This window comes from Nonomuraea sp. B12E4, from assembly GCF_039871825.1.
Lineage (GTDB): Bacteria > Actinomycetota > Actinomycetes > Streptosporangiales > Streptosporangiaceae > Nonomuraea.
Map to the genome: position 1 here is coordinate 57,672 of NZ_JBDPME010000014.1, position 175,795 is coordinate 233,466.

The following is a 175,795-nucleotide window of genomic DNA, read 5'->3' on the forward strand; positions in this document are numbered from 1 at the left end:
GCCCGGCGCGCCGGTAGACGTAGACCTCGCCGCCGTGGTCGTCGACGCGCGGCGGCCGGCCCATGGCCTCGGGAGTGTGCTCGGGACGGACGGTGTCGATGCGGTTGGCGCGCACGCCGTCGGTCATCAGGCCGACCAGGTCGGCCCAGATGGCCTCCCATTCGGTACGCGAGACGCTTTGGCCGGATTTTTCGGGACTCATCCCGTGCCGGAACAGCACCTCGGCCCGGTACACGTTCCCCACCCCCGCGATCACCTTCTGGTCCATGAGCAGGGCGGCGATCGGCTGTCGGCTGCGCCGTACCCGGTGGAAGGCGCGGTCGGGGTCGGCGTCGGCGCGCAGCGGGTCGGGGCCGAGCCGGGCCAGGATGGACGCGCGCTCCTCGATCAGCTCGCAGGCCGCCGGCCCGCGCAGGTCGGCGATCCGCGCGCGGTGGCTGATCCGCAGCCGGACCGTGTCGTCGTTGGGTGTCCTGGCGAAGTCGAGCCGGCCGAACAGCCCCAGGTGCACGTGCACGGTTCGCGTCCCCGCCCCGCGCCCGAAGTGCAGGAACAGATGCTTGCCGTACGCGTCGGCGTCGGTCAGCACCGACCGGTCGAGCAGCGCGGCGGCGTCGCTGAACTTGCCCTGCGGGCTGCCGACCCGCACTCCCCGCCCCGCGAACCGCGTGCGGAACTCGGCCGCCAGCCGGTGGATCGTGTGCCCCTCAGGCAAAGCCTCTCCCCCCGCTCATAGCCAACCGGCGTCCTCCGCGATCCGGATGGCGTCGATCTTGTTGCGGGCGCCGGTCTTCGTGATCGCCCCCGTCAGGTAGTTGCGTACGGTGCCCGAGGACAGGTGCAGCCGGCCGGCGATCTCCTCGGCCGAGGCGCCCCTGGCGGCCTCCCTGAGCACGGTGGACTCCCGGGCGGTCAGGGGACTCTCGCCGTATTCCATCGCCGCGGACACCAGCTCGGCGTCCAGGACGCGCAGCCCGGCCGCGGTACGCCTGATCGCGTCCGCCAGCCGGTCACCCGGGGCGTCCTTGACGAGGAAGGCCTCGATGCCCGCCGCCAGCGCCCGGCGTACGTGCCCCGGCTGGCCCATCGCGGTGAGCACCAGCACGCGGCAGGACGGGAGGCGCTCGCGGAGCGCGGCGGCGGCGGTGATGCCGTCGAGGATCGGCAGGTCGATGTCCACGACCGCCACGTCGGGCCGGGTCTCCACGGCCCTGGGGACGATCTCGTCACCGCGGATCACCTCCGCGACGACCTCGATGTCGGACTCCAGCCGCAGCAGGGCGGTGAGGGCCGCCCGGATCATGTGCATGTCCTCCGCCAGCAGAACCCTGATCATGCCGCGACCTCCATGGTCAGCAGGAAGCCGCTCCCGCCCGTCGGGGCCCCGGCGCACGAGCCGCCCGCCTGGGCCGCCCGCTCGGCCAGACCCGTGAGGCCGCCGCCCGCCGGTCCCGGCTCCGCGGGGGCTCCGTCATTGGCCACCTCCAGCCGGAGCGCCCCGCCGTTCAGCGACGTGGTGATCGTGCAGGTGGTGGCCCTGCTGTGGCGCAGGACGTTGGTGACCCCCTCGCGTACGGCCCAGGCCAGCGCCTCCTCGGCCGGCCCCGGCAGGTCCGCCTCGGCCAGGTGCGTCCGGACGTCCACCCCCGACGACTCCAGCAGCGCCACCGCCCTGTGCACCTCCCCGGTCAGCGACATCGCCCGATAGCCCCGGGCCACCTGCCGCACGTCCTGCGCCGCCTCCCTGGCCACCTGCACCAGCTCGGACACCTCGCTCCGCGCCGAGCCGGGGTCCTGCTCCATCAGACGGGTGGCCAGATCACCCTTGAGGGCGATCGCGGTGAGGCTGCGCCCGAGGCCGTCGTGCAGGTCGCGGGAGATCCGCAGCCGCTCCTTGAGCACCGCGGCCTCCGCCAGCTCGGCCCTGGCCTGCTCCAGATCCACCGCCATACGGACGAACCGGACCAGCGCGTACGTCATCGCCCCCGTGGTCGGCACGGTGACCACGTAGAGGAACGTGACGATGATCGGCATCACGGCGACCAACGACAGGGCGGCGGCCTCGTACAGCATCATCAACCCCACCAGCGCGGCGCCCCAGGGCAGCGGGAGGAGCACCAGCAGCGTGCCGGCCAGCAGCGGGGCGGTCACCCCCGACATGCCGTTGGGCAGCAGGTCGGGCAGGTAGGTGGCGACCGCCTGGAGCACGACCGTGAGGGGGAGGAAGGCGGGGCGTTCGCCGCGCAGGGCCGCTCGGATGTGCAGATGGTGCAGGGAGACCACGACGATCAGGGTGGCCAGCGCCACCGCGCCCAGCACGGGGCCCTGCAGGAAGTACAGCAGCGCGCCAACCGAGTACGCGAGCGAGACGGCCGTGATGAGGCCGCTCGCGAGCCGCCTGGCGGAGGAGGAGACCACGGCCACGATTATGACCGGCGCGGTTCCCAGCGGAACCACAGCCTGGTCGCGACGAGGCCGGCGACCGCCCAGACGGCCAGGTCGCCGGCGGGCAGGGCCAGGTCGCCGGTCCTGACGGCGGTCACGACGGCCGTGGTGGGCAGCAGCTCCAGGATGGAGTGGAGCCACGAGGGCAGCGGGATCGGCCCCATCGCGCCCGTGGAGACCAGCGACACCAGGAAGACCGGCATGGTGAAGGCGGCCGCCAGCTCCGCGCGCGGGATCAGGGCCGTGTAGGCGGCGCCGAGCAGGCTCAGCACCGCCGAACCGGCGACGACGGCGACGGCGGACACCGGGAGGTCCCCCGGCAGCGGGACGTCCGCCAGGAGCAGCGCCGCCAGCGTGCACAGCACGATCAGGACCACGGTCTGCGTGGCGGTGCCGGCGACCTGGCCGAGCAGGATCTGCCCGTCCGTCAACCGGCTCGCCCGCAGCCGCTTGAGCACGAGCTGGTCGCGCCGGTTGGTCAGGGCCACGGCGACGTTCATGAACGCGGTGATCGACAGGAACATCGCGATCATGCCCTGGAAGACCGTGCTGGCGGTGGCCGGGCCGGCGACGTGCCGCATCATCACCGGCAGCCCCACGCCCAGCCCGATCGGCGTGATCACCGAGGCGAACAGCAGGGCCCGGTCCCGCCAGAACAGGCGCGTGCCCAGACGGTAGGTGGCGGTCAGGCTCATCGGGCACTCTCCCGCAGGTCGAGAAAGAGATCTTCGAGGGTGGCGGTGCGGACCTCCAGGCCCGCCAGCCGCAGTCCGCGTTCGGCCGCCCAGCTCAACAGCGTCTGCGCGGCCAGGTCGGGGTCCTCCACGCGGCAGACGGCGTACTCGCCCTCGACCGTCACCGGCAGCGGCAGGCCGCCCGGGTCCACCCGTGGGGGCAGCCGGAAGGCCACCCGCCCGGCGCGCGCCGCGAGGATCTCGGCCATCCCGCCGGCGGCCACGATCTCCCCCCTGTCCATGATCGCCATGGCGGTGGCCAGGTGCTGCGCCTCCTCCAGGTAGTGCGTGGTCAGCAGGATCGTGGTGCCCTGGCGGGCCAGGTCGCGGACGACGGCCCAGGTGCTCCTGCGCGCCTCGGGGTCCATGCCGGTGGTCGGCTCGTCCAGGAACAGCACGTCGGGGCGGCCCAGCAGGGCCAGCGCCAGATCCAGCCGGCGCCTCTCGCCGCCGGAGAGCTGCCGCACCCTGGTGCCCGATCTGCCCGCCAGCCCGGCCAGGTCGAGCGCCTCGTCGCGGGGGCGGGGCGCGGCGGTGAAGTCGCGCCAGGTGTCCACGGTCTGGGCGACCGTCAGATCGGGGAAGAACCCGGCCTCCTGCAGCATGATGCCGACCCGCTGCCGGACGGCCGCGCGGTCGGCGACCGGGTCGAGGCCGAGCACCCGTACGGACCCGGCGTCCGCCCGCTGGAAGCCGGCCAGCACCTCTATCGTGGTCGTCTTGCCCGCGCCGTTCCTGCCGAGCAGCGCGAAGACCTCGCCCTCGGCCACCTCGAACGAGACGCCCTTCACCGCCTCGAAGCCCTGGTGCCTCTTCCTCAGCCCGTTGACTTGGATCGCTGTCATGACTCCACTGTTTTGCATGGGTCCACGGCACGACAGTGAGAAATTCACGACTTCCCCGAGTGCGTGAGCGGCGCCGGGACGGGCCTCCGCCGCGGAAAGGCGACCGGCACAGGTCGTGAATTGTTCACTGGCCGCCGCAGGCCGGCACGCCGCCGTGCCCACCCTGTACCTCGTCGTCTCGGCGGCGGGACGGCTGCCCGATCCGCTTTCGGGGCGATCGGGCTGCCGGCCTTCGGGGCGCTGGGGCCGGCCCTGGCCCGGCTCCGGCCCGCCGTGTCCTGAGCGTCCTTCAGCCGGCGTCCTGTGCCGACTCCGTCCGAGCGCGGCGGCGCCGGAGGACCGGCACGGCGGCGACGAGCGCGCAGAGCACGACGAGGCAGGCAAGCAGGGCCCACGGCGCGGTCCAGGCGTGGGTCGTGGTCTCGACGGCGGCGAGCGGGGAGACCGAGTTCGAGGAGTCGGTGAGCAGCGGGACGAGGGTGACCGTGCCCGTCAGCCGCAGCGCGGGAGCCACTCCGCGGACCGGCACGGCGACCTTCCAGTCCTCGCCCGGGAGGAGTCGCGGGGAGTCGTTCATCTGTCCCGCGCGAACCTCGAAGTGCCCGAACGGGCCGGTGAGGGAGACCGTCTGGCGGGCGTTGAGGATGGCGTTGCCGGTGTTGCGGATCGTGTACGTGACGGTGGCCTCGCCCTTGCCGAACGGATTGACCGTGCCGGAGTAGCTCACCCGCAGGTCCCGTACGGACAGGCCGGGCTTGAGCGCTCCCCCCACGCGCAGCCTGATCCGGATGCCGCGACGCACGCCCGCGCCTGTCCCGCTCGCCTCGCTCGGGGACGTGACGATGCCGCCCAGGTATTCGCCGGGCGCGGCGCCGTCGGGAAGCTCGACCGTGAACGGCACCTCGGCCGACTCGCCCGGCTGGACCGTCACGTCGGGTCGCGCCGGGTGGACCCATGCGCCGACGCGGGTCGACCCGGCGCCCCTGGCGACCAGGTCCAGCCGGCCGCCCTCGGTGGTGAACGCGTCGGCGGCGTAAACCGCCAGGTGAAGGGGGGTGGTTCCGTGGTTGGCGACCACCAGCCCGTCCTCGATCCGCCCGCCCGGGTCGAGGGTGTAGCTGTAGTTCTGCCGGTCGGAGCCGTAGTCGTTGGCGGCCGTGCTGACGGCCCAGGAGCCGTCGCCGTCCGCCGCGGCGGGTCCGGCCCTCATGCCGAGGAGGCCGAGCGTGGCGAGCAGCATCACGGCGGTGGCTCGGGCGGCTGTGGTCAAACGCGGGTGCATCTGTCGTTTCTCCAAGGAACCGGGGGGGCACCCGGGGGCGCCCACCCCGCCAGCTGGGCTCCGCGGGCCCGCCTCGGCGAGGCGGGCCCGCGGAGCCCGGCGGCGTCACCTTCGGCCGTCTACTGGAGCCAGTCGGAACCGGCCGCGACCGTCTCGGTCTGCACGGCGGCCTTGTCGTCACGGCCGTGACCGTGGTCACCGTGACCGTGGCCGTCGTTGTAGGGGCGGATCACCACCTTGTCGACGGTGGAGCCGACCGGCTGGGCGGGGCTGGCGCCGCTGTCCGGTCCGCACCACTTCTCCTGGCCCAGCTCGATCGCGGCGTTGGGGGCGTCGCAGGTGCCGCTGCGGAGGTTCTCCACGACGAGCTTGTCGTCACGCACCTGGACCTTGACGTAGGTACGGACGTGCTCCTGGTTCTCCACCGAGTTCGCCCAGTGGCTCTTGGGGTTCAGCGGGTCGGGCCCGTAGTTCGGGTCCTTGGTCGTGTCAGGAGCGGTCAGGTCGTAGTACTTCGAGCCCGAGGCGGAGTTCGCGGTCACGTAGATGACGCCGCCGGGGCCCTGCTCCACCTGGGCGGCGCCGGGCTGCTCGGCCGGGTTCGCCTTCTGGCCGTTCTTGATCACGTAGCTGCGGGTGTAGCTGTGGTCGTGACCCTGCAGGACCAGGTCGACGCCCAGGTTCGAGAAGGCGGTCGGCAGGTCACGGCGGCGGAGCTGGTTGTCGCCGTCGTTCGCGTGGCTGGCCGGCGAGTAGATCGAGTGGTGGTAGACCAGCACCGTGTACTTGGCGTCGTCGCCGTGCTTCTTGATGACGTCGGAGACGTACGCGATGTGCGCGGCGTCGGCGTTGTCGAGGTCGCTGGTGGTGTAGGCGTTGCTGTTGAGGTCGATGAACAGCACGTCGTTGTAGGTGTACCAGTAGTCACCGCCCGACCGGGTCGCCTGGTCGCCGTTGTAGAACGGCGCGGAGCGGTCCGTGTTGGGGGTCCAGAAGTGCTGCTCGTACGCCTTGCCGCCGACGTCGTGGTTGCCGATGGTGGCGGCCCACGGATACTGGCGCAGCTTGTCGGGCCCGAGGAACGCGTTCCAGTCGGTCTCGTTGTTGGCGCTCTCGACCTGGTCACCGCCCGAGACCAGCAGGGCGGCGCGCGGGTTGGCGGCGAGCGCGACGTCCAGGGTGTCCTGCCACCCGGCGCCGTCCCGCGCCACGTCTCCGGACGAGCCGATCTGCGGGTCGCCGAAGAACAGGAAGTCGAAGGCGCCCTTGAAGTCCTGGGTCTTGAAGGCGTAGGTCGTGGACCAGTTGCCCTCGGTGCCGACCCGGTAGGAGTAGGAGGTGTTCTTCTTCAGCCCCTCGATGGTGACGTGACCGTTGAAGCCGCCGCCGACGGTGTTCGCGGCCACGGTGGCGGGGATGGTGGTGACGTGCTTGGGGAAATTGCCCCGGTCGAGCTTCTTGGTCTCCACGACCTGGACCACCTGAGCGGCGGCGGTCGGGGCGTACCAGGAGACGACACGCTGCGACTCGTTGGCGCCCACGCCGAGGACGATCCCGGTGGGCGTCGAGGTGGTGTCGGCGTGGGCGGCGGCCGCCAGGCCACTGCCGAGAACCGCGGAGATGCTCATGACCGCGGCGGTGGCGCCCACAGCCGCCCGGCGCAGGAACTGCCCGGGCTTCTGGGAGCCGTTGTACTGCTTCATTGCTTTTTGTCCGTTCAGTACAGGGTGCTGAAAGAGCTTGGTCAAGATTTCGGACATTGGTGACATCAAGGTGAACTCCGGGCAGGCAGGGCGTTGCGCTTGCCGAAAGTCGCGTGATCAGCCGCCAAGAACTCGCTGGACGAACCACACGAGACCCATCACGGACACGCCCGCCGCGATCACTCCGGTCGTCCACAGCCCAGCCGCCGGTTGCCGGTGGCGCAGCAGCGCGAGCAGCGGGAAGACGACGATGATGATCGCCAGTTGGACGGCCTCGATGCCCACGTTGAAGACGAGCAGCGACCACAGCAGCGTCCAGGACAGCGGCTGGTCGATGCCGAGGGCCGAGGCGAAGCCGAGCCCGTGCACGAGGCCGAAGCAGAAGACCACCGCGAGCCGCGTCCAGCCCGCGCGGTCCAGGCTGAAGTGCCCGCCACCGGGCCGCTCGAGATCCGTCGCGTGCGATCGGCGCCGCCACAGCCGCCACAAGTGCCAGCCCGCGACGACCGCGATCGACAGGGCGATGAGGGGCTCGACGAAGGACGCGGGCACGTCCACCAGGCCGAGGGCGGCCAGGATGAAGGTCACCGAGTGGGCCAGCGTGAAGGACGTCGCCGCCAGCACGATCTCCCGCAGCCGGCGTGACCCCGCGATGAGCGCGAGCAGGAACAGGATGTGGTCGATTCCGGTGAGCAGGTGCTCGGCGCCGAGCCGGAAGAACTCCCAGAACCGCTCGGCGAAGGACTGCCGCGTGGAGAACGACGGCTGCTCGGCGTCGAGGGCGGCGCTGCCCGAGGTCAGGTCGAGGTCGTAGGTGACCACGGTCTTGGTGTCGCGCACGAAGGTCTCGGATTCCGGGAACAACCCGCTGCGCACCTCGTGCGCCTCGGCGGGCGGGCAGCGGTGGTCGAGCACCAGCACCGCGTACGGGACGCCGTCGTGCTGCTCGATCGTGAAGCGGCCGTCCTGGACGGGGGTGCACGCCTTGCCCCCGGCCGTGACGGCGAAGCGCTTGGTCACGTACGACATCACCGTGGCGGCGTGGGCGTCCATCGCCGCGGCCTGCCGCGCCGGGTCGTGGGACTCGAACGCCGCGGTGCCCGCCCGGAAGAACGGGTCGTCCTTCGCGGCGTCGGCGGCCGAGACGACGAGCAGGTCGTACTCCAGCCCGAGCCGGGCGCGAACGTGACCGGCCCCCGGCGAGGTGAGGTCGACGTACGCGGTCGAGGTGAAGCCGTGGGCGAGGGCGGGCGCGGCGCTGAGCAGTACGGCCACGAACACCGCGGCGACGACGGCACCGGCACGACGCCGAGCGGCGTGGAACATGTGACTCCTTCAAGTTGCGAAGGCAATCTGCTGGGCCCAGATGAACGAACGGCGGCGCCAGCGCGAACCGACGGCAAACCCAAACAGGCAGAAAAGGCCCATTTCACGTAGGCCGCCGACAATGCGGTAGGAAATAGGCGCACTTCCCGCCATCTCGAAGGACGATCCCTATGCGCTCCCGACGCCTGCCCGCCGGCATGCTGGCCGCCGCGGTCGCGACCGCCGTACTGGTGGCCGGCGGATGCGGCTCGGGCGACGACTGGTCACAGCCGCACGGGCGGCCCTCCGCCGTCGGCACTCTCGGCCCGGGCTTCACCGACCCGACCACACCGCCCTCCCCCGAGGCCACGATCACGCCCAGCCCCGGCTCGTGGGACGAGGTCCGTCCGTCGGCCGGCTACCGCGTGGTGCTGCTCACCGCGGGGCAGGACCCCCAGACCAAGGTCCTGGTGACCGCCGTGACGAAGTGGGCCGAGGAGAACCAGGTCAGTGTCAGGACCGTCACGGCCACGCGGCCGGACCAGTACGTCGCGAGCATCAGCAGGGCCATCGAGATGGCACCCGACCTCGTCATCAGCGCCGGCAACGACCTCGTGGACCCGCTCGCCCTGGTCACCGCGAACCACCTCGACCAGCACTTCCTCGTGCTGGGCGCCGAACTGGCCGAGCCCACGGAGAACGTCACCGCCGCCGGCTGGGCCGGCGCGTCGTTCCGGGGCGAGGGGCTCGGCATGTCCTCGGCGTACGATCCGGCCACCTTCACCCCCGAACGCGCCGGCCGGGCCGTCCGGGCCGGGGTCGCGGCCGTGCTCAACGGCCTGACCGGCCTCGTGATCTGGCTCGACTAGCTCCCGGCTCCCGGGCTGGGCGGGACCGGGATCGAGACGGCGGTGCCGGCCGACGCCGCGTCCGGCGCGCGCTACGCCGCCCAGGTCGGAGCCGGCGAAGGGCAAGAACAGCGCGGTGACAATGAGTACACGTGCGATTACACTGAGTGCGCATCGGGTCGCAGTCGCGGCCCACTTAGCACGAAGGATCCCCAATGTCACGGATCGTCTCGGCACTCGGCGCCGTCGTCGCGGCCGGAATGCTCATCACGGCCGCCCCCACCGCGGCGCATGCCGCCAACGGCGTGCTGCTCATCAACGGCGAGATCTTCATCGACCCCAGCGGCTGCTACCCCAGCGACCGCTGGCCGCTCGAAGTCAGAAACCACACCGACCAGGTCGCCCTGATCTTCGACACGCCGGACTGCACCGGCTCCTCACCCGAGCTCGTCTTCCCGGACCAGTCCACGATCTCGGAGTTCGGCTCCAGCGTCTACATCCATTGACCCTCGCGGCGGCCGGCCCGCCCGCAGCGGCCTGACACCGGCCGTGCGGGCGGGCCCCGTCCCCGGCCATTCGGTCTTGGTGTATCAAGGAGGGTTCCCGCGATCCTTTGACGACGTCTGTGAGACCCGTGACACTCAGTGAAGACCTGCTCGACCTGCTGCGCGCGCCGAGCTGATCTTCGTCATCGAGCCGGCGAGCATCAGCGGCACCGGCTGACCCCGCCGCCGGAGCCTGATCAGGGGCGCGGAAGCCTGTCAGTTAGCTGGGAGAATCGCGCGTCCCGCCCCTGCGCCCGCCGACCGTCCCAGCCGCGCCGTCCCAGCCATCCTCCCAGGTCAAGAGCCGAAACGGCCCGAAAGCCCGCCCGCCCGAACCGGTGGGTCCGTGGTCGTCGGCGCCGGCCGGGCGGCGCAGGAGGCCGTCCAGCGTCAACGCGCCACTAAAACTCCAAGAATTCTGCGTTAACGTGTCGGACTGTGGCAGCCGTTACCGCGGTGCTTGCGGCTGCCTTTTCGGACGTGAAAACCAGCGGAGCGAAGGGCACCAGGTCGCGGATGGGCGTCGTGAACAACGGCATCAGGCGGAGGGCTCGGCTTCTGGGACAGGCGTTACGCCCCCCGCAGCTGCTGTCGACGCCGGCACCGGAGAAATCCAGGATCATGGAGGCGGCGCAGGCGCCGCGGCCTCCCAAGCGCACGCAGACGGTCGACTACAACGTCCCGATCATGCCGCGCCAGGTGGAGTCCCCGGTCTTCGTGATCGCCTCCGTACGTTCCGGCTCCACGCTGCTGCGCATGCTGCTCAACAGCCATTCCCGCATCCGCGCCCCGCACGAGCTGCACCTGCGCACCGTCAACGTGAAGCTCACCCCCGGCTTCTCCCAGGAGTCCATGCTGGAGTCCGGGCTGGACGAGGTGGAGCTGGAACACGTGCTATGGGACCGTGTCCTCCATCTGGAGCTGCTTCGGAGCGGCAAGCAGATCATCGTCGACAAGACGCCGGGCAACGTCTTCGTCTGGGAGCGGCTGCACTACGCCTGGCCGAAGGCGAAGTTCCTGTTCCTGCTTCGCCATCCGGAGGGTGTGGTCTCCTCGCTGGAGAACCGCGAGACCAACACCGCCACCCGGGCCGCCCTGGAGGCGAACGCGCTGAAGTACTTCAAGCCCCTGGAGGAGGCCCGCCGTACGCTCGACGGCCTGACGTTGCGCTACGAGGAGCTGACCGCCGAGCCCGAGCGGGTCACCCGGGACGTCTGCGCGTACCTGGGCGTGGAGTGGGAGCCGGGGATGCTCGACTACGGCGAGCACGACCACGGCCGCTTCGTGCCGAACCTGGGCGACCGCAGCGACACCATCAAGTCGGGCCGCATCCAGGCCGCCCGCACCGCCGGGAACGCCGACGCCCTCTCCCCCAGACTGGCCGAATACGCCACCGCCTGGGGTTACGGCTGACGGGCGGGCCGGGGGGCTTGCGCCGGTGGCGGCCGTTCGTCCGAACTTGACGGGGACAGCCGCACGACAGGGGAAGGCCGATGGACGCGGGCCAGGTCGATATCGTCGAGGGCGACGCCAGGACGCTGCGGGTCACGTTCCCCGACGGGTCGCGGGCGGAGACCGAGTGCCCGCCGTCAGGTCAGCCTCTCGTGCCCCTCGAACTGGAGCGAGCCACCGAGCTGGGCACCCAGTTCGAGCTGGTCGTAGAAGATGCGGTGGCTGACGATGAGATCGTCCTCCACGTTCGAGACGCTGCACGCGCGTACGAGGAAGTGCCGGCCGGTCGCCTCGGCCACGCCCCCGCCGGGGATCAGGTAGCTGCCCTTGTGGGTGCCGCTCAGGGTGTACTCCGCCACCAGGGTGTCGCCCGAGATCGTCACCGACTGGGGAGTGCACAGCGAATCCGGGAACGCCTCGATGAACGCGCCGTAGTAGGAGGCGATCTCGTCCCGGTCCTGGCCCACACCGTCCGGCGCGACGAGGACCGCACCGCGGCTGAAGGTGCCCGCGAGGCCCTCCAGGTCGTGACGGTTGAAGGTCTTCCGGAGCCGCTCCAGGGGACGCCGGGGATCAGACATCGAGATGACCCTTCTCGAGAGACGACACCCAGCCGGGGGGACTGGGCAGAATGCACGGTTCGTCATGCTAATCGCATGTTTGGCAACGTTTCGGCCAAGCCCCGGTACAGAACCTCTCGATGTCCCCCGCCTCGCCGGCCCTCTCGTCGTGCGGCACGCCGGTGCTCCGGGCCCCGCACGACAGGGACGGCGGACGCCCGGAGAGTGTCGCCAGATGTCACGGCTTCCGGCCGACGCCGCAGTATCCGGCGACGTCGGCCGGCTCGCCGAAGGGAGTGGCCTCGACACGCCAGCGCGACATCGACACCAGCCCGGGCTCCACGAGTTCCAGCCCGTCGAAGAAGCGCATGATCTCCTCGCGGGTGCGTGACGTGATCGTGTCGGCGGCCCTCCTGTTCCACTCCGACTGGGCCTCCTCGTTGGCCTGAGCGGCCGCCGCGTCCACGAGGTCGGAGGTGGCGTGGGTCAGCGCCAGATGACTCCCCGACGGTACGGCGTCGAGCAGGCGCTTCACGATCCCGTGCACATAGTCGAGGTCCGGGACGAAGTGCAGGATGCCCAGCAGCATGATGGCGACCGGCCGGGTCAGGTCCAGCGTCTCGGCCGCCTTCTTCAGGATCACGTCCGGATCGCGCAGGTCCGCCTGGATGTAGTCGGTCTTCCCTTCGGGCGTGCCCACCAGGAGCGCGCGGGCGTGGACCAGCACCAGCGGGTCGTTGTCGACGTAGACGACGCGGCTGTCAGGGGCGACCCGCTGCGCCACCTCGTGGGTGTTGTCCATGGTCGGCAGCCCGGTCCCGATGTCCAGGAACTGGCGCATGCCCGCCTCGCCGGCCAGATGGCGGACGGCACGCCCGAGGAAGGCCCGGTCCGCACGGGCGATGTCGACGATCCCCGGGAACATCTGCTTGGCCTGCTCGCCCATCGCGCGGTCGACGTCGTAGTGGTCCTTGCCGCCGAGGAAGTAGTTCCACACCCGGGCCGAGTGCGGCTTCGTGGTGTCGATCGTCGGTGGGGTGTTCTGACCCGGGACGTCGGTCACGGGTGCCTCCCTGGATATCGCCCTTGGCCATTGTCGTCGCCCCATAACGTAGCCTTCGGCGTTGTTTCGCGAAAGCGATCAGTTTCCCCTCGCGCGATTGACAACAGGCGCGTCGAAACGATTTCCGAGCGGTAGGTGACGTGTCAATCGCGGTACGCATATGACTCGTTCGCCCGCACTTCCATGAACTGGTGCGCAGGCTTACTCCCGTGGCAGTATGGCTTTCAACCAGTTGTGGTGCGGCACCGAAATAGGAGCACGGATGTCCACGGCTCACGGTCGCGACAACATGGCCGACGTTCCCGGCGGGGATGCCCGGCAGGCCGGGCCGACGGCGTTACGCATGCTGGTGGGCGCGGAGTTGAGGCGACTGCGCGAGGCCCGGGAGATCAGCCGTGACCAGGCGGGATACCTGATCCGCGGGTCACAGTCCAAGATCAGCCGGCTGGAGACCGGCCGGACCAGCTTCAAACCGCGCGACGTGGACGACCTGCTCACCCTGTACGGCGTGACGGACACCGCCGAACGCGCTGCCCTGCTGGCCCTGGTCAAGCAGGCCAACCTGCCCGGCTGGTGGCAGGACTATCGGGATGTCATCCCAGAATGGTTCGAGGACTACCTCGGATTGGAGCAGGACGCCTCGCTGATCCGTACATATGAGGTTCAGTTCGTGCCCGGCCTGCTGCAGACGGAGGACTATGCTCGCGCGGTCATCTCCCGCGGATGTGGAAATGAGCCGGAGGCCCGGATCGAGCGCCGCGTCGCGGTGCGGACACACCGCCGGCAGGTCCTGACCGGGCCCTCGCCGTGCCGGGTGTGGGCCATGGTGGACGAGGCGGCGCTGCGCCGCCCGGTGGGCGGCGCGGCGGTCATGCGCGCTCAACTGGAGCACCTCACCCGGATGGCCGGGCTGCCCCACATCACCTTGCAGGTGATCCCCTTCAGCACCGACGCCGTCGTCGCCGGCGCCGGGCCCGTCACCCTGCTGCGCTTCCCGCAGGCCGGGCTGGCCGATGTGATCTACCTTGAGCAACTGACCAGCGCTCAGTACCTGTCCAAGGCCGACGACGTCGGCCCTTACCTGCACTTCCTGAACAGCCTCGGGATCCACGCGAGCTCGCCGCCCGCCACCACGGAGATGCTGCGGCGACTCATCGCCGAGCTGTAAGGCAGCGCCTCACTCGTCCTCGTCCTCGTCGTCGTCGTCCCAGTCGTCCTCCCACTCGCCGCCCGGCAGCGGGTGGTCGGCGTCGATGAGGGAGCTGTCCACCGAGCGCCGCCAGGCCGTCCTCAGCTCCGGGTCGGCCCACCCCTCCTCGGTGATACGCGGGATGGGAATGGTGGCCGGCCGGTGGTCGACCATCCAGGAGTTGCGGAAGAAGTCGAACTTGAGGTGGTAGCAGTCGGCGGACTCGGCGTAGATGATGGGCGGGACGAGGAACTTCGGCACGCCGACCTTGGCCGCGACGGTCACGTAGTCGTCGGCGATGGACTCGTCGTTCCAGCAGGCGGCGAAGTTCACCGGGATGAGGGCTCGGTCGCCCAGCACGTGGATGAGATTGTCCTGGATGACGAACCGGTCCGGGTCGAGGGCCACGTCCTCGCCGAGCATGAGGATCGGCGCGGGCAGGATGTGCGCCTCGGCGAAGGTCTGCGCGTCGGTGTAGAGCTCGATGATCTCGCCGTGGCGTGTCGGATCGTAGTGGCTGTGGGTGTGGAACGGGCAGCAGATCCAGTCGTTGGGCTTCTCCGGCTCGGGGAAGAACGCGGACTTGTCCGCCCGGGTCATGGCGGACCCGCCGGGCTTGGCCGCCAGGAACTCCGGGATCCAGCCGGCGTCGCCGGACTCGATCACCTCGGTCTCGCAGAGCGCCCGGAACGCGGTGTCGCCCAGCTTGCAGTTGAAGTAGTCGAGCAGGGTGATCGCCGCGCACTCCGCCAGTGACAACGCCTCGCTCTTGGCGAACCAGAAGTCGTAGCCGTTGGACACGAAGTGCGCCCCACGGAACTCCTTGTGCACGAAGGTCTCGCGGGCGGGCCGCTCCCCCATGCCGCTCCAGTGGGCGGCCGCCACCTGGTTGTAGTACGCGTCGGCGTGCCGGGCCAGCTCCGGCGCGAACACGCTCTCACCGGTCAGGTAGCACGCCTTGCTGAACAGCTCGCCGATCTCCGGCGCCTCGGCGACCTCGTCGGCGGCGAAGATGAGCTCGGTGCGCAGGAACACCTTGCGGCCGTCGCGGTAGGGGGCGCCCTCGTGCTCGTACCGCTGATCGAAGATCACGCACGTGAACTCGCCGATCTCGCCGAACGCGGCACCGCCGACCAGGTCCAGCGCCGGCGAACCGGTGCCGCCGGTCAGGTACAGCAGCACCGTGTACCGGGAGATGTGCTGCCGGGCCGCGTCGTAGTACGGCGTGTCCAGATGCCGGTGGAAGTTCGCGTCGCCGGGCTCGAACCGGTTGCACCGGAACACCGGGTTCACATGGGAGAACCCCTCCGCCATCGCGGGCGGCAACACCTCGGCCACCGCCGTGGCCAGCGCCTCGGCCAGCAGCGCCGAGTGGAAGATGAACCGCTCACCGCCGCGGGAGGCGGCGTTCAGCGGCGGCACGTACAGGTTCAGCTCGTCCAGCCCGACCAGCCGGTCCCTGGCCTGCGGCGGCAACCGCAGCGAGAACGAGAGCACCCCCTCCGCGGGCTCCGCCGGCCCGGCCGCCTCGGCCTCCAGCGGCACGTCCTCGAACAGGCGGTCCAGCGGGACGATGTTCTCGAACGTGCGGAACGACAGCTCGTGCGGGTCGACGAAGACCGCCGCCAGGTAAGGCGCGTCCGCGCTGGGCCGGGCGAACAGATCCCGCACCCGCTCGTCGATCAGCTCAGCGTCGATGAACCGCACCGCCTTGAAGCGCTCCGACGGATGCCAGGAGAGGTCCAGTCCGTGCAGCGTCGCGGCCGGCTCGGCGTCGGTCGCGTCCACCTCCGCCCGGTAGCGGGCGACCTCCTCGGCGGGCGCGTCCCCGGCCGACAGGGCGAAGAAACGGTCCCTAAGTTCGATGCTCACATGCACCTCCACAGACTGCGCAGCCCCGACGGAAGATTCTCGGCGTTCGCCAGTTTCCGCACGCCACCCTCGCCGACGTCGGAGTCGTACAGCCACAGCCGCGTGAGGGATCCGACGAACGGGGCGTCGAGCAGGGTCTCCGCGCCCGCCTCGCCGATGTTGTTGTATCGCAGATCGAGCTCGGTCAGCTCGGAAAACCGGTGCAAAGATCGCACGCCCTCGGCGGTCACCCTGTTGCGCTGCAGGTGCAGGCTGCGAACTCCGCTCAGATAGGGGGACGACGCGAGTGCCGCCAGACCGGCGTCGCCGAGGCGGCAGTATCGCAGTTCCAGCACCCGCAACCGGTCCGCGCGGAGCGAGCCGGCGAGCAGTTCGGCGCCGTCGGGGCCGACGTGCAGGTAGGAGAGGTCGAGCCCGACGAGCCGCCCGGTGTCCAGCCCGTCGAACAACCGCAGGTCCAGGCCCTCCGAGCTCGCCTCGTCCGGCGGGCCGCCTTCCCACTCGTCGTCGTCTTCGCCGTCCCACTCGTAGTCCGTGCTGGCCCTATTGTCCGCCCCGAACCTCAGCGTGGTGACGAACCGGCTGCTCAGCACCTGCTCCACGACCTCGCGGACGCCGGCCGACCACGGGACGGAAACGTCCGTGGCGAAACCGTACCGGCGGTCCAGCACGACCGCCGTCGCCGGCAACCCGTCGTCCCATCCGCCCTCGTGCTTCTCGACGAGGTCGGCGATCTCGCGCTCCACGGCCGGGCGATCGGCGGGGCGGGTGCGTGCCAGGCGCCGCTCCAGGCGGATCAGTGTGCCCCTGGTGTCGCCCTGCTCCAGCAACCAGTCGCTGTAGGCGTCCCACGAGGCGAGGTCGTCGGGATCAGCTCGTAACGCTTCTTCCACGGCGGTCACTTGCATTCGTACAAATGTACGGAGAACGGCCGACCTGTCAAGGCGAGGCCCGCCGCCCGCGCAAGATCGTCGGTCGGCCTTGATACGGTGCCGAGGACATGATCGACAGCGTGGACAGCCCCACGCTGACCGTGTGAATTGCGGCGTCCCCGGGCGGAGTCAGGGGCCGCCTCCGCTGGAGGTCTCCACCGTGAACCCACCGGGTCCAGCCCGTCCGACGACCGGCGACCGCGAGCCGGCGCCCGCGCACCGGGCCGAGGACGATGGCGAGCCGGCGCGCACGCACCGGGCTCAGGACGACCGCGGGCCGGCACACACGCACCAGGCCCAGGACGACCTGGACGGCACCGCCGCCGGGCGGCGGGCGTGGATGTCCGCTGCCCGTGCGTGCTACCGGGAGATCGGAGTCCCGTTCCCGGAGCGGGTCATATGGGTGTCCTCGCCGCTCGTCGGCGCGTTCGCCGCACCCATCGCGGCCTGCCTGAACACCGGCCACCGCAACAGGCGCGTCCTGGACTCCGTCTATCGCGCGGTGGACGAGACCGCCGGCGAGCGCGTCGGCCAGGCCGTGCGGGCCGCGGTCCAGGCCGCGACGGGCGGCACGGTGAGCGATCCGGTGCATGGCGCGGCGGCCACCGCCCTGCATGCCGACGTCGCCAGGGCGATGAAGTCCGCGCTGGCCTCGGCGGCGCGGCTCGCCCCCGCCCATGACGGGAGCGGCGGAGAACCCACCGGCTCCGGTGCGCCGGACACGGCCGCGCGGCCCCCGGTGGACGCGTCTGACGCCGCCGCGCGGGCGGCGGCCTATGCGTGGAACCTCGCCGTGCCGGCCGTGCAGTCCGCGCTCGCCGATGCGTCGGTCGCGGCCGTGAGCGCCGCGGTGGACGCGGCGGTGGGCGGCACGCGGCAGGACACGATCCGCGGCGAGGTGCGCCGGCTGTGGCAGGCCCACATAAGCGGCCAGCGGTCCGGCACCTGGCTGAAGCTGGTCGACCGCTTCGAGCAGGACGCGGTTCCTCCGCTCGACGAGAACCGGGCGGAAGCGCTCGACCAGGGCCCCGCTGGGGTGCTCGACCAGGGCCCCGCAGAAGCGCTCGACCAGGGCCTGTCAGGGGCGCGGGAGCAGGACCCGGCGGGGAGGCGGGACGAGGCCGGGCAGGTCGCGCTGCGGGGCATGCCCGCCGGCTGGTGGTGGTGGCCCTTCCGGGACTTCGCCATGCTCTGTCCGCGCCCGACCGATCTGCGCCTTGAGCAGGTCGGCGAGGGCGGCAGGGCCAGGCACCGGCCGCACCGCGCCGACGGCCCCGCGGTCGGCTGGGACGACGGGTTCGGGCTGTACTTCTGGGACGGCACCCACGTCACCCAGGCCGTCATCGAGGACACCCTCACCACCGACGAGATCCTCCGCGAGGCCAACGCCGAGATCCGCCGCTGCGCCATCGAGCGCCGCGGCTGGGACCGCTTCATCGCCGAGGCGGGTCTCGACCAGATCGGACCGGCCGTACCCGACCCCGGCAACCTCGGACAGACCCTCGCGCTTTACGACGTCCCCGCCGACGTCTACAGCACGCACGTACGGGTCCTGCTGTGCACCAACGGCACCGTCGAACGGGACGGCACCCGCCGCCGCTTCGGTCTCACCGTCCCCGCCGACTGCCACGACCCGGTCCAGGCCGCCGCCTGGACCTACGGCCTCTCCCCGGCGCAGTACGCCAAGGCCCAACGACGATCCTGACCTCCGCACACCAGGCAAAGGAGCCCTGAGAAGATGCCCACCCTCGAACAGGCCATCGCCACCTTCGGCGTCACCGTCGACGAGCACCTCGACCGCCAGGCCGAGATCCCCATCCTGTCCGGCCTGCAGTTCCAGGGCGACGTCGCCGTCGTACCGGTCAACAGGGAGCCGGCCCGTACCCCGATACCCGAGGCCGGCGTCCCCGTCGTCCGCGGTCAGGCCGAGGCCAACACCCACCTGCTGCTCGCCACCGGCAAGGCGTACTTCGCCGCGGAGCAGCGCTTCGACGGCCTGGTGCTCGGCGTGCTGACGGTCGCGGAGGGGGCGACCGCCTTCCTCGCGCACCCCGAGCACGCCTACACCGGCATCGCGCCGGGCACGTACGAGCTGCGGCGCCAGCGCGAGCAGGCCGACCAGACCCGCTTCGTCGCCGACTGAGAGGGCACCGGCTCAGCCGAGGGCCTTCTCGAGCTGAGCCTTGCTCATCTTCGAACGGCCCTTGATGTCGCGGCGCTTGGCCTCCGCGTACAGCTGGTCCCTCGTACGGCCGCCCGCGCCGGCATGCGAGCGGAGCCCGCCGCGGCGGCTCGACGACATGTCCTTGGTGGACGTGCGGCTCGCGGTCCGCGATTCGCCTGCCCTGGCCCGTTCCTTGTTCACCGTGCGGGCGGCGATCTCGGTCGCGCGTTTGGCGCCCTCGCCCCGCTTCCTGGCACTGTCCTTGATGTGCTCGTATTGCCGTTCCCGCTTGCGGCTCGATCCGCGAGGCATATTTCCCCCTCGTGAGAACTGTGGTACGAGGCGCCCCCTACCCCGACGGAGACCACGAAACAAACGGACGTGCGCTGGTCGAGCCGGGTGAATGCCTAGGGCCGGGATTCCGGGGCAGTGCGGGAGTCTTTGAATGGATTTGAGGAGACTCCATGAGCGAGGCTGGAATTGCGGCCCGCCGGGCGGTGAAGAGCCCGGCGATGGACCGGCTGGCACGGGTCGGGCTGGTCTGCCGGGGCGTCCTCTACGGGCTGATCGGCGTGCTGGCGATCCAGATCGCGTTCGGCGGCGGCGGGCAGGAGGCCGACAAGAGCGGCGCGATCGGTACGGTCGCGGCGCTGCCGTTCGGGTCCGTCCTCTTGTGGGTCATGACGGCGGGTTTTGCCGCCCTGATCGTGTGGCAGGCGTCCGAAGCGGTCTTCGGCCATCTCAAACCCATCGAAAGGCTGGAGGCGGCGGGCCGCGCCGTGGTCTACGGAGTCGTCTGCTTCGCCCTGCTGACCCTGCTGCTGTCCGGCAAGTCCGGGTCCGACGACGAGAAGTCCCGTGACCTGACGGCGGAGTTGCTGGCGCTGCCCGCCGGGCAGCTCATCGTGGGCGTGGCCGGACTCGGCATCGCCGTGCTCGGCGTCTACGGGATGTGGCAGGGGATCAAGAAGGAGTTCCGCAAGGAGCTGCGGCCGATGCCGCCGCGCGCCCGCGCGGTGATGGATCGGCTCGGGGTGGCGGGTTACCTCGCCCGCGGGCTGATCGTCATGCTGGCCGGGGTCTTCGTGATCCAGGCGGCCATCACGTTCGACCCCGGCAAGGCCGGGGGCATCGACGCGACGCTGAGGACCTTCGCCGACACCCCGGCCGGCCCCTGGCTGCTGGCGGTGGTGGCGCTCGGGCTGGTGCTGTTCGGCGGTTACTGCCTGGGAGAGGCCCGCTGGAGACGCACATGAGACAGTACGCCGCCGCCCGGACGGCCGCCCGCCCCGGCTACGCCGTTCCGGGGGCTTCTGACGCCCGGGACCGGCCGGGGGTTTCCGAGGGCCGGGACCTGCGCCGGTAGAGGATCGCCCGGGCGGCCATCACGACGCAGGCGGTGCCGAGCAGCAGCCCCCAGAGGACGTCGGTGAAGAAGTGCATGCCGCGATAGAGACGGGAGAAGCCCACCGCGAGCGGCGCGGCGCCGCCGAGCACCCAGATCACCGCCCGGAGCGCCCCGCTTCGCACGTGCGCGGTCAGGACGAGCGCCATCCCGCAGTAGAACGCGACGGCGGCGCTGACGTGCCCGGAAGGGAAGCTGGAGGTGGGCGGGGCCGGGTCGAGGTGGCCCACCGGCGGCCGGTGCCGTCCGACGGCTTCGGTGGTGGCCAGGAAGACGAGCGACTGGCTCCAGACGGCCGCGACGAGGAAGATCGATTCGCGCCAGTGCCGTAACACGAGCCGGAGGACGATCGCCGCCGCGGCGGTGAGCGCCACGATGTACGGGGTGTCCGACAGGCTGCTGCCGAAGTCTGTGAGCGTGTTCCACAGGGAGGTCCGGTCCGTGGCCAGGGCCCGGCTCATGGCCGCTTCACCGGTCGGCCAGGCGAGGATCAGCCGGCCCGCGCCGTACGTCACCCCGGCCATGAGGAGCATCGGCAATAAGATCGTGGACGCGTAGTACCTGAGGTGCTCTTTGCTGCTCGTCGCCGCCTTCACCGCGTCCTGGCTACCCCAGAAGGCGGTCTTGATTCCTGCGCCGGCTTCCCGGCGATCCGCGAGCGAGGTCGGCGGCCTTGCCGGCAGCGCGGTGGCGTTCCTCGCCGGATGCGGCTGAAGACCGCCGCCACGGGTAGCCCTGACGGCATGTCCCCCACCGTGGCGGTCGTCGCGCACCGCAAGAAGACGCTCGGCGCAGGCCTGGACAGGCTACGCGCCCTCATCACCGAACAGGACGTCGGCGATCTGCTCTGGTACGAGGTGTCCAAGAGCAGGAAGGCGCCCAAGAAACTCCGCAAGGCGCTCGACCAGGGCCCCGACCTGGTTTTCGTGTGGGGCGGTGACGGCACGGTGCAACGGTGCGCCGACGAGCTGGCCGGCTCCGGGGTGCCGATGGCCGTGCTCCCCGCGGGCACCGCGAACCTGTTCGCCGCCAACGTCGGCATCCCCGCCGACCTGGAGGAGGCCGTGCGGATCGGCTTCCACGGGCGGCGCGCCAAGCTGGATCTGGGGGTGCTCAACGGCGAGCACTTCGCGGTGATGGCCGGGGCCGGGTTCGAGGCCGAGATGATCGCCGATGTCGGCGGGCAGGCCAAGCGGCGGTTGGGCAAGCTGAGCTACGTCAGGGCGGCCGTACGTCAAGCCGGCGGGCCGCTGGTGCCGATGCGGGTCGACCTCGACGGGACACCCTGGTTCGACGGGGAGGCGAGCTGCCTGCTGCTGGGCAACGTCAGCACGATCGCCGGCGGTGTGGAGGCGTTCGACGACGCCCGGCCGGACGACGGCTGGCTGGACGTCGGGGTCTCCACCGCCCAGGGGCCGATCCAGTGGGCCCGGGTGATCGGCAGGATGGCCACCGGACGCTCCGACGAGTCGCCCTTCGTGCGGATCACGCGGGCGAGGCAGGTGTCCGCCCGGTTCGGCGCGCCGCTGACGTACGAGCTCGACGGCGGCGAACGCGAGGCCACCAGCCGCATCGAGGCCGCGGTCGTGCCGGGCGCGCTCACGATCTGCCTGCCGGACGAGGGGTCCTGAGCCCGGCCCGGGCGGAGCTGGTCTTCCTCTCCGGGGGCGGGGTCAGCGCGCTCGCGGCACCGGAGATTCTCGTCGAGGTCGAGGCGGTGGCCATGGTGCCCGGCGGCTCCGGAAAACTCGGCGCGCTCTTTTCCGGCGGGGTGTCGCGTTTGGCGACGATTTTCAGGGGCAGCGGGACGACATACGCGCATAACGCGCGAACGCGGTGACCGTGCGAGCATCCCTGGGCGAATTCCAGAAAGCAAGAAAGGCTGGCGGATTCGTTTCCCAGCGGTCCCGGTGAGCATTCCGACGAAACGATGAGATGATGTCAGATTTACTGCTCCACCACCGCCACCTGCCCGGAATCACGGTCGTCACGATCGCCGGAGAGCTCGACGGCACCAACAACGAGGCGCTTGAGAGTTATATCAAGGACGCGCGCCGAGCTTCCGGCGAACAACTGGTGCTGGATCTGACCGAGCCCAGTTTCATGGACAGTTCCGGCCTTCGCGTCCTGCTGGATACTTATCATCTCACCAGTCGCGAGGGCGCCCACGTGCAGCTCGGGAATCCGCGGGGCGAGCCCGCCAGGCTCCTTTCCGCGACGAAGGTGGACACCATTCTGCGCGCCCATTCCAGCGTCACCGAGGCGATTGACGAGGCGTCGAAGCCCGAACCGATCGCCGCGGAGTCCCGTCAGCTCCCGTCGTAGATCCCCGCACCCCCATCCCCCGGGCCTGCTCCCGAGGTCGGCGGCTGCCCGCCGCCACGCCTGCCAGGCCTTGGCCAGCGTGGTCTGCACCAGGTCCTCGGCCATGCCCCAGTCACCCGTGAGCAGGTAGGCGGTACGGCGCAGGCGCCCCGACCGGGCTGTCGCATACTCAGCGAATCCATTCATCACCGATGACTACTCGCCGGGGTCCCGGAACCGGATGACAGCCGTTCCTGAGTTTTCTTCGCCGCCGCCTCGCGGGAGGCCGGCGCCACACACCTCTCCGTCAACACCATGAACGCGGGCCTGGGCTCCGTGGACGATCACCTCGCCGCGCTGGAGAGCACGGCCGACGCGCTGGGGCTGCGGGAGGGCTGCCCGCGACCGCGAGGTTTCCGCCGCGAAAGCGTTGACCATCCGGAGGGATGAAAGTAACTTTCGGGTGGCAGTCCGCCTTGCACGAAAATTTACCGGCATGCGAGGACTGGGAGGACAAGATGCGTTATCCGCGATTATTGGTGCTGGTGGCGGCGACGGTTCTCGGGGCGACGCCGGCCGTGCAGGCAGACGACGGGGTCGATCGCTGGATCCGTAAAAAGATCGCGAGCATGAGCCTTGAGGAGAAGGTCGGACAGCTCTTCGCGGCGAACGTCTACGGGGAGAGCGGCGACACGACCAGCCCCGCGGACGTGGCCGCCAACCAGACCATGTACGGACCGGACATCAGGAACGGCGACGACCTCATCGCCAGGTACAAGCTCGGCGCGATCCTCTATTTCCGCTGGTCCAACAACCTCAACGACCCGGTCAGGACGGCGGGGCTGTCCAACGACCTGCAGCGGGCGGCGCTGGCGCAGCCGGCCGGGATCCCGCTCCTGATCGCCACCGACCAGGAGCACGGGGCCGTCTACCGGCTCGACGAGCCGTTCACCGCCTTCCCCGGGCAGATGGCGCTCGGGGCCACCCGCAGCGCGGCCCAGGCGCTGGCCGCGGGGAAGGCCACCGGCCAGGAGCTGGCCGCGATCGGCATCAACCAGAACTACGCTCCGGTCGCCGACGTCAACATCGACCCGGGCAACCCGGTGATCGGCGTGCGCTCGTTCGGGGAGGACCCCGGTCTCGTGTCGGACCTGACCCGCGCCTCCGTCCGCGGCCTGCAGCAGGGCGGCGTCTCGGCCTCCGTCAAGCACTTCCCCGGCCACGGCGACACGATCAACGACAGCCACGACAGCGTGCCGTGGATCTTCCACACGAAGGAGGAGTGGGAGCGGATCGACGCGCCCCCGTTCCGGGCCGGCATCGCCGCGGGCGCCGACATGATCATGACGGCGCACGTCATCATGCCGTACCTGCAGAGCGACTGCGACGTGGTCACCCAGGAGGGCTGCGACCCCGCCACGCTCGACCCGGAGATCATGACCGGGCTGCTCCGCGACGAGCTCGGCTACGACGGCGTGGTGGTCACAGACTCGCTGTCCATGCAGGGCGTACGCGACAAGTACGGTGACGACCGCATCCCGGTGCTCGCGCTCAAGGCCGGCGTCGACATGCTGATGATGGTCGACGACACGACGAGCACGCTCTCCCTCGAGGTCGCCTACAACGCCGTGCTCGACGCCGTCCGCTCGGGTGAGCTGACCGAGGAGCGCATCGACGAGTCCGTCCACCGGATCCTGCTCCTGAAGCGGAAGCGCGGCTTCTTCCACGGTGACCAGCAGGTGGACGAGCGCAAGGTGCCCGACCGCGTCGGCACCCGCGCGCACGAGGCGCTCGCCCGCACGGTCGCCGAGCACAGCGTGACGCTCGTCCGGAACGACAACGGCGTGCTGCCGCTGAGGAACACCCGGCAGCGGGTGCTGGTGACCGGCTACCGCAACGTCACGCCGCCGTCGGTCAAGATCCCGCCGGCCGAGCGGCTGGCCCGGGCCATCAGCGATCTCGGCGCCACCACCGAGCTGTTCGAGACGGGCACCGCCCCCGGCGCGGCCACCATCGACGCCGCCGTGGCCAGGGCCGACTCCAGCGACGCGGTCGTGGTCACCACGGTCAACGCCGCCGGCTCGGCCGCCCAGCGCAACCTCGTCAACGCGCTGCTCGCCACCGGCAAGCCCGTCGCCGTCGTCGCCGCCCGGAACCCGTACGACATCGCCGGTCTCCCCGGAGCGTCGACGTACCTCGCGACGTACTCGTGGGAGAAGCCGGCGATGGAGGCCACCGCGCGGGTGCTGTTCGGCCTGGCCAAACCGAAGGGCAAACTGCCGGTCACGATCCCGGCCGCCGACGGCTCGGTGCTCTACCCCTACGGACACAGCCTGAGATACTGACTCTCCCCCAGGATGGAGCAGCACCTGATGGGCCACTTCCTCTCCCGGCGGTCCATCCTGTCCACCGCGGCTGTCGCCGTGGCCGGGACAGGCATGGGCATCCCCTCCCTCGACGACCGTTCGCGGCATCGGACGCTGCAGACCGGCGTCCAGGTCCTGATGTCCGACGACTACGAGCTGGTACGGGGCCAGAAGGTCGGCATCGTGACCAACCCCACCGGCATCCTGCCGGACCTCCGCCACGAGGTCGACGTGATGGCCGCCAGCGACGCGATCGAGCTCACCGCGGTGTTCGGCCCCGAGCACGGGTTCCGCGGCGCGGCCCAGGCGGGCGGCTCCGAAGGGTTCTACGTGGACGAGCAGACCGGGCTGCCGGTCTACGACGCCTACCAGAAGAGCGGGCAGGCGCTGGCCGACATCTTCACCAGGTCGGGCGTGGACACGATCATGTTCGACATCCAGGACGCGGGCGCCCGCTTCTACACCTACATCTGGTCGATGTTCGACTCCATGCAGGCCGCGGTGCTGGCCGGCAAGCGGTTCGTGGTCCTCGACCGGCCGAATCCGATCAGCGGCCGCCGGGCCTACGGGCCCATCATGACGCCGCAGTTCTCCACATTCGTCGGCCGGGAGGCGATCTCCCAGGCGCACGGCATGACCGTGGGCGAGCTGGCGAGGCTGTTCGACGCCGAGTTCCTGGGCGGGCAGGTCGACCTGACGGTCGTGGAGATGCGCGGCTGGAAGCGGGACCAGGTCTACGAGGACTCCGGCCTGCCCTGGGTCCTGCCGTCGCCGAACATGCCGACCGTGGACACCGCGATCGTCTACCCGGGCACCGGCATGTTCGAGGGCACCAACCTGTCGGAGGGACGGGGCACGACCCGGCCCTTCGAGCTCATCGGCGCCCCGTACGTGGACCACCGGTGGGCCGACGCGCTCAACGAGCTGGAGCTGCCCGGCGCCGCGTTCCGGCCGGCCTACTTCACGCCGACGTTCTCCAAGCACGTGAACACGCTGTGCGCCGGGGTCCAGCTCTACGTCACGGACCGGGAGGCGTTCGATCCGGTCAAGACGGGCGTCGCGATGCTCGTCACGGCCAAGCGGGTCTACCCGGGCGACTTCGCCTGGCGTTACGACTCCTACGACCCGGCGCGGCCGTACTGGATCGACAAGCTGACCGGCTCGACCCAGGTCCGGACCGACATCGACGCCGGCAAGGGCCTGGACGAGGTCGAGCGCGGCTGGGCGGGCCCGCTCAAGGAGTTCGCCGACAAGCGCCGGCGGCACCTGATCTACCGCGGGGGGAACTAGTGGCGCGTCCGTTTCTCGTCGTCCTGATCGCGGCGGCGCTCGCCATGGCGGCCTCAGTGCCCGCTGCGGCGGCCGTGACCGGGCCGCCGACCGTCACCGCCGCCGACGTGCGCTTCGCCGACAAGGAGCTGCGCTACGGCCCGGCCCGCCTGGCGGGCCTGCTCCCGGAGTACGTGGACCGGATCGCGCCCGACGCCGCCGCGTTCATGCGGCCCTCGCCGACCCGGCCGCTCTACCCGGGAGCGGTCGTGATCGCCGGGCGGGACGGTGTGATCGCCACCCACGAGGCGATGGGCGAGGCGGTGCGCTACGCCGACTCCACGCCGGTCGAGCTGCCGCCGGAGCAGCAGATCCCGATGCGCCGGGACACGATCTTCGACCTGGCGTCGGTGTCCAAGCTGTTCACGTCGATCGTGGCCGTGCAGCAGATCGAGCGCGGCCGGATCGGGCTCGACGTCCCGGTGACCACCTACATCCCGGAGTTCGGGGCGAGCGGCAAGGGCGGGATCACGGTCCGGCACCTGCTCACCCACACCTCCGGGCTGCCGTCGTGGATCCCGCTGCACACCGCCCCGACCCTGGAGGCGCGCTACGCCGCCGTGTGGAACGTCGTGCCGGCGAGCCCGCCCGACACGGTCTACGTCTATTCCGATCTCAACCTGATCACGCTCGGCGTGATCGTGGAGCGGGTGACCGGCAAGCGGCTCGACGCGGTCGTCGCGGAGGGCCTGACCGGGCCGCTCGGGATGCGCGACACCGGGTACAACCCGGACCCGGCGCTCAGACCGCGCATCGCCGCCACCGAGTTCCAGACCACGACGGAGCCCGACCGCGGCATGGTCTGGGGCCAGGTACACGACGAGAACGCCTGGTCGCTCGGCGGCGTCGCCGGCCACGCCGGGGTCTTCTCCACGGCCCACGACCTGGCCGTGCTGGCCCAGACGCTGCTCAACGGCGGTCACTACGGCCGGGCGCGCGTCCTGTCGAAGGACTCGGTACGGCTGCTGCTGACGAACTTCAACACCGCCTTCCCCGGCAACTCACACGGCCTCGGCTTCGAGCTCGACCAGATGTGGTACATGGACGGGCTCTCCTCACCGGTGACCGGCGGCCACACCGGTTACACCGGGACGTCGTTCGTCATCGACCCGCTGTCCGGCTCGTTCGTGATCCTGCTGACCAACCGGGTGCACCCCAGCCGGGACTGGGGCTCCAACAACCCGGCCCGCCGGGCGGTCGCCCGCGACCTGGCGCTGGCCCTTCCGGTGCGGCCGGCCGAGGGACGGGACGCCTGGTTCTCCGGGGTCGGGGACGCCCGGACGGCGACGCTCACGCTGCCGGTCGGCACACCCCGGGGCGGGCGGCTCTCCTTCGCGCTCTGGTACGACACGGAGGCGAACTCCGATCTCGGATCCCTGGAGGCCAGCACCGACGGCGGCGCCACCTGGAGCCCGGTGCCGATGGAGCTGAGCGCCGGTCATCACCGCTGGTCGTCGGACGGCACGTTCTCGGGTTTCCAGGGTCGCCAGTGGCTGCGCGCGCGGGCACAGCTCACCGCCGGGACCACCGGGCTACGGTGGCGGTACGCGAGCGACGCCCTCTACCAGGGCCGCGGCGTCTACGTGGACGAGGTGCGGATCAGCGGCCCCGGCGTGCGCTTCGACGACCGGAGCCCGCGCGACGCCGCCCTGTTCGCCGCCGACGGCTGGACCCGATCCCCGCACTGACTCAGCGCCGGCCGCGGCGGGCGGTGCCGAAGATGGACCTGGTGATCTCCCGCCCGAGGGCGGAGGCGGCCGACCGCGCGAAGGAGCGGAGCTCTTTGGACTCCAGCACGCTCTCCAGCACGGTCTGCCTCCGGTCCGGCCCGGCCGAGGGCTCGCGGGTGGCCGGCTCCGGAGCCTCGGCCTGCTGCTCGGCGGCCAGCTTGGCCGTCAGGAGCTCGTACGCCGACTGGCGGTCGACCGCCGTGCCGTACTTCTGCCGGAGCGGCGAGGCGGCGATGATCCGCTGGATCACGTCCGGGCCTGAGGGCGCCATGAGCGACTGCGGGGCGCGCAGCCGCGTCCAGGCCACGGGGGTCGGCGCGCCCGTCTCCGACAGGACCGTGACGACCGCCTCGCCGATGCCGAGCTCGGTGAGCAGCCGCTCCAGGTCGTAGGAGGACTTGGGGAAGGTGGAGACGGTGGCCTTGAGCGCCTTGGCGTCCTGCGGGGTGAAGGCGCGCTGGGCGTGCTGCACCCGGGCGCCGAGCTGGGCCAGCACGCCGGCGGGCACGTCGTCCGGCGACTGGGTGACGAAGAAGACGCCCACGCCCTTCGACCGGATCAGCCGTACGGTCTGGACGATCGACTGCAGGAACGCCTTGGACGCGTCGTTGAACAGCAGGTGCGCCTCGTCGAAGAAGAACACCAGCTTCGGCTTGTCGGCATCGCCCACCTCTGGCAGCACCTGGAAGAGATCGGCGAGCAGCCACATGAGGAAGGTCGAGAAGAGCCGCGGCCGGTCCTGCACGGCGGGCAGCTCCAGAACGGAGATCGCCCCCTGCCCGTCCGCCGTCACGCGGAGCAGGTCGCGCACGTCGAACTCCGGCTCGCCGAAGAACGCCTCCGCCCCCTGGGCCTCGAAGTTGGTCAGCGCGCGGAGGATGACCCCGGCCGTCGCCGCCGACAGCCCGCCGATCCCGCTCAGCGCCTCCGGCGTGGCGGTCAGGTAGCGGATGACCGCGATCAGGTCCTTGAGGTCCAGCAGTGGCAGCCCGTGCTTGTCGGCGAAGTAGAAGATCAGCCCGAGCGACGACTCCTGCGTCTCGTTGAGCCCGAGCACCTTGGCGAGCAGGGTCGGGCCGAAGGCGGTCATGGTGGCGCGGATCGGGACGCCCTCCCCCTGACCGCCCAGGGAGAGGAACTCCGCCGGGCAGGCCGTCGGCTGCCACGCCTGCCCGATCTCGGTGGCCCGCCGGTTGACGCGTTCGGAGGGCGCGCCGGGCGAGGCGAGGCCCGACAGGTCGCCCTTGATGTCGGCGAGGAAGACCGGGACGCCCTGGGCGGAAAGCTGCTCCGCCATGAGCTGGAGGGTCTTCGTCTTGCCCGTGCCGGTGGCCCCCGCCACCAGGCCGTGCCGGTTGAGCATGCTCAGGGCGATCCGGATCTGCTCCTCGGGATCGGCGGTGCCGTCCTCCCGTACCAGGGCCCCGAGCCGCAGCGCCGGTCCCGTGACGTCGTACCCCTGCATCGTCTCTCCCCCGCCGCCCGACGTGCCGCCCACCCCCGAGGCGGGACCGCCGAGCGGCTGCTCTGCACAGGTAGTTACCCCGAGGGAGGAACCTGTCACAATTGCGCGTGTCCACCGAAGGGACGACCTTGTGACCGAGATCCGCATCAACCGCGAGCGCCTCTGGCGCGACCTCATGGAGCTCAAGGAGATCGGCGGCTACGACGACGAGGCCACCGGGCTGCGCGGCGTCAGGCGGCTCGCCCTCACCGACGAGGACGCCGAGGCCCGCCGGCTGGTGATGTCGTGGATGAGACAGGCCGGGCTGAGGGTTCGCGTCGACCGCATCGGCAACGTCTACGGCGAGCGGGCCGGCGAGGAGCCCGGGCTGCCGTGCGTGCTGATGGGCAGCCACATCGACACCGTGGCCACCGGCGGGGCGTTCGACGGCACGCTCGGCGTCCTCGGCGGCATCGAGGTGATGCGGACGCTGAACGAGGCGGGCATCCGCACCCGGCGGCCGATCGAGATCGGCTTCTTCACCGAGGAGGAGGGCGTCCGCTTCGGCACCGACATGCTGGGGTCGGCGGTGACGGCCGGGCGGCTGACGCTGGAATACGCCCACCACCTCACCGACGCCGGCGGGGCGACCGTCAAGGAGGAGCTGGTACGGATCGGCTTCGACGGCGACGCGCCCGAGATCCGGCCCGTTCCGCACGCCTACATCGAGTGCCACATCGAGCAGGGGCCCATCCTGGCCACCGCCGGGGTCGACATCGGCATCGTCACCGGGGTCCAGTCCATCTCCTGGCAGCGGCTCACCCTGCGCGGCGAGGCCGCGCACGCGGGCACCACCCCCATCGGGAGCCGCGCCGACGCGGGACTCGCCGCCGCCGAGGTGATCGTCGAGATCCGCCGCATGTGCGACTCAGGAGAGTACGGACAGCTCCGGGGCACCGTCGGCGACCTCCGGCTCATGCCCGGGCAGACCAACGTGATCCCCAGTGACGCGACGCTGACCGTGGACCTGCGCAACCCCGACGACACCCGGATGACGGCCGCCGAGAGGCACCTGGCCCAGCACGTCGAGGCCCTGGCGGCCCGGCACCGGGTCACCGCCACGTGGGAGCGCATGGCCAAGACCGCGGTGATCCCCTTCGACCGGGGCGTCCAGGACGTCATCGCGGAGACCGCCGACGCGCTGGGCCTGCCCTACGTACGGGCGATGTCCGGCGCCGGGCACGACGCCCAGGAGATCGCCGCCATCTGCCCGGCCGCCATGGTCTTCGTGGCCGGCGAGAACGGCGGCGTCAGCCACACGCCCCGCGAGTATTCCAGCCCGTCGGCCTGCGGCAACGGCATCGACGTGCTGGCCAACGCCATCCTGCGCCTGGCCGGGAAAGCGTGAGGCCGGGTCCCGCCGTGGCGGAGCCCGGCCTCGGGCGTTCTCAGAGCTTCAGGCCCACCAGCAGCGGGTCGTGGTCGGAGGAGCGGAAGGGGTCGGGGGCGTACAGGTAGGGCGGGTTGTACTCGGTGTTGTAGTCCATGAACCGGCCCTCGTCGGCGTTGACGTGCCAGATCGTGGCGCCGGTCACCAGCCTGCGCGCGCTCTTGTCGGCCAGCGCGTGGTCGAGCTCGCCGGACAGGCCGTCGAACACGTAGCTGTAGCGGTCGTCCTTCGCCACGTACTTCTTGCTCAGGCTGGTCAGCCCGGCCTCCTCGAAGGCGTGGATCGGGTCCTCCTCGCCGTAGGCGTTGATGTCGCCGAGGACGAGGACGTTCTTCAGTCGCAGGTCGTCGATCAGCGACAGCACGGCCTTGGCCTGCTTGACGCGCTTGGCGTTGTAGCAGCTCTGCCCGTCGCCCTGGTCGGCGTCGTCACCGGTGGCCGGGCCGTCGAAGTCGGTGCAGCCCTTGGACTTGAAGTGGTTCACCACCACCGTCAAGGTCTCGCCCCGCCCGTCGGCCTTGCCGAAGGTCTGCACCAGCGGCGGCCGGTTGAAGATCGGGTCGGACGACGACCGCGGGCCGCCGCTCGGGTGCACCTTGGCCGGCTGGTAGATCAGCGCGGTCTGGATGGCGTCGGTGCCCGGGTTCGGGTGCGTGATCGCCTTGTACGTACCGGCGCCGGCCTTGGCGTTGAGCGCGTCGACCAGGGCGTTGAGCGCCACGTCGTCGTTGCGCTCGACCTCCATCAGCCCGGCCACGGCCGGGTTGAGCGTCGTGATGTTGGCGACCAGCTTGGCGAGCTGGCGGTCCCGCTCGGCGGCGGTCGTGGCGCCCCGGGAGCCGAGCGTGGTGAACCAGTTGAGGGTGTTGAGGCTGGCCACCCGGAGGTTGCCACCGACCCCCGCCGGGCGGGCCGGGCGGCGGTTCGCGGCGGTGAGGACCACCGGCTCGGTCGGCTGGACGCGATAGACGTCGAAGCCGTAGGAGAGGACGCCGGTCAGGTCCCGCACCTCGTCGCCGACCCGGACGGTGTTCGAGCCCTTGGTGTGGTACGGCAGCGTGGGCGGGTTCTGCGCGTTCGAGCCGTCGTCGAGCAGGATCGTGCGCCGCGCGTCCTTCTCGGTGTCGACGCCCGTGCGGTCGGTCGGTTGCCACAGGCGGCTGCCACCGGAGAGGGTGATCTCGCCGTAACGGCCCAGGTTGTAGATCTCGGACACGGCGAGGTCGCCGTCGAAGGTGACGAGCATGCCCTCGTAGCGCTCGAAGGTGGTGTCCTTCTTGATCGGCAGCTTCAGCTCCGTCGGCTTGACCGTGCCGGTGCCGCAGACGTTCACCGCGGTGGCCGGGGAGATCTCGGTGAGGCCGTTGTACTCGATCGCCTTGCCGGAGACGAGCACCCGGTCACCGGTCTTGACCGGCGTGGCGGAGAACACGAACAGGCCCTCGGAGGTCGCCGGGTCCCTGTCCGGCCTGACGGCCTGGAGGTTGAAGCCGCCGAGCCCGCCGGTGCCCTGGAAGGAGCCGGTGACGACGCCCTCGACGCGGACGTTCTGGCCCTGGACCGGGCTCGTCTCCCCGTTGCCCTGCACCTGCGAGATCAGGTGCGTGGGCGCGGTGTCGCAGTCCTCGGGCGTCGTGGTCGGGGTGGGCGTCGGGGACGGGTCGCCGCCGCCCTCGCAGGGGGCCGCGGTGGTGGCGCTGTTGCGCGGCGCGGGGGCCGCGGTCTCGAAGTCGGCGCCGTTGTCGTCGGTGTCGGCGCAGCCTGCGCTCTTGCGGAACGCGCCGGTGGCGTTGGTGAGCGCGGGGGCGGGCGAACCCTCGGAGAAGTTCGCGCTGCCGTACCCGACCAGGTCGGCGAGCAGCGCGAGCTGGTCGCCGGAGCACGGGGTGGTGGAGCCGTTGCAGGCCAGGCCGTCCGCCGAGCGGACCAGCGCCACCTTGCCGGCGGTGCCGCTCATGTTGATGCCCCCGACGGTGTCGGGCTGGGGCAGCGCGCCGCTGGGGGTGGTGCCCGCGGCGAGCTGCACGAGGTGGTACTGGCCCGGGGCGAGGGTGCCGGTGAGGTCGGCCTTGTTGGAGCCGAAGTTCCCGGTGCCGGCGGCGCTGGTGTACTGCACGGACCAGCCGTCCAGCGACACGGGAGCGCCACTCCGGTTGAAGAGCTCAACGTAGTCGTTGGTCAGGGGGGCGCCGGAGTTGCCCCCTCCGCCGTAGACCTGGCTGATGACCACGGTTCCGGGCGCTGCGGCCACGGAGGGTGATGTGAGGGCGGCGATCGAGCCGGCGACGACGCCGGCTGCCACGAGGACCGCCAAGATCCGGGACTTAGCACGCATGCCGGGGAGCGTAAACCTACAAACGGCAAAAACCTTGTATATGGCATGGACGGATCATGAAATCTGAAATATTGACACCTTCTGTCCATGCGGAGGCCGCGAATCTGTCGTCATCGGCCGATGCGGAACCGCCGCCGAGCCCTGCCGCGCCACCTGGAGATCACCCGGGGCGCCCGATCGCGTACACGTTGTGGGCGATTCCCTCGATAGCGCCTCTGACCTGCAAAGATGCCGTGTCGCCAGGTATCGCGAAGGCGGGTGTTGTGGTAAATCCAGGACCGAAGGGTTGCGCCCGGTCGTTGAGGCTGATCCCGCGGAGTGAGGGGACCCGAAAATGGTTGAGGGCAGCCACCGTCCGTTGCGCCTCATACTGCTCGGAGGGTTCCGGCTGATGGCCGGGGACGAGCAACTCACCGTTTCCAGTGGCTCGGAACGCCTGCTGGCGCTCATCGCCATCGGCCGGCGAACGGTCCCCCGCGCCATGGTCGCCTCGACATTGTGGCCCGGGGCACCGGAGCGGCGCGCGCAGGCCAGTCTGCGTTCCGCGCTGGCCCGCCTGGACGAGGTCGGCCGGCGCATGTTGCTGGTGGACTCGAGCGAGATCGGACTCGACCCACGCACCAGCGTGGACTTCGAGGAGGGCCGGTCGCTGGCACGCCGCCTGCTCGACCCCGATCCGTCCGCCGGGAGTGACGACGTCCACGCCCAGGCCATCGAGACGCTGTCCGACGGGCTGCTGCCCGGCTGGTACGAGGAGTGGATGCTGGCCGCGTCGGACGAGTGGGACCAGCTACGGCTGCACGCGCTGGAGGCGTTGTCGGCGCATTTCATCAAGGCCGGGCGGTTCGCCGACGCCGTGGCCGCGGCAAGTGTGGCCACGCACACCGAGCCGCTGCGGGAAAGCGCTTGCGCCGCGCTGATTGCGGCATATCTGGCGGAGGGTAATCAAGTGGAAGCGTTGCGCCATTTCCGCGAATATGAGAGTAACCTCCGCGCAGAACTCGGCATCGGTCCGACCTCTCGTTTGTGCGACCTGGTCGTGGATCTGCACGTGGGTCGTGATCAGTGATTCCGCTCGCGGTGACGCACCCGTCACGCCGGCATCACGGCGCGGTGACAGGGCTCTCCTGAACCTGTTGGTACGAACACCGGCTCATCGCGGACAGGATGCGAACCTTCCGCATGGGTCGGTGAACAGGAGGGAGAGCAGCATGCGCTTCAACCCGGTTGTGGTGCTGGCTGGCCCAGCGCTGATCACCGCGTTCTTCGTCGGACCGGTCGCAGGTACGCCTGCTTCCGCTGCTCAGGACTTCACTCGCACGAGCATGACCGATGCGCAGGACAGCGCGCCGATCGTCGCCGCGCCACCCAAGAAGAAGAAGAAAGCCAAGGAGAAGCAGCAGGCCAGGGAGCAGCAGTACAACAGGGGCCACAACGCCGGGTTCAACGACGGCCGAGCCGACTGCAAGGCCAACCGCGCCCATGACCTGCAGTACACCGGTGGCGGTGACTTCAAGCGCGGCTTCACCGAAGGTTACAACGCCGGCTTCCACAGCTGCACGCGGCCCGCGGGCACCATGCCGAAACCGGGCGCCCAGGGCGCCCCGCAGTAGCGGACTGGGCCCATTCCGCTGCGGTCTGGGGCCCCGCTTGTACGCACGTGTCATCCGGCTGCCGAACGGCGGCCGGGTGTCGCGTGTGTAGTGCGTCCAAGCCGTAAAAGTCCTCCCGAGCACCGGCGGCGGGCCCCGCTCCAGCCCATTGACACGTGTCCGTTACGCGGTTTAATTCGGCTAACCGATATCCGTTGACCGTTAACGAAACGCGCTGCCATGTACGAGATAACGTCCTTGCCCCAGGCCGCGACCCTCGGTGAGGAAGTGGTGAGGCGGCTGCGTTACCTCGTCATCACGGGCCGGCTGGCGCCCGGCACCCACCTCGTCGAGGACCGGCTGTCTGATCGCCTCGTCGGCCTGTGCCGGCGACCGCGCTCCCACCGCCTCCGCCGAGGCCGAGAAATATCCGTCGAAAGACCTCCATCTCATCGTGCACGCCGCCGCCGGCGGGGCGGAGGTCAGCGTCGCCAACTCCGGTCCCGGCTCCATCTGGGAGGCCGCGACCACGCTGCTCGGCAAGCAGGCCGGGGTCGGCTTCAAGCCGGTGCCCTTCGACGGGGGCGCGCCCGCCGGACTGCCGCAACCGGTCACGCGGCGCCTGCGCGACGCCGTGGCCAAGGCCGCCCAGTCGCCGGGCTTCACGCGGAGGCTCACCAAGGCGGGGGCGGTGCCGACCTATCACGGCGCGGAGGAGTTCACGTCCTTCGCCGAGCGGGAGTTCACGCGCTTCGCCGATGTCCTCCGGCCCGCCGGCTCGTGAGCGGGCGCGGTTCGAGCGTGATGAGGATGACGGGATCGAAGCGAGGCGCGGCGCCCGTACGGGAGATTCTGATCGGGGCCGGGGCGCTCGTCCTCGCGGTGGCCGCCCTGGGATCGTCGTGGGGCATCGAGTCGGCGGTGCGCAGTCATGACATCGGGCCGGCCGCCTGGCCCATCGTCCTGACCGGTTGCATGGGCGTGCTCGCGCTGACCGTCTCCGCGGTCGGCTCGCTGGTGGGCGGGCTCGCCGGAATCATCCTGTTCATGGTCGCGGCCACTCCGCTGGCGAGCGTGGCGCTGCGGTTCGGCCCGGCCGAGATGTTCGCGCTGGCGGTCTTCGGCCTCACCATGATGGTCAGCGTCGCGGAGGGGGCAACTGGTCAAGGGCCTGTTCGCCGGGCTGGCCGGCCTGCTCCTCGGCGTCGTCGGGCTCGACCCGATCACCGGTGACCCGCGGCTGACGTTCGGGGTGGAGGCGCTCACCTCCGGCCTGCCCTTCATCGCCGTGATCATCGGCCTCTTCGGCATCGCCGAGGTCTTCGAGCAGATGCTGACCCACCGCCGGGGTGAGAGCACCGTCATCACCCAGATGGGCCGCTGGACGCCCACCCGGGAGGAGCGGCGCGGGATCCGCAAGCCGATCGCCATCGGCAGCGGCGTCGGCGTGGTCGTCGGGGTCATGCCCGCCGCCGGCGGCGACATCGCGGGCCTGGTGTCCTGGACGCAGGCCAGGCGCTCGTCCCGGCATCCCGAGGAGTTCGGCAAGGGATCGCTGGAGGGGCTCGCGGCGGCCGACACGGCGAACAACGCCCAGGTGGGCGGTGCGGCCGGGCGGCGCCAGGGAGCTGTTCCGGGCCGTCAACCGCACCGTGGACGGCCTGTTCATCGGCGGCACCACCGGGGAGTTCCCGGCGCTGGTCGTAGGCGACTGTTTCGCGCGGATCCGTGACGCGGCGGGAACCGCCGGGCTCTACGCCTACCTCTATCCCGATCGCACCAACACCGACGTCTCGCCGGAGCAACTGGCCGCGCTGCCGGGCCTGGCCGGTGTGAAGCTCTCCGGCGCCGCCTCCGGCGACGTGGCCTCGCACGTCGCCCTGGCGACGGCGCCCTTCGAGGTCTATTCGGGCAACGACGTACGGCTCGCGGCGGTGGCCGAACAGGGCGGCACCGGCGTGGTGTCCGGCCTGTCCGTCGCCTTCCCCGAGGTGTTCGGCGGGCTGGCCCGGACCGTCGCCGACGGCGGCACGGCGGCACGGGCCCTGCTCCAGAAGGTGGCCGACGAGGCCGGTGCTGCGCCGAGTGGTGCCGGGCCCCGGCGCGACGGCCGAGTCAGGAGCCTGGCACGCGCTGCTCGGCTCCTGTCGCGGAAAATCAAGGCCGAAAATGCTGATTTGCCCTACCGTCTAACGGTCACAGCAACATCAATTACTTCACAGGCCGGGGAGGGCGGGGGTCCGCCCTCCCGGGCCTGTGCGCAGGAGAGACCTTGTCCAAGATGTTCGCCCGGCTGGGGGCTCCCGGCTCGGCGTTGTGCATGGTGGCCGGGCTGCTCGTCACCGGGCTGTCCGGCGCGGCGCCCGCCACGGCGGCCGCGCAGGTGAGCGGGCCGGCGGCCGCGCAGGTGACCCCGGTGAGAAGCCCGGCGTCGCCCTCCACCCGGCGGCCCCGCGCGGCGGCGAGTCCCGCGCCCTCCCCGACCACGTGGTCCTCCATGACTCCCCGGCCGAGGATCACCAAGCCGCTGCCGACGAGGAGGCCCTTGCCGCGCAGGCCGACCGCGTCGCCGACGCCGCCGACCGGGTTCGTCTACCGGTCGGGCAGGGATCTGATGCTCGACGGCGACCCGTACCACTTCGTCGGTTTCAACGCCTTCGGCATGACGGGGTGCGCGACCAACGAGCCGTGGACGCGGGCGGAGCTGGACGCGTACTTCGAGGGGCTGCCGCCCGCGTCGATGACCCGTACCTGGGCGTTCGCGTCCTTCGGGGTGGACGAGCTGGACCTCATCGTCGAGCGGGCCCACGAGAACAAGCAGAAGCTGATCCTGTCGCTGGCCAATCAGGGGACCGACTGCGGCGAGATCGCCAAGGACGAAGCCTGGTACCAAGGGGGCTACCAGGGTGCGTACTGGGCGTGGGTGGACAAGGTGGTGAAGCGGTACAAGAACTCTGACGCCATCGGCATGTGGGAGATCATCAACGAGCCGGGGCACAAGACCACCGGCGTCACCACCGACATGATCAAGCAGTTCCTCGACGCCACCGCCAAGTACATCAAGGACCGCGACCCCTTCCACCTGGTGGAGAGCGGCACCATGGCGGAGTTCACCGAGGGCACGGGCAACGCGACCAACTTCGGCCTGCTGCACGACGGGCCGCACATCGACGTGGGCAGCCTGCACGAGTACGACCAGGACCACTCCGACCAGGTCATATCCCGGCACCTCGCGCCCACGCTGTCGCAGCTCCACAAGCTGGAGAAGCCGATCATCGTCGGCGAGACGGGCATCGTCGCCGGTCCCGGGTGCCCTATCACGACGGCGCAACGGTCGGCGATGTTCAAGAAGGAGTTCGACGGCTACTTCCAGTCGGGGGTGAGCGGCGTGATGATCTGGACGTACAGCCCGAACCCCAGAACGAAACCGGAGGACGCGTGCATGCACCAGGTGCGCGCGCCCGATCCGGACCCGGCCATCGCGATGGTGCGCGGCTACACACGGCCCGCCGCGGTGCCGGCGCCGACGGGTGAGCGGCAGTTGCAGCTCCTCGGCACCGGGAACTGCGTGCAGGCGCCGGGCACCGCGAACGGGACCGTGGCCGGCACGACCACCTGCTCCACGACGGCGACCGACCAGCGCTTCACGCTGCGGCCCACGACTGACGGATTCGTCCGGCTCGTCGCCAAGAACAGCGGCAAGTGCCTCGGCGTCGGCGACCTCGACGTCACGCTCAGGGCGCTGGTCGTCCAGTCGGACTGCGCCGCCGAGGCCGACGGCGCCGGCCGGCAGTTCCGCCTCGAACCGGCGGCGGACGGCTATTACCGGATCATCTTCCGGCACAGCAACCAGTGCCTGACCCTGAACCCGACCGCGAAACTGCAGCAGTTCGACTGCAAGACACCCACGCTCACCAGCCAGCAGTGGAAGATCAAGTAAGCCGGCCCGGGCCGTCGCGGCCTGCGGGTCGCCGGCGGCCCGGAGACGTGTGCTGTCAGCCGAGCGGGGTGCGGATCATGAACACGTCCACCTTGTCCTCGCACTCGGCCGTGAACCCGTGCCGTTCGTACAGCCGGCGGGCCGGGCTGCCTTGCAGCACGTTGAGCCGGGTGACGGCGTCCTCGCGGTCGCACCGTTCCAGCAGGCTGCCCAGCACGGCGGAGCCGATGCCCCGGCCCTGCGACTCCGGGGCCAGGTAGAAGTGCTCCAGCCAGTAGGCGTCAGCGGCCGGGCGCAGCGCCACGCAGCCGGCCATGGCACCGCCCACCTCGATCATCCAGGCGTGGGCAGGCACGAACGCGTCCCGGAAGCGCTGCCGCACCCGGTGCGGGTCGTAACGCCCGAGCCGTTCGAGATCCGCCTTCAGCACCACGGCCCGCAACTCGGCCACCGCCTCGACGTCCGACGCCAAAGCCTGACGAAGCTCCCAATCCGCCATGATAGCGATCGTATCGCCCATGGCTTTGGACGCATGCGGGCCTAGGTGCTGCTCGCGAACACCTCGTAGTGCTCCACCGTGGTCTCCCTGTCCACGAGGAACTCGTCGTCGGAGGGATAGAACACCGCCTGGGTGGGGTCGTCCCCCGCGAACGCCTTGATCGCCTCCCACGACTCCCAGTGCGTGATCAGGAAGAACTCGGTCCTGTCGCCCTCGGCCTCCCGCCGCGTGAAATAGGCGCCCAGGTTCCCCGGAGTGCCGATATATCCCTGGAATCCCGTCCGCAGGAGGTACTGCTCGTAGTCGGACGTCTGTGATGAGCGGGTCCAGCCCCGCCAGGTACGCACGATCACACACTCCATAGTCCCCCAAAAGGGATCAACAGCCCAGTCATTCGCAACCACGGTGAAAGGTTGTCGAGCGAACATCCAGGGAGCGGCATTCGAGGGCCGAGGACCGATGGGGGTGGTCCCGGCGCCGGGACGGGCCGAGACCCTCACCAGGAGAAGCGCCCCGGGGGCGGTGGGCGCGAGGGGGATACATGGAGATCGGAAGGCGCGAGCCTGCCCGGCCAGGGGCGAAACGGGGGGCGGCGCGCGTGCTCGCCACGGCCGTCCTGGCGCTGGCGGCCACCGGGGTCGGACAACTGACGGCCGAGGCCGGAACGATCCAATCCGCGGCACAGCCGGGGGCGAAACCCGGCGACACGGGGACGTACTCCTTCGGCAAACCGCTCAACCGGGTCCTCGACCACTATCTGGACGAGGTCCCCGGTCAGGTGGCGGTCGCGGTGCGGGACCTGGCGACCGGAACCTCCTACTCCTACAACCGCGGGCTCAGGACGGCCACGGCCAGCATCATCAAGGTGGACCTCGTGATGGCGCTGCTGCTCAGGGTCCAGCGCCAGGGGCGCGGCCTGACCACCGCGGAGCAGCGGACGGCGGCGCGGGCCATCCTCGTCAGCGACAACGCCGCCGCCACGGCGCTCTGGTCGGCGATCGGCGGCGCCTCCGGGCTGGCCGCCGCGAACAAAAAGTTCGGGCTGCGCGAGACGCGGCCCGACCCGGGCGGGGCATGGGGCGCGACCACCACCAGCGCCGCCGACCAGGTCCGATTACTGACCGCGCTCACCTCGCCCGGCAGCCCGCTCTCGGCGAAGAACCGCCGGTACGTGCTGGGGCTGATGGGCGGCGTGTCGCCGGATCAGGACTGGGGCGTCAGCGCGTCCGGGCACAAGGGCGCGGACGTCGCGCTGAAGAACGGCTGGCTGCCCCGCGAGCGACACGGGGGGCGGTGGACGGTCAACAGCATCGGACGGGTGCGGGACCGGGGGCACACGTACCTGATCGCCGTCATCTCGCACCGCCACGGCTCGATGAGCGCCGGCGTGCGGGCGGTGGAGCGGGTGAGCCGGCTCGTCACCGACGCCCTCGCCCGGCAGAGGTGACCGCGGCTGGAACTCCCCCGCCGCGCCGACCAGCGGGCGAAGCTGCCCGCGCTGCTCCTGTGACTGCGGAGCACGGTGTCGGGCGGGAGCGCGGCGCGGGGACGCCAGCCCCGCGCGACGGCCGCCGTCAGGGCCCGCTGATCCGCAGGTTCTCCGGGACGATCTCCTCGTACGCCGGGAAACGCTTGACCAGCCCGGTCGCCCGGTGGAACTCGATGGCCGCGTCATAGGAGGCCCGGGTGAAGCCGATCTCCTTCGGGATCTCCTCGCCCATGAGGGGAGGCAGCTTGGCGAGCGCCGCCGGGTCGGTGCCCTCCAGGTACTCGGCGAGCAGGGGCCTGACCTCCCCGGGCTGCTCATGGATCAGGCGTTGCGCCCGTCCCACGGCCCGCTGGAAGGCGGCGACCTCCTTGGCCTTCCGGTCCAGGGTCGCCTGGGTGGTGAACACGACCCCGTGGGCCACGCCGGAGAGCTGCGGGACGTCACCGCGTACCGGGGAGATGTAGTTCCTGCCGATTCCCGCCGCCTCGGCCTGCTGGGCGATCGGCTGGAAGAAGGACAGCGCGTCGACCCGGCCCGCCTTCAGCGCCCCGAGGGCCGCCGAGGCGGTCGCACCCAGGTTGACGAGCTCCGCGTCGGTCTGCGGCCGGAGGCCGGCCCTGGCGAACAGGAAGGTGACCAGCGCCTCGGTGCCGCTGCCGGGACCGGTGATGCCGATCTTCTTGCCGCGCAGCGCGCGAATCCGCTCCTCCAGCGGCGCGGAGTCCGCCGGCCAGCCGGGCTTCCCGCTCACCACGATGTCGACGTAGTACTTGTCGACCAGATTGGCCGTGAGACGGGTCCCGGTGTCGATGCCCGCCAGGTTGAGCGCATCGGTCATCACCCCGGCGCCCAGGTCAATGCTGCCCGCCTTCAGCGCGGCGGCGACCTTCGCTCCCGTGCCGAGGCGCGGGCGCTCGCCGAGCGTGACCCCCTCCTGCTTGAAGTAGCCGTTCTTCTCGGCGATGAACAGCGGGAAGAACGCGATCGAGTTACTGATCTGGCCGACGTTCAGGACGCTCGGCGCCGCCGCCGTCGGTGCCTGCCCGGCGCAGCCGGTCACCGCCACCACCAGGGCGGACAGCACCGCCACCGCACGCCACCACCGAACACGGCCCAGGTCACGCCATCTCATCTACGCCGCCTCCAAGGGCTTCCATTTGCTGACCCACCGGTCGAACACGCCGACCACCAGGTTCAGCAGTGCGGCGATCACGCTGAGCACCACGAGCGTGGCGAACACCCCGGCTGTGTCGAACTTCGCGGCCGCGTCATTGATCAGGTAACCCAGACCCCGGTTCGACGCCACCAGCTCTCCGATCACGGCGCCGATCAGCGCGTACGGCACGGCGACCTTGAGCCCGGTGAGCAGGCCGGTCATCGACGACGGCAGGACGACCTTCAGGAAGAGGTCGCGCCGGCCTCCGCCCATCAGGCGCACGGCGTCGATCAGCCCCCGATCGACCTCGCGCACGCCCGCCGCCGTGTTCAGGAACACCAGGAAGAACACGGTGGCCGCGGCCAGCAGCACCTTCATGTTCGTGCCGATGCCGAACCAGACGATGAACAGCGGCGCCAGCGCGACCTTCGGGATCGAGTACAACGCCATGATGAACGGGTCCAGCACCCGGTAGAGCCTGGGTGCGGAGGCGAGCGGGAAACCCGCGACGGCACCGGCGGCCCCGCCCAGCACGAAACCGAGGACGATCTCCTGCAGGGTCACCCAGGTGTTCGCCCACAGGACGCCGTCCTGGTGCCATTCGAGCAGCCTGGCCCAGATCGCGCTCGGCCGGCTGGTGAAGGTGAGGTCGAACCACCGGCCGGCGGACCACTCCCAGGTGGACAGCAGCGCCACCACCAGCAGCAGGCGGGCCAGGGCCACGGTGGTCGCGGTGCCCCGCCGATCCCACCAGCCGCGCCTCAGGGGCACGGTCTCCGGGGACCCGGCGGGCGCCGGCCGGCTCATCGGGTGGCCCCCTCGGCCAGCGCCGCCGTCATCTCCTTGTGCAGGGAGACGAAACCGGGATCGACGCGCATGTCATGGGCGGCGCGTGGCCGCGGGAGGCCGATCCGCCTGTCCAGCACCACGCGGCCGAGCCGCCCGAGCACCACGACGCGGTCCCCCAGCAGCAGGGCCTCTTCGATGTCGTGCGTCACGAACACCACCGTCTGCCCGCTGCCGTGCCACAACCGCAGCAGCTCGGCCTGCAGGTCGGTACGCAGTTGCGCGTCCAGCGCGCCGAAGGGCTCGTCGAGCAGCAGCGTCTCCGGGTCGCCGACCAGCATCCTGGCCAGGCTGACCCGGCGCCGCATCCCGCCGGACAGCTCCCTCGGATAGTGCCGCCCGAACCCCCGCAGCCCAACCCGGTCGATGAGCTCGGCCGCGCGCTCGCGGCGCAGCCGTACCGGCACACCCTTGATCTCCATGGGCAGCTCGATGTTGCGCCGCACGTCCCGCCACGGCATGAGTGTGTCGCTCTGGGTGAGGTAGCCGATCTCAGGGCGCGGGCCGGAGACCGGTTCATCCCGGTAGAGGACCGCGCCGGAGGTGGGCGGGATCAGTCCGGCGAGCAGGTTGAGCACCGTCGACTTGCCGCAGCCGCTGCGGCCCAGCACGGTGACGAAGCTGCCCTCCTCGACCTCCAGCGTGAAGTCGCGCAGCGCCACGATCCCCACGTCGTCCTTGACGAACTGCTTGGACAGCGCCTCTAATCGCAGAATCGCGCCCACGGGGCCTCCTCCGCCGAAGCCGTCCCGGGGCTCCCGTGTTCAGGTTCGCGCCGGCCTCTCATGTCCCGCCCCCTCGGCCATGCCCGGGCGATGATCGTCGGCGCCGGCCAGCCACCGCGAGTTGCGCACCGCCATGACCCGTACGTCCTCCTCGCTGAAGCCCTCGGCGAGGAGCCGGTCGGCGAGCAGCGCCAGGCCGTCCTCCACCGGGGGGTTGAACGGCTGGCCGAGGTCGCTGGAGAGCACCGAGTGCCGGGGGCCGGCCGCCTCGATGTTGGCCAGCCACGTCTCCCAGGTGATCTTTCCGGTGTAGGGGGTGGTGAAGCAGCGTTCGAGCAGCGCGCCCTTGGCGGCCAGCCGCCGCTGCGCCTCGGGCGCGACCCGCTGCGAGGTGAACTCCGGATGCGTGACCACGATCCGGCGTACGCCCTCCTCGACGGCCGCGTCCACCACCGTCTCGATCTCCGCCGCGCCGAGATGGCCGGTGGCCAGGGTCAGGTCGTGCTTGGCGATCACCTTCAGCACCTGCCGGGTACGTTCGAGCACGGCGCCGTCCGCGCCCACGACGTGGATCGGATCCGCCGCGATGCCCTCGGCCCGCAACTCCTCCTGCAGTCGCGCCCACATCGGAGGGCGGGCGCCCTCGGGGTCGCCGGCGGTGCATTCGCGCTGGTTGAGACTGTCCACCGTGGGCAGCCAGACGACTCGCGCGCCGCCCCGCGCGGCCACCTCGACCGCGATCGGGTTCATACCGCCGACCGACCCGTTCAGGGTGATCGCCCCCACCGCGCCGAACCCGGGAACGGCCGCGCGCACCACCGCCGCGCGCTCGGCCGTGGGGACGTAGTGGGACTTGAGCACGAATCCGGCGAGCCCGACTTCGGCGAACCGCGGCGCGAGGGTCAGGTCGTCGATGCGCCGCCGCATCACGTCGGGCGCGACGTGGACATGGATGTCGTACGCGCCCGCGACGAGCTCACGGCTCCGGCGGGACGGTGTCGGATGGCCGGGCATGACCGCCTCCAACTTGGTCGACGCATTGATTGTCTACAAATTCGGCCGACCACCGTCAAGAGGCTGATCGCCATCCGGCTCAGGACCGGCGGGTCCACTCGTCGGCCAGTTCGACGAGGCGGTCGAGGGCGGACTCGACCCGTTCCCGGTCGCCGGTGGTCAGGTAGTCGATCTGCAGGCCGGCGTAGGCGGCGTTGAGCAGGGTGGCGTTGGCGCGGGCGACGTCGTCGGGGACGCCGTGGGCGCGTAGCGCCTCGGCCACGAACTCGGCGCGGTCGCCGAGCATGGTGGGCACGTACGCCCCGCTGAGCCGTCCGGCGGCGGCCAGGCCCTCGATCTCGTGCAGCAGGCGGATCAGCGGCAGGTAGCCGTCGGTCAGGTGCCACTCCCAGGAGGCCCGGATGACCTCGCCGAGGCTGCGGCCCTCCTCCCAGCCGGGCAGGGCCCGCAACCTGTCGCGTTGCCGCTGGTCCAGGCGGGCCAGCACGGCCGCGATGAGGTCGTCCTTGGTGGCGAAGTGGTGGGTGAGCACCGAAGTGGTCTTTCCGAGGGCCTGGGCCAGGGGGCGCAGGGACAGCCCGGCGACCCCGTCGATGGCGAGGCGGTCGATGATCGCGTCGAGCAGCTCGGTCCGGCGCTGCGGATCGCGGGGCCTGGCCATGACTGGCTCCTCCGGGGTCGCTGGGTTCCGGCGACATCTTATTGGCGGTGGCCGGCCGTCCATCCTGGCCCACCTGGCGACCCTGCCGGCGACCGGCGGGCCGCTCATCGGCGGAACCCGACGGTGGTCCTCCCATCGGCATGCCGGAGGCTCGGGCTCGTCGGCGACGCCCGTCCGAGGGACGCGACGGTGTGAGGCCCGCAGGCCACCCCTAAGCAGGCAGATCCCACCACATCACATCAATCCAGACATCTCCGCATGGTTACCGTAAGTGAGGGAACACCACTCTCCGTACCACCAAGGGCTTGATATGCCTGTTTCGTAGGGGGACGGGGGCATCGAAGATGCGGAACGGCGGGATCACATTCGTCAGCACGCTCGCGGTGGCGGCGCTGCTCCTGACCGCGGGCTGCACCGCGGGCGGCTCGAACACGCCGCCCGCGAAGCCGCCGGAGGGGGGCCCGGCGGCCAAGCTGTCGATCGCACCCGCCGACGGCACCACGAAGGTCCCGCCCGACACCCCGATCAGGGTCAAGGTCAGCGACGGCAAGGTCACCAGGCTGAGCGTCGCGGACGCCAAGGGGCACGAGGTCACCGGGAGCCCGGGCCCGGACGGGGCATGGCGGCCCACCTGGCCGTTGCACCCGTCGGCGACGTACACGGTGACCGCGCAGGCGACCGGCGCGGACGGCAAGCAGGTCACGGCGCAGGCCGAGTTCACCACACTGAAGCCGAGGCTCGTGCTGGAGAGCGGCATGTCGCCCCTGCACGGCGAGAAGGTCGGCGTCGGGATGCCGGTCCAGCTCCTGCTGTCGAGGCCGGTGACCACCCAGGCCGACCGGGCCGCGGTCGAGCGGTCGCTGACGGTGCGGATGTCCAAGCCGGTCGAGGGCGCCTGGAGCTGGGTGAGCGACCAGGAGGTGCAGTTCAGGCCGCGCGAGTACTGGCCGCCCGGTGAGAAGGTCACGGTGGTCGCCCACCTGGCCGGCCTGCGGATCGGCCGGAACCTGTGGGGCACCAAGAACCGCATCCTGACCTTCACCGTCGGCCCCGAGCACATCACCAAGATCCGCAACGCGACCCACCGGGCGGTCGTCCATGAGGACGGCAAGGTCGTCAGGACCATCCCGGTCAGCCTGGGCAAGCGCGGCGAGGCCAGCTACTCCGGCGTCATGATCGCCCAGGAGAAGGCCGCCTCGACTCTCATGGACTCGGCCACCATCGGCAGGCCGGGCGAGTACCGCGCCCACACCAAGTGGAACGTCAGGATGACCTACAGCGGCATGTTCTTCCACGCCGCGCCCTGGTCGGTGAGAGCGCAGGGCCGCCGCAACGTCAGCCACGGCTGCGTGAACGCCAGCATGGCCGACGCCCGCTGGTTCTACAGGTTCACGCAGCGGGGGGACATCATCGAGGTCATGGGGACCCCGCGCAAGCTCCGGTTCGGCAACGGGCCCACCCCGTGGGCCAAGTCCTGGAAGGACTGGCTGGCGGGCAGCGCCCTCGGCACGTCCATCAACGCCTGAACGGGAGCGGGGCACGAGGCGAGGAGCGCGCTCGATCGAGGTGACCGGCCGGTCGCTCTCCGCGACTGGTGAGGACACCGGTGCATCTGCTAAGAAGCACTGTGATCAAGGACATGGACGCTGTGACGCGCGACACGTTCGGGCGGGTCGGGATCTGGAGCCTCGGGCTCAGCGGCACGACCGCGGACGCCACCCGGCAGTCGGAGATCGCCGAGGCGGTCGCCGAGCTGGAGGAACTCGGCTACGGGACGGTGTGGCTGGGCGGCAGCCCCTCGATCGCCGACGCGGCGGCCGTACTGGCCGCCACCCGGCGGATCACCGTCGCCACCGGGATCCTGAGCATCTGGGACCACACCGCGCAGGACGTGGCCGCGCAGGTGGCCGAGCTCGAAGAGGAGACGCCCGGCCGGTTCGTGCTGGGGCTCGGGGTCAGCCACTCGGTGGTGACCCCGCGGTACACCAGGCCGTACACGTCCATGGTCGAATACCTCGACGCGCTCGACGGCGCGCCCGTGCCGGTGCCGCCGGGGCGGCGGGTGCTCGCCGCGCTCGGGCCGAAGATGATCGCGCTGGCCGCGGAGCGGACGCTGGGGGCGCACCCCTACCTGGTGACGGCCGAGCACACGGCGCGGGCCCGTACGCTGATGGGCCCGGACGCCCTGCTGGCACCCGAGCTGAAGGTGGTCCTGGACGGCGACCTCGATCGGGCCAGGGCCGTGGCGCGCCAGACGCTGGCGTTCTACCTGCGGGTGCCCAACTATGTCGGCAACCTGCGGCGGCTGGGGTTCGAGGAGGACGAGCTGGCCGGCGGCGGCGCCGACCGGGTGGTGGACGCGCTGTTCGCGCTGGGTGACGCCGAACGGGCCGCCTCCCGGGTCAGGGAGCACCTGGAGGCGGGCGCGGACCACGTGTCCGTCCAGGTGGTGACCGAGGGCGCCCCGGGCGGCCCCCCGCCGCGCGCGGCGTGGCGGGAACTGGCGGCCGCGCTGCCCCTGCGCTGAGCGCGCCGGACCAGGGCCACCACCAGGCCGTGTCCTGGCTCGCGCGTACGCATTCCCGGACGGCGGCCTGGCCGCCGTGGTGGGCTATGTGCGGTGCGACGGCCCGCAGCACGGTCAGCAGGCCGGGCCGGATGAGGCCGTCGAGGAGTGCGCGGACCGGGCCCAGGCCGGTGGCGTCGTTCCAGGAGACGAGGGCAGGGTCCGCGGCCGGGGAGCCGCGGACGGCGCTGATCGCGCGGGATCTGATGTCGTCGGACGCGGACCGGGTCGCCTCGATCAACTCGCGGAGAAAGGCCGCGTCCCTGGCCCTGCGCGCCGCGGTCTCCGCACGCCGCAAGAACGACCGGACCAAGGACGACGACGACCGTTGACCGGCCCCGCATGGGTGGGGACGCGACGTATCGGGAATGGCACCTCCCGGCCGGTTCCATCGCCCTCGTCACGGGACAGGAGACCTCGATCGTGGACACCACCATGTCGTTGAGCGAAGCCGGGCGGACGTTCGCCACGCCCGCCGCGTACACCGACGAGACCCGCCTCCACGAGGCACTCGCGCTGCTGCGGCGTGAATCGCCCGTCCACCACGTGGACGTCCCCGGCTACACCCCGTTCTGGGCGGTCACCCGCCACGCCGACGTGCTGGAGATCGAACGCGACCACACCCTGTGGCTCAGCGCCCCGCGCCCGGTGCTGCGGATCGCGGACCTCGACGCCGCGCTCGAAGCGCGCCGGGCACGGGGGACCGGGCTCAAGAGCATCGTCCACATGGACGGCACGGAGCACCGGGTCATGCGCGCGATCGGGGCCGACTGGTTCCGCCCCAAGGCCATGCGCGACCTGGAGGTACGCGTACGCGAGCTCGCCCGGCGGCACGTCGGCCGGATGGCGGAGTACGGCGGCGCGTGCGACTTCGTCCGCCAGGTCGCCGTGCACTACCCGCTCTACGTCATCCTCAGCCTGCTGGGCCTGCCCGAGTCGGACTTCCCGCGCATGCTGCGGCTCACGCAGGAGCTGTTCGGCCAGGACGACAAGGAGACCGGGCGGGGCGGCACCGCGCAGGGCCACACCTCCGTGCTGGAGGACTTCTTCGCCTACTTCGACGAGCTGACGGCCGAGCGCAGGGCCAGGCCGACCGGCGACCTCGCCTCGGAGATCGCCAACGCCCGCGTGGACGGCCGGCCGCTGGAGGCCAACGCGGCGGCCTCGTACTACGTCCTCATCGCCACGGCCGGACACGACACCACCAGCTCCACCATCGCGGGCGGGCTGGAGGCGCTCATCCGGCATCCGGCCGAGCTGCGGCGGCTGCGGGACGACCCCGGCCTGCTGACGTCGGCCGCCGAGGAGATGATCCGGTGGGTGAGCCCCGTGAAGGAGTTCATGCGCACCGCCTCCGCCGACACCCAGGTCGGCGGCACGCCGATCAGGAAGGGCGAGGCGGTGCTGCTGTCATATCCGTCGGCCAACAGGGACGAGGAGGTCTTCGCCGACCCCTTCCGCTTCGACGTCGGCCGCAACCCCAACAGGCACCTGGCGTTCGGCTCCGGCGTGCACTTCTGCCTGGGCGCCGCGCTCGCCCGCATGGAGATCCGCGCGCTCTTCGCCGAACTCGTGCCCAGGCTGGCGAGTGTCGAGCTCGACGGCGAGCCCGAATGGACCGCCACCACCTTCGTCGGCGGCCTCAAACGCCTCCCCATCCGGTACGCCTTGACGGACGGCTGAAGCGCGGAGCGACTCGCCTCGATCCAGCCCGGCTCGTGACGGCGAAGCGCTTTGACCGGCTTATGCCCTGCCAATGGCCTGGTTCGCCCTCATCGGTCCGCTCCAGACTGGGACGCGTACGCAGCAGGACACTCCAGCAGGCGCCGGGCGAACACCTTCCCCCGGCCGCCCCTCCGACGGGCAACCACTGATGGGAGATCCCCTTGGACAGTCGTGCAATGTTGCAGCGCACCATGGCCGCGGCGGCCTTCGCCCTGGCCGTCGTGACCGCCACCCAGACGGCCGCCGCCGCGGAGCAGGCTGACCAGAGCGCGGTCCCCTGCCCGAGCGGCTATGTGTGCCTCCAACCGGCGGCCACGCCGGGCGTCAGGCCGATCCTGGTCAGGCAGGGCGAAACGCGCAGCTTCCCGGACGGGCTGCCCGTCAGCTCCGTGTCCAACCAGACGCTCCTGAACTACTGCGTCAGCGCCCAGCCGTTCAACTACTGGCTGGCGCCCGGCAGCGAAGCCGTCCGCGCTCACGTCGTGCGGGCCGTCGGCCCGTACGACGCCTGCGCCGCCTGAACCGCCGTCCGGTGTGGTGCCGGGCAGGCGCCACACCGGACGGGCCAGGTAGGGTGACTGGCCATGCGATCCGCGGCTCCCCATGACCCTCCCTTCGATCCGGCCTCGCTGATCATCGATCCGCACACCGCCTACGACCGGCTGCGGGACGCCGGACCCGTACACCGCGTCCCGGGCACCGACGGCTCGCCCGCCTGGCTGGTCACCCGCCACGACGACGTCCGACGGCTGCTCGCCGACCCGCGGCTGTCCCTGGACAAGCGCAACGCGGCCCCCGGGAACTACCGCGGGTTCGCTCTCCCCCCGGCGCTGGACGCGAACCTGCTCAACATGGATCCGCCCGACCACACCCGGCTGCGCCGCCTCGTCACGAAGGCGTTCACCGCCCGGCGGACGGAGAAGCTGCGGGGCCCGGTGCGGCGGCTCGCCGCCGAGCTCATCGACGCGATCGCGCCGCTGGGGCGGGCCGACCTGATCGCCTCCTACGCCGCTCCCCTGCCGATCAGCGTCATCTGCGAGTTACTCGGCATCCCGCCCGGTGACCGGGCCGACTTCCGCTCCTGGACAGACGCCCTGGTCACGCCGGACCCCGCGCGGCCGGAGGGGGCGAAGCAGGCGGTCGGCGAGATGTCGCGCTTCGTCGCCGGGCTGATCGCCCGCAAGCGCGCCCATCCTGCGGACGACCTGCTCTCCGACCTGATCGCCACGCATGACGACGGTGACCGGCTGAGCGAGGACGAGCTGACCTCCCTGGTGTTCCTCATCCTCTTCGCCGGATACGAGAACACCGTCCACCTCATCGGCAACGCCACGCTCTCCCTGCTGGACCACCCGGAGCAACTGCGGGCCCTGCGCGCGGACCCGGCCCGCCTGCCCGCCGCGGTCGAGGAGCTGACCCGCTTCGACGGGCCCGCCCCGCTGGCCATCCGCCGCTTCCCGGTCGAAGAGGTGGAGATCGGCGGGACCACGATCCCGGCGGGTGAGACGGTGCTGCTCTCCCTCGCCTCGGCCAACCGCGACCCGAGCCGCTTCCCCGACCCGCACAACCTCGACCTGAGCCGTACGGAGGTCGCCCACCTCGCGTTCGGCCACGGCATCCACCACTGCCTCGGCGCTCCCCTGGCCCGGCTCGAAGCCACGATCGCCCTGAGCACACTGCTGCACCGCCTCCCCGGCCTCGCCCTCGGCGTCCCCCGCGAGCAGCTCACCTGGCGCCCCACCATCCGCGCCCGCGGCCTGGTCAGCCTGCCCGTGACCTACTGACGCTCTCGCTCCGGCGCGCTCACCCGCCGAGCGGCCCAATCGGGCTGCCCCGCCGGCCGCCGGCGGGCCGGCCGGCGCTCCCGCGGCGGCGGGCTGGGGGCTGGCCGGGCTGTGGGTGGCGATGACCGCCGGGCGGGTGCTGATCTTCGGGGTGCAGGTCGCCGGGTTCGTGCGGCACAGCGCACGGGTGGGCTCGGGGCCCTCTGGGGGGTGAGGCCCGAGCCCGGAGTTCCTATCCGCGTACGCCGACGAACAGCCCTCGGGCGGACAGCTCGCCCTCCAGGTATTCGGCGGGGCAGCCCGCCTGCTCGAACGCCGTCAGATAGTCCTCCCTGGAGTGGAGTGTCAGCCGCTGGACCTCGGTGAAGTGCCGGATGCCCGTCTCGTCGGCGACGACGAAATGTGCCTCCTGCCGCACGGTGGTGCCGTCGCGGGACGTGTGCGAGACCCGGGCCACCGTACGCCCGTCGCCCCGGACGACGTCGCCGGCCACGTACCCGTCGATGAACCGGTCGGGGAACCACAGGGGATCGATGACCAGCACTCCCCCGGAGAGGAGGTGGCGGGCCATGCTCCGCAGCGCTTCCGCGAGCTCGACCACCGTCGGCATGTACGCGACCGAGCTGAACAGGCAGCACACCGCGTCGAACCGGCGCCCCAGGTCGAAGCCGCGCATGTCGCCTACGTGCACGGGCACGCCGGGCAGCTTCGCGCGGGCGGCGGCGCACATCTCGGGCGACAGCTCCAGCCCCTCGACATCCCCGATCAGCTCGCGCAGCCGGACCAGGTGCTCGCCCGTCCCGCAGGCGACGTCGAGCAGCGACGCGGCGCGCGGCAGGCGGGCCCGCACCACCCTGGCGACGGACTCCGCCTCTCCCGCGAAGTCCTTGCCGCGCTCCCGGTAGATGAAGTCGTAGATCTCGCTGAGCTCAGCCCCGTAGGCGGTGGAGGTGGTGGTCATGACGTCTCCCGGACGGGCGGTCGGCGTTCAGTGGACGAGCGTGACGTGGGGAAGCGTTAAGGGGGCAGCGTTCAGTGGGCACGGTGTTCCGCGGTCAGGCGCTCCAGTAGCGGGACGGTGGCGGTCGGGGACGGCATGCCGAGCCAGGCGTCGAAGACGGCCTGGGCGCCGTGGCGATAGGCGGGCTCGTTCACCACGTCCCTGATCATCGTCTGGATGTCCGCGGCCGACCGCGTCACGTGGTCGAGCCGGACCCCGGCGCCGCGACCGGTCACGTACGTCGAGGTCGGGGTGGCTTCGAGCTTCTTGGCCGGCAGCTCCCAGGTGGTGACGGTCTCGACCACCTCCCTGACGCCGAACTCGTAGCCGATGCGGTAGGTGCCGTCCTCCATGGTGCGGGGATCCACCTCGACCGGCCGCATGAGAAGGGTCTCGCCGGTGTCGCAGACGATCTGCGGCACCCCGAACGCCGACGCCGCGCCGAACGTGCCCATGCCGCCGTGGTGGATGATCGCCGAGCAGGTCGGCAGCAGGTGGGTCAGGGTCACCCATTCGATGACGCGTACGTTGTCCGGGAGGCGCTCGATGCCCTCCAGCTGCAGGTTGTTGAGCGTGGCGACGAGCTCGACGTCCAGGTCGGCGACCGCCTCGAAGATCTTGGGCGTCCGGCCCCAGTCCCCCTTGATGAACCTGCGCGTGGACTCGCCGAGCGACAGGGCCACCCTGGGCCGCCCGGGCCGCTCGTAGAGCCATTCGGGCAGCACCTCGGCGCCGTTGAAAGGCACGTAGCGCACCTGTACGTCGATGGCGCTGGTGGGCAGGGCCATGCCGATCGGCAGGGGGTTGAGCGACCAGTGTCCGTACAGCAGGTCGCGGTCCACCTCGACGCCGTACTTGTCGGCCAGCGGCCGCATCAGCTCCGCCTGCGGGTTCTCCGGCAGTCCCGCCGCCCTGACCTCGCTCGCGCGTGCCGCGAGCCGGTCCATGCTCCAGGCGAAGTAGTCCGGGCCCATCAGCATGCGGGCGTGCGCGGCACCGCACGCGCTCGCCGCCACCGGGCCGCACGCGAAGGTCGGGTCCCAGATCACGAGGTCGGGGCGCCACGCCCGGGCGAAGTCGACCAGATCGGCCGCGTAGGGAAGGTCGACCCTGACGTAGTCGGAGATCGGGTTGAGCAGCCACTGGTAGTAGGCGATCCAGTGCTCGCGCCCCTCGGCGTCCAGGCCCAGGACGTCGGCGAACCGCAACACGTCGTCGGGGTGCGCGGGAGGCCGCGCGTCCGGCCGCATCCGCGCCTCGACGGTGTCCGGGTCGCCGAGCGCGACCGCGGTGAGGCCCGTGGCGGCGACGGCGCCGGTGAAGGAGGCGTGCGTGGCGACCCGGACCTCGTGCCCCGCGCTCTGCAGGGCCCACGCGGTGGGCACGGCCGGCCACAGGTGGGCGTTGGAGGGATAGATCGTGAACAGGACTCGCATCAGGCTCCTTGGGAAGCTCAGGCCGGATCGCGTTTCCGCCGGACGGCCGCGAGCCGGTCGTACAGGGATGCCTTGCCACGGACGGGCCTGGAGGTCGCGATGGCGCACCCGTCCGCATCGTGCCTGAGGGAGGCCCCGGGCCTCCTTGCAAGCCACAATCAGGGTGTACGACGAAGGTTCGCATCTTCCATCATGCGGTCGGCCCTCGCCCGCACCTCAGAGGATGCGCTCTGACACGCCCCCCGAGGGATCATGGTTGACACGCGTCGCCGACGGGAGAGGAGCCCAGGACATGCCGGCGGAGGTCAGCGCGGAGCGGTTCACCCAGCGGCTGACGGCCATCACGCCGTCACGCGATCCCGCCGGGCTCGCGAGCGCCCTGCGCGCCCACGAGGACGACACCTTCCTCGGCGTGCGCATGCGGGAGGTCTTCGACCTGGCCAAGGAGTTCGTCGACATGCCGACGGCGGAGATCGAGAAGCTGCTGGCCAGCCCGGTCCACGAGCTGCGGGTGGGCGCGCTGAGCATCATGGACAAGGCGTCCAGGCGCAAGAAGACCCCGCCAGACCGCAGGGCGGAGCTGTACGAGCTCTATCTGCGCAGCCCGGACCGGATCAACAACTGGGACCTGGTGGACCTCGCGGCCCCGTACGCCGTCGGCGGCTACCTCTACGACTTCGGCCAGCCGCGCGACGTCCTCTACACGCTGGCCCGCTCGAAGGACACCTGGGAGCGCCGCACCGCCATCGTCAGCACGCTCCACTTCGTCCGGCAGGGCGACCTGGACGACACGTTCGCCATCGCCGAGATCCTGCTCCACGACGAGCACGACCTCATCCACAAGCCGGTCGGCTGGCTGCTGCGCGAGGCCGGCAAGAAGGACCGCGCCCGGCTGCTGGAGTTCCTCGACCGGCACGCCGCGACCGCGCCCCGGGTGCTCCTGCGGTACGCGATCGAGCACCTCGACCCCGACCAGCGGGCCCACTACCTGGGCAGGAAGAAGGCGGCGGCCGGCTGACGGCGACGCGCCGGGAGCTCACGGATGGATCTTCTGGTGCTCCCGCAGCATCGCGACGAACTTCTCGATCCGCGCCGCCCGGGTCGCGGGCTTCTTGGCGTCGCCCACGCGGTAGAGGATCGAGTAGCGGTTCCTGCTGTCGAGCGTGGCGAAGAATTCCGCCGCCGCCGGGTCGGCGTCCAGCGCCGCCTGCAGGTCGTCGGGCACCGTCGCGGTCTTCTGCGAGGCGTAGGCCGCCTCCCATCGGCCGTCGGCTTTCGCCTTCTCGATCTGGGCCAGGCCGGTCGGGCGCATCGAGCCGGCGGCGATGAGCTCCTCGGCCCGGCCGCGGTTCACCTTCGACCACCTGCTCCTGGGCGTGCGGGGGGTGAACCGCTGCAGCCAGTGCTCGGCGTCGAACTTGTCCTTCTGCCCGTCGATCCAGCCGAAGCACAACGCCACGTCGAGTGCCTCGGCATAGCTGACGGAGGGAATGCCGGACTCCTTCTTCGCGATCTTCAGCCAGAGCCCCGGCGACACCTCATGCTCGGTTTCGAGCCATTTCTCGAACGCGGCTCGGGAGGGGAAGGCGATGGTGGGCAGGTCCTGCTTCTCCGTCACGGCTCGAAGCACTCCTTCGATCTGGGGACTGGCCGCGAGGGTCAGCACCAGGTCACGCACGCCGCCCCGCACGAACATTCTGTCCCACAAGCCGCCAAATTCGCATTGAAGCTCCGCGGAGCGTACGGACGGCGGCCTCAGCGCTCCCCGAACACGCCCCCCGGAGGGCAGGACGGCTCCACAGGCGCCCCCAGGAGAGCACCCCGTGACATCACACGACGTGGTCATCGACGACCGTCCCGTCCCCCTGGCCGTCCGCGACCACGGCGGCCGCCAGGCTCCCGTGCTGCTGCTCCACGGCCTGGGCGGCACCCTCCTGCACTGGGACGCGGTCGCCCCGCTGCTGACCGGCGCCCATCGGGTCCTCGCCATGGACCTGCGTGGCCACGGGCTGTCCGGCGACGGGCCGTGGGAGTGGGAGGCGGTGCTGGACGACAACCGGGTGGTGGCCGGGTCGTGCACGTCCATCACCGCGCCGGCCCGCGCCGGTCGCCACTCGCCTCCGGCCGGCCGGCCGGTGGGGCGAGCGCGAGCGCTTCGGCGATCACGACTCCGTCCCGAGACCGTCGTCGACCTCGGCGGCCTCCGGCTTCAGCTCCAGGCCCGCGGCCGCGGCCATCTGGTCGAGCAGGACGGAGAAGTCCTCCTCGCTCCGGCCGCCTCCGATGGTGGCCTGGACCAGTTGCCGGGTCAGGGCCGCCACGGGCATGGACACGCCGAGCTCGGCGGCCGCCCGCAGGCCGAGGTCGAAGTCCTTGCGCAGCAGGACGGGGGTGAACGTGGGGGTGTAGTCGAGCTTCACCAGGGCCGGCGTCTTGTAGCGGGTGAACGTGGAGCCCATGACGCTGTCGTTGAGGAACTTGAGGAAGGCCGCCCGCGGGACGCCTCCCTTCTCGGCGAGCACCGTGATCTCGGCGAGCGACTGCGCCACGACGCCGAGCAGCAGGTTGTGGCAGATCTTGACCAGGCGGGCCGTCTCCCCCTCCCCCACATAGGAGGCCGCCCGGCCCATCACGCCGAGCAGCGGCTCGACCCGGTGGTAGACCTCCTCCGAACCGGAGACGACGAAGCTGAGCTTCCCCGCCGCCACGACCTTGCCGTTGCCGCTCACCGGGGAGGCCAGGAACTCCGACCCGCGCCGCTCAGCGGCCGCCCGCATCGCCGCCGACGTCTCCGCCGACACCGTGGAGCAGTCGACGATGATCGCGGGCACGGGACCGTCCGCGCCGAGGAGACCACCCTCGCCGACCAGCACCTGCTCCAGGTCCTGCGACGAGGCCACCATCGTGAAGACCACGTCGCGGTCGGCGAGGTCGCCGATCGACCCGGCCACCTCCGCCCCGTCGGCCACGAGCGCCTCGGCCTTCGAACGCGTCCTGTTCCACACCGCCACGTCGATGCCGGCCCGCGCGAGGCGGCGTGCCATCGCGGCGCCCATCCGGCCCGCTCCGATCCACCCGACCCGCGGCGGCGGGGAAGGTACAGCACTCATGCGGACTCCTTGCAATCGATTGTCGTAAGCGTGCTGAGGCACTGGTCCCAGGTCAAGGTTCACTTACCCGCTCCGAGGTGGGCCGCCACCCAGTCGGCCGTCTTCTGGCGGTGCTTCGCCGCGACGTTCATGCAGCCGTGGTTGCCGTCGTCCAGGAGCAGCAACCGGGCCGTCTCGCCCGCCTCCTCCGCCAGGCGGGAGGCGTGCTGCCACGGGATGAGCCGGTCGAGCCGTCCGGTGACCACGAGCAGCGGGCAGGTGATGGAGCCGGTGCGGCCTTCGAGGCTGAGCGTGTGCGCGATCTCGCGCGCGTGCTCGTCGCTCTCGGCCCTGGACCGGGCACGGAACGCCCGGCGCGTGAGGTCCGGCAACTGTCCCCAGCACTCGCCGAAGTCGTACGGGCCGGCGAGCGCGACGCAGGCGCCTACCCGGCTGTCGCCGCTGGCGATGCGCGGGGCGTAGTAGCCGCCGAGGCTGACGCCCCAGACCGCGAGCCGGTCGGGGTCGATGTCCGGCTCCGCCGAGACGGCGTCGAGGATCGCGCCGCCCGGCACCTCCCAGTCACCGCGGATCGGGAGGTCGTACTCGGCCTCGCCCTGCCCGGGACCGTCGACGCTGAAGGTGCCCACGCCCCGCTCCAGGAAGAGCTCCTCGGTGGAGCGGAACTCCTCCTTCGCCGAGTCCAGGCCGGGAACCATGACCACCACCGGGTGCGGCCCGGGGCCGTGCGGCAGGCGGAGCACCCCGACCAGGCGGGATCCCTCGAACGGGATCTCGATCCGCCGCCCCGGCGGGTCCAGGTACGGGAGCGCGGCGTCGAGACACCGCACCGCGGCCAGGTGCGCCTCCCGCATCTGGACCGGGTCCTGGACGAAGAGGAACTTGCCGAAGTGGTGACAGACGGCGGCCTGGACATAGTGCTGCCCGGCCGACCGGAGGCGTCCCTCCCGCACGGCCTCGGCACCGAGCGCCTCGTACTCCGCCCCCACCGCCGACCACGCCGGACACCAGCCGTCCCAGTCCTTCAGACCGCCGACCACGCGCTCGAAATCCGCGACCGCGACCCCGTTCGTGGTGAACCTCGGGGCCCAGTGTGAGACGGCCGAGGCGACGAGCTCATCCATGATCCACTCTCCATTGCAATCGGTTGCATACTGTTCGATCATAGAAGTCATGCCGACGCTCCCCCTGGAAACGCCCCCCGCCCCCTTCAGCACCGGAGAACTGCGATCCAGACGGGCGCTCATGCGGGCCACCGCCGCGGCGCAGGGAGCGGAGGTCGTGCTCGCCTACGGCGCGAACCGCACCGGCAGCGCGATCCCCTGGCTCACCGGCTGGCCGGTCACCCGGGAGGCGCTCCTCCTGCTCCCGCAGGAGGGGGCGGGGCGGCTGCTCGTGGGATTCCACAACCACGTGCCCGACGCGCGGCGCACCGTTCACGACGCCGGCCTCGGCGACGAGGTCGACCCGATCGGCGACGACCCGGCGCAGGCCACGCTGCGGGAGCTGAGGCGGCTCGGTCCCGCGTGCCGGGTCGGCCTGGTCGGCCCGGTCCCGGCCTGGGTGCGGGAGGCCGTCGGCGCGTGGGCGAGGGCCGTCGTGGTGCTGGACGAGCCCTACATCCGCCTCCGCATGGTCAAGTCCGACGAGGAGCTCCGGTGGCTGGAGCACGCGGCGGCGCTGACCGACCTGGCCGCCTCGGCTCTGCTGGAGGCCGCCGGGCGGGGCGCCGACGAGCGGGAGATGGTCGCCGCCGCGGAGCACGCGTACCGGCCGGCGGGCGGCACCCATCACATCTGCTACGTCACGACGACGTCGATGAGCGCGCCCGACCGCTGCGTTCCGGCCCAGTGGCCGGGCGAGCGCAGGGCCCGGCCCGGTTCGGTCGTGCTGTTCGAGCTCAGCGCCGGCTGGGGTCCGGACCACCCCGCCCAGTTGCTGCGTACCGCGGTGGTGGGCGCCGAGCCCACCGCGCTCTACCGCCGTCTGCACGGGGTCGCCGAGACGGTCAGGGACGAGGTCCTGGGCCGTCTGCGCGCCGGGGTCCTGCCCGCCGAGCTGCTGGCGAGCCTGGCGGGCGTCCGGGCCGAGGGACTGACCACCGTCGACGACCTCGTGCACGGGCTCGGCGGCGGATACCTGCCCCCCGTCCTGAGCGGGCGGGACCTCACACCGCGGGGCCTGCACGCCGAGCCACTGCGCGCAGGGACGACACTCGTGGTGCAGCCCAACATCTGTACTCCTGACTTCCGTGCCGGCGTGCAGACCGGCGAGATGGTCGTGGTCACCGACACCGGCCACCGCTCCCTGCATCGGTTCCCGCCCGGCCTGCTCACCCTTCCCTTCGACGGCTCGGGGCCGTACGGCCGCTCGTGACTACATCAATGCGGCGAGGTCGCCCTCGGGCTCCAGGACGAACAGCCCTCCCGCCACCCGGTCGGTCACCCAGACGAGGCCGTCGCGGTCGACGAACAGGTCGTTCGCCTGGGGGGCGGCCTGGCCGGGTGGCGGCTGCGGGACCCAGTGCGCGATCTCGCGGGGGTGGCCGGGATCCTCCAGGTCGTAGACCCGGACGCCGGCGCTGAAGTAGGTCGCGAAGATCAGGCGTTCGCTCCTGAACGACCCCGGGCGGTTCTCGTGCAGGCAGTGCGGCCCGTATCGCAGGGGCAGCCCGGCGAAGTCGCCCGCCGGCTCCGGGAGCGCCCGCAGGTGACGCGGGGTCGCCGGGTCGCGGACGTCGATCAGGTGGATGCGCCGGGCCGGGGCCCGCGGCCCGTCGTGCTGCTGCTCGTCGGTGACGACCAGCAGGTCACGGCCGGGCAGGGGCAGGCACGTGTGCGTGGCGCCGCCTTCCCACCGGCAGTACCCGATCGCCCGGGGGGAGGCGGGGACCGCGATGTCGAGGACCACGAGGTTCGCGTCGTCGTAGCCGAGGTAGGCGAGGTCGCCGTCGAGCAGCGCGTGGTGCGCCGCGTGCCGCTGTCCGGCCGGCCACGCCGGCCGCTCGCCCCCGGCCGCCCACTGGCCGGGCCACCACCACCGGCCGGCCTCCACCGGATGGTACGGGTCGGAGAGATCGAGCACCATCCAGATCCGGTCGGTGAAGCCGTCCGGCGTGACGGACACGTGGGCGAACCGCCCGCCCTCCCACACGATCCGGTGAACCCCCTTGCCGGAGGACTCCCAGAACGCGATCCGCCTCGGCGCCCGGGGTTCGGCGAGGTCGTACACCGCCAGGCCCGCGGAGTGCGGCCCCAGCGGCGTCACCGGCCGGTACGGGAAGCGCTCGTGGTTGACCAGCAGCAGCCCGTCGGCGACCTGCACCTTGTGCGTGTGCGTGTGGTCCGGCGCGGCCCACTGGTCCACCAGCTTGGGCTGCCGGGGATCCGAGACGTCGAGGATCGAGGTGCCCGCCCTCGACGTTCCCGTGTGGCCGACGTACACGACGTCCTCGTGGCGCATCACCTGCATCCCGTCGCCCCTGCCGGCGAGATCGTGATGCGCGAGCAGGCGCAGGCCCTTGGCCGCGGCCGTCCTCACGTCCATCGGTCACAGGTCCATGAGCGGAGGGTTGAGCGGCAGGCCCAGGGCCTTCTGCGCGCGCCATAGTGGGACGAGATAGGTGAACTGCCGCCAGTCGGTCCCCGCGGGCACCGTTTTGTACGCGACCTGGTCGGCGATGAACTTGTCCATGTCCGCCGGTTCGAACCCGCCGTCGCTCACGTGGTACGTGGGCGCGTTCTCCGCCTCGTACGCGTCGGCGTACTCGGTGGGGATGTCGAACTCCTTGGCACGCATGATGCCGAGCACGTCTTCCTTGTTGCCCAGGTCGGTGATGAACTGGCGGGCCTTCAGCGTCGCGGCCAGGAAAGCCGTCACGGTCTCCGGGCTCTCCTGCAGCAGCTTGGTCACCGACCAGCCGCTCTGCGGCACCTCGCGGGTCTCCTCGAACAGGACCTTGCCGCCCGCCTCCTCCAGCAGCGCGCGGTGGCGCAACTGGATGCTGGCGCCGTCGACGGTGCCGCTGATGATCGCCTGCAGCCGCTCGTTCGACTGCCCGCCGGTGCTGACGATCTTGACGTCCCGGTCGGGCTCGACGCCGTTGTCCCGGAGCAACTGGCGGATGATCGCGTCGTTCCGGCTGCCGAACTGGCCGCCGGTGATGGTCCTGCCCCTGAGGTCGGCCCCGGTGTTGATCCCCTTGCCCACACCCAGGATGTTCGCCTCGCCGCCGAGGTAGACCGACAGGAAGCGCAGGCTCGGGTCGCCCTTCTTGCCGGCGGCGATCGCGGTGTCGGTGTCGTACAGGGCCAGGTCGAGCGAGCCGCCGATGAGCGCGGGCAGCGGGTCCTCGATCGTCTTGATCTCGACCGAGTCGATGCCGAACTCCTTGAAGTAGCCCTTGGAGAGCGCGACCTCGATGTCGTGGTGGAAGAGGTAGTACGGGTTGTCCACCGCGACCACGAGGTTCTTCTTGACCTTGCCCTTGTCGATCGCCGCGTTGATCTCGGCTTCGCTCTTCGGCAAACCGGCCTTGCTCGCGTCCATGGGCCCCGCGCCCGCGGCCCCGGCGGTGCCGCTGGAATTACCGCACCCGGCCAGCGAACCCGCGAAGAGGAGCAGCACGGCGACCACTCCGATGCCTCTGGTGAACCTGTTCATCGAACCTCCTTGAACGTGGAGACCCCGGGTTGCGACTTTGAGGGAGAAACGCTGTGCGCGTCCGGTGACTCCGCACTGTCGTTGCGGTCGCCCGGCGGCGAGAACCAAGCCGCCGGACCTACCGCCGGGCCGGCGGTAGGTCCGACGCCTGTGGATGCGACATGGTCGGGGAGCATCCGGAGACGCGCTCACATGCGCTGGGTGTCCCGCCACGGCGCGGCGCGCTGCTCCAGCCAGCGCATGGACTGGATGAGGCCCACGGACATGACGGCGAGGAGGATCAGGACCGCGTACAGCATCGGCGCGTCGAACTGGTCACCGGCCCGGTCGAGGAGGAAGCCGAGGCCGCTGCCGCCGCCGCCGAGAAGCTCGCCGATCAGCATCCCGACGAGGCCGCGCGCGATGCCCTGGTTCACGCCCGAGATCACGAACGGCAGCGTGAACGGAAAAATGATCTTCGAGTACGTCTGCACGCGGCTGGTGCCGAACACCCGTCCCGCACGCAGCAGCGAGGGGTCCACGGTCTTCACGCCGGCCATGCAGTTGACCATGATCGGGAAGACGGCCGAGAGGACGATGATCGTCAGCTGCATCGAGTTGTCGAACCCCATGATGAGGATCAGCAACGGGATCAGGGCCACGCGCGGCAACGACGCCATCGCCCACACGTACGGGCTCAGGATGAGGTCCGCGACCCTGCTCGCGCCCATCAGCAGCCCGACCGGAATGCCGATGACGATGGAGATGGCCAGCCCGATCAGGAAGTTCGACAGGCTGTGCCAGATCTCGGGCAGGATCGTGCCGTCGGCGAAGCCGAGATACATGGCCGAGAACATCTCCGACGCCCTGGGGAAGAACAGCGCGTTGATCAGCTCGGCCCGCGCGATGAGCTCCCACAGCAGGAAGAACAGGGCGAGGTTGACGATGGTGAGGGCGACACCCTTGAAGGGCGCGTACTTGCCGACGGTGATCGTCTCGACCTGCGCGGTCCCCTGCGTGCTCTGCCGGGCAGGCGCGACGTGCGTCATGAGGTCCCACCTTCCTGCCGTGCGACGGACCCCCACTTGGCGCCGAGCGCCTCGTCCGAGAGAAGCTTCCAGAGGTGGCCGCGGATCTCGCCGAACCTGGCCGACCGCTTGATGTCGTTGCGCTCGTCGAACCGGGGGCGTGGCAGGTCGATGTCGATGATCTCCCGGATCGTCCCCGGGCGGTTGGACACCACGACGATGCGGTCCCCGAGCGTGATGGCCTCGTCGATCGAGTGGGTGATGAACACGACGGTCTGCCGGGTCTCGGCGATGATCTTCTCCAGCTCGGCCTGCATGGCCTCCCGCGTCATGGCGTCGACGGCGCCGAACGGCTCGTCCATCAGCAGGATCTCCGGCTCGCCGACCAGAGCTCTGGCGATGCCGACCCGCTGGCGCATGCCGCCGGAGAGTTCGTGCGGATAGGACTTCTCGAACCCCGTCAGCCCCACCAGCCGCAGGGCGCCGGCGATCCGGCGCCGCCGCTCGGGCTTGGGGACGTGTCCCCGCCGGTTCTCCATCGCGAACTCGACGTTGCGTTCGACGGTTCGCCACGGCAGCAGGGCGTAGTCCTGGAAGACCATGGCTCGATCGGCGCCCGGGCCGTCGACCTCCAGCCCGCGCACCTTGACCACGCCGGAGATGGGTTTGACGAACCCGGCGATCATGTTGATCAGGGTGGTCTTGCCGCACCCGGACGGGCCGACGATGGCCAGGAACTCGCCCTGCGTCACCCTGAGGGAGATGTCGCGCAGTGCGATCAGGCGGGTGCGCTCGCGCTGGTTGTCGTATCCCGCACTGACCTCGTCCAGCTCGATCAGCGTGGATCCGGCGGTATTCGCGTGCTTCTTGGCCGGACGATCGGTTTCATGAGACCCGACGTGCACCATTTCAGCTCCTTGCCCGGCCAGCGCGCGGCGCTTGACGTGCCGGCACGAGCGGACTGTGACACGATTCGCACTGCAATCGTTTGCGGAAACGTATCTAATGATGACGGCGCCGTCAATGACCCCGCTTCGGGTTTTCCGCCCGTCCGAGAATCCCGCGCCGCGCCCGGGACACGCGGTGACCAGCGGTCGAGCCCTCATGCCTCCGCCGGACATGTCTTTGGATAACAATCGATTGCGGTACCCTGGTCGCGGAGGAGGAGGGCGCATCCATGCATACGTTGCAGCTCGGCACGTCCAGCCCGCCCGGGGCGCTCGGTGCCGTCGCGCCGGCCGGCCGCGACGCGGGGGGCGACGGCCCGTGATGCCTCCCCCACCCCCCGACACCGAGCCCGGCCCGCGCACCGCGCCCGTGGCACGCCGGCCGACCCTCAAGGACGTGGCCGGCGAGGCGGGCGTCCATCCGGCGACCGCCTCCCGCGCGCTGAATCCCGAGACGCGTCACCTGGTCAGCGCCGAGACGGCCCAGCGCGTGCACCAGGTCGCCGACTCACTCGGCTACCAGCCCAACCCCATCGCCCGCAGCCTCAAGACAGCGCGGTCGGCGAGCATCGGCCTGGTCATCCCCGACCTCACCAACCCGCTGTTCCCGCCGATCGTCCGAGGCATCGAGGACGTGCTCGGCGGCATCGGCTACAACGCCTGGATCGTCAACACGGACAACGACCCCGCCCGCGAGACAGCCGCCGTCGAGTCCCTCCGGAGCCGGAGCGTGGAGGGATTCGTCTTCGCGACGGCGCGCCTCCACCACCCGTTCATCGAGCGGCTGGCGGCCGCCGGCACCCCCACCGTCCTGGTGAACCGCAGGCTCGCCGTGTCCGACGTGCCCTCGGTGACGGGTGACGACGCCGGCGGCGTCGCGATCGCGATGCGCCACCTCGTCGAGCTCGGGCACCGCCGGATCGTCCATCTCGCCGGCCCGCAGGACCTGTCCACCGGGGTCAACCGGCTGCGGGCCTTCCGGCAGGCGCTGGAGGACCACGGGCTGGAGGACTCCCCCGCGCGCCTGAAGCTCTGCTCCGCCTGGGCGGAGACAGCGGGCGCGCGGGCGGTCACCGAGCTCCTCGACGACGGGGTCGAGTTCACCGCGGTCCTCGCCGGCAACGACCTGCTCGCGCTGGGATGCTACGACGCCCTGGCCGGGCGCGGGCTGTCGTGCCCGGGCGACGTCTCCGTCGTCGGGTTCAACGACATGCCGTTCGTCGACAAGCTGAGCCCCGCGCTCACGACGGTGCGCATCCCGCACTACGAGCTGGGGGCCGAGGCCGCGCGCCTGCTCCTGGAGCGGCTGCGGGCCCCGGACCGGACGGCCCGGTCCATCCTGCTGCCGCTCACGCTGGTGGACCGGCAGTCCACCGCCCCGCCACGCCCGTCCTAGTCACCGGCCGCCGGCAGGTGGACGGGGAGTTCCTGGTGGCCGTTGCTGATGAGGGGCTTGATCCCGCTAGGGCACGTCTCCGAGCATCCGGTGCTGGTAGGACGTGAGCGGCGGGCGGGTCGCGTCACGGGCCACCTGTGCGGCGCGTCCCCGCTGTCCCAGCCGGAGCAGGGCCCGCGCGCAGAGGTAGGCCACCAGCCCTTGGTCACGTCCGGCCAGCAACGCCGCCTCCAGCTCGGCCGCGGCCTCCTCGGCCCGGCCGAGCTGGGCCATCGCCAGCGCCCGGGCCGCGATGGTGACCGGCTCCTCGGGCTCACGCACCCGCGCCAGGTCGCGCAACGCCTGCTCGGGCTCGCCCAGGTCGGCCAGGACCACGGCCCGGGCCTGCAGCGCGATCGGCGTGTCCCCATCGACCGACAGCACCTGGGCGAGCAGCGGGAGCGCGGCCTCCGGGCTGCCCGTGTGCCACATCGTCATGGCCAGCTCGACCTGCACGGCGAGGTCCCGCGGCACCCGGCCCACGGCGGAGTAGAGCTCGGCGATGGCCTCGTCGGTCCGCCCCTGGTGGAGGATCACCCGCCCGGCCGCGGCCAGGCACCGGCCGACCGCCGCGGTGTCACCCAGTCTCTCGTACACCTGGCTGGCCTGACGGTAACAGTCCTCGGCGGCCGCCCAGTCGCCCCGCTCGCAGGCGAGGTAGCCGAGAAAGGACTCGATCTCCGCCCTCGTGCGCTGGTCGCCCTCCCCGCACATGCGCTTGGCCTTCTGCGCGTGCGTCTCCGCCAGGGTCAGGTCGCCGTCCGCGAACACCTGCTCCGCCACCCGCAGGCACTCGACGGCGCTCGCGGGCGCATGGCCCGGGCCGTGCCTCGGGCGCCCGCCGGCGTGGGTGAGCAGCACCGGCTGGAGCAGCCGGTCGTGCTGCAGCTCGCACCAGCGCGAGCCCGACCGCACCTCCGCCTTGAGCACGTGCCGGTCGATCAGAGCCTTGACCACGCTGTTGCGCATGCCCGCGGTCTGCGTCTCGCCCTCGTAGGCGGTGTCGCGGGTGCCGAGCTCGGTGATGAACGTCTCCCGCAACCACGTGCTGAGCCGGTCGACGGAGATCTCGTGCTCCTGCGCGATCTCCGTGAGCGCGCCGGTGAGGAAGTCACCGAGCGAGCGGTCCACGTCCGCGTGCCGCTCGACGTATTCAGGGGTGATGACCTTCATGTCGGAAGGGCACGACCGCCAGAGCGCGGCGCAGACGATCTGGAGCTGCACCGGCTCCACCGTGTCGGACACGTAGGAGGTCGGCCCGCTCATCCCCTCCATCCGGACCGTGCGCAGCTCCCTGACCAGGTTCTCGGCGGCCTGCGGCGCGTAGGAGCGAGCCATCCGCGCCAGTGGCTCCTTGACCGCGGCCAGCGCCTCCTCCTCGCGCAACGGCGCCAGCGCCACCATCGCCGCGGGGCCGCCGCTCAACCGCTCCTCGTGCGCCATGAGCCGGGCGAGGTAGTCGTCCCGGATGGACAGGAGCAGCCGCAGATCCTTGTTGTCGTCGAGGGCCTCGGCGAGCTGGGCGACGAAGGGGTCGCGGAAGCCCAGCCGGTGCGGGAAGTCGAAGAACAGCTCCTCCGCCTGGTCGATGGCCACCAGGACCGGGACCGGATCGCCGTATTTGTCGGTGCGGGGACCGCGGCGCCGCAGGAACTGCTGGACCGTCAGCCCCGACAACCGCGTCAGCGACTCGCCGGGCGCCCACGACGAGAGCAGCGCCATGGTGAAGGGATTGCGCTCCGGGAGGGCGGCGATCGGGAAGGCGGAGCCGTGCGACAGCCGCCCGATCGGCAGCACGTCCACCCGCTGGCGCGTGAGCTCCCGCAGCACCCCCGCCTGGAGCACGGAGGTCTTGCCCACGCCGGAGGGACCGTGCAGCATCGTGAGCCGGTGTGCCTGCCAGTGCACGGCGATCTCGTAGGCCTTCTTGTCGCGGCCGAAGAAGCGCTCGTGGTCCTCCTTCGTGTAGGCACGCAGTCCGATGTACGGCTCGGTCTCGAAGCCGCCGGTCACGACCGGGTCTCCATCCGTCGCTCCAGCTCTTCGCAGAACTGACGAGGCGTGCCCCAGTAGACCGAAACCTCCCAGCCGTCGAAATACCGGTCGAGGTACTGCTTGGCCCGTAACTCCGCTCCCGGCTTCACGTCCTCGTGCAGGGGGGCGAGCTGAACGCTGACGTGCCGCCGGCGGCGAATGGCCGGGTAACGTCTGATGAGTCCGTGGAACAGCACACGAAATGTCCATTCCTGCAGGGTGTAGCCGAGAAAGAGCAGGGGTCTGTTCGCCAGGGCGTCGAGAATGATCGGTGGGATCACATGCCGGTTGTTCCGCGTCCGTGAGGTCGTCAGGTGCACCAGGAACTCGATGTAATCGTCCTCGGTCAGCACGATCGACGAGGGGACGCGCGTGCTGCCGTGGAGATGGTACACCACCGGCCGATTCGCGTCCGGGCGCGATCCGGCGCCCCGCTCGAAGAGGTCCCGATCGTACGGCACGCCCTCGTGCCACGGGCATATCGCCGCACTCGGCTCCTTACCCGAACCGCGGAGCGCCTGTAAGAGGAAATCATCGTAATTAGTGGTCAGGAAGACCGGGATGGGAAACCGGGCGATGAAGGCATGGAATTCTCCGCGGGCCGTGAAGTCGGGCGGAGCCATCTCGGACAACTGGCGGCCGAGCCGCTGCTTGAGAGCGACGGGGTCGCCGAGCACGGTGCAGGCGTACTGTGTCACCCGCGCCAGGTCGCCGTCGTCGGCGAAGGGATAGTCGTAGCGGGCCGCCCACTGACGGCTCAGCTCCGTGCTCGACAAGAAGGTGCCCTCGCCCGCTCCCGCACCGATGAACGGCGTGCAGTCACCGGTGCGGAGCTGGTCGATCAGCCTGGCCCAGTCGGAGTCCTTCATCGGGATCGCCTTCTCCTGCACGTCGATGCCGGCGCGGAGTGAGGTGCGACCCTATTGTCAGCTACTCGGTGCGAACCCGTCGATGCTCTGGCTGAAACCCGCGATCGGTCCCATCGCGTCCTCACCGGCCCGCAGCAATGAGCGCAGGGACTGATTCAGGGCCGAGTCGTCCAGCCCGTCGAGATCGGCGAGGGTCAGCTCACCCACATCGACCAGACCGGTTTCGGCCAGTTCGTCACTCATTCAGACCCCTTGCGATCCTTATCTCTATACACGGAGCGTTACAGAAGAACCCTACGGTAAACACCGGTCGGCCCCCGAAGCGGGACCCCGGTACGGAAGCGGAAACCCCGGATACCAACAACGTTCTATTTTGCAAGTCTTGGAGCATTTACGATATTGCTGCCGGATATTAGGTGGCGGAGGCGATGACGTGATGAGTTCGCAGTCAGAGCTGGTCAGGCCCGGGCGGATGCCCCAAGTCTGGGGCAAGGTTCCATCGCGCAATGTCAATTTCACCGGCCGATCGGTGCTGCTCGACCGGCTGCACGCGGGCCTGTCCAGCGACGTGACCGCAGTGGTGCCGCACACTTTGCACGGATTCGGCGGGGTGGGCAAGACCCAACTCGCGGTGGAGTACGCCCACAAGTACAGGTCGGAGTACGACGTCGTCTGGTGGATCCCCGCCGACCAGCCGGTCCTGGTCAAATCATCGCTCGCCGGCCTGGCACCGCTCCTCGGCCTGCAGGCCGCGACCCGTGGCGGAGCCGAGGACGCGGCCGACGCGGTGCTGGACGCGCTGCGCCGCGGCGAGCCGTTCGACCGCTGGCTGCTGGTCTTCGACAACGCCGACCAGCCGGAGGAGATCAGCGACCTCATCCCCCAGGGACCGGGTCAGGTGATCATCACCTCGCGGAACCACCGCTGGCAGGGCCTCGTCGACACCCTCGCGGTGGACGTCTTCACGCGCGAGGAGAGCGTGGCCTTCCTCTCCAAGCGCGCGTCGCTGACCCCCGCGGACGCCGACCGCCTCGCGGAGGAGCTCGGCGACCTTCCCCTCGCGCTGGAACAGGCGGGCGCGCTGCACGTCGAGACCGGCATCTCGGTGGAGGACTACCTGAGCCTGCTGCAGGAGCGGACGAGCGCGCTGCTGTCGGAGAGCAAGCCGTCCGAATATCCGATGTCCATGACCGCCGCCTGGGCACTGTCGGTGGCGCAGTTGCGCAGCAAGCTCCCCGAGGCCGTGGACGTGCTGCGGTGCTGCGCGTTCTTCGGCCCCGAGCCGATCCCGCGCGACATCTTCCGCCTGGCCGGCCACCAGACCTCCGACGCCAGGCTGAGCGGCATCTTCGGCGACACGATCCTGCTCACCCGGGCCATCAGGGAGCTGGGCAGGTTCGCGCTGGCGACCATCAACTTCGAGGCACGCACCATCCAGGTGCACCGGTTGGTCCAGGCGCTGTTGCGCGACGAACTGGACGAGGAGGAGCGGGCCCGCTACCGCCACGAGGTGCACCTGCTGCTCGCGGGCGCGGCGCCCAAGAACCCCGACGAGAAGGCCAACTGGCGGCGCTACGACGAGCTGATCGCCCACATCCTGCCCTCGCAACTGGCCGACTGCTCGTACGCGGGCGTCCGGGTCATGGTGCGCGACGTGCTCTACTACCTCTACCGGTCGGGCAGCTACCAGTCGGCGCGCACCTTCGCGGAGCGGTTCGTCCGCAAGTGGAGCGAGGTGTCGGGACCCGACCACCCCGACGTGCTGATCGCCAACCGCCATCTCGGCGGCATCGTCCGTGAGCTCGGCGAATACCGCACCGCCTACGACCTCGACAGCGCCACGCTGGAGAAGATGACCACGGTGCTCGGCCCGGAGGACCGCGAGACCCTCGTGCTCAGCAGCGGCTTCGCGGCCGACCTGCGGGCCATCGGGGACTGGTCGGCGGCCAGGGAGCTCGACGAGCGGCTGCGACTCCAGCACGCTCGCGTGTTCGGCGAGACGGGGGTGGCGACCCTGCAGATCATGAACAACCTCGCCATCGACTACAGCCTGAACAGCGAATACGCCAAGGCCAGGGACCTGTACGGCCGGGTGCACCAGATGCAGAGCCAGAGCGAGGAGACGGTGGGCGAGGTGGACGTGCTCAACGCCTGGAACGGGCTGGCCAGGGCGGTCAGGCTCGACGGCGACTCGCTGGAGGCGGTCGCACTCGGCGAGGAGGCCTACGCCTACGGGGTGAACGAGCTCGACGCCGAGCACCTGTGGACGCTGCGCACCGCCCGCGACCTGTCGATCGCCAAGCGCCGCGCGGGAGACTTCGAGTCCTCGGTCGAGCTCGCCAAGGACGTGCACGCGCGGCTGCAACGCATCATGGGCGACCACCATCCCGACACCGTCGCCGCCGCGAGCAACCTGTCCAACGCCCTGCGCGCGGTGGGAGAGATCGAGGCCGCCTACGAGATCGCCGCGCAGGCGGTGGCGCAGTATCAGCGGCTCTACGGGCAGGACCACCCCTACGTGTACGGCTGCGCGACCAACCTCGGCATCCTCCAGCGCATGACCGGTGACGCCGAGGCGGCCAAACGCACCGACATGGCGGCGCTCGCCGGGTTCGACCGCAGACTGGGCCGTGACCACCACTACTCCCTCGCCTGCGCCGTCAACCTGGCCAGCGACCTCTCGGAGCTCGGCGAGCTCGAACAGGCCCGGGACCTCGGCCACGACGCCCTCAACAGGCTGCGCAGGCTCTTCCGGGACAACTTCCCGCTGCTGCTGGCCTGCATGACCAACCACGCCTTCGACATCCTCGCGGGCGGTTTCACGGAGGAGGCCGAGGCGCTGCTGGAGGAGGCCCGGCGGGGCTACACGGTCGGCATGGGAATCGATCACCCGGACGCGCGCCTCGCCTTGGTCGAGCGGGCCAGAATGAACTGCGACTTCGACCCGCCGCCCATCTGACCCGGCTCGCCCCGCACCGCCACGGAGAAGTCGTGATACAGGCACGGGAGATCGGCCTGGCGCGCCTTGCCGAGGGTGGCGCGGAGCCCCAGGAAGAGCACCAGGAAACGCAGCGCCCCCAGCAGAAAAGGGCCGGCCGCGATAATGAGTGCCATTTGGTGCCACATCACGCCTCCTGTTGTGGTGTCCTGCGACCAGGAGACGGGAGGGGGGTGGTGTCCCGTAATGGCCTCGGCCAATGCCGGAAAGGTCTGGACGGCGCCGTACATCCGCTTGGAAGAATGCCCTGGAAAGCGGATAATTTCGGATGGATATGAACGACCTTGAACGCAATTCAACAGGGCGAAAGGCGGACCTCCGATGAGCGCTGAGCGGGAACCAGCGCTCCGCGCCTTCATCGACGCCATGAACGAGCTTCGCACCCAGGTCGGCACGCCCTCCCTGCGCGATCTGGAGCGGCAGAACCCGAGGTGGCTGCGGTCCAGCACGCTGCACGGCCACCTGAACCACGACCGCCGCCGGCCGCCCACATGGCCGCTGGTCGACGCGTTCGTCCGCGCCTGTCTGGTCCACGGACGGCAGCACGGGGTCCGGCTGACGGACGACGAGGAGGGATTGGTCGGCGCATGGCTGGACCGGCACCGGACCATGTCGGCGGCCTGGAGCCAGGCGCCCGAGCCCGCGCCCGACGACGGGGACGACTCCTGGCCGCTGATCCAGGGCGGCGGGACCCAGCCGGTCAGGGGTCATTTCTTCGGCCGCGAGGAGCTGATGGCAGACCTGGAGACCAAGATGGCCGCGCAGCGGGCCCGGCCGGTCTGCCTGCTCGGGCCCGGCGGGCACGGCAAGACCCAGCTCGCCTCCGAGTACATCCACAACCACCTGTCCAGGTACGCCGTCATCTGGTGGATCAGGGCCGAGCAGCCGAGCCTGGTGTGGACCGACCTGGCCTCACTGGGCCGGCGGCTGGACCATGGCATCGCGGACGCGGAGATCGTGGCGGAGACGCTGAAGCTGCTGCGGGAAGATCCCACCTGGCAGCCCTGGCTGCTCGTCTTCGACAACGCGGCGCATCCCGCCACGCTGGGAGCGTTCCTGCCGGGCAGCACCTCGGGACACGTGCTCATCACCACCCGTGACTTCGCCTGGGACGAGGTCGCCGACACCATCGAGGTCGGCGTCTTCAGCCGCGAGGACAGCGTCGAGCTGCTCACCCGGCGGGTGCCGGGGATCTCCGACCAGGAGGCCGCCGAGGTGGCCGAGGAGCTCGGCGACCTGCCGCTCGGCATCGTGCAGGCGGGCAGCTATCTCAAGGGGGCGGGCCTGACCCCCGGCGCCTACCTCGCCCGGCTGCGCGAGCAGCCCGGCCGCATGCTGGACAAGCATCCGCCGGTCGACTACGGGCGCGGCCTCGCCTCGACCTGGGAGCTGGGCTTCGAGACGCTGCGCCAGACCCATCCGGAGGCGCTCGACCTGCTGCGGCGATGCGCGTTCCTCAGGCCGGAGTCGATCTCCCGTGGCCTGCTGGTCCAGGGCGCCCTTCCGCTGTCGGGTGAGTCGGTCGGCGTGTTCCGGGACCCGCTGCTGGCCGACACCGCGATCAGGGCGCTCACCAGGTACGGCTTCATGCGCCTGGCAGGCCGGGACACCGTTCAGGTGCATCGCCTGCTCCAGACCACGGTCAAGCAGCAACTGTCCGACGAGGAGGGGGCGCGGATGCGGCACGACGTGCATCTCCTCCTGGCCGGATCCGACTGCGGTGACCCGGAGAGCCGCACGAACCTCTACGCCGAGCTGGCCGGTCATGCCGAGGCCTCGGCCCTGGCCGACTGCGCCGACCAGGACGTGCGCGCGTTCGCGGCCAAGCTCGTCCGGTACTTCCAGGTGATCGGCGACAGCGAGAGCGCCGAGCGGTACGCGGGCGTCGTGCCCGAGACCGCGGCCCACGCCGCGGGCGAGACCGTCCCCGGCAAGGTACGCAGGCCCGCTCCCGCCCCGGCCGTACGGCGGGGCCTGCAGCTCGTCAGGGAGATGGACGGCGACGACTGGGAGCGGCTGATCAACCAGGTGACCACCGGTGACTGCACCCCGATCGTCGGCGCGAACGTCTCCAGGCGGAAGACGGCCAGGGTGCGTGCGTTGAGCTGGGAGTGGGCCGACCGGCTCGGCTATCCGTTCCCGGACGCGTGGAACTTCGAGTCCGTGCTCAACTACGCGGTGACGCTCCCCGACCGGACGGCCCTGGCCGAGGAGCTGATGGCCGCCCTGCGGCGCGAATGGGAGGAACCCGAGGAGGAGGACGACGACCCCTACGAGTTCCTCGCGAAGATCCCCGCCACCTCGTATCTGACCACCTGCTACCACGACCAGCTCACCCGCGCCCTGCTCCAGGCGGGCAGGGAGCCCATCGTGAAGGTGCCGCCGTGGCGTCCCGAACTGGCCAACGCCGAGCCCGCCGTGGCGCCCACGCCCGAGCGTCCGCTGGTGTGCCATCTGGCCGGGTCGTACGAGGTGCCCGACTCCTTGGTGCTGTCGGAGGGCGACCGCGTCAAGTGCCTGCGCGTGGAGTACCGCAAGTGGTCGGCCGACATCCTCGGGGCGCTGGTCACCTACCCGTACCTGGTGCTCGGCTACAACCCGCGCTCGTCGTCGTACGGGATGCTGATGTACCTCCTGGCCGGTGTGTCGATCCCCAGGAGGAACACCATCGCGCTGCACGACCCCGATCCCGGCGGGATGGAGGAGGCCGCCAGGATGTACCACCTCGCCAGGATCTCCCGGCTGGACCTGCGCGCGGCCGTCTATTGGGGAGACGCCCGCGACTTCATCCGGGAGCTGTCACGCCGTCTGGAGGTCGCGGCCTGACGGGCCGCCCGTTGCGGCTCTCCCACTGCTCCCGGTGGGCCGCGGCGTCCCGGCGGGCCTTCTCGACGGCCGCCTCGGTCACCTTCTCCTCGCCCCAGGCGGCCAGGCTCTTGGCCATCCGGGCGACGAAACGCTCGCCGCGGGGCGTGAGGTGGCCGCTGCCGGCGATCACGCGGGTCGCCTCCTCGGCGGACTCGCGCCACCGGTAGAACTCGGCCTCCGCCGCCAGCGCCGCCTCGCCGCGCTCCCGCTGCCGCTGCCTGCGCCAGAACCCGCTGACCCCGACGTAGGCGTAGGCTCCCTGGAAGAGGCCGCCCAGCGGGCGGGGATCCTCGCGCCAGGGCGCGTAGTAGCGGTTTCCCCCCGAGGGACGCAGCAGCGGGACCACGTCGAGCAGAGCCGACAGCTTCCCGTGCTGGACCTCGTGGGCGAACGTGAGCGCCAACGTCGTGGCGTCGGGCGGCGTGGACAGCGCGACGCAGCCGAAGGCCTCGCGGGAGCTGCCGCTGATCTGGTCGCCGGAGACGTCGGCCAGCGGGGTCAGCACGCTGGTGACGGCGGACACCTCCGCGGCGATGGTCCAGTGACAGGCCAGCAGCAGCGCCCAGGCTCCCCGCAGGGCCTCGCGCCAGACGTCCAGCTCCTCCTCCGTCAGCCTGCCGGCGGCCAGGCGGGCTCCCGGCATCCGGTAGGGGTCGAGGTCGTCCACGCAGAGCACGATCGACCGGTCGCCCACACACGCGCGCAGGTGGCGCAGGGCCTCCCAGCCAGGCGTGTCGCGCCGGGTGTCGTCGGGGACGCGTACCGTCCCGGCGTCCGAGATCACCTCCGCCGGGCCGCCCGCTCGCCGGACGAGTGCGGTGCCGCCTCCCGCCGCGGCGCGGCCGAGCGAGGGCAGCATGACGCCACCGTCCTCGACCGGCACCTCGATGGCGAAGTCCAGGCCGGAGCTCAGGGCCGCGGCGGCGGCGACCGCGGCGAGCCGGGCGGGCGAATGCCCCTGGCCGGACGTGGCGAGCGAGTGGTAGGTCCGCCATGCCCACGCGCCCACGGCCGGATGGCGGAGCACGGCGTCCGCCGCCTCCCTGCGGTGGCGCTGGGCATCGCGCAGCAGCTCGAACGCCCGTGCCGCCGCCTCGGCCTCCGGGTGTCCCAGGGCCCGGGCGGTGGAGACGACCCCGTGCACCAGCAACACGTGCTTGCTGTGCTGCCCGCGCGCCAGCAGCCGGACCGCCTCGGCACCGCCTCCCCCCGAGCCCAGCGCGTCGAAGTGCCTGTCCGGGATGACATGGTGCTTGAGGTTCATCGGCGGTCCTTCAACAGGGCGGCGACGTCGCGCTCGGCTTCGCCGCGAATATGGGTGATCAGGCGGAACAGGTCGTGACAGTAGACCGAGGGATTGCCGAAGCCGCTGTCCGGGCTGTAGCGGTGGGCGAAGAGCCCGCCGCCGCAGACGGACACGATGGAGCAGTCACGGCATTCGGCGGCGAGGGCGGCGCGGCCGAGTTGCCGGGCCATGACGGCCGGATGCCGGAGCACGACGTCGAACGTGTCGCGGAGGACGTGGTATCCCGTGGCGGGGGCGCCCGGATAGGCCGATTTCAGGGTGTCGGACTGTTCGATGGTGCCGTCGGTCTCGATGACCGTCATCCGCGCCGGCCCGAGGCCGACCGCCTCGCTCGACGACGTGCCTCCCAGCAGCAGCCGCAGGATGTCGGCGAACAACCGGACCTCCGTCTCCTGCCGGGGCGCCCCGTACCAGCGGTCGAAGACGGGGATCAGCCAGTCGGCGTACGGTGTCGCGCCGCCATCGGCCGGAAGGCCGGGCGGCGGCTCGGCCCAGTTGCCGTGCGGCAGCAGGAAGTCGATCCTGGGCGGCTCCCACTCCAGCAGCGCCTCGTAGGTCGCGATGGGGTCGTTGCGGATGTCGACGGTGCACAGCAGGCCGCCGTAGAGGTGCCGGTAGCGGCCGGTGAGCAGCTTGAGAGCCGCGGAGACGGTCGCATGGCTGCCCCGCCCGTCGGGCCGCCGCCGATGGCGGTCGTGCGCCTCGGCGTCGCCGTCGAGGCTAACGCCCACGCGAACGCCCAGGTCGTCGAACAGATCCAGGTAGGCCTCGTCGAGGCGCATCCCGTTGGTCTGAACGCTGACGTCGACGCGTACGGCCGGGCCGAGGGCCTGCCGGACGGCGTGAACGGTGTGGGCGATGTGGTCGGCACCGGCGAGGAGCGGCTCCCCGCCGTGCAGGATCAGGTGGACGGCGGGCATCCGGTGCGCGTTGGCGTGCTCGGCGATCCGGGCGGCCGTGTGCGCGATGATGTCCTTGGAAACCCGACGCGGCTGCATTTTCCAGCTCTGATCAGCCATTTCATAGACATAGCAATAGTCGCACTTCAAATCACATCTACTGTGTATTTTGAGGATGAACTGGCACAAAGGCCACGGCTGCCATCCCTCTGGCGGAAGGGCAGTGACCTGGGGCTTTATGTCGCCCCCGTTCGAGCGGGACACACGAGCGAAACTATCGTTTGAGCGCATCTTCCGCCCGGCAATTCGGTACGGGCACAACGCGCCCCCAGGGCGCCGGGCATGGAACGGTGACGCGGTGGCCGGCGGTGGACGGAAGGGGACGGCGGGTGCGAAATACACTGCGGCCGACCGTCCACGAGCGCCCTCCGCCGATGCCTTGCCGCCGTTGTCCGCGGAACCGAGATCGGACGATAGGGCCTGCCGTATGCCGCCGTCTTCGTGACATCACGCAACATTTCAGCCCAGCGCTCTTCAACCTTTCGTCACAGTGCGCGAACGAGGGCTCCGGCTTCAGAAGCCGGAGCCCTCGTCCTCAGGACTGGTCGGGGGTCGCGTGGTCCTCGTCGAAGATGTCGGCGGCGGAGATCACGATGCGCGGATCGGGAACCCCGACCACCTCGTGGTCCTTGTCGGTGTAGTCGAAGAGGCTGAGCACGTGGCGCATGGCCTCCAACCGGGCGCGCTTCTTGTCGTTGCTCTTGATGACGGTCCAGGGCGCCGACTCGGTGTCGGTGTGCTGGAACATCTCCTCCTTGGCCCTGGTGTAGTCGTCCCACTTGCTCAACGAGGCCAGGTCCATCGGGGACAGCTTCCACTGCCGCACGGGATCGACCTGGCGGATGATGAACCGGGTGCGCTGCTCGGCACGCGAGACGGAGAACCAGAGCTTGACCAGGTGCAGCCCCGACTCCACCAGCAGGTTCTCGAAACGCGGCGCCTGCCCGACGAACTCCTGGTATTCCCGCTCGGTGCAGAAGCCCATGACCCGCTCCACCCCGGCCCGGTTGTACCAGGACCGGTCGAACAGCACGATCTCCCCGTTGGCCGGCAGGTGGGCGATGTAACGCTGGAAGTACCACTGGCCGCGTTCGCGCTCGCTCGGCTTCTCCAGCGCGACCACCGTCGCCCCGCGCGGGTTGAGATGCTCCATGAAACGCTTGATGGTGCCGCCCTTGCCCGCGGCGTCACGCCCCTCGAACAGCACCACCAGCCGGCGGCCGCTGTCCTTGATCCAGTACTGCAGCTTCAGCAGCTCGATCTGCAGCAGCCGCTTGTCCCCCTCATACTCCTCACGGGGCAACCGCGAGGCATACGGATAATGCTGGCGCCAGGTGTCGACCGGGTTGCCGTCGGCGCGCATCAGCACCGGGTCGTCGTCCTCACGGTCGTCCACCCACAGTCCGGGGGTGGCGTCGAGCAACTCGCTCTGCGTCGCGGCGGCCCGTGTGTCGAGTACGGCCGGCGGCCTAACCTGAGGGCTGGTCATTTGTCCAGCATGACGTAAAGGCCCAGGACGATCCCACCGGCCACCAGCAAGAAGCACAAGCCCGCGCCGCCCCGGCCCGCCGGGCGCCCGCTGGACAGGCCCACGAGGGCGAGGGAGAAGACCGCCACCAGGCCCGCGGCCGCGCCCCCGCACGCCGTCGACCGGTCCTTGCGGTTCCTTGAAGCTCATGAGTTGCCGATACCGAGGATCTGTGCGCGGCCCTCGGACCTGGCGTGGCGGGATCGTGGCCTGGACCGTTTGGGCGGGCCGAGCCGGGTAGTGGATGCGTTTCGCCTGCTGCCCCTCGTACAGGAGAAGCGTCATGGCACAGCACACCGAGATCGAGCGCAAATACGAGATCGACGACGGCGCGGCGATCGTGATCGAGAGCATCGCCGGGCCCGGCGGCCCGATCGTGGCGGACGAACCCCGCACCTGGCGGCTGGTGGCCGACTACGTCGACACCCCGGCGCTGTCACTCGCCGCGCGTGGCATCACGTTGCGACGCCGGGACGGTGGCGAGGACGCCGGATGGCATCTGAGACTGCCCGCCGCCAAGGACACCCGCCGCGAGGTGCACGAGCCGCTGGGCGTCGGCGTCCACCAGGTGCCCGCCCGGCTGTCCAGGCTGCTGGCCGCCCACGTCCGCGGCCAGGAACTGGTGCACGTCGCCACTGTGGAGACCACCCGGACGACCCGCCGGCTGCGCGACCGCGACGGCCAGGTGGTCGCCGAGATCGCCGACGACGTGGTGGTGGGTCACCGGCTGGACGAGGACGCGCAGCGGTCCACTTCCTGGCACGAGGTGGAGATCGAGCTCGTCAACGGCCCGCCTGAGCTGCTGGATCGGCTGGATCCGGCCCTGCGCCAGGCCGGCGCCGTGCGTGCCGCCGCGTCCTCCAAGCTGCGACGCGTCCTGGGCGACGACCTCGCCCAGCCGCCGCGCCGCGCCGCCGGGCGCACGGCGGGCGAGGTCCTGGTCGCCTACCTGCGGCGGCAGCGCGACCAGTTGCTCACCTACGACCCGCTGGTGCGGCTCGCCGACCACGACGACGACTCGGTGCACAAGATGCGGGTGGCCGTACGGCGTACGCGCAGCCTCCTGCGCACCCACGCCCGCCTCCTGGACCGTGACCGGGCCGGAGCGCTGGACGCCGAGCTGAAATGGCTGGCCGACACGCTCGGGGACGTGCGCGACCTGGAGGTTCTCACCGCCCGCTTCGACCGCCGGCTCGCCGACCGGCCGGCCGGCCTGGGCGCGGACCCGCGGTGGCTGGAGCAGTTGTCGGCCCGGGAACGCGAGGCCAGGCAGACGCTGAAGAGCGCGCTGTCCACGCCCCGCTATTTCGCCCTGCTGACCGACCTCGACGGCTTCGTCTCCGCCCCGCCGTTCACCCCCCGCGCCCGGCGGCGGGCCCGCCGCCTGTCCCCCCGCCTGGTGGTCAAGAGCTGGCGCAAGGTCCTGGACAAGTACGCCCGGGCCGAGCGGCTGCCCGAGGGGACGGAGCGTGAGAGCGCCCTCCACTCCACCCGCAAGGCCGCCAAGCGCGCCCGCTACACCGCCGAGGCCACCACCCCGGCGCTCGGCAAGCCCGCCGCCAAGCTCGCCAGGCGAGCCGAGGACCTGCAGGAAGCGCTCGGCCGCTACCAGGACGCGGTCGTCGCCCAGCGGCAGCTCACCGAGATCGCCGATCGGCCGGATCCGACCCCGGGCGACGCCTTCACCCTCGGCCTCCTGCTGGGGACCGAACGCGGCGAGGCCGCCGAGGCCCTGCGCGACCTGCCGTCCGCCCGCAAGCACGCCGCCAGGACCGCCAAGCACCTGCGGGCGCTGAAGAACTGAACCACGGGCGGGCTGCTGCGTCCGGAGTCGCTGTCGTTCGACGGCCCCGCGACCCTGTCCGCGATCTCCAACCTGCAGGTGGAGACGCTGTTCCTGGCCGCCAGCGGGATCGGCGAGCGGGGCGCGTTCTGCGGCAACGGGTTCGACGCCATCACCAAGCGGGCGCTGATCGAGGTGGCCGAGCACGTGGTGCTGCTCACCGACTCCTCGACGTTCTACGCCTCGGCGATGGTGAAGATCTGCGGCTGGGACGCGATCGACCGCGTCGTCATCGACGACGGCATCACCGACGAGCACCGCACCATGCTCCAGCAGCAGGACATCGACGTGGTGACGGTGACCGCCGCGCCGCGGGAGCTCACCAGCGGCGCCGCCCCCTGACCGCGGGCGCCGGCACGGCGGCCGGCCAGAAGCGAGGTCATTCCTGCGACACCGGCGGATACATCGCGACATAGCGCCAGATCTTGGAGCCGGTGAAGCCGGTCACCACCGAAGCGCCGAGCTTGCGGGCCAGGGAGTGGAAGCGGCGGTGGCCGGGGTAGTCGCCGTTCATCACGTACGCGATGCCGTGCGCGGCGAAGGCGCTGGCGGGCGGCGGCCCGGTGCCGGTCGATCCGAGGGAGCCGCCGGCCGCGATCCGCGTCATCGAGGACCTGCACGACCGTCTCGGCTAACCCCTGGGCTCCGCGATCGGCGGTGATAAGATCGCATTTGATCCTTTCGCGGCGGCCGACAGGAGGGGTCGATGGCAGTGCTCAGCCCCGAGGACATCGAGCAGTTCCTGGACCAGGGTTATGTGCGGCTCCGGGGGTGCTTCACCCGCGCCGCGGCCGAGGAGCACACCCGGCTCATCTGGGACCGGCTCGGCTACGTGGCCGACGACCCCTCGACGTGGGAGCTCCCGTCCGTGCACATGCCGCCCCACCAGCGGATCGATGTGCGCACGTTCGCTCCCAAGGCGTGGCTGGCCGCCTGCGAGCTGGTCGGCGGCGCCGAGCGCGTCTCCACCGAGAAGCCGTACACGTGGACCGACGGTTTCATCGTCAACCTGTGGCAGGACGCGGACCGGCCTTGGCGGCCGCCGTCGAACGAGTCGCCCGGCTGGCACGTGGACGGCAACTTCTTCCGGCACTTCCTCGACTCGCCCGAGCAGGGCCTGCTCACGATCGCGTTGTGGTCGGACGTCGACCACCAGGGCGGCGCGACGTATATCGCCACCGACTCGGCCGGCCCGGTCGCCCGGTTCCTGGCCGCGCACCCGGGCGGGCTCCTGCCCGGGCCCGACCCGGACGACGACACCCCGGTGATCCCCTACGCCGACCTCGGGCGGCAGTGCACCGACTTCGTCGAGGCCACCGGGGAGGTCGGCGACGTTTACCTGGTGCACCCGTTCGTCCTGCACGCCAAGTCACAAAACGTCCTGCGCAGGCCGCGCCTCATCACGAATCCGCCGCTGACCCTGGCCGAGCCGATGCGGTTCGACCGCCCCGACCCCGCGGACCACTCGCCGGTGGAGCGCGTGGTGCTGCGGGCGCTCGGCGTCGACTCCTACGCCTTCACCCCGACCAGGCCCCGCGCGCACATCGTGTCGGAGATGTCGAAGAACCACGAACGGATGCGCGCCGAGGAGCGCCGGCGCCTGGCCCGCACCTCACCTCCGGCGTGATCGGTCAGAGCGTCCTGGCGTACGGGTCCCAGGTCTCCGGGATGGAGTCGGTGACGAGGGCCCGGCTCTCCACCTCCACGGTCCGGCGGCTCTCGATGGACTCCGAGATGGCGGCCATCGTGTCGAGCACGTGGCAGGGAGCCGGCCGGACGCGCGGTGCGGGACGCCGGCGCGTACCGAGCGGGCGATGTCCAGCGTGCTTGCCCGCGTCGAGCGCCGCGGCCGACACCTCGGCGTGCGCCGCCGGGATGGTCAGGTTGACGATGATCTCCACGTCGGGGTGCCGGAGCGCCTTCTCGGGGGTGCCCGACTCCGCCACGCCGTACGCCTTGGCCTACTCGGCGGCCCGCTCCGGCAGCAGGTCGGCGACGATCCTGACGTCCAGGTCGGGGAAGGAGGTGAGGTTCGTCAGGTACTGCTCGCTGAGGCCCTCCTGCGCGCGAGGCGCGCGCCCTGCGCGGCTCCTTCTCCGGGAGTGCGAGCCGAGTCGCGAGCGAGGCACGCCCCCTGCCGTGACCTCATTGTTACCTTCGAGGGTGATTAACCAGGCGATCAGGGGCAAATGATCAGATGAGGTCCAGCAGAGGGCTTCGTCTCGCGAGACGTACGAGGCGCGCTCCTGCCTGGACTTTCGGTCTTGAATGGAGCGGCCTGCTGCACAGCCGGGAGCTACACATCATGACCGTTCAGGACATCGCAATCACCGACCTGACTGCCGAAGAACTTCTCGTGGCCATGGTCGACCCCGATACCTCCGAAGAGCAGCGGACGAGGCTGCGCGAGCGGCTGGTGGAGATGCACCAGTGGCTGGTGACCGAGGTCACCCGCCGCTACCGCCATCGCGGCGAGCCGATGGAGGACCTCCGGCAAGCCGCCTACCTCGGCCTGGTCAAGGCCATCAACGGCTTCGACGCCGGCCTGGGCCACGACTTCCGCGGCTACGCCGCCGTCACCATCACGGGCGAGGTCAAGCGGCACTTCCGCGACCGCACCTGGGCGATCCGGGTGCCACGCGTCTACCAGGAGCGCCGCTCCGAGCTCAACCGGATCACCGGCGAGCTCACCCAGTTGCTGGGCCGCTCCCCCACAGTGGCCGAACTGGCCGCCAAGATGAAACTGTCGGAGGAGGACGTGCTGCTGGCCCTGGACGCCTCGACGGCCTACAGCACGCTGTCCCTGGACGCGCCGGTCGGCACGGACGACGGCGACTCGGCCAGCCTGGGCGACTTCATCCCCGACTACGACCAGACGCTGGACACTCTGGTCGACGCGCAGGCGGTCAAGCCGCTCATCGACGCGCTGCCGCACCGCGAGAAGAACATCCTGCTGCTGCGGTTCTACGGCAACCTGACCCAGGCCGAGATCGCCGCCGAGTTCGGCATCTCCCAGATGCACGTCTCGCGCATCCTGCGCGCCACCCTGACCCAACTGCGCGAGGCCCTGACCGCGCCCGCGGAGCACTCGCCGGCCCGCGTCACCCGCGCAGCCGCCTGACCGGCCCGCGGACTCGCTCGGCGCCGGCAGAGGGGGATGCCGGCGCGGGGCTTCCCCGGGCGCGCTATCGGCGGACGTCGTAACGCAAGTGGGTGACCCGGTCGCCTGGGACGATCTCCGGGTCGCCGAGCAGCGCGGGCGGACCGCCGTACGCGCCGAAGAACCGCCTGCCCTTACCGAACACCACCGGGACCAGGTTGACCTGGAGCTCGTCCACCAGGCCGGCGGCCAGCGCCTGGCCCAGCAGGTCGCCGCCGGTCAACGACACGTCCTTGTCCCCGGCGGCGGCCCTGGCCCGGGCGATCGCGCTCGCCAGGCCGTCCGTGACGAACGTGAACGGCGCGTCGGGGAACGGCCAGTCCACCGGAGGTTTGTGGGTCACCACGAAGACGGCGTCACCCGCCGCGGGGCGGCCGTTCCAGCCGTTGGTGAGGTCGAACAGGCGGCGGCCGATCACCGCCGCGCCGATCCGCGACCAGGTCGCCTCCAGGTAGGCGGCGCTGGCGGCCGAAACGTGGAAGACCCGCTCCGGGTCGCCGCCGTTGAAGGGGACGTCCCCGTTGTCGAACCAGTCGAAGAGCGGGCCCACCCGGTCCGACTCGTCGGCGATGAAACCGTCCAGCGAGACCGTCGCGCTCGCGATCACCTTGCCCATGATCTGTGACTCCCGTCGAAGATCGGATCTGCCAGGGACGTCGGAGCCGGCGGCCCGGATCGGACAGCGGCCCGGCAGTCCGAATCTCCCATGCTTGCGAACGTGTCGGGAAACCCGTCGACCATGGAGGAGCGCCACTCGGCGCGGTGCACGAGCGTGACCTGCGTGGTGCCGGACAGCACGGCGAGTCGGTCTCTCGGACGTCACCGATACAGTCGGCGTCAAGAACGGCTGCACCTACCCGTACCTGCGCGACATGCAGTACGACAAGTTCGGGCAGCGCAGCCGCATCTCGCTGGGCAACGGCGCCACCACGGCGTTCACCTACGACGCCGCCGACCGCAGCCCGGCGCTGCTCAGCTCCACCCTGCCCACCGGGTACGAGTCCCAGCGCTACCGCTACAGCTACGACGACGTCGGGAACATCACCCGGCTGCAGAACGACACCAACATCCCCGACCCGGCCACGACGCCCAAGCGCGGCGGGCCGTCCACGCAGACCTTCGTCTACGACAACCTCTACCGGCTGACCCAGGCCAGCGGCCAGTACACGCCGGACATCCACAAGACCGACACGTACGCCTTCCGGCTGACGTACGACACCATCCACAACATCGTCGGCAAGCACCAGCGCCACGCCATCGTCAACAGCAACGGCAGCGAGCAGGTGCAGCAGGACACCACCTACACCCACGTCCACGAGTTCGACAGCTCCCGGCCGCACGCGCCCACCGAGGTCGGCCCGACCGACCTGCGCCACGACGACAACGGCAACGTCATCAACCAGGAGTCCGACCTGCCGGGCAAGCCCCGCCGCCAGATGATCTGGAACGAGGACAACCGGCTGGCCCTGCTCGCCCCGGCCGCCCCACGCGCCTCGCCGGCGGACCCGCGCGTGCCGACCTGCCCGGACCCGGCGCCTGACCTGCCGGGGACCGGCGCGGCGCGTCCCCTTAGTCCGATCGCGAGGCGTAAGGCGCTCGATCGATGGGATTAGGTCCTCCACTATCGGCGGAACTCGGGTTACATTCACGTTAATTTGCCCTCTCTTATCCCCCGAGCAGACAGAAGGAGAGGCATGCGATTGAGAACCGCTATCGCGGCGTTGACGGCCGCGGCGATCCTCATGCCGGCCGCCGCCGTTCCAGCCGCCGCAACCGCCGCCGCCCCGCCCCCCGACGACCAGTTCCAGAAGGTGACGCTCAACGACTCACCTGGCGAGCCCATCGACCTGGCGGTGTTACCGGACTCCAGGGTCCTGCACACCACCAGGCGCGGCGAGGTCTGGCTGCACGACCCGAAGACCGGCCTCAACACCCTGGCCGCACAACTCGACGTCTACCAGCATGACGAGGAGGGACTGCAGAGCGTCGCCCTCAGCCCCGGCTTCGGCAAGGGCTCCACGAAGGACGACTGGGTCTACCTCTACTACTCGCCACCGCTGAACACCCCCGTGGACGACCCCGCCACGCCGGACGTCAACGAGGGTGACGCCCCGTTCACCGGCACGCCGGCGGACTTCGCGCCCTTCAAGGGGCTGATCCGGCTCTCCCGGTTCCGGTTCACCGGCGCCACCATCGACCTGCGGACCGAGCAGCGCGTCCTCGACGTGCCGGTGGACCGCGGCATCTGCTGCCACGTGGGCGGGGACATCGTCTTCGACGCCGCCGGCAACCTCTACCTGTCCACCGGCGACGACACCAACCCGTTCTTCTCCGACGGCTACACGCCGATCGACGAGGGTGCCGACCGGAACCCCGCCTTCGACGCCCAGCGCAGCTCCGGCAACACCAACGATCTGCGGGGCAAGATCCTGCGCGTCAACGTGCGCGCGGACGGCTCGTACTCGATCCCCCGCGGCAACCTGTTCCCGCCGGGCACGCCGGGCACCCGGCCCGAGATCTACGCGATGGGCCTGCGCAACCCATTCCGTATCGAGCTCAACCGGTCCAACGGGGACCTCTACGTCGCCGACTACTCGCCCGACGCGGACGAGGCCAGCCCGCAGCGGGGGCCCGCGGGGCACGGCAAGTGGACGACCATCCGCAGAGCCGGCAACTACGGCTGGCCCTACTGCGCGACCGCGCGGCTCCCGTACGTCGACTACGACTTCGCCACGGGCGTTTCCGGCTCGCCGTTCAACTGCGCGGCACCGGTCAACGCCTCGCCGCACAACACCGGCCGGCGGGCGCTGCCGCCGGTGGTCCAGCCGGACGTGTGGTTCTCGTACGGGCCGTCGCAGGAGTTCCCCGAGCTGGGAACCGGCGGCATCGGCCCGATGGCCGGACCGGCGTACGACTTCGACTCCCGCAACACCGGCGGCCGCAACCCCGTGGCCTGGCCCAAGTATTTCGACGGCGTCCCGCTCTTCTACGAGTGGACCCGCGACTACGTCAAGGCCTTCCACCGCGACGGGCGGATCGAGGACGTGCTGCCCTCGATCACCTTCGACAACCCGATGGACATGGAGTTCGGTCCCGACGGGGCGCTCTACGTGCTGGAGTACGGCGACGGCTACTTCCAGGAGAACGAGGAGGCCCAGCTTTCGCGCATCGACTACATCGGCCACACCGGCAACCGCACGCCCGTCCCGGCCGCCGCCGCGTCGGTGACGGCGGGACACGCGCCGCTCGCCGTCCGCTTCACCAGCGCCGGCACCACGGACCCCGACGGCGACCGGCTCCGCTACGCCTGGGACTTCAACGCCGACGGCAGGGTCGACTCCCGCGACCCCCAGGCGTCCTACACCTACCGGGAGAACGGCCTCTACAACGCCACCCTGCGCGTCACCGACGATGAGGGGATGTCGGCCGCGACGTCGGTGCGGATCGTCGTCGGCAACGCCACCCCGGTCGTGGAGCTGGTCAGACCGGCCGACGGCGACACGTTCACCTTCGGCGACGTCGTCGAGTTCGAGGTGCGGGTCACCGACGACCAGCCGGTGGACTGCGCCAACGTGACGGTGGACTACATCCTCGGCCACGACGACCACGGGCACCCGCAGACCACGGCCCGCGGCTGCACCGGCTCCATCCAGACCACCGAGCCGAGCGGTCACGACCCCGGGACGGACGACCTCCACGGCGTCTTCGTCGCCGGGTACACCGACCCCGGCACCGGCGGCCTGCCCCCGCTGACCGGCACCGACCAGGTCGTGCTCGAGCCCACCTCGTAGGAAGACGGGAGATTCCCATGTGTTACGGCTATGGTCCCAGCAGGCGGTCCCTGCTGGCGGCGGGCCTCGGACTCGGGGCGGCGGCCGCCGTCGCCGGTGCGGCCCCCGCCGCCGCGGCGACGCCGCCGCACCACCACCGCAAGGACCGCGTCCCCCGGGACCAGATCAGCATCCAGCTCTGGACGGTACGCGACGACCTCGCCCAGAACTACGACGCCACCCTCGCCTACCTGGCCGAGACCGGCTACCCCAGGGTCGAGCTCGCGCTCGGCTACTTCGGCCGGACGGCACAGCAGTTACGCGCGTTCCTGGACGGGCTCGGCCTGCGGGCCACCTCCAGCCATGACGACATCAGCGCCGACGACGCCGCCCTGGAGACGAAGATCGCCAATGCGGTCACCCTCGGCCAGTCGTACATGGTCGTGCCGTACCTGAACTCCACCAGCCTGGACCAGTGGAAGAGCTGGGCCGAGCGCATGAACGTCGAGGCCGCGGCCGCCCGCGCGGCAGGGCTGCGCTACGGCTACCACAACCACGCCCACGAGTTCACCACCGACCTGGGAGGCGGCAGGACGCCCTGGGACGTGCTCACCTCCGAGCTCGACCCCCGCCTGGTGCATCTGGAGATCGACATCTACTGGGCGGTCACCGGCGGCGTCGGGCGCGGAGTCGCCGACCCGGTGCGCTTCACCCTCGACGTCATCCGCCGGGCGCCGCAGCGCGTGCTGCAGTTCCACGTCAAGGACCGGGACCTCGCCGGCGACATGGCCGACCTCGGCACCGGGACGATCGACTTCGGGCGGATCTTCGACAAGCACCGCGTGATGGAGTACATCGTCGAGAACGACACCCCGGACGTGACCCCGCGGCGCACCTCGGAGGTCGGCTACCGCTACCTGCGCAAGCTGAAGTACTAGCGAGCCGGCCGCCGGCGTCATTTGGCGAGGACGAGCAGGTCGTCCTCGCGGGAGACGACGGTGAGCTCGAACGGCGCATCCGGCGCCGGCGCGAAGCCGACCCGGATGCGCCCGCCCTCCTCGGCTCGCCAGCGGCCCGTCACCGGCCGTGGCCGGTCGTCCGGGCCCTCCCCGACGATGCGAAACGTCATCGGCCATTTGCGCGTGGGCAGCCAGGATGGCTGCATATCGCTCACCCACTGCCGGGATATTGCGTACCGCCGTGGATCATATCGATGATCTCTCCGGAAAAATCCCGGCTCGCGGTCAGATGCCGGTCAAGTTTCCCGCCCCACAGCTCGGCACGGAAGCTTTACAACCCCGCCCGATGGCTTGCCCAGCATTCGAGAATGTTACGGATCGTGACTCGGGACGAGGTGAGAGAACGAGCGGCGATCCCGCCTGCCCCGGCACGGGAGGTGCCGCGGCTTCTCCAGATGTACGGCCGCGCCCTGGACGATGCGGGTCGCGGGCGGGATCACCCCTCCAGCTCGCGGATCCGCGCGCAAGCCAGCTTGAGCTCCTGGCGCAGCTCGACGACCTCCTGCTCCAACTGCAGGATGCGGCGGATGGCGATGAGCGTCATGCCTTCCTCCGTCATGCGGGTGACGTGCTGGACGATCAGGATGTCGTGGCGGGAGTAGCGCCGCTGGCCGCCGCTCGAACGGCTCGGGCTGATGACGGCCTGCTGGTCGAGCCGCCGCAGGAAGGCGTGCTGGACCTGCAGCATCTCCGCCACCTGCCCCAGGGAGTAGAGCGGTGCGTGCTCGTCGTCGAAGGGCAGGTGGGACATCGGGGGCTCCTTGCTCGGGTCGAGAACGGTGGTGGGGCGGCGATGCCGCCCCATCGGCACCGTACGTCAGGCCTTGATGGCCTTGGTCTCGCCCCGCTGGATCTCCACCTTGCGCGGCTTGGCCCGCTCCAGCACCGGGATGCGGACGGCGAGCACGCCGTTGGCGTAGCTGGCGTCGATCTTGTCGGCGTCGAGGTGCTCGGACAGGTAGACCCGCCGGGTGAAGGTGCCCATGGAGCGCTCGCGGACGAACAGCCGCTCGCCCTCGGTGATCTCCTCCTCGCGGCGGGCGCTGACGCTGAGGACGCCGCGGTCGACCGTCACCTCGATGGAGGCGGGGTCGATGCCGGGGAGGTCGAAGCGCAGGAGCACGTCGTCGTCGCGGCGCAGCCCGTCCATCGGCATGACGGCGGAGCCGCTGTCGAGGGTCTGGCGGGCCAGGCGGTTGAACTGGCGCTCGAACTCCTGGAAGAACGGGTCGATCGAGGTCAACAACATTTCCGTGCTCCCTTGCTGGTCTCTCGTCCGTAGCTAACTTGCAAATACAGTTATAGGTTAACTGAAGGTCCGAGCGCAAGCAAATGAGGCCTGGGCGACGTCACACAGCGATCGCCGGGTGACCACGACGCACCCGCCCAGCGGGGCAAGAGCACGCGTGACCCGCATGAACGGGACTGGGCGACTACGTGCTGGACAACCCGACGAGCCCGCGTACGACGGCGTTCCTCAGCCACGTCCGTAGCCGGCCGGCCCTGGGTCAGACGCATTCGTACGCGCTGAGCGCCTTTCGCGCGGCCACCGCCTTGTCGTTGTACATCGGGTCGACGAGCTCGACGACCCGGCTGCGGGTGGACAACCTGCTCGACGACTTCCGGACCGCCTTCACCTGGTTGTGGAAGGCGTCGGCGATGTCCGGGGGCACGCTGCCCTCCATGGCCTCGCCATAGTCGGCGATGATCCCGGCGAGCCGGCGCGCCTCCTTGAAGTCCACGGGCTCGCCTTCGACCGCCTTGCCCACGGTGGAGGCGTAAATCACCAGCGCGACGTTGAAGGTGTCCAGGTCCAGGCAGAACGCCGATGACGACGCGGTGACCGACGGGGCCGGCTTGGCGGTGGCGGACGGGCTGGTCCGGGCGGTCGCGGGCGGCGACCCGGCGGCGGGTCGTTCGGGGGCGGCGCCGCAGGACAGCAGCGCGGGGATCAGCACGAGCAGCGCGGAGCGTGTCCAGCAGGCCCGCATGCCCCCCAATATCGTCGGCTGCCGCGACCCCAACGCACCGGCCGCGGGACCGGTCCCGCGGCGATCAGAGAGAGCGAGCGCCCCGCGAGGGAGCGCCCGCTCAGTTCTTCCCTGTTCCGGCCTCCGTCACAGGGGCCGGGAGTCAGCGGTAGTTGTAGCCGCCCCAGCCGTAGCTGCCGCCGTGGCCGTAGCCGCCGCGGATGCGGAAGTCGTCCACGTCCCTGCCGAAGACGATCCGGTTGCCGTAGAAGCTCTTGGAGTTGAACCGCTTGTAGTGGTACCAGCGGCCGTCACGCTTGTAGTAGACGTCGAAGAAGCTGTAGTCACGGTCGTGGCGGTCACGGTCCCACATCCGGAAGTCCAGCCGGTAACGGCCGCCGCTCCTGCCCCACCGGTACTCGAAGCGGCCGTCACCGCGGTCGAAACGCTTCCAGGCGTTCGAATAGGTCTGGGCGGCCGAGACCGTGGTCGCGGCGCTCGCCGTGGTGGCCGTCGCGGCCGAGGCCGAAGCGGCCGGGGCGGCGGCGATCCCCGTGGCCACGGCACCAGCGAGAACGGTGCCGACGAGCAGCTTGCCAATGGTACGCACAGTTTCCTCCGTCGAGTGGGTGCCCTCGGGGTGCGAGGGCACCGGATTGACCCCGTATTCCGGACGAGTTTTCTCGTGTTCCGGACAGCGAGAACGGTAGGCGCGGACCGGCACCCTGCTCTGCGCACAACGACACACAAGGCGTCGAGCGCGCACTAATGCACAGAAGGCGCACCAGTCACAGACGCCTCACACAACGGAAGACCCGAGGTCGGCTGGCGCGCCGCCGGTCTCGGGCCCGGCGCGGGAGAGGCCCGCAGCGCTGGGTGGATCGCGCACGCCCTCAGTACGAGCCCCCAACAGGGACCCGCCGTGACCTGAGGCCAGAACGTGCCAGCTGGCCTCCCTGACCTGGCAAAATACCCGGGAACGAGGAATGCGGTCAGCCCCGGCCACGGTTGTCCCGAAAATGAAAGCAATCGTGCTGGACCAATACGGAACGGCCGACGACCTTCGTCTCGTCGACCTTCCCGAGCCCAAGGTCGCTCCCAGCGAGGTCCTGATCCGGGTCAAGGCGGCGGGCGTGAACCCCGTCGACTGGAAGCTCGCCGCCGGATACCTCGATTCGATCATGAACTCCGGTTTCCCTCTCATCCCCGGCTGGGACGTGGCCGGAGTCGTCGAACGCGTCGGCCCCGACTCTCCCGAGTTCGCCGTCGGTGACGAGGTCTACGGCTACGTGCGCAAGGACTGGGCGCAGAACGGCACGTACGCGGAGCTCGTCTCGGCGAACGTACGCATGATCGCCAGGAAGCCGGCGTCCCTGAGCTGGGAGCAGGCGGCCGGGGTGCCGCTGGCCGGGCTCACCGCGTACCAGTCGATCAAGCGGGTCGGCGTCGCGGAGGGCGACACGGTGCTGATCCACGCCGCCGCCGGAGGTGTCGGGTCGTTCGGGGTGCAGATCGCGGTGGCACTCGGCGCCCGCGTGATCGGCACCGCGAGCGAGCGCAACCACGACTTCCTCCGCTCCCTGGGAGCCGAGCCCGTCACGTATGGCGAGGGGCTGGCCGACCGGGTGCGTGCGCTGGCGCCCGACGGCGTCGACGCGGCCCTCGACTTCGTCGGCGGTGACGCCGTGGAGGTCTCCCTCTCGGTGGTACGCCGGCCGCAGCGGGTGGTGTCCATCACCACGGACGCCGCCGAGAAGCACGGCGGCCACTACGTATGGGTCCGCCCGGACTCCGCCGACCTGGCCACGCTGACGCGCCTCGCCGACGAGGGCAAGCTGACGGTGCACGTTGACCGCGCCCTGCCCCTGGCCGAGGCCGCCGAGGCGTGGCGCCTGAACGCGTCAGGCCGAACCCGCGGAAAGATCGTCCTCACCGTCTGACCCGCGACAGGCCGGGGCCCCCGGTCTCGAACCGTTCGCGCGGCGATGGACGCGGGCCGGGACGCTCAGGTGTCCTGCCCCTTCACCTCAAGGGTGACGCCCGGCTTCTCGGCCCAGAAGGCCAGCCGCCCCGCGATCCCCTCGACCTGCGCGAACGGCTCCGGGTAGGACCAGACCACGTCTTCGGCCAGCCCGTCACCGGTGTCCACCGACCAGTAGACGGCGTCGCCCTTGAACGGGCAGTGCGACCTCGTCGTCGACGACCGAAGCAGGTCCATTTTCACATCGTCCGTCGGCAGGTAGTAGCGCGGTGGACAACCCGTCTCGGTGAGGACGAGCGCCCGCGAGGAGGCCGCGACAAGTGAGCCCTTGACCCGTACCACGACATGATCCGACGCGGGCTTGACCTCGATGTCATGTCCTCGTGCATTCACACGTCAATACCATCAGACATCTCCGGCAGTGGCCATCGCGACCCGCCCTGGACGCGGACGTGTGGGGCTGGGCAGCGGGGGCAGGGCATTCCTCATGCCGGAGCTGCCTGACGTGGAGGGCTTCCGCAGGGTGCTGTCCGAGCACACCGGCGAGCCGATCAGGGCCGTACGCGTGCGCGACCCCGGGATCCTCCGCGACATCAGCGCCCGCCGGCTGGCCGATGCGCTGCGCGGACACCGGTTCGAGCGGCCGAGGCGGCACGGCAAGTGGCTGATCGCGCCCGCCGGCGGGCCGGTGCTGATGCTGCACTTCGGCATGACCGGCTCACTGTCCTGGCACTCCCCCGGCGAGCCACGGCACCGGCACGATCGTGTCGTCTGGCAGTTCGACGACGGCGAGCTACGCTTCCGCGACATGCGCAAACTCCAGGGTGTCCGCCTCGCCGGCGACGAGCACCAGGCCGAACGGGTGATCGGCGATCTGGGCCCCGACGCGCGCGACGTGTCACGCGAGCGCTTCGACGGGCTGCTGTCGGGCCGCCGGGGACGGCTCAAGTCGGTGCTGACCGATCAGACGTTCGTCGCCGGCCTGGGCAACCTGCTCGCCGACGAGATCTGCTGGCAGGCCCGCGTCAACCCCCTGCGCGCCGCGGGCGACCTGGACAGAACCGAACGCACCGCCCTGTTCAAGGCGATGCGCCGTGTCCTGAGAGAGTCGATCAAGGCCGGATGCGTGCCCCCGCGCGACACCTGGCTCACCGGGGCCCGCGACGAGCCCGACGGCCCCTGCCCGCGCTGCGGCACGCCCCTGTCCCACCGCCGCATCGCCGGCCGGATGACCGTCTGGTGCCCCGGCTGCCAGCCTTCCTTACCGGGCCGCGCCGTCGTCACCGCCCACGGTTCTGAGCTGGTCGCGCGGATCAGCCCATCAGGGGCCACGCGGATCAGCCATCAGGGGCCGCGTGGATCTGCTCATCAGTGGCCGCGCGGATCAGCCCGTCAGGGAGCGCCAGAAGCCGAGGTGGCGTCCGCGTTCGAAGTCGGCGCGCCTGATGGCGTCAGGTCCGGTGGCGAGGCGCTCGCACCCCTCTGCGCGGGGTGAGCCGCCCCACGTACGGCAGGCGCCGCGACCACGCCTACGTCAGGAGCCAGGCCCGGCGATGGGCCGAGCGTCCGGGCCTGTGGCATCGCCGACACGGTCGCCGGCAGAGCGAAGAAGGCGGCCCCCCGGGGGAGAGCTGCTCCGGGCTCAAGACGCTGTCGACACGGGTGTTCGGCGGCCGGCACCCGCGTGGTCGGCCGGGCTGACCGGCGCTCGCCGTCGCGCGGGGCGATGCTCGCTTTTCCGGCTCGCCCCCGCATCGCTCCCCCGGCACGACCGGCCGCCTCCGCCGGGGTCGGGCTCTCGTGCGTTGTCATGGTGACAGCGTGAACCGGCTTGCCGGGTCGGATGCAGCCGCGTCCGAGCAGGTGCGTTACGTGCCCTGGGGGGTGGGAGGTGGCCTGAATGGATCGGTTCTGGTGTCCAGATTGCGGAATTCGGGCCCAAAAGGCATCAGGAAGCGCCGCCGCGGGATCACCTTACGTCGGCAGGTCCAGGGGCCGCCGCGACCGCGGTGCTCACTGCCTGCCGGCTGCCGCACGTGCCGGATACTCACCCGTTCCGGGTCCGGCTACTGATTGGAGACCAGACCATGACCGCTGACTTCGCGGCCGCCTTCGCCGCCCTGTTCGCCGCTCACAGCTTCGGCGACCACTGGGTGCAGACCCACGGCCAGGCCGCGCGCAAGGGCTTGCCCACGCTCTCGGGTCGCCTGGCCTGCCTCCGGCACGTCGGCGCGCTCACTCTGACCAAGGCCGTGGCGCTCGCCGCCGTGGGGCTGGTGGCGGGGCTGACCGTCCATCCGCTCGCGCTGATCATCGGGCTTTCGGTGGACGCGGCCTCCCACTATTGGGCCGACCGCCGAGCCACGCTGGGCCGCCTGGCCAAGGCCGTCGGCAAGGAGGGGTTCTTCCAGATGGGCGCGCCCCGGCCGGGCACCGACGACGCGCCGCATCTCGGCACCGGGGCCTATGCCCTTGACCAGTCCTGGCACGTGGCCTGGCTGTTCGTCGCAGCTCTCATCATCACCGCATAGCGGGGGAAGGGATCGTCGTGAGCAATGATCATGTGACTGCCGTCGTCCCGGCCCGGCCGCCCGGAAGATGGGCACGGCGAAGCACCTTCGGCCGCCTGATCGAGGGATAGCCTGCGGGCCGCCACCGTCATCCCGGCGACACGAGGCTGCCTCAGGTCGGCTTGCTGGTGCGGGGGCGGTTCCACCAGAGGGAGAGGGACAGGGCGGCGGTGACGAGGATGGCGCCGCCGGCGGCGAAGGCGGCGGCTGTGTCGACCTTCTGCTGGACGACGGTGAAGCTGCCGGGAAGGGCACGGAGGGCGCTCTGGAGCTGGTCGGCGTTCTCGGCGCGGTGGTAGGTGCCGCCGGTGGTCTGGGCTATCCGCTTGAGGGCGGGCTCGTCGATGACGCGGGGGTTGCGGCCGCGGTCGAAGCCGCCGCCCCAGCCGCCGAAGCCGCGGCCGTCGAACTGGGAGTTGTCGCAGACCATCGGGGACGGGTTCGTGGTGCCGAAGCCGATGGGGAAGACGCGGACGCGGCGCAGGGCCGCTTCCTGGGCGGCGGTCTGCGGGTCGACGCCCTGGGTGTTGGCGCCGTCGGTGAGCACGATGATCGCGGCACCGGCGTAGCCCTCCCTCCGGCCGCCGGGGTCGGCCCCGGTGGGGGCGACCGACGGGTCCACCTCCGCGATCGCGTCGATCGAGGTGAGCATCGCCTGCCCGATCGCCGTGCCGCGGGACACGGTGAGGTTGTCCAGCGCCTCGATCAGCGAGCCGGTGTCGTCGGTGGGAGGGACGAGCAGGCCCGCGGTGCCCGCGAAGGTGACCAGGCCGATGCGTGGCCCGCCCCGCTGCGACTCGATGAACTCCGCGGCGGCCTTCTTCGCCGCGGTGATGCGGTTGGGATCGACGTCCGTGGAGCACATGGAGCCGGAGGTGTCGAGCGCGAGCAGGATCGTCGCCGACCTCATCGGCACCGGCACCGACGCCTGCGGTCGCGCGGCCCCGACCGCGAGCAGCGTGAGTCCGGCCAGGAACAGCGCCGGGGGGATCCTCCGCGTCCAGCGCGTACGGCCGGGGAGCGCACTCCGTACGAGCGCGATCGAGGTGACACGCACGGCGGCCCGCCGGCGACGGCGCCGCGCCCACCAGCGGATGGCGAAGATCAGCGGGATGACCAGGACCGACAGCAGCGCCCACGGCCATGAGAACACCATTCAGATCACCCGTCCAGACCGGAGCACGGTGAGCGCCGCTCCCGCGGTGAGCAGCGCGAGGGCGAGCCCGATCAGCCCGCCGGCGAGAGGCAGCGGCTCGTCGGAGACGGTGAGCCGCAGGTCGATCGTGTCGGCGACGCCGTCGAGCCGCGCGGCGTCGGAGGCGGGGTGGTAGGCGCCGCCGGTGGTCTGCGCGATCAAGGTGAGACTGTCCTCGTCGAGCGAGGTCTGCAGGTGGTAGCCGTCCACCTTCACCGTCGTCCCGGCCGTGGTGCCGACCCCGACGGTGTGGACGTGGACACCCGCCCGCTGGGCGACCTCGGCGGCCTGAGTGACGGACTGGTCGGCGCCCGCGCCCTGGTTCTGGCCGTCGGAGAACAGCACGATCGTCGCCGACGGCCAGTAGCCGATGTCGGGCACGGTGCCGTCGCCGCCGACGTTCACCGGCCTGCCGGTGATCGCCGACAGCGAGACCATGATGGCCGTCCCCAGCGAGGTGCTGCCGGCGATCTTCAGCCGGTCGATGGCCGCGAGCGCGACGGAGTGGTCCGCGGCGGGCCGCGCGGTGGTGAGCGCGCCCCGCTCGAACGCGACGACTCCGATGTCCACGCTGTCCGGCTGCGCCGCCACGAACGCGCGGGCCGCCCGCTGCGCGGCCGCCAGCCGGGTGGGCGCGACGTCGTCGGCACCCATGCTGTTGGAGACGTCGATGGCGAGGATGACGGTGCCCGCGGTCCGCGGGACCGGCACCATGGCCGCCGGTCCGGCGGCGGCCATCGCGAGCACCCCGACACCGGCGACCGTCAGGCCGATGCCGAGATTCACCCGGCGGCCGCCCGGCACTGCGACGCCGGCCGCGGCGAGCGCGGCCGCCCGCCGGCGCGCCGAGACGGCGGCCACCCAGGCGAGCGCCGCCGTGACGAGCAGTCCGACGGCCAGCAGCAGCGGCGAGGACAGGGTCATGAGGTCATGAGACTCGGTCATGGCGACCGGTCCCGGGTGCGGGCGACGACCTCGACGAGCGCCTCGGCCAGATCGCGGTCGGTGTCGATGCGGTGGACGGGCACCCCGGCCCGGCGCATGCCCGCCGTGAGCCGGGCGTCGCGGGCGTCTACGGCGGCGCGGAAGCGGACCCGCAGCATCGGGTCGGCGGAGTCGACGAGGAGCTGCTCGCCGGTCTCGGCGTCCTCGACCACGATCAGCCCGGCTTCGGGCAGCACGTCGTCGGCCGTGTCCACGATCCGCAGGGCCACGACCTCGTGCCGCCGGACCAGGCGCTGGAGGGAGCGCTCCCAGTCCCCGTCGCCGATGAAGTCCGAGAGCACGACGATGAGTGCGCGGCGGCGCGCGAGCCGTCCGGCCGCGTCGAGCATCTCCGCCAGGTCGGTGGTGGCGCCGCCGCGCGCCGCGGAGGTGCGTTCCAGCTCGGCGCCGATCCGCAGCGCGTGCCGCCGGGAGGTGCCGGGCGGCACGACGCGCAGCATCCCGGTGTCGAACAGCAGGGCGCCGACGCGGTTGCCGCCCCGGCCGAACATCCGGGCGAGGACGAGCGCGAGCTCGGCGAGCACGTCGTGCTTGCCGCGTCCCGGCCGGCCGGCCGCCATCGAGGCCGACCGGTCGAGCACGAGCCACACCGTCAGCTCGCGATCCTCGGTGAACACCCGCAGGTGCGGCTCGTCCAGCCGTGCGGTCACGTTCCAGTCGATGTGCCGGGCGTCGTCGCCGTCACCGTAGGCGCGCAACCCGGTGAAGTCGATCCCGGAGCCGCGGTGCGCGGTGCGGTGGTCGCCCTGGAGCCGGCCGTCCAGCCGGCGGACGACCTTCCACTCCAGGCGGAGCAGGAGCCTTTCGGGGGCGGTGGCCATGGCTCAGCGGTTCTGCAGGACGACGTCGGGTGCCCGGACGGCCCCGAGCACTCTGGTGATGATCGTGTCGGCGTCGACGTCGTCCGCGAGGGCCTCGTAGGACAGTACGAGGCGGTGGCGCAGCACGTCGAGCGCGAGTTCGGTCAGGTCGTGCGGTAAAACGTAGCCGCGGCCGCGCAGGAACGCCAGCGCCCGGGCACCCGTGACGAGCGCGATGGACGCCCGCGGGCTCGCCCCGTGGGTGACATACCGTTCCAGCTCGCCGAGCCCGGCCGTCGCGGGGGACCGCGTCACGGCGACCAGCCGTACCGCGTAGTCGACGATGGCCGGATCGACGTACACCTCCTGAGCACGGGCGCGCATCGTGATCAGGTCCTCGGCCGTCACCTTCGGCTGCGGCGGCTCGGGCGGACGCAGTGCCCGTCCGACGATGGCCTGCTCCTCGGCCTGCGTCGGATAGTCGACGACCACCTTCATCATGAACCGGTCGACCTGCGCCTCCGGCAGCGGGTACGTGCCCTCCGACTCGATCGGGTTCTCCGTGGCCATGACCAGGAACGGCTCGGGCACCCGGAACGTCTCCCGGCCGATCGTCACCTGATGCTCCTGCATCACCTCCAGCAGGGCGCTCTGCACCTTGGCGGGGGCGCGGTTGATCTCGTCGGCGAGCAGCAGGTTGGCGAACACCGGGCCGAGCTCCGTACGGAACTCCCCGGAGTGCTGGTGGTAGACCCGCGTGCCCACCAGGTCGGCGGGCACCAGGTCGGGGGTGAACTGGACGCGCTGGAAACTCCCGGCGATCGCGGCGGCCAGCGACCTCACCGCGAGCGTCTTGGCCAGGCCCGGCACGCCCTCGACGAGCAGGTGCCCGTCGGCGATCAGTGCGACGGCCATGCGCTCCAGCAGGATGTCCTGCCCGACGATCGTGCGCTTGACCTCGAACAGCACGTGTTCGAGCGGATGGGCCGACTCGGAGGAGTTGATCGAGGTCATGGGCTTCCTTTTCGTGACGCTTCGGTCAGATCGACGGGCCCTCTTCGTTTCCCAGGGCCACGCCGATCGGCACCGCGAACGCGATGCCGGCGAACGCCTCGTCGCCTCCCGGGTCGGCGATCGAGATGACGATCCCGATGAGCAGGCCGCGGGCGTCCAGGAGGGGACCGCCGGAACTGCCCGGGTTGACGGAGGCGTCGAACTGGATGAGCCCGCTCAGGTCACCGTCCTCGGTCGTCCGGTCCAGGCCCGACACGACGCCGGTGGAGACGCTGTAGGTCAGGCCCAGCGGATTGCCGATCGCCACGACGGGCGCGCCCACGGCCGCGCCGCCGCCGAGCGTCGCCGGGACGACGATCTCCGGCAGCTTCGCGGGCTTGAGCACCGCGACGTCGCGCCGGGGATCCGACGACACGACGACGGCCTTCGACTTGGTGCCGTCGGCGAACGTCACGGTGACGTCCTCGGTGCCTTTGACGACATGGTTCGCCGTCAGGATCGACCCGTCCTCGGCCGCGATCACCCCGGTCCCGAGCGACCGCCCGGCCTGGATGACCGCCACCGACGGCCCGACCTTCTCGAAGACCTCCGTCGTCGCGAGGGTCGCACTGGGCGTCGGCGTCGCACTCGGCCGGGGCGCGGCTTCGCCGCCGCCGGCGGCGCTTCCCAGCCAGTACGCCAGCATCGCCACGACGACGAGTGCGCCGCCCCCGACGACCAACCACCGAGCCCGCCCGGCCACGGCTCCCCGAGCCTCGGCCGCACCGGCCTCCTGCGGCACGTGCTCCACCGACCCATATTCATAAAAATCAGCGGAAAGTGCTAGAAAGTCCGCCTAAGAAGTCGCTGAGAACCGCAACACGGACGTGGTCAGCGGCTGTGACGCGCGATCGCGATCCGGTCGATCACCGGGGGCGTACTGGGAGCGCAGCGGCACCCCCGGGAACGTCCCCGACGCGTACGTCTCACCGTCGAAGTTCGGCAGTTCCCCGCTGGAGAACCGGACCGTGTTGTCCCCCTCCTTCAGCTTCACCGGGACCGTGAGCTCCCAGAAGTTGTTCTCGTGGAACGTGTGCGGGAACAGCACGTGTTACGGCTGCGGCGCCGCTCACCGCGATGTCGGCATGCCACCGCCTGTCATGAGCGGCCAGGAATGCGGTGGCCGACTGGTGTGCACCGGCCTGAAGCAAGCCCCAAAGGCGGAAAACCGATGAAGCAGGCCGGCCGGCGCGACGACCGACGTACGCTCGACCTATTGGATCGTGTACGGGGACGCGCGAACATCAGTCCGGAGGCTTGATCACGCATGCCATACAGCCCTGTGTACCAAGTGATCGAGAAGGCCGTACGCCGTCCCCTGCTCCTGGCCAGGGAAGGCGGGGGGCCGATCCTGGTCTTCACCGGTGCCGCCCAACTGGCCGACCAGGCGGTCGAGACGGCGAGGCACTTCCACCGGCGGGCGCCGCACGCGGAGATCAACGCGGAAGCCGCCGGCACCACCGACGTCACGGCGATCGTGGAGCGGCTGACGGGTGCCGAAGGACTGCTGGCGCACTGGGAAAGGGGCACCCTGCTCCCGCCTCCCCGCTTCCCGCTGACCCGATTCGTCCTTTGGGCCTGGGGCGCGCGCAACCTCGACGTTCACCAGGCCAAGGGATTACCGAACCCTGTCGTCGTCCGCAACGCCTACCGGCAGTCCCTGACCGAATGGCGGAGGAAGGAGGTGGCGGACGGGGCGGCGCTGCGGCGCTGGGTCGACTACGTGGCCAGGACCATGACCACCTGGCTACCGGCCTCCGGGCTGGCCGCCTTCGGGCTGCAAACCCTCATGGACGGCATCAGCCTGGTGCTCTGGCTGGCCAGCCCGGCGGTGGCCGTCATCGGCGCCCTGCTGCACGCCACGCTGTTGATACGCGGCCTGATCTTCTACCGCTGGTTTCGCCGGGCACCCTTTCTGAGGCGTCAGGAGGGCGAAGACCTCATCGCTTATGCGATGCGCTTCGCCGCTCCTGAGCGGCCCGAGGCCGAGCGACGCGAGGAAGCCGAACGGCTGATGGTCACCGCGCTGCTGGAGGACCTCCGCCAGGCCTACCGGCGCCGCGTGATTCCCTGGCCGGGCTGGGGCCGCCACACCTATCCCGTGGTGGGGATCAAGAAAGCCGACCCCGGCACGCAGGAACGCCGGTTCGTGGAGCTGGTGGACGAGGTCAGGGTCAGCACGGGGCAGCGGGGCCCCCTGCTGCTGGTCGTCTCCACGTCGGAGCCGCCGGCCGGGCATCGCGCCGAATTCGGCACCAACGGCCCGGCGGCGGGTCCGGTCCAGCTCTACGCCAGATGGCGGGAAACCATGCGCCGGGTCAAACCGAGCCCGTACCTCGTGATCAGGCTGGAGACGGACGACCTGCCACCGGGGACCGACAGGCCCGCGAGCTTGTTCCCCGTACGCCCCCTGGCCTTCTGGGCGGTGGTGTTGCTGCTGATAGGCGCGCCGATAACGGCCACGTTGGCGGCCACGGTGGGTTGCGGTACCGATCTGCGGGAGGTGGCCGGACAGTGCGTGGGCCTGGGCCCGCTGGACAAGATGGCACCGCACCCGCTCGTCCTACCGGTGGCGAACCGGATAAAAGAGCAGAACGACGCGATTCCGTTCGGCTCGAAGGTGTTCACGGTCGCCTACCTGGGCCCGCTGACGACGCAGCCCGGCGCGAGATTCAAGGACGGGCAGATGACGGCGGTGGCGGGCGAGCTCACCGGGATCGGCGCCGTCCAGGACAGCTACAACAAGAGCAGATCCGACTGGAAGATGAAGGTCGTGTTCGCCAACACCGGCCAGGACTTCATCAGCGCCGGACTCGCGGCCACCGGCATCGCGGAGCGCGCGCGGGAGGACTCGTCGCTGGCGGCCGCCGTGGGGTTCGCCTGGAGCCGAGAGGAGGTCAGGCAGGCGGTGGGGGTGCTGACGAAGGCGAACGTCCCCATGGTCAGCACGGTCAGCACGGTCGACAAGATCGCGAATGTGGTGGGGGGCCGACGGTCGGCCTACCTGTTCCGGCTGGCCGTCGTGGACAGCCTGCAGATCAAGGCCACCGTCCACTGGCTCGACACACTCGGGCTCACCGCGGAAGTGGGCAGAAGGCCCAAGGTGGCCGTCGTCTGGCAGCAGCAGCCAGGTGAGCTCTACAGCCAGGACCTGAAGGATCTGTTCTGGAGGGAGTACGGAGGGGAGAAGACGGAGCACGGTTTCACCGATGACGCCTCACTCGAAGCGGCGGTGGGGGAGGCCTGCGTGTCGGGCGCGAAGGTGATCTACTACACGGGCAGGGCCGACTTCCTGAGCACCCTCAAGGGCGCATGGGGTGCCTCATGTGAAAAGCGGGGGGTCAGGCTGCTCGCATCGGACGACGTCACCGGGTCCGTCGCCAACGACGTGCGAGCCAGCGCGAACAAGCACAATGTGACCATGTCCTTCGTGTCGTTGACCGACGTCCGCGACAATTTTCTCAACCAGGGCCAGAAGACCTTGCAGCAATGGGCCGGCCCGAAGTCATCCTTTTCCTTCGCGCACGCCGCGTTCGGCTATGACGCGGCCCAGGCCGTCGCGATCGCGTTCAACGCCTACCGCACGCAGAGCGGCACCGTCGACATCCGCAGCGGCGTGCGTTACAACCTGCGCGGCGAGGTGTTCGACGGCGCGACCGGCAGGGTGTCCTTCTCCGCCCATGCCACCGACCACGACGCGCAGGGCCGCGAGGTGTGGCTCATGACCGTCGAGTCGGACCAGCCGATCCAGGCGATCCGGGTCTGCCGGCCCACCGCCGAAGCGGCCATCTGCGAAGCGGCGCCCGAGTGACGCGTCCCCGGCACCGGGCTCCTGCCGCCGCGTCATGGACGAGACGTCAGAAGTCCGGCACCGTCTCGGCCTGCAGGACCAAGCGCAGCCCTTAAACCCAGGCCCACGTGCGATCGCGACCTACGTCGAGGCGACCGGCTGCTACGGCCACAACGGCGCCGACGACTGCGCCGCGGACGCCGCCGTGTTGTCCCAGGCCGCCGGCAAGCCGGTGCGCGTGCAGTGGACCCGGCAGGACGAGCACGGCTGGGAGCCCCTCGGCGGAGCCCAGGCTCATGACATGCGCGGCGCCGTGGGCCCCGACGGCATCACCGCCTGGTCGCACCTCCTCATCATCAACCCCGACGGCCTGCGCAACCAGATCGAGGGCAACGTCGTGCAGGGCGTCAGCCGCACCCTCAAGGAGGAGGTCTCCTACACCGACGACCGCGTCACCTCGCTGGTCTGGCAGTCGAGCTCGTTCAACCCCGGGCCGCAGTACGAGGTCGTGCGGTTCAACGAGGTCCCGGTGATCGAGACCATCCTGATCGACCACCCGGACCAGCCCCCGCTGGGCGCCGGCGAGCCGACGATCGGCACCATGGCGGGGGCGATCGCGAACGCGATCTTCGCGGCCACCGGGAAGCGGCTCCGCACCCTGCCCTTCACCCCCGACCGTGTCAAGGCGGCGCTCTCGGAACAGCACACGCCTATGCCGTCGGCGTCTCCAGCCGCCGGCCGGGGGTGATCAGTGCCGGGTCCGTACGGAGCTCGATGACGGCCGGACCCGGGTGCGCCGGCGGCTGAACGGCCGTCGCCGGCTCGCTGCCGCTCATCGGGCAGCAGCCGTCGCCCGCGAAGGCGACCACCGGGACACCGGGGCGGACGGCGGCCACGGCGAGCGCCGCGGGGAACCCGTTGCCTGGTCCTGCTGGCGTCCCGCCCGCCGCTGGTGTTGCGGAAGCACCTCGCCGACAGCGTCGGCCGGCAGTGACGGGACCCGCCTCGCGTTCCTGGCGCTAACGTGATCTCGTGTCCCGCATGCCCGTTCTCATCGCAGCCGTCCTGACGGTCGCCGCCGGGTTGGGGGTGCGCGCGTTGTTCGACGGCCCCGTGCCGAAGTACGCGGGCGACGCCCTCTACACCGTGCTGATCTACACGCTCGTGGCGCTGGTCCTGCCCAGGGTGCGGCCCTGGGTGGCGGCGGTGCTGGCGGCCGGGGCGAGCTGGGCGATCGAGTTCGCCCAGCTCGGCGAGATCCCGGCCGTGCTGCGACCGCTGCTGGGCAGCACGTTCAACCCGCCCGACCTCTTCTGGTACGCGGTGGGCGCCGCGACGGCCTGGGCCGCGCACACGCTCTGGCTGCGAAGGGCCGGATGACACCGTAGCGGATCCTCAGCCGCTGCCGCCCTCATGCCGCACCCGCGTGCCGGATCACGTCCGCGTCTGGCCGATGCCCTCCAGTACGGCGCTGACCAGGTCATCGACGAACTCGTCGGACGGTTCCCGAGGGGCTGCGGCGTTGTGCGGGAGCCGGGCCAGGACCACCTCGTGACAGACTCCGACGATCATCGCCGCGGTCGCGTCCACCTTGGCGTCGGGCGCGAGCCGGCCCAGCTCGACCTCGGCGTGCAGGTATCCGCGGAGCTGATCGCGCCAATCCTCGCCGGGCACACCGACCGCGACGAACGCGGCGAGGACCTTCGGCTGGGAGATCAGCCCGGCGAGCGCCGGCTGCACCGCCTTGTGGAACGCGAGGCCGTACGCGATGTGGGCCCGCAGGTTCTCCCGGACGGAACCGTGGCCGGGGCTGGGCAGCTCGCCCAAGTTCCGTCCCACCGCGCGGACGTGTGCGCGCAGGGCGAGCGCCAGCAGCTCCTCCTTGCCGGCGAAGTGGTTGTAGAGCACCCCGTCGGCGACGCCCGCCGCTTGGCTATGGCGCGGACGAGCTGACGTCGAAGATCCCGGCGACGGCCGGGCCGAACCGGTGCCCCGCTCCGGGTGCCGGAAATAGGACGCGGATCGCGGAATGTTCGTATGTCACACAGCACGACCTCGGACGCGGCCCAATCGGGCGTAAAGTGACGTTCTACCTGTATGTGGACGTTAACGGTCTGATCTCGGGGCTTGACCTCCTACTCCATGCATCGGTGTGATGTCACATATCACTCATGTGAGGAGAGTCTCATGCGCAAGCCGCACGTCGTCTCCCTGGCCGTGGCCGCAATGATGCTGGCGGGTTGCGGACAGGGCCTCCTTGGCGATGGAGGCGATGCCCAGCCGGAGGCCAAGGGCCCCATCCGCCTGGGCATGTTGGTCCCTCAGTCGGGCAGCGAAGCCGCGATCGGCCCCTACATGACCAACGCCGCCCAACTGGCCATCGACGAGATCAACGCCAAGGGCGGTGTCCTCGGCCGCCAGTTGGAGCTCAAGGCCGCCGACGACGCCTGTGACCCCCAGACGGCCGTCGCCGCCGCCAACAAGGTGGTCACCGAGGGTATCGAGGTGTCCGTCGGAGGTTACTGCTCCGGCGCCACGCTGCCCACGCTGCCGGTGTTCGGCAAGGCGAACGTACCCGTGATCATCCCTGCCGCGAACTCGCAGGAGCTGGTCGACCAGAAGCTCAAGAACGTCTTTCTGATCAACGGCACCGGCACCCAGCAGGCCGAGGCGGCCAGCAAGTGGATCGCCAAGCAGGGCGCCACCAAGGTCGCCCTCATGCACGACAACACCAGCTACTCCAAGGACATCGCGGTCCGCACCCAGCCGCTGCTGGGCGCCAAGGCGGTCATCACCGAAGCGGTCACCCCCAAGGAGAGCGACTACAGCGCCAACATCCACAACGTCCTCGAGAAGAAGCCCGACTTCGTCTACTGGACGGGCTACTTCCAGGAAGGCGGGTTGGTCATCAGGCAGCTCCGCCAGGCCGGGTACAAGGGCTCGATCATGGTCGCCGACGGCTCGGTCTCCCCCAAGCTGGGCGAGATCGCCGGCCCCGACGCCGAGGGCGTCTTCGCCACCATGACCCCGATCCCCGACACACTGCCCGAGGCCAAGGGCTGGATCGACGCCTACACCAAGAAGTTCGGCTCGGCCCCTGGCCCCTACTCCAACCAGGCTTACGACGCCGTGCGGCTGGCCGCCGAGGCGATCACCAAGGCGGGCGGCACGGACGGCGCCAAGGTCATCTCGGCCCTGGAAGGGATCAACGGGTTCAAGATGTTCTCCGGCCCGCTGAAGTTCACGCCCGAGCACACGCTTTCCACCGGAGGTTTCCAGATCCTGGTGTGGAAGGGCGGAAAGTTCGGCCTGCAGGACGCCCTGTCATGACGCAGCTCGTCTGGAACGGCCTGTTCGTCGGCTCGTTCTACGCTCTGGTGGCGCTGGGCTACAGCATGGTCTACGGCATCATCAAGCTGCTCAACTTCGCCCACGGCGACCTCTACATGCTCGGCGCGTTCAGCGGTTTCGCCGTCCTGTCCGCGCTGGGCGGGGTCTCCGCCGCGATGACGCTGCCCGTCCTGCTGGCGGTGCTGCTGCTGACCATGGTCAGCACCGGCCTGGCGGGAGTGGTCCTGGAGCGGGTGGCCTACCGCCCGCTCCGCGCGGCTCCCCGCCTGTCGCTGCTCATCACCGCGGTCGGCGCGTCGTTCGCCATCGAGTACGGCATGCGCGCCGTCGCCGGCCCCGACCCGAGGGTCTACCCGGTAAGGCTCAGCGGCACGTCGATCGAGGTGCTCGGCGCCAGGATCGCCGTGCAGCAGCTCGTGCTCATCGGCGTCGCCGTCGTGCTCATGATCGGCCTCAACCTGCTGGTCACGAAGACCCGCGAGGGCAGGGCCATGAGAGCGATCGCCCTCGATCCGCGCACCAGCTCGCTCATGGGCATCGACGTCAACGCCGTGATCTCCAGGACCTTCTTCCTGGGCTCCGCCCTGGCGGGCGCCGCCGGCGTGATGGCGGGCGCGTACTACGGGAAGATCGACTTCCTGATGGGCTTCCTCATCGGGCTGAAGGCCTTCACTGCGGCGGTCATCGGCGGCATCGGCAACATCCCGGGCACCATGCTCGGCGGCCTGGTGCTCGGCCTGCTGGAGTCCTTCGGCACCTACTGGCTGGGCGGTGAGTGGCGGGACGTCTTCGCCTTCGGGGTGCTGATCCTGTTCCTGACCGTGAGACCGACGGGTCTGCTCGGCGAACGTGTGACGGAGCGGGTGTGAACGAGACCGAAGCCTCCGAAGCCCCTCGCCGACTCGGTGCCAAGGCCCCCAGGACCTGGCTGTCGAAGCTGTTCGACAACCGCTGGGCCGGCCTGGCGGGACTGCTGATCGCGCTGCTCGTGCCGTTCGTGAACGCCAGCACCTACACGCTGAGCATCATGACCAGCGCGGCGATCTTCGCGATGCTGGCCTCCGGCCTGAACATCGTGGTCGGCTACACCGGCCTGCTCGACCTCGGCTACGCGGCCTTCTTCGCGGTCGGCGCCTACACCAGCGGTATCCTGTCGACCAGCTTCGACCTGCCGCTGCTGGCGACCGTACCCGCCGTCATCGTCGTCACGGTCATCGCGGGCATCGTCATCGGCGCGCCGACGCTGCGCCTGCGCAGCGACTACCTGGCCATCGTGACGCTGGGATTCGGCGAGATCATCCGGATCACCGCCAACAACCTGTCCGTGACGGGCGGCCCTTCCGGCATCTACGGCATCCCCAGCCTGATCGACAACGCGGCGGCCTTCTACTACATCACCGTGGCGATCGTCGCGATCGCGATCATCGGCGCCTCCCGGCTGGGCAGATCGCGCCTGGGCAGGGCGATGCGCTTCGTCCGGGAGGACGAGGACGCCGCCGAGGCCACCGGCGTGCACACCTACCGGGTCAAGCTGGCCGCCTACGTCGCGGGCGCGGTGTGGGGCGGGCTGGCGGGCGTGCTGTTCGCCGGCCAGTTGTCGGCCATCTCGCCCAACAGCTTCACCTTCCTGCAGTCGGCGCTCGTCCTGATGGCCGTGGTGCTCGGCGGCATGGGCTCGGTGCCCGGCGTCGTGCTCGGCGCGATCGTCATCAGCCTGCTGCCCGAGCTGCTGCGCGGCGCGGCCGACTACCGGTTCTTCATCTTCGGCGTGCTGCTGATCATCGTGATGCTCGTCAGGCCGCAGGGTCTGTGGCCCGCCCGCTCGAAGGAGGCCCTCAAGTGACGCTCCTCCAGGTGAGCGATCTGCGCCTGGCCTTCGGCGGCCTGCTGGCCATCGACGGCCTCAGCATCTCGGTGAACGAGGCGGAGATCGTCTCGGTCATCGGCCCGAACGGCGCGGGCAAGACCTCCGCCTTCAACTGCGTGACCGGCTTCTACCGGCCGGCAGCCGGCGCGATCACCTTCGACGGGCGCTCCCTGCTGGGCATGCGGCCCTCGGCCGTCGCCGCGGCCGGCATCAGCCGTACGTTCCAGAATCTGCGGTTGTTCGGCGAGCTGTCCGTGCTCGACAACGTCCGCGCCGGCAGCCACCTGTGGCTCAAGCAGAGCGTCTTCGACGCGCTGCTGCACACCCCGCGTTACCGCCGCACCGAGCGCGAGTGCACCGAGGCGGCCGGCCACTGGCTCGATTTCGTCGGCCTGCGCGGGGATCGCTACTCGGCCGCCCGCAACCTCCCCTACGGCGAGCAGCGCCGCGTCGAGATCGCCCGCGCGCTGGCCGGCAAGCCGCGCCTGCTGCTGCTCGACGAGCCCGCCGCGGGGCTCAACCACGCCGAGAAGGCCGAGATGCTCGACCTGATCAGGCGCATCCGTGACCTCGGCATCGCGATCGTGCTGATCGAGCACGACATGGGGCTGGTCATGCAGGTTTCCGAGCGCATCGTGGTGCTCAACTTCGGCAAGGAGATCGCCGACGGCCGCCCGGAAGAGGTACGCCGCGACCCCGCCGTGATCGAGGCCTACCTGGGGAGCGACACCCATGCTTGAGATCAGCGACCTCGACGTCCGCTACGACAGCGTGCACGCGGTGCGCGGCCTGTCGCTGACCGTCGGCGCGGGCGAGATCGTCGCCCTGCTCGGCAACAACGGCGCCGGCAAGACGACCACGCTGTCGGCGATCTCGGGCCTGGTACGACCCAGCGGCGGCCAGGTCCTCGTCGAGGGCGAGGACATCACCGGCCTTCCCGCGCACAAGATCACCAGTCGTGGGCTCGTCCACTGCCCCGAAGGCCGCAGGATCTTCAGCACGCTGACCGTGCACGAGAACCTGCTGCTCGGCGGCTACCTCGTACGTGACCAGGCGGAGCTCAAGAAGCGCACCGACCGCGTGTTCGACCTGCTGCCTCGCCTGGCCGAGCGCCGCGCCCAGCAGGGCGGCACGCTGTCGGGCGGCGAGCAGCAGCTGCTCGCCATCGGCCGCGCCTTGGTGACGGGTCCCCGCCTGCTGCTGCTCGACGAGCCGTCGATGGGCCTGGCGCCGTTGGTCGTCGCCCAGGTGATGGACCTGATCGCCGACATCAACGCCTCGGGCACCGCCGTGCTGCTGGTGGAGCAGAACGCCACCGCCGCCCTGAAGATCGCCCACCGGGGGTACGTGCTGGAGAGCGGCCAGGGCACACTGTCGGGCACGGCGGACTCGCTGCGCGCCGACCCCCGTGTGGTGGAGGCGTACCTGGGAGGCGCATGATCGGGGGCGACGGCCGGCGTCGCCCCCACTCGTGTGCGCGAACTTCGCCTTGGCGTGTCGCCGGGGGCCCGGGACTGGCATGAGCGTCGTAAGGAACGTCAACCCATCGACGTCACTGTGTCACGCAGCCGGCGCAGGTCCCGCATGCGGGCCTCGTACGTCGCCCCGACCACCACGAGCAGCAGCCCGCCCACGGCGATCGGCACCCAGCGCGGCACCGTGAGGAGCATCTCCGACACGTACGGGGCCAGTTCCCGCACCGCCACCCCGGCGACCACGACGGCTCCGATCGCCGTCGGCGCCTGGAGCCGGAACCGGATCCCGGCGAACAGCACCACCAGCGCCAGCACCCCGAGCGCCAGCGACCGTCGCCAGTCCGCGTCCGAGTAGGCCGCCACGAGGCTGGGCAGCATCGTGAAGGAAAGGCCCGCGCCATAGGCGGCCCAGGACGAGACCGGCGTGCCGCGCCGCCGCCACCAGCCCACTCCCAGCAGGACCAGCGAGCACGGCACCGTGTACGCCTCGACGACCGTGACCTCGTCCGCCCCCAGCCGCAACCAGGAGGCCAGCAACAGCAGGGCGGCGCCGGCGTACCTGAGGCCGTTCACGCCGCCCCGACGGATCGAACCCGCCCACAGCGGGTTCACGCCGCCGCGGCGGGCCGAATCCGCCCACAGCGACATGAGCAGCACCAGCACCCCGGCCACGGCGAATCCCACGCTCATCGCCACCAGGACGCGCAGGCCCAGCGCGAAGCCCGCGGCCACCGCCTCCAGCCCGAGGAACAGCGCCGCGGAGCCCAGTCCCCACACCCGGAGGTCCTTCTGCCTGGCCACCAGCGCCATGGCGGTGGCGGCCGCCGCCAGGATCGGCAGCATGGTCAGCGTCGCGGGCTCGCTGCCGAACGCGTACGCCGCCGCCCGTACCGAGGCCGGACCTGCGGCGATCGCGCATGCCGTCGCCCACCAGGGCGCCCGGCTCAGTGTGGCGGCCACCGCCAGCGCGACGGCCGGCACCGCCTGCACCGCCACGGCGACCGGGTAGGGCGCCGCGAAGGCTTGGGGCGCGACCGCGACCATGAGCACCCCGGCCACCAACGCACCGACCGCCGTCACCCTCATCGGCCGCCCGCCGGTGCCGCGCACGACCGCCGCCGCCAGGAGGGCGGCCGCCACCGTGCCCAGCACCACCACGTCCGCCGGCGACACCCTCTCGAACGGCTGCCAGGGCCGTCCGTTCCACGTGCCCGTCCAGAGCACGTCCAGCCAGACGAGCGGTGACACCAGGGTGGGCACGAGCCGGGGCAGCAGCGTCAGCGTGGTCACCAGCGCCACCACGCCGCCGGTGGCCATGCCCGCCGGCCCAACCCTCCGCCAGGGCAGCCGGGCGGCGGCGAGCGCCACCACGAGCGCGGGGATGAGGTAGGCCAGGGCACGCCAGTCCGTGCCCGGGCCGTCCAGCGCCGGCTGCACCAGCGCGGCCGGCACGGCGATCAGTGTGAGCGCGGTCCCGACGGCGACCCCGGCGGCCCAGCTCGCCCTCTCAGCCCTGCCCTGCCTGGCCAGCCGCCAGGTCACGAACCCGCCGAGCAGAGCCAGCGCGACCAGCGGGGCCGACCTGACCAGGGCCTGATCGACGGACGAAGACCCCAGCGCGTACGGCGCGCCGACCAGCAGGGCCAGGCTCGCGACCCCGCCACCTGCCAGGGCGGCCGTCACCCTCACCGCTCCCCGGCCGTAGCGGACCAGGGCGACGTCCAGCGTCGCCGTGGCCACCAGCGTGGCCACCAGCACCGACCAGTCGCCGGCCAGCAGCGGCAGGATCGGCTGCGCCAGCACCACGGCGACCGGCGCGGGCCCGCGAAGCCGGGTGATCCGGGCATAGACCGCCAGGATGGCCGCGGTGAGCCCGAGCACCCCCGCCGTATAGTCCAGCGCGTCAAGAGCATCGACCCCGGCGAATCCCACCAGCCTGGCCGCGTAGCCGTCGAGCAGCAACAGCACGACCGCGAACCCGGCCACGGTCTCGGCCGTCGCGGAGAGCCTCCGCCGGATCAGCACGACCGGCGCCAGCATGACCAGCGCGGTGAACACACCCAGCACCACCGCGCGCCCGCCGATGCCCAGGCGCCCCCAGCTCACCACGGTGAACACCACCGCCGCCACCGTCAGCAGCAGGCCACCAAGGATGAGCAGAACGTTCTTCGCGGCCCCCGAAGAGACCTCCCGCATCGGGCCCCCGGGCCCCGGAGCTCCGAGCCCGCCCGCCGCCCCATGCCCCACCGCACCATGCCCGGCCACACCCGCCGCACCATGCCCCGCCGCACCATGCCCCGCCGCACCATGCCCCGCCGCACCGGCACGCAGGATGCCGATCAGCTCCGTGCGGCGGGCCTGCAGCCGCGCCTGTTGCGCCCTCAGCCCGTCGAGAGCCTGGTCCACCTGCCAGAGCTCGTGCGCGACGGGCCCTCGCAGAGGCAGCGCACACCCTGGGCACCTGGACTCCGACTCCCGAGGCCCGGCTCCGGACAACATCGCCCCGCAGTCCGGACATCTCATACTTCCACCGACACTCCTTTTTAGTCCGTCAAGATGCCCCCTATACCACCGCGACGTCCTTGCGAACCACTATCAGCGGAAACCCAACACCGGCGGGGTGAAGGCGTACCCGAACGCCACCAGGCACATCGGCCGGCGCGTCAGCGCCCTGGGCGGCGTCACCAGCAGAGCAGGCGCTCCTTACGGGGCGTCCGCTTCTTTGTATGTGCCGACGGCACGTGTCCAGCCCGGGAACCGGGCAAAGTGAGCCTCGGGGAACCCGCTGGGTTCAGACGCGCACCACCGCGCTGCGGGCCCGCCCGCGGCTGCCACCGACGTCCAACTTGAGCGCCTTCCTGGCCTTGCGTACGCCGCGGTCGCCTTCCTTGACCGACTTCACCGCCCAGGGCAGCGTGATCTTCACCTCGTCGGCGGTCCTGGACGGGTCGGAGACCGCGAGCCGTACGTGCTCGCCATCGCGGCGGACCAGCAGCGCGCACGGGCCGTCGGCGGCGAGCCGCCCATGTGCCGTCTTGACGGTCCCCGCGCGCCAGAAGACGGCGGCGAGCAGGCCGTTGCGGGAGATGGCCTGCACCGCTGCCGAGTTGGCAAGGATCTCGATCTGCCGGCCGTAGGCCGCGGTCTGCGCGACGGAGGCGCCGGGCAACACGGCATAGGCGTAACGCGCCGCGCGCGGATCGACGCCGTGGTCGATGAGGATCGTCGTGTAGTGCCTGCTGACGCGGGTCCTGTCACCACCTGTGGTGGCGCCCTCGTCGATGTCCCGCCAGCGGCCGGTACGCTCCTCGCGGATCACCTTCGCGTCGGCGCCGTCGAGCAGCGCGTAGCCGGCCACCCCGGACAGGTGAACCCAGCCGTCGCCCCGGCTCAGCGGCGGATGCCAGCCATGGGTGTTGCGGTTCTCGATGATGGTCTCGATGCGGCGGCCATCTGAGGCGGCGATGCCGGTGCCGAGGGCGACCACCGCGTCGTCGAGCAGGAACCACGCCTTCTTGGCCCGCAGCGAGGAGCCGTCGGCGACCAGCTTCATGGCCGCCGCGCCGTACTCGCCGTCGAGCGCCACGCCGCCGGCCCACGGGGTGGGTGGCAGTCGGCGCTTGCCGTGGAGGTCGGCGCGTCTGCGGGTGTCCACCGTCGTGCCCGGCAGCCGGTACGGGTCGATCGTGGGCCACAGGTCGTCGTTCCAGTGGGTGAGGTCGCCGGTGTAGAGGTAGGTCATGCCGTCGCCGGTGTACCAGCCGTGCAGGTTCTCCCGGTTCATGGCCTCGGCCGCGCCGATGCGTTCGGAGCTCATCGCGATCGCGTAGGCCCAGGTGGGACGGCGGTGCACGATCCGGTCCATGTCGGCGAAGACGTACGTGCCCGTCGTACGCGGGCCGACCGGCACGGACGGGTCCGCCAGCAGGGCCTTGGCCTTGGCGATGCTCGCCAGCGGCGCGAGGGTGTCGTAGGGGATGGCCTGGTTACGGGTGAGCCAGCCCTTCACCAGCGGCCGCCAGCGCCGGGCATGGCGCTCGGGGGCCGCCTCCAGCAAGGTGAGGATGGCCTCGACCGCCTTCTGCCCCGAGTGGTAGTCGCGGTGGCCCTGACGTGAGATGGCCCGGCCGCGTACGCAGTCCATCATCAGCCCGTCGAAGACGAACGGCACGAAGGAGCGATCCACGATGTCGTAGACGTACGCGATGTCGGGAATTTCCCACGGTGACTGCGCGAGCATGGCGATCAGTTCGGCCACGCTCTCCAGATAGTCCACGCCGTAGCTGCCGGTGTAGGGGTACACGTCGTGCTGGATGAACGACCCGTCGCGGTAGAAACCGTCGCCTGGGCCCTTGGTCGGTCGCAGCAGATCGGAGACCGCGTTCTTGGCCCGCTTGACGAGGCGCGCGTCGTGGGTGAGCAATCCGCGCATCGCCACCGCCATGGCCTTGCTCGCCCGGTTGGCGCCGGTCTCGACCACGCCGGGGTGACTGACGCGGCGCTCCGGGTCGGGGCACCAGCGGCGCAACGGGCGCAGCCAGCGCTTGAGACGGTCCTTGGGCAGGCCGTCGTACAGCAGGGCGCAGGTGTCGGTCAGCGCGCGGGGCACGCCGATCTCCCACCAGAACCAGTTGCTGCCCCGCAGGTCGAGCCCCTCGTGGTAGGCGTGCTCGTACAGGAAGTCCAGCGCCCTGGCCGCGGTCTCGGCGACCCGCGCGTCCCGGTGCATGGCGGTGCCCGGCGTGGCCCAGCCCAGCGCCAGGGTGCGCATGCGGTTGTAGGCGCGGTTGAAGTTGCCCGTCCGCGGGTCATCCAGCGGCAGGTCGGGCCACAGGCTCGGGCGACCGTGGGCAGGCTGGAGCTTGCGCAGCACCGCGTTGGCCGAGCCCTCGATCGCCCGCGTCTGTCCGGCATAGGCGGCGTCGTACGACCCGCCGGCCAGCAGGCTCACCCACCGCTCACGCGCGGCGTCGAACGCGGCGCCGCCCACCGCCTCGGCCGGTCTGTCCCAGAGGGCGAGTCCGGCCACGGCCGCGGAGCCCAGCAGGGCGGACCGCCGGCTGAGGGGGTGGATCATGAGGGCCTTTCCGTCAACCGGGCAGTAGCAAACGAAACGATCATATGTCGATAGACGGGTGACCATTTCGACTCGGCGACATGGGAGCCGACGCACGAACGCCGGCCCCAGAACCGCGTCAACGCCAAAGCCGCCGCGTCCGTGACAGCACGAACTGAGCGACGCCGTCCGTCGGATGACCGGGCGCGCCGGTGAGGACGTGCCCAGTGCCGGTCACGTCGCCCGCCGTGAGGATGTCCTGCGGCCGCTACCAGAATCGTCGGCAGTGCTCCGGCCTTCAGACCGGAGATGAAGCCGACCAGCCCGCGTAGCGGGGCAAGAACAGCCGATTCGCCGCCAGGCGAACCGGCGTCCACCCGGCTCAGAGCGGCCGGTTCTGCTGCTCGATGTACTCCAGAGCCAGTACGAGGCCGCCGATCCCCGGGCCGACGACAGCGACGTCCATGCTCAACCGACTCCTTGGTGGTCTCGGGCGGCCGCCCGGCCGTCCGCCGCGCGGCACGACCATGACCAGGAAGAACGTGTCGTCGCAGGGATTTCAATCGCTCGCGATGCTATGACGATGTGGCACTCAGCGGAATATAACGGGCAGGGTATTCTTCATAATGAAACATCGCCCCGGCAGCGCTCGCCCGCTCACTGGGGTGTGAAGGTGGAGGTCACGCTCTGCGGCTCGGCGAGCTCCTGCTCCCGGAAGATGCCGAGGGCACGCAGCACGGGCGAGTCGCTCAGCACGAAGACGTCGGCGGTCTCCGCCGCGTGGTGCTCCACCGCCGACCACGAGGGGACGACGAACATGTCCCCCGGGCCCCAGTCGAACCGCTGACCGTCGATGACGCTGTACCCGGTGCCGTGGTGGACGACGAGGACCTGGTTACCGGACTGCCGCCGGGGCGGCGTGGCCCGGCCGCCGACGAGCCGCAGCATGCCGCAGGCGAGCGTCGGCAGGACACTGGCGCCCGATCGCGGGTTCACGTACTCCACCGACACCGAGGGGGCCTCGGGACTCGCTGCCGCGCGGCGCTCCAGCTCGGCCTCGGTGTCCGCCCAGCGGTAGACCAGCAGCGGCGACGGCGCCGGGTCGAGGGTCTCGGCCGCCCGGCCGCCCGCGTAGATGCCGGTGGTGCCGTACTGCGCCGCCGAGCGGTTGTGCGGCCCCTCGACCCGCTGGTTGTTGTCCGGGTGGGGCTCGAAGAACACGCCGTCGAGCGCCTCGATCATCGGCAGGTCGAGCCCGTCGAACCAGAGCATCGACGCGTCGGCGGTGTTGCTGTGGTCGTGCCAGGCCCATCCCGGGGTGAGGACGAGGTCGCCGGAGTACATGTCGCAGGCGTCGCCGTTCACTGTGGTGAACACACCCTCGCCTTCCAGGACGAAACGGATCGCGCCGGGCGTGTGCCGGTGCGCCGGGGCGGTCTCGCGCGGCCCCAGGCACTGCACGGCTCCCCACAGGGTGCCGGCCGCGTAGGGACGCCCGCCCAGGCCCGGGTTGCGCAGGCTGAGCACCCGGCGCTCGCCGCCCCGCTCGATCGGCACGAGCTCGATCGCGCGCTCGGCGAGCGGCCGGTAGGTGTTCGCGGACCACAGCCACGGGATGGACTTCGGCTTCGGGACCGGCGTGAGGAGCTGTTCGGTGATGGTCCACAGCGGGGTCAGGCCGACCGCGTCGACGTCGCGGTAGAACACCTCGAGCGCCTGCTCGATTTCAACGGTCATGGTGGTTTTCTCCTTTTCAGGTGAGCGAGCCGGCCGGCACGCTCGCGGCCGAGGCGGACCTGGCGCGCAGGGCGACGGCCACTAGCGGAACAATCATCGCCTTGGGCCCGTCAGGCCCTGCTCAAGATCTCCTCGGTCCTTCTCACACCGTCGAAGAGAGCCGGGAGCCACTGCTCGGCCGCGGCCCGGTCGAAGCGGCTGGCGGGCACCACGATGGCGATCGCCCCGAGCGGCGCGCCCGACGGGTCGCACACCGCCGCCGCCACGGCGCTGATGCCGCTCTCGCTCTCCTCCGAGTTGAGCGCGAAGCGGTCGCGACGTACGCCGACGAGCTCGGCCCGCAACTGCTCGCGGGTCGCCGGCGCCGACGGCGTGAGCGTGGGCAGCCCGTCGTCGGGGAAGCGCCGCTCCAGGTCCTCCTCCGGCAGGGCCGCGAGGATCGCCTTCCCGCCCGCCGTCGAGCTGGCCGGCAGCACAAGACCGGTACGGTCGCCGACCCGCACCGAACGGGTCCCCTCCAGGCAGTCGACGAAGCGGACGTCACGCCCTTCCAGGACAGACAGGCTGATCGTCTCCCCCGTCTGCTCCCTCAGCCGTTCGAGCGCCGGCCCGGCCGCGCTGCGGACGTCCATTCGCCGGTTGGCCGTCAGCCCGATTCTGGTGAGGACGGGACCGATCCGGTAGGCGGCATTGGCCTTGTCCTGGGCCGCGAACTGGTATTCCCTGAGCGTCGTCAGGAGCCGGTGCGCGGTGGAGCGCGCGATGCCCAGTTCGGTGGCGGCGTCGGCGACCCGGAGACTGGGGCGGTCGCTCAGCAGCAGGAGGATCCGTAGCGCGTTCTCGACCGAGCTGAGGCCGGCCGGGCCGGACTGGTCACTATTCGGCATAGAGGAATCCTATGGATTGTTTTTTCGACTTCGAGGAATTATAGCTATTGTGCCCACATGGTGACCGAGAAGCGAGGGCCCGTCATCGTCGTCGGGGCCGGGCCGGTGGGGATGACCGCCGCCGCAGCACTGGCGAACGCGGGAATCGAGACCGTCATCGTCGAGCGCTCCCCCGAGCCCCAGCCCGACTGGCGCGCCTCCACGTTCCACGCGGCGACCCTCGAACTCCTTGAGGAGATCGACATCACGCCCCCCATGCTGGCCGAGGGCCTGCGCGTGCCCCGCTACCAGTTCCGCGACCGGCGCACCGGCCTGATCGCCGAGTTCGACCTCACGCTTCTCGCCGACGAGACGCGCTTCCCCTACCGCCTCCAGCTCAACCAGCAGCGGCTGGTCAGCCTCCTCTGGGAACGCCTGCGCACCGACCCCCGCGTCACCCTGCGCTTCGGCACCGAGGCCCACGACGTACGGCAGACGCGGGACGGGGTCGAACTGACCGTCCGCACGCCGTCCGGCGTCGAGACGATCACCGGCGACCATCTCATCGGGGCCGACGGCGCGGGCAGCACCGTCCGCAAGAGCCTCGGCCTGACCTTCGAGGGCATCACGTACGAGGAGCGCTTCCTCATCGTCAGCACGCCATGGGACATGCAGGTCAAGCTGCCGGGGATCGCCGAGGTGAACTACATCTCCGACCCCGAGGAGTGGCTGTTCATCCTGCGCACCCCCGACGCGTGGCGGGTGCTCTGGCCGGTTCCCCCGGACGTCGACGACGCCACCGCGCTGTCGGACACGGAGATCCAGCGCCACCTCCAGGCCGTCGCGCACAGCGACGAGGAGTATCCCGTCATCGACACTCAGATCTACCGAATCCACCAGCGCGTCGCGGAGACCTTCCGCACCGGGCGGGTGGCGCTCATCGGCGACGCGGCGCACCTCAACAGCCCGGTCGGCGGCGTGGGCCTGAACAGCGGCATCCACGACGCCTTCGACCTGACCCGGCGGCTCATCCGGATCCGGCACGACGGCGCCGACCTCGACGCGGAACTCGACGCCTTCGCCGCCGTACGCCGGCAGATCGCCGTCGGGCACGTCCAGGCCGACACCCAGCGCAACACCGACCGCCTCCGCGAGAAGGACCCCGAGCTGCGCAGGCAGAGCGAGCTCGAACTGAAGCAGACCGCCGCGGACCCCGACCGCGCCCGCCAGTGGCTCCGGAGGGTGTCCCTGCTCGACAGCGTCAGGCGCTTCGGAGTCGGGCTGGCGCCCGCGGAGACGCACAGCCGCCTCGCCGCCGTACTCGCCGACGGGCACGCCTAACCTTCCCTCCCTCCCAACCTCCGACCGAAGGAACCCCATGAAGCTCGCCCTTTTCGACGACCACCGATTGGGAGCCGTCGTCGGTGAGGAGATCGCCGACGTCACACCGGCCGTACCCGGCCACGACCCGAACCCGCTCACCGCCGGATGGTGGCGCGGGCTGGCCGGGGGCCTCGACGACCTGCGCCCGGAGCTCGACAAGCTCGCCGCCGACCCCGCGCGGCGCAGGCCGCTCGCGTCCGTCGAGCTGCTGGCCCCCGCGCTCAACCCCTCCAAGATCGTCGCGTGCGCCAGCAACTACCGCGAGCACGTCGAGGAGATGCACGGCGTGCAGTCGCGCACGCTCGGGGCCGTCCACGACTGGATGATGCGGTTCGACGTCTTCCTCAAGGCGCCGTCCTCGCTCTCCGGCCCGAACGACGACATCGTGCTCCCGCGGGAGATCGTCGGCCGGGGCTTCGAGATCCACCACGAGTCCGAGCTCGTCATCGTGGTCGGCCGGGGCGGCAAGGACATCCCGGTCGAGGACGCGCTCGACGCGGTGCTGGGCTACACGATCGGCCTGGACATCACCGTACGCAGCGAGGGCGACCGCTCACGCCGCAAGAGCTACGACACCTTCAGCCCGCTCGGGCCGTGGATCACGACGCGCGACGAGGCCGCGGCGTGGGACGCGATGGAGATCGAGCTGGTCCGCAACGGCACCGAACGCCGCCAGCACGTGCACACCCGGGACCTCATCACGCCGGTCCCGGAGATCGTCTCGTACGCCTCGCGGATCATGACCCTGATGCCCGGCGACCTCATCTTCACCGGCGCCCCTCCCGGGGTGGGCCCGATCTCACGCGGCGACACGCTCTCGACCACCATCTCGTCGATCGGCTCGATGACCGTCGGCGTCCGCTGACCTCGCGCCCGCCGGCGGCCCCACCCGACCCCCTGCGGGCCGCCGCCGTGATCGGCAGCCTGGACCGGCGTGGCCGAGGCACGTCAACTGATGATCGCGTTGAGGAGGGCCACGGCGGAGCCGAACGCGGTGCAGGCCGCGATGATCAACTCCGGAGCGGAGAACCTCGCCCACAGGCCGAGCGCGCCCGCGGCCGCGCCGATCATGGCGGCGATCGTGAAGATCAGGGCCGAGCGAACGGACAGCAGGGCCTTCTCGCCTGGAGTGTTGTGCCAGGGGAGAGTCTCCGGAGCTGATTGACCCGATGGTGGGTTCATGCCGACCTCCTCGTCATGGATTGGTCCCCTGTGGTGTGCAGAGGGCGTCACTTGGAGTGATGAACCGAACTTACTGCGTCCAGCCCGAACCTCGATCGCGTGTTCCCGTCGCATCAGCGCTTGCCCTGCCTGACCTGCGGCTTGTCGGTTAGATAGGAATGCGCCAATGGTGGCGACCTGATGTGATTTGTCGTGCCACGCATGATGGCACTACATCTATCTTCCGTTACAGGTCAATCACGGAGCGCGACCGAGCCGCTGTGACGGGAGTCACAGGCAAAATATGGAAGACCGCGACACCTCGGCGTGGCGTGATACCCCAGCTCAGACGGGTGCTCGCCGGGGCGTCGAGGTCGTGGGCTTGATCCGCTTCGACGGACGGCATGGCCTGGCGCACTGTGCCGAAATAAGCCTGGATAAGCCGTTCACCCGTATCGACGGCATCAGGGGACAATGAGGTCTCGTGTTCCACCCCCTGAAACGTCTGCTCCGGCATCTCGTGCCCGACCTCGGCCCGCTCCGCGACTCGCGCGACTACCGGCTGCTGATGGCCTCAGGGGTCGTCACGATGTTCGGCACCTTCCTCACTGTGGTGGCGGTGCCGTACCAGATGAAGGAGCTGACCGGCTCGTACGTCGCGGTCGGCCTGGTGAGTTTGGCCGAGTTCGTACCGATGGTGGTCTGCGGCCTGTGGGGCGGGGCGATCGCCGACGCGCTCGACCGGCGCCGCGTCATCCTGCTGAGCGAGCTGGGGCTGCTGCTGACCTCGGCGATGCTCATGGTCAACTCGATGCTGCCCCATCCGCAGGTCTGGGTGCTGTACGTCGTCGGCGCGCTCTCGTCGGGCGTCGCCAGCCTGCAACAGCCCAGCATGGAGGCGCTCATCCCGCAGGTCGTGCGCCACGACCAGCTCGGCGCGGCGGCCGTACTGACGAGCCTGCGCTGGAATTTCGGTGCGATCGTCGCCCCGGCGACGGGCGGGCTGCTGGTGACGGCCTTCGGCACGGCCGTGGCCTACGGCCTCGACTCCCTGACGTTCGTGGTTTCGCTGCTGCTGCTCTGGCGGATCCGCGCGCGGCCGCCCGCCGAGGACGCCGCGCCCGCGTCGCTGAAGTCGCTGGTCCAGGGCGTGCGCTATGCCGCCGGTCGCGGCGATCTGATCGGCACGTACCTCGTCGACATCGCGGCCATGGTCTTCGCCATGTCGACGGCGCTGTTCCCGTTCCTGGCCGACCAGTTGGGCGCGCCGCAGGCGCTCGGGCTGCTCTACTCCGCGGGCGCGGTGGGCTCCCTGGTCGTCTCGATCACCGGCGGCTGGATGTCCAAGGTGCACCGCCACGGCCTGGGCGTGATCCTGGGTGCGACGTTGTGGGGCGTCGCGACCGCGCTGGCGGCCGTCGTACCGAACGTCTGGGCGGTCTTCGCCTGCCTGGCACTGGCCGGCGCGGCCGACATGGTCAACGGCATCTTCCGCGACATCATCTGGAACCAGACCATCCCCAACGAGCTGCGCGGCAGGCTGGCCGGCATCGAGCTGCTCTCCTACTCCAGCGGCCCGATGCTGGGCAACGCCAGGGCCGGGCTGATGGCCCAGTGGGGCGGCGCCAGGTTCTCGCTGGGGGTGGGCGGCCTGATGTGCGTCGGCGCCGTGGCGCTGCTGAGCGTGGCGCTGCCCGGCTTCCGCCGCTACGACGCGCGTACCGACGAGCACGCCCGCGCCGAACGCGCCCGCCGCGCCGCGGCCGCGACAACCTAGGAGCTCCTGACGGCCCCGCCCTTCCTCACCGACGCTGTTGGCGAAGTAGATCGCACGGGAAGGGCCCCGTGATCGCTAACGTGGTCACGGGGCCTTTCCCGTGCTAGGAGCTGTATGCCGAGCCGGCTTTACCGCTGAAAGCAGCAGGATGAGGGCGGAGCTCGGGATGAGGATCAGGTCGGGGATCATCCCAAGCCTTTGATCTTGGCTGGCTGACTGGCGGCGAACTGCGATCAACGACAAGCCCACGCGGTCCGCTGCCAATGCCGGCCCTTGGTCGCTAATGCTGTGACCGGTAACCTTCACCGGCCGGTTGCACCTGGCAGCTGCGGCTGGCAGGGACTTCAAAGATGAGTTCGAGACCGTCCTCTTCGTCCCACTGTTCTCCGACCTGGACGAAGCCGAAGCCGGCGATCGTGGCCAGGGACGCCACGTTGTCGGGACTAATCGTCGCCCGTACGGTCTTGACCGCCGGTTCGGCCGCGGCCCGACGCAGCAACTCGATCAGGATGGCTCGGCCATACCCCTGGCGACGGAAGTCGGGAGCAACCGAGTAGCCGATCTCTACCATGCCCGCCTCATCGGGCGGTCCGTGAAACCCGGCGTGACCGATGACGCCGCCTTCAGGCCCGGTTACCACCTGCCGCACCATCCACCGTGCGTGGCCGGGGTCGGCGGCCATCTGGTCGATCCGAAACCGCCACAGCCACCGTGCTGTGTCTGTCACAAAGTAGTCGGTCAGAGCGACCCCAGCCGTATTGCTGGCTGTGGGCAGATCCCCATCGAGCAGAGCGGACATCGCGGTGCTCGACAACTCGACAAAGCGCACATGCTTCGGACTGGTGGGGAACGACGTCTGGCGATCGGCTTCATCTGTCACCGTGCGGATGGTCGCAGACTGTCCGACAGACGTCCAACGAATTTTGGAGTGATTGATCAACTGAACTTGCTCACGACAGTCATAGGCCGCCTTGAGCAGGGCGATACCGTCGGCTCCGAAGACCTCAGCCTGTTCGATGCGCGCGGGCAGCGCCTTGGGCAGCCGGAAGTCCTCGACCCGGCGGTCATACCGGTCATACCAGTCAGGCTCAGCCACGCCGGTCAGCCAAAAGGGGCGGAGCCATTCGTCGCCGCTCATGTCGAATTCCTGGAACGTCATCATCGCGATGGCAGGTTCTTGCTGTCGGGGCAGACTGTGCCCTCGGCCCTGGGCGGGGCCATCGTGGCATACGGCGTCGACCGTGTGGCTGCCGAGCGGATGGCCGCCGAGGATCCGTTTGTTGTGGCCGGCGTCGCCACGTACACGGTCACGACGATCGATGTGGGGCGGGTACACGCGGCGTTGACTGCGGTGCTGGAGGTGGAGCGGTCTCGGGTGCGCGGCTGATGGCGCACGCGATGCCGGGCCCACGCGGGTGGAAGCGGCGGTCCCCGGAAACCACCGCTCCTTGACGGCAACCGGCGTCGACGCGCCTTCACAACCCACCACATCGCACCGATCCTGACAGGCCCTTTTCAATCACCGCTGATGGGGTGCGCACCGGCATATCCGCCCGTATGACCGAAAATCGCTTGCCCCACATGACGGGCTCAGGGGAACGTGGTGTCCATGATGCTCTGACGGACAGCACCCCGCCCCATTCCACGATGCCACGGCGCCGATCCGCGCCGCGAGGCCGCCCACCCACACCTCTGTTCAGCAAAGAGAGCGTCTTTGTCTCAGCAACCCTCCCAGAAAGATCTCCTGTCCACGGGTTCGGCCACCGTCGCCGTGTTCGCCTCCCCCACCAGTTGGATCGAGTCCGATGCCCTCGCGCAGTGCCACCAGGTGGCCGCCCTCGACGGCATGACGCACGTCGCCGCCATGCCGGACCTGCATCCCGGCAAGGGCGCCCCCATCGGTGCCGCCATGGCCTCGACCAGGCTCTACCCGTTCCTGGTGGGCTCCGACATCGGCTGCGGCATCGCCGTGTTCCCCATCAAACTCAAGCGCGCCGTACCCGAGAGGCTCGCCGCCCGGTTCCCCGACCTCGATCGCGCGCTGCATCCCGGGCGGGATGCCGACGACCCGGCCTGGGCCGTGGTGAAGGGCGACATTCCCGCGGGCCACGTCGAGGGCCTCGGGACGGTGGGCCGGGGCAACCACTTCGCCGAGCTGGCGCGGATCGGGACCGTCTTGGAGCCGGAGCACGCGAGCCGGCTCGGACTCGCCGCCGGCGACCTGGTCCTCATCGTCCACAGCGGTTCCCGCGGGCTGGGCGAACGCATCCTGCGGGCACACACCGAGGTCCACGGCGCGGGCCCGGCCCCTGATCCCGACGCCTACCTGGCGATGCACGACGACGCCGTACGCTGGGGGTCGCTCAACCGGCGGCTGATGGCCGCCCGGGTCGCCCACGCGCTGGGGACCGAGCCCACCGAGCCGATCGTCGACCAGTGCCACAACCTGGTCGAAATCCGCGACGGGGGCTACCTGCACCGCAAGGGGGCGGCGCCGGGTGACGGCCGCGACGTGCTCATCGCCGGTACGCGAGGCACCCCCTCCTACCTCGTGGCCGCCCACGCCGGACCGGAGGCCGGCCATTCCGTGGCGCACGGCGCGGGCCGCAAGATGTCGCGGGCGGACGCCCTGCGCCGGGGCCGGGCCAAGCACACGGTCGAGGAGCTGCGCCGCACCCCGGTGGGGTCTCTGGTGGTGTGCGGCGACCGCCAACTGCTCTTCGAGGAGGCGCCGGCGGCCTACAAGCGCATCGAGCAAGTGATCAACGACCTCGTCGCCCACGACCTGGCCACGCCCGTGGCCACCACGATCCCGCTGGTCACCTACAAGACGGCCGACCTCGGGTCCACGCCTCAGAGGGACCACCGGGACCAGCGCCGCAAGCGAGGCCGGCCGTGAGCGTCCACCTGCTCCTGTCGGCCGGGCGCGGCCCGCAGGAATGCGCCTGGGCACTGGCCAAGTTGCTGCACCGCCTGGAAGCCGACGCCACCCGGCAGGGCCTAGAGACCCGTCGGGCCGAAACCGTTCCCGGTGACCGGCCCGGCACCTACCGATCGGCCCTCGTCCAGATCACAGGTGACGGCGCCGAGGCCTTCGCCGCCTCGTGGACCGGAACCCTGTGCTGGCAGGCCCCCAGCCCCTACCGGACCAACACCGGCCGCAAGAACTGGTACGTCATCGCCCGGCCGTGCCGGCTCGACGCCCCGCGTACGCGGTTCGAGGAAGCAGACGTCGACATCGTCGCCTGCCGCACCGGCGGCCCCGGCGGCCAACATCGCAACAAGGCCAGCACAGCGGTACGGGCGACCCACCGGCCCACGGGGATCGTCGTCGTGGCCGACACCGAACGGCAGTTCAGCCTCAACCGCCGCATCGCCATGCGGCTGCTGCGACAGCGCATCGAGCACGGCAACGAGGCGGCAGAGCGCGCCGCCACCACCGCCCGCTGGCACATCCACGACGAGCTCGTACGCGGCAACCCCACCCGCGTCGAACGCCCCGAAACGTCGAAACAGGACCCACAGGAGCAGACCTACCAGCAACGGCCGCACCCGCATCCCCGGCTGCGGTCGCCGAGGCTGAACGGGTAATAGGATTTTCCTTGCCGCCATTACTGCGCCGGCTCTACCTGGAGGCGACCAATGGGGGGCCAGGACCGGGCCATGGCGTCCTCGGGCTCCCTATGGAATACACCGGCCAATCGACCGACATAGTCCAATGCCACGAGATATGGAGCTCCGGCCCGGATGCCCTTGTCCCTCCCGGCCTGGTCTGGCTGTGCAATTGGGGGACTGCGATCTGGTCGCTGGGTGGATTGACGTGATTCTCTGGGGAAAATGTGGATATGGGACCCCATGGGCCCCCACCTCCAGCCGAACCAGCTCGGCCCGGCGGCAGAGGCCGGAGCGGAACGTTCGGCATTGTCGCCGCACAACATGACCATTGCCGAATGGCTTACCGAATGGTTGAGCGACTCGTTCACGAAAGACTTCAGGGCTTCCAGCCTTCGTGCCGTCGCGGCACGCCGAGGCGCTGGTTGACCATCTGCGCCGCCAAGGACTCGGTACGGCGGCCTCTGCCCGCCGTACCGAATAGCGGAACGCCCTCTCACAGAACCTCACGCGACTATCGTGGAATCGAGCATTTCCGTGGGAGGTGACGTGCGTAGGCGTGCACTGTCCATCGGGGTCGGGTCCCATTCTTCCGACGGCACGGACGACGAAGATGACCTGCCGTTCGCCGGGGAGCTGGCCAAAGAGCTCGCCCAGTCGCTGGAACAGCTCGGCTATGTCGCCAGGACACACGCGGACCTGCCCACCCAGCAACTCGGTCATCTGGTCTTGAGCCAGCTCAAGGAGCGAGAAGCCGACGCCGTGATGGTCATACATGTGATCAGCCATGGCAGAGTCGAGGAACGTACCGGCGCTCTGTGGATACCGGGTACCGACGGGCAACCGGCCGATGGACTGACCGAGGTCGAGCACTGGCTCCGGCAGGTGGAGCGCGGCTCCGACGGGGCACTGGTCCTGTTCCTGCTCGACCTGTGTCAGTCCGGGATCGCGGCACGATTACCCTGGCAGGCGGCACTGGCCGACGGACGCGCCCGAGCTTGGGTGCTGGCGGCTTGTGCGAGCGACCGAGCCGCCTTCGACGGCCGTTTCTCCCAGGCCGTCATCAACGTGCTCCGAAAGGTCGGACAGGGTGACCTCGACATCGATCCGGCACTTCCGTACGTCCCTTATGTCACGGTAGCCCGGGCGGTGCGAGAAGAGGTCAACCGGCTCGCCGACGAGGCCGACGCCGATCGCCAGCAGGTGACCGGTACTCTCGTCGACTCCACTACCGACCTGACCGACCTGGCCTTCTTCCCCAACCCGGCACATGATCCGCACGATCCGGGGCGGCGGCTGCGGGCCGGCCTCGATGCCGGCCTTCTGCCCTTTCTCGACGACCTCGACGAAGCACTCGACGCCCGCCATTTCATCGAACGCGCCTCCGGAGTCAGCCCGTTCCGCCGCGCGCCTGGATTCTCCACCCCCTCGGGCTGCTTCACCGGTCGCCGCAAGGAGTTGCGCCGGCTGTCCTGGCTGCTCGGCACCGAGCCTCGCGGCACGGGGACGGCCACGACCCTGGGCGTCGTCACCGGCAGTCCGGGCGTCGGCAAGTCGGCACTGCTCGGCGTGCTCGTTTGCGCGTTCCACCAGGGGCTCGCAGAAAGCACCCGATTGGTGTGGCAGCACGTCAGCCGCGCGCTGATGACCGTCCGCGGCCCCTTCGCGGCCGTACACGGTCGCGGCAGGCGGCTGGACGAGATCGTCGCTTCCTTCGCCAGGCAGCTCAGCCTGCCCGCCATGGACTTCCCGGACGATCTTGTCGACGCGATCGCGGCTCTGCCGACCCCGCCGGCGCTGATACTGGATGCGCTCGATGAGGCCGACAATGGGCCGCTGGTGATGGAAGAGCTGGTCATTCCGCTCGCCCGGACGGTACGGCAGGACGGTACGGCGGCCTCGCGGCTGATCGTCGGCGTCCGGAAGTACGGCGACTACCTACCGCTGCGCAACCTGGCCAAGCGCGACGGCTACCTGGCCGACCTGGACGACCAATCGCGGGAAGTGCTGGAGGACGATCTGGAGGAGTACGTCAGCGAACTGCTCAAGGCGAGCACTGCCTATGCCGGCCGCGAAGCGGTCCGCAACTCGTTCGCCAGGGGCGTCGCGGCGTCGCTTTCCGCCGCACCGGAGCAGGGCGTACGCCATCGCTGGGGGGAATACCTGGTGGCGGGGTTGTTCACCCGCCACATGGTGGCGACCACGATCGACGACGCGATCGAGGATGCGGACTTCGCCCGTCAGTACGGCGAAAGCGCCCCGCGCAGCCTGCCGGAGGTGCTCGCACTCGACCTCAATCACGGGATGCCGCCCCTGCTCAGACCTCTGCTGTCCGCGCTGGCCCGCACCTACGGCAACGGAATGCCGCTGTCGGTGCTGCGCCGCGTGTGCCGGGCCTACTTGGGCGACTTCCCGCCACCGGACATCGGCGAATTACGGAACGTGCTCGACGCCGGGCGCTTCTACCTGCGCCAGTCCACCGACGAGGACGGCACCACGCTGTACCGGCTCTTCCACCAGGGCCTCGCCGACCACCTGCTGGGACGTGGTCAAGGGCGGGGCGTGCGCGCGTTCGAACGTTTTCAGGTCTCCGACTTCCTCGATCTGCTGATGGCCCCGCTCCGGACCCCGGACGGGCTGGACTGGACAGCCGGCGAACCCTATGTCGTACGGCACCTGCTCCAGCACGCCGCAGACGCGGAACGTCTGGAGGAGCTCGTCACCGTGGTGCCCCAGAACGTACTCGAGATATCGGCCTACATGCGGCAACCCGCCGAGGATGCGGACCGCGCGCAAACCGGCCCCGCTGGCCTGCTGTCGCGCTGGGCACCGCCACCCGACCGCGACCAGACCGGCCCTTCCCCCATGCGGCCACGCCTGGCACCGCCACCCGACCGTGACCAGACCGGCCCTACCTTCACGCGGCCACGTCGGCCGCCATCGCCCGATCGCGGGCAGCCTGGTCCCCATGTCCGCGGACGGCACCGTCCGGCCTCGTCCGGCACGAACGCACGCAACGAGATCGCCCAGAGTCCAGCGGGCGAGGACAGGCTCTCACCCGGCGGATTGGACGAGATCTACGCAGCCGAAGCCTGGCGCCCCGAGCCCGGGCTGGTGCTTGGCGGGTGTTGGCGTCTGACTGCTCCGCCCGACACGGCAGACCGGGTGCGCGGCTCGCTCTGGACGGCGCACCGGGTCGGGAACCCGGACGAGGAGGTGCTGGTCAAGCTCGCACCCATCGGCAGGCACGGCTCGTCGACCAAGGCCGGCCTCCGACGCAGACGTGCACTGCGCAACGACGCGCGGGTCAACATCTCACACCCCGGGATCAGATCCATCCTCGACGAGGGCGAAGACCGCGACTTCGCCTACCTGGTGATGCCCCACTACAAACCGGGCAGCCTGAGCTTGCACTTCTCCGCCCGATCGAGACCTCGCACCCTGTTCGGCTGCCTGAACTTGTGCGACCAGATCCTGGCGGGCCTGACCGCCGCGCACAGCCAGGGCTTCGTCCATCTGGACGTCAAGCCAGGCAATGTCGTGCTGGAGGGGCGTCAAGTCCGGCTCATCGACTGGGGCCTGTCGACCCCTTTCCGCACGGAAGACCCGCGACGGGAGGCCATGGCGGGTGGCACGCCGTTCTTCGCCAGCCCCGAGCAGATCCTCAGACCACCGGGGTGGTGCACGCCCCTGGCCGATCTGTACGGGGTAGGCGCCGTACTCTACTGGCTGATCACCGGCCTGCCTCCAATGATCGATCGACTGGGACCGGCCCACGCTCCGCAGATCGCCCGCTTCCTACGAGATGGCGGCCGCCCCACGCCCATCCATGAGCTGGCGTCCGGTGTCCCCGCCGAAATCGCCATGCTGACCTCCCAGTGGCTGAGCTTCGAGCCCGCCGACCGGCTTCCCTCGTCGAAGGCACCCCAGAAAGCCGCAACCTTGGCACGGCAGCGGCTGCACGCCATACGCGGCAGAACCAGCCGCAAGCAAGATGTCCGGCTGAGACCCATGCCCCAACTCAGCGAGTTGCCCACTCGAGCCTACACCGGAGACCTATAACCATGATCGTCGGCGTGCACGGGATCTGGAACTACAGCTATTACCGTTCGAGCCGGGATGCCACCGTGGCCACCGCGGCGATCAGTTCGGACTGGACGGCCTGGCTGCGTGAAGGGCTCACCACCGCCCGGGGAAAGCCGGACGACGCACCCGTCCGAGTCGCCTATTACGCCCACCACCTGCACCGGGGCACCGCGCAGGGCGCCGACATCACTCAGCTGGACGAGGACGCGCAAACCCTTCTCACCGACTGGGTCGAACTGTTGCGGGAAGCTCCCGTGATCTCCCAAGGCACCCGTACGATTCGGGCGCGCGCCGCAGTCGACTGGCTGACCGCCCACTACGGAGAGCCGGCCCGCAGATTCGCCATGATCTTCGCCAGGGAGGTCTCCTCGTACCTGAAAACACCGAACGGCAGACGCAGGTTGGCTGCCCGCGACGCCGTCGCGGAGACCATCCGCACCGCCGCCCGGCAGGACGAGGCCGTCACCGTCGTGGCCCATTCACTGGGCAGCGTGGTGGTTTATGAGGCACTGTGGGCACATCCGGAACTGCGCGTCGACCGCCTCGTCACCCTCGGCAGCCCGCTCGGTATGCCGGGCGTCGTCTTCGACCGGCTCGACCCCGCACCGGGCAGCCGCGGCAGCCGCCCACCCGGTGTGAGCGAGTGGATCAACCTGGCCGACATCGGCGACCTCGTCGCGGTGCCACGGACCGGGCTGAGCAGCGCCTTCGACGGGGTGGTTTCGGAGAACCCCGCCCTGACCATTGCCAAGTGGGACTTCCACACCGTACGAAGCTATTTGAGCTGCGCCGATGTAGCAGCAGTGACAGGGACGCGGTGACAGGCCGGCGGACGACGTGACCCGTCCTGCCCCTGACCACCCGCTTGGGCCACGGTGCATGGCCGGGGGCGGCCTGGCGGAGACGTCGAGCCGGTGGACCCGTAGCGCGTCCAGCTCGTAAGCGGCGCACGTATCGACTGGGCCCTGTCCGGCGGCGACCCCTGTCATCTTTTTCGCGCTCCCGCGCCACGGACATCGGCGCGCACGGCCCCGCCCTCTTCACGGAGCCCCAGGTCCAAGGCACCGCACGCCTCCAGGCGGAGCCCGGGGGCACCCGTTGGCAGGAAGCGGACGCGCCGGGGCAGCTTACTGCCTCCCATTCGTCTGGTTCGGCGATTGCCGAAAGCGCAGAGTTGGTTGTGCGAGAACGAAACACAAACAACTCACAAAGGGACCGAAGAAATGATCCTCACCGCTTCCGCCAAGGCCCGCCGCGTCTCCCGCTTCTCGCTCGTCATCGGCGCCGGAATCATCGCCGGAATCTTCACCCTGAACGCCGCCCCCGCCTCCGCCGACAGCACCTGGGACCGCTCCTCCAGCAGCGTCACCAGCTCCGACAGCACCTGGGACACCCCCTCCAACCTGGACGACAGCACCTGGGACACCCCGAGCGCCACCACCGACGACAGCACCTGGGACTAAGCCCCCGACAAATTCGAGAAACGAATAGGATAAGCTGCTCAACAATCAGCTCACATCGGCGCCGAAATCCTCGGACCCCATGACATGAGCACCCTGCCCGCAAAGCACGAGAACATCAGAGCAACCGCACTCGACAAACTGACGGCAAACCGGCAACCTGGCCCGTCTCGACTCGGTTCTCACCGACGACCGCCGGCCTTCTTCCATGGCGACGCCAGAAACCCGGCCCCCGGTCAACACACTGGTCGCCCAGCACGACGAGGTCATCCCTTCGCCGCCGAATCGAACGCACACCACCCGGCCGCGGACACCTCCGAATCCACCAGATCAATGGTGGTAACGCCCCGAGCACTGCCCGGCACGGCCCTCGAACGGGACCTCGATCGATTACCCGACCGCTCCGTAGCCAAGTACGGGAGCTACGCCGGCAACTCCGGGTTCACGTCACTATCGGCAGGCTGCGGTCCAGGCCGGTCATGTGCAGCAGTCTGGACATGAACGGGCGTGGCGCGGTCAGGACCACAGTGATGCCCATCAGTCGCGCGCGGCGCTGGATGCCCACCATGACGCCCAGTCCCGCGGCATCGCAGAAGGAGACCGCGGACAGGTCGAGAACGAGCAGGCTCGTGCTGCACCGCAGGATGTCCAGCAGACGCGAGCGCAGCGCTGGGCTGGTGAAGATGTCGATCTCGCCGGAGAGGCGGACAGTGGTCGGCGCCGACTGGTCAGCTCTTCCGAGTGGGAAGGCGTCGGTGACGGTCATGCGATCCTCCGATCGGCGGAGAGAGGCATGTGGCTCTCGGCAGACTCCACCGGGCTGCGGGCGGGACGGGTCCTGTGGACCCGGGTCGATGACGTATCCGCCCTCGTTCTCCCAGTCGGCGTTCTCCCGGTCGGCGTTCTCCCGGTCGGCGTTCTCCCGGTCGGCGTTCTCCCGGTCGGCGTTCTCCCGGTCGGCGTTCTCCCGGTCGGCCGAGGCGTGGGCGCGCGGCGCGGAGGTGGCCGGCTCGGCGGGCCGGCGCGAGCTCGGCGGGAGCATCGCCTGGCAGGGCTCCGCGTCAGGCGGGACGACCAGCAGCGCGACGGCTTCGGCCTCGGCGAAGGTCAGGACGATCAGGTGGAGATCGGCCTCGCGCGGGCAGTCCACCCCGATCTCCCTGCCGCGGGCGGAAAGTCGGTCCGGGACGCCGTCCCAGCCATCGGGATGAAGGCCGACGCGCAGCGTGACCCCGCCCAGCCGCTGGTCGACCTCGGCTATGAGGTCAGGCAGTTCGGCGGCGGCGTCACGAGTGTGGGGCCACCAAACTCCGGCTGTGACGCGCTGCCGGTAAAGGACGGGATCCAGCCAGAGCCGGACCGCGGAGTCGATCGCGGAGTCGATCGCGGGCGGCGCATCGGCAACGGCGCTCAGCGGCGCGGGTTGCGTCGGCAGTGCAGGGTACGCCAGCAGTATGGGTGTCATGATCGTTGGCCTGTCTCCGGCCTCACCACCTCTACGACGGGGGCCCGATTTTTTATCGCCGGGGGCGACGCCGACCTGGATGCCAACGCTCGAAAAACCTCGGTGCTCTCACCCTACCGCCGAATGATGAAATTATTCCTTTCTGGAAGCAAAAAGCCGTTGACTTTCGAGCCCATCCGGGGGCCTGCGACAATGGACCACCGGAACGGCAGCAGGGGACCACGTCCGTCGTCCGGCTCGGCGCCCACCGCCCTCGCCTCTCACAGCCCCTCACACCTCAGCCTCGGTCCGAGCTCTTCGGGAGCGGCCCCGGAACGGCGGATCAGGTGTCCTCAGAGGCCCGTATCGACCTGCGGCCCGAGCCCCCGCCAGAGCGACGATCGCGTGCGGACGCTCACTCCGAGAACGGCCACGGGGTCGTCGGAACCAACCGCGACCCCGGCACACTCCCAGGCCGGGCCAGGCCAGGCCAGGTCGGGGGCAGGGCGCGAGCCGGCGAGTCACCAACGGAACCGGGAAACCTCGCCACGCGCCGCAATGGACGAGAACACCTCACCATAGTGCGCCGGTGGCTTGTGCTAAGATGCTGGGTGTTGCAGTTGTGGTCCCCATAAAGACTTTGTGCGCGCCTGCAGAGTGTGATCCTCGGGCGCGTTTTTCTTTGCCGGTCATTTCCGTATGGGCTCATCGCGGCGACACGGAGTTCACGACATGCGAATTCCGTTGGTTTCTGCACTTATCTAAGGAGATCGACATGGCATCCGGAACCGTGAAGTGGTTCAACTCCGAAAAAGGTTTCGGCTTCATCGCGCAGGACGGCGGCGGCGCCGATGTCTTCGCGCACTACTCCAACATCGTCTCCAACGGCGGCTACCGCGAGCTGACCGAAGGCCAGAAGGTGTCTTTCGACATCGTCCAGGGCCAGAAGGGCCCGCAGGCGGAGAACATCGTCGCCGCCTGACCTGGCGCATGCCAAACGAGGCCGGACCCGTCCCCCAGCACGTGGGGACGGGTCCGAGCTGATTTCGGCGCAGTCCCCTTCGCGTTGCCGTAAGCGATCTTGGATCGATCGTCTTCGCGGATGTCGTACGTCTCGACCCAGTTGGCCGCTTCCTCCATGTTCTCGAATGGGTCGTCCACGGAGAACGTGATGCGATCGCTGCCATGGCCTCCGGACGCGATGCCGGGCCATGGTGCTGTGTTTCTAGCCAACGACGGGGAGCACAACAGCGGAGGACCTGCCCGGGTCGTGGAAGATCGCCTGATCCGCGGTGAGCAGGTGGGTGGCAGTGCCGAGGGCGGCGCCGGTGCCCGGGTTGCGGGCCACCCGGGGGTAGGCGCCGCTGCACACGTGCAGCCGGACGCGGTGCCCGGTGCGGAAACGGTGCGCGGCCGGCCAGAGCTCCACCTCGACCCGCCGCACGCCGTCACCGTCCGGCTCCGGCCTGGCCGGCGCAAGCCGCCGCATACCCTCACACAGGTTGAGCGACTCGCCCTTCGGGCCGACGTCGCACAGCCGTACGACGACGTCAGTGTGCATGCGGTCGGACCGCACGTAAAGCTCCGCGCTGACGGGGCCGATGATCTCCAGATCGTCGGTCAGCACCGGGCCGGTGAAGGTGAGCACGTCGTGGCGGCTCTCCAACCGGCGCTGGTCGGCCGGCCTGCCGTGGCCGGCGATCGAGGGGCCGGAGATGCAGGGCGTCGGATGCGCAGGATCGTACCGGTAGGTGTCCGGGGCCGACTGGGGCGGATCCACCGGGGCGAGCCCGCCGCCGGGCTGAAGCCGCCACCTTTCCTCACGGATGCCGGGCACCGGCCAGTCGGAGAACTCGCGCCACTCATCGGCTCCCGTGACGTACAACCGGACGGGGTCCTCCCGTAGCTCCGAGGGATCGCCGGCGAGGTGGGCGCGGAACCAGGTGAGCGCCTCGCTCACCGCGGCGCGCATCATCCGGCCGTCGGAGTGGGACCAGGGTCCGATCGTGAGGTAGGGCCGCCGGCCGGCCGCGCGCAGCGCCGCGTAGTCCTTGAGCTGCCACGGTAGGAAGACGTCGTACCAGCCGCCCATCATGTTCACCGGCGCCTCAACCGCGGCCACGGCGGCGCTGAAATCGCGCCCGGCCCAGAACGGCGTCTGCGGCCCGTTCCGCAGCACCTCCTGGAAGAACCTGCTCTGCCGCCCAGTGGCGAGCGCGTCGAGTTCGGCCAGCGGACGGCCCGACAGCGCGGCGCGCCGGGCCCGGCGGGGCGAGACGAAATCCGCGGTCAGCCATGAGAGCGGACGCTCCATCCGGACCGTCATATCGACCCACGTCAGCGTGGCCTCCAAGGCGAAGCCGCCCCCGCAGTACATCGCGTCGTGGAACTGCGACGCGGTCACCTGAATCGCCATCGCCTTCAGCTCGGGACCCGCTTCGGCGGCGATCGCCCACTGGGCGAAACCGATATAGCTGGGGCCGAACATGGCGAACGAGCCGTCGAACCACGGTTGCGCCCGCAGCCACTCCACCGTGGCGAGGCCGTCATCGCGCTCGTCGCCGAGTGGATCGAAGGCTCCGCCGGAGCCGAACCCCCCGCGGACGCTCTGCACCACCGAGTGGAAGCCGTGCGCGGCGAAGACGTAACCGTACAGCATTCCGAACGGACCGCGCCGGCCGTACGGCGAGCGGACCAGGATGGTCGGGGAACGTTCCAACCCCACCGGCAGGTAGTGATCGCTGAGCAGAACCACGCCCTCCGCGACCGGAACGGCCAAGTCCCGCTGCACGGCGACATGGTGGGAACCACGGGGCAACCGCATCGCGGCCGCCCCCAGCCGACGAGCCCACCCCATGACCTCATGCTATGAGCTGCGTCCCGGCACCCGTGGTACGGGTCCTCCGCACGTCGAACACGCCGATGTCAGTGACGACCGTGCCGACGGCCGCACGGGCCCCATGACCCCGTTCTCGGAATGGATCATGATCGCGCGGTCACGGAGATGCTGGCCGGCCGAGTGGTCGTGCGCACTTGCCGGCGTGGATGAGGGCCTTGGGCTGGTTGACGGGATTTTGCACGACCGTCATGCCGCCGAAACATCGGACGGCGACCGTGAAGCGAACCCGATGATCATCGGCATCGTCAACGATGGGAGTTTCCCATTTCCACCGACCACTGGAGCTCGGCAAGCCGGAGGAGCCTGCTCGCCGCCGGTCTGGCCGCAACGTTCGCGACCGGCGTCGCCGCCCCCGCCCAGGCCTCGCCCGCCGACAAGGACGGCCGTGGCGGTTCCAAGCCCGCGAAGTGGGACCACCACCTCAGGTCCACACCGGACAAATTACATTGGGGCGGCTACCCGATCGGCTGGGAGCCCGGCCTCACGATGAGATCGGGTGAGACCGTCCGCGTCGACACCCTCTCCCACCAGGGCTTCACCAACCCTGCCATCCACCCGCGCGACTACTTCGGCGCATTCGGGGTCAAGCCGCACGAGATCCTGCCCGACGGGCTGGCGTTCTGGGAGACTCTCCCCGAACGCCAGGCCACGGACAGGCAGTACGGCGGGCACGTCCTGACCGGCCCGATCTACATCCAGGGCGCCGAGCCAGGCGACACCATCGCCATCGACATCCTCGACATCGACACCCGAGTGCCCTACGGCTTCAACAACACCGCCCCGACCGGCGGTGTCATGGCCACGTTCTACCCCGGTTGGCGTGAAGGCGACGAGGGCCTCGACATACCCGCCGAGATCCCGCCCGGCCTGCCGGCCGGCGTCTGGCCCGACGTCCGCACCCACCTCTACCGGACCGGCATGTACCGGGGCGAGGAGGTCGTCTTCTTCGCCGACGACATCATCATTCCGACCCACAAGTTCATGGGGATCATCGCGGTCGCTTCGCCGACGGGCGAGTTCATCGGCAACACCGAGGACGCGGCGCCACCGGCCACCGGCGTGCAGAACTCGACGCCTCCGGGCAAGTTCGGCGGCAACATGGACGTCCGCGACCTCAACGTCGGAACGACGCTCTACCTCCCGGTCTTCCAGCCGGGCGCGCAGATCTTCATCGGTGACCCGCACAGCTGCCAGGGTGACGGCGAGGTCAGCGGGACCGCCGTCGAGCACTCACTCGCCGGCACGTTCCGCATCACCCTGATCAAGAATGTGGAAACCGAGCTGCCGTGGGCCGAGACCGACGACCACTGGCTCATGATGGGCATCCACTGGGACCTCGACCGCGCCATGCGGATCGCGGTCGAGAAGACCGTCGACTTCCTCGTCACCACCCGAGGCATGACCGTCCCCAAGGCCTACTCGTTCGCCTCGATCGCCGTGAACTACCACAACGCCGAGGTCGTCGACCGCACCCAGGTCGTGACCGGATACATCCCCAAGAGCGTTTTCAAAGGCCGCCGCTGATCTCACCTCGGTGTACAGGAGGCCGGTCGCCCAGATGAGTGGCGGCCGGCCCATCGGCCTGTCCTCAGCGTGAGGACTTCCGGCAGCGGTTCGCGCGAGAGATCAGCCTGGCCCGGACCGTGAGCGGGTTCTTCACGGCCGGGGCGGTGGACGCCCGGCTCGTGGCACGAGATGTGGCACCGCACCGTGCACGAGGAGCCGGACCTGACGGCACTACCGCCCATCAGGGACGGGGCGGTGCGTGCCGCCCGCTGGATCGACACCGCCCTGCGCGAGAAGTAGCCCGGACACCGGGTTCATGGCGAAGTAGTCGGGCGTGACCGCGGCGAGCGCGGCGCAGCCGCCGTACGAGCCGCCCATGATGCCGATGCGTCCGAGGCACCGCACGCCTCCAGGCGGCGCCCGGGGGCACCCGTTGGCAGGAAGCGGACGCGCCGGGGCAGCTTACTGCCTCCCATTCGTCTGGTTCGGCGATTGCCGAAAGCGCAGAGTTGGTTGTGCGAGAACGAAACACAAACAACTCACAAAGGGACCGAAGAAATGATCCTCACCGCTTCCGCCAAGGCCCGCCGCGTCTCCCGCTTCTCGCTCGTCATCGGCGCCGGAATCATCGCCGGAATCTTCACCCTGAACGCCGCCCCCGCCTCCGCCGACAGCACCTGGGACCGCTCCTCCAGCAGCGTCACCAGCTCCGACAGCACCTGGGACACCCCGAGCGCCACCACCGACGACAGCACCTGGGACTAAGCCCCCGACAAATTCGAGAAACGAATAGGATAAGCTGCTCAACAATCAGCTCACATCGGCGCCGAAATCCTCGGACCCCATGACATGAGCACCCTGCCCGCAAAGCACGAGAACATCAGAGCAACCGCACTCGACAAACTGACGGCAAACCGGCAACCTGGCCCGTCTCGACTCGGTTCTCACCGACAACCGCCTGGCCTTCCTCCACGGCGACGCCAGAAACCCGGCCCCCGGTCAACACACGTGTCCCCCGGAACGACGAGGTCGGCCCCGCCGCTTCCACCAGTCACCGTCGAGCAAGATCCGCGCACCTGGGTCCTGATCCGCAGCCGGCCGTCCGGTCGGTAGACCTCAGTGTCGACACGTTGCGTTACAGATGAACATTTTGGACGAGATGTCCGTACAAAGATCCCGTAGCTCCTCGACAGTGGTCCATATTTCCCCATGCCGTACTTCACTCGGAATCCCCAACGAGTTCTGCCCGCTTTCAGGAAATGGAGAAGACGGATTCCAGCCCGTCGGTCGAGACGGTGATGCCGAGGCCAGGGCCCCGTGGCGCCGACCCCCGGCCGTCTGACGACCTCGGCTGGTAGCCGGCGACGTGACCGTCGGTCCAGTCGTTCATGAAGGAGGCGTTCTGGAAGTTCTCCGGCCGCAGCGGTGACCGCCGATTGAGGCATTTACCCGGATTCGCCCTCACTTGCGACCGGAAGTGTCGTGGCCTTCGAAACTAATTCCTTGGCCAAGTAATGGATGAACGGCCGCCCATTACGGAATCCTTGAGAAGGCGAGACCCCCGCTGCCCCCGAAGCGATCAACGAGTGCGATGGCGGACCCGTGGAACAGCTGGAATACCGAAGGCTCATCAAGGTGCTGGAGCAAGTGGCCGGGGCTCGGGAGGGTGAGCTCTATCCGGTGCTGGCCGAGGCTGTCGCCGTCCACCTCGGGTGGGTCGACGCGTTCCTGGCCGAGAACCCAGCGTATCTGGCGCTGGGAAGCGAGGGCGAGGAGCAGTACCTCACCATGTTCCGGCCGGCCTTCGTGGAGGAATACGTCGAGCGCTGGCGCTGGAACAATCCGTTCGCCTCGCACGACGGCGTCACCTGCCTGACCCGCCACGGTGTGGCGACCCTCGGACAGCTCCGCCTGCGGGCGACCGGGCCGGAGCGGGACTTCGCCAACAAATTCCTGCGCCGCAACGGCATCGACGACATGCTGAAGATCGTCGTCAGGTCCCCGGCCACGGGCGCGATCAGCACGCTGGGGGTGCCGTTCGACGGTGATCGGCGCGCCATCGAGCCGGGTGACCTGCTGATGGCGGCCACGCTGGGCCCGTTGCTGAGTCCGTACTTCGACGCGAATCTCGTGCCGGCCGCCGTACGGGACCTCACCTCGGATGAGTGAGAAACACTTCACCCGCTTCCTTGAGAAGACGGGATGTGGCACCCTGCCCGAGCTGATCACCCGGTGGAAACGCCGTCCGACGAGCTGACCGGGCCCTACTGCGGCGGTGGGCACCACGGAAAATCGTTCGCTCCCCCGGTACGCCCTGCGGCAGCATGGTCGCGGGCGGTACCGGCACTCGGGAGGGCGGATGGCTGTGCTCGGATCACTTGAGGCATCCGCGGACGGCTCATCCAAGCGGAAATCCGCCATGCTGCTGGCGCTGCGCTACTACTGCGGCGAGCTGAGGCGCCAGTGGCGGGTCGCGGCGCCCGCGCTGACGTTGCCGGCGATGGGCAACATCTGCCTGTTCTACCTGGCGCCGCTGATGGTGGCCGCGCTGGTCGGGCACCTGGCCGGCGGCGGGGAGGGCACCCTGGCCGCGCTGCTGCCCTACGTGCTCGGCTTCGGCGCACTGCTGCTGGCGGGCGAGGTGCTGTGGCGGTTGGGCCTGCACTTCCTGAACCGTACGGACTCCCGGGGCATCGAGCGGCTCGGTGTGGTGGGCATGGACGAGCTGCTGGCCAAGGACGCGGCGTTCTTCCATGACAACTTCGCCGGTTCGCTGACCAAACGGGTGCTGAGCTTCTCCGGCAGGTTCGAGGAGTTCGCCGACACGCTCACCTTCTCGATCATCGCGAAGCTGGTGCCGCTGGCCTTCGCCTCGGTCGTGCTGTGGCGGTATCACCCGCTGCTGGTCCTCGTCCTGGTGGGCCTCATCATCGTCACCGGCTGCGCCGTCGCCCCGCTGATCCGCCGTCGCCAGGCTCTGGTCGACGAACGTGAGGCCGCCAAAGTGCTGGTGTCGGGACACGTCGCCGACGTGCTGGCCAACATGGAGACGGTACGCTCCTTCGCCGCCGAAGACCGCGAGGCCGTCGAGCATCGGGCGAGGATCGCCGAGCAGCAGCGGCTGACGCTCCGCTCCTGGGACTACAGCAACCTGCGGGTGGACACCGTCGTCGCCCCGATCTCGGTCCTCACCAGTGCCGTGGGCCTGCTCCTCGCCGTGGCGCTGCGAGGTGGCCTGGGCGTGGAGGCCATCGTGGTGACGTTCACGTACTACGCGAACACCATCAGCATCATGTTCGAGTTCAACCAGATCTACCGGCGTATGGAGAGCGTACTGACCGAAGCGGCCCAGTTCACCGAGCTGCTCCTCGTGCCGCCGACCGTGGTGGATCCGGCCGACCCGCAGCCGTTGCTTCCGTCCGACGCGAGCGTCCGCTTCGAGCGGGTGAGGTTCGCCCACGCCGCCGGCCAGTCCCTGTTCGAGGGCCTGGAGCTGGACATCCCCAGCGGCTCCAAGATCGGGCTGGTGGGCCAGTCCGGCGGTGGCAAGACCACCCTCACCCGGCTGTTACTGCGGCTCATGGACGTGGACGGGGGCCGGATCCTGATCGGCGGCCAGGACATCGCCCGGCTGCGCCAGGCCGACCTGCGCAGCCTCATCGCCTACGTCCCCCAGGAACCCGCCATGTTCCACCGGTCGATACGGGACAACATCGCCTTCGCCCGGCCGGGCGCCACCGATGAGGAGATCTTCCGGGCGGCGCGGGCGGCGCATGTCACGGAGTTCGCCGAGTCCCTGCCGGACGGATTCGACACCCTGGTCGGCGAGCGCGGCGTCAAGCTCTCCGGCGGCCAGCGGCAACGCCTCGCGCTCGCGCGCGCCATCCTGCGCGACGCCCCGATCCTGCTGCTGGACGAGGCGACCAGCGCGCTGGACTCCGAAAGCGAGCTCCTCGTCCAGCAGGCCCTGTGGCACCTGATGCAGGACCGTACGGCGCTCGTGGTCGCGCACCGCCTGAGCACCGTCGTCCGCATGGACCGGCTCGTCGTGCTCAACCGGGGGCACATCGTGGAGCAGGGCACGCACGGCGAGTTGCTCCAGGCCCAGGGCCCCTACGCCCGGCTGTGGCGGCACCAGTCCGGCGGTTTCCTCGTCGACGACGACATCCCGGACGCGCTCCATCGCTGACCGAGCCCCTTCCGGAACGGAGGCCCAGTCGATGCGGTCGAGCCACATCATGGTCTTTCAGGTCGAGCGGCTTGTGGCGGGCGGGCTCGTCCGGGAACCGCGCCGGGCGGTGGTAGCCGTGCGGGGCTGATGATGACGGCCTGGCCGGAGATCTCCAGTGCGACCCGGGACATCCCGGGCGGCCAGCGCCGACCGGCGTCCTGAGCTCCGCGGGCACCAGCTTGCGGGGTGCGAAACTGCGACCCGTAGGCTGACCTGGACGTACGCGAGTCTGCTCAGTCCAGGCTCGATGTTCAAGGACGAGCACGACGAGTGCGACAACGTCGTCCTCACGCCGTGAGCCGCCGGGCGGCGGCCCGGCGGCGTGACCGGCACCCCACGACAGGAAACCCACGATGCCCGACGTCATAGACCAGATGGTGACCGCTATCAACGCCCAGGACGTGAACGGGGTCGTGCGCTGCTACCAAGCCCGGGCCACCGTGGTCGGCCCGGAGTTGCAGGCCGAGGGCCATGAACAGATCCGCTCCTACCACCTCCACATGTGGGAGGCGTTCCCCGGCGCCCGCATGACCATCTGGGAACACGTCACCGAAGGCGACACGGTGGCGATCGAAGGGGTCTACACCGGCACACACGAGGGGCCGTTCCTCAGCCCCTGGGGTGAGGTGATCACGCCGACCTCCAGGCTGATAAGCATCCGCTTCTGCTGGATGTCCACCCTGGAGGGCGGCGTCATCGTCAGCCAGCGCCTCTACCACGACCAGATGGAGATCTACAGCCAGCTCGGCATCCGGCTCACCACGATGAGGTAGCGGGGTGCGGCCGACGCGGGTCCCAGTCGGCCACCTCGCGACCGGTGTGCCGGTGATCGTGCCGTACATTCCTTGGCATGCCCCCCGCATGGCTGGACACCGGTGACAAGGTCGCATCGGTGGTGGGAGCCGCCGCGGGCGTGACGGCCCTGCTCGTCCAGGTCTTCGGGGCGGCTACCCGGCAGCCGGAGGGTGGCGACACGGCGGGCAGGGCGTCTCGCCCGTGGAGGAGCCGTGTTTCCCTGGCGGCGTTCGTCACCGCCGGAGTTGTCGCCCTCGCCTCGACGGGGCTGGCCGTGGCGCGCCGGGAGTTCAGCCTGCAGCTCGTCATCGCCGTCGTCCTGGCCGTCGTGATCGGGGCGATGCACGCCGCCGTACGCCGCCGGGAGCCGGTCCCGCTCAGCCCGGCTCTCCGGCGTCTGCTGGCCGTCCAGCGCGATGAGGCCGAGCGCCATCGTTACCAGCTGACGGGATGGCATCTGCCGCGCGTCACCACCATCTACGTGCAGCAGCGGGCCGAGGCCGGCCTCACGGCCGTCGGCCGTACGGCATCGGGGAGCGGTGCGTTACCGCCCACGGAGGTCATCGCGCGGTTCGAGCACGCTGTGGTCGTCGCGGAGCCGGGAGCCGGGAAATCCACGCTCACCGCACACCTCGCCGCCGCCTCCTCAAGCTGGTGGCCGGCGGCGCGGCGCGGGACGCGGAGCGCGTCGCCGTTCGGCGAGGCCGTCGCACTGCGGCTGCCCGCCGCCCGGCTGGTGGGCAGCGATCTGCCGGCCGCACTGGCCGGTTACTGGTCCGGGTATGGGCAGCCGGTGTCAGCGGAGATGTTCGCCGCGCCGCCGCTGGACGGTGCCCGGTGGCTCGTCCTGGTCGACGGCATGGACGAGATCGCCGACCCCGCCGACCGCTCACAGGTGCTGACCATGCTGGCCGCTGCCATCGAGCACCGGTCGGAGGTGTTCCGGTTCCTCATCACGACCCGGCCGCTGCCACCGGGCGAGCTGTCCGACCTGGTGCGGTCCGGGGCGACCGAGTTGCGGCTACGGCTGTTCGACGGGGCTGACCTGCAACGGTTCGCCGAGCGCTGGTTCGAGGCGCGGCCGCCGGCTGGGCGGGAGGGCGACCCCCAGGAGGCCGCCAAGGAATTCGTGACCGGAATCAGGCGTAGCGCCGTGGCCGCGCTACCGCGCGTGCCGCTGCTGATCACCATGGCGGCGTTGCTGTTCGAGCGGGATCCCGCCGTTGGTTTGCCCACCGACCGTACTCAGCTGTACGAAGAATTCATCGCCCTGCTCCGCACCGCCAGGCGGTGGAACGAGAAGAACGGCGCGAAGGAGTGGGCCGAGCAGGAGGATGACCTGCTGTGCCACCTTGCCGCCCTCAAGGTGCACTCGCCGGAATGCCACCTGCTCCAGGCGGCGGTGGAGTGGACGGCGACGCGGGACAACACGCCGATGACGAGCTCGGCGCTCACCGGCATGGTGTACAACCGGCTGCTGGCCACCTCACTGCTGATCGCCGACGGCGGCGATGTCGCATTCCTGCACCAGAGCATCGCGGAATACCTGGCCGCCGGGCGGGAGACCTTCGACGAGGCCGCCTGGCGGCAGCGGATGGGCGATCCGTCGGCCCGGGAGTTCGCCCTGTTCGTGCTGGGCCGCGCCGGTCCGCCGGCGACCGATCTGCTCCTCCGGCTCCTGGGAGGCACGGATGCGGGCCTGGCCGCGGCCGGGCGAGTGATCGCCGACGGGGCACGCGTACCACCGGAGCTGATCGACCAGGTGCTCACCGGCCTGCTGGTCCGGATCAGGACGGGCCATCACGGCGACGATCTGGACGTGCTCGCCCAGTTGGCCGCCTCCCACCCGGAGACGGTTCCGGCACTGATCGAGACCTGCCGGGATCCTGACGTTCCTGTCTGGACACGGGCGATCCTGGCAGACTGCCTGGCCGAGGTCGACGGGGAGCTCGGCTGCCGGCTGCTCGCTGTGATCTGCCTGGAGGAGGACCTCGCGTCGCACCCCGTACGACGCTGGTGCGCCGAGCGGGTCTCAGCGCACGGTGACCGAAGCGCCGTCAGGTCGGTGCAGAACATCCTGGACCGTGAGGAAGGCTGGACGCCGTCCCCATGGTCGCTGGATCTGCTGCCTCCGCTGCCGGAAGCCCCGGAACGCGCGCTGGCAGCGCTCGCAGGCGATCCGCGCCAGGACATCCTGCTGCGGGTCCAGGCGGCCACCGCGCTCCTGGAACACGGAACGCCGACCGCCACCCAGACCCTGCTCGACATCACCACCGATCCCGGCGAGGACATCCGGGCCCGCTTCGAAGCGGCCCGGGTGCTGGCCCTGTCGGCCCGGCCCGCGATCCTGACCGGCCTGCGGGCCATGGCCGCCGATCCAAGCGCCTGGCCCATGATGAAATACCAGGCCGCGGCCATACTCGCCGGCCTCGGCGATCCGGTGGGCCTGGCCACACTGCGCGACCTGGCGACGACCGCGCCGGAGTCCTGGATCCGCTTTCGAACGGCCGAGACCCTGTGGACGCTGGGCGACGCGCACGGGCTCAAGGTGCTCCGCCGGCTCGCCGTCCACGCCGGGACGGGGCTGCCCACCCGCGTGGCAGCCGGTCGCCTGCTCCTGGCCGACGAGGACCAGCCGACCCGCGACGCCCTGCACCGGCTCCTTGCGGGCGACGAGCGGTTGTCCGTCCGTTACGGAGCGGCCCTGGCACTGCGCGAGCCGAAGGCCCTGCGCGAACTGGCGGAAAACGCGTCGGTCGGACCGCGCGCCCGGCAGAGCATCGGCGTGGCGCTGCTGGAGTCAGGCGATCCCAGCGGCATGGAGGTGCTCCACCTGCTCACCACCCAGTCGCCGCATTCCGGGCCACGGGTCGACGCCGCCCGCACGCTGTCCCGATACGATCGGGCCGCCGGGGTGGCGGCGTTGCGTTCGATCTTCGACGAGACCGGCACGGACGACCGCGTTCGCTACCAGGCGGCACAGTCCCTGCTGGCTCTGGACGAGGACGTACCACTCGCCCGGCTCGCCGAACAGGTCCGGGACGCGGGGCTACGCGTGACGATCGGCGCGACCATGCACGCCCACGGGAACGGCGACGGCATCGCGATGCTCGGCAAGGTGCTGAATGACGCGCGGGCGAAGGAGACGGTGCGGGCACGCGCGGCGGACGCGCTGGCCGCGTGCGGGCCGCCGGGGCGGGGCGTACTCAGGCGGCTCGCCGACTCCACCGCAAATCCTCTGGGCTGGCCGGCGGTGGTGGCACTGGCCCGAGCCGGGGAAGAGCAGGACCCCGCCTGGTTCACGGCCCGCTTCCCACGGCGCAGGCTGAACTGGTGGCGTACGCGTGACGATGACGCCGTGTATGCGCTCGAAGTGATCGGTGGCGTGGGGCCGTGTGCCGTCCTGGAACGGCTGGCCCGCGACCGAAGGGCGGCCGACCGGCGGATCCGGCTCATGAGCGTGGCGGCGCTGGTGTCGATGGGGAACACGACGGTCCTCCAAGGCATCGCCGACGACTCCCGGACCGACCCACTCGTACGTTGTCTGGCAGCCGCGTTCCTCCTTGCCGAGGGGCGATCCGGCGTGGCCCTGCCCGTGCTCATGAGCGTACGGGACCGGCGTCTTCGGAGCCCGTTCGCCCGTTACGTGGCCGACCGGCTGATCGCGGCCCACGAAGGGCTCCCAACCGGTTCTCCGCCCATCCGGTGGCGCCTGCCGCTGTCCTGGTACTTCATGGACATCGACGCCTTCGAGCTGTGAGCGCGGTCCGGCCTTATGTGGTGATCGACACGGACGCGAATCACGTTCTCCAGCGGCGACGACAGTCTCAGTGAGAGCACCGGCCGGTTGAGGGTGTCGCCCCGGCGGTTGATGACGGCGGTGGGCGCGGTCACGGTGATCGTGTCTTCCTCGGTGCGGATGTCGTGGGCCTCGGCCGCGTACAGCGCACTGACGCCGGGCCGTAGCTGCCACAGCCCGTCGGTGAACTTCATGAGTAAAGATCCTTTCGAACGACGGTGACCGCGTCACCCTTTGAGCCCGCCGGCGGGCAAGAACCCCGGCCCGAGAACCGTATCCCTCCCCCCGGGGGCCACCGCGTCCCCGGCCGCCGACCGGCGCCGCTCGCTCTGGCGGGAAGCAGCGCTTCGGGGCTGCTCCCTATCGGTTATTCGGTCATTGGGCTGCTGTGATGGGTGAGACCGGCGTAGTACTTTGCTCGCATGTCTCACTCAAGTGAAGCGGGATTGACCGCCGGCTTACGTCGGAAGGCCGTCAGGGTGGCCGTCGCGGGGATCATCGCCGGGTCGCCGATTTGCTTTGGTTCGTCGGCCGCGTACGCGTCGGACGGGACGCAGCGGGCCAACGCCGTCGTCGTCTGGGACAGGAACGCTCAGACCGCCATGTGGGACGTCGCCCAGCAGCAGCCGCCGGAGCAGTCCCGCAGCGCTGCCATGGTGCACGGAGCCATTTACGACGCGGTGAACGCGATCGCGGGCAGTCCGTACCAGCCGTATCTGACCGCGCCTCACGTCAAGGGGGCCGCGTCCATGGACGCGGCCGTGGCGAGCGCCGCCTACCGGGTGCTGAGCGCGCTGTTCCCCGACCAGCGGGAGAGGCTGACGACGCAGTACGACGAGGCGCTGGCCGCGATTCCGGCCGGCGGGCCCAAGCAGCGTGGCATCGCGGTCGGCGTTCAGACCGCCTCGGCGATGATCGCGGCGCGGAAGAACGACGGGGCCTACGGCGACCAGACCTGGACCGTGGGCACCGAGCCCGGTCAATGGCGGCCTACACCTCCCGCCTTCGCCGCGAGCAGCGCCTGGATCGCTCACCTCAAGCCGTTCCTCATCCCCAGCGGGTCCATGTTCCGCACCTCCGGCCCGCCGGCGCTCACCAGCAAGCGCTATGCCGAGGAGATCAACGAGGTCCAGGAGATCGGCTCGAAGACCAGCACGGTCAGGACCGAGGACCAGACGCAGGCCGCGATCTGGTGGCACGACCGGAACGGGGGCGACTGGGAGATCAAGCGCCAGCTCGCGACGACGCACCGGCTCAGCACGCTCCAGGCGGCGCGGATGTACGCGATGGTCAACCTGTCCAAGGCCGATGCCACGATCGCCTGCAACAGCGAGAAGGCGGCCTGGCACTTCTGGCGGCCGATCACCGCGATCCGGGAGGCCGGCACCGACGGCAATCCGGACACGACGCCCGATTCCGGCTGGGAGCCTCTGCTCGTCACGCCGCCGCATCCCGACTTCACCTCCGGGCACGCCTGTTCCACCGGGGCGGGCATGTCGTCACTGAGGCACTTCTTCGGCCGGGACGACCTGTCCTTCAGCGCGTTCAGCCCCGACGCGGACGCCACCCGATATTTCCACAGTTTCTCGCAGGCACTCGCCGAGGTCATCGAGGCCCGGGTGTGGGGTGGCATTCACACCCGCTCGGCTGATGTGCAGGGGGCGAAGATCGGCGAGCAGGTGAGCGCGTACATGGGGGCGCACTACTTCAAGCCCGTGCCCCGCTCGTAGATCCGGAGTGCACGCTGAGCCCGGTGCGTTCGGGCGACCTGGCCGATGCTCAAACCCGAAACATGTGCCCCAATTTGACCTAGAGTCGGCTCTAGATCCTACGGTTCCGAGGTATGAGATATCGCATCCTCGGCGGCACGGGTATCGAGGTCAGCACCCACTGCCTCGGCACCATGATGTTCGGCTCGGCCGGCAACCCCGACCACGATGACAGCATCCGCATCATCCACACCGCTCTCGACCACGGGATCAACTTCGTCGACACCGCCGACATGTACTCGGCGGGCGAGTCAGAGGAGATCGTGGGCAAGGCCCTGCAGGGCCGGCGGGACGAGGTGGTGCTGTCGACCAAGGTGCACTTCCAGATGGGAGAGGGCCCCAACCGGGGCGGCAACTCGCGGCGTTGGATCATGCGCGAGGTCGAGGCGAGTCTCAAGCGGCTGCGCACCGACTGGATCGACCTCTACCAGATCCACCGGCCCGACCACCGGACCGACATCGAGGAGACCCTCTCCGCACTGACCGATCTGGTAAGGCAGGGCAAGATCCGGGCCTTCGGCAGCTCGGCCTTCCCGGCGCACGAGACGGTCGAGGCCTACCATGTGGCCCGGCAGCGCGGCTTGTACCGGTTCCGCACCGAGCAGCCGCCGTACAACATCCTGGCCCGCGGCATCGAGGGCGACGTCCTTCCCACCGCGCAGCGGCTCGGCATGGGCGTGCTCACCTACAGCCCGCTGGGCTGGGGGTTCCTGACCGGTCGTTACCGCAAGGGGCAGCAGGCCGACCTGTCGCGGGGCCGCGCCGCGCGCGCACCAGAACGGTTCGACCCGTCCATCCCGGTCAACGCGGCCAAGCTGGAGATCGTCGAGGAGCTGGTGAAACTGGCGGACGAGCTCGGCTGCACCCTGCCCGCGCTGGCCGTCGCCTTCGTCGCCGCACACCCGGCGGTCACCTCGGTGATCCTCGGTCCGCGCACGATGGAGCAGTTGGAGGGCTTGCTGAAGGGCTCCTCGCTGGTGCTCGACGACTCCGTGCTCGACCGGATCGACGAGCTCGTGCCGCCCGGCACGAACGTCTACCACCCCGTCGGTCTCTGGAGCCCCGCGCCCCTGACCGACCCCGCGTTGCGCCGCCGCCCGCTCGGCGACCGCGCCGCGAGCTGACCCAGACATGTTTCCGGTCCCGGGGCACTTCATGTGACATGATCCGGCCGGGACCGGCGAGGCGGCAGCGGCTTACCCGGTGTGGGCCACGACCGTGTCGCAGGAGCGAGGGCCGGCTTCGCCGGGCTCAGGACAGGGCGACCTGAACACCATCGGAGAAGATCGAATCGTGCAGTTCGATCGTCTCCGATGTCAGGTCGCTGCCCGTGAGGGTCATGCCCGTATGGCTGCGACATCGGAGCGTCTCCTTGGCCGTCGAAAAGCAGGTAAGGGTTGGGACGTTCCAAGGGTGGGGCGAGGGTGCCGAGAAACACGTCCAGGATGTGTCCGAAAACGGACACGGATTGTGGGCGGCCTGGCACGCACCGCTGCGCCATCCAGTAGATATCCCGGCTGGAGGATCATGCGTCTCCCCTCAGCTCCGCGGTCTCACGGCGGGGCGGGCTGACGTGGGCCCCCGCTGAAAGTTTCCCCCGCCACAGCCCCTCCACCAGCGTTGTTATCGGCGGCTGTCACCGCGCACCCTCCCCTGGGCGCCGGATGGCGTACCTTACTCCCGCTCATCCACATCCGCGTCCAAGGGAGTCGTCGTGCGTACATGGTTGGCCCGCTCCGTTGTGTCCTTTCTGATGGTGCCGCTGACGGCCGCTCCGGCGGCCCCCTCCGCCTTGGCTCAGACGGACGCGCGTACGTGCGCGAAGGCGAATCTGCTGTTCTGCGAGGACTTCCAGGCCATGCCCGTCGGCGGCGCGAGCAGTCTCCACTGGGGAATCGACACCAAGCACGGCACGCTCACCGTCGAGCGCGGCGGGCGGCGGGGGCAGAAGGTGCTGCGCGTGCACACCGAGGGCAACGGCCGCGCGTTCCTGAAGGTGGACGACTTCGCCGCGCCGGGCAACAGCTTCTACGGGCGCGTACGGCTGCGGGCCGACGCGTTCCCGACCGCGCCGGACTGGGCGCACTACACTCTGGTCGAGGCCACCGGCGACGGGGCCGAGATCGTCCGCCCGCTCGGCGGCCAGTACACCCCGCCGCCCCACGGGGGAGCCGCGTACTGGGGCGTCGGCGCGGACGGCGGCCCCACCGGAGACTGGACGAACTGGCGAACCACCACGCCTTCCGTCGCCGGGACCTGGACATGCGTGGAGTGGCACATGGATGCCGGCGACAACCGAATCTCGTTGTGGTTCGACGGGGTGGCCAAGCCGGAGCTCACCGTGTCCACCCGGGAACACGGCGGCAACCCGGTGGACTTCGTCTTCCCGAGGTTCGACACGATCAAGCTGGGCTGGCAGCTCTACCAGGGGAACCCGACCCCCGCCGCTTACGACGTGTGGATGGACGACATCGCGCTGAGCAGCCGCAGAGTGGGCTGCTGACGCGCGCCTCCTCGGCCGAGTCCAGGCAGGGCGTGCGCCTGCCGATGACGATGCCCGGCTCCACCTCCCAGTCCGGCCTCGTGGAATTGCGCGGGCTGGGGCGGGCCGGGCACGAACCGTCAGTGGCCCGGGTGAGGTACCGCGCCGCTCCCCAGTAACCGGACCGGGTGTCGCGGCATCGTACGTGACCAGGGTGGCCTTGGCCTAGACGCGCAGCACTCTGGGGCCGGCCGCGCCGTAGCGCTGCGCGGACGCTCGGGACAGCTGTTTGCCGGCGATGACCCAGGTCAGCTGCCCGACGTCGGCGAACTTGGCGAAGCTGGTCACCCCGAATCGAGTGTGCTCGCACAACAGCACGGACTGGCGGGCCGCCCGCATCGCCGCCGCTTTGGCCTGTGCCACGGACGGGTCCGGAGTCGTCAGCCCGCGGTCGATCGACACCCCGTTGGCGCCCATGAAAGCCAGGTCGACATTCAGCTCTCCGAGCATCCCCGTCGCCCATCGGTCGACGGTGCCCATGGTCGTCGGCCGTAGCCGGCCGCCGACAATGATCACATCGTGATCGGTCTGACGGCCGAGTTCGGCGGCAACGGTCAGAGATCGGGTCACCACGGTCATCCGCTGCAGCCGGCGCATCGGCCCGACCAGATCCTCCGGCAGCGCACCCTCGTCGAGGAACACCGTGCCGACGTCGGCCATCAGGGCGACCGCGGCCTCGGCGATTGCCAGCCGCTCCTCGGTCCGGGCCTTGTGCCGGTACTCCACCGGCGCCTCGTAGCCGCCGATGTCCGTGGGGTAGAAGACGCCGTACGACCGGACGATCATCTGCTGGGCCTCGAGCGCGCGCAGATCCCGGCGCAGTGTCGCCGGCGAGATCGCGAACAGGTCGGCGATCTCGGAGACGACCGCACGGCCTTCGTTCCGGACGTAACTGAGGATTCGCTGCTGACGATCGAAGGCATGGCCCCGAAACGAGCTGGACATCCCTGCTTGCACCCTTGCATATGTGATTGAAACGTTCGCGCAATGATCACAGATTCGCGACCGTCTGACCAGAGTCAAGCACCTGACCTTCAGTAAAGTCTCCAGCGATTCGTCCTCGATGCGGATGGGTGGTAGCCCATGAGCAATGGAGCAAGCGATCTCGGTTCGAGATCAGCTCTGTCGGTCAGCGCCCGCCGACCGGCCGATGCCGGGGGAACGACCTCCGAGCGACCACTCGGTGCGACACGCCGACGCCGGCGCGGTTACCTGCTGTTCGCCGCGTTCGCGTTACCGAACCTGGCGTTGATCGCCGTGTTCTCCTACTGGCCGATCATCGAGAACATCTATCTGAGCTTCACCACCTGGGACTTCATCTCGCCGCAGGCCGACCTGGTCGGCCTGCTCAACTACCGGGCCCTGTTCAGCAACTGGACCTTCTCCGAGGTCCTGTTGCGCACGCTGGTGTGGGTGGTCGTCGTCGTTGTCGTGACCTTGGTGCTCGGCCTGGCGCTGGCGCTGTTGTTCTCACGGCGCATGCGGGGCACCACCGCGGTGCAGACGCTCGCCTTCTCCCCGCACGTGCTGTCGGGCGCGGCGATCGCGACCATCTGGCTGCTGATCTTCGATCCCCATCACGGCCTCAGCCGGATGGTGTTCAACGCGTTCGGAGCGGACTCGCCGGCCTGGACGACCGACGGCTCCTGGGCACTGTGGGCGTTGATCATCGTCTCCATCTGGAAGGGCCTCGGCTTCGTCGCGATCGTCTACCTGGTGGGCATCCAGCAGATTCCGGCCGAGGTGCTGGAAGCGGCCCGTATCGACGGTGCCGGCCGGTGGACGCAGTTCCGGCGGGTGATCTTCCCGCTCCTCTCCCCGACCACCTTCTTCCTGGTGATCACCCAGACGATCTCGGCCTTTCAGGCCTTCGACGTGATCGCCATGATGACCGGCGGCGGACCTGCCCGTGCCACCACCACGTTGAGCTGGTTCATCTACGACGAGGCGTTCAACCGTTCCAATGTCGGTGTCTCAAGCGCGGCTTCGATGATCATGTTCGTGGTGCTGATGGCGATCACCGTACTGCAGTTCCGATTCGTCGAGCGGAGGGTGCACTACTGATGACGGTCATGCCAACCGCGGTCACCCCGCAGAAGTCGTCCGGCCCTCGGCGTACGCGCTGGTGGGGCGTGGCCGCCCTGGTGGTCGCGGCCCTGATCTTCCTGATCCCGCTCTACCTCTTCGTCAGCACGGCGTTCAAGACCGACGCCGACATCAACAGCTGGCCGCCGCGGCTGATCCCGCGATCGCTGACCCTGGAGAACTTCGTCAACGCCTGGACGTTGGCCCCGTTCGACCAGTTCCTGATCAACTCGGCCGTGGTGGCCGTGATCGGGACGGTGCTCAAGGTGGTGTTGGCGATCTCCACCGCGTACGCCTTCGCCTTCCTGCCGTTCCCCGGCAAGCGCTGGCTGTTCATCTTCATGCTCGGCGCGCTGATGGTGCCGGGGCACGTGACCCTGCTGGTGAACTACATCACCATCGGCCAGTTGAACCTGGTGAACACCTATGCCGGCCTGATCCTGCCGGGTGTGGCGTCGGCATTCGGCACCTTCCTGCTCCACCAGTTCTTCCGGTCGATGCCGCGGGAGGTGCTGGAGGCGGCGCAGCTGGACGGCGCCGGGCATCTACGCACGATCATCTCGTTCATCGTGCCGATGGCCCGACCGGCGATCATCACGGTCGGACTGATCGCCCTGATCGACGAGTGGAACGGCTTCGTCTGGCCGCTGATCGTCACCAACTCGGTCAACATGCGAACGCTGCCGATCGGGTTGCTCTACCTCAAGGAGAACGACGGCATCAACGACTGGGGCGCCCTGATGGCCGGAACCCTGTTCGTCATCCTGCCGATGGCGATCGTCTTCCTGCTGGCACAGCGCTACATCGTCGCCGGCCTGGCCGGCAGCGTGGTTCGCCGATGATCGTCACGTGCCTGCGATCCGGTTCGATCGGAAAGGAACCCGTGTGACCGGGACCAGTTTCAGCCGCCGCCGACTCCTGACCGGTGCCACCGCGGCTGCTGCCAGCCTGGCGCTGACCGGCTGCGTCGGCCGCCCGAGCGGCGACTACGCCCAGGTGAGCGGACAGGTGCCACCGCAGTTCGCCCGCCGCGAGCGGGTCGTGCTGTGGAGTGCGTTCACCTCCCACAACGCCGAGATCCTGCAGTCGATCATCGACGGGTTCAACGATTCGCAGCAGGACCTCTTCTGCGAGATCCAGCTGTTTCCCGGATACCCCGCGCTCGATTCGAAGCTGGCCGCCAGCTTTGCCATAGCGCAGGTTCCCGACCTCGTCACGCTCAGCGACGTGAACTGGAACCGCTACTTCCTCGCCGAGGCACTGGAACCGCTGACCGGCTACTTCGACGCCGGTTTCGGCCCCGACGCGTTCCATCCGAGGTTCCTGGCCGAGGGCACCATTCGAGGCCAGGTCCACTGGCTGCCCTGGGCTCGCTCGACACCGCTCTTCTACTACAACAAGGAGATCTTCGCCGGCGCCGGGCTGCCCGACCGCGGACCGAAGACGTTCACCGAGTTGCGGGAATGGGGCCGTCAGCTCAAGGGCTTCAGATACCGCGGCTCACCGGTCAAGATGCGCGGCTACAGCAGCACGGACGACTGGTACTTCCAGGGCTCGACCTGGGCCTTCAACGGCGGCTACTCCGATGGCATGGCGCCGAGGCTGGACTCCGAGCAGACCATCGCCGCCCTGGAGTTCGATCGGGCGTTCATCCACGACGACCAGATGGCCTACCTGGCCGGCGACGTCAACGCCGATTTCGTGGCCGGGGTGACGGCGACCATCTGCAACTCCACCGGTGCGCTCACCTCGCTGCTCAAGGCCGCCAAGTTCGAGTTCGGCGCCGCCTTCCTGCCCGAGCAGGACGCGCCCGGCGTCCCGACCGGGGGCAGTGGACTGGCGATCATGCGCAACGCGACCAAGGCCCGCAAACAGGCAACCTGGGAAGTGATCAAGTACCTCGCCGAGAAGGGCGCGCCCGAGTGGAGCCTCAACACCGGCTATCTCCCGGTGACCACCAGCTCTCTCAACTCATCGAAGATCAAGGAGCGCAACGCCACGACCCCCGCGTACCAGATCGCCCAGGATCAGCTGAGCCGCGCCCGCCAGGCGGATGTGATGCGCCGGTACGTGAACGAGACGATCTCCGAGATGCTGATCGGGCTGCAGAAGGTGTACGCCTCCAACGCCGACCCGGGCGAGGTGCTGCGTGAAGCCGCCCGAAACCTTGACCCGGCCATCCAGCGCGTGCTGCCGAAGTATCGGCGGCTGGTGGCGTCCTGACCCTGGACCTCTCGCGCCGCCGCTCCGTCGGCCGCCCGCACGAGATTTCATCGTTCTATCGAGAAAGGAAGATCGTGGCATTTGCCGTCATCGGACACCGCGGCGCCATGGCCGAAGCACCCGAGAACACCATTGCGTCCTACCGCGTGGCGGAAGAGGTCGGCGTCGATGAGGTGGAGACCGACGTACGAATCAGCTCCGACGGGCAACTCTTCATGCTGCACGACGCGACCCTGGACCGGGTCGCGGCCGAGCCGGCCGGCCAGGGCCTGGGCCCGGTCGCGGAGCTGGCCTGGTCGAAGATCAGCTCGGTCGATGTGGGCCAGGGTGAGCGGGTGCCCACCCTGGAGCAGATGTATCAGGCAACGACGCGGCTGATCCAGTTGGAGATCAAGGATCTGGCCGCCATCGACGGCCTGGTCGACTTCTTCCCCCACCATCCCGACTACGCGGAGCGGACGATCCTGACCAGCTTCTCGGCCGAGGCGATGGCCACCGTAGCCGGGAGGCTGCCGGAGATTCCGCGGGGCATGATCGTGTCCAGATGGACCGACGCCGAGGCCTACCCAGGCGGCCACCGGAAGTTGATCAAGGAAACCGGGTCCTGCCGCATCCACAGCGGCGGGGAAGGGCTGACCGCCGAGCTCGTCCGGCAACTGCACGACGAGGGCATCCCGGTGCATGGCTGGCCCACCCGCAGCGAGGACGATCTGCGGCACTGGCTCGAGCTCGGCGTGGACGGGACGACCGGCGACGATCCCCGTACAGTGCGACGCTGGCTCGCCGAGGCCCTGCGGTAACGGCGAGCACAACTGCCCCGAGTCCTCCTGATCAGGCCAGGCTCGAGGGCCGGGGCCCTGTCATAGCCCGTACGCGCGGCCCTCGACGCCCCACTCCCCGAAGGGCGGATGCTCACCCCGCTCGATCGCCCTGATGGAAGGCCGGCCGATGTGGGCGAAGACCAGTCGTTTCACCTCGTGATCACGAGCATCCTCGGCGACCTTCAGGACCGCGGCGTGCCCGCCCACGCCGCCGGCGAAGCGGATCGGCCGGTTCCAGCCGGCCGCGTCCGCGAACATCAGGTCCACGCCCGACGCCCATTCCGGAAAGACCCAGAACTCCGGCGCCCACACAGCCCTGCCCCGAGGTGTGCGGATCAGGTAGCCGAAGGTGGGATGGGAGGTGTGGGCGACCGGCAACGGCACGATCTCCACACCTGCCGCCCGGTAGTCCGCCACCGCAACCGCCAGCCCGAGCTCCCGCGCCGTACGGCGGATCAGGGGCATCAGCTCGGCGCGCTCGTCGCAGACCAGCCAGCCGTCCAGCCGCCGGCCGAGCGCGGCCTCGTCGCCGGCGTCCAGCAGCACGCAATGGCCTGGCCAGCGGACGAGCAACCCGGCCGGGCGGTAGCGCGGGGAGTTCATCGCCCCGACGCCGACCAGGCAGAACCGGATGACCGGCATCACCCTGCTCATCACCCACTCCTGCCGAGCTTCTCGACCCCTCGCGCGGCCGGCGCGTTCGCCACGCCAGGCCGCAGCAGGCCCTGCCGCCCGCCCATCAGCCCCTCAGCCAGGTGCCGGAGGACGTGGCTCCGGCGCCGCGGGCGGCGTGGCCCTGGGCGTCCGATCGGCATGACCCGCCGGCAAGCCCTCCCCCTACCCAAACATTCGAACAGACATCCCCCTCCGAAGAGGCCGTACCGGGTAGCGACAGCAGGCAGGTCAGCCGGCCGCGCCGATGCCGTTGACCAGGTCTTGACGACTTTCTTGCCGACGCGGGCGAGTGCCCGGATCTAACCTTGAAAGGGAAGGGGCATGCCATGATCACCATCATCGTGCTCGGGCTGATCGTCATGCTCACGGTCTGGCTGGTGGTCAGCAGCATCCGAGTCGTCAATCAGGTTGAGCGCGGCGTGGTCTTCCGCTTTGGCAAGGCCCAGCGGGAGGTCCGCCGGCCGGGGCTCACCTTCCTCATCCCGGTCGTGGACCGGATGAGGAAAGTGAACGTCCAGATCGTCACGATGCCGGTGCCCACACAGGAGGGCATCACCCGTGACAACGTCTCCGTCCAGGTCGACGCCGTCGCGTACTTCCGGGTCGAGGAGCCATTGCGGGCGGCCATCGCGGTGCAGAGCTACCTGTTCGCGATCGAGCAGGTAGCGCAGACGTCACTGCGCTCGATCATCGGCAAGAGCGATCTGGACGACCTGCTCTCCAACCGCGAGGAGCTGAACAAGGGCTTGGCGCTGATGATCGACAGCCCTGCGCTCGGCTGGGGCATCCACATCGACCGCGTGGAGATCAAGGATGTCCATCTGCCCGAGGGCATGAAGCGATCCATAGCCCGTCAGGCCGAGGCCGAGCGGGAGCGCAGGGCCCGTGTGATCACCGCGAACGGAGAGTTCCAGGCCGCGCAGAGGCTCGCCGACGCCTCGGCCATCATGAACGAGACTCCCGGCGCGCTTCAGCTACGCCTGCTGCAGACCGTGGTGGAAGTGGCGGCCGAGAAGTCCTCCACGCTGGTCATGCCGGTGCCCGTGGAGCTGCTGCGCTTCTTCGAGCGCTCCGCGAGGAACGGCGCGGCCGCGGAGGCCGCTGAGCAGGTCGCCGGCCCCTCGGAAGGGAAACCCGAAGGGCAACCGGCCGTGACGGACACCACCGCGCCCGAGCTGACCGCGCCAGGGCCTTCCTTCGAACGTTCCGGCGCGGAATCGGCCGCGAGGAGCGGCGCCCCGCGCACCACATAGACCAAGCACCATCAGGAGCTTCGTCGAACGGTTGGTATCCGCGGGGTGAGGAGGCGAGTTCGCGATCTTTGTGTGACGCCGTCACAGACAGTGGTCGAGAGTCCCGCCCTGCGCCCGGGCGAGCGCGCGAGGCCGACTCACCGAGGCCGGCTCGCCCGTGCTCGCGACCGCCGCGCATCCCGGCATGGCGGCCACCAACCTCCTCGGGCACCTCGGCAACGAGCACCCTCTGCTGCGTCGGCTCCTCGCGACCGTCACCAGTCCCTTCTCGCAGAGCGAGGACGACGGCGCCCTGCCCACGCCCTTTGGCGGACACGCAGCACAGGACCGATCGCTCAGCCGGCCGCGCGTCTTAGCACGTCAGGTCACATTCCTCCAGGTCCACGCTCGTGGTCAGTGCCTCGTTGGCGTCGATCTCGACTCTCATCCGTTCCAGGCGAGCGCGTGCTCCGGCGAGCGCGTCGGAACCGAGCAGCAGCCGCAGCGGCGGCATCTCGGTGTCCACGGCCGCGGCGATGGCCGCGGCGGCCCGGACCGGGTCGCCAGGCTGGCGGCCGGACACGGCGAGCGTGGCTTCACGGCGCTTGCCGGCGGTCTGCTCGTAGTCGGCCAGGCGTGTCGGAGACTGCCGCATCGATGTCCCAGCCCACTGGGTGCGCAGACCGCCGGGTTCCGCGATCGTCACCCTGATGCCGAGCGGTGCGACTTCCGCGGCCAGCGACTCCGACAGGCCCTCCAGCGCGAACTTCGTGGCGTGGTAGTAGCCGGTGGCGGCGAAGGCGGCCAGGCCGCCGAAGGAGGAGATGTTGACGATGCGCCCCGAGCGGCGCGCCCGCATGCCGGGCAGCACGGCCTTGAGAACCGTCACCACACCGTGCACGTTGGTGTCATACAGGGCACGTACCGCGGCCTCTTCGCCTTCTTCGATGGCGGCCAGGTACCCGTATCCGGCGTTGTTGACCAGGACGTCGATGCGCCCAAACGATTGCTCGCATGCCTGGACGGCCGCGGTCACCGACGCGGGGTCGGTGACATCAAGCTCCAGAGCCAGCGCACGGTCGCCGTATCTGGCGGCCAGATCGGTCACGGCCGTGCGATCACGGGCAGTGACAGCTACCCGGTCGCCCCGCTCCAGGGCGTGCCGGGCCAGAGCGCGGCCCAGGCCGCTGGAGCATCCGGTGATCAGCCATACAGGCGATTCATTCATGTCGTTCGGCATGCCTTCATGACAACAGCAAGCCGGCGGACGTGCCACGCCCCCTCAAGGGAGGCCCTCACAGGGTCAGCTTCGCGTGTGGCGCGGAGTGCGGCAGGGCCTGTGAGCAGCGGTAAACTCGGCCAGAATGGCAGGTTACGACAACCAGCTCGGTTCCTTCCTGCGCAGTCGCCGGGAGAGGATCGACGCTGCCTCCGCCGGCGTCATTGACAACACGCGACGGCGGGTCAAGGGGCTGCGCCGCGAGGAGTTGGCGCTGCTCGCCGGGCTCAGCCCTTCCTACTACACCCGGATCGAGCAGGGCCGCGACCGGCACCCCTCCCGCGAGATCCTCGAAGCCCTGGCCCGCGTGCTGCGCCTGGACGACACCGAGCGGGCCTACCTGTGGTCCCTGGCGATGCCGCCACTGGCAGCAGCCGGCAACAACACCGTTCCCGCCCGCACGGTGCGGCCAGGAGTGCTGCACCTGCTGGAGCGATGGGGGGACCTGCCCGCGTTCGTCGTCAGCCCCAGCCGCGACGTGCTGGCCGGCACCACGCTCGCGGCCCGGGTCAACCCGGCCTGGAGCCCGGGGCACAACCTGATCGAGTTCGCCTTCCTCGACCCGCGCGCACAAACGGTCTATCCCGACTGGGCCGAGATCGCCCTGCAGGCCGTCGCGGGTCTGCGCGCCACCGCGGCCACCCGCCGCTCAGAACTCGGCGGTTTCGTGGCGAGCATGCGCGAGCGCAGCAAAACCTTCCGCGCGCTGTGGGACTCCCACGACGTGTACGAGCGGGTGATGGGTGAGAAACGACTCGCCGTTGACGGCCTCGGCATCCTCCGCCTCACTTTCGAGACCTTCGCGCTCTCCGGACCCGAGGGCCACATCCTGTACGTGTACTTCCCCCGTCCCGGCAGCACAGACGACGAAGCACTACGCGGCTTCGCCTGAGAAGCCTTCACCGGCGAAGGCGTGACGGTGGTCGAGACCCCGCCACGAACGCCTTATTGAGCCCCGCAGGAGCCGCGGACGACCAGCGGGGTGGGCAGAATCCGCGGGAGCGGGGTGACGCGTTCGTTGATCATCGTGATGACCGCCGCGGCCGCCGCCGTACCGAAGCCCGCCTTGTCCTGGGCCAGCGTCGTCAGCCCCGGCGGCACCAGCGCGGCCAGCTCGATGTCGTCGAACCCGACCAGCGCGATATCCTCGGGCACCTTCAATCCCGCCTCTGTCACGGCCCGCAGCGCGCCGATCGCCATCTCGTCGCCCGCGGCGAACACCGCGTCCGGCCGCTCCTCCAGCTCCAGCAGGGCACGCATCGCGGCATGACCACCGGACAAGTAGAAGTCGCCCTCGACGACCAGCTCCGGCCGGTGTGCCAGGCCGAGCGCGGCCGACTCCTCCAGGTAGCCGCGCAGCCGCTCCGCGCCCGGCCCGGTGCGGACCGGGCCGGTGATGGTGGCGATGACCCTGCGCCCGGTCGCGTGCAAGTGGCGGACCGCCTCGCGCGCCCCGCCCACGTTGTCGGAGGTCACGTAGGTGGCCCACGGTCCCTGAACAGGCCGATCGAGGGAGACGCACGGCACCTCCGATCCTGCCAGCGACTGGAGCGAGGAGTCGGCCCTGCCGTTGTCTATGAAGACCACGCCGTCGAGGTTGTGCCCGCGTACGGCGCGGAGATAGCTGTCGGGCGTGCCGTCCTCGCTGGTGGCGAGCATGAGCAGGTGATAGCCGCGCTCGCTCAGCGCGGTCTTCAGCCCGATGACGATCTCCTGGAAGAACGGGTGCCGCCAGCCGGGGCGGCGGTGGTCGGTGTCCCAGATCAGGCCGACCATGTGGGACCTCTTGGTGGCCAGGGTGCGGGCCGACTCGTTGGGCAGATATCCGATGCGTGTCGCGGTGCTGAGAATGAGCTCGCGGGTCTGGGCGTTCACCACCTCGGGGTTGTTGAACACGCGGGAGACAGTCGCCGGCGAGACCCCGCAAAGGCGTGCCAGCTCTCGAATCGTTGCCACGGACGTACGTTATCGCCATCTCGCTGAAACCGATTTCATGTAACCGGTTGCATGGAAGTTATGGGAGAGCCAGCACCATGTCAACCCATCACCGCACGTTTCCGACGCGTGACTTTTCTGTGACTTGACAGAGGGCGGCGGCGTTCTGTGGGATGTGCCACTGAGGCCGATGCCGGACCGTTGCCGCGGGGCCCGGCCTTTTCATCGCATCTCGCAGCCACCCTTCCTCTCCCTTTGAAGGAGTCCCAGGTGTCTGCTGGACGAATTCGTCTCGCCGCCGGAGTGCTGGCCGTCGGCATGCTCGCCACCGGTTGCGGCGGCTCCACCTCCACCGGCTCCACACCGACCGAGGGCAAGATCACCTTAACCCTCAACCTGTTCGGGAACATGGGCTTCAAGGAGCTCTACACCAAGTACGAGGCCGCCCACCCCAATATCAAGATCGTCGAGAGGACGTCGGCGTACAACGACCACCACCGCAACCTCGCGGCGCACCTGGCCACCGGCAGCGGCACCGCCGACATCGAGGCGATCGACACCGGCTTCGTGGCCCAGTTCAGAAGCCAGTCCCAGCACTTCGCCGACCTGCGCCGGCACGGCGCCGACCAGCTCAGGGACCGCTGGCTGCCGTGGAAGTGGGAGGCGTCGCTGGCCAGCTCGGGGGCCCAGATCGGCTACGGCACCGACGTCGGCGGCCTGGCCATGTGCTACCGCCGCGACCTGTTCGAGAAGGCCGGGCTGCCCACCGACCGTGACGAGGTCTCCAAGCTCTGGCCTGACTGGACGTCCTACTTCGAGACCGGCAAGCGCTACACCGCCAGGAAACCCGAAGGCGCCGCGTTCTTCGACGGCGGCCCCCAGGTGTTCAATGCGATGATCGGCCAGGCCGAGACCGGCTACTACGACGCCCAGGACAACGTCGTGGTCGCCACCAACCCGGCCGTCCGCTCCGCCTACGACCAGGTGCTCAAGGCCGTGGCCGACGGTCAGTCCGCCAAGCTCGTCGGCAGCTCGCCCGCCTGGAACACCGGCTTCGCCAAGAGCCAGTTCGCGACCATCGCCTGCCCCGCCTGGATGCTCGCCAAGATCCAGGACCAGGCCAAGGCCTTCGCCGGGCAGTGGGACGTGGCCGCCATCCCCGGCGGTGGCGGCAACTGGGGCGGCTCCTACCTGACCGTCCCCGCCCAGGGCAAGCACGTGAAGGAGGCCGTGGAGCTGATCGCCTGGCTGACAGCGCCCGAACAGCAGATCGAGGTGTTCACCAAGCACGGCATCCTGCCCTCCACCGTCACCACGTACGACAAGCCCGAGGTGACCGGGCTCAAGCACGAGTTCTTCAACGACGCGCCGATCGGGCAGATCTTCACCACCGCCGCCCGCAGCCTCAAGCCGCAGCATCAGGGCCCGAGGGCCGGCGACATCCAGACCGCCATCCGCGACGCGATCAACCGCGTGGAGGAGGGCAAGCAGAACGCCGCCGAGGCGTGGACGCAGATGCTCGGGGACGTCGAGCGCATCAGCAAGTGACGCGCATCGATCCGTGAGAGCTGATCGACGGCGGGCTATCAGGGCCCGCCGTCGCCACCCTTTCCCCGAGGAGCCGACCATGACCTCCGTCAGATCAGGGGCCCGGCGCCGCTGGGCCTACCAGCTCGACGTCAAGGGCTCGCCGTATCTCTACATCGCCCCGTTCTTCCTGCTGTTCGGCGTGTTGGGCATGTTCCCGCTGCTGTACACCGCGTACGTCTCACTCACCGACTGGAACCTGCTGGACCCGAACCGCGAATGGGTGGGGCTGGCCAACTACGCCGAACTGCTGGCCGACGACTATTTCTGGAACGCGCTGTTCAACACCGTCAGCATCTGGCTGTTGTCCACCGTGCCGCAACTGCTGGCCGCGCTGTTCATCGCGCACATGCTCAATCGCAGGCTGCGTGCCCGCACGCTGTTCCGGATGGGCGTGCTGCTGCCCAACGTGACCTCGATCGTCGCGGTCACGATCATCTTCGCCCAGCTCTTCGGCCGCGACTTCGGCATGGTCAACTGGGCTCTCGATCTGGTGGGCCTGGATCCCATCGACTGGCAGGCCGGTACGCTCTCCTCGCACGTCGCGATCTCGGTGATCGTGATCTGGCGGTGGACCGGCTACAACGCCCTCATCTACCTGGCCGCCATGCAGACCATCCCCGAGGGCCTGTACGAGGCGGCCCGGCTGGACGGAGCGAGCCAGTTCACCCAGTTCCGGAAGATCACCGTGCCGATGCTCCGCCCCACGATCATCTTCACCGCCGTCGTGTCCACCATAGGCGGCTTCCAGATCATCGCCGAGCCGCTGCTGTTCCAGGCCGGCACCGGCAACCCGACCGGCGGCTCGGACCGCCAGTTCCAGACCGTCGGCCTCTACCTCTACGAGCAGGGCTTCAGCATGTACCAGTTCGGCTACGCCGCGGCGATCGCCTGGACCCTCTGCGTGATCATCGTGGTCATGGCGCTCGTCAACTTCGCCATCACGCGCCGGATCAGGAGCAGCTGACATGGCAACCGTCACAGCGGTCCGACGCCGCCTGAACCCCCAGGGGGCAGGGTTCTGGACCTACGCCGCGCTCGTCGCCGTGCTGCTCGGCTCGCTGTTCCCCATCTACTGGTCGCTGGCCGTGGCCTCCCATGACAACGACGCCATCGCCAGCGTGCCGCCGGTTCTCACCCCCGGCGGCCACCTGTTCGAGAACATCGCCCGGGTCTTCGACACCACCCCGTTCGGTCAGGCGATGCTCAACTCCGTCCTCGTGTCAGGCTCGGTCACGATCTCGGTCGTGCTGTTCTCCACGCTGGCCGGCTTCGCCTTCGCCAAGCTGCGCTTCCGCGGGCGCAACGTACTGCTCCTCCTGGCCATCGCCACCACCACCGTGCCGCAGCAGCTCGGCATCATCCCGCTGTTCATCCTCATGGCGGAGTTCGGCTGGACCGGCAGGATCGAGGCGGTGATCGTGCCCGGCCTCGTCACCGCGTTCGGCGTGTTCCTCATGACCCAGTACCTCTCCAGCGCCATCCCCGACGAGCTGCTGGAGGCCGGTCGCATCGACGGGTGCAGCACGCTCCGGCTGTTCTGGCACGTCGTGCTGCCGGCCGCCCGCCCGGCCGCCGCCGTGCTCGGCCTGTTCACCTTCATGCATGCCTGGAACGACTTCTTCTGGCCGCTGGTCGTCCTCACACCGGAGAACCCGACCGTCCAGGTCGCTCTCTCCAGCCTGGCCAGCGGCTACACCACCGACTACGCGCTCGTGCTCACCGGCACCGTGCTCGCCATCGTGCCGATCGTGGCGGTCTTCGCCGCGCTGGGCCGTCAGATCATTGGGGGAATCATGTCAGGAGCGATCAAGGGATGACCCAGGAACATACGGCCTTTCCTCCCGGGTTCGTGTGGGGGACGGCCACCGCCGCGTACCAGATCGAGGGCGCCGTGGACGCCGATGGGCGCGGGCCCTCGATCTGGGACACGTTCTGTCGCATCCCCGGCGCGGTGGCCCTGGGCCAGAGCGGCGAGCATGCCTGCGACCACTACCACCGCTGGCAGGAGGACGTGGAGCTGATGGACCGGCTCGGCACCGGTGCCTACCGCTTCTCGCTGGCCTGGCCCAGGATCGTGCCCGACGGCGACGGCCGGGTGAACCAGCGCGGCCTCGACTTCTACCGGCGGCTCACCGACACTCTGCGCGAGCGCGGCATCGAGCCGTACGCCACCCTCTACCACTGGGACCTGCCCCAGTCGCTGGAGGACCGCGGCGGCTGGCGCGACCGCGACACCGCCGAGCGCTTCGCCGACTACGCCGAGGTCGCGCACGAGGCGCTGGGCGACACGGTGTCACAGTGGATCACGCTGAACGAGCCGTACTGCTCGTCCATCGTCGGCTACGCCGAGGGCCGCCACGCACCCGGCGCACGCGAGGGTCACGGCGCGCTGGCCGCCGCCCACCACCTGTTGGTGGGCCACGGCCTCGCGGCGGCCAGGCTGCGGGCGCGGGCGCGGCCGGGACAGCAGGTCGGTATCACGCTCAACATGTCGCCCACGGTGCCCGCGACGGGCTCGGCGGCCGACGCCGACGCGGCACGCAAGATGGACCTGCTGGTCAACCGCCAGTTCACCGACCCGCTGCTGCTCGGCGTCTACGCGTCCGACATGCTGGAGACCTTCGGCGCGATCAGCGACTTCTCCTTCCGCCGCGAGGGCGACCTGGAGGTCATCGGCGCTCCGCTGGACTTCCTGGGCGTCAACTACTACTACCGCATCCACGCTGCCGCGGCGCCGTACGAGCAGGCGGACCCCGCGCTGCGCTCCGCCTTCGACCTCGGGGTGCGCAGCGTCACCCCGGACGGCGCGGCGACCAGCGGGCTGGGCTGGCCGATGGAGCCGCAAGGGCTCCACCAGACCCTCCTCGGCCTCCGGCGCTACCCGGCTCTCCCGCCGATCTTCATCACCGAGAACGGCTACGGCGACGACGGGACTCTCGAGGACACCGGTCGCGTCGACTTCCTGCGCGAACACCTGGCCGCCATCCGCGCCGCGATGAACGACGGTGTGGACGTGCGCGGCTACTTCTGCTGGTCGCTGCTGGACAACTTCGAGTGGGCCCGCGGGTACGCCGCCCGTTTCGGACTCGTCCACGTCGACTACGGAACCCAGGCCCGCACCGAGAAGGCGAGCTTCCACTGGCTGCGCGAGTTCATCGGGAAACAGGGATGAAGATCCTGGCGCTCGACCTCCTGCACAAGCCTTCGGATGATCGGCCGTGCTCCCGCGCCTGATCTTCTCCCTGTTCGAACACACCACTGCGGCCCCTGACAGCCGCCCGGTTCGTCCCCCTCATCGGCGAACACGCGACGACCACCGACGACCCACCCCAGCGCCCCGCCTGACGAGGCGTGCGCTGAGGACAACACGATCTTGTCATCCTCCCTTCCTGGCCCGCAGGTCCACGACGAGCAAGCCGTCCTCCAAGACGGCCGCCGTGCCGAGCGCCTCACACGCCCTGATGAAACGCCGGCCGAGCCAGGAGCGCTCCGCGCCTTCGGCCAGGACGGTGCGGCACCAGTCGAGTTTGAGCGGCACGGCGCGCAGCCGTACCGGACCGAGCTCGTCGACGGTCACCAGGAACAGCAGCGACAGGTCGTTGCGCAGGTCCGGGTCCACCCCGTAGTCGTCGAGGAAGTCGCCCATGTCGTACAGGACCGGAGGCGCCACGCCGTGCGCGACGTGCGCGGAGTGGCCGGCGATCAGCGTCGCCCCCGCGTCGGCCAGGATCGTGGCCGCGGCGCGGATGTACGGCTGCGGCGCGGCCGTCATGTTGGGACCCCAATGAGGGCTGACCAGCACGACATCCGTTTCCGTACGCATCCTCGCCACCGTGTCCGTCAGCCAGTCCGGGACGCCGGAGCGCAGGTCGGCGTAGGCGACGCCGGGCCGGCCGGGGGCGGCCGCGTATTCCTCCGGGTGGTCGGTCACGGAGATGACGGCGATGCGCAGCCCCCGTACGGTGAGGATGGCCGGCTCGCGCGCCTGGTCCAGGGTGGCGCCCGCACCCACCGCGCGGATCTCCACATGTTCGAGATGGGCCCGGGTGTCGAGCAGGGCGCCGTAGCCGTAGTCCAGCGCGTGGTTGTTGGCCAGCGTGGTGCAGGTGACACCGAGCTCGGCGAGCAGGTCGACGGCCTGCGGCGGGGCGCGGAAGTGGAGGATCCTGCCCGGCGCGGACCACGGGCTGCCGCGATCGGAGACGCAGCACTCAAGGTTGAGCAGTGTGGCATCGGCCTCGGACAGGTACTCGCGGACGCCGTCCGAGACGTACGCGTCCGGGTCGTTGGACTTGGCCAGCAGGTCCGCGACGCCACGGCCGAGCATCGTGTCACCCGCCAGCGCGAGCGTGACAGTCACGAGTTTCCCCTGCCCGCGATGACGTCCTCAAACGCGTCCGGGCGGTCCCGTAGCCGTGCTGGGCCACGTGGTGTGAGGCTCGGCTCAGTCCTGCGGCGGTCACGACATTCACGACTACATCGGGGGTCTCACATGAGACTCGGACGTCGCCTGCCACCGTGGACTGGTACGACCTGGACTACCCTCCATGATCGAACTGCGGCGACAATTCCTGCCACCGCGCGAGCACTACACCCTGATCGGCTTCAACGACCCGGCCGCGCCGACCGGCTGGCACCCGCGGCTCGAATACGTCGACGAGGCACCGATGAACGACTCACCGGTGCTGATGGCCAAGGCACCCGCGAACGTACGCCGCATGTACCGCCTCATGAACCTGCTGCCGGGCATGAAACGGTCCACCCGCATCGTGCGGTTCCGGTTCTGACGAGCCGAGATCCTCAAGCAGGAAGGTCTCGGGACTGCGGGTCGCCACGAGGCCACCGCGGACCCCGAGGATGAACGCCATCTCACATGCCGCTTGACCTGCACGGACGAAGTTTTCGGCAGGCGCGGTGCCCGGGGCCCACGCACATTCGGAGGGGTCCACACGCCTATGTCACATCACCTGGCACGGTCGGGTTGAATCCGTGCCTTATTAGCTGGTTGTCGCGCACGGCTCGCTGCGGGAGAAAGCCGAGCATGCGGCTGAGCGTGAAGCCGATCACCGTGTGGACCAATTCGAGGGGCAGGAGACCGATCCAGACCCACAGAGGCGAGGTCAGAAGCAGCCACACCGCGCATTGCCGTGCAAGGTAGAACGTACCGCGCAGGTCATCGTGTGCCCACCAGCGGTAGGCGTAGGGAAGACGCTTGTGGAACATGCGATACATCGCCCAATGCCGCAACGGAGGGCGTTCGCGCAGGCGCAGTGCGATGCCGCCGCATACGACGTCGAGCGAGTCGCGCAGGCTCGGCCCGGCCTGCCCCGGCTCGGCCAAGTCAAGCAGTGTGCCGACCAACTCGTCGCCGCGCGCCTGCCGGTAGCGGAAGGGGTAGGCACGTGCGAGGAGCCGGCAGCGGCGTTCGTAGGCATCCATCGTCACATCCCGGGCTGGAGCCTGAGGCCGAGGCGGTGCTGTGCGGTGGCGGTGAGCCGGGCCAGGCGGGCGGTCTCCTCCGTCAGAAGCTCAGCGCCCTGACCGGTCAGCTCGTAATAACGTCGGTGCCGGCCATCCACGACCTCTTCGCCGGCCACCCGGGCCAGCCCTCCTTCTGCCAGGCGGTCAAGGGCTCCATAGAGCGTGCCCGCGCCAAGGCGTACATGGCCTTCCGACAGTTCGCGCACGGCCTTGATCACGCCATACCCGTGAAGGGGGCCATCGGACAGGGCCAGCAGCAGGCACCACGGTCCCGGCCTCGCCGCCGTGCGCCCCACGACCTGACGGCCCACGGTCAGAGCCTGGGGGTGGACCTGAAACGGAACCGTTCCGTACGGTAAGGCGCATTGCCGCAGGCGAGGGCGAGGCCCCGTACGAGGCATGCGCGGAATGGCCCGCCATGGCCGATCGATGCCGGCACCGGGCATCCTGGCGTGCCGCCGCGCCCGGCTGGTCCATGCACGACAGGAGCCCGGTGGCCGGGTCGGCTCATTCGACGGCGATCAGGCCCCGCTGGTAGGCGCGGACGAGGCGGCGGGGCACGAGGAGCCCGCGTCCGTTCACGGTGATCGGGACGAGATCGGGAGGGGTGGCCTTCCACTGGCTGCGGCGGTGGCGGGTGTTGCTGCGCGAGGTCCTGCGCTTGGGCACGGCCACGGCTACCAGCTCGCCTTCGTGACGCCGGGCAGCTCGCCGCGGTGGGCCATCTCCCGGAAACGCACCCGGGACAGGCCGAACCTGGTGAGGTGCCCGCGGGGACGGCCGTCGACGGAGTCGCGGTTGCGGATGCGGGTGGCGCTGGCGTCGCGCGGCTGGCGGGCCAGCGCCCGGACCGCCTCCGCCCGCTCCTGCGGCGTGCCGGTGCGGATGATCTCCTTCAGCTCGGCCCGGCGCCCGGCGTGGCGCTGGACCACGGCCTTGCGCCGCTCGTTCGCGGCGATCTTGCTCTTCTTGGCCATCAGATCTTCTCTCCTCGTGCGCGGATCTGGGCGACGGCCTGGTCGATGCCGATCCGGTCGATGGCCTTGATGGCTCTGGCGCTGAGTGTGAGCCGGACGTGGCGGCCCTCGCTCGGCAGCCAGTAGCGGCGCCGCTGGATATTGGGATCCCAGCGGCGGCGGGTGCGGCGGTGGGAGTGCGAGACATTGTTGCCGAAGACCGGCTTGACGCCGGTGAGCTGGCAGTGCGCGGACATCAGGTCCTTCCGTATCGCTGGTTGAACCGCTCGACGCGGCCGGCGGTGTCCAGGACGCGGCTGCGGCCGGTGTAGAAGGGGTGGCTGGCGGAGGACACGTCGACGTCCACCACCGGGTACGTGTTGCCGTCCGCCCACTCGATCGTCTTGTCGCTGGTGATCGTGGAGCGCGTGAGGAAGGCGAAGTCCGCCCCGGGATCGCGGAAGACGACGGGCCGGTAGTCGGGGTGGATGCCCTTCTTCATCGCTCCTCCCGGAAGAGCACGTGCCGGCGGATGGTCGGGTCGTACTTGCGCAGGGTCAGCCTGTCGGGGTCGTTCCGGCGATTCTTCCTGGTCACGTAGGTGTAGCCGGTGCCCGCCGTCGACCGGAGTTTGATCACGGGGCGCACCTCGTTTCTGGCCAAAACAGGTCCTTTCCACTTGCGGTCGTATGCCATGATAGCGAAAACGGTTTTCATTTCTGCAACTGGAGGCGCCTTGCCCACCCCGGTCGCCCTCGTCGCGGGCCTGCACGCCACGGCCCGCACCGCCGCCGTCGATCGGCTGCTCGCCGAACATCCCGGCTCCGTCGCCCTGCACCACGACCTGACCGACGTCACCCACGGCCACGTCCGCCGCACCGTACGAGACCGCACCGGCGTGCTCGACACCGCCGACGTGCGGCTCGCGCACGGCTGCGTCACCTGCACCGTCCGCGAGGACCTGCTCCCCCAGCTCGTCCTGCGAGCGCCCGGTGCGCCCCTGCTGATCGTGGATCTGTGGGACTCGGTGGAGCCCCGATCGGTGGCCGAGGCCATCGACTGCGACGAGGCGCAGGAGACCCTGCGGCTCGCCGCCGTGCTCACCGCGCTCGACGCCGCGGCCCTACCCGAGGACCTCACCCGCGGCGACCGCCTCCGCGACGTCGGCAAGCCCGCCGCCGCCGGTGACCTGCGTTACCTGGCCGAGGTCCTGACCCGCCAGCTCGAATACCCGACCGCCCTGGTCCTGCACGGCGGCGACGCCGAAGACCAGGAGCTGTCACGGCGGGTGCTCGCCCACCTCGCCCCCTTCACCCCGGTGCACACCGTCGCCGCCCTGCCCCCGGTCACCGGCGCGCGAGTGTGCGCCGGCGAGCTGGCCGAGCGCATGGACCCCGCCACCGCCCAGTTGCCCGGCGACACCCGGACCGACGAGATCGTCACCGCCGTCTGGCACAGCCGCCGCCCGCTGCACCCCGCCCGCCTGTTCGAGGCCATCGACGAGCTGGTCACCGAGTCCGTACGCTCGCGCGGCCGGTTCTGGCTGGCCAACCGCCCCGACGAGCTGCTGGCCTGGGACGCCGTCGCCGGCATCGTGTCGGTCGAGGCCGCGGGCCCGTGGCTGGCCGCGCTGCCGCAGGCCGCCTGGGACCTGGTCTCCCCGGCCCGCCGCCTGGCCGCCGACCTGGACTGGGACCCCGAGCGCGGCGACCGGGTCCAGCATCTGGTCTTCACCGGCCCCGACCTCGACACCGCCCGCTTCCGTACGCTCCTCGGCTCCTGCCTGCTCACCGACGAGGAGGAACGGGCCGGACAGGACGTCTGGAGCCGCTACGACGACCCGTTCGCACCCATCCTCGCCAAGGAGAACGCATGAAGCCCCGCCGCACCCCGCGCAAGAAGCCCAACCCGCTGCCGCACGTCGAGCACATCGACTACAAGGACACCGCCCTGCTGCGCACGTTCGTCTCCGACCGGGGCAAGATCCGCAGCCGCCGCGTCACCGGCGTCACCGTGCAGCAACAACGCCAGATCGCCAGGGCCGTCAAGAACGCCCGCGAGATGGCCCTGCTCCCCTACGCCTCGCGCACCGGCGCGTGAACAAGCCGACCCTGCTGAAGTGAGTCGCTCTCCAGCCGGTTGCGACCGCGTCTATCACGATGCTCGGCCAACCAGCACGCGAACGGAGATTCCGCGGCCGGATCACCAGGTGGCCGTAGATCCCGCGCCCAGCTCGGCGATCATCCGGCGGCGCGTCCGACGATCAGCCCGCCGCGGTCAGCCCATTGAGCAGCCGGCGGTCGATCAAGAGCTACTCAAGTCAAATGCCCGCTCACACCCTGACCGGCGGCTAACCGCCCGTGAGGTGGATCTTCGTTCTGCCCTGGCAGCGCATTGTCCATCTCCCGGCCCTCGCCTGAGTGCCCGACCCTCGCCGCGAACCTCCCGGACCGCGATGCTACGAACCGGTCCGGGAATCGAGCGGTCCTGGTCAGGAGTTCGCTCTGCTCAGAGCAGATCTGCCCCAGGCGGATCGTGTCGACGCCGATCCGGATCGCCTCACATGATGGACGCATGAGCGAAGAATCAAAACTTCCACTGTTCAACACGCGGGTAAGACGTGAGCTCTACGAGCAGCGTGTTCTCGTTCTCGACGGCCCTCTCGATGACGACAATGGGACACTGCTGGCCACGCAACTGATGGCACTCGCCACGCAGGACGCGTCGACCGATATCGCATTGTGGATTCACTCCCCGGGCGGTTCGGTTCCCTCGATGCTCGCGATCCGCGACATCATTCGTATCATTCCCTGTGACGTGTCGACCCTCGTGCTGGGCATCGCTTACAGCGCCGGGCAGTTCTTGCTGTCATCGGGGGCCCGGGGGAAGCGCCGCGCCCTGCCGCACGCACGCGTTCTGATGCACCAAGGCTCGGCGGGAATCGGTGGCACCGCAGTCGACATCGAACTGCAGGCCGGCGACCTTCGGCATACTCGCGACACGGTGCTCGGCCTTATCGCCGAGGACACGGGTCAGCCCGTCGAGCGCATATTCGAGGATTCGCTGCACGACCGCTGGTACACAGCGCAAGAGGCACTGGACTACGGCTTCATTGATTCAATCGTGCAGAATTTTGACGAAATCGCGCCACACAATCGCCCACGGCCCGGTTTCGGCGTCACCGAAGGAGTCCGCCAGTGACCACATATACGATCCCGAACGTCATCGCCCAGAATCCTCGTGGCGAACGGGTCATGGATGTTTACTCGCACCTGCTCACGGAGCGAATCGTCTATCTGGGCACCGCAATTGACGCGGGCGTCGCGAACGCGCTCATCGCGCAGCTGATTTTTCTGGAGTCGGACAACCCGGATGCGGAAATACAGTTCTATATCAACTGCGAAGGCGGAGACCCGAGCGCGATGCTCGCGATATACGACACCATGCGCCACATCCGCCCGCGGGTTTCGACAACCTGCGTTGGACAGGCCGTCGCGGTGGGTGCCGTCCTTCTCGCCGCGGGTGCCGAGGGAAAGCGTGCCGCTCTCCCCCACGCACGAGTGATCCTGCACCAACCGGCCGCTCAGGGGCGCGGTGCGATCCCCGATCTCATCTTGCAAGCCGACGAGGTCGTACGTGTCCGGGCGGACATCGAGCGCATACTGTCACGGCACACCGGCCAGACGATCGAGACCCTACGCGCCGACACCGATCACGATCGTGTCTTTACCGCGACCGCGGCCTTGGAGTACGGGCTCCTCGACCAGATCATCGAGGAGCACTCGTAGGCGTGTCGGCAACCCCGGCAAGCCGCGCTATGCGGCCAGAGCATACGCCGCCGAGCAGGTAGCACCTCTCGACGCGCTGTGCTGAGCGGACCGCAGGCTCTCGGCGACGGCGAGGGTCAGATCGACCAGGGTCACATCCAGCGCGCCGGCGACCGCGGCGATCATTTCGCTCGACGGCTCTTTCAGTCCTCGTTCCATCTCGGAGAGATATTGCGGCGAGACTCCGGCGCGACTTGCCGTCTCGCTCAGCTTCTCGCCCCGCTCGTGACGAAGACCCCTCAGACACTCACCGAGCACGTGCCGCCACAGCGGCTCGCGAGCCGGAGACGGCTTGGGGACGGTCCGATCGATCGCTGGACGTAGAGGCTGGATGGAGGAGGCCATGCTTCACCATAGGTAGACGGCGCGTTCGAGTTCTGCCGGCTTCGCGCAGAGCAGAACCGTCGCCGCTTCCTCCGCCCAGCCTCAGGGCGCACTCGCGCGCTCTACGAGTGGTCGCCGTGGCGGCGACCACTCGGTAAGGCCGGTGACGCCGGCCACCGGGGGCGGTGCGCGCGGCGGCGGGCGTCCCGGTCCCGCTCGAAACGTGGTCTCGTGCTGTGGTGACCACGCCATGTCACTCCCAGACTTGTGACATCTGCGTCTGTTTGTCGTGGGCTGCCGGGGTGCAGGGTTGGGTCTCATCACCCACTTGCAAGGGAGCAAACCATGACATTGGCCCACGAGAGCGTGCGGATCACGCGTACCTACTCGACCACCCCCGAGCACGTCTGGCGGCTGTGGACCACCCCCGAGGGCAACTACCTTTCCAACGCGATCAACAAGGTCGGCGCCCGCAACCGCATTGACGCAATCCGTATCTCCCGCGACGCCGGCTGGCTCTGAACCCTGATTCAAGCAGGGGGTATGGACGTGGGACTCCATGTGGTTCACGGCCGCAGGTGCGGGCGGTGCGCGTTGTAACTCATCGCCCAGGCCGGGATCCTGACCTGCTGGCCTGCCCATGGGGCGGTACGCACGCCCTCGCCACACATTGCGCTCCCGTGCGGCGCTGAACGCGTGGTCGTCGCCACGACGTGATCATCTGCCCAGGGCGGCCGGAACAGCGGCGAACGGCTCTACCGCAGACGAGACCCGCCCCGGGACCCCGTACATTCCCGCGGGTGAGGAGTTCCGCTCACGAGGGGCGGCCCGCGAACAACTCCACGTGGGAGCAATGCCGGCAGCGATAGGCGTCTATCGTCCACTTCAACCGATCGGCCAGTTTGGCCCCCAGGATGCCTCGTTCGATCCATCCTTGAATCCACAGGGCAGCATCGCCTTGGTCCAGGATGAACCCAGGCTCCAGCGCCGTCTGACCACAGTAGGTACACCGCAAATGAGACATATTCGTTAGATTGTATCCCGTTGAGTACAACCGTGTCGGTTTCGTCGTTCAACAGACACCTCCGGCGACCGGCAGGCGGGCATCGTTCACCGCCTGAGCTCATGCGGTGGGTCGCCCCCGCCCGTGCGCCGGTTCGGAGATTCAGACCCGGCGAACGTTAGCGGCGGGCCTTTTCGTCTCGATCTCGTATCGCTGTCGCGGGCGTTCGGGGCCGACCTCGCCGCGGCGGAGCGTATGAGCTTCGAGAACGCCCAGATCGAGCAGTACAACGCGGACACCCCCGGCATCCTGCCCACTCTGGCCGCCGGGACGATCGGCGGCTGGACGCTGGTCGTCGAACCGACACGGAGGGCAATACGACCGGCTGAGCTCCGCCGCCGCCGGACGGTTGCTCGCCGTCCGGATGACGTCCTCCCTGCCCGACCCGGCCGCCTTCCGGATGACGCCGACGCGGTCATCGACTCGGTCGGCACCGATGATGTCACCGGGCTCCAAGCTGGTCGCCCTCGCGTTCCGAAGTCGGCGGGCGACCCGCCCGCCGTGCACTCACCGGGCACGGCGGGCGTTCCCGCGCTTGAAGGCCGGTCAGCAGGTGCCGGCGGGCCCGTCGCGAGTGACCAGGTCCGTGTCGCCGGCCGTGCCGTCCAGCCAGATCACCTGGGGCCCCGTCCCTGAGGAGAACAGGTACTGTTCACCCCGGTTGCAGGAGTAGCGCGTGAAGGCGCCGCCCGACACCGGGACCTGGAACAGCTTGGGCAGGCCCTCATTGGTCAGGCCGCCCTCGGGGAAGACACTGACCGTGGCCGTCTCGTCGCTGGCGTCCAGGAAGTACGCCGCGGGCGCGCCCGGCCCGTCGGGCAGGATCGGCGTGAGGCCGGTGCCGTCCAGGTTGGCCCGCATGAGGCCCCGCCGCCCGTCGAGATCGGCGTCGTACAACCACAGGACGTGCTTCGAGGTCAACGAGACGACCGACGAATACAACGGGCTCCGGCCGATCCACGGCCCCTCGGGCAGTTGGACCTGTTCGCCGCCGGCCAGGTCGTAGACGACCGGTGCGCTGTGCGGGCCGTCCTCGGCGAAACGGATCCGCAGGTAGGCGAGCCGTCCTCCGGCGATCGACGGGCTGTCGCCCTGCACGTTGTCCTCCGCGGTGAGGTTGACCGGGTCGGCCCCGCCCTTCTTCACCCACACCTCGATCTCGCCGTTGCCGGGATCCACGGCGGTCCAGGCCACGGTGTCGCCGCCGACCGCGGTGGACAGCACGTTCGCCGTCGTCTCGTGCACCAGGGTGGACGGGGCGCTCAGGTCGAGCGGGCGAGAGCGGATCTGCTGGACGCCGGTGGCGAAGTCGATCGCCGCCCACACGCCGCGCTCCCCATCGGTGGCGGGCAACCCGTTGATCACGCCGGTGTCCGACAGCGTCACCGGCGCGCTGCCGCCGACCTCGCCGGTGATGATCGCGTACGGGATGTCACCGTTGGAGGCCGCGTTCATGGCCACGTACCGGCCCTGCGCCAGCCCCGGCGGATGGATCGCGGTGGTCAGGCCGTTCACGACGACGCTGCTGTCGGTCGGGATGAGCGACTCCCAGCCGGCGGCTACGCCGTGCCGGCCGAACGCCGACGCGATCACGTGCCGGTCGAGCGTGGACAGCCGGGCGGCGCGGGCGGCGGACTCGATCGCGCGGCGGCCGTCGGTGAAGCCGTCCAGCGGGGTCATGTACTCGGTGAGCGCCTTGTAGACGACCCTGTCGAAGCGCGCGCCGAGCCGCTCCCGCACGTCCCACAGGGCGCCGGAGAAGATCGTGGAGTTCAGGTGCACGCCGCCGGCGTCGATGGCCGTGGTGGTGCCGAGGTAGTCCTCGGCCGTGTTCCTGTCGTCGTCCAAGTCGCGGTCGGCGCACTCGGACGGCGGCTGGGGCCTACAGCGGTCCTCGCCCAGCAGGCTCGCGTCCGGATCGGTCATCGGGATGCCGAAGGCGTCCACCTGGATGGCGTTGCCGAAGTAGTCGGCCAGGGCCTCGTTCATCGCGCCGGACTGGCCCAAGTAGACCAGGTTGGCGCTGTGCTGAATGACGCCGTGGGTCATCTCATGGCCGACGATGTCGAGGCTGGAGGCGAAGGAGGGGCTGTCGCCGGTGCCGCCACCGTAGACCATCTTGGTGCCGTCCCACATGGCGCCGTCGAACGGCCAGCCTCCCTGTGTGACGTTGACGACGGACTGGATCGTCCCGCCCCGGCCGTCCAGGCTCTCGCGGCCGAGCCTGCGGTAGAACTCGTACACCTTGCCCGCGCCCCAATGGGCGTCCACCGCGCCGCTGCCGGTGTGTTCGGGGCCGAAGACGGGCGTGGCCGAGCGTGCCGGGTCGTGGGACTCGTACTCGCTCAGGTCACCGCCCTCGCCGTCGTAGGTGACGATCTCGCCCGTGGTGCCGTTCCACATGGGGCGGGAACGGTCGCGCAGCTCGTAGACGCCGTCGGCCCGCTGGTACGCCGGCAGCCGGACGGTGTCGCCACGGACGAGCCGGCCACTGCCCTCGACGGCGCCTTCGTAGCGCAGCCGGTCCACCGCGAACAGCGCCTCGCCGGAGTGGGCGTCCACATACGCGTCGAACACCACCGGGCGCTTCTTGGCCGGGTCATCGCCGGTGAGCGTGACCTGCCAGGCCAGGCGGCCCTTACCGCGCGGGACGATGATGAGCCCGCCGGGCGCGACGGTGACACTCTGGCGTACCGCGAGGTCCTTGACCAGCAGGTTGCGGGCGATCTCGCCCGCTGTCCTCACGCTGATCTTGGGGGTGGTGTTGACGTCGAGGTCGGTGAGAAAGCGGCCGCCCGCGCCGGTCACCTTGCGCTGGTCGCCGTCCTTGCGGAAGTGAACGAGGTACTGGGCGCCGAACACGGGCAGGTTCCTGTGGCGCTGGGCCAGCCTGACCGTCTCGTCCTGCCCGTCGGCGACGGTCTGTACGAGCGTCAGATCGGCCGGATCGAGGTGGTAGCGCGCGCCGGCCAGGTGATCCTTGGCGGCCTTGACGATGTCGGCCGAGGCGGCGGGCTCGTCCAGACCGCTGACCTCGGCGGGCGCGCGGGTGCCGGATCGCGGCTCCACGTGCGGCGGGGGCTCGGCGGATGCGACTCCGGGTAAGGCCAGGGGCAGTAATAACGCGGAAAGTGTGATGGCGATACGACACCAGGACACTAGTCCTCCAAATGTGACCTAGATTACAGAAACCAACGTGATCTGGCTCACGGATCTTCGATCATTCCGAACCCGTAGCTGGGTGATGACTTACGACTTCAGCCAGTCGCTGCGGCGGTGATGAGGATTTCCGCAACGGTTGGCACAATTTCACGCGACCGCCGACTCACTGCTTGTGTCAAATCCACGCCGGGCGGGCATTCGTCGGACTGGGGCGCCTGTGACGGCTCCCGATGGTCGCGTTAGTTTGGTGCGTCGCAGGTGGGAGCGCCTGTCGCCACCTTGTCCCCTGCGCGGCCGATCGCGGCGGCCGCGCCAAGCCGGGGACGGATTCTTACGCTCTTACTTGATCTCGGCCTGCTGAATCATGTGAGTTCTGCACCCCCCGTGCACTCTTATCGATTTGCCGCAGATCCCGACCGTCCACTTATGATACCGAATTCTGCCATCCTGGGCTCCCGGCGCCCCACTTGACTCAACCTCTCACACATTTGTTACCGGGAGCGATCTGGGAGGCGTCGTAGATGACTACGTTTGTTTCCCCGATGTTTCACTAAGCGGGGTCTGAGCCAATTGTGCGTCATGCATTGAAGTTTTCTCAGCAGGCAAACCGGGTGATAGCGATCGGATGACCATGGATGTGGAGGTGTCGTCGATCGCCTGACAAGAGCATGGAGCCCTCGATAGAAGCGGATGTGCGACCATCCGTGCTCAC

At 70.1% G+C, this 175,795-nt stretch carries 167 protein-coding genes and 2 pseudogenes (1 of these 169 running past the window's edge); 87 read left to right on the top strand and 82 right to left on the bottom strand.

The genetic code is table 11. The features are described 5' to 3' along the window. The 8 genes from ABGB18_RS28395 to ABGB18_RS28430 all read right to left on the bottom strand — a co-directional run. Positions 1–715, bottom strand: partial view of a DNA-formamidopyrimidine glycosylase family protein gene (locus ABGB18_RS28395; RefSeq protein ID WP_347698674.1) — the 5' portion only. The gene continues 89 nt to the left of window position 1, outside the view; only the first 715 of its 804 coding nucleotides appear in the window; it begins with the start codon at positions 713–715; its stop codon lies beyond the left edge, outside the window. Positions 716–730: 15 nt separating this feature from the next. Continuing rightward, the gene (locus ABGB18_RS28400) at positions 731–1,336 is read right to left on the bottom strand and encodes a response regulator transcription factor (RefSeq protein ID WP_347698675.1); all 606 of its coding nucleotides are present in this window, start codon (positions 1,334–1,336) and stop codon (positions 731–733) included. Next, positions 1,333–2,418, bottom strand: coding sequence for a sensor histidine kinase (locus ABGB18_RS28405; protein WP_347698676.1), 1,086 nt, complete (start codon positions 2,416–2,418; stop codon positions 1,333–1,335). The genes ABGB18_RS28400 and ABGB18_RS28405 overlap by 4 nt, the downstream gene beginning before the upstream one ends. A gap of 8 nt (positions 2,419–2,426) precedes the next feature. Next, the gene (locus tag ABGB18_RS28410) at positions 2,427–3,140 is read right to left on the bottom strand and encodes an ABC transporter permease (RefSeq protein WP_347698677.1); all 714 of its coding nucleotides are present in this window, start codon (positions 3,138–3,140) and stop codon (positions 2,427–2,429) included. After that, positions 3,137–4,024 (bottom strand): ABC transporter ATP-binding protein, encoded by an 888-nt coding sequence (locus tag ABGB18_RS28415; protein ID WP_347698678.1) that lies wholly within the window; start codon positions 4,022–4,024, stop codon positions 3,137–3,139. The genes ABGB18_RS28410 and ABGB18_RS28415 overlap by 4 nt, the downstream gene beginning before the upstream one ends. A gap of 289 nt (positions 4,025–4,313) precedes the next feature. Beyond that, complete coding sequence (locus ABGB18_RS28420; RefSeq protein ID WP_347698679.1) at positions 4,314–5,306, bottom strand: DUF916 domain-containing protein; 993 nt, start codon at positions 5,304–5,306, stop codon at positions 4,314–4,316. 119 nt (positions 5,307–5,425) lie between these two features. Beyond that, a complete protein-coding gene (locus ABGB18_RS28425) occupies positions 5,426–7,009 on the bottom strand; it encodes a metallophosphoesterase family protein (RefSeq protein WP_347698680.1) in 1,584 nt (527 codons plus the stop codon). 117 nt (positions 7,010–7,126) lie between these two features. After that, positions 7,127–8,335: a HupE/UreJ family protein gene (locus ABGB18_RS28430; RefSeq protein WP_347698681.1), complete on the bottom strand. Its 1,209-nt coding sequence runs from the start codon at positions 8,333–8,335 to the stop codon at positions 7,127–7,129. A gap of 170 nt (positions 8,336–8,505) precedes the next feature. On the opposite strand from ABGB18_RS28430, the gene ABGB18_RS28435 reads away from it, so the two are divergent. The 3 genes from ABGB18_RS28435 to ABGB18_RS28445 all read left to right on the top strand — a co-directional run bounded on the left by ABGB18_RS28435 (position 8,506) and on the right by ABGB18_RS28445 (position 11,120). Beyond that, on the top strand, positions 8,506–9,183 hold the full coding sequence (locus ABGB18_RS28435; protein WP_347698682.1) for a hypothetical protein: 678 nt from the start codon (positions 8,506–8,508) through the stop codon (positions 9,181–9,183). Positions 9,184–9,377: 194 nt separating this feature from the next. Then, entirely contained in the window at positions 9,378–9,668 is a 291-nt protein-coding gene (locus ABGB18_RS28440; RefSeq protein ID WP_347698683.1) for a hypothetical protein, read from the top strand. A 519-nt stretch (positions 9,669–10,187) separates the two neighbouring features. Next, the gene (locus ABGB18_RS28445; RefSeq protein ID WP_347698684.1) at positions 10,188–11,120 is read left to right on the top strand and encodes a sulfotransferase; all 933 of its coding nucleotides are present in this window, start codon (positions 10,188–10,190) and stop codon (positions 11,118–11,120) included. 176 nt (positions 11,121–11,296) lie between these two features. Here ABGB18_RS28445 and ABGB18_RS28450 read toward each other — a convergent pair whose 3' ends face one another. Together ABGB18_RS28450 and ABGB18_RS28455 are read right to left on the bottom strand one after the other, a co-directional pair. Continuing rightward, positions 11,297–11,740, bottom strand: coding sequence for a nuclear transport factor 2 family protein (locus ABGB18_RS28450; RefSeq protein ID WP_347698685.1), 444 nt, complete (start codon positions 11,738–11,740; stop codon positions 11,297–11,299). Positions 11,741–11,957: 217 nt separating this feature from the next. Continuing rightward, positions 11,958–12,782 carry an SAM-dependent methyltransferase gene (locus ABGB18_RS28455; RefSeq protein ID WP_347698686.1) on the bottom strand — a complete coding sequence of 275 codons (825 nt, stop codon included), beginning with the start codon at positions 12,780–12,782 and terminating at the stop codon, positions 11,958–11,960. 262 nt (positions 12,783–13,044) lie between these two features. Here ABGB18_RS28455 and ABGB18_RS28460 point away from each other — a divergent pair, with 262 nt between their 5' ends. Next, positions 13,045–13,950: a helix-turn-helix transcriptional regulator gene (locus tag ABGB18_RS28460; RefSeq protein ID WP_347698687.1), complete on the top strand. Its 906-nt coding sequence runs from the start codon at positions 13,045–13,047 to the stop codon at positions 13,948–13,950. Between the two features lie 9 nt (positions 13,951–13,959). Here the strand turns inward: ABGB18_RS28460 and ABGB18_RS28465 are convergent, their stop codons facing one another. Both ABGB18_RS28465 and ABGB18_RS28470 read right to left on the bottom strand, forming a co-directional pair. Beyond that, the gene (locus tag ABGB18_RS28465) at positions 13,960–15,843 is read right to left on the bottom strand and encodes a hypothetical protein (protein ID WP_347698688.1); all 1,884 of its coding nucleotides are present in this window, start codon (positions 15,841–15,843) and stop codon (positions 13,960–13,962) included. Beyond that, positions 15,840–16,751, bottom strand: a complete 912-nt coding sequence (locus tag ABGB18_RS28470; protein ID WP_347698689.1) for a TIGR02996 domain-containing protein — start codon at positions 16,749–16,751, stop codon at positions 15,840–15,842. Before ABGB18_RS28470 ends, ABGB18_RS28465 begins: the two co-directional genes overlap by 4 nt. A gap of 184 nt (positions 16,752–16,935) precedes the next feature. On the opposite strand from ABGB18_RS28470, the gene ABGB18_RS28475 reads away from it, so the two are divergent. Continuing rightward, complete coding sequence (locus tag ABGB18_RS28475) at positions 16,936–18,480, top strand: DUF6745 domain-containing protein (protein ID WP_347698690.1); 1,545 nt, start codon at positions 16,936–16,938, stop codon at positions 18,478–18,480. A 33-nt stretch (positions 18,481–18,513) separates the two neighbouring features. Beyond that, positions 18,514–18,918: a hypothetical protein gene (locus ABGB18_RS28480; protein ID WP_347698691.1), complete on the top strand. Its 405-nt coding sequence runs from the start codon at positions 18,514–18,516 to the stop codon at positions 18,916–18,918. A 12-nt stretch (positions 18,919–18,930) separates the two neighbouring features. Here the strand turns inward: ABGB18_RS28480 and ABGB18_RS28485 are convergent, their stop codons facing one another. After that, positions 18,931–19,251: a plasmid stabilization protein gene (locus ABGB18_RS28485; RefSeq protein WP_347698692.1), complete on the bottom strand. Its 321-nt coding sequence runs from the start codon at positions 19,249–19,251 to the stop codon at positions 18,931–18,933. Positions 19,252–19,403: 152 nt separating this feature from the next. Here ABGB18_RS28485 and ABGB18_RS28490 point away from each other — a divergent pair, with 152 nt between their 5' ends. Beyond that, positions 19,404–20,195 (top strand): DUF1206 domain-containing protein, encoded by a 792-nt coding sequence (locus tag ABGB18_RS28490; RefSeq protein WP_347698693.1) that lies wholly within the window; start codon positions 19,404–19,406, stop codon positions 20,193–20,195. Positions 20,196–20,232: 37 nt separating this feature from the next. Here the strand turns inward: ABGB18_RS28490 and ABGB18_RS28495 are convergent, their stop codons facing one another. Then, on the bottom strand, positions 20,233–20,877 hold the full coding sequence (locus ABGB18_RS28495) for a phosphatase PAP2 family protein (RefSeq protein ID WP_347698694.1): 645 nt from the start codon (positions 20,875–20,877) through the stop codon (positions 20,233–20,235). 40 nt (positions 20,878–20,917) lie between these two features. Between ABGB18_RS28495 and ABGB18_RS28500 the strand changes: the two genes are divergently transcribed. The 3 genes from ABGB18_RS28500 (at position 20,918) to ABGB18_RS28510 (ending at position 22,669) form a co-directional block, all read left to right on the top strand. Beyond that, entirely contained in the window at positions 20,918–21,058 is a 141-nt protein-coding gene (locus ABGB18_RS28500) for a hypothetical protein (RefSeq protein ID WP_347698695.1), read from the top strand. Positions 21,059–21,087: 29 nt separating this feature from the next. Then, the gene (locus tag ABGB18_RS28505) at positions 21,088–21,975 is read left to right on the top strand and encodes a diacylglycerol kinase family protein (RefSeq protein ID WP_347698696.1); all 888 of its coding nucleotides are present in this window, start codon (positions 21,088–21,090) and stop codon (positions 21,973–21,975) included. 304 nt (positions 21,976–22,279) lie between these two features. Further along, positions 22,280–22,669: an STAS domain-containing protein gene (locus ABGB18_RS28510; protein WP_347698697.1), complete on the top strand. Its 390-nt coding sequence runs from the start codon at positions 22,280–22,282 to the stop codon at positions 22,667–22,669. 24 nt (positions 22,670–22,693) lie between these two features. Here the strand turns inward: ABGB18_RS28510 and ABGB18_RS28515 are convergent. After that, a pseudogene (locus tag ABGB18_RS28515) lies at positions 22,694–22,855 on the bottom strand (sigma factor); the annotation flags it as partial. A gap of 108 nt (positions 22,856–22,963) precedes the next feature. Here ABGB18_RS28515 and ABGB18_RS28520 point away from each other — a divergent pair. From ABGB18_RS28520 to ABGB18_RS28535, 4 genes are all read left to right on the top strand, one after another. Further along, complete coding sequence (locus ABGB18_RS28520) at positions 22,964–23,098, top strand: hypothetical protein (RefSeq protein ID WP_347698698.1); 135 nt, start codon at positions 22,964–22,966, stop codon at positions 23,096–23,098. Positions 23,099–23,166: 68 nt separating this feature from the next. After that, positions 23,167–24,993 (top strand): glycoside hydrolase family 3 protein, encoded by a 1,827-nt coding sequence (locus ABGB18_RS28525; protein WP_347698699.1) that lies wholly within the window; start codon positions 23,167–23,169, stop codon positions 24,991–24,993. A gap of 12 nt (positions 24,994–25,005) precedes the next feature. Further along, positions 25,006–26,304: a DUF1343 domain-containing protein gene (locus ABGB18_RS28530; RefSeq protein WP_347698700.1), complete on the top strand. Its 1,299-nt coding sequence runs from the start codon at positions 25,006–25,008 to the stop codon at positions 26,302–26,304. Further along, positions 26,304–28,031 carry a serine hydrolase gene (locus tag ABGB18_RS28535; protein ID WP_347698701.1) on the top strand — a complete coding sequence of 576 codons (1,728 nt, stop codon included), beginning with the start codon at positions 26,304–26,306 and terminating at the stop codon, positions 28,029–28,031. Before ABGB18_RS28530 ends, ABGB18_RS28535 begins: the two co-directional genes overlap by 1 nt. Position 28,032: 1 nt before the next feature. Here the strand turns inward: ABGB18_RS28535 and ABGB18_RS28540 are convergent, their stop codons facing one another. Next, positions 28,033–29,538, bottom strand: a complete 1,506-nt coding sequence (locus tag ABGB18_RS28540) for a helicase HerA-like domain-containing protein (protein ID WP_347698702.1) — start codon at positions 29,536–29,538, stop codon at positions 28,033–28,035. Between the two features lie 130 nt (positions 29,539–29,668). Here ABGB18_RS28540 and ABGB18_RS28545 point away from each other — a divergent pair, with 130 nt between their 5' ends. Further along, the gene (locus tag ABGB18_RS28545; protein WP_347698703.1) at positions 29,669–30,925 is read left to right on the top strand and encodes a Zn-dependent hydrolase; all 1,257 of its coding nucleotides are present in this window, start codon (positions 29,669–29,671) and stop codon (positions 30,923–30,925) included. A gap of 40 nt (positions 30,926–30,965) precedes the next feature. Here the strand turns inward: ABGB18_RS28545 and ABGB18_RS28550 are convergent, their stop codons facing one another. Continuing rightward, a complete protein-coding gene (locus ABGB18_RS28550) occupies positions 30,966–33,302 on the bottom strand; it encodes an ExeM/NucH family extracellular endonuclease (RefSeq protein WP_347698704.1) in 2,337 nt (778 codons plus the stop codon). A gap of 391 nt (positions 33,303–33,693) precedes the next feature. On the opposite strand from ABGB18_RS28550, the gene ABGB18_RS28555 reads away from it, so the two are divergent. The 7 genes and pseudogenes from ABGB18_RS28555 (at position 33,694) to ABGB18_RS28585 (ending at position 38,834) form a co-directional block, all read left to right on the top strand. Beyond that, the gene (locus ABGB18_RS28555; protein WP_347698705.1) at positions 33,694–34,371 is read left to right on the top strand and encodes a BTAD domain-containing putative transcriptional regulator; all 678 of its coding nucleotides are present in this window, start codon (positions 33,694–33,696) and stop codon (positions 34,369–34,371) included. A gap of 142 nt (positions 34,372–34,513) precedes the next feature. After that, the gene (locus ABGB18_RS28560; RefSeq protein ID WP_347698706.1) at positions 34,514–34,915 is read left to right on the top strand and encodes a hypothetical protein; all 402 of its coding nucleotides are present in this window, start codon (positions 34,514–34,516) and stop codon (positions 34,913–34,915) included. A 433-nt stretch (positions 34,916–35,348) separates the two neighbouring features. After that, positions 35,349–35,678: a hypothetical protein gene (locus ABGB18_RS28565; RefSeq protein WP_347698707.1), complete on the top strand. Its 330-nt coding sequence runs from the start codon at positions 35,349–35,351 to the stop codon at positions 35,676–35,678. A gap of 26 nt (positions 35,679–35,704) precedes the next feature. Then, positions 35,705–36,127, top strand: coding sequence for a tripartite tricarboxylate transporter permease (locus ABGB18_RS28570; RefSeq protein WP_347698708.1), 423 nt, complete (start codon positions 35,705–35,707; stop codon positions 36,125–36,127). Beyond that, positions 36,087–36,443: pseudogene (locus ABGB18_RS28575) on the top strand (tripartite tricarboxylate transporter permease); the annotation flags it as partial. The gene ABGB18_RS28570 and the pseudogene ABGB18_RS28575, both read left to right, overlap by 41 nt. Before the next feature lie 55 nt (positions 36,444–36,498). Beyond that, positions 36,499–37,281, top strand: coding sequence for a dihydrodipicolinate synthase family protein (locus tag ABGB18_RS28580; RefSeq protein WP_347698709.1), 783 nt, complete (start codon positions 36,499–36,501; stop codon positions 37,279–37,281). Next, positions 37,176–38,834, top strand: a complete 1,659-nt coding sequence (locus ABGB18_RS28585) for an RICIN domain-containing protein (protein ID WP_347698837.1) — start codon at positions 37,176–37,178, stop codon at positions 38,832–38,834. Before ABGB18_RS28580 ends, ABGB18_RS28585 begins: the two co-directional genes overlap by 106 nt. A gap of 55 nt (positions 38,835–38,889) precedes the next feature. On the opposite strand, the gene ABGB18_RS28590 is transcribed toward ABGB18_RS28585, so the two are convergent. Both ABGB18_RS28590 and ABGB18_RS28595 read right to left on the bottom strand, forming a co-directional pair. Next, complete coding sequence (locus ABGB18_RS28590; RefSeq protein ID WP_347698710.1) at positions 38,890–39,333, bottom strand: GNAT family N-acetyltransferase; 444 nt, start codon at positions 39,331–39,333, stop codon at positions 38,890–38,892. Between the two features lie 41 nt (positions 39,334–39,374). Further along, positions 39,375–39,686 carry a hypothetical protein gene (locus ABGB18_RS28595; protein WP_347698711.1) on the bottom strand — a complete coding sequence of 104 codons (312 nt, stop codon included), beginning with the start codon at positions 39,684–39,686 and terminating at the stop codon, positions 39,375–39,377. Positions 39,687–39,874: 188 nt separating this feature from the next. Between ABGB18_RS28595 and ABGB18_RS28600 the strand changes: the two genes are divergently transcribed. Beyond that, positions 39,875–40,780 carry a serine hydrolase gene (locus ABGB18_RS28600; protein WP_347698712.1) on the top strand — a complete coding sequence of 302 codons (906 nt, stop codon included), beginning with the start codon at positions 39,875–39,877 and terminating at the stop codon, positions 40,778–40,780. Positions 40,781–40,907: 127 nt separating this feature from the next. Here ABGB18_RS28600 and ABGB18_RS28605 read toward each other — a convergent pair whose 3' ends face one another. The 5 genes from ABGB18_RS28605 to ABGB18_RS28625 all read right to left on the bottom strand — a co-directional run bounded on the left by ABGB18_RS28605 (position 40,908) and on the right by ABGB18_RS28625 (position 45,224). Continuing rightward, positions 40,908–41,954, bottom strand: a complete 1,047-nt coding sequence (locus ABGB18_RS28605; RefSeq protein ID WP_347698713.1) for an ABC transporter substrate-binding protein — start codon at positions 41,952–41,954, stop codon at positions 40,908–40,910. Then, positions 41,955–42,785, bottom strand: coding sequence for an ABC transporter permease (locus tag ABGB18_RS28610; protein WP_347698714.1), 831 nt, complete (start codon positions 42,783–42,785; stop codon positions 41,955–41,957). Beyond that, the gene (locus ABGB18_RS28615) at positions 42,782–43,549 is read right to left on the bottom strand and encodes an ABC transporter ATP-binding protein (RefSeq protein WP_347698715.1); all 768 of its coding nucleotides are present in this window, start codon (positions 43,547–43,549) and stop codon (positions 42,782–42,784) included. Before ABGB18_RS28615 ends, ABGB18_RS28610 begins: the two co-directional genes overlap by 4 nt. Before the next feature lie 39 nt (positions 43,550–43,588). Beyond that, positions 43,589–44,563 (bottom strand): DUF6282 family protein, encoded by a 975-nt coding sequence (locus ABGB18_RS28620; RefSeq protein ID WP_347698716.1) that lies wholly within the window; start codon positions 44,561–44,563, stop codon positions 43,589–43,591. A 79-nt stretch (positions 44,564–44,642) separates the two neighbouring features. Next, positions 44,643–45,224: a TetR/AcrR family transcriptional regulator gene (locus tag ABGB18_RS28625; protein WP_347698717.1), complete on the bottom strand. Its 582-nt coding sequence runs from the start codon at positions 45,222–45,224 to the stop codon at positions 44,643–44,645. A 344-nt stretch (positions 45,225–45,568) separates the two neighbouring features. On the opposite strand from ABGB18_RS28625, the gene ABGB18_RS28630 reads away from it, so the two are divergent. From ABGB18_RS28630 to ABGB18_RS28655, 6 genes are all read left to right on the top strand, one after another. Next, positions 45,569–46,750 (top strand): Ig-like domain-containing protein, encoded by a 1,182-nt coding sequence (locus ABGB18_RS28630; RefSeq protein ID WP_347698718.1) that lies wholly within the window; start codon positions 45,569–45,571, stop codon positions 46,748–46,750. A 113-nt stretch (positions 46,751–46,863) separates the two neighbouring features. After that, complete coding sequence (locus ABGB18_RS28635; protein ID WP_347698719.1) at positions 46,864–47,751, top strand: LLM class F420-dependent oxidoreductase; 888 nt, start codon at positions 46,864–46,866, stop codon at positions 47,749–47,751. Positions 47,752–47,882: 131 nt separating this feature from the next. Then, positions 47,883–48,122 carry a hypothetical protein gene (locus ABGB18_RS28640; RefSeq protein WP_347698720.1) on the top strand — a complete coding sequence of 80 codons (240 nt, stop codon included), beginning with the start codon at positions 47,883–47,885 and terminating at the stop codon, positions 48,120–48,122. A 10-nt stretch (positions 48,123–48,132) separates the two neighbouring features. Then, positions 48,133–49,473 carry a cytochrome P450 gene (locus ABGB18_RS28645; RefSeq protein ID WP_347698721.1) on the top strand — a complete coding sequence of 447 codons (1,341 nt, stop codon included), beginning with the start codon at positions 48,133–48,135 and terminating at the stop codon, positions 49,471–49,473. Between the two features lie 218 nt (positions 49,474–49,691). Further along, a complete protein-coding gene (locus ABGB18_RS28650; protein WP_347698722.1) occupies positions 49,692–50,036 on the top strand; it encodes a hypothetical protein in 345 nt (114 codons plus the stop codon). Between the two features lie 63 nt (positions 50,037–50,099). Continuing rightward, positions 50,100–51,299, top strand: coding sequence for a cytochrome P450 (locus tag ABGB18_RS28655; RefSeq protein ID WP_347698723.1), 1,200 nt, complete (start codon positions 50,100–50,102; stop codon positions 51,297–51,299). A 232-nt stretch (positions 51,300–51,531) separates the two neighbouring features. Here the strand turns inward: ABGB18_RS28655 and ABGB18_RS28660 are convergent, their stop codons facing one another. Both ABGB18_RS28660 and ABGB18_RS28665 read right to left on the bottom strand, forming a co-directional pair. Continuing rightward, positions 51,532–52,260, bottom strand: a complete 729-nt coding sequence (locus ABGB18_RS28660; protein WP_347698724.1) for a class I SAM-dependent methyltransferase — start codon at positions 52,258–52,260, stop codon at positions 51,532–51,534. 71 nt (positions 52,261–52,331) lie between these two features. After that, positions 52,332–53,735, bottom strand: coding sequence for a nucleotide disphospho-sugar-binding domain-containing protein (locus ABGB18_RS28665; RefSeq protein WP_347698725.1), 1,404 nt, complete (start codon positions 53,733–53,735; stop codon positions 52,332–52,334). 292 nt (positions 53,736–54,027) lie between these two features. Here ABGB18_RS28665 and ABGB18_RS28670 point away from each other — a divergent pair, with 292 nt between their 5' ends. Next, the gene (locus tag ABGB18_RS28670) at positions 54,028–54,753 is read left to right on the top strand and encodes a DNA alkylation repair protein (RefSeq protein WP_347698726.1); all 726 of its coding nucleotides are present in this window, start codon (positions 54,028–54,030) and stop codon (positions 54,751–54,753) included. A gap of 18 nt (positions 54,754–54,771) precedes the next feature. Here the strand turns inward: ABGB18_RS28670 and ABGB18_RS28675 are convergent, their stop codons facing one another. The 4 genes from ABGB18_RS28675 to ABGB18_RS28690 all read right to left on the bottom strand — a co-directional run bounded on the left by ABGB18_RS28675 (position 54,772) and on the right by ABGB18_RS28690 (position 57,969). Continuing rightward, positions 54,772–55,443: a YdeI/OmpD-associated family protein gene (locus ABGB18_RS28675; RefSeq protein ID WP_347698727.1), complete on the bottom strand. Its 672-nt coding sequence runs from the start codon at positions 55,441–55,443 to the stop codon at positions 54,772–54,774. A gap of 121 nt (positions 55,444–55,564) precedes the next feature. After that, positions 55,565–55,741, bottom strand: coding sequence for a hypothetical protein (locus tag ABGB18_RS28680; RefSeq protein ID WP_347698728.1), 177 nt, complete (start codon positions 55,739–55,741; stop codon positions 55,565–55,567). 156 nt (positions 55,742–55,897) lie between these two features. Further along, entirely contained in the window at positions 55,898–56,845 is a 948-nt protein-coding gene (locus ABGB18_RS28685) for an NAD(P)-dependent oxidoreductase (protein ID WP_347698729.1), read from the bottom strand. Between the two features lie 59 nt (positions 56,846–56,904). Further along, on the bottom strand, positions 56,905–57,969 hold the full coding sequence (locus tag ABGB18_RS28690; RefSeq protein WP_347698730.1) for an alpha/beta hydrolase: 1,065 nt from the start codon (positions 57,967–57,969) through the stop codon (positions 56,905–56,907). A 49-nt stretch (positions 57,970–58,018) separates the two neighbouring features. On the opposite strand from ABGB18_RS28690, the gene ABGB18_RS28695 reads away from it, so the two are divergent. Further along, positions 58,019–59,221 carry a M24 family metallopeptidase gene (locus ABGB18_RS28695; protein WP_347698731.1) on the top strand — a complete coding sequence of 401 codons (1,203 nt, stop codon included), beginning with the start codon at positions 58,019–58,021 and terminating at the stop codon, positions 59,219–59,221. On the opposite strand, the gene ABGB18_RS28700 is transcribed toward ABGB18_RS28695, so the two are convergent. The 4 genes from ABGB18_RS28700 to ABGB18_RS28715 all read right to left on the bottom strand — a co-directional run bounded on the left by ABGB18_RS28700 (position 59,222) and on the right by ABGB18_RS28715 (position 63,422). Then, entirely contained in the window at positions 59,222–60,391 is a 1,170-nt protein-coding gene (locus ABGB18_RS28700; RefSeq protein ID WP_347698732.1) for a hypothetical protein, read from the bottom strand. A 3-nt stretch (positions 60,392–60,394) separates the two neighbouring features. Then, a complete protein-coding gene (locus ABGB18_RS28705; RefSeq protein ID WP_347698733.1) occupies positions 60,395–61,507 on the bottom strand; it encodes an ABC transporter substrate-binding protein in 1,113 nt (370 codons plus the stop codon). A gap of 188 nt (positions 61,508–61,695) precedes the next feature. After that, positions 61,696–62,535 carry an ABC transporter permease gene (locus ABGB18_RS28710; RefSeq protein ID WP_347698734.1) on the bottom strand — a complete coding sequence of 280 codons (840 nt, stop codon included), beginning with the start codon at positions 62,533–62,535 and terminating at the stop codon, positions 61,696–61,698. Next, on the bottom strand, positions 62,532–63,422 hold the full coding sequence (locus tag ABGB18_RS28715; RefSeq protein ID WP_347698735.1) for an ABC transporter ATP-binding protein: 891 nt from the start codon (positions 63,420–63,422) through the stop codon (positions 62,532–62,534). Before ABGB18_RS28715 ends, ABGB18_RS28710 begins: the two co-directional genes overlap by 4 nt. Before the next feature lie 361 nt (positions 63,423–63,783). Between ABGB18_RS28715 and ABGB18_RS28720 the strand changes: the two genes are divergently transcribed. Further along, positions 63,784–64,857: a LacI family DNA-binding transcriptional regulator gene (locus tag ABGB18_RS28720; RefSeq protein WP_347698736.1), complete on the top strand. Its 1,074-nt coding sequence runs from the start codon at positions 63,784–63,786 to the stop codon at positions 64,855–64,857. A gap of 66 nt (positions 64,858–64,923) precedes the next feature. Here the strand turns inward: ABGB18_RS28720 and ABGB18_RS28725 are convergent, their stop codons facing one another. The 3 genes from ABGB18_RS28725 to fxsA are packed head-to-tail and all read right to left on the bottom strand — an operon-like array spanning position 64,924 to position 68,042. Beyond that, a complete protein-coding gene (locus ABGB18_RS28725) occupies positions 64,924–66,909 on the bottom strand; it encodes a tetratricopeptide repeat protein (RefSeq protein ID WP_347698737.1) in 1,986 nt (661 codons plus the stop codon). Beyond that, on the bottom strand, positions 66,906–67,799 hold the full coding sequence (locus tag ABGB18_RS28730; RefSeq protein ID WP_347698738.1) for an SIR2 family protein: 894 nt from the start codon (positions 67,797–67,799) through the stop codon (positions 66,906–66,908). Before ABGB18_RS28730 ends, ABGB18_RS28725 begins: the two co-directional genes overlap by 4 nt. Positions 67,800–67,856: 57 nt before the next feature. After that, complete coding sequence (gene fxsA / locus ABGB18_RS28735; RefSeq protein WP_347698739.1) at positions 67,857–68,042, bottom strand: FxSxx-COOH cyclophane-containing RiPP peptide; 186 nt, start codon at positions 68,040–68,042, stop codon at positions 67,857–67,859. 193 nt (positions 68,043–68,235) lie between these two features. Between fxsA and fxsT (ABGB18_RS28740) the strand changes: the two genes are divergently transcribed. Beyond that, positions 68,236–70,758: an FxSxx-COOH system tetratricopeptide repeat protein gene (gene fxsT / locus ABGB18_RS28740; RefSeq protein WP_347698740.1), complete on the top strand. Its 2,523-nt coding sequence runs from the start codon at positions 68,236–68,238 to the stop codon at positions 70,756–70,758. Here fxsT (ABGB18_RS28740) and ABGB18_RS28745 read toward each other — a convergent pair. Further along, positions 70,686–71,027 carry a hypothetical protein gene (locus ABGB18_RS28745; protein WP_347698741.1) on the bottom strand — a complete coding sequence of 114 codons (342 nt, stop codon included), beginning with the start codon at positions 71,025–71,027 and terminating at the stop codon, positions 70,686–70,688. The genes fxsT (ABGB18_RS28740) and ABGB18_RS28745 overlap by 73 nt on opposite strands. A gap of 91 nt (positions 71,028–71,118) precedes the next feature. Between ABGB18_RS28745 and fxsT (ABGB18_RS28750) the strand changes: the two genes are divergently transcribed. Then, positions 71,119–73,623 (top strand): FxSxx-COOH system tetratricopeptide repeat protein, encoded by a 2,505-nt coding sequence (fxsT, locus tag ABGB18_RS28750; protein ID WP_347698742.1) that lies wholly within the window; start codon positions 71,119–71,121, stop codon positions 73,621–73,623. Here the strand turns inward: fxsT (ABGB18_RS28750) and ABGB18_RS28755 are convergent. From ABGB18_RS28755 to ppk2, 3 genes are all read right to left on the bottom strand, one after another. Next, entirely contained in the window at positions 73,583–74,929 is a 1,347-nt protein-coding gene (locus ABGB18_RS28755; RefSeq protein WP_347698743.1) for an HEXXH motif domain-containing protein, read from the bottom strand. The genes fxsT (ABGB18_RS28750) and ABGB18_RS28755 overlap by 41 nt on opposite strands. Continuing rightward, a complete protein-coding gene (locus ABGB18_RS28760; protein ID WP_347698744.1) occupies positions 74,926–76,134 on the bottom strand; it encodes an FxsB family cyclophane-forming radical SAM/SPASM peptide maturase in 1,209 nt (402 codons plus the stop codon). The genes ABGB18_RS28755 and ABGB18_RS28760 overlap by 4 nt, the downstream gene beginning before the upstream one ends. A gap of 331 nt (positions 76,135–76,465) precedes the next feature. Next, positions 76,466–77,419 (bottom strand): polyphosphate kinase 2, encoded by a 954-nt coding sequence (gene ppk2, locus ABGB18_RS28765; RefSeq protein WP_347698745.1) that lies wholly within the window; start codon positions 77,417–77,419, stop codon positions 76,466–76,468. 322 nt (positions 77,420–77,741) lie between these two features. Here ppk2 and ABGB18_RS28770 point away from each other — a divergent pair, with 322 nt between their 5' ends. Continuing rightward, positions 77,742–79,262, top strand: coding sequence for a CYTH and CHAD domain-containing protein (locus ABGB18_RS28770; RefSeq protein WP_347698746.1), 1,521 nt, complete (start codon positions 77,742–77,744; stop codon positions 79,260–79,262). Positions 79,263–79,277: 15 nt separating this feature from the next. Beyond that, entirely contained in the window at positions 79,278–79,643 is a 366-nt protein-coding gene (locus ABGB18_RS28775) for a hypothetical protein (protein WP_347698838.1), read from the top strand. 37 nt (positions 79,644–79,680) lie between these two features. On the opposite strand, the gene ABGB18_RS28780 is transcribed toward ABGB18_RS28775, so the two are convergent. Continuing rightward, positions 79,681–79,908, bottom strand: coding sequence for a hypothetical protein (locus ABGB18_RS28780; RefSeq protein WP_347698747.1), 228 nt, complete (start codon positions 79,906–79,908; stop codon positions 79,681–79,683). 99 nt (positions 79,909–80,007) lie between these two features. Here ABGB18_RS28780 and ABGB18_RS28785 point away from each other — a divergent pair, with 99 nt between their 5' ends. Further along, a complete protein-coding gene (locus ABGB18_RS28785; RefSeq protein WP_347698748.1) occupies positions 80,008–80,928 on the top strand; it encodes a hypothetical protein in 921 nt (306 codons plus the stop codon). Between the two features lie 4 nt (positions 80,929–80,932). Here the strand turns inward: ABGB18_RS28785 and ABGB18_RS28790 are convergent, their stop codons facing one another. Then, positions 80,933–81,247, bottom strand: coding sequence for a hypothetical protein (locus tag ABGB18_RS28790; protein WP_347698749.1), 315 nt, complete (start codon positions 81,245–81,247; stop codon positions 80,933–80,935). A 15-nt stretch (positions 81,248–81,262) separates the two neighbouring features. Beyond that, on the bottom strand, positions 81,263–81,430 hold the full coding sequence (locus tag ABGB18_RS28795) for a hypothetical protein (RefSeq protein ID WP_347698750.1): 168 nt from the start codon (positions 81,428–81,430) through the stop codon (positions 81,263–81,265). Positions 81,431–81,606: 176 nt separating this feature from the next. Between ABGB18_RS28795 and ABGB18_RS28800 the strand changes: the two genes are divergently transcribed. Continuing rightward, on the top strand, positions 81,607–82,422 hold the full coding sequence (locus ABGB18_RS28800; RefSeq protein WP_347698751.1) for a SigB/SigF/SigG family RNA polymerase sigma factor: 816 nt from the start codon (positions 81,607–81,609) through the stop codon (positions 82,420–82,422). A gap of 64 nt (positions 82,423–82,486) precedes the next feature. Here ABGB18_RS28800 and ABGB18_RS28805 read toward each other — a convergent pair whose 3' ends face one another. Further along, complete coding sequence (locus ABGB18_RS28805) at positions 82,487–83,077, bottom strand: dihydrofolate reductase family protein (protein ID WP_347698752.1); 591 nt, start codon at positions 83,075–83,077, stop codon at positions 82,487–82,489. Positions 83,078–83,333: 256 nt separating this feature from the next. On the opposite strand from ABGB18_RS28805, the gene ABGB18_RS28810 reads away from it, so the two are divergent. From ABGB18_RS28810 to ABGB18_RS28820, 3 genes are all read left to right on the top strand, one after another. Further along, complete coding sequence (locus tag ABGB18_RS28810) at positions 83,334–84,074, top strand: hypothetical protein (protein WP_347698753.1); 741 nt, start codon at positions 83,334–83,336, stop codon at positions 84,072–84,074. 81 nt (positions 84,075–84,155) lie between these two features. Beyond that, on the top strand, positions 84,156–86,252 hold the full coding sequence (locus ABGB18_RS28815) for a PQQ-dependent sugar dehydrogenase (RefSeq protein ID WP_347698754.1): 2,097 nt from the start codon (positions 84,156–84,158) through the stop codon (positions 86,250–86,252). Between the two features lie 17 nt (positions 86,253–86,269). Further along, positions 86,270–87,169: a sugar phosphate isomerase/epimerase gene (locus ABGB18_RS28820; protein ID WP_347698755.1), complete on the top strand. Its 900-nt coding sequence runs from the start codon at positions 86,270–86,272 to the stop codon at positions 87,167–87,169. 17 nt (positions 87,170–87,186) lie between these two features. On the opposite strand, the gene ABGB18_RS28825 is transcribed toward ABGB18_RS28820, so the two are convergent. From ABGB18_RS28825 to ABGB18_RS28845, 5 genes are all read right to left on the bottom strand, one after another. Next, the gene (locus ABGB18_RS28825) at positions 87,187–87,360 is read right to left on the bottom strand and encodes a hypothetical protein (RefSeq protein ID WP_347698756.1); all 174 of its coding nucleotides are present in this window, start codon (positions 87,358–87,360) and stop codon (positions 87,187–87,189) included. Positions 87,361–87,686: 326 nt separating this feature from the next. Then, a complete protein-coding gene (locus ABGB18_RS28830) occupies positions 87,687–88,001 on the bottom strand; it encodes a MerR family transcriptional regulator (protein ID WP_347698757.1) in 315 nt (104 codons plus the stop codon). A 66-nt stretch (positions 88,002–88,067) separates the two neighbouring features. Beyond that, on the bottom strand, positions 88,068–88,499 hold the full coding sequence (locus ABGB18_RS28835; RefSeq protein ID WP_347698758.1) for an Hsp20/alpha crystallin family protein: 432 nt from the start codon (positions 88,497–88,499) through the stop codon (positions 88,068–88,070). Positions 88,500–88,758: 259 nt separating this feature from the next. Further along, on the bottom strand, positions 88,759–89,241 hold the full coding sequence (locus tag ABGB18_RS28840) for a hypothetical protein (RefSeq protein WP_347698759.1): 483 nt from the start codon (positions 89,239–89,241) through the stop codon (positions 88,759–88,761). Positions 89,242–89,383: 142 nt separating this feature from the next. Next, positions 89,384–89,830 carry a hypothetical protein gene (locus ABGB18_RS28845; protein WP_347698760.1) on the bottom strand — a complete coding sequence of 149 codons (447 nt, stop codon included), beginning with the start codon at positions 89,828–89,830 and terminating at the stop codon, positions 89,384–89,386. Between the two features lie 409 nt (positions 89,831–90,239). Here ABGB18_RS28845 and ABGB18_RS28850 point away from each other — a divergent pair, with 409 nt between their 5' ends. Beyond that, complete coding sequence (locus ABGB18_RS28850; RefSeq protein ID WP_347698761.1) at positions 90,240–91,160, top strand: NADP-dependent oxidoreductase; 921 nt, start codon at positions 90,240–90,242, stop codon at positions 91,158–91,160. A gap of 65 nt (positions 91,161–91,225) precedes the next feature. On the opposite strand, the gene ABGB18_RS28855 is transcribed toward ABGB18_RS28850, so the two are convergent. Continuing rightward, positions 91,226–91,594, bottom strand: coding sequence for a DUF427 domain-containing protein (locus ABGB18_RS28855; RefSeq protein WP_347698762.1), 369 nt, complete (start codon positions 91,592–91,594; stop codon positions 91,226–91,228). 94 nt (positions 91,595–91,688) lie between these two features. On the opposite strand from ABGB18_RS28855, the gene ABGB18_RS28860 reads away from it, so the two are divergent. After that, positions 91,689–92,696, top strand: coding sequence for a DNA-formamidopyrimidine glycosylase family protein (locus tag ABGB18_RS28860; RefSeq protein ID WP_347698763.1), 1,008 nt, complete (start codon positions 91,689–91,691; stop codon positions 92,694–92,696). A gap of 592 nt (positions 92,697–93,288) precedes the next feature. Next, a complete protein-coding gene (locus ABGB18_RS28865) occupies positions 93,289–93,732 on the top strand; it encodes a transcriptional regulator (RefSeq protein ID WP_347698764.1) in 444 nt (147 codons plus the stop codon). A 151-nt stretch (positions 93,733–93,883) separates the two neighbouring features. Here the strand turns inward: ABGB18_RS28865 and ABGB18_RS28870 are convergent, their stop codons facing one another. From ABGB18_RS28870 to ABGB18_RS28895, 6 genes are read right to left on the bottom strand one after another with little or no spacing between them, the layout of a single operon-like run. Next, positions 93,884–94,927: a VWA domain-containing protein gene (locus ABGB18_RS28870; RefSeq protein ID WP_347698765.1), complete on the bottom strand. Its 1,044-nt coding sequence runs from the start codon at positions 94,925–94,927 to the stop codon at positions 93,884–93,886. Continuing rightward, positions 94,928–95,911 carry a VWA domain-containing protein gene (locus ABGB18_RS28875; protein WP_347698766.1) on the bottom strand — a complete coding sequence of 328 codons (984 nt, stop codon included), beginning with the start codon at positions 95,909–95,911 and terminating at the stop codon, positions 94,928–94,930. Beyond that, positions 95,908–96,792 carry a DUF58 domain-containing protein gene (locus ABGB18_RS28880; protein ID WP_347698767.1) on the bottom strand — a complete coding sequence of 295 codons (885 nt, stop codon included), beginning with the start codon at positions 96,790–96,792 and terminating at the stop codon, positions 95,908–95,910. The genes ABGB18_RS28875 and ABGB18_RS28880 overlap by 4 nt, the downstream gene beginning before the upstream one ends. A gap of 3 nt (positions 96,793–96,795) precedes the next feature. After that, positions 96,796–97,785: a MoxR family ATPase gene (locus tag ABGB18_RS28885; RefSeq protein ID WP_347698768.1), complete on the bottom strand. Its 990-nt coding sequence runs from the start codon at positions 97,783–97,785 to the stop codon at positions 96,796–96,798. A gap of 25 nt (positions 97,786–97,810) precedes the next feature. Then, positions 97,811–98,575: a trypsin-like peptidase domain-containing protein gene (locus ABGB18_RS28890; protein WP_347698769.1), complete on the bottom strand. Its 765-nt coding sequence runs from the start codon at positions 98,573–98,575 to the stop codon at positions 97,811–97,813. Between the two features lie 45 nt (positions 98,576–98,620). Continuing rightward, entirely contained in the window at positions 98,621–98,872 is a 252-nt protein-coding gene (locus ABGB18_RS28895) for a hypothetical protein (RefSeq protein ID WP_347698770.1), read from the bottom strand. Positions 98,873–99,106: 234 nt separating this feature from the next. On the opposite strand from ABGB18_RS28895, the gene ABGB18_RS28900 reads away from it, so the two are divergent. The 3 genes from ABGB18_RS28900 to ABGB18_RS28910 all read left to right on the top strand — a co-directional run bounded on the left by ABGB18_RS28900 (position 99,107) and on the right by ABGB18_RS28910 (position 102,994). After that, entirely contained in the window at positions 99,107–101,635 is a 2,529-nt protein-coding gene (locus tag ABGB18_RS28900) for a hypothetical protein (protein ID WP_347698771.1), read from the top strand. A gap of 34 nt (positions 101,636–101,669) precedes the next feature. Next, the gene (locus ABGB18_RS28905; protein ID WP_347698772.1) at positions 101,670–102,362 is read left to right on the top strand and encodes a hypothetical protein; all 693 of its coding nucleotides are present in this window, start codon (positions 101,670–101,672) and stop codon (positions 102,360–102,362) included. Between the two features lie 293 nt (positions 102,363–102,655). Beyond that, positions 102,656–102,994: a DUF2809 domain-containing protein gene (locus ABGB18_RS28910; RefSeq protein ID WP_347698773.1), complete on the top strand. Its 339-nt coding sequence runs from the start codon at positions 102,656–102,658 to the stop codon at positions 102,992–102,994. A gap of 54 nt (positions 102,995–103,048) precedes the next feature. Here the strand turns inward: ABGB18_RS28910 and ABGB18_RS28915 are convergent, their stop codons facing one another. Next, entirely contained in the window at positions 103,049–103,522 is a 474-nt protein-coding gene (locus ABGB18_RS28915; protein ID WP_347698774.1) for a hypothetical protein, read from the bottom strand. Positions 103,523–103,801: 279 nt separating this feature from the next. Between ABGB18_RS28915 and ABGB18_RS28920 the strand changes: the two genes are divergently transcribed. The 5 genes from ABGB18_RS28920 to ABGB18_RS28940 are packed head-to-tail and all read left to right on the top strand — an operon-like array spanning position 103,802 to position 108,272. Beyond that, complete coding sequence (locus ABGB18_RS28920) at positions 103,802–104,944, top strand: branched-chain amino acid ABC transporter substrate-binding protein (RefSeq protein ID WP_347698775.1); 1,143 nt, start codon at positions 103,802–103,804, stop codon at positions 104,942–104,944. Next, positions 104,941–105,834 carry a branched-chain amino acid ABC transporter permease gene (locus ABGB18_RS28925; protein WP_347698776.1) on the top strand — a complete coding sequence of 298 codons (894 nt, stop codon included), beginning with the start codon at positions 104,941–104,943 and terminating at the stop codon, positions 105,832–105,834. The genes ABGB18_RS28920 and ABGB18_RS28925 overlap by 4 nt, the downstream gene beginning before the upstream one ends. Further along, positions 105,831–106,808 carry a branched-chain amino acid ABC transporter permease gene (locus ABGB18_RS28930; protein ID WP_347698777.1) on the top strand — a complete coding sequence of 326 codons (978 nt, stop codon included), beginning with the start codon at positions 105,831–105,833 and terminating at the stop codon, positions 106,806–106,808. The genes ABGB18_RS28925 and ABGB18_RS28930 overlap by 4 nt, the downstream gene beginning before the upstream one ends. After that, the gene (locus ABGB18_RS28935) at positions 106,805–107,572 is read left to right on the top strand and encodes an ABC transporter ATP-binding protein (RefSeq protein ID WP_347698778.1); all 768 of its coding nucleotides are present in this window, start codon (positions 106,805–106,807) and stop codon (positions 107,570–107,572) included. Before ABGB18_RS28930 ends, ABGB18_RS28935 begins: the two co-directional genes overlap by 4 nt. Next, positions 107,565–108,272 (top strand): ABC transporter ATP-binding protein, encoded by a 708-nt coding sequence (locus tag ABGB18_RS28940; RefSeq protein ID WP_347698779.1) that lies wholly within the window; start codon positions 107,565–107,567, stop codon positions 108,270–108,272. The genes ABGB18_RS28935 and ABGB18_RS28940 overlap by 8 nt, the downstream gene beginning before the upstream one ends. A 98-nt stretch (positions 108,273–108,370) precedes the next feature. Here ABGB18_RS28940 and ABGB18_RS28945 read toward each other — a convergent pair whose 3' ends face one another. The 4 genes from ABGB18_RS28945 to ABGB18_RS28960 form a co-directional block, all read right to left on the bottom strand. Next, complete coding sequence (locus ABGB18_RS28945; RefSeq protein ID WP_347698780.1) at positions 108,371–110,713, bottom strand: hypothetical protein; 2,343 nt, start codon at positions 110,711–110,713, stop codon at positions 108,371–108,373. A 385-nt stretch (positions 110,714–111,098) separates the two neighbouring features. After that, complete coding sequence (locus ABGB18_RS28950) at positions 111,099–113,384, bottom strand: polysaccharide lyase 8 family protein (protein ID WP_347698781.1); 2,286 nt, start codon at positions 113,382–113,384, stop codon at positions 111,099–111,101. Between the two features lie 636 nt (positions 113,385–114,020). Then, positions 114,021–115,100, bottom strand: coding sequence for a cupin domain-containing protein (locus tag ABGB18_RS28955; RefSeq protein WP_347698782.1), 1,080 nt, complete (start codon positions 115,098–115,100; stop codon positions 114,021–114,023). A gap of 110 nt (positions 115,101–115,210) precedes the next feature. Continuing rightward, on the bottom strand, positions 115,211–115,987 hold the full coding sequence (locus ABGB18_RS28960) for an IclR family transcriptional regulator (RefSeq protein WP_347698783.1): 777 nt from the start codon (positions 115,985–115,987) through the stop codon (positions 115,211–115,213). A gap of 57 nt (positions 115,988–116,044) precedes the next feature. On the opposite strand from ABGB18_RS28960, the gene ABGB18_RS28965 reads away from it, so the two are divergent. Beyond that, entirely contained in the window at positions 116,045–117,307 is a 1,263-nt protein-coding gene (locus tag ABGB18_RS28965) for an NAD(P)/FAD-dependent oxidoreductase (protein ID WP_347698784.1), read from the top strand. 37 nt (positions 117,308–117,344) lie between these two features. Further along, positions 117,345–118,214: a fumarylacetoacetate hydrolase family protein gene (locus ABGB18_RS28970; RefSeq protein ID WP_347698785.1), complete on the top strand. Its 870-nt coding sequence runs from the start codon at positions 117,345–117,347 to the stop codon at positions 118,212–118,214. Positions 118,215–118,297: 83 nt separating this feature from the next. Here ABGB18_RS28970 and ABGB18_RS28975 read toward each other — a convergent pair whose 3' ends face one another. Next, the gene (locus ABGB18_RS28975; protein ID WP_347698786.1) at positions 118,298–118,531 is read right to left on the bottom strand and encodes a hypothetical protein; all 234 of its coding nucleotides are present in this window, start codon (positions 118,529–118,531) and stop codon (positions 118,298–118,300) included. A 463-nt stretch (positions 118,532–118,994) separates the two neighbouring features. Between ABGB18_RS28975 and ABGB18_RS28980 the strand changes: the two genes are divergently transcribed. Beyond that, positions 118,995–120,287 (top strand): MFS transporter, encoded by a 1,293-nt coding sequence (locus ABGB18_RS28980; RefSeq protein ID WP_347698787.1) that lies wholly within the window; start codon positions 118,995–118,997, stop codon positions 120,285–120,287. A gap of 280 nt (positions 120,288–120,567) precedes the next feature. Here the strand turns inward: ABGB18_RS28980 and ABGB18_RS28985 are convergent, their stop codons facing one another. Next, positions 120,568–121,449 (bottom strand): GNAT family protein, encoded by an 882-nt coding sequence (locus ABGB18_RS28985; RefSeq protein ID WP_347698788.1) that lies wholly within the window; start codon positions 121,447–121,449, stop codon positions 120,568–120,570. A 15-nt stretch (positions 121,450–121,464) separates the two neighbouring features. Between ABGB18_RS28985 and ABGB18_RS28990 the strand changes: the two genes are divergently transcribed. From ABGB18_RS28990 to ABGB18_RS29015, 6 genes are all read left to right on the top strand, one after another. Then, positions 121,465–121,674: a hypothetical protein gene (locus ABGB18_RS28990; protein WP_347698789.1), complete on the top strand. Its 210-nt coding sequence runs from the start codon at positions 121,465–121,467 to the stop codon at positions 121,672–121,674. 327 nt (positions 121,675–122,001) lie between these two features. Further along, on the top strand, positions 122,002–123,186 hold the full coding sequence (locus ABGB18_RS28995; protein ID WP_347698790.1) for an RNA ligase RtcB family protein: 1,185 nt from the start codon (positions 122,002–122,004) through the stop codon (positions 123,184–123,186). Next, complete coding sequence (prfH, locus tag ABGB18_RS29000; protein WP_347698791.1) at positions 123,183–123,878, top strand: peptide chain release factor H; 696 nt, start codon at positions 123,183–123,185, stop codon at positions 123,876–123,878. Before ABGB18_RS28995 ends, prfH begins: the two co-directional genes overlap by 4 nt. Positions 123,879–124,448: 570 nt before the next feature. Beyond that, positions 124,449–127,961 (top strand): protein kinase, encoded by a 3,513-nt coding sequence (locus ABGB18_RS29005; RefSeq protein ID WP_347698792.1) that lies wholly within the window; start codon positions 124,449–124,451, stop codon positions 127,959–127,961. 2 nt (positions 127,962–127,963) lie between these two features. Then, positions 127,964–128,806, top strand: coding sequence for an alpha/beta hydrolase (locus tag ABGB18_RS29010; protein WP_347698793.1), 843 nt, complete (start codon positions 127,964–127,966; stop codon positions 128,804–128,806). A 402-nt stretch (positions 128,807–129,208) separates the two neighbouring features. Beyond that, the gene (locus tag ABGB18_RS29015; protein WP_347698794.1) at positions 129,209–129,448 is read left to right on the top strand and encodes a hypothetical protein; all 240 of its coding nucleotides are present in this window, start codon (positions 129,209–129,211) and stop codon (positions 129,446–129,448) included. A 439-nt stretch (positions 129,449–129,887) separates the two neighbouring features. Here the strand turns inward: ABGB18_RS29015 and ABGB18_RS29020 are convergent, their stop codons facing one another. Next, positions 129,888–130,910 carry an STAS domain-containing protein gene (locus ABGB18_RS29020; protein ID WP_347698795.1) on the bottom strand — a complete coding sequence of 341 codons (1,023 nt, stop codon included), beginning with the start codon at positions 130,908–130,910 and terminating at the stop codon, positions 129,888–129,890. 754 nt (positions 130,911–131,664) lie between these two features. On the opposite strand from ABGB18_RS29020, the gene ABGB18_RS29025 reads away from it, so the two are divergent. Then, positions 131,665–131,871, top strand: a complete 207-nt coding sequence (locus ABGB18_RS29025; RefSeq protein WP_103960032.1) for a cold-shock protein — start codon at positions 131,665–131,667, stop codon at positions 131,869–131,871. A gap of 243 nt (positions 131,872–132,114) precedes the next feature. On the opposite strand, the gene ABGB18_RS29030 is transcribed toward ABGB18_RS29025, so the two are convergent. Further along, the gene (locus ABGB18_RS29030) at positions 132,115–133,746 is read right to left on the bottom strand and encodes a CocE/NonD family hydrolase (protein ID WP_347698796.1); all 1,632 of its coding nucleotides are present in this window, start codon (positions 133,744–133,746) and stop codon (positions 132,115–132,117) included. Between the two features lie 528 nt (positions 133,747–134,274). Between ABGB18_RS29030 and ABGB18_RS29035 the strand changes: the two genes are divergently transcribed. Continuing rightward, positions 134,275–135,312, top strand: a complete 1,038-nt coding sequence (locus tag ABGB18_RS29035; protein WP_347698797.1) for an acetamidase/formamidase family protein — start codon at positions 134,275–134,277, stop codon at positions 135,310–135,312. A gap of 213 nt (positions 135,313–135,525) precedes the next feature. Here the strand turns inward: ABGB18_RS29035 and ABGB18_RS29040 are convergent, their stop codons facing one another. Then, a complete protein-coding gene (locus ABGB18_RS29040) occupies positions 135,526–135,699 on the bottom strand; it encodes a hypothetical protein (RefSeq protein WP_347698798.1) in 174 nt (57 codons plus the stop codon). Between the two features lie 153 nt (positions 135,700–135,852). Between ABGB18_RS29040 and ABGB18_RS29045 the strand changes: the two genes are divergently transcribed. The 8 genes from ABGB18_RS29045 (at position 135,853) to ABGB18_RS29080 (ending at position 148,391) form a co-directional block, all read left to right on the top strand. Further along, positions 135,853–136,059 (top strand): hypothetical protein, encoded by a 207-nt coding sequence (locus ABGB18_RS29045; protein ID WP_347698799.1) that lies wholly within the window; start codon positions 135,853–135,855, stop codon positions 136,057–136,059. Between the two features lie 837 nt (positions 136,060–136,896). Beyond that, on the top strand, positions 136,897–137,463 hold the full coding sequence (locus ABGB18_RS29050) for a hypothetical protein (protein WP_347698800.1): 567 nt from the start codon (positions 136,897–136,899) through the stop codon (positions 137,461–137,463). Positions 137,464–137,653: 190 nt separating this feature from the next. Next, positions 137,654–139,483 (top strand): ABC transporter ATP-binding protein, encoded by a 1,830-nt coding sequence (locus ABGB18_RS29055; RefSeq protein WP_347698801.1) that lies wholly within the window; start codon positions 137,654–137,656, stop codon positions 139,481–139,483. A gap of 395 nt (positions 139,484–139,878) precedes the next feature. Continuing rightward, positions 139,879–140,298 (top strand): nuclear transport factor 2 family protein, encoded by a 420-nt coding sequence (locus ABGB18_RS29060; protein ID WP_347698802.1) that lies wholly within the window; start codon positions 139,879–139,881, stop codon positions 140,296–140,298. A gap of 77 nt (positions 140,299–140,375) precedes the next feature. After that, on the top strand, positions 140,376–144,080 hold the full coding sequence (locus tag ABGB18_RS29065) for a hypothetical protein (RefSeq protein ID WP_347698803.1): 3,705 nt from the start codon (positions 140,376–140,378) through the stop codon (positions 144,078–144,080). A 518-nt stretch (positions 144,081–144,598) separates the two neighbouring features. After that, positions 144,599–145,849, top strand: coding sequence for a hypothetical protein (locus ABGB18_RS29070; RefSeq protein ID WP_347698804.1), 1,251 nt, complete (start codon positions 144,599–144,601; stop codon positions 145,847–145,849). A gap of 113 nt (positions 145,850–145,962) precedes the next feature. Continuing rightward, a complete protein-coding gene (locus ABGB18_RS29075) occupies positions 145,963–147,012 on the top strand; it encodes an aldo/keto reductase (RefSeq protein ID WP_347698805.1) in 1,050 nt (349 codons plus the stop codon). 590 nt (positions 147,013–147,602) lie between these two features. Further along, positions 147,603–148,391, top strand: coding sequence for a hypothetical protein (locus ABGB18_RS29080; protein ID WP_347698806.1), 789 nt, complete (start codon positions 147,603–147,605; stop codon positions 148,389–148,391). A 204-nt stretch (positions 148,392–148,595) separates the two neighbouring features. Here ABGB18_RS29080 and ABGB18_RS29085 read toward each other — a convergent pair whose 3' ends face one another. Then, a complete protein-coding gene (locus ABGB18_RS29085) occupies positions 148,596–149,453 on the bottom strand; it encodes a DeoR/GlpR family DNA-binding transcription regulator (RefSeq protein WP_347698807.1) in 858 nt (285 codons plus the stop codon). 60 nt (positions 149,454–149,513) lie between these two features. Between ABGB18_RS29085 and ABGB18_RS29090 the strand changes: the two genes are divergently transcribed. The 4 genes from ABGB18_RS29090 (at position 149,514) to ABGB18_RS29105 (ending at position 153,538) form a co-directional block, all read left to right on the top strand. Further along, the gene (locus ABGB18_RS29090) at positions 149,514–150,494 is read left to right on the top strand and encodes a sugar ABC transporter permease (protein WP_347698808.1); all 981 of its coding nucleotides are present in this window, start codon (positions 149,514–149,516) and stop codon (positions 150,492–150,494) included. Beyond that, positions 150,494–151,357, top strand: coding sequence for a carbohydrate ABC transporter permease (locus ABGB18_RS29095; RefSeq protein WP_347698809.1), 864 nt, complete (start codon positions 150,494–150,496; stop codon positions 151,355–151,357). The genes ABGB18_RS29090 and ABGB18_RS29095 overlap by 1 nt, the downstream gene beginning before the upstream one ends. 43 nt (positions 151,358–151,400) lie before the next feature. Beyond that, a complete protein-coding gene (locus tag ABGB18_RS29100; RefSeq protein WP_347698810.1) occupies positions 151,401–152,738 on the top strand; it encodes an ABC transporter substrate-binding protein in 1,338 nt (445 codons plus the stop codon). A 74-nt stretch (positions 152,739–152,812) separates the two neighbouring features. Beyond that, a complete protein-coding gene (locus tag ABGB18_RS29105; RefSeq protein WP_347698811.1) occupies positions 152,813–153,538 on the top strand; it encodes a glycerophosphodiester phosphodiesterase family protein in 726 nt (241 codons plus the stop codon). A gap of 60 nt (positions 153,539–153,598) precedes the next feature. On the opposite strand, the gene ABGB18_RS29110 is transcribed toward ABGB18_RS29105, so the two are convergent. After that, entirely contained in the window at positions 153,599–154,213 is a 615-nt protein-coding gene (locus tag ABGB18_RS29110) for an MBL fold metallo-hydrolase (protein WP_347698812.1), read from the bottom strand. A 347-nt stretch (positions 154,214–154,560) separates the two neighbouring features. Between ABGB18_RS29110 and ABGB18_RS29115 the strand changes: the two genes are divergently transcribed. After that, complete coding sequence (locus ABGB18_RS29115) at positions 154,561–155,487, top strand: SPFH domain-containing protein (protein WP_347698813.1); 927 nt, start codon at positions 154,561–154,563, stop codon at positions 155,485–155,487. 352 nt (positions 155,488–155,839) lie between these two features. On the opposite strand, the gene ABGB18_RS29120 is transcribed toward ABGB18_RS29115, so the two are convergent. After that, positions 155,840–156,694, bottom strand: coding sequence for an oxidoreductase (locus ABGB18_RS29120; protein WP_347698814.1), 855 nt, complete (start codon positions 156,692–156,694; stop codon positions 155,840–155,842). Between the two features lie 136 nt (positions 156,695–156,830). On the opposite strand from ABGB18_RS29120, the gene ABGB18_RS29125 reads away from it, so the two are divergent. Continuing rightward, on the top strand, positions 156,831–157,637 hold the full coding sequence (locus ABGB18_RS29125; protein ID WP_347698815.1) for a helix-turn-helix transcriptional regulator: 807 nt from the start codon (positions 156,831–156,833) through the stop codon (positions 157,635–157,637). A gap of 53 nt (positions 157,638–157,690) precedes the next feature. On the opposite strand, the gene ABGB18_RS29130 is transcribed toward ABGB18_RS29125, so the two are convergent. Then, positions 157,691–158,701, bottom strand: a complete 1,011-nt coding sequence (locus tag ABGB18_RS29130) for a LacI family DNA-binding transcriptional regulator (RefSeq protein ID WP_347698816.1) — start codon at positions 158,699–158,701, stop codon at positions 157,691–157,693. Between the two features lie 249 nt (positions 158,702–158,950). On the opposite strand from ABGB18_RS29130, the gene ABGB18_RS29135 reads away from it, so the two are divergent. The 4 genes from ABGB18_RS29135 (at position 158,951) to ABGB18_RS29150 (ending at position 163,442) form a co-directional block, all read left to right on the top strand. Next, positions 158,951–160,228 carry an ABC transporter substrate-binding protein gene (locus ABGB18_RS29135; RefSeq protein WP_347698817.1) on the top strand — a complete coding sequence of 426 codons (1,278 nt, stop codon included), beginning with the start codon at positions 158,951–158,953 and terminating at the stop codon, positions 160,226–160,228. Positions 160,229–160,307: 79 nt separating this feature from the next. Continuing rightward, on the top strand, positions 160,308–161,234 hold the full coding sequence (locus ABGB18_RS29140) for a sugar ABC transporter permease (RefSeq protein ID WP_347698818.1): 927 nt from the start codon (positions 160,308–160,310) through the stop codon (positions 161,232–161,234). A 1-nt stretch (position 161,235) separates the two neighbouring features. Beyond that, positions 161,236–162,087 (top strand): carbohydrate ABC transporter permease, encoded by an 852-nt coding sequence (locus ABGB18_RS29145; RefSeq protein WP_347698819.1) that lies wholly within the window; start codon positions 161,236–161,238, stop codon positions 162,085–162,087. Continuing rightward, positions 162,084–163,442 (top strand): GH1 family beta-glucosidase, encoded by a 1,359-nt coding sequence (locus ABGB18_RS29150; protein ID WP_347698820.1) that lies wholly within the window; start codon positions 162,084–162,086, stop codon positions 163,440–163,442. Before ABGB18_RS29145 ends, ABGB18_RS29150 begins: the two co-directional genes overlap by 4 nt. Before the next feature lie 204 nt (positions 163,443–163,646). Here ABGB18_RS29150 and ABGB18_RS29155 read toward each other — a convergent pair whose 3' ends face one another. Continuing rightward, positions 163,647–164,630 carry a CapA family protein gene (locus ABGB18_RS29155; RefSeq protein WP_347698821.1) on the bottom strand — a complete coding sequence of 328 codons (984 nt, stop codon included), beginning with the start codon at positions 164,628–164,630 and terminating at the stop codon, positions 163,647–163,649. Positions 164,631–164,817: 187 nt separating this feature from the next. Between ABGB18_RS29155 and ABGB18_RS29160 the strand changes: the two genes are divergently transcribed. Then, positions 164,818–165,057, top strand: coding sequence for a hypothetical protein (locus tag ABGB18_RS29160; RefSeq protein ID WP_347698822.1), 240 nt, complete (start codon positions 164,818–164,820; stop codon positions 165,055–165,057). Between the two features lie 166 nt (positions 165,058–165,223). Here ABGB18_RS29160 and ABGB18_RS29165 read toward each other — a convergent pair whose 3' ends face one another. The 7 genes from ABGB18_RS29165 to rpmG all read right to left on the bottom strand — a co-directional run bounded on the left by ABGB18_RS29165 (position 165,224) and on the right by rpmG (position 167,370). Beyond that, entirely contained in the window at positions 165,224–165,709 is a 486-nt protein-coding gene (locus ABGB18_RS29165) for a hypothetical protein (protein WP_347698823.1), read from the bottom strand. Between the two features lie 2 nt (positions 165,710–165,711). Further along, on the bottom strand, positions 165,712–166,062 hold the full coding sequence (locus tag ABGB18_RS29170; RefSeq protein WP_347698824.1) for a PadR family transcriptional regulator: 351 nt from the start codon (positions 166,060–166,062) through the stop codon (positions 165,712–165,714). 196 nt (positions 166,063–166,258) lie between these two features. Further along, on the bottom strand, positions 166,259–166,426 hold the full coding sequence (rpmF, locus tag ABGB18_RS29175; RefSeq protein ID WP_347698825.1) for a 50S ribosomal protein L32: 168 nt from the start codon (positions 166,424–166,426) through the stop codon (positions 166,259–166,261). Positions 166,427–166,428: 2 nt separating this feature from the next. Beyond that, positions 166,429–166,728 (bottom strand): 30S ribosomal protein S14, encoded by a 300-nt coding sequence (gene rpsN / locus ABGB18_RS29180; protein WP_347698826.1) that lies wholly within the window; start codon positions 166,726–166,728, stop codon positions 166,429–166,431. Then, a complete protein-coding gene (rpmB, locus tag ABGB18_RS29185; protein WP_347698827.1) occupies positions 166,728–166,964 on the bottom strand; it encodes a 50S ribosomal protein L28 in 237 nt (78 codons plus the stop codon). The genes rpsN and rpmB overlap by 1 nt, the downstream gene beginning before the upstream one ends. After that, positions 166,964–167,209, bottom strand: coding sequence for a type B 50S ribosomal protein L31 (locus ABGB18_RS29190; RefSeq protein ID WP_347698828.1), 246 nt, complete (start codon positions 167,207–167,209; stop codon positions 166,964–166,966). The genes rpmB and ABGB18_RS29190 overlap by 1 nt, the downstream gene beginning before the upstream one ends. Next, positions 167,206–167,370: a 50S ribosomal protein L33 gene (rpmG, locus tag ABGB18_RS29195; protein ID WP_138671857.1), complete on the bottom strand. Its 165-nt coding sequence runs from the start codon at positions 167,368–167,370 to the stop codon at positions 167,206–167,208. The genes ABGB18_RS29190 and rpmG overlap by 4 nt, the downstream gene beginning before the upstream one ends. 73 nt (positions 167,371–167,443) lie before the next feature. On the opposite strand from rpmG, the gene ABGB18_RS29200 reads away from it, so the two are divergent. The 4 genes from ABGB18_RS29200 to ABGB18_RS29215 all read left to right on the top strand — a co-directional run bounded on the left by ABGB18_RS29200 (position 167,444) and on the right by ABGB18_RS29215 (position 170,495). Next, positions 167,444–168,583 carry a GTP-binding protein gene (locus ABGB18_RS29200; RefSeq protein WP_347698829.1) on the top strand — a complete coding sequence of 380 codons (1,140 nt, stop codon included), beginning with the start codon at positions 167,444–167,446 and terminating at the stop codon, positions 168,581–168,583. Continuing rightward, positions 168,580–168,807, top strand: coding sequence for a 30S ribosomal protein S18 (rpsR, locus tag ABGB18_RS29205; protein ID WP_347698830.1), 228 nt, complete (start codon positions 168,580–168,582; stop codon positions 168,805–168,807). Before ABGB18_RS29200 ends, rpsR begins: the two co-directional genes overlap by 4 nt. A 474-nt stretch (positions 168,808–169,281) precedes the next feature. Then, on the top strand, positions 169,282–169,908 hold the full coding sequence (locus tag ABGB18_RS29210; protein WP_347698831.1) for an ATP-dependent Clp protease proteolytic subunit: 627 nt from the start codon (positions 169,282–169,284) through the stop codon (positions 169,906–169,908). Next, complete coding sequence (locus ABGB18_RS29215; RefSeq protein ID WP_347698832.1) at positions 169,905–170,495, top strand: ATP-dependent Clp protease proteolytic subunit; 591 nt, start codon at positions 169,905–169,907, stop codon at positions 170,493–170,495. The genes ABGB18_RS29210 and ABGB18_RS29215 overlap by 4 nt, the downstream gene beginning before the upstream one ends. 27 nt (positions 170,496–170,522) lie before the next feature. On the opposite strand, the gene ABGB18_RS29220 is transcribed toward ABGB18_RS29215, so the two are convergent. Continuing rightward, the gene (locus tag ABGB18_RS29220; RefSeq protein WP_347698833.1) at positions 170,523–170,879 is read right to left on the bottom strand and encodes a helix-turn-helix transcriptional regulator; all 357 of its coding nucleotides are present in this window, start codon (positions 170,877–170,879) and stop codon (positions 170,523–170,525) included. A gap of 324 nt (positions 170,880–171,203) precedes the next feature. On the opposite strand from ABGB18_RS29220, the gene ABGB18_RS29225 reads away from it, so the two are divergent. Beyond that, the gene (locus ABGB18_RS29225) at positions 171,204–171,380 is read left to right on the top strand and encodes a hypothetical protein (protein ID WP_347698834.1); all 177 of its coding nucleotides are present in this window, start codon (positions 171,204–171,206) and stop codon (positions 171,378–171,380) included. 643 nt (positions 171,381–172,023) lie between these two features. Here ABGB18_RS29225 and ABGB18_RS29230 read toward each other — a convergent pair. Next, the gene (locus ABGB18_RS29230; RefSeq protein ID WP_347698835.1) at positions 172,024–172,377 is read right to left on the bottom strand and encodes a hypothetical protein; all 354 of its coding nucleotides are present in this window, start codon (positions 172,375–172,377) and stop codon (positions 172,024–172,026) included. A gap of 90 nt (positions 172,378–172,467) precedes the next feature. Continuing rightward, positions 172,468–174,990, bottom strand: coding sequence for a M4 family metallopeptidase (locus ABGB18_RS29235; protein WP_347698836.1), 2,523 nt, complete (start codon positions 174,988–174,990; stop codon positions 172,468–172,470). Positions 174,991–175,795: the final 805 nt, after the last annotated feature.

Bases quoted from the DNA above. Each gene is read 5' to 3' on its own strand.
- ppk2 (WP_347698745.1), bottom strand. From the start codon at position 77,419: ATGACCAGCCCTCAGGTTAGGCCGCCGGCCGTACTCGACACACGGGCC.
- ABGB18_RS28495 (WP_347698694.1), bottom strand. From the start codon at position 20,877: ATGCTCCTCATGGCCGGGGTGACGTACGGCGCGGGCCGGCTGATCCTC.
- ABGB18_RS28425 (WP_347698680.1), bottom strand. From the start codon at position 7,009: ATGAAGCAGTACAACGGCTCCCAGAAGCCCGGGCAGTTCCTGCGCCGG.
- ABGB18_RS29220 (WP_347698833.1), bottom strand. From the start codon at position 170,879: ATGGCCTCCTCCATCCAGCCTCTACGTCCAGCGATCGATCGGACCGTC.
- ABGB18_RS29075 (WP_347698805.1), top strand. From the start codon at position 145,963: ATGAGATATCGCATCCTCGGCGGCACGGGTATCGAGGTCAGCACCCAC.
- ABGB18_RS28955 (WP_347698782.1), bottom strand. From the start codon at position 115,100: ATGACCGTTGAAATCGAGCAGGCGCTCGAGGTGTTCTACCGCGACGTC.
- ABGB18_RS29030 (WP_347698796.1), bottom strand. From the start codon at position 133,746: ATGGGGTGGGCTCGTCGGCTGGGGGCGGCCGCGATGCGGTTGCCCCGT.
- ABGB18_RS29145 (WP_347698819.1), top strand. From the start codon at position 161,236: ATGGCAACCGTCACAGCGGTCCGACGCCGCCTGAACCCCCAGGGGGCA.
- ABGB18_RS29120 (WP_347698814.1), bottom strand. From the start codon at position 156,694: ATGAATGAATCGCCTGTATGGCTGATCACCGGATGCTCCAGCGGCCTG.
- rpsR (WP_347698830.1), top strand. From the start codon at position 168,580: ATGAAGCCCCGCCGCACCCCGCGCAAGAAGCCCAACCCGCTGCCGCAC.
- ABGB18_RS28655 (WP_347698723.1), top strand. From the start codon at position 50,100: ATGCGATCCGCGGCTCCCCATGACCCTCCCTTCGATCCGGCCTCGCTG.
- ABGB18_RS28650 (WP_347698722.1), top strand. From the start codon at position 49,692: ATGTTGCAGCGCACCATGGCCGCGGCGGCCTTCGCCCTGGCCGTCGTG.
- ABGB18_RS28410 (WP_347698677.1), bottom strand. From the start codon at position 3,140: ATGAGCCTGACCGCCACCTACCGTCTGGGCACGCGCCTGTTCTGGCGG.
- ABGB18_RS29140 (WP_347698818.1), top strand. From the start codon at position 160,308: ATGACCTCCGTCAGATCAGGGGCCCGGCGCCGCTGGGCCTACCAGCTC.
- ABGB18_RS28940 (WP_347698779.1), top strand. From the start codon at position 107,565: ATGCTTGAGATCAGCGACCTCGACGTCCGCTACGACAGCGTGCACGCG.
- ABGB18_RS28950 (WP_347698781.1), bottom strand. From the start codon at position 113,384: ATGATCCACCCCCTCAGCCGGCGGTCCGCCCTGCTGGGCTCCGCGGCC.
- ABGB18_RS28820 (WP_347698755.1), top strand. From the start codon at position 86,270: ATGTGTTACGGCTATGGTCCCAGCAGGCGGTCCCTGCTGGCGGCGGGC.
- ABGB18_RS28430 (WP_347698681.1), bottom strand. From the start codon at position 8,335: ATGTTCCACGCCGCTCGGCGTCGTGCCGGTGCCGTCGTCGCCGCGGTG.
- ABGB18_RS28710 (WP_347698734.1), bottom strand. From the start codon at position 62,535: ATGACGCACGTCGCGCCTGCCCGGCAGAGCACGCAGGGGACCGCGCAG.
- ABGB18_RS28690 (WP_347698730.1), bottom strand. From the start codon at position 57,969: ATGGATGAGCTCGTCGCCTCGGCCGTCTCACACTGGGCCCCGAGGTTC.
- ABGB18_RS28700 (WP_347698732.1), bottom strand. From the start codon at position 60,391: ATGGACGTGAGGACGGCCGCGGCCAAGGGCCTGCGCCTGCTCGCGCAT.
- ABGB18_RS28905 (WP_347698772.1), top strand. From the start codon at position 101,670: ATGGACGAGACGTCAGAAGTCCGGCACCGTCTCGGCCTGCAGGACCAA.
- ABGB18_RS28420 (WP_347698679.1), bottom strand. From the start codon at position 5,306: ATGCACCCGCGTTTGACCACAGCCGCCCGAGCCACCGCCGTGATGCTG.
- ABGB18_RS29045 (WP_347698799.1), top strand. From the start codon at position 135,853: ATGATCCTCACCGCTTCCGCCAAGGCCCGCCGCGTCTCCCGCTTCTCG.
- ABGB18_RS28635 (WP_347698719.1), top strand. From the start codon at position 46,864: ATGGACGCTGTGACGCGCGACACGTTCGGGCGGGTCGGGATCTGGAGC.
- rpsN (WP_347698826.1), bottom strand. From the start codon at position 166,728: ATGGCCAAGAAGAGCAAGATCGCCGCGAACGAGCGGCGCAAGGCCGTG.
- ABGB18_RS29035 (WP_347698797.1), top strand. From the start codon at position 134,275: ATGAGATCGGGTGAGACCGTCCGCGTCGACACCCTCTCCCACCAGGGC.
- ABGB18_RS28620 (WP_347698716.1), bottom strand. From the start codon at position 44,563: ATGCCCGGCCATCCGACACCGTCCCGCCGGAGCCGTGAGCTCGTCGCG.
- ABGB18_RS28975 (WP_347698786.1), bottom strand. From the start codon at position 118,531: ATGAACCCACCATCGGGTCAATCAGCTCCGGAGACTCTCCCCTGGCAC.
- ABGB18_RS28505 (WP_347698696.1), top strand. From the start codon at position 21,088: ATGTCCCCCACCGTGGCGGTCGTCGCGCACCGCAAGAAGACGCTCGGC.
- ABGB18_RS28720 (WP_347698736.1), top strand. From the start codon at position 63,784: ATGCCTCCCCCACCCCCCGACACCGAGCCCGGCCCGCGCACCGCGCCC.
- ABGB18_RS28585 (WP_347698837.1), top strand. From the start codon at position 37,176: ATGTTCGCCCGGCTGGGGGCTCCCGGCTCGGCGTTGTGCATGGTGGCC.
- ABGB18_RS28925 (WP_347698776.1), top strand. From the start codon at position 104,941: ATGACGCAGCTCGTCTGGAACGGCCTGTTCGTCGGCTCGTTCTACGCT.
- ABGB18_RS28490 (WP_347698693.1), top strand. From the start codon at position 19,404: ATGAGCGAGGCTGGAATTGCGGCCCGCCGGGCGGTGAAGAGCCCGGCG.
- ABGB18_RS28830 (WP_347698757.1), bottom strand. From the start codon at position 88,001: ATGTCCCACCTGCCCTTCGACGACGAGCACGCACCGCTCTACTCCCTG.
- ABGB18_RS29015 (WP_347698794.1), top strand. From the start codon at position 129,209: ATGATCCTCACCGCTTCCGCCAAGGCCCGCCGCGTCTCCCGCTTCTCG.
- ABGB18_RS28625 (WP_347698717.1), bottom strand. From the start codon at position 45,224: ATGGCCAGGCCCCGCGATCCGCAGCGCCGGACCGAGCTGCTCGACGCG.
- ABGB18_RS28960 (WP_347698783.1), bottom strand. From the start codon at position 115,987: ATGCCGAATAGTGACCAGTCCGGCCCGGCCGGCCTCAGCTCGGTCGAG.
- ABGB18_RS29210 (WP_347698831.1), top strand. From the start codon at position 169,282: ATGAGCGAAGAATCAAAACTTCCACTGTTCAACACGCGGGTAAGACGT.
- ABGB18_RS28665 (WP_347698725.1), bottom strand. From the start codon at position 53,735: ATGCGAGTCCTGTTCACGATCTATCCCTCCAACGCCCACCTGTGGCCG.
- ABGB18_RS28470 (WP_347698689.1), bottom strand. From the start codon at position 16,751: ATGCAAGTGACCGCCGTGGAAGAAGCGTTACGAGCTGATCCCGACGAC.
- ABGB18_RS28525 (WP_347698699.1), top strand. From the start codon at position 23,167: ATGCGTTATCCGCGATTATTGGTGCTGGTGGCGGCGACGGTTCTCGGG.
- ABGB18_RS28910 (WP_347698773.1), top strand. From the start codon at position 102,656: ATGCCCGTTCTCATCGCAGCCGTCCTGACGGTCGCCGCCGGGTTGGGG.
- ABGB18_RS28865 (WP_347698764.1), top strand. From the start codon at position 93,289: ATGACCGCTGACTTCGCGGCCGCCTTCGCCGCCCTGTTCGCCGCTCAC.
- ABGB18_RS29150 (WP_347698820.1), top strand. From the start codon at position 162,084: ATGACCCAGGAACATACGGCCTTTCCTCCCGGGTTCGTGTGGGGGACG.
- ABGB18_RS29095 (WP_347698809.1), top strand. From the start codon at position 150,494: ATGACGGTCATGCCAACCGCGGTCACCCCGCAGAAGTCGTCCGGCCCT.
- ABGB18_RS28705 (WP_347698733.1), bottom strand. From the start codon at position 61,507: ATGAACAGGTTCACCAGAGGCATCGGAGTGGTCGCCGTGCTGCTCCTC.
- ABGB18_RS28695 (WP_347698731.1), top strand. From the start codon at position 58,019: ATGCCGACGCTCCCCCTGGAAACGCCCCCCGCCCCCTTCAGCACCGGA.
- ABGB18_RS29110 (WP_347698812.1), bottom strand. From the start codon at position 154,213: ATGAGCAGGGTGATGCCGGTCATCCGGTTCTGCCTGGTCGGCGTCGGG.
- ABGB18_RS28860 (WP_347698763.1), top strand. From the start codon at position 91,689: ATGCCGGAGCTGCCTGACGTGGAGGGCTTCCGCAGGGTGCTGTCCGAG.
- ABGB18_RS28730 (WP_347698738.1), bottom strand. From the start codon at position 67,799: ATGAAGGACTCCGACTGGGCCAGGCTGATCGACCAGCTCCGCACCGGT.
- ABGB18_RS28685 (WP_347698729.1), bottom strand. From the start codon at position 56,845: ATGAGTGCTGTACCTTCCCCGCCGCCGCGGGTCGGGTGGATCGGAGCG.
- ABGB18_RS28755 (WP_347698743.1), bottom strand. From the start codon at position 74,929: ATGAACCTCAAGCACCATGTCATCCCGGACAGGCACTTCGACGCGCTG.
- ABGB18_RS28880 (WP_347698767.1), bottom strand. From the start codon at position 96,792: ATGGCCACCGCCCCCGAAAGGCTCCTGCTCCGCCTGGAGTGGAAGGTC.
- ABGB18_RS28885 (WP_347698768.1), bottom strand. From the start codon at position 97,785: ATGACCTCGATCAACTCCTCCGAGTCGGCCCATCCGCTCGAACACGTG.
- ABGB18_RS29090 (WP_347698808.1), top strand. From the start codon at position 149,514: ATGAGCAATGGAGCAAGCGATCTCGGTTCGAGATCAGCTCTGTCGGTC.
- ABGB18_RS28745 (WP_347698741.1), bottom strand. From the start codon at position 71,027: ATGTACGGCGCCGTCCAGACCTTTCCGGCATTGGCCGAGGCCATTACG.
- ABGB18_RS28590 (WP_347698710.1), bottom strand. From the start codon at position 39,333: ATGGCGGATTGGGAGCTTCGTCAGGCTTTGGCGTCGGACGTCGAGGCG.
- rpmB (WP_347698827.1), bottom strand. From the start codon at position 166,964: ATGTCCGCGCACTGCCAGCTCACCGGCGTCAAGCCGGTCTTCGGCAAC.
- ABGB18_RS28810 (WP_347698753.1), top strand. From the start codon at position 83,334: ATGCAGTACGACAAGTTCGGGCAGCGCAGCCGCATCTCGCTGGGCAAC.
- ABGB18_RS28605 (WP_347698713.1), bottom strand. From the start codon at position 41,954: ATGAGATGGCGTGACCTGGGCCGTGTTCGGTGGTGGCGTGCGGTGGCG.
- ABGB18_RS28555 (WP_347698705.1), top strand. From the start codon at position 33,694: ATGGCCGGGGACGAGCAACTCACCGTTTCCAGTGGCTCGGAACGCCTG.
- ABGB18_RS28660 (WP_347698724.1), bottom strand. From the start codon at position 52,260: ATGACCACCACCTCCACCGCCTACGGGGCTGAGCTCAGCGAGATCTAC.
- ABGB18_RS29190 (WP_347698828.1), bottom strand. From the start codon at position 167,209: ATGAAGAAGGGCATCCACCCCGACTACCGGCCCGTCGTCTTCCGCGAT.
- ABGB18_RS28610 (WP_347698714.1), bottom strand. From the start codon at position 42,785: ATGAGCCGGCCGGCGCCCGCCGGGTCCCCGGAGACCGTGCCCCTGAGG.
- ABGB18_RS28965 (WP_347698784.1), top strand. From the start codon at position 116,045: ATGGTGACCGAGAAGCGAGGGCCCGTCATCGTCGTCGGGGCCGGGCCG.
- ABGB18_RS28415 (WP_347698678.1), bottom strand. From the start codon at position 4,024: ATGACAGCGATCCAAGTCAACGGGCTGAGGAAGAGGCACCAGGGCTTC.
- ABGB18_RS28480 (WP_347698691.1), top strand. From the start codon at position 18,514: ATGCCCACCCTCGAACAGGCCATCGCCACCTTCGGCGTCACCGTCGAC.
- ABGB18_RS28510 (WP_347698697.1), top strand. From the start codon at position 22,280: ATGATGTCAGATTTACTGCTCCACCACCGCCACCTGCCCGGAATCACG.
- ABGB18_RS28645 (WP_347698721.1), top strand. From the start codon at position 48,133: ATGGGTGGGGACGCGACGTATCGGGAATGGCACCTCCCGGCCGGTTCC.
- ABGB18_RS28450 (WP_347698685.1), bottom strand. From the start codon at position 11,740: ATGTCTGATCCCCGGCGTCCCCTGGAGCGGCTCCGGAAGACCTTCAAC.
- ABGB18_RS28875 (WP_347698766.1), bottom strand. From the start codon at position 95,911: ATGACCGAGTCTCATGACCTCATGACCCTGTCCTCGCCGCTGCTGCTG.
- ABGB18_RS28540 (WP_347698702.1), bottom strand. From the start codon at position 29,538: ATGCAGGGGTACGACGTCACGGGACCGGCGCTGCGGCTCGGGGCCCTG.
- ABGB18_RS28985 (WP_347698788.1), bottom strand. From the start codon at position 121,449: ATGATGACGTTCCAGGAATTCGACATGAGCGGCGACGAATGGCTCCGC.
- ABGB18_RS28550 (WP_347698704.1), bottom strand. From the start codon at position 33,302: ATGCGTGCTAAGTCCCGGATCTTGGCGGTCCTCGTGGCAGCCGGCGTC.
- ABGB18_RS28770 (WP_347698746.1), top strand. From the start codon at position 77,742: ATGGCACAGCACACCGAGATCGAGCGCAAATACGAGATCGACGACGGC.
- ABGB18_RS28825 (WP_347698756.1), bottom strand. From the start codon at position 87,360: ATGACGTTTCGCATCGTCGGGGAGGGCCCGGACGACCGGCCACGGCCG.
- ABGB18_RS29165 (WP_347698823.1), bottom strand. From the start codon at position 165,709: ATGGATGCCTACGAACGCCGCTGCCGGCTCCTCGCACGTGCCTACCCC.
- ABGB18_RS29115 (WP_347698813.1), top strand. From the start codon at position 154,561: ATGATCACCATCATCGTGCTCGGGCTGATCGTCATGCTCACGGTCTGG.
- ABGB18_RS29020 (WP_347698795.1), bottom strand. From the start codon at position 130,910: ATGACACCCATACTGCTGGCGTACCCTGCACTGCCGACGCAACCCGCG.
- ABGB18_RS28815 (WP_347698754.1), top strand. From the start codon at position 84,156: ATGCGATTGAGAACCGCTATCGCGGCGTTGACGGCCGCGGCGATCCTC.
- ABGB18_RS28835 (WP_347698758.1), bottom strand. From the start codon at position 88,499: ATGTTGTTGACCTCGATCGACCCGTTCTTCCAGGAGTTCGAGCGCCAG.
- ABGB18_RS28920 (WP_347698775.1), top strand. From the start codon at position 103,802: ATGCGCAAGCCGCACGTCGTCTCCCTGGCCGTGGCCGCAATGATGCTG.
- ABGB18_RS28520 (WP_347698698.1), top strand. From the start codon at position 22,964: ATGAACGCGGGCCTGGGCTCCGTGGACGATCACCTCGCCGCGCTGGAG.
- ABGB18_RS29160 (WP_347698822.1), top strand. From the start codon at position 164,818: ATGATCGAACTGCGGCGACAATTCCTGCCACCGCGCGAGCACTACACC.
- ABGB18_RS28780 (WP_347698747.1), bottom strand. From the start codon at position 79,908: ATGACGCGGATCGCGGCCGGCGGCTCCCTCGGATCGACCGGCACCGGG.
- ABGB18_RS28440 (WP_347698683.1), top strand. From the start codon at position 9,378: ATGTCACGGATCGTCTCGGCACTCGGCGCCGTCGTCGCGGCCGGAATG.
- ABGB18_RS28485 (WP_347698692.1), bottom strand. From the start codon at position 19,251: ATGCCTCGCGGATCGAGCCGCAAGCGGGAACGGCAATACGAGCACATC.
- ABGB18_RS28800 (WP_347698751.1), top strand. From the start codon at position 81,607: ATGACCGTTCAGGACATCGCAATCACCGACCTGACTGCCGAAGAACTT.
- ABGB18_RS29125 (WP_347698815.1), top strand. From the start codon at position 156,831: ATGGCAGGTTACGACAACCAGCTCGGTTCCTTCCTGCGCAGTCGCCGG.
- ABGB18_RS28600 (WP_347698712.1), top strand. From the start codon at position 39,875: ATGGAGATCGGAAGGCGCGAGCCTGCCCGGCCAGGGGCGAAACGGGGG.
- ABGB18_RS28850 (WP_347698761.1), top strand. From the start codon at position 90,240: ATGAAAGCAATCGTGCTGGACCAATACGGAACGGCCGACGACCTTCGT.
- ABGB18_RS28785 (WP_347698748.1), top strand. From the start codon at position 80,008: ATGGCAGTGCTCAGCCCCGAGGACATCGAGCAGTTCCTGGACCAGGGT.
- ABGB18_RS29010 (WP_347698793.1), top strand. From the start codon at position 127,964: ATGATCGTCGGCGTGCACGGGATCTGGAACTACAGCTATTACCGTTCG.
- ABGB18_RS28715 (WP_347698735.1), bottom strand. From the start codon at position 63,422: ATGGTGCACGTCGGGTCTCATGAAACCGATCGTCCGGCCAAGAAGCAC.
- ABGB18_RS28435 (WP_347698682.1), top strand. From the start codon at position 8,506: ATGCGCTCCCGACGCCTGCCCGCCGGCATGCTGGCCGCCGCGGTCGCG.
- ABGB18_RS28630 (WP_347698718.1), top strand. From the start codon at position 45,569: ATGCGGAACGGCGGGATCACATTCGTCAGCACGCTCGCGGTGGCGGCG.
- ABGB18_RS29065 (WP_347698803.1), top strand. From the start codon at position 140,376: ATGCCCCCCGCATGGCTGGACACCGGTGACAAGGTCGCATCGGTGGTG.
- fxsA (WP_347698739.1), bottom strand. From the start codon at position 68,042: ATGAGTGACGAACTGGCCGAAACCGGTCTGGTCGATGTGGGTGAGCTG.
- ABGB18_RS28400 (WP_347698675.1), bottom strand. From the start codon at position 1,336: ATGATCAGGGTTCTGCTGGCGGAGGACATGCACATGATCCGGGCGGCC.
- ABGB18_RS28530 (WP_347698700.1), top strand. From the start codon at position 25,006: ATGGAGCAGCACCTGATGGGCCACTTCCTCTCCCGGCGGTCCATCCTG.
- ABGB18_RS28570 (WP_347698708.1), top strand. From the start codon at position 35,705: ATGACGGGATCGAAGCGAGGCGCGGCGCCCGTACGGGAGATTCTGATC.
- ABGB18_RS28870 (WP_347698765.1), bottom strand. From the start codon at position 94,927: ATGGTGTTCTCATGGCCGTGGGCGCTGCTGTCGGTCCTGGTCATCCCG.
- ABGB18_RS29025 (WP_103960032.1), top strand. From the start codon at position 131,665: ATGGCATCCGGAACCGTGAAGTGGTTCAACTCCGAAAAAGGTTTCGGC.
- ABGB18_RS28805 (WP_347698752.1), bottom strand. From the start codon at position 83,077: ATGGGCAAGGTGATCGCGAGCGCGACGGTCTCGCTGGACGGTTTCATC.
- ABGB18_RS28670 (WP_347698726.1), top strand. From the start codon at position 54,028: ATGCCGGCGGAGGTCAGCGCGGAGCGGTTCACCCAGCGGCTGACGGCC.
- ABGB18_RS28840 (WP_347698759.1), bottom strand. From the start codon at position 89,241: ATGCGGGCCTGCTGGACACGCTCCGCGCTGCTCGTGCTGATCCCCGCG.
- ABGB18_RS29225 (WP_347698834.1), top strand. From the start codon at position 171,204: ATGACATTGGCCCACGAGAGCGTGCGGATCACGCGTACCTACTCGACC.
- fxsT (WP_347698742.1), top strand. From the start codon at position 71,119: ATGAGCGCTGAGCGGGAACCAGCGCTCCGCGCCTTCATCGACGCCATG.
- ABGB18_RS29055 (WP_347698801.1), top strand. From the start codon at position 137,654: ATGGCTGTGCTCGGATCACTTGAGGCATCCGCGGACGGCTCATCCAAG.
- ABGB18_RS28640 (WP_347698720.1), top strand. From the start codon at position 47,883: ATGAGGCCGTCGAGGAGTGCGCGGACCGGGCCCAGGCCGGTGGCGTCG.
- ABGB18_RS28970 (WP_347698785.1), top strand. From the start codon at position 117,345: ATGAAGCTCGCCCTTTTCGACGACCACCGATTGGGAGCCGTCGTCGGT.
- ABGB18_RS28560 (WP_347698706.1), top strand. From the start codon at position 34,514: ATGCGCTTCAACCCGGTTGTGGTGCTGGCTGGCCCAGCGCTGATCACC.
- ABGB18_RS29060 (WP_347698802.1), top strand. From the start codon at position 139,879: ATGCCCGACGTCATAGACCAGATGGTGACCGCTATCAACGCCCAGGAC.
- ABGB18_RS28460 (WP_347698687.1), top strand. From the start codon at position 13,045: ATGTCCACGGCTCACGGTCGCGACAACATGGCCGACGTTCCCGGCGGG.
- fxsT (WP_347698740.1), top strand. From the start codon at position 68,236: ATGAGTTCGCAGTCAGAGCTGGTCAGGCCCGGGCGGATGCCCCAAGTC.